Below are 215938 nucleotides of genomic sequence, written 5' to 3'. Positions count from 1 at the left end.
TTCCTTCCATTCCAATGAAAGGATCGCACCATCAAACCGTGGGATCAAACACCTAAACACGGCCGATGAGGAGCGAAAATAGCTGATCGAGGTTATGCTGGGCATCCTGCACGATTGGGTTGTTCGCATTGCCCGGCAGCGCAAGCGGCTTGCTCATGATGTCGTGCAAGCTCTTGGTTTCCGCGTCGGTGAGGAGGTTGCGCTTTCGCAGAATGATAGCGAGGCTCAAAATCCCGTTGAACGCCGCGATATCGAGGGCTTGTTGCGCCTCCAGCATCTGCTGCGCCGTCAGATCATGCTCCCCGTCATTCATGCATGCATCCCTACCGGCGTCACTTGGTCGCAAACTGTCCAGCCTCAGCGCCATACTCACGCTTGGCGTGCGCACGAGCGGCCATTGCGCTCTTGAATGTCTCCGGCTGTAATCGCGCGGTCATGATGGGGTAGTTTTGAGAGTTGTAGCGCGTGTCGCGGATCGTGATCCGGAACTGGCCTTCCGCATCCTTGGCGATCAGGAACGGAGCGACGGGAAATCTGGACATAACGACCTTTCAGGATCGAGCTACGGTCGGTGCGAGCACCAACGGCCAAACGGCTCATGCAATACGGGAGCCTGATAGCTAACTGGGCAAATGGCGGACGCCGTGGCGTCCGCCATCCAACCTTAGGCGCCCTGCAGGTTTACGGCGGACGTCTTGCCGCGACGGTCGGTTTCCAGCTCATAAGACACACGCTGGTCCTTGTTGAGCGTAGACATGCCGGCGCGCTCGACGGCCGAAATGTGGACGAAGGCGTCGTCGCTGCCATCTTCCGGCGCAATGAAGCCATAGCCCTTATCGTTGTTGAAGAATTTTACGGTTCCGGTGATCATGAGCATATCCTTGTCCCATGTGACGGGCACACGCCAACAGCGGCGCATCCCGGCGTCTTGAAGCTAGAAAGGGACAAAGGGAGGAGCCGGAGCGGCCCATTATCCGTCGCACGCGACGTTCAGCAATCTCCATATAGCGGTCCTGGCTCGAAAAGCCACCTCTGGGCTGAAAGTAACTTGGCGACCACGCAAGCCGAGCAACGAAATGCCCGCTTTCCTCTCGCGAACGAGATGGCGTAGCGTCAAACGAAAGAGCGCGCTCGTCGCGTGCAAAGGGAGACCGTAGTGAACGCAGACCATGCCGAAAGTTCGACGCCAAACCGCCGCATCGCCCTGTTGATCGATGCCGACAACGTTTCGCATGGCAAGATCGCGGCGATGCTCGCCGAGCTGTCCAAATATGGCGTTGCGAACATCCGCCGTGCCTATGGCGACTGGGCGAGCTCAGGGTTGAAGGGGTGGACCTCCCGGCTTCACGAGCACGCCATTCGTCCAATCCAGCAGTTCAGCTACTCGAAGGGTAAGAACGCCACGGACATGGCGCTGGTGATCGACGCGATGGAACTGCTTTACACGCAAAAGCCCGATGCCTTTTGCATCGCGTCCAGCGACGCCGATTTTACCCCTCTGGTGATGCAGCTCCGAGCGAACGGCCACGATGTCTACGGCTTCGGTGAGCGCAAGACGCCCGATCCCTTCGTCAACGCCTGCACTACCTTCCTCTACCTGGATAGTTTGGGCGAAGAGGGGAGCACGGCGGCGAAGCCCAAGGCAAAGGCGGCCATGGACGCCCCGCCGCGCGCGGCTGCATCTAGATCATCGTCGAAAGCCGGGGCAACTTCTGAGGGCAAGGCCGCAAAGCCGCCACTCAGCCAAGATGCCAAACTCGTCGCGGTTCTTCGGGGCGCGGTCGAGGCGACTGCGGGCGACGACGGCTGGGCACCCCTGGATGCCGCCGGCAGCGCGGCGAGGCGGCAGGCGCCGATCGATCCCCGGAACTATGGAGCACGGAACTTCCCAAGGCTCTTCGAAGCGGTCGGCCTGTTCGAAATCGTGAAGGCGGAAGAGACGGGCCAAAGCTATGTGTCCGACAAACGCAACAGAGAACGTACGCCAAAGCCGCGATTCTAATGGCGAAACGCAGGCCGCGAGCTCCACGGCGCTCAAGGCGGCGATCGACAGCTTCACGACCAGCGCCTTGTAGATCGCCTCACGCGTCAGCCCGGTTTCCTTTGCGATGCCGGCGACGCCCCGCGCGCGGACATTGTCGTTCGGGGTGGCCGGATCGGGCAGCCTGTTGCCGGCCAGGCCGCACGTTCCGCATTGGGTTTACATGCGCGCTGTGAGGATGCTTATTCGGCCTGCTGGTGTTGAAGCGTTTGTCAGGGGTCGTCCGGATGCATTTTGTCCAGTTGCTGCGATCGCTCGACGAACTGCTTTACGAGGTGATGAGCTGGGCTCTCTTCTTTCCCATCACGCTGTGGCGAACGATTTTCCGGCCGATCACGACGATGAAATACGCCATGGACCAGCTGTCGCTTCGGGAGGATGCGCGATACCGCTCGACGGTCAGCCCTCCCGTGATGCTGATCCTTTCGGTATTGCTGGGGCAGACGATCGAGCTGGCGGTTCACGGCACGAATCCGATTGTCGCGAGCCATCATGGCTTTGCGGCGATGATCAACGACAACACCACCCTGCTTCTGCTTCGCATAACCCTGTTCGGTATCTTCCCGCTGGTGCTCGCGACCCGCTACGTCCGCCGAAGTGAGTTCAATCTCGATCGCGACACGTTGAAAGCGCCATTTTATGCGCAATGCTTTGCCATGGCGCCCGTGGCTCTCGCCTTCATCTTCGGCACCTCGCTGGTCATGCAGCCCGCTATGTCGGAGAAGATCGGGGGCGCGCTCTGCTTCTCCTTCGCCATCACCTTCTTTTTCGTTGTCCAGGTTCGCTGGTTCCGCCAGCAGCTGGACCAGTCGATCGCGCGCGCCGTGCTGGATGTTGGCCTCGGGCTGATCGAGGGCATCGTCATCTTCGTCGCTCTTGCGATCATTGTTGCCAGCTGAGTTTGCTGCCGGATGAAAGCTGCGGCGGCGGTGCGGATGCGCCACTGATGAACTGCCCGCAGCATGTCGCCTCCGATCGGCCAAATTCTTCTAACATTCCATTTAGATCAAGCGATTGCACAGACGGGGAGATTGACCCGGCGCCGTTGGGGTAAGGGGAAAATTAACATTGCGGGCCTTGCGGCCGGTGATAGCGTTGCCGCGCAACAGGAGGAATCGAACATGCGCCACGCCCTCGTCCCCGCCGCTTTGGCCGCGGCCTTTGCCGGCACCGCAGCCATCGCCCAGAGCGCCGCCGATGTAGAAGATCTTGTCGGTGCCCGCGCCTCCGGCGGTGAGACCCAGCTTCTTTCGCGGGGCTATGAATCGCGCCAATCCAGGGTCGTGCGCGATCAGCGCTTCACCTTCTGGTGGAACCAGCGCACGGGGCGTTGCATCTCCGTGTCGACTGTCGAAGGGCGCTACGCCGCGATCAACGGCGTTCCGGCCGGTAATTGCTCGGACGGGTCGCGCGACGACGAATGGGGCGATCACGCGGCATCGCCGCCGCCCTCTGACGTTCGCGATCCGCAATCGCTGGTCCTTGTCTGCTACGGCGCGGGAAACCGCCCGACGGTAACCACGCAGCCCACTTACACGTGGAACCACTCCAGCCATAAATGGCAATGGGGCAACCAGGTGGCGAGCGGCACGGAGGGCTTCAACAGCGACGTCCAGATTGAGCTCTATGGCGATCAGGGCCGGATCCATCTGGGGCCAAAGCTTGTGCCGCCGATCCACTCGGGCGGCGATCATGGCTGGTGGGATCTCGAGAACCTGGTCGTCGGCCGCGATCAGATTACCGCCAGCTATCGTCTCAACGGAATGAACAAGCCAAGGCTGACCATCGATCGCCGATCGGGCCTCATAACCGTAAAGGGCATGACGGACTTCTCCGGGCGCTGCGACATCGGGAATTGGGGCGGCGGCCAGCGGCGCTTTTAGGCAAGGCCGGGGCGGTTGGCAGTCTGCCGCCCCGCCACCGCACTATTGGGGCCAAAACCCGCCGCCCGGCCCGCACAGCGTGGCGATCCGGGCGGCGATGTCCTGCCAGAACTGCAGGCCTCCATCATTGCCGCCGGAGCGCATCGCCTGGAATCGTCGCTCTATGAATGCGCTGACGTCCGCACCGTGGATCTCGATAAGATCGCGCGCGAACGCCCAGCGTTGCTGGTCGGATCGCATTGTCGGGCAGTGGGTTCAGGCGTCTCCGGCCGTGCGCTTGCGTGTCGCCCGGGTCGCGGTTGCGGCCTTGGCGGGCGGCTTCTTCGCGGGTGCTTTCTCGCCGGGCTTGCGACCCAATCCGCTGCGCAGCGCCAGGCTGCGCCGCGCTTCCGAATAGGTCTCTGCAACCATCGGGTAATCGGGTTTCAGATTATAGCGCTCGCGATACTGGTCAGGCGTCAGTCCGTTGACGGCCAGGTGGCGACGCAGCATCCGGTAAGGCTTGCCATCGATCATCGAGATGATGTGATTTTTGGAGCCGAGCGATTTGCGCACGCTCACCGCAGGAACATATTCCGGCTCCGCCTCGGCTGGGGCGGCGGGCGGCGGCGTGGTCGCGCTCACCAGTTCCGCCACCGCGCTGTGCATGGATTTCAGGAAATCTGGCACATCCTCTGCGGATGCGCGTGTGTTGGGATTGGAAAGCCAGGCCATGGTCAGATCGCCCGCCAACTCCACCGCATTGAAGCGGTTCGTCTCCGGCGTGCCCTGATTCTCGACTTCGTACATATTTCCTCCCCACTGGAAATTGTTTCGGTAGAGGTTCTATCCAAAATGGAGGAAATTTCCAGATGGTGGATTGGTCTTGGCTCACATTGATTTTCCGTGTCGGATCGAAGCCGATGCGATGATATCGTACTGATTTATTTATGATTATCGGCCGCTAAACGGTCCCCGAAAAATCGCCGTTGATGACGGTTATGCAAAAATGATCGTTCCTGATCGGAAGAAGAAGCGTCCCGATTCCAAGCTGCGCTCTTGTCGAAGCTGGTGTAACATGTGTCATCGCCGTCATTTCGCCGCGAGCACGACGGTGCCAGAGAGTCTTCATGCTCCCGCTTGCTGCGAGGACTCGAAATGACAGCGAAATTTCAGACCGGCCGATATCTTGAGATGGAAGCCGATGCCAGGGCAGCTGCCGCGAAAAGCACCAATCAGGTGGAAAAGGCAAAGCAGCTCTTCCTGGCCGATCATTATGCCGAACGCGCCCGTGTGGCGGGCCTGATACCAAGCGATACCTGAGTTTCGATCGCAGAGGCCCAAAGGGCGCGATCGAAGGCGCGATATGGCCCGCCTCACGCGGTTTAGCCCAATACACTGTTGCTGGCGGGCCGAAGGGCAGGCGCCCTGTCAGGTGCCGGATGCGTGTGCCGCCGCCGGCATGCGCATGGCGGATAGCTTCCAGCCCAGTCCGTCGCGCTTGAAAATCAGCCGTCCGGCGTCGTCATTGGGCGCGTGAACGTCGAAGCTGTTGAATGATGATCGCGTCACTTTCAGATCTGGCCGCGCGCCATCAATGGCTGTGATGCCCTGCCTCGCTACGAGCAACTTGTTCGCCACGAATACCGCCCGCAACCCACGTGGTGTCACGATGTCGTCCACCATGCCGTCGAGCATCTTGCTCGCGATCGCGCTGTCCGGGGAAGCGGAACCGCCCGCCTTCGCCGTTATCGGTTCAGATGCCAGTTTTCCTCTGATCTGCGCCCTCATGTCGGCGCGCAGTGCGGGGAAATCCACATAGCTTGCAAGCTTGTCCGCATCGTCCGCCTCGGCAGCAGAGCGCATCTGGTTGAGCGTGTAATATGGTGAATAGAAATTCCAGCCGGCGACCATCGTCAACAGCGCGGCTGCGCCAACTATGGCCTGGTTTTTCATGGTCTCCCTTTTGCTCGCCGGGTGCGGAGTGTTCCGCCGCGGACCGCAAGCCAATCGCCGTCAGCGCCGCTCGCCGTTCAAGGCGAACGACTATCCCGCTCGGGCCGATAGCACGACGCGCGCCTACGCGCCACGCCGGGGCTCATATGCGAAGCCGCAATTGAGGGAGCACCGCTCATAACCCGGCTCTGGTTCATCGTCGCGCACCAGATCGGCCCAGATTCCGTCGAAAAGAAAACATCGCGGGCATTTATCGCCCTTTAGCTTGGCGGAGCGCGCGCGCGACAATGCCTGGATCGCCGGAACGTCGCTGCTCTCGATCGCCGTGATCTCCGCTCTCAACGCCCGCAATTTTTCCGCGCGGCGCACTTGGGATTGTTCAAGGGCGTTGATTGTCTCCGCCTGGAATTTTTCCAGATCTTCACTGCTTATCATCGTGTGCCCGCTATATCTCGTCGTCCCATCCTTTCGGATGTTCGGGCCTTCTTATGCAGCGATTGAAAGCTTCACGCCAAGTGCCTTGATCACGGCCAGCAGCGTCGTCAGCGTCGGGTTGCCCTTGTCGCCGAGTGCCTTGTAGATCGCCTCGCGCGTCAGCCCGGTTTCCTTTGCGATGCCGGCGATGATGGGGTGGATGCCCTATCGAAAAGGCAGGGAACAGGAAGTGGAAGCTGACCGTAAAGGCGAACTGTGCCCGGGCGAGAATGATGGCGTCCATGGATCCCGGTTCAGCTGGTGAGTTCGGACCAGCTCTTGAATAGCATGTAGATGGCGACAATGAGCACGAAGACCGCGAACAGGCTGTTCAATCGGCCTTTTTCGGTAGCCATCGCTTGTGATGCGCGCGTTCCGATGACGCTTCCGACGATGCCGCCCGCGATGAACACGCCGGCGAGGCCCCACAGGACATAGCCCGACACGGCGTAGTTGAGCGCGGTGGTGAGGCCGAAGGCGGAGACCGCCACCAACGAGGTGCCGACCGCGCGCAGGATCGGCATATGGGTGGAAGCGATCAGGCCCGGGACGATGAGGAAACCTCCTCCAATCCCGAAAAAGCCGGAAAAGGCGCCGGTGCCGAGACCATAGCCGACGACCTTGCTCGCATTCTCCCGGTTGCATTGCGCGCCTTCGACTCCCTGATCACCGCGCCCACGGAACATCAGGAAAGCCACCACGACCATCAGGATCGCGAAAAGGAACAGTAGCTTGTGCCCGTCTATGCTCTTGCCGAGCGTCGATCCGCCGAGCGCGCCGACCACGCCGGCCGCCGCATAGATGCCCCCGCACCGCCAGTTCACCGTCCGGGCATGGGCATGGTTCCAGAGGCCGGCGAGCGCATTGGCCGCGACCGCCAGCGCGCTGGTGCCGATGGCCTCATGCGGATTGCGGATCCCCACGAGATAGAGCAGCAACGGCACGGCGAGGATCGATCCGCCGCCACCGACAAGCCCGAGCACGAATCCGACGAGCGCGCCGGAGAGACCGCCGAGGGCATATTGCATCGGCTCCAGCATGGCTCAGTACGCCCTCTCGATCGCGTGCGGCGCGACCATCCATTCGCGCCCCTTGAGCATGCCATGCCAGTAGACCGGCGGCAGGATCGTATCCTTCAGTAGCCATGACAGGCGGGACGGGCGCGTCCCGTCGATCAGCCAGCTGGGGAAGCTTGGAAGCAGTTTACCGCCATAGCCGAACTCCGCGAGGACGATCTTGCCTGCCTCTACTGTCAGCGGACAGGAGCCATAGCCATCATAGTCGGCGACCGGCTGCTTGCCTTCCAGCGCCGCAAGGACGTTGACAGCCACAACCGGCGCCTGCTTGCGCGCGGCGGCCGCGGTCTTGGCGTTGGAGGCGGAACAGGCGTCGCCGAGCGCGAAGACGTTGGGATAGCGCACATGCTGCAGCGTCGCCTCGTCAACCTCGATGAAGCCGGACGCGGCCGCGAGCGGACTCGACCGGACAAAATCCGGCGCAACCTGAGGCGGTACGACATGGATCATGTCGAAGCGTTCATCGACACGCCGCGTGCCATCGCCATCCTTGCGCTCGAAGGTGGCGACCTTGGCTGCTCCATCCATGGCAACCAGCGTCGACTCAAAATTCAGGTGCGCGCCATAACGCTCGACATATTCCATGAGCGCAGGGACATAGGCTGCGACGCCGAACAGCACCTTACCGGCCGTGTGGAACTGCACGTCGATATCCTTCAGGGCACCGGCCTTTTCCCAGCGATGACAGGAGAGATACATGGCCTTTTGCGGCGCACCGGCACATTTGATCGGCATAGCAGGCTGGGTGAACAGTGCCCGCCCACCCTTGAATTCCTTGACAAGCCGGTTGGTGTAGGGCGCGAGATCGTAGCCGTAATTGGAGGTGACGCCGTTCTTCCCGATCGTTTCGGCCAGACCTGGTATGGCATTCCAGTCGAGCGTGATGCCGGGACAGGCGACCAGGACCCGATAGCCGAGGTCGCGACCGTCACAGAGGATCACCTTGTTCTCGTCGGGGGCGAAGCCGGAGGCGGCGGTGCGGATCCAGGTGACCTCCTTGGGCATGACCCGCGCTTCGGCGCGACGCGTGAATTCCTTGTCGAACACCCCCGCGCCGACCATCGTCCAGCCCGGCTGATAGTAATGCACCTCTGACGGCTCGATGACGGCGATATCGAGTTTGGGATTGCGCTTCAGGAGGCTGGATGCCGTTGCAATTCCGGCAGCACCGCCACCGACGATCACGACATCATGAAGGCGAGGACGGGAAGCCGAACGGGCTTGAAATCCTGCAAGCTGGTAGAGCTTCGTCGATCGAGCACCGGAGCGACAGAAAGCCAGGATCGGCTTGGGAAGGACCGCAATCGCCTCCGCCATAGCATCGACATTGGCGTCGGTAATCGCGCCTGAAACCGCAGGTACATGAGCGAAGCACAGGCCCGCTCGCTCCGCCGCCTCGCGTATCTGATCAGCTGTGGTCTGCCCCTCCTCTTCACCATCGAGCCGGTTGCAGATGATCGCTTTAAACCCCTTGGCCGCAATCGCGGGAACATCGGTGACCTCAATCTGCGGCGATACAGCAAAGTCAGCGTTCAGCGGCTTGTTGTCCATGATTGCTCCTCCACCCGCTGCCGCGCGGGGCTGCTATCTCATTGTGCGGTGATGCGGTGGATGGTCATGCCGGCCAGCATGGCGACCACGAATATCCCGGCCTCGAACGGGGCGATCAGCAAGTCAGCCAGCGCCGGTCCGGGGCACAGGCCCCCAATGCCCCAGCCGATGCCGAACAGCGCTGCGCCCGCAAGCAGCTTCCCGTCGATCAGGCGGGTGCCGGGCAGGTCAAAGGCGTTGCACGCGATGGGCCTCGTCATGCGTTGCTGGATTAGCCAGGCTATCGCCATCGGAGCCATCGCTCCCGCCATCACAAAAGCGAGTGTAGGGTCCCATGCCCCGAAGAGGTCAAGAAAGGCGCGCACCCGTGCAGGGTCGGCCATGCCTGAAACGGCAAGTCCTGCGCCGAACAGCAGGCCGGACGCGAGCGCGAGCGCAACCGGCCTCATAGCCAGCCTCCCAAGCGCATCACACCAACCGTCGCAAAGCCGCTGGCCATGAAAGTGAAGGTTGCAACCATCGACCGCAGCGAAAGCCGCGAAAGGCCACATACCCCGTGGCCGCTGGTGCAACCCGACCCGAGCCGGGTGCCCAGGCCGACAAGCAACCCCGCCCCGATGAGTTGCGGGATACCCGTGCCGAAACGGGTTTCAATGCCACCATAAACCAGTGTCACCAGCATCGAGCCCAGTGGCAGCCCCACCACGAAGGCGATGGCAAGAGCGCGTGGCGCGCCCGCGTCGGCGATGGTCGTGGCGCGGGCCAGCATGCCGCTGACCCCTGCGATCCGGCCAAGGCCCAGCAACATGATTGCGGCGGCAAGGCCGATCATCAGGCCTCCCAGAAATCCAGCAACGGGCATTGCATCGGGAAAGCCGGGCAGCGTCATACCGCGTTGACCGGGATCTTGAGGTAGGTGATGCCGTTGTCTTCAGGTGACGGCAGGTGCCCGGCGCGCATATTGACCTGGACCGAGGGCAGGATCAGGCGCGGCATTGCGAGCGTCTTGTCGCGGGCCTCGCGCATCGCGACGAATTCGTCTTCGCTCACCCCGTCACGGATATGGACGTTGGACTTGCGCTCCGCCTCGACCGTGGTTTCCCACACATAGTGGGTGCGACCTTCAGGGAGATAATCGTGGCACATGAACAGCCGGGTTTCCAGCGGCAACGATAGGAGCCGCATGGCGGACTGATAAAGAGTGCGAGCATCGCCGCCGGGAAAATCGGCGCGGGCCGTGCCATAATCCGGCATGAACATGGTATCGCCGACAAAGACGGCGTCGCCGATCACATAGGCAATGCAGGCCGGCGTGTGCCCCGGCACATGAAGCACGGTGACGTCGAGATTGCCGATGCGGAAGTGATCGCCATCCTTCCACAGATGGTCGAAATCGGAGCCGTCACGCTCGAATTCCACGCCGGCATTGAACAGCTTGCCAAAGGTCTCCTGCACGGTGACGATATGCTCGCCGATGGCAATCTTCCCGCCCAGCTTCTGCTGCAGATAGGGCGCGGCCGACAAGTGATCGGCATGGGCATGGGTCTCCAGATGCCAGTCGACCGAAAGTCCCTTTTTCCCGACATAATCGAGAACTGCGTCTGCTGCGGAGAAGGACGTGCGACCTGAAGCCGGATCATAGTTCAGCACGCTGTCGATGATCGCGCCACGTCGGCTCTCGGGATCGTGAACGACGTAGGTCACCGTGAAGGTCGGTTCGTCGAAAAACGCCTTGATCTGCGGGGTGCCGACCTGAGTGGCCGAGATTTGCGACGATGCGGCTTGGAGGGCGGAGTCGGTCACGGAAAACCTCATAAACTCACATTTACATATATCGTGTAATCGAATAATCTTGTTGCGTCAAGCGAAGAGAGAGTCGAAGGAAGCGCGATGGAAACCAATCAAAGGATCGAGTGCCGGTCGCCGCGTATCGGAGAGCCCGCGCCGGATTTCCGCGCGCGCTCGACAACCGGCGAAATCCAGCTCTCCAAGCTGCGAGGGCGATGGGTGATCTTCTTCTCACATCCCGCGGATTTCACGCCTGTCTGCAGCACGGAATTTGCCGAACTTGCCCGGCGCCAGTCGGAGTTCGACGTGCTTGAAACCTCGCTGCTGGGGCTGTCGGTCGACAGCCTTTACTCGCACATGGCGTGGGTCAGAGCGATCCGCGAGACGTTGGGAGCCGATGTCCGGTTTCCCATCATAGAAGATCCAAGCATGGCGATCGGGCGTGCCTATGGCATGATCGATGAGCAATCGGCCGACAGCATGGCGATGCGCTCGACATTCTTCATCGACCCCGAAGGCGTCATCAGAGCGATCACTTGCTACCCCCACAATGTGGGGCGTTCGATTGACGAGATGCTGCGGTTGCTCAAAGCATTGAAAGCAGTGGACGGAGCCGACACCCTGGCGCCGGAAGGGTGGCGAGACGGACAGCCGCTCCTCTGTATGCCCTCCGACGTCCCTGGAGATCGTCAGGACTGGTTTTGCCGTTTTGTGGACGCGCCATGAAAGCGGCATTTTATGAAGACCGCGACACTGCGATCGTCGCTGCTGAAAAGCTGAAGGTCTTTGCGCAACCGCAGCGCCTTATGATTCTGTCGTGCCTGTTGCGCGGGGAACGTAACGTCTCGGAAATCGGCGAAGCGACCGGCATCGCGCAACCGGCGCTTAGCCAGCAACTGGGCGAGTTGCGCCGCGCCAACCTCGTTCAAACGCGCAAGGAGGCAAAATTGGTCTGGTACGCACTGGCTGACGAAGATGTCGCCCTTTGTGTCCAAGCAATGGAATCGATTGTCGGAGGCTTGGGCAAAATTGAAGACGTTCGTGGAGCTGCGAAGCCAACACGTGGCCAGCCGTTGTCGCGAGGTATCGCTGGTTTCGCTCAAATTATCGATTGAGATTTTCTATCGATAGCTTTCGTGCTTCTAACTCTGCCAAATTTGTCCGTCGTCAGCATCAATGGCCAAGATTTGAGGTTGTGATTTAAGTAGGGATTGGGCTTTGCCGTAGTGGTGCCTACACTGGCTTTAGTCCGGCTAATTGAAGCTGGCGGAGGGAGAAATCCTGACAGAAGCGTGAAGCATCCGCCATCAGCGCCAAGTTTGTCGGCCCACTCGATGAGCGGGCCGACATTCGGACCTGCTCCTAACCCTTGATCTCGATCTTTCGCGACTCGGGAGGCGCCTTTTCGTCCTTGCCGATCCTGATCGTCAGAACGCCGTGCTTGACCCTTGCGTCGATCGTCTCGGCATCGGCATCCACTGGAAGCGTGAACTGGCGCGTAAAGCTTCCGTAACGCCGCTCAGTCATCAGGCAGTCGCCGTCCTTGTGTTCGGAGGTTTCGCCTTTTTCGCCGGCGATGGTCAGGACGCCATCGGCAAGTTCCACGGTGATGTCCTTGTCGGTCAGGCCCGGAATTTCGGCCGTTAATTGATAGTCCTTGCCGCGGTCCACCAGTTCCATTGCCGGGGCCGGCCCTGCCGCCCGGGACGCGAAGTTGAAGATGCTGCGTCCCGGCTGGCCGAAATCGTCGAACAGTCGATCGATTTCGCCGCGCAGCCAGTTCAGCGGTGCAGGAACGACCGGCGAAACAGAGCCGCGAGGTGTCTTTGTCAACTCATTCATCGTGCATCTCCTTGTCGTGCGGTGACGCAAGCGCTCAGGCAAAGAGGCCCGGCTCGCCCTCCATTTCAAAGGGCTCCGGAACCTCGAGCTGGTCGTGCCCCTCATGGTGCGGCGGTTCGGCCGGCATGGTCCAGGCAGCACGTAGCCAGGAATCCCAGCAGCGCGCCGTGATCATGAATGGAAGCGTATATGCGGCTGCAAATCCGCTCCATTGATCTGTGTGCTGCGAAGCCGTCCCGGATCGCGTGCCGGCCATCATTGCCTCCTGTATCGCGTCGAGCACAGATTAGGATGGGCGGCACGCCGGCCGGTATTGGTGAATCTGCGTAAGGGTGGAGCGCTATCGGCTCAGGGAATGAGCACCGCCGCGCCGGCAATCCGGCCATTGCGCAGCGCCTCCAGCGCGTCATTCGCGCGAGCGAGTGGAAAGCGCGACACATGTGTCCGCACCGGAATCTGCGGAGCGATCGCCAGGAAGTCGCGACCATCTTCTCGGGTCAGGTTGGCGACCGACATGATCGAGCGCTCCTCCCACAGATCCGCATAGGCAAAGCTCGGTATGTCGCTCATGTGGATGCCGGCGCATACGACGCGGCCGCCCTTCCTGGTCGCCTTGAGCGCGGTCGGGACGAGCGCGCCGACCGCGGCGAAGATGATTGCCGCATCAAGCGGCTCGGGTGGGATTTCATCCGACCCGCCGGCCCATTTGCAACCGAGCGCGCGTGCAAAGTCCTGGCCCTCGCGATCGCCGGGGCGGGTGAATGCAAGGACTGACCGGCCCTGCCAGCGTGCAACCTGCGCGATGATATGGGCTGCAGCCCCGAAGCCGTAGAGTCCGATGACCTTGGCTTCGCCGGCGAGCCGCAGCGAGCGATATCCGATCAGTCCGGCACACAGCAGGGGAGCAGCCTCCGCATCGTCATAGCCGGGTGGCACGGGAAGGCAGAAACGGGCGTCGGCGACAGTGTGTGTCGCATATCCGCCATCGCGATCGGCGCCGGTATACTGAGGAGCGTCGCACAGATTCTCCCGGCCCATGCGGCAATATGGGCATTTTCCGCAACTCTGTCCAAGCCATGCAACGCCCACCCGATCGCCGATTGCGAACCCCCTCGCATCGGGGCCCATGGCCAGGACGCGGCCGACAATCTCGTGACCGGGAACGATCGGGTAACGGGCGGGGATTTCACCGTCGACGATGTGAAGGTCGGTTCGGCACACGCCGCACGCTGCCACCTCGATGAGCAGTTCATGGCCGATCGGCTCGGGGACCACCGTATGACGCTCATGAAGCCGCTGCCCCGCCGCGTCGATAACCATGGCTGTCATCTCGACCATCGCGGAGCCTTCCGGGTTCGGTCAATCGTGGCGCCGGCGGCCGATTGCGGTTGCCGGTACGGGGATCAGCGGCCGGCCCGGCTCGCAACGGTAGCGGGGCCTTGGGGCGGAATGGAGATCAGATGCTGCTCATGGTCCTCGCAGGTGACTCGCCATTGCGCGGCGCCGCCTTCGGAGGGGAGCGCCTCGGCAGCGATCACGTCCTGGCAGTTGAGACCTGCGTCGCGGATCGCGCGAAAGAAGACGCCGTCGCGCTGCCCCTGGGGAAGGGCCGCCACCGTCGCCGCCTGGTTGCTCTGTTCCTGTGCCGCACCATCCTGTTGTTTTGCTGCATCGCGAGGCTCGCAGGCCGCAAGACCGAGCAGGGCGATAATCCAAATCCAGCGCGCAGACATGTTTCTTCCTTTCGCAATGCTGATGAGCGTCTGCAGGATAAGGGTCTTCGAAAACGATCTCTGTCCGTAAATCCCCCAATAGGCCCGTCCCTCGACCAGCGCGATTTTTGTCGTCGCCATGATTCGGTGGAGATGGGCAATGAAAGCATTGGTTTATCGGGGTCCCGGCAGGAAAAGCCTGGAAGAGCACGCGATGCCGGTGATCGCGGAGCCCGGAGATGCGATCGTCAGGATCACGCACACCACCATATGTGGAACGGACCTGCATATCTTGAAGGGCGATGTGCCGACATGCCAGCCAGGCCGGGTGCTCGGCCATGAAGGGGTCGGTATCGTCGAGCAAGTCGGAAGCGGGGTCGTGGCTTTCTCACCCGGCGATCATGTCCTGATTTCCTGTATCACGGCGTGCGGACGCTGTGGTTATTGTCGTCGCGGCATGTATTCGCATTGCGAGACGGGAGGCTGGATCCTGGGCAACGCGATCGATGGCACACAGGCCGAGTTCGTGCGCATCCCTCATGCCGATACCAGCCTGTATCGCGTGCCTCATGGCGTTGCGGAGGAGGCACTGGTCATGCTCAGCGATATCCTGCCGACCGGCTTCGAATGCGGTGTGCTGAACGGTAAGGTGGCGCCGGGCGGCAGCGTCGTCATCGTCGGTGCGGGCCCCATCGGGCTGGCTGCGCTCTTGACGGCGCAATTCTACTCGCCCGCCAGGATCATCCTGATCGATCGCGACCGGCACCGCCTTGACGTCGCGCGCCGTTTTGGTGCGACCCATGCCATCGACGGCGCGGTGGCCGACCTGGTCGCACAGGTGCAATCGCTGACCGAAGGCAAAGGCGCCGATACCGTCATCGAGGCGGTCGGTATCCCGGCGACGTTCGAACTCTGCCAGGAACTGGTGGCTCCAGGCGGCGTCATCGCCAATATCGGCGTCCACGGCGCCAAGGCGGATCTGCACCTCGAACGACTATGGTCGCACAACATCACGATAACCACCCGGCTCGTCGATACGGCGACGACGCCGATGCTGCTCAAGACCGTCCAATCGGGCGCACTGGCCCCGGACCGGCTCATCACGCATCGCTTTCGGCTCGCCGAGATCGACAAGGCTTACGACACCTTCGGCAACGCAGCCAATACCTGCGCACTGAAGGTGCTGATCACCCCATGACCAAGCGCATGGAAGAACTGGCGAGCGAGATCGTCCGGCTTCAGGGCGAACTCGATCGCGAAATCGAACGTCGGCGCAAGGTGCTGGGCTGGAAGCTCAGGGATCGGCTCGTCCAGTTCGAGCATGGCATCGTCGCCGAGCATCGCAAATTGCGGAAGGGCGTTGCCGGATTTCTCGCAAGGTCGTCGCTCGGCGTGATCCTGACCGCGCCGGTCATTTACTCGATGGTCATCCCGCTCATCCTGCTCGATCTCTGGGCCAGTCTCTATCAGGCGATCTGCTTCCGCGCCTATCATATCCCGCGCGTCCGTCGCCGGGACTATATCGCCTTCGATCGCGGAAACCTCGCCTATCTCAATTGGATCGAGGCGTTCAATTGCCTTTATTGTGGCTACGGAAACGGCGTCGCCGCCTATGTGCGGGAGATAGCGAGCCGCACCGAACAATATTGGTGCCCGATCAAGCACGCCGTACGCATCAGCAGCCCCCATGACCGCTATCTGGGTTTTCTGGAGTTCGGGGATGCGGAAGGATATCGCAATCGCCTCGAACAGTTTCGTGGAGCGTTGCGCGCACCGCCGGCCGAGCCGGCCGCGGCCCCTGGGAACATTGCGTAGCGACGCGTGGTGGAAAATCCACCAGGCGCGACCGGCGATCATCCGGAGATGAAGAATGGGTCTCGCTGTGAAACGCGTGGCACTCGTAACGGGCGGCACGACCGGCATCGGTGCGGCTGTCTGCGAAGCGCTGGCGGCGCTCGGCTACACGGTCGGGGCCAATTATTGTGGGAACACGGCACGCGCCACCGGCTTCACGGAACGGACAGGGATAAGAAGCTGGTGTTGGTCGGTTGCGGATCATGATGCCTGCCTCACCGGCGTGGCCGAAGTGGAAGCGGCGCTCGGACCCATCGACATCCTTATCAATAACGCCGGCATCACGCGCGATGCGAGTCTGGCGAAACTGTCGATCGAGAACTGGCACGAGGTGATCGAGACCAATCTCACGGGCTGCTTCAACATGAGTCAGACCGTTTTCGCCGCGATGCGCGCGCGTGGATGGGGACGGATCATCAGCATCTCGTCCGTCAACGGCGAGGCGGGCCAATATGGCCAGACCAATTATGCGGCATCCAAGGCCGGAATTCTCGGTTTTACGCGTTCGCTTGCACTTGAGGGTGCGCGCGCCGGCGTCACCGTGAATGCAATCGCACCGGGATATACCGACACCGCAATGGTGCGCGCCGTACCTGCTGAAATCCTGGCCTCCATCGTTTCGCGCATACCGGTCGGACGGCTTGCCAGCCCGGGCGAAATTGCGCGTTGCGCCGTGTTTCTCGCCGCGGAGGAAGCGGGCTTCATCACCGGCGCGACGCTCGATGTGAATGGCGGCCAATACATGGCGTGAACGAACCCCTACGGGACTCTGCGAATAGGGGGACCCGGCATTTCGTTCCAGAACGGGCTCGACCACTCGAAGGGAGGGCCGAATGCAACAGCTCCTGGAAAACTTTCCCACGAACCCGCTGGCCAGTCCGCCGGGCCGCGAGATGATCCACGATCTCAGAAATCTTTTCGGGATCGTGGCGTCCGCCGAACGCCTGCTCGAGCGCGATCCGAACCGTAGCCAGCGCCAGGCGCTTCTTGGCGCGATCGAGGGCGCGGCGATACGGGGCGGACGACTGACCACCGAACTGTTGGCGCGCCGACTGGATTGCCGGGCCGACCGCACGACCGACATCGGACGGCGGCTCTCGGACCTCGTACCGATGCTGATCGCGCTGGCGGGCTCCCGGATCGAATGCGATCTGGAAATCGCGCATCCCAGCGCACTTGTCCGGATCGACGGGGACGCCTTCGATTCGACGATCCTGGAATTGATCGCGAATGCGGTGGCTGCGCATGCTTGCCAGATCCGCCTGCGCAGCCACAAGGCTGGTTCGCGGATCTGGATCATGGTCTGTGACGATGGCGATGGAATGGGATCGGCGGCGCTGTCTCGCGCGCGCGCCGGGGTGGACCAAGGCCTTGCCCGCGGAGCCGGTCTTTCCAGGGTGCATCGCTTCGCACGTGCCGTGCACGGCCAATTGCGCATCAGGAGCCGCCCGGCTGGCGGAACTGCCATCGCGCTCATCGTGCCGACGCTTCTTTCCGTGGCGGTCGGCGAACGCCCTGCCGCTTCCGTCAGTGACTTTCTCAAGCCCAAGGAGACGATCGATGAAAACCGACAGCCGATTGCAGCATGACGTGATGGCCGAACTTGAATGGGAGCCGAGCGTCGATCACGCGGATATCGGGGTCGCGGTAAACGATGGCGTCGTGACGCTTTCCGGGTATGTGAAGAGCTATGCGCAGAAGGTGGCGGCCGAAAAGGCGGTGCGCCGCGTCGGCGGGGTCAAGGCCATCGCCGAGGAGATCAAGGTCCGCTTCGCATCCGATCCGAAGACCGCCGATCATGAGATCGCCAAACGTATCGTCGACATGTTCGCCTGGAGCGTCTCGGTTCCCGACGACAAGATCAAGGTCAAGGTCGAACGTGGCTGGGTAACGCTGACCGGCACCGTCGACTGGCACTATCAGGGCGACGAGGCGAAGAAGGTGGCTGGCCGGATCAGCGGTGTCACCGGCGTGAGCAATCTCATCGAGATCAGAACGATGCCGGTGGCGTTCGATATCAAGGCCCGGATCATGGAGGCCTTCAAGCGCCAGGCGAACCTCGATTCCGCCAACGTCACGGTCGTCACGGAAGGCGGCACCGTTCGTCTTGGTGGCAAGGTCAGGGCGTGGAACGAACGTGGCATCGCCGAGCGCGCCGCCTGGGCGGCACCGGGCGTCAATCGGGTCGAAGACAATATCATCGTCGGCTACTGACCTGCGATGGCGCATTGACGGCCGCTCGGGCACGGGTGGCCGTCCTTTTATCCGTATCATCCCGCATATCGGGCAGGCGGCGTCTCCCATAGCGTCAATGGCAATCGATGGAGGTGGCCATGAAGAACATACTTCTGCTTGTTCATGATGATGAAGGCCAGGAAGCCCGGCTGCAGGCCGCGCTTGATCTTACCCGTGCGCTCGATGGTCATCTCAGTTGCATCGATGTGGCGCTTTTTCCTGCGATTGTAGGCGATTATACGGTGGGCGCCGCCGAGGCGATGCTGATGGCCGATGAGCGCGAGCGCGAGAGCCGGAACAGGACGGTTCTCGAGAGCCGCCTGGCCAATGAGGACGTGGCCTGGGACTGGACCGATGTCATCGGCAATATGGTCGAATCCGTATGTGAGGCAGCGACGCTGGCCGATATCATTGTCCTCAACCGGAAGCTGGACCAGTTCCCATATCCCGACATGCGGGACGCGGCGAGCCGCATCCTGACCCATGCCCGGACGCCTGTGCTGGCAGTTCCCGACAGTCTCAAGCGGCTGGAACTGGATCGCGTTCTGATCGCCTGGGACGGCCAGGCATCGATCGCGGCCACGATGCGCGCCTGTGTTCCCCTCCTGCAGCGTGCGCAAGCCGTGGAAATCCTGCTTGTCCGGGATGGCGCGGAAAGAGTCGAGCCGGCCGAGGCCGCCAAATATCTCTCACGCCACGGCATCCACGCCACGGTACGGGTGATCGAGGACGGGCTTGCCAAGGCGGACCAGCATATCGCGGCGGCCGCTGATGCCTTTCGTGCCGACTACATCCTGATGGGTGCCTATAGCCATGGTCGGCTCATGGAAGCCTTTGGCGGTGTCACCAAGCGGATGCTGAGCAATGCGAAGCTGCCCCTGGTGCTTGGACACTAGGGCGACTTCAAGGCAGGTCGATCTACTTGCCGGCCGGGAGCGCAGGCCGGCGAAGCTGGATCATGACGAAACAAGGGGTTGGAGCAGTCGATCTGGTGCGGCCGGATCGATTGCTCTCGCGCATCATGGGTAAATCGGCCTTCTCCCAGGCGGCCCGTAGTTCAGAATTGGTCTCGTGGCCTGCCCCTGCGTTCGCCCGGTCATTTCAGATCGGCAGGCAACCGACGCATCGGGACATCCAGGCGTCCATATCAATCGTGATCCGGGACTTTCCGCCGTCTTCGGCTTCGCCGGATGTGGGAGCCGCCTGGGCGGCGGGTGATCGCAACATGCCTGATCTCCCCCGATGGGACAGCGCTCCGAAGTACCGCCGGACGGCGTTCGTCAGTTCGCGACGCGTTCACGCTCGGGAATTGCGACCCGCTTCAGCCCCTCGGCAGCCGCCAGGTAGATGATCACCAGGACGGCGATCGTCGCCATGACAGCCAGGCTCGGGGCCGCGAAGTCCATCACACCGGCAAACGGAAGAAATGGAAGGGCCAGCGCCACGACAAGGCAAGCAAGCGCGGTGCCGGTCAGAATCAGGGGAGGCCTATCCTTCCAGAAGCGGGCGGCGGTCCTGATCACGAATACGACGAGAATCTGCGTCGCCATGGATTCGACGAACCATGCAGCGCGGAAGGTCGCTATGTCGACATGGAAGATTTCGAGCAGCGCCGCCATTGTCGCAATGTCGAAGATCGAGGACAGCGGACCCATGATGAAGGTGAAGCGAACCAGGCCCGCCATATCCCATCCTCGCGGGCGAGCGACATCGCTCGCATCCGCGCGATCGAAGGGAATGCCGATCTGCGAGAGATCGTAGAGCATGTTGTTGAGAAGGATCTGCACGGCGGTGAGCGGGAGGAATGGAAGGACGATCGAGGCCAGCGCCATCGTCAGCATGTTTCCGAAATTGGAACTGGTCCCCATCCGGATATATTTCATGATGTTGGCGTAGGTCCGCCGGCCTTCACGAACGCCGTCCGCCAGGACGTTGAGATCGGAATCGAGCAGGATCATGTCGGCCGCTTCGCGCGCGACATCGGTTGCGCCATCCACCGAGAGCCCGACATCGGCCGCGCGTATCGCCGGCGCGTCGTTGATGCCGTCCCCCATGAAGCCGACGGTATGCCCTCTCGATTGCAGTGCGCGGACGATCCTGAGCTTCTGATCCGGCGTAACGCGCGCGAAGAGGTCGACGGTATCCACCCGTGCGGCGAGTGCGCTATCGTCAAGCCCGTCCATGTCCGCGCCCACCAATATACCGCCGACCGGGAGATTGAGCGCGGCCACGAGATGCTGGACCACGACGGTCGCGTCGCCGGATATGACCTTGATGCGGACGCCCGCTGCGGCGAGCCGCGCAACCGCGCTGGTCGCGCTTTCCTTGGGCGGATCGATAAAGACGCACAGCCCCGCGAAGATAAGGCCGGCATCGTCGTCGGTATCGATATGTTCGCGACCTTGCGCGGGTTTCCATGCGATTCCGAGCATGCGCAACCCGTTTTCCGCATGACGATCATGAAGCGCGCGGATTGTGGCGCGCTGGCCATCGTCAAGAGGTGAAAGCTTTCCGGTCCCGTCTTCCACCTGGTTACACAAGGAGAGGATTGTCTCGGGCGCGCCCTTCACGATTTCGATGCGGTCGCCGTCCTTTTCCGCGAGGACGGAAACACGTCTTCGCTCGAAGTCGAACGGACGTTCGTCGAGCTTGGTCCATCCTTCGACGGGATGTCCGGCGAGATGGGCGAGAAGTGCGTCATCGAGCGGGCTCTTGAGACCTGTTTCGAACGCGGCGTTGATTGCTGCCAGCTCGGCGACACGGTCGCTGTCCGTGCCATCCAGGCCTGGATGCGCGACCATCGCGATTCTGGATTGCGTCAGGGTGCCCGTCTTGTCGGTGCACAGGATATCCATCTGGCCCAGGTCGTGGATCCCCGACAATCGCTTCACGATCACCTTTGCAGCCGCCATGCGCTGCGCGCCCCGCGCGAGCGCGACGGTCATCACCATGGGCAGAAGTTCGGGAGCCAGACCAACGGCGAGCGCCATTGCGAACAGAAAAGATTCCAGTGGTGGTCGGCCCAGCATCATATGGGCGAGGAGAACGAAGAGCACCAGGAAGATCGTCAGGCGGACGATGACCATGCCGAGCCGATGGATCCCGCGTTCGAACGCGGTGGGCGGCTGGTCCTGCGCAAGCGACTCGGCGATCTGCCCAAATTGGGTTTTGCCGCCGGTTGCGACCACCAGCATCGTCGCTGAGCCGCTGATCATGGAGCTGCCATGGAGCAGCACGTTGCGTGCATCGATCATGGTCGGACCCGGTTCGAACTCGGCGCGTTTCGAAACCGGATAGGGCTCGCCCGTCAGCGCGGCCTGATTGACCTGGACCGCGTTGGCATCGAGGATCACGCCGTCGGCCGGAACGAGGTCGCCCGCCACCAGCGACACGACGTCGCCCGGCACGAGGGCGTCGACCGGTACCTCGCATGGCGCGTCGTCGCGAAGCACCCGGGCGTTCAGCGCGATCGATCGCCGCAGCGCTTCGGCTGTCGCTTCCGCGCGTCTTTCCTGCACGATATCCAATGTCGTCGAAAGCAGGATGACCGAGACGATGATGATGAAGCTGGCCGCATCCCCGGTCGCGCCTGCTATGGTTGATGCGACAAGCAGTATCGCGACAAGCGGATTGGAAAGCCGGTGCGCGAGATCGGGCAGGAGGCGATGACGTCTTGCCCTGGCGAGCCCGTTCGAGCCGAAGATTTCAAGCCGGCGGGCAGCTTCCGCGCTGGAGAGGCCCAGAAGGCTGGTATCGAGGTTCTTGACGGTGTCGGAGACCGGACGACGCCAGAAGTCGTTTGCGGCGAGGGTCACCGACGGTGTCCCGTGAAGCGCAGCAGCGACAGGAAGAGATTGAGGAAGTCCAGGTAAAGCGTCAAAGCGCCCAGACTCGCGGCACCTTGGGGGTTCCGATATCGTACTTCTTCGTACAGGCTCTTGAGGCGCTGCGTATCGTAAGCCACGAGTGCGGCGAACAGCAGGACCCCGACCAGCGCAAGTGCCAGATCGACGCTGGCTGATCCCAGGAGGAGATTGACGCACAACGCGACGGTGAACCCGACAAGCGCGATCGTGAGGAAATTGCCCATGCCGGACAGGTCTCGCCGCGACAGTCCGGCCAGGATCGCCAATGCGACAAAGGCGGATGCCGCTGCGGAAAAAGCCGCGATCAGACCATCTCGAGCGAGTCCGATGAAGATTGTGCCCAGGGAGAGGCCGACAAGCGACGCGTAGACGATCAGAGTGGCGCGTGCCGCCACGCCGGAAAACCGGTCTGTACGCGCGCCAAGCACAAGTACGAGCAGGAGCGGCGCAAGCAGGACGATCCAACCCGCGACGGTGAGACCGTCAGGCCCTGTCAGGATGCGCTGAAGAGCGGGCTCGTTCATCACCGTGAATGCGGCGGCGCCTGACAGCGCGACGCTCATGCCCATCTGCAGGAACACCGAGGTCATGAACGCGGTGCGTGACATGCATCGCGCTTCGTGAGCAGCGGATGAAAGCGAATCCCAGTCCTTGAGGTGCATGGCGCATGCTCCTTGATCGACAATCACCCGACAGGTGCCGTCGTCACGCGGCCGACCGAATCCGTTAAGCTACGTACCTCTCCCAAGTTCGCCGGGTGCCGGGACCGCCTAATCCGCCGCAAGGAAGGAGACTATGCATGCCGGAAGGAGCGGGCGCCCGCCTGGAAAGCGAGGATCCGCTGGCGCGGACCTCGGCGACGATCGACCGGACCGCCGGTGCGGTGCTGGCACTGATGACCGGAGGAGTGTCACCGGCCTCCATTGCCGCCGCATTTGGCGACTGGCTGGGCAATCTCGCCAGCTCACCGGGGACGCTGATCGATCTGGGCACGGATGCGATAGGCAAGGGCACGCTTTTCGGGGACTATGTGCGCAGCAGCATCGTCGGGCAGTCAAACGTCCCGCCCTGTATCCTGCCTGCCCCGCAGGATCGGCGTTTCGCAGCCGACGACTGGCGGGAAATGCCGTTCAACCTCCTGCAGCAGGCTTTCCTTCTGGCCGAGAACTGGTGGGATCAGGCCTGTCGGTCCGTGGGCGGGACCACCCGGCGCCACGAGGATGTCGTGCGCTTCGTCGTGCGGCAGATGCTGGACATGGTTGCGCCCTCCAACTTCGTCGCGACCAACCCGGTCGTGCAGCGGCATATCGCCGAAACCGGCGGCACCTGCCTTCTCGATGGCTGGACGAACCTGTTGGACGATCAGAGGCGCTGGGCAGGGCGCGAGCCACCCAAGGGGGCCGATGCCTTCCGTCCGGGCGTCGACGTCGCGGTGACGCCTGGCGACGTCGTTTTTCGCAACCATCTCATCGAACTCATTCGCTACCGGCCCGTGACTGAAAAGGTCCGCCCGGAACCCGTGCTCATCGTGCCGGCGTGGATCATGAAATATTATATTCTCGATCTCAGCCCGCAAAACTCGCTTGTCCGATGGCTGGTGGCGCAAGGCTTCACCGTCTTCATGATCAGCTGGCGCAATCCCGATGCGAAGGATCGGGATATCGGCTTTGATGACTATCGGCGCCTGGGTGCCATGGCGGCATTGGATGCGATTTCGCGGCTGACCGGTACCCGGACAATCCATGCCGCAGGCTATTGCCTGGGCGGCACGCTCCTCGCCATCACCGCGGCGACGATGGCCCGCGACGGCGACGATCGGCTCGCCAGCATGACCCTGTTTGCGGCGCAGACCGAATTCAGCGAGCCGGGCGAGCTTGGCCTCTTCATCGATGCGTCGCAGATTCATGTCCTCGAAAATCTGATGTGGGCCCAGGGCTATCTCGACAGTCGGCAGATGGGCGGCGCATTCCAGATGCTGCGGTCCCACGATCTTGTCTGGTCCCGGATGGTTCACGACTATCTCATGGGCGAGGTCCGGCCGCTTACCGACATGATGGCCTGGAATGCCGATGGCACGCGTCTGCCGCAGGCCATGCACAGTCAATATCTGCGCGAACTCTTCCTGGAGGATGCCTTGGCCGAGGGGCGGTTCCGCGTCGATGGCCGGACCATTTCGCTCGGGGACATAGATTGCCCGGTTTTCACGGTCGCAACCGAATGGGACCATGTCGCGCCATGGCGCTCGGTCTTCAAGATCCACCTGCTGACCGATACGGATATCACGTTCGTGCTCGCGAGCGGTGGGCACAATGCAGGCATCGTCGCGGCGCCCGGGGACGAAGAGCGGCATTTCAGGATCATGACGCACGCGGCGGCAAGCGAGCATGTCGACGCCGATGATTGGATAGGAAAGGCCGAGCTTCGCCGTGGAAGCTGGTGGTCGGCATGGGGTGATTGGCTTGCCAGCCGATCCGGTACCCCGGTCGCCTGCCGCCCGATGGATGAGGGCGGCAAGAACGTATCTTCGCTCGATCCCGCACCTGGCCGATATGTCTTCAGGCGGTGAATCCGTTTCCGGGGGTGGCCGCTGGCGCAGCTGGTTCTTCGGGCTTGTCGCAGTCGCTGCTCTGGCGGGCGCGGTCGCCCACTGGGGAGACATCGAGGCATTCGCGCAGCTTGTCCGGCGGGCGGAGCCGGCTTGGCTCGGCCTTGCCATCGCGTTTCAGTGCGGCACCTATGCGAGCCTTGCGATGGGCTGGCGGCAGATCCTGCGCCGCGCAGGCACACCGCGATCCATATTGCGTCTGATGCGGATCGCGGTCACGAAACTCTTCGCCGATCAGGCGCTGCCGAGCGCCGGCATGGGCGGAAATGTCCTCCTGATCGATCAACTGCGCGCAATCGGTATCGCCCGTGGAACCGCCGCCGCAACGCTACTCATTTCGATGATCGGCTTTTATGCGGCCTATGCGTTCTTCGCGATCACGATGCTCATACTGCTCTGGCTGCACAATCACGCGACACCGCTCATGGCCGGGCTCGTCACGCTTTTCCTGACTGTCGCACTCGCCATCCCCGCCCTGGCGCTATGGCTGCACAACCGGGGCAGCGAGCCGCTGCCACCTCGGATCGAGAGAATCCGCTTCGTGCGTTCGCTGCTGGAGACCGTCGCACAGGCGCCCGCCGAATTGTTGCGCGATCATGCGCTGATTGTACGGGTGACGCTGTGCAACGCACTTATCTTCCTGGCGGATGCCGGCACCCTCTTCGCATGTCTGCGCGCCCTGGGGACGGAGCCTTCGTTCGCGACGTGCTTCATCGCGCTGATCATGGCATCGATTGTCGCGACCCTGGGGCCGTTTCCTCTTGGCCTGGGCAGCTTCGAGGCCACATCGACGGCCACGCTCAAATTGCTGGGGCTTCCCTTTGAGGCGGCCTTTGCCGGCACCATGCTCTTGCGCCTGGTGACGCTCTGGGTGCCGCTCCTGCCCGGCATGGTGATGATGCGCGGCACGATCGGGCATCACGCCGCCAGGCCGACGGCGCCCTAGGCGCGCCCGACGCGTCCGCCCCTTCGGGAAACTACGGACTGCGCTCAGCTGTGAAGGCGATATCAAGGCGAAATCACAATGGAGGTGCCAGACGATGGCGGGACATGCCGGGGAGCCTACAATCACATTTCATGGCGCCGCCGGTACCGTGACCGGCTCCTGCATGGAGTTGAGCGTGAACGGCCACAGCATCCTGGTCGACTGCGGCATGTTCCAGGGCTCCCGAAGCCTGGAGGCGCTCAATCGGGAAGACTTTGTCTTCGACACCGGGCGGATAGAGGCGGTGGTCTTGACCCATGCGCATATCGATCATTGCGGGTTGCTCCCGAAGCTCGCCGCCAATGGCTATGACCGCGCAATCTGGTGCACCCAGGCGACGGCCGACCTGCTCGAATATATGCTTTCCGATGCCGGACGGATCCAGGAAAGCGAGGCGTCCCGCCGCAATTCTCGCCGTGATCGTGCAGGAGAGACCGAGTTCGTGCCGCTTTACACGGAGCGGGACGCGCTTCGCGCCTGGGGGCTCGCCCGCCCCGTCGCACTTGGAGAATGGTTTGAGCCCGCCCCTGGATTCCAGGCGCGGCTCTGGAATGCGGGGCATATTCTCGGGGCGGCGTCGGTCGAGATTCGGGCAGGGGACGCCCATCTGCTTTTTTCGGGCGATATCGGCCCGAGCAACAAGGCTTTCGAACCCGATCCTGCCGGGCCGTCCGGTCTCGACCATGTGGTTTGCGAATCCACCTACGGCAATCGCGCCCGGGCCCGGCAGACGATCGAACAGCGCAGGGCATCGCTCGAGAAGGAGGTGAAATCCGCATTGTCCAAAGGTGGAAACCTGATCATCCCGGTCTTCGCGCTCGAGCGCACGCAGGAATTGCTTCTGGATCTCGCGACACTTGCCGATGCGGGCCGCATTCCCAACGTGCCGATCTTCGTGGATTCACCGCTCGCCGGTCGCGCCACCCGGGTGTTCGAGGCGCATGCGGCTGAGATCGAGGATGTCGGTGACGGGCAGATATTCCGGCATCCAGCGATCCGCTACGTCGCGGATACGAGCGAGTCGATCCGCCTCAACCAGATCTCGGGCGCCATCATCCTGGCAGCCTCCGGAATGTGCGAAGCCGGCCGTATCCGGCATCATCTGAAGCACAATCTCCACCGGCGCGAGTCCACCGTCCTCTTCGTCGGTTTCCAGGCGAAGGGCAGTCTGGGGCGTGTCATTCTCGATGGTGCAAAGCGGGTCCGCATCTCAGGCGACGATGTGAATGTGCGGGCGTGCATTCGTCGTATCGACAGCTACTCGGCGCATGCCGATCGCGATGAGCTTCATGATTGGATCAAGGCCCGCCGGCCGATCGTCGGCAGTCTCTTTCTGAGCCATGGAGAGATCGACGCGACACGCGGGCTGCGCGATCTGGCACAGGCCGATGACCCGGCCGCGAATATCCTGCTTCCGCAGATCGGTGAGAAATACGCGCTTCCCGCAGGCCAGCCCGCTCGCCGCCTCGACACCGCCAGGCCAGGGCTGGAACAGATCACGGGCGAGGATTGGCAGAACGATTATGCCAGGTTCATCACGAACCTGAAGCACGATCTGACGCAGATAGAAAACGAACGCGCGCGCCGCGAAGCACTTAGAAACATGCGGGCGGTTCTCGACGGTTACCGCGCCTTCCAGCGCGACCGGAAGCGACGGCGTGCGGCCGGCAGCGCCGCGGTCAAGACGCATTAGATTGCGCGAACAAGCTGGCGCCGGGGTCCCTTAAAAACGATGCGGTACCTCAAGAGGATATTCGGCTTTCTGCCATCGCATTGGGCGAGCCGCCGGCGAAAATGCGACGGAGCCGTGATTCTCCCGGATCAGTCGAGCAGGCGCGCGTGACGGAGTGCTGACGCGATCAGCGCGGCAAGCTGGACGCGCGCTGTCGGGCCCTCGACACTGTCGGTGCTCGAAATCCGCGTGATTCCCTGCCTTGCGAGGCGCGCAAGATCCTCCGGCGAGGCCAGGCAATGCGTAACCAGCGCTTCGACGCGGGTGGCGCCGGCGGAAATAAGTTGGCCGGCCGCTGCCATCATGGTCGCGCCGCTGGCGATCACGTCGTCGACCAATATGATCGCGCGCCCTCGCACGCTGTCCAGACCGTCGATGTCGAGCTGCACATCCCTGTCGCCCAGTCGTTTCTTGGAAGCCGTGAGCGGTGCGAGGCCGAGCGGCTGGGCGACGCGCATCATCCACTGGTTCGCCTCGCCATCGGGGGCCATGATCAGCGGCCGCTTTCCGATATCGACAAGCCCGGCGAGCAATGGCGCAGCCGAAAGCGTGATGGTGACGATATCCGGCATGACCTCGGCGAGTTTCGCGATGCGATGGAGATGCGGATCGACCGTCACCACCGCGTCGAAATGCGCGGCCAGCAGCTTGCAGATGACGCGCTGGCTTACCGCTTCACCTGCTTTGAAAGCCTTGTCCTGGCGCATATAGGCCAGATAGGGTGCAACCAGTATGACACGGAGCGCGCCGCTGTCCCGTGCAGCCGATGCCGCCAGGATCAATTCGATCAGCTTTGCGTCCGGCTCATTGAGCGAGCGGTAGAAGATCGTCGTCTCCGCGCATTGCGGAACGCGGACGAGACTTTCCTGGTCGGGAAAGCGATGGATGTCGACACGCCCGAACGGAGCCGAGAGCATCGAAGCCAGCCGAAGCGCGGCGCCGCCGCCATCCGCAAAGCCCAGGACGATCGCCTTCATCGGGAGAACCTGTAGCCCGCATCTTCGAGCGCGAGCTCGCGTGCAAAGTCCAGCCCGGTCTGGGACTGGGCGTAGATCCTGTAGAGCGGTTCTCCTTTTCGAACACCGGCGTCCAGCTTGCGCAGCAGGTCGATGCCTGCGCCCTTGTCCATCGGAGCGCCGGCCAGGCGTGCGATGCGTGCGATCCGATGGCAATCGATCGCGGCGACACGACCGGTCTCGGACGCACAGATCTCACAGCAATGCCGCCCAAGCTCGAAACGTGCGGTCTGTGCCCCTTGTGCCTGAATGAGGCGCTCCATCGCTTCAAGGGCGGCACCGGATGCGAGCAATTCGGCGGCTCGCGCATATCCTCGTCCGCCTTTCAATGCCGGATCGAAGTTGAGGACATGACCCGCCAGCAACAGTGCGCGTTCGCGCAGATCCGCGGGGGCATCCTCGTCGTTTCGAAGCACTGCCATGACGTCTCGTGCCTCGAGAACCGGCCCGATCCCGTTGCCCACGGGCTGCGAGCCATCGGTGAAGACAATGTCGGTGACGATGCCGAGCTTGTCCGCGACATGCTCGAAGAGTTTGCGCAGCCGGATGGCCTCGCTCTGCGTGCGCACCTTGGCGCTCGGACCGACCGGAATGTCGAGGACGAGATGAGTCGATCCGGCTGCCAGCTTCTTCGAGAGGATCGAGGCCACCATCTGTTCGAAGGTGTCGATCCGCAATGGCCGCTCGACCGAGATCAGAATGTCGTCGGCCGGCGAGAGGTTCACCTTGCCACCCCAGGCCAGCACTGCCTTGTGGCTGGAAACGATCGCGCGCAATGCCGTTTCGCCCAGCTCGACATTCGCCAGGACCTCCATCGTGTCGGCTGTACCGGATGGAGATGTGATGGCGCGCGACGACGTCTTCGGCATGATCAGGCCGTGCGCCGCTGCGATCGGCACGATGATCATCGAGGTTCGGTTGCCCGGAATGCCTCCGATGCAATGCTTGTCGACGATGAGAGGCGCGTTCCACTTCAGCCTGTCGCCGACCGACGCCATGGCACGAGTCATCGCCAGTGTTTCCGCCGTGCTCATGAAGTTCGCGCATGCGACAAGATAGGCGCCGATCTCCATCGGCGAATAATGATGCGCGGCGATATCCCGAATGATGGCTTCGATCTCGATATCCGCCAGTGTGTCCCCGTCGATCTTTCGGCGGACGAACTCGAGGCTTGCCGGCGGCTTTGCCTGTTCGATCGTGACGGCGGTACCGGCAGCGAGGCCGAGCCGGCGAAAGGCCTGGCTACCGAGGCCGATCTCACCGGGCTTGAGCAGCACCCCCTCGTCGACCAGCGCCAGCGAGGCCAGGATTTCGCTGCCGTTGCCGGCTATGCGGATCTTGCGCAGGGCCTGGAATTGTGCGGGAGAATAGCCGCTCTCATTCCTGGGCAGGAACGCAGTATTCTCTGGATAGGTGTCGATGCCGACCGGCTTGATGCTCAGCATTTTGTCATGATCATCCACCGGCAGCGCCGAGATCATGAGCTTCCTGAAGCCAGCAATTGCGGGACTCCGCGTCGGTTTCGACATTTCCGATCAGCATGCGGTCGGTCGGACGGATACCGACGAACCGCAGGATGTTGCGTTCGAGACTGCGAACGCTGTGCGCCCCGTAATAGGCGCGATAGAAGAGCGCCGGCATGCCCATCGTCACCGCCACACAGGCGGTTCGCCCCTTCAGTTTTTTCCTGGGAAACCTGCCTTGAGCCGGATCGAAGGCAAAACCGGGCCGCATCACCTGCTCGAAAAATGCCTTGAGCATGGCCGGCATGTCGCCGAGCCAGAGTGGGTAGACGATGAAGAGGTGGTCGGCCCAGCTGATCGTTTCCTGTGCGTGCGCGATCGCGGGGGGAGGTGGTTCCTCATCCCAGCTTCGGCGATCGCGCAGGATCGGGAAATCCAGTTCCGCGACCGTGATCGTCCGCAATTGATGTCCCGCCGAGATCGCGCCGTCGGCGTAGCTTCTGGCAAGCGCATGGACGAAGCGGCCTGGATCCGGGTCGGGATGACCGTCGATGACCGCCAGCCGGCACGGCGGAATGATCATGAGCCGATCCTTTCCGGTTTGAACGAGCGTCTCACGATCCGGATTGTCGGATCGGCCGGATCCGATTCGATGCTGAAACCCATCTCGCGCTCCATGCGGAGCGCGGCGTCGTGATCCGCGCTTTCAATGGCTTCGACCGTCTCGATCCGTTCGCTCTTCGCGTAGCGCAGAACATATTCGAGAAGAGTCCAGCTGAGGCCCTTGCGCTTCATGTCGGACCTCGTCGCGAGAGCAATCTCGGCATGCGTGCGATCGGGATCGGTGGCGAGCATCGCAGTCGCCAGGATCTCGCGACGCGTTTCGTCGAATGCCAGGAAGCTTATGGTCCGGCGGTAGTCGACATGCGTCATTCTCGACAGGACGTCATGTCCGACATGACTGACGCCGGACAGGAAACGGAAGCGGAGATCTTCGCGGGATACGCGCTCGAAGAAGGCGGCCAGCAACGGCTCGTCGTCCGCCCGCACCGGGCGGACGAAGAAGTTGAACTCGCTCTGCGTCACGAGCTCCGACGCCCATTCCATCGGAGCCGGCCGAATGACCAGGCGCGATCGCGGCAATGGTTCGGTGCTGATCCGGACACGCGCATCGAGCGCGATGACACCATCGGCATCGGCCAGGAGTGGATTGATGTCCAGTTCCAGAATCTCGGGAAGATCGATGGTCATGGCGGACAATGCGTCCAGCACGCTGGCGATCGCGTCGATATCGGCGGACGGAATGTTGCGATAGCCCTTGAGCAGCCTGGCGATACGGGTGCCGCCGATCAGCGTCAGAGACCCCTCATGGTCGAGCGGGGGCAAGGCGATGGCCTTGTCGTCCATCACCTCGACCGCCGTTCCGCCGGCTCCGGCAAGCAACAGCGGCCCGAAGGTCGGGTCGCTGGCGATACCGACGATGATTTCGCGAGCCTGTGGCCTGTCGATCACTTCCTCGACGAGATAGCCCTGTATCCTGGCCTCCGGATGCTCGCTGCGGATGCGGCTCTCCATGGCGCAGGCGGCCGCCGCCACCGCCTTGCGATCGTGAAGATCGAGCGCCACGCCGCCGACATCGGATTTATGGTTGATGTCGGGGGAGACGATCTTCACCGCGAATGGCGCTTTCAGCCAGACGCTCGCTTCATCGACCGTTTCGACCGAGGCCGAAAATCTGGAAGGCACGACCGGCACATCATAGGCGCGAAGCAAGTCAAGCGCTTCCATCGGCGAGAGGAGCGGTCGTTTCTCCGCGCGGGCATTGTCGATGATCCTGCGCGCGGCGGCCTTGTCATGGCGGTGCTCGCGAATGTCGGCGGGCGCATCGGTGAGCATCTGTCGGGCATGCCGGCTGGCAAGGAGATAGCCCAGTCCCCGGACGGCGTCGTCGGGTGTGGTATAGACCGGAATGGAGATCTTCGACATGTCCGCGCGGACGGCGGCTGCGTTCGCATCGCCGAGCCAGCAGGCGATGATCGGCTTGTCGATATGCGCTGCGCGTGCCTTGGCGATCTCGTCGCCGATCGCCGAAGCGATGTCCACGGCTTCGTTGCGCCCCGTCGGACAGTTCATGACGAGAAGTGCGTCGACACCCGGATCGCGGAGCATCGCTGCGACCGCGGCGCGATACCGATCGGGACCCGCATCGCCGATCACGTCCACAGGATTGGCACGCGACCAGGTGGGTGGCAACACGGCGTCGAGGCGTGCGATCGTTGCCGGGCCCAGCGATGCCAATATTGCCTCGCTTGTCGACAGGGCATCGACGGCCAGGATTCCGGCGCCACCGCCATTGGTGACGATTCCGAGCCGATTGCCGCGCGGTTCCCGAACCGTGCAAAGGATCTGGGCTGCGTCGAAAAGCTCCGTCAGCGTATCGACCAGCACGATCCCCGCCCGCTCGAAAGCAGCCTGATAGACGTCGTAGCTGCCGGCAAGTGCGCCTGTGTGCGAAAGCGTCGCCTGCGCCGCCGCGGCGCTCTTGCCGGCCTTGATCGCGATGACCGGTTTCGTGCGTGCGGCCGCGCTTGCAGCCGACATGAATTTGGCAGGGTTGGTGACACCCTCGATATAGAGCAGGATCGCCTTGGTCGCCGGATCGGTCGCATAGAGGTCGATAAGATCGCCAAGATCGACGTCCGCCATGTCGCCAGCCGACGCAATCGCCGAAAAGCCTATTCCGCGCGCATAAGCCCAGTCGAGCACCGCCGTCACGAGCGCGCCGCTTTGCGAGATGAGGGCGAGGTTGCCGGGAAGCGCAGGCGTGCGCGCGAACGTGGCGTCGAGATGGGCATGCGGTGCGATGATGCCAAGGCAATTCGGGCCTACGATGCGAAGCATATGGCGTTTCGCTGCATCGAGCATGGCCTGTTCAAGCCCGCTCGACTTGCCGATACCCGCGGACAGGACAACGGCGCACCGTGTGCCCAGATCACCCAGTTCGGCGATGATGCCCGGCACCGCATCGGCCGGGGTCACGATCACAGCGAGCGAGGGCGCCTGTGGCAGGTCTCCGATCGAGGCCGACCAACGGACTCCGGCGCGCTCGACCCGATGCGGGTTCACGGCGTGGATCTGTCCTTCAAAGGCATTGCCGAGCAGGTTGTCGAGCAAGATCCTGCCGAGGCTGTGCGGACGATCAGATCCACCGATTACGGCAATGCTCTCCGCATGGAGAAGGGGCGAAAGATTGCGAATGGACATGGGAGCCTCGCATTTGGCCGGTTTGGCATTCGTGCTTCGCCCCGAGAATGCGAAATTCCGGGATGTCCAAGCCATCCGTAGATTCCCGAATGCGGGGGAAAAGCGCATCCCGCAGGCGGCTTTGCCGCGGCGTCGCGGGCATCTCTGTTTGTCATGGGATCAATACGTAACGACCTGCCCGAGCCGGTTTGTCATCGATGCGGCGAAGAGGAGGCTGCGGTGTGAACGGCAATGCAGGGCAAGTCACGGCGTCCAGGCGACGTGTGTTTCTAGTCGAGGATGACCCGGGCGTGCGACGTTCCCTGCAGTTGTTGTTGCAGGGGCGGGGGTTCGACGTCTCCGCTTATCCGGCACCGGACTCGATATTGCTCGACGACACCCTCGATCAGGCTGCCTGCCTGGTTGCGGACTATCGTCTCGATGCATCCGACGGAATCATGCTTCTGCGGTCACTTCGCGCGAGGGGATGGCGCGGGCCGGCCATTCTTGTGACAGGCTACGCCACCCCCGAGCTCCGAAGGGCGGCTGAGGAAGCTGGCTTTGGCGCGTTCCTGGAAAAACCCATTCGTGAAAATGCCTTGATCAACACCATTCGTGCGCTGATGGGCATGCACACGGGGATTCGCCCGTGATGGGCATGAGACGTCGGTCGGGCGGGCGCGGTGCCGATGGATCGCTCCTGGATCGCCTGTCGCAACGCGAGCGCGAGATCCTTGACGGCATTTCCCGCGGCTTGACGAACAAAGCCATCGGCCTTGAACTCGGAATCAGTCATCGGACCGTCGAGATCTATCGATCGCGCGCAATCCGCAAACTTGCCCCGACCTTCCCAAAAGATGCTCATTGACTATCCGGTCGCAAGGCCGGTTCGGAACGCGGATCCCGGGATTTCGCATGGCGTGCCTGAAGCATGCGCCGTAGGGAAGTCTGTGATCAGGATACCGCGTCGACGAGCGTCCGAAGCTTGTGCAGCAAGGGGCGCTGGCTTGGCAGGATGGCCGCGTCCGCCTCTTCCAGGGTCATCCAGCGCGCAGCGTCGATTTCAGGGAAAGATTGCCTCCGCCCACTGCCCCGCGGCCATTCCATTTCGAACATGTTGCTCTGCAGGTCGGCCGGATTCAACGCCTGGTTGAGCGCAAAGGCATGCACGATCTTGCCGCCGGACTGGCGGATCTCGCCCAGGGACAGGAAGGATCCGGCGAGTTCGGCGCCGAGCTCCTCCTGCGCTTCCCGGCGCGCTGCATCCTCGATATCCTCCCCGGGTTCGATCAGGCCTTTGGGAATCTGCCAGGCGCCGGTGTCGCGCTTGCTCCAGAGCGGACCTCCGGGATGAACGAGGAGCACCTGAAGCTCGCGATTCCGGGCCCAGCGATACAGTAGAACACCGGCGCTTCTGTGGACCATTCCGCACTCCTGAAGCGATGTATCGAGCCTCGCACGGCGATCCTCCATCTGCAAGTCGGTGTCCCGATCCGGATATTGCGGCGATCTGCGGAAGCGTCCGTACAAACCCGGATAGGCCCGGCTGCCGGATTGAGCGAAATCGGGGACCATGAAGCAGTTCGTCCTTGCGCTCCTTGCCGGGCTCCTGATCGGTTCTGCCGAGCCTCCGCAGTGGAGCAACGCGCAGGTCGGGCAACTCCTCGCCTGGCTAAGGACTTCGCCCAGCGATGGCCTGGCGACGCGCGCGGCCGATATCGCCGATATTGAACGATCGAGGAGTTCCGGCGATCCGGCTGAACTGGATATGCTGGCAACGCGGGCTGCCGAGGGGCTTCTGCTCGACCATATTGGCGGCTGTTGCAATGAGGCGCTACGATCGAACTGGCATATCGAGAACGGCTTTGCGCGGGCCGAGATACCGGCCGCCCTGGCCGCAGCCTTGCGCGCCGACAGGCTCGATTCCCTGTTCGAAAAAATCCGTCCCTCGCATCCATTCTATGCCGCCCTGCGCGCCGCCCTTGCGCAGGAGCAGGATGCACAGCGGCGTGCCATACTCGCCGCAAACCTGGACAGATGGCGCTGGATGCCGAGAAATCTCGGGCCGCGCTACCTGCTGGTGAATGCCGCAGCGTTCGAAGCGACGCTGTGGGAAGAGGGACAGATGCTCGGGCGATGGGAGATCGTGGTGGGAAAGGCGAGGTCTCCGACGCCGGTATTCTCGGCAACCGTCACGGGTGTCATCATCAATCCCTGGTGGGATATTCCGCCATCAATCGCTGGAGAGGGCATTGCCGCCCTCGTCGCCCGCAATCCGGCCGAGGCCGCCCGCCGGGGTTATGTGCGCGAGGCGGGGCGTTACCGGCAGCGCCCCGGTCCGGCGAACGCCCTGGGAAGAATGAAGCTCGTCATGCCAAACGGCTACAACGTCTATCTTCACGACAGCCCCGCCCAGGCGCTGTTCCGGGAAGAGGTCCGCACGTTCAGCCATGGCTGCGTGCGCGTCGGCGACGCGATCGGGCTCGCATCCGCTTTGCTTGGTCCGCCCTGGCGGCGCGAAAGGCTGGACGATCTGGTCTCCGGCGAGGCAACCCGGACGATCGCATTGCCACGGGCGATCCCCGTCTACGTCGCCTATTTTACCGCCGAGCCCGATGAAACGGTAGGGATTCGGTATTTTCCGGATGTCTATCGGAGAGACAAGGGCGCCAACGCGCCGGCACCCGACGGCCGGTGCACGCGGTAGATGCGAACATCGGTATGATCGAAAGGACTCGAGCATGACAGACAAAGTTCGGCATGTCGCCATTCTTGCCCATCCGGATCCCGGAAGCTTCAATGCGGCGATCGCGCGGACCTATATCGAGACGGTGCAGGCTTGCGGCCAGGCGGTGGTCCTGCGCGATCTCTATGGCCTGGGCTTCGATCCGGTGCTGAAGAATTGCGAGCGGCCCGACCGTCGCGATTTCTCGGTATCGGCGGATGTGCGCGAGGAGCTGGCGATAATCGATGGTGCCGACATGTACACGGTCATTCATCCGATCTGGTTCGCAATGCCGCCTGCCATGTTGGTAGGCTATGTCGATCGGGTTCTCGGTTCGGGGGTTACCGCCGCGCAGGTACAGGCGGGCGAGGCACAGGGCGTCCTGCGGGCGAAGCACCTCCTCGTCGTCACGACGTCGGGCGCGTCGCAGGAATGGCTGGGAGACCAAGGCCAGATGGAGGCGCTCAAGACGGTGATGACACGCTACCTCTTCAAGGCGTTCGGCGCGCAACGCGCCGATTATCTTCATTTTGGCGGCGTCGTGGACGGATATCCGCGCGACCAGGCCGATCTTTGTCTGCGCGATGTCGCGGATCGTACCCGAAGGCTATGCCGCTTGCTTGCCGAGGAGCGAGGCGGTTGACGGACCACGCTCGCGCCGCAGAAGCGCCAGGCGGCGCGGCTCCATTTGGCCGCATCTTCGTTCTTGGCAAGGGGCCGTGTTATCGCGCGGTAACCCGAACATGGGAACGCTGAAGTCATGCAGGATGCTCAGATCGTGATCTGCCCGCACTGCGCGACGGCCAATCGGGTGCCGGATGCGCGGATCCGGGAGCAGCCGCAATGCGGCAAATGCGGCGAAGCGCTGTTTCTCGGCAAGCCGACCGCGCTCGATGCCAGCGGGTTCGATCGTCTCATGCGTATCGGCACCTTGCCCGTGCTTGTCGACTTCTGGGCGAGTTGGTGCGGGCCGTGCAGGACGATGGCGCCGCATTTCGAGACAGCAGCCGCCCGGCTTGAGCCGATGGTCCGGTTGGCCAAGGTCGACACCGAGGCCGAGCAGGCATTGGCAGGGCGACATCGTGTCCAATCCATTCCGACACTGATCCTTTTCGAAAAGGGGCGGGAATTGGCCCGACGGTCGGGCGTCATGGACAGTTCCGGCCTGGTCCGATGGGTGCAGGATCTGTTGGCACGGCGCTGACGATTAGCCCGCGCTTGTACTGCGATCACGCGACGACGCCACTGCGTACGACGCTTTCGCCACCTTGGTATCTCTACTTAGCGTGCCCGGCCCGGATATGTGCGACGCGAAAACTTCGCCGGCGAGAACGCCGGATGAAGGAGGTCGAAGATGGATGACGCCATGCGAGAGAAAATCCTGGGGCTGCTGGACGAGCACCGGATCATGACGATTGCGACGCTGCGTCCCGATGGTTGGCCGCAAGCAACGACGGTCGGATATGTGAACGACGGGATGAAACTCTATTTCCTTTGCGGACTCGAGAGTCAAAAGGCTGCCAATATCGCGCTCGACGATCGCGTGTCCCTCACCATCGATCATGATACATCGGACTTGGCCGGGATCACGGGACTGTCGATGGGCGCGCGGGCCAAAGCCGTGACTGACCGAGACAAGGCATCACGGATCCTGCAGATGCTCCCGGCGAAATACCCGGAACAAACCAGTCTGCCGGTCGCGATGCCGCAAGCTGGGGATGTCTCTATCTTCGAAATCGTGCCGGTTGTGATCTCTGTGCTCGACTATGCGAAAGGCTTCGGACACACCGATCTCGTCACCTGCTGAGCGCGCATGCGTCGAGCGGGAGCGTTTCGATCCGATCGCCGTTCAGGCACTCGATCTTGAGCGCGAGCGCGACCGCCGATGCCGGCAAGGTTCAAAGCCCGAAGGGGTAGAGTTCCGGCGCGCCGCGTGGATGCTCGGGACCGAGCGGTGAAACGGGCGTGGTTTCCTCGAACCATATGAGGGCGTCGAACTGTTCCGCGAGCACTGCCTGGAAATAATGGCTGAGGAGTTCGGTCTCGGGCCGATAGACAACACCGATCGCGCGTTCGAGGAGCGGTTCGCGCAGCAGTGGCACAAGTGAGCGACGATCGGTGGAGCGCCATTCGACCAGCGAGCGGGCGATCCCCGCTCTGCGGAAGGCGTGCTCCCAGCTGTCCGATCGTGCGGGACGGATGGTCTTGATCTCCATGTCGCCGTCCCAGGCGCTTGCCGCCGCGACGCGCCCGCGGTCGGTTCCGAATCCGATCAGCACCGCTTCGTCGCCATATGCCATGCGGCATAGTTCGCCGACGTTGAACTCTCCCCGCCATCCCATTGCCGTGGCGGCGGCATTGCCGATGTGCGAATTATGAGCCCAGACGACCGCCCTGGCGCTCTCTCCCCGGTGCGCAAGCAATGTCTGGAGCGTTTCGAACATGTGGCGATCGCGCAGATTCCAGCTTGCTGCCGAGCCCTCGTAGATGGCTCGGTAATAATGCTCGGCAGTGCGCACGATGCGCGCATTTTGCGCTGCGTCGAACCACGATTCGCCATCTTCTCGAATATAGACCAGGCGCTTGAGCAGCAGCTCACGGAGCTGCGCCACGACCGCCGGCTCGCATCCATGATGCGAGCCGTGAAGGACTGCTCGTCCATATTGCGCCGGATCGTCTTGCCAAGGCAGGAGGCACCCATAGCGATGCCTCGCGCGCGCCGCAGCGTCAGGATCGATCTGGTCCAGATAGGTGAGCACGGCATGGATCGACTCGTTCAAACTGTAGACGTCGAGGCCATGGAAGGAGGCGCGCTCGGCCGGGGGCAGTCTGGCATTGTGGCCATGCAACCAGTCGATGAATTCGAGAACTTCGATGTTTCGCCACATCCAGGTCGGAAATCGGGCGAACGCATTGCCGCGACGTGGACGTGGTGCATTGTGGCGGACATAGTCGTCGATCCGGGCTGCATCGGGCCAATCCGCTTCCACAGCGACGATGGTGAAGCCGTGACGCTCGATCAGCCGGCGCGTGATCGCCGCCCTGGCCCTGTAGAATTCGGAGGTGCCATGCGTCGCTTCGCCGAGCAGGACGACCCGAGCGTCGGCGAAACGATCGAACATCGCGCCAAATGTCTCGAAATCGGCGGGGGGCGGCAAAAGTTCGGCAGCCGCCCGCAGCGCTTCAGTCACCGTCTTGGAGGCCTCATGATTCCGCGATTGCACATCGCTCATCGCACCGATCCTCTCTCATTCCTGCCAGGGAGATGGTATTGCATTTCCGGGCCGCGCTTCGCCGTGGTCGCGCAAGGGACAAAAAACCTGGTCGCTCATCGCAAGTCCCTGATATGCTCGGCCAGCGCTTGGGGAGCGAGCGACGTCAGGTCCTTGACGATTTCATGGACCAGAGGATGCGGTCGGCGGCGCATGACATGCTTGCGGAGCACGCCCATGACCCGTGGTGGCGCAATCAGGATCAATGCCGGCGCGTCCGCGGCGGCGGTGATCGCGTCTTCGAGAGCCGCTTCACAAAAGGCGTCGCCGCGACGACGATGGGTATCGGTGCTTTCATAGGCACTGCGTTCGCGACCGATGGCCTGAAAGGCACGTCCGGGCTGAGTCTCGCTGAGAATGTGCGTGCGCGGATTGAACAGCCGGCGTTCATCGATGGTGTCGAGATCGATCGCGCATTCACGCCCGCGATTTCGCAACAGGCGCGTGTGCCCGCCATCAATGGCGAGAATATAAGCTCCATGAGGCACGAGCATATCACCTGACCCCTTGTCTGCTTCAGGATGGTTGCAATCCTGGACAGGCCGTGGGGATCTTCCAATTCGGGAAAACCCTGAGATGCGGTGTCTGGCCGTCGGGAGGGTGAGCTGGTGAGGCGGATGGCTGGTAACGACTGCGCTCCCTTGCGGGGCGGCAATCGCGATACTCGAACTGTAAGGTGAAGGCTTCGGAATATTACGAATGTTCGATCTGCAAGGCGTCTGCTCTGCTTTGCGGCGCTGTTCATGAGTCCTGCAGGGAGGCCGGGCAATGGCAATCTCAAATGCAGAAATCGCGCAGCTGCTCGACCAGACGGGAGAATTGCTCGAGATTCGAGGCGAGAATCCGTTTCGCGTACGTGGGTATCGCCGCGCGGCGCGGGCAATCCGTGAACAAGCGAGAGATGTTTCTGACATGGTCGCGTCCGGCAATGAACCCTTTGTCCTCCAGGGTATCGGCAAGGATCTCACAGGTAAGATCGAAGAAATCGCGTCGACCGGGCGTTTCTCCCTGCTCGAGGAACTCAAGCGCGACTTGCCTGGCGACCTCGCCGATATCGCTTTGCTGCCAGGCATAGGAACCAAGCGGCTGAAGCTGCTGCAGGAGCGGTTTGACGTGCGTTCGCTCGAAGACTTGCGCGCATGCGTCGAGGCCGGTCGACTGCGCGAGATCAAGGGATTCGGCGGTCATTTCGAGGCGAAGCTTTGCGCCGCGCTCGAAAAACAGGCCATGTCCCGAAAGCTGCGCCGCGCCGGCGTCGAAAGGCGAGGGTACCGCTCGACCGAGCAGCGGTGAAGGCCGATACGGGCACCGATGTCTGCCCGATGCGACGCACAAATCTGCGGCTCGGTGCGGGCGACTGCGGCATGGGATCGCGGGCTGGAACATCCTTATATGGAACGGCCAATGGTCTGCCGTTTCCGATCGCTCATATCGACAGTTGCGCCATTTACCGAGGAGGGGTGCAGGCCGGCGCTCTCAGTAGTCTTACCAAGTGCGCGGGATGTCGGGAACGTCGATCCTCCTGCTCGCCGGCCTGTCGGCAGGTCGGGTGGAGGTGAACGATGACGGCGGCAACAGCCCAACAGCGACCGGTCCTGATTCATCCTGAAGGTTTGAAGGGCTTCCTGGGTGTGCCGCCGGCTCCGCTTGGCGTCGTGATCTTCGCGCACGGCAGCGGCAGCGGCCGGTTGAGCCCCCGCAATCAATATGTCGCCTCCGGTCTTCGCGATGCGGGTCTCGCCACGCTGCTCGTCGATCTGCTGACCCCCTTTGAAGAAGGGGACCGCGCAACTGTCTTCGATATCGATCTGCTCGCGGAAAGATTGCTGCGCGCCACCGACTGGCTCGGGACACACAGCGAGCTTGCCGATTTGCCGATCGGATATTTCGGCGCGAGCACCGGCGGAGGAGCGGCTTTGCGTGCGGCGGCTGACCAACCGGCCAGAATTGCCGCAATCGTGTCACGCGGAGGGCGACCGGATCTTGCGGGGGCAGCCGCGCTTGCACGTGTTCGCGCGCCGACCCAGCTCATCGTCGGAAGCCTCGACACGCTGGTGATGCGGCTCAATCGCGCGGCGATGGATCACATGCGCTGTGTCCACGAGATGATCGTCGTGCGTGGTGCGGGGCACCTGTTCGAGGAAGCTGGCGCGCTCGATGCGGTGATCGTTCATGCCCGTCACTGGTTTCAAAGGCATCTGGGAGATGGAGGGTCTGATGTTGGATGAACCGATCTTCAGAAATCGCGCGGAGGCTGGCCGTCGGCTCGGTGCCGTGCTCGCCCGCTTCAAGAGCGAGAGGCCGTTGATCCTGGCATTGCCGCGTGGCGGCGTGCCCGTCGGATATGAGGTCGCACGCGCGCTCCACGCCGAACTCGATGTGCTCGTCGTTCGCAAGCTCGGCGCTCCGGGCCATGAGGAGTTCGGGATAGGGGCGGTGGTCGATGGGCCCGAACCGCAGATCATCCTGAATGATGAAGCGGTGCGGATAATCGCTCCAGGCTCCGATTATGTGCGTGCAGAAGCGGCTCGACAGATCGCCGAGATCGAGCGTCGGCGACACGCCTATCTCGGGGATCGGGCACCGACGCCGGTAAACGGCAGGACGGTCATAGTGGTCGATGATGGAATCGCGACGGGAGGGACGATCAGGGCGGCATTGCTGAGCGTCCGCCGGAATGACCCGGGCCGCCTGGTTCTCGCGGTACCGGTCGCATCCGCCGAGAGTCTTGTCGTTCTTCGTCGCGAATGCGACGAGGTTGTATGTCTGGCGACGCCCACGCCATTTCATGCCGTCGGCGCGCATTACGCCGACTTCACCCAGACCAGCGATACGGAAGTGGTTGCGCTTCTGTCGCTTGCGCGGCAGTCCGCAGGCGCTCCCGCCCAGGCGAGATGGCCGTGACCGGGCGGCATGTCGATGAACGGGTGTCGCGCGAAGCCGGTCCGGTCGCGATCATGGTGATGGCGCTGTGGCTTGCCGCTTTCCTTGCCGGCGTGGCGATCATCCTCGCCCGAGACTTCTGGGTGTTCGTTATCGCGCTTCTTCAACCCTGACCGGATCGGTTCGAGTTGCGGGTCATGTGCCGGCCGGCTGGCCGGCCGGCCGATCGCTCGTGTCGAGCTTAGTAAGCTGCCGGGTTGCCTCCGTGAGCAGTGTTTCGATCGTCGAGCGCCTTTCCGGATCTGTCTCAACCGCCAGGAGCTCACGAAAATGAGCGACATTCCGGGTCAGGATGAAGCGATCCATCGTAACGACTCATCTGGATTGAAAGCGGCAGGTTAGGCCGCGCGAAGGCCGGGTCGCTCGGGGAAATCCCGTAGTGCGGCGACAGGTCCGGAACCCGCACGTTCCGAGCCTCCGGGAATCTACCGATATGACAGGGTCGATGTGCGATCTAGTTCGTCGTCTGGCGGCGCGGCTTCACGGTTTCGGTCAGGAGTCGGCACTTCGCCTCGCGCTCGCCAGACTGTTGAGGGGAGTGCCGGGCTTGGACAGGATCTTCACGCGGATCGCAGGACGCGTCGCCGGCCTCGCTGGCCAGCCCTTGGCCTTTATCGCAGCCATAAGCTTGGTTTTCGGCTGGATACTGACCGGACCGATCTTTCAATATTCGGATAGCTGGCAGCTCGTGGTGAACACCGCGACGACCATCATCACCTTCCTGATGGTGTTCCTGATCCAGAATTCGCAAAATCGTGACGCCGCGGCGATGCAGGCCAAGCTCGATGAGATCATCCGGGCCATGACCGACGCGCGCAATGAATTTGTCGGTATCGAGCATCGTACCGACCAGGAGATCGAGCGGATCCGCGCCGAACTCGAGCAGGAATGCGATGATGCGTCCGTTCAGGCAGGCGCGGCGGCGAGCGTGACGCGGCTGAGCCGAAGATATTGATGTCCCGCTGCGTGATGTGCCGCCTGTCCGGCACGGCCTGCCACCCGGGACGCGGCGTCTAAGGGAATCTCCTAGATGCGCCAAGTCCCGTTCGTCGCCCTTATGCGGGCAAAGGAGACGATCCGATGATCAAGGATATCCTGGCCGTCATCGAGGCGCCCGTCGAGGGTGAGCCGATCGTGAGGGCGGCTGTCGCGCTGGCGGAGTCATGGCGCGCGCATCTTGAGATCGCGGTGCTGACCCCGGGACCGGTGGCAATGCCCGCACTGGCGCCGTTCGGTGCGCTCTATCTTCCAGAACCCGCGCTTGAGCAGAATTCGCGCCTGAATGTCGAGGCGGTGAAGATGTTCACGACCCAAGCCGCCTGCCCGGTTTCCGTGTTCGGCCTTCATGACGACGTCGCCTGGCTTGCCGGCGATGTTCGGCGCAGCCGCCAACTGGCCGATCTCATCATGGTCGGGCCAGCTTCGACCTGGACGCTGGCTTGGCTGCGCCGACGGGTCCTGGAAACGATGATCCTTTCCGCCGGTACCCCGATCCTCATCCTTCCGCCCGAAAGCCGGCTCACGCGGATTAGGCGCGCCGTCATCGGTTGGAAGGCGGGTGCGGAGGTAAATCGGGCCGTGCATGACCTTGTCGGCATGATCGAGCCGGGCGCACGCGTGGATATCGTGACGGTCTGCCAGGACGCCGCCGGGGATGAGCGTGCACTGGCCGAAGTGAAGCGGCATTTGATGCGGCACGGCCTGATGGTGGACATCAACCGGGTCACCGGTTCGGCATTGCGCGATTCAGAGGCGCTGCAGGACTATGCGCTTCAGGTCGGGGCAGATCTTCTGGCTGTCGGGGGCTTCGCGCATTCGCGGGTACGCGAGGTCGTGCTTGGCGGTGTCACGCGCGATCTCGTCGACGATGCGCGAATTCCCGTTCTGCTGTCGCACTGAAAGGAACCATCGATGACCTGGCACATGATCCGCCTGGATCTGGCTCGCACCAAGTCGGAGCCTTCGGGCTCGCACGCGCGATGCTATCTCCTTCGCCTGCCGCTCGACGAGAACGGCTTCGTCGATCCACTCGCATTGCGCGCCGAGCCGGCGCGCGCGACGGTGTTGCGCTCATTGCCTGACGAACCCGACCGTGCCGGCCATGTCGGTCATCGGGACGATCAATGGATCTTCACTTATGAGCCGGGCGAGGATGAGGATGAAGCGGTCTTCCACCTTGAGACCCACCGGCTTCAGCCTGGCGATTATCTGACGGTCAGCACATCGGATGGTGAGCCGCTTTGCTTCGAGGTCGCGTCCTGCGAGACCGACGCATCTGTCGTTTCGTGAAGGCGGCCGCTTGCGATCTTTGATGCTTGGAGGCTTCTGCGCAGAAAAGTCGAGGGACAATAGCGGATGATCCAGGCAATCCGATCCATAGTCTGATTCGAAGTCACATTCCGGTGGGATCGCGAAGATTGTCCAGCCTGACTGGAGCCGGAACCCGTTCAACGAGACGTTCGACCTCCGCGCGTCGCGCAAGAGCCGTGCCCCGAGCCGTGAGCGCAGCTGCCCCTGCCGCAACGCCGAAGCGCACGGCCTCGACAAGCGTGTCTCCGCGGGACAGCTTGAGCGTCACGCCCGCCAGCATCGAATCCCCTGCGCCGACGGTGCTGCGAATCTCTACGCTGGGCGTTTCGAAGCGATATGCGGACTTGGAGGTGACGAGCAGCGCGCCGTTTCCGCCGAGAGAAACAAGTACGGAGCGTGCGAAGCCGCGCGACTGCAATGTTCTCGCGGCATCGATTTGCGCGACCTCGTCAGGCAGGCTGCGTCCGACCGCTGCTTCCAGTTCCTTTAGGCTGGGTTTGATCAGATACGCATCGAGCACATCGCACTTGGAGAATGCGGCTCCCGAACTGTCGAGGATCAGTGCGATCCCGCAGGCACGACACAGCCTGCCAAGCAGCGCGTAGAAATGGTCCGGTACCCCGGGAGGGAGGCTGCCGCTCGTCACGAGCCAACGCGGCCGCGGGGTGATGTCGGCAACGCGGTTGAGGCAGGCGACATAGTCGTTTTCGGTGAGCGTTGGACCAGGCAGGACGAAGCGGTATTGGCGGCCGGTGCTCGTTTCATCGACAGTGAAGCTCTCGCGCGTGGTGCCCGTGATCATGATCCGGCTGATGGAAACTTCTGCGTCCCCAAGCAATTGGACCAGTCGCTCCCCGACCGTCCCGCCCGCTGGAAAAACGGCGGTCGCCGATCCCCCCAGGGTGTGGATCGCACGGGCGACGTTGATGCCGCCGCCGCCGGGATCCAGGATAGGCGTGCCGCAACGAAGCTTGTGGCCAGAAACGAGTTCAGGCGTCTCCGTCGTGATGTCCAGCGCCGGATTCATGGTGAGCGTTGCAATGGGCATCCTAATGTTTCCGCTTTCTCGCCTGCTCGGCTTTCGCGACATGCTCGAGCGTTCCAGCGAAGCTGTCCGGGTTCAGGGAGATTGAATCGATCTCCTGCTGCACGAGGAAGCGGGCGAACGCGGGATCGTTGCTCGGCGCCTCGCCGCAAATGCCGATTTGGATGCCCGCGGCGTGGGCGCGCCGGATCACGTCGGCAATCATGGTCGTGACGGCTGCATCATTCTCGTCGAACAGGGAGGCAAGCTGCGCGGAATCCCGATCGACACCGAGCAGGAGCTGTGTGAGGTCGTTCGATCCGATCGAAAAACCGTCGAACAGCGTCGCGAATTCTTCGGCACGGATGATGTTCGATGGAATTTCGCACATCATGTAGAGTTGCAGCCCGGCATCGCCGCGCACCAGCCCGTTCAGGGCAAGCTCGGCGATCACGCGCCGTGCTTCGTCGGGCGTTCGGCAGAATGGGACCATGACGATGACGTTATCGAGCCCGATCGTCTCTCGCGCGCGCTTGATTGCCCGACATTCGAGCGCGAAACCGTCCTTGTAGCGCGCGTCATAATAGCGTGAGGCGCCACGGAAACCGAGCATCGGATTTTCTTCGTGAGGTTCGAAATCCGCGCCGCCGATCAGCGCTGCATATTCGTTGGTCTTGAAATCGCTCAGCCGCACGATCGCAGGATGCGGGTAAAAGGTCGCCGCGATGCGTGCGATGCCAAGTGAAAGCATGTCGACGAAATAGTCGGCGGGATTGGCATAAGGCTGTGTCAGCCGCGCGATCCGATCGCGTTCGCGCGGATCGTTCACAAGCTCGGGGTGGGCCAGCGCCATCGGATGTATCCTGATCAGGCTGCCGATGATGAATTCCATGCGTGCGAGTCCCACGCCCTTGGCCGGCAATCGCCACCATGCAAAGGCGCTGTCGGGTTCCGCGAGATTGACCATCATTTTTGTGCGCGCTGGCGGCAGGGCATCGAGCGCGATCTCGTCGCAATGATGGGCGAGCCGCCCCTCGAAGACACGCCCCTGCTCGCCTTGCGAGCAATCGAGCGTCACCCACATTCCATTGACGAGCCGCCGCGTTCCGTCGCCCGTCCCGACTATGGCCGGCACCCCGAGCTCGCGGCTGACGATCGCGGCATGACTTGTCGAACCGCCATGGTCGGTCACGATGCCTGCCGCGCGTCGCATCAGGGGAACCCAGTCCGGATCGGTGCGCTCGGTGACCAGGATTGCGCCGTCGGGGAAGATCGCGACATCGCCCGCGTCCCTCACCAGCCGCACGGGACCCGCGGCTATGGATTGCCCGACCGATGCGCCTGTCACGAGAACGGAGCCTGCGCTGTCCAGCCGCCAGCGCTTGAGGGTATCGGCCGGGGATCGCGCATGGACCGTCTCGGGTCGCGCCTGAACAAGAAAAACTTCGCCGGTTTCGCCATCCTTGGCCCACTCCATGTCCATTGGGCGCCCATAATGTTCCTCGACACACAGCGCCCATCGGGCAAGCTGGAGGACTTCAGGGTCGCTGAGCACGAGAGCGCTGCGCTCCGCCCCGGACGTCCTGGTGCTTCGGGTTCCGCCAGGAAGCCGGTAAAGCATCTTGCTGGCCTTTCGGCCGCATCTGCGCTCGATGATCGGGCTGATGCCGGGCCTGTCCAACAGCGGTTTGAATACCCGATACAGGTCGGGATCAACGCTTCCCTTGACCACCGCTTCGCCCAGTCCCCAGCTCGCGCTGATCGTCACCACATTGGGAAAACCGGTATCAGGATCGAGTGTGAACATGACGCCGGCGGCGCCCAGATCGGAACGGACCATTCGTTGCACGCCGATCGAAAGTGCGACGGCTCCGTGGTCGAAGCCCTTGGCCTCGCGATAAGCGATCGCGCGGTCCGTGAACAAGGATGCGTAGCAGGCGCGGCATGCATCCAGAAGCGCCTCCTCGCCCCGAATGTTGAGGAAGCTTTCCTGTTGTCCGGCGAAGCTCGCATCAGGCAGGTCTTCAGCCGTGGCGCTCGAGCGGACCGCTACGGCCGCCTTATTGCCTCCGCCCGTGCGTCCGAGCGCCCGATATGCCTGTCGGATCGCCGAGATCACCGGAGGCGGAAGCGGGGCGGAGCCGATCGCCCTGCGAATGGCCGCACCGGTTTCGCCCAGCGTCAAGTCTCCGGCGCGGTAGCGCATGAGCGTGGCTTTCAGTGTCTCATCAAGCCGGCCTTGCCCGATCAGCAGGCGATATGCCTCGGCGGTGACTGCAAAGCCATCGGGCACGCGCACGCCCCGGGATGCGAGATGCCGGATCATTTCGCCGAGAGAGGCATTCTTGCCGCCCACATCGGCCAGGTCGCCGATGCCGATCTGTTTCAAATCGAGCACCAGTGGCCGCGAGACGGCCTCTGCGGGGCTTTGCGGACCTGCTCGGTCGGCGGGCATGTTTCGGGTCATCCGGTCAGCATGACGGAGCTCACCAGCAAAGCGATACGGGATTGTCCCAATCCCGGCTGTTCGAGCCTTCGAATAAATCGGTCCGACGGCGCATAGGTATGTTCCCCAAGCGCGACGTCGCATGCGGGTTTCTAGACTTGAAATCGGCCAGTGCGGTCGAGGCGCCGAGAGATAGGGAAGGCCGATATGTACCGAAGCATTCTTGTCCCGGTCGATCTCAATGAAGCATCTTCCTGGGCGAAGGCGATTCCCGCCGCGGTTTCGCTGTGCCAGTGCTTCAAGGCTTCGCTTACGCTCTGTACGGTTGTTCCAGATGGACGGCTGATGCTTGATGCACAATGGTCGCCGATTGGGTTCGACGAACTGCTGGAAAAGGTTCGCGCGCGTCTCAACAGCCTTGGCGATACCATCCAGGGTGCCGGCCCGATCAGACGGCACGTCGAAACCGGCTCGATCTATGCGGGAATCCTCGACATCGCCTCACGCATCGGCGCGGACCTGATCGTGCTCGCGGCACACCGGCCGGCAATGAAGGATTATCTCCTGGGAACCAACGCCGCGCGTGTCGTCCGCCATGCGCGCTGTTCGGTCCTTGTCGTGCGCGACTGAGGCGCCGGATGACGGATGCGGCGAATTTCCAGCCCCGGGGATTGACCGAGGCGGATGCGCGGGCGCGGCTTGAACACGATGGCCCGAACGAACTCACCGCGGTGCGCAAGCGATCCCTGGCGATCGTGGTCCTTGATGTGCTGCGTGAGCCAATGCTGCTCATGCTGCTGGCGGGGGGCTCGGTCTATCTGTTGCTGGGTGACGTCCACGAAGCTGTCATGCTGATCGTGTTCGCCGCTTTCTCGGTATTCGTCACCATCATCCAGGAGGCGAGGAGCGAACGCGCGCTTGCCGCCTTGCGAAGCATCGCCAGTCCGCGGGCGCTCGTCATTCGTGAAGGTCGACGCCGCAGCGTCGCCGCCCGCGAGATCGTCCGTGGGGATCTGGTGGTGCTTGCCGAGGGCGACAGGGTTGCCGCAGACGGCTGGGTCATCGAGAATGACGGGCTGTTGCTCGAGGAATCCTTGCTGACCGGCGAGTCTGTGCCGGTCGGAAAAAAGCAGATCGCGGATCATCAAGGCAACGGAATTCCAAGGCCGGGCGGCGAGGAGATCCCCTATGTCTTCGCCGGAACGCTTGTCGTGGGTGGAGGTGGCCTCACCCGTGTCGCGGCGACGGGCGCACTCAGCGAGATGGGCCGTATCGGCGGATCGCTCGCGCTTCTCGAAACGGGGGCGCCGAGACTGTATCGCGAGACCCGCCGCCTGGTGCTGTTGTTCGCGCTGGGTGCCGGGGTGGCGATCGTTGCAGCGGTGTTGCTCTACGGTTTGATGCGCGGTTCGTGGCTCGAGGCGGCACTGGCCGGGATCGCGCTTGGTATGTCGCTGCTTCCCGAAGAATTTCCCGTTGTCCTGGCGATCTTCCTTGCGATGGGGGCGCTGCGGATGTCGCGGGTCCACGTGCTCCTGAGGCGGGCGGCCGCAATCGAGACGCTGGGCGCGGCCACCGTGCTGTGCACGGACAAGACGGGCACTCTCACTGAAAACCGGATGCAGGTTGCGGAGCTGCGATTGCCGGATGGCAGTCGCTGTTCGCCGTTCGAGCAGGGGATTCTGCCGCCCGACTTTCGGCGACTGACGGAATTGGGGGTTCTGGCAAGCGCGGTCGACCCGTTCGATCCGATGGAAATCGCCTTTCACGATCTCGCGAGCGAGCAGAATGGTGACGGGCCGACGCCTGTGCAGGCCGACGCCCACAATCTGAAGCGTCATTATCCTCTCGAGCCATCGCTGCTTGCGGTTTCGCGCGCCTGGGCGCTTGGCGAGGAAGCCGACGATCATGTCATCGCATCCAAAGGCGCGCCCGAAGCCATTGCCGAACTGTGCGGACTGGACGAAGCGGCGCGCACTCAACTTCGGCCGCTGATCGATGCCATGGCCGGCAAGGGGCTGCGCGTGCTGGGGGTCGCCGAAGCACGCTGGCAAGGATCCGATCTTCCCAGCACCCATCGTGCCTTCGCATTCGAGTTCCTTGGACTGGTGGGCCTGCGCGACCCGCTGCGCAGTTCGGTTCCGGCCGCCGTTCGCGATTGCCGGAACGCGGGCATCCGCGTTGTCATGATTACCGGCGATTATCCTGAAACGGCGCGCGCAATCGCCCAGGCCGCGGGCATCGATGCGCATGATGTGATGACGGGCCAGATGCTCGACGGGATGGATGACGCCGAACTCGAACTGCGCGCGCGCGAGATCGGCGTGTTTGCGCGCATCCTTCCCGAGCAGAAGCTCCGGATCGTCGAGGCCTTGAAGCGCGGGGGCGAGATTGTCGGGATGACCGGTGATGGCGTGAACGATGCACCGTCGCTCAAGGCGGCCGACATCGGAATCGCAATGGGCAAACGAGGCAGCGAGGTCGCGCGCGAGGCGGCGGCGATCGTCCTGCTCGATGATGATTTCGGTTCGATTGCTGCCGGAGTGAGAATGGGGCGCCGCATCTACGACAATCTCGAAAAGGCGATGGGCTTCATTGTCGCCGTACACATCCCGATCGCAGGAATGGCGCTGATCTCGCTCGTTTTTGGACTGCCTATCCTGCTTGGGCCCGTTCACATAGCGCTTCTGGAAATGATCATCGATCCGGTTTGCTCGATCGCGTTCGAGGCGGAAACCGAAGAACCGGATATCATGCGACGGCCGCCGCGCAGCACTCGGGAATCGCTGCTTTCACTGCAGCTCATAGGCCGTTCGATCCTTCAGGGCGGTATGGCGCTCATTGCGGTGAGCGTCGTACTGTTCATGTTGGTATCGTCCAGCGTCGAACCGGCCGAGCTCCGCAGCACGGTTTTCATCGCTCTGGTCGTGGCGGTTATCGCATTGGTGCTCGCCAATCGCAGTTTCTCGGCCTCGCTTTCGGGCGCCTTGGCAAGACCAAATCCGGCCCTTGCGGCGGTGATGCTGCTGGTTCTGCTCTTGCTGGGACTTGCCGAGACCGTCCCCATGGTGGGCCGGATGCTCGGCTTTGCCGCTATTACGCTCCCTCAGGCCATGATCGCCCTGGGCACAGGAGTCGTCGTCCTGATCCTGCTCGAGGGGAGCAAGCATTTTCTGACCGATCGGCCGATATCGCGTTCGCTCGAACCAGGAGTGCCTTCCCCCTCGTGATCGCAGCCAGGGTGGCGAGGGGAGCAAGGATTTCCCGTGATCGGACGCGCCCGCCACGATGCGCCGGCGTTCCGACGGCATGCGTGAAATCACGAATTCAGATCGGCCGGCCGAACAGCGAAATTGTGTCGGCGATGCACGCCCTCGAGCGGCGGCACGCGACCTCTCAAGGAGATGACCAATGACCACGAAAGTTGCCGAAGCGATGCATGGCGGGGTCGAGTGGATTTCGCCCGATACCTGCATCCCCGAAATAGCGAGGATCATGAGGGACAAGGATATTGGTGCCATCCCGGTTGGCCAGAACGACAGGCTCGTAGGAATGGTCACCGATCGTGACGTCGCGGTGCGTGGCCTGACCAGCGATGGCGATACGGCGTTGCTGACGGCCGCCGATGTCATGACCAAGCCGATCGCCTATTGCATGGCGGAACAGTCCATTGAGGATGCGGTACGCCTCATGGAAGCGCTCAAGATCCGGCGCTTGCCCGTTGTCGACAGGGAAAAACGGATGGTCGGCATGCTCTCGATCGGCGACGTCTGCCATTGTGGCCAGCCCGACCTCGCTGTCGAGGTCATGAGCGCCGTCAGCAGTCATCATAGCTGACCACGACCTGCCGCGCTTTGGGAAACGTCCACCATCTCTATGCGGCCCCTGCCATACCGCGAGTCACTTTATCGGGAGTGCGATCGGGTTCCCCGAACGACGGTGGAAGATCCCTCTGCATCCGCGGATTGCCGGTTCACACGGCCGTTCTCGGCCATCGGCTCGCGAGCACCCCTACGTGTGATTGCGAATAAAATGCCGGCTCGCTGTTGCTCAGAATGGCGTTGCGGGCGGCATCCCCCACTCAAAGGAGAATCCCCATGAAGAAGACCGACAGCCAGTTGCAGCATGACGTGATGGCCGAACTCGAATGGGAACCGAGCGTTGACCATGCCGATATCGGGGTCGCGGTGCATGACGGCATCGTGACACTTTCCGGTTATGTGAAGACCTTTCCGGAAAAAAGTGCGGCCGAAAAGGCGGCGCGCCGTGTCGCCGGCGTCAAGGCGCTCGCCGAGGAGATCAAGGTCCGCTTCGCATCCGATCCGAAGACCGCCGATCATGAGATCGCCAAACGTATCGTCGACATGTTCGCCTGGAGCGTCTCGATTCCCGACGCGAAGATCCAGGTCAAGGTCGAGCATGGCTGGGTGACGCTGAGCGGCGCCGTCGACTGGAAATACCAGAGCGAGGAAGCCAGGCGAATCGCCGGTCGCGTCCACGGTGTCATCGGCGTGAACAACGTCATCGAGGTCAAGCAGCTGCCAATCGCATCCGACATCAAGGATCGCATCATGGCTGCATTCAAGCGCCAGGCCGATCTCGACGCCGCGAGCGTCAGCGTTTCGACGGATGGCGCTACGGTCAGATTGACCGGCAAGGTCAAGGCCTGGACGGAGCGCGGCATCGCCGAGCGCGCCGCCTGGTCGGCGCCCGGCGTCAGGAAGGTCGAAGACGATATCGTCGTCACCTACTGATTTCCATCATCGCAAGTGGCATGACGGCTGCGCGGACATTCCGCGTGGCCGTATGCTGTGTCTGTTCCGCACGAGTTCAAGGCTTTGCGTGCCCGGCCGATTAGTGGAATCCACAATCCCGCGACACCCTATGGTGCGGTAACCAATCCATTCTGCCGCTGCCTCGATCAGGAGTCGTGCCATGGTGGTGAATCCAGGATCCGTCATTCTGCGCCGGCGCTGTGCGCAAGCACCCGCCCTCAACATGTCGCGGGATACTGCGCTGCAGCCGATCAGGCACATTGCGCTGCTCGGAAATTTCCTGCCGCGCCTATGCGGGATCGCCACCTTCACCACCCATGTCCATGACGCATTGACCACACGGTGGCCAGGGCTGCGGGCCGACGTCTACGCGATGGTGGATCCCGGACGGCATTACGATTTTCCGCCGGCGGTTGCTGCCGTCATCGATCAGGAGAATGCGCGGAGCTATCGGGGCGCAGCGGAGCGGATCAACGAGAGCGGCGCCGAACTACTGTGGATTCAGCATGAATTCGGTATCTTCGGCGGCTCTGCCGGAGATTTGCTGCTCGGCCTTTTGTCGAGGGTGTCCATTCCCGTCGCGCTCACTCTCCACACGGTCCTGGAATGCCCCGACCGCGATCAGCGAAGGGTTCTGGAACAACTCGCCTCCACTGTTGCGACGATCATCGTAATGGCGGAGAAAGCCCGACGGATATTGATCGAGACCTATGCAATCTCCCCGGCCAAGATCGCCGTCATCGAACATGGCGTCCCTGATCGTGGATATGTCGCGCCTGCAGCTGCGCGACATTGTTTCGGCTATGAGGACCATAAGACGATCATGACCTTTGGCCTGCTATCGCCGGACAAGGGGATCGAGACGATGATCCGGGCCATGCCGGCAATTCTCCACCGTTGCCCCGGCACGCTCTACAGGATTGTCGGCGCCACGCATCCGCATCTCGTCGCACACGAAGGCGAGCGTCATCGTGACATGCTCAAGGCACTGGCGGACGAGCTGGGCGTCGCTCACGCGCTGCACTGGGAAGAACGTTTCCTTTGCGAGGATGCGCTTCTCGACAGGCTTGCGACAGCCGACATCTACGTGACGCCCTATCGCAATCCCCGGCAAATCACCTCGGGCACCTTGTCCTATGCTTTTGGCGTGGGCAAACCGATCGTCTCCACACCCTATATTCATGCGACGGAATTGCTGGCGGACAATCGCGGGCGGCTGGTAGGGTTTGACGACGACCGAGCGATGGCCGATGCGATAAGTTCCCTGCTTATCGACGATGCGGCCCGATGTGACATGGCGGCAGATGCGTATCGCCGGGGCCGCGCCTTCACCTGGGGGCGGATGGTGGACCGCGCAATGGGGGCGTTTGTCGATCGTTCGCGAGCGCCCGCTATCCGGCCTGTCTCGAGCATTTCCGCGGCAACATCGCGAGCGCCGCTCTCCGCATTGGCCTGAGCGGGTGGACGCCGGAGATGCTCTCACCTTACGCCCCGTTGGCCGGGTGCTTCGGCCACAACCCAAGCGGGTCGTTCTGCGCCCTTTTGTTCCGGCAGAGAATGGCGATGGCTCAATCGGTGCAGCCGGATCGCGTGTGGCGCGGATCGCCGCGCGGGTGCTGGGGCTTTCGCCGGACGCGCTCATGGATGAACTCACACGCGTCCTCGCCGACTTGAAAGGGCGTCATGATGATCCGGTGCATGTCCTGAGGCGACGATATTACGATATGGTCGAACCCCTGGTGCGCGGGCAAGCGATCGGTGAGGAGCAGGCCCTTCTGGCGGGCGCATATCTGACCGAGGAATATTCGTTTGAGGCTGCCGCACTCTTTAACCCAAGCCTTGTGGTCCACCCCGATCAGCAGGGGGTGGCCAAAGGTGCCGTCCGGCTCGTCATTTCCTTGCGCGCAATCGGTGAGGGACATGTTTCATCGATCAGCTTCAGGACCGCGATCTTTGACGGTGCGGGGGAATTGACGGTTGAAGAACCGGTCGCTCCGGCATTTTCGCCAGCGATCGAGGCTATACCCGGCGGTGCACCCGACGATCCCGGGGTGCGGCTGCGCTACAGCGGGCACGACAATCTGTCGCAGATCGTGATTTTCCCGGTCACCTACAGGCAGCGCCACGGCATCGAGGATCTGCGACTGGTGCGCTTCGTCGATGACGACGGTCTGGTCAGCTATTTCGGAACCTACACCGCGTTCAGCGGCGAAGCGATCCGTTCGGAGCTGCTGCGCACGACTGACTTTTCGAGCTTCGAACTGAGCGCGTTTCGCGGCCGCTTCAGTGATGCCAAGGGCATGGCGATGTTTCCGCGTCGTATCGACGGCCGCTACGCGATGCTCGGCCGCCAGGATCATGAGAATATATGGCTGCTTCGTTCGAACGATCCATATGGCTGGGACGAAGGTGAGGTGCTTGTATCACCGCGCTTTCCTTGGGAGTTCGTTCAGCTCGGCAATGGTGGTTCGCCGATCGAGATCGAGGAAGGGTGGCTTGTCCTCACCCATGGCGTTGGGCCGATTCGCAGCTATTGCCTGGGCGCCTGCCTGCTCGACAAGGCGGACCCTCGCAAGCTGATCGCGCGTTCGACGGTTCCCATCGTTCGTCCGGGGCCGGATACGCGTGACGGCTATGTACCCAATGTCGCCTATAGCTGCGGTGCGCTCGCGATCGGCCGGACACTGCTCCTGCCCTACGGCGTGGCAGACACATTCACGACTTTTGTGACGATCGATCTTGATATGCTGGTGGCGCAGATGCGGTAGCAGCCGCTGTCAGTTCCTTTGGGCATCCTCGAGAGCGGCCTGCGCCGCTGCGGCATGCCGTCGCTGCCCGATCGCGGCACAGCTGCTGCGCGCCGTTTCAATCGTCCGCCCCAGGATTTCACGGACATATTTCTCGCGAGTCCCTTCAACGACGGCGTCGAAATGCACGTGCTCGGCAGAGCAGAATCCGAACAGTTCGGCGATATAGTTGTCAAAGGCGCGCCGAAGCGACCCCCATTGGCCCCGTTCGTTGAGCCAGGGCAGCGTCGTCGCCGAGGTCGAGAATGTCAGCAGATGCTTGTCACGGCAGCTCAGGGCCATGCTGCCGGCCTTGATTCTCGTGGGATCGAAGCCTGCGCCCAGCACGCGCTCGATATAGCCCTTGATGATCGCAGGCGGCGTGCCGATCCAGATCGGATAAACCAGTACCAGCGCATCGCATGCGCGAAGCCGATCGATTTCATCCGAGATGTCCTTGGTCGTCGAGGGACTGCGCAACAGAGGATCGAAACCGATCGCGTACAGGTCGCGGATATCCGCCTCGTGCCGGCATTCTTCCACGCTGCGCCGATAGGTCTGGGCAACCTGATGATTAAGGCTATCGCCGCGAGGATGGCCAAGGACGATGAGATGCCGTGGGGGAGAGGCAGATGCCATCACCTTCGCCTCAATGCGCCAGCAACACCGGAATCGGTGCTTCGCGCAGCATCCTGCGGGTGACGCCGCCCAGCATCGCCTCGACCATCCGGCTGTGACCAAAGCCGCCCATAACCAGATAAGCGGTTTTGACGTCGCGGATCTGGGCAAGAATCTCGCTGCTCGCCCTGTCGCGCGCGGTGCGGCGGCAAATGGTTGGCTTGATATCGTGCCGTGAGAGATATTCGGCAGCTTCGAACGCCGGAATCTTGATCGAGCCGTCATCTACCTCAAGCAGCGTGACCCTTTCCGCCCGAGCGAGAAGGGGGACTGCTGCCCGAAGAGCGGCCTCCGCCGCCCTCGATCCGTCCCATGCGATCAATGCGTGGCCGAACGCGTCGAAGCGACGGATGTCTTCAGGGACAGCAAGCACCGGCTTGCCCGACGTCACGATGGTCTCGCTCGCAGCTCCCAACATGTCGGGATATTCGACGCTGTCCAGCTGCCGATTGACGACGATGATATCTGCCAGGGTCGCCGCATGTCGAATCGCCAGCCTCAGATCGTCCGTGACGTCAAGCCAGTCATAGGGCATGCCCTCAACGGCGAGCCGGCCTTCCATCCGCGCCCGGTTCGCGCGTTCGACGGATTCCTCATCGGCCATCAGCAATGCCGCGCCACCGAACAAGGCATAGTCATCAGCCATTGTCGGCAGGATCGAGACGTCGAGACAGGTGAGATGACCATCGAGCGCCCGGACGAGATCGAGGGCGCATTGGAAACGCGCCTCCTGGCCGGCGTCGTCGTGCATCAGGACCAGCACATTCTTCATCGAGAGTCTCCATCTGCCTGGTGACTCAATGCTATCGACGCCGCCGCTCGCGCTGAATTGGGTTATGTACGTACCGTTGCCCTTAACCTCGAGGGCGCGATCCCAGCGCGAATCGAAGCGTCCTGGCGCACCAAGCGCCCAGACCTGAGCGATCAACCGATGGTGCTGGAACGGTTTTTCGAGCACTGTCGGAAAACCTGTGTCAAGCGTTCAACGCAGAAGATCGCAATCGCCTTTCAGCAATGTCGATTTCGGTGGGATTCTAAGATCAAACGAATCGGGCGTGCAAATTATCGTCGTGGCTCAATCGTAGGATCATGCTGATATATTATGTCCACGTGCCTCTTTGACCTGCGCTTGAAGCATCGGCAAATCCAAGGCGGTCGACCCATATTTGGGCGACGGCGGCCCTGAAAGGGGAGGAAGCGGTTGCCGCGGATGGCAGGCTGAAAGTGAAATCCCAGCGAGCGCTAAGATAAAAAATTCGATTCTCATCAGTCTTCTCCCGAAATCTTGTAGTCCTGTTGGTGAAGCGCGGAATCACCATTGCTCGAAAGCTGGTCGCGCACATCTGGGAGAAGTATCCCAGTTCTGACGAGATTTAGAATTAGGAATTCTACGCACCCGAGTGATCCGTGCAGGGTGCAGTCTGCGGGGCGAAGATGTACGAAACCGATTGCGTTGCACCCGCAGGAAGTCGGCTCAGGTCGGGAAGTCGAAAAATAGCTTCACGTAGGTTGTCGGACGTGACTCAAGCTATCCACGGTGCCGGCTGGCGGTGGTGGCGATATCAACCAATGGACCAGGAATGGGCAGGCATGGATTTGCGGTTGTTGCGTAAACCGCGCTGTCTAAGTTCTGAATTTCAGAGAGGGCCGGCAGCCATTCGTTTCTCTGATCTCAATATGGCATCATCCCAAGTGTATCTTCTGCCTGGATCGCTGCGATCAACCGATGGTGCGGGATCGGTTTTTCGAGCACCGTCAGAAAACCCACGTCACGAGCCCTGGCGACGAGATCGGAAGACGTAGAGCCGGTTATCAGCACCGCACGTCCCGACCAGCCTTGCCGCTTGAGCGCGCGAAGCAGAGTGATGCCATCGGAATCGGGAAGCCGATCATCGATGATGAGCACGTCGGCCTGGGAGGTGGCCTTGTCGTCTAGCACATTTGCGGCGGCGGGGAATGCGCGCACGTCGAAACCTTGCGCGAATAATCGCAGCTGGAGCGCGCGCCGAAGCGCGGCGTCGTCCTCTACAAGAACCAGTTTGGGCCGAGAGTTCGACCGGGACGGTTTGGCTGACAAGCGCCGGGATCCTTACATTTCTCATCCCGTGATTGCGCTCGATCGGCCGCCCAGTCGCTACGTATTGCTACGAGGATTTGCTCTTCCCGAGTCCCGCGGCAAACGCGATCCTCAGCGCTTCGGGAAAGCTTACGACACCGAGCTTGGTCATCATGTTGGCGCGATGCACCTCGACCGTACGTGCCGATATGCCGAGATCATAGGCGATCGTCTTGTTCGGATAGCCCTGGGCCAGACCGTCGAGCACCTCGCGTTCGCGAGCAGAGAGCGCCGAGATCCTGATTTGAGCGTCCTGCTCCGACGTCGCGACCTGATCTGATCGGTCGAGCCTTGCGAAAGCATTGTCGATAGCCTGCAGGAGCGTTGCCTTGTCCGATGGTTTTTCGAGGAACTCGACCGCACCGTCCTTCATGGCCTGAACCGCCGCGGCGATATCGCCATGACCGGTCAGCATGACCACCGGCAGGGTCACGCCCATTGCATTCAGCTCTCGCTGTACTTCGAGCCCGTCCATCTCGGGCATGCGAATATCGAGGAGGATGCAACCGGGTTCGGCATGACGCACTTCCTTCAGAAAGGCGGCGCCCGAGACGTGCTGCTTCACCTCGAAGCCTGAAGTCTTCAGTACGAAGCTTACCGACCGGCGTATCGCCGGATCATCGTCAACCAGATGTACCAGTCTCTTTTCCATCGCCTGCCTCGACTTCCCCATTCATCAGCGTGAAGTGAAAAACGGTGCCGCCGCCCTGACGCGGCTCGGCCCAGATGCGTCCGCCATGCGCCTCGACGATCGTCCTGCAGATCGAGAGGCCGAGACCCATGCCGTGATCCTTTGTCGTGGTGAAGGCCTCGAACAGCCGCGGCATCATCTCGGACGGAATGCCCGGGCCAGTGTCCGCAACGGATATGTGGACCAGTCCGCCGGGCGCATGCTCGGTTCGGATCGTAAGGTCGCACACGGCACATCCCGCAAGCGCCTCGACCGCGTTGCGCAACAGATTGACCAGCACCTGCTGGATCTGGATCCTGTCGACCAAGACATGCTTGACGCTTGGTTCAAGCTCGAAAAACGTGCGGATTCCGCGCTCGCGAGCGCCGATTAGAGCAAGACGGCTTGCCTCGTCGATCATGTGGTGAAGGTCCTCGACGCGCTTTTCGACTTCGCCGCGCGCGACGAACTCCCGCAATCGACGGACGATGTTGCCAGCGCGGAGCGCTTCCTGCGCTGCTTCATCGAGGGCCTCGTGCAGGGTCTCGCGGGTGTCGCCGTCAGGCTCGGCGAGCAGGTCGCGCGCGCCTTCCATGAAATATGTAATCGCGGCGAGCGGCTGGTTGAGTTCGTGTGCGAGTGTCGATGCCATCGTTCCCATGGCGCTGAGGCGCGAGACATGGACGAGCTCGGATTGCAATTCCTTCAAGCGCAGTTCCGAACGCTGCTGCTCGGTCAGATCGCGAATGAAGCCGGTGAAAATGCGATGATCCTCGCTGGCCGCCTCGCCGACCGCGAGTTCCATCGGGAAAATGGTGCCATCCCGGCGCTGGCCGGAGACGATACGGCCAATGCCGATGATACGCCGTTCCCCCGTTTCGATATAGCGGCCAAGATAATCGTCATGACGGTCCCGATCGGGCGACGGCATGAGCATTGCGACATTCTTTCCGACCACTTCGGATTCGCTCCAGCCGAACAGGCGTTCGGCTGCACTGCTGAACGACAGGATCGTCGCCTGATCGTCGATCACGATCATCGCATCCGGCACGGTCGCGAGGATCGAGCGCAAGTGAAGCTCGCGCCGTGCCAATGCGGACTCCGAGGCTTTGCGCGCGGTGATGTCGTACAAAGTCTGTCCGAAGGCGCGCAAAGCGCCAGCTTCGTCGCGCAGAGCCACAAGGGTCGCGTCAGCATAGAATTCCGAAGCGTCGCGGCGCGCGCGCCAGCCCTCTTCGCGCAGGCGCCCCTGCGTCCGTGCCCGGTCCAGATCGATCTCTGGCGCATGGGCCTGTCGTTGATCGGCCGGATACAGCAATTCGAAATGCGCGCCCAGGACATCGGCCGGATCCCAGCCGGTCAGCATGCTGGCGCCACGGTTCCAGGACTTGATCCGACCATCGGTGTCAATGAGAAACGATGCGCGGTCATCGACGCTATCGATGAACAGCGCAAATTCTTCTGGATCGGGCTGAGTTCGGTCGATCATGGCCTCACATTCGCGGCAATCGGGTTAGATTCCATCCGGAGCAATGCGCAGGATTACGAAGCGGCCTCCAGTTCCTTTTGCCGCCCTGGCACATCGAGACGGTACGCTGACCTGTGGTGCATCGACGCTGTTCTCCGGCGGCTGACCCAAGATGGATCAAGCAGGCCATTTGCCGGCTGTTCGGTTCTTGCCGCGATTGTATCGCAGGACGTGGCGCCCGTCACGCTTTCAAAGCTGCTCAGAATGAACGGGAACATCATTTCCGGATCCCGGACTGGGAGGAACGCCTCAAACGCCTGGAGATCCGGTGGTTGAGCGGGATTGGAGAGATGGTATTTCCGTTCGCCGCTGGAGCGATACTCAGCAACCAACCAGGTGTCCTCACCGGGCATATGCTGCGCTCCTATGCTGCCGATGCGTTGCGGCGCGCCCCTCACAAAAGCTGTCTCTCCACAAATCACGCAATCTCGGCCTTGAGAATCCCAAAAATCACAAATCTGCCAAAGTAATGCCAGCTTCCTGCGGCTAAGGTGTCTTCGAGAAGAAAGCATATGAATAAATGTCTGAACATGTTTGGGTAGCGCGGGCTTAGTGATCGTCTTGAGATTGATCTTCGTTTTTTGCGTTATGCGACAGGGCCATCCGACTGTGCAACAGTGTATGATGCTATCCATAAATAGAAGTGTCTGCCATTATAAAAGGGTATAAGTAGAGGTGGCGTAACCTGGCTCTTCAAACAGACAAAATAGCCCGACGCTGTGAGCTTCTGAAGATCATGATGGAAAATTATTCTTCGAGGTATTTATGAGGTATCGAGCGGTGCTGGCACGTTATCATGTATTTCATTTGAATTGGTTGTAACAATTTTGTGGTTCCAGCCCCTGTCCACCATCCCCGATCGAGGCATTCGCAAATGTCTCAGCGGGTGAGGCTCTCCGGCGAGACTCGTTTCGACCGGTCAGGTCGATCTCGTCCGATATCGCCGCTTTCACCATATTTCGCACCGGAGCCATCGCGCTCCTCGCGGCTATGCGCGATCGGACCCCATTTCGCCGCTGCGCTTCGATCTCTATTTCGAAATCGAATATCATTCGCTAGGACTCCTATGTCCTAGGCATTCGGGCGCGCAGAACTGTGCGTACCGAAGAGATGATTGGTGATGCAGTGGAAGTTTCTGATTCGAATTTCGATCCCGCGATCCCGATGGCGCTAGGCGATCGCAAGCGCATTCTCGTCATTGGCGGCGGCATTGCCGGCATCTCGCTCGCCTATGAGCTTGCCTGTTCGCATCGGGTCACCATCGTCGAGGCGGAAGCGGTGCTGGGCTATCACGCCACCGGGCGATCCGCCGCCATGTATGTGGCCAATTACGGCAATGCCGCGATCCGCGCGCTCACCCGCGGGAGCCGGGGCTTTCTGCGCACGCCGCCTACCGGCTTCTCCGAGATCCCGATCCTGCGCCCGCGCGAAACGCTCTATATCGCGAACGAGGCGCAGGCGGATGCGCTCGCATGCGAAGAATATGCGGCGCTCGATCTCCTCTCCGTCGAACAGGTGCGGGCGCGGGTTCCGATGCTTCGCCCGTCTGCGGTGGTTGCCGGCCGGCTCGACCGGGACAGCGCGGAGATCGAGGTCGATCTTTTGCATCAATGCTATGCGCGCGCCGCACGGGCGCGCGGCGCTGTCCTGTCGCTCGGTGCGCGCGTCGAGGCGGCGACGTGGGCGGGGTCGTTCTGGTCGGTGCAAACCTCGGCGGGCACTGTGGAGGCGGATATCGTCGTCAACGCGGCGGGTGCATGGGCCGACCGGATCGCCCGCCTGTTCGGCGCCGCACCGGCTGGACTGGTCCCGATGCGGCGGACCGCCGTGCTGATCGACCCGCCCGCCGGGCTCGACCTCGATACGCTGCCGATGGTGATGACGGCCGAGGAGGATCTGTATTTCAAGCCCGATGCCGGACTGCTCATGGTGTCGCCTGCCGACGAAACCCCGGTCGAACCCTGCGACGCCCAGGCGGAGGAATGGGACGTCGCCGTCGCGATCGATCGCCTGCAACATCATTGCGAGATCGATGTGCGTCATGTCCGGCATCGCTGGGCCGGGCTGCGCACCTTCGCGCCCGATCGCTCGCCGGTTGTTGGCCATGACGATGCCTTGCCCGGGTTCTTCTGGTTCGCCGGCCAGGGTGGCTATGGCATCCAGATCGCGCCGGCGCTGGCCAGGCTGGGTACTATTCTGCTCGATGACAGGGCCGGCAACGTCGATGCCGATCATGCGCTTTCGCTGATCGCCGATTTCTCGCCACGGCGATCCTCCGATCGAAGAGGCTGATTCAGAACAATAAATCCTGATCCCTCGGGCGCCGCCACTCGACTGCGATTATGCGTTATCGATAAAATATGCGATAACGAAAAAAATAATTCGCATAGTGAATTCTCGCTGCTATCAGGATGACGACGGGAATCGGGGCTGCCGGCCTGTCGTCCACAGTCCAGAAAAAGGGGGGAAGTCATGGGATCGATCACCGGGTTCGCGGCGCATTGCCGGGCAACGACGTCATTGTGCGCGACGGGCGCGATCATTCTCGCCGCATTCGCCATGCCAGCCGCCGCGCAGGATGCACCGGCGCCGCAGGATCAGGTGGCCGTTCCCGAAGACGATGCGCAGGCGCCGGAGATCACGGTCACTGGATCTCGCATCGAACGCAGCGGTTTCGTCGCGCCCACGCCGACATCGGTGGTCACCGCCGAGGAACTCGGCATGGCCGGCGTCGCGACAATCGGCGATATCGCGCTGAAGCTTCCGCAATTCCGCTCGGGGCGCAGCTCCTACGCCACGCATACGGGCGGCAATGTCGGCGGCAATTATTTCAACCTGCGCGGCCTTAGCGGTTATCCGGGGCCGAGCCGGACTCTCACCCTGGTCGACGGTCGTCGACCGACGCCGACCGGGAACGACGAATCCTTCGACGTGAACGTGATTCCATCGGGCATCATCGACCGGGTGGAGATCGTCACGGGCGGCGCCTCCGCCGCTTATGGTTCGGACGCTGTCGCCGGCGTCGTCAACATCCTGCTGCGCAAGGATCTTGAGGGAATCGAGGGTTCGCTCCAGGGCGGGCAGACCTTCCGCTACGCCGACGCGCGTGAGATCAAGGGCACGCTCAGCTACGGCACGCGCTTCGCCGACGATCGCGGGCATCTGATGCTGTCGGGCGAATATTACGACAATAGCGGCATCGGACGGGTCAGCTCACGCAAATGGGCGAAGCCCAATTGGGGGTTGATCGCCAATCCGGCCTATGTGCCGGGCAACGGCCAGCCCGCCGTGCTGTTGGGGAGCGATGCGCGCATGGCCAACGCCACCTATGGCGGCCTGATCGTCAACGGCGCGCTGAAGGGGACGCAATTCCTGCCCGGCGGCATTCCTGCGGCGTTTAATCCCGGCATCGCCAGCGTGGGCGCCGCGGGCACCTTCGGCGGCGATGGCCCGAATGTCGGCGCGACGCTGAAGCTGCTGGTGCCGACCGAGCGGATCACGCTGTTCGGACGCGCATCCTATGACCTGAGCGATGATGTCACCGCCTGGGTCGAAGGCGGCTATGCCCGGCTCTATGGCGACGATCGCGCGACGATCCCGTCGTTCAATTTCGGCAATATCATCATCCAGCGCGACAACGCCTATCTGCCCGAATCGCTGCGCAACGCGATGGCCGTCGCGGGCCAGACCAGTTTCGCGATGAGCCGGCTGAATTCCGATTTCGGTTTCTACGGAAACAGCGCGCTTTCAAGGCATCGTCAGGCTTCGGCGGGCCTTGCCGGCAAGTTCGGCGACGGCTGGAAATGGGATGTCAGCGCCAGCTATGGCAAATATGATCAGCGCCAGAATTATGTGAACGACACGATTACCCGCAATCTGGCGCTTGCGACCGACGCGGTGCTCGATCCGGCAAGCGGTCGCATCGTGTGCCGCTCCACGCTCACCGCCCCCGGCAATGGCTGCGTGCCGATCAACCTGTTCGGCTCGGGATCGCCCTCGCAACAGGCGATCGACTACGTTACCGACGATTTCACGCATCGCCAGCGCGTACGCCAGACCAGCATCGCCGCCAGCATCCAGGGCGAACCCTTCTCGCTCTGGGCGGGCCCCGTCTCGATCGCGGTCGGCGGCGAATATCGTGACGAGACCGTCTCGCTCACCGTGGCGCCGCTCACGGCGGCTTTCGGCCATGGCATCTTCAATGGTCCGTCCGCCGGGCCGGGCACGATCAAGGTCAAGGAGGCGTTCGCCGAAACCGTCGTGCCGTTGCTGCGCGACGTACCCTTCTTCAAGCGCCTGGACCTCAACGGCGCGATCCGCGTGACCGACTATAACACGACGGGCACCGTCGCCACCTGGAAGGTGGGGATAACCAACGAGATTACCAGCGATCTCCGTCTGCGCGCGACGCTCTCGCGCGATATCCGCGCGCCCAATTTCAGCGAACTCGCCGCGACCGGCGCCGCCAGCTATTTCCCCGTCATCGATCTGAACGGCGAAGCGGTGACCGTCGCCGTGCCGACCAATCCCAATCCGCTGCTGAAACCCGAAATCGCCAGGACGCTGACCGTTGGCCTGGGTTACCAGCCGTCATGGGCGGGCGATCTGCGCATCTCGGTCGATTATTACGACATCAAGATCGACGGCGCCATCACCACGCTGACGGCGCAGCAGATCATCAACGGTTGCCGCGGTGGCCAGGCGGATCTCTGCTCGCGTCTTGTTCGCGACGGTGCCGGCAAGCTGACCCAGGTGATCAACGGCCGTTTCAACGCGCAGACGCTGAAGACCAACGGCATCGACATCGAGCTCTATTATTCGCTGCCGCTCGAACGGATCAGCGCGGACATGGGCGGGAAACTCTCCTTCCGTGGCAGCGCCAGCTATACCGACAGCTATGAATCGCGGCTGATGGGCCAGGTCATCCAGTCGGCCGGCGTCATCTTTCCGCACTGGAACGCGACGGGCGCCGTCACTTATTCAAATGCCGGCTGGGATCTCCAGCTTTCGGGCCAATATGTCGGCAGCGTCCAGTATAACGGCACGCCGGGCAGCAGCCAGCCGATCGGCCTGGGCATCGACAAGTTCCCGGACCGTTTCTATCTCGACGCCTCGTTCCAGCATCAGCTCGTCAAGCGCGACGGGCTGAACATCCAGATCTTCGGCAATATCGAAAATCTGCTCGACAAGGCGCCGCCGATCATCCCCAGCTTTGTCGGCCCGGTCAGCCCGATCGTGTCGAACTATACGCTGTACGATCCGATCGGCCGTCGTTTCACGCTGGGCGTACGCTTCAAGCTGTGAGCCGGCGATTCCGCCGCGGGCCGCGCTAATCGGAAAGATACCGCGCGGTCGCGGCGGAAACGGCGCCGTCGAAGATCGCGTTCGCCAGTGCCGGAGACCCGCTGAGCGCACGCAGTTCCAGGCTGATCGCGCCGTGCATCGCCGCCCACAGCACGCGCGTCGCCAAGTCGGTCTGTTGATCGTCGAGCCGGTCGTTGCTGTCGCGGATCGCCTGGCGCAGCGCGGCGAAGGTGCGCCAGGCGCGGCGGCGCGCGTCTTCCGAGGGCGTGAAGCCCGCCACCGCATCGCCGAACATCACCGCATAGCGGTCGGGATGCGCCAGCGCGAAGCGGCGATAGGCATCCGCCATCGCCGTGACGCGCTCGCGCGGGGTCAGCGTATCGACGCCGCCGTCCAGCATGGCTTCCAGGCCGGCGAACGCGTCGAGATACACCGCCTCCAGCAATCCGTCCTTGCCGCCGAAAAGCGTGTAGATCAGCTTGGCCGAGGCATTCACCCGCTCGCCCACGCGTCGCACGGTCAACCCGGAAAGACCGTCCTCGTTCAGGATCGCGCGCGCCGCGTCGATCAGCGCCCGGCGTGTCGCCGCGCGCACCTGCTCGCGCGCCTGTCTCGCATCATAGTGGGCCATTGCGGTCATTCTGGAATCATGGCAACGATGATGCAAGTGGAAACAATGTTTCCAGATTTGGGAGGATGGACATGACGGAACACGCGATGGGCACGGTGCTGGATGGGCTGGCGGATCGGCTTTCGGTGCCCGTGATCGCGGCGCCGCTTTTCATAATCTCCAATCCCGATCTGGTGATCGCCCAGTGCAAGGCGGGGATCGTCGGTTCCTTCCCGGCGCTCAACGCCCGGCCGGTCGCGTTGCTCGACGAATGGCTACACCGCATCACCGAGGAGCTTGCCGCCTGGGATCGCGACAATCCCGATCGCCCGTCGGCTCCCTTCGCGGTCAACCAGATCGTCCATCGTTCGAATGACCGGCTGGAGCAGGATGTCGAATTGTGCGTGAAGCATCGGGTGCCGTTGATCATCACCTCGCTCGGCGCGCGCGAGGACATCAATGCCGCGATCCACGGCTATGGTGGTGCCGTGATGCACGACATCATCAACCAGCCTTTCGCACGCAAGGCGATCGAGAAGGGGGCAGATGGGCTGATCGCGGTGGCGACGGGCGCGGGTGGCCATGCCGGCGTGCAATCGCCCTTCGCGCTGGTGCAGGAAATCCGCCGATGGTTCGACGGGCCGGTCGCGCTGTCGGGTGCGATCGCGACGGGCGGTGCTGTGCTCGCCGCGCGCGCGATGGGCGCGGACTTCGGCTATGTCGGGTCGGCCTTCATCGCGACGCGAGAGGCCAATGCGTCCGAAGCCTATAAGCAGGCGGTGGTCGATGGCATGGCGGCGGACATCGTCTATTCGAACCTCTTCACCGGCGTGCACGGCAACTATCTCCGCCCGTCCATCGTCGCGGCCGGGCTCGACCCGGACAATCTGCCCGAATCCGATCCCAGCCGGATGGATTTCGGCTCGGGCGGCGGCAGCGATAAAAAGGCCTGGCGCGACATCTGGGGGTGTGGCCAGGGCATCGGCGCGATTGATTCGGTGCCGGGGACGGGCGAACTCGTCGCGCGGCTGGCTGCGGAATATGGCGCGGCGCTGGGCAGGCTGAGCCGCGCCGCCTGAGCCAGTTTAGTCGGAGCGGGGGCGATCCCTGGTGGCGCTCTCCGCGCGCCGCATCGATCGCCATGCCCAGAGCATGACGCCGCCGATGCCGAGAACGGCCATGCCATATGCGGCGATGATGAAGGGCCAGTGGTTCATTCCGTCGCCATCCGCCTGAGCCGCGCCTCGGTCTGGATGCGCGCCAGATCGGCGCGCATCAACATCAGCACGATCGCGCCGAAGAGCAGCACGAAGCCAAGGGTGGTCAATCCCAGAGGCCACAGCATCGAACTGTCGATGCTCGACCCCTTCAGCGTGATGCTCGGCCCCTGGTGGAGCGAGTTCCACCAGACCACGGACCGGTTGATGATGGGGATGTTGATCACGCCGATCAGGCCGAAGATCGCGGCGCTCTTGCCCACCTGTCCGCGATCCATCGTCGCGTTGGCCAGCGCGATATAGCCGAAATAGAGGAACAGCAGCACGAGCATCGAGGTCATCCGCCCGTCCCATTGCCAATAGGTTCCCCAGGTCGGCCGCCCCCAGACCGATCCGGCCCCCAGGCAGATCGCGGTGAACAGCGCGCCGGGCACCGCGATCGCGCGCGCGGCAAGCCCAGCGAGCGGATGCCGCCAGACGAGCTGCGCGAGGCAGGCGATCGCCAGCGCGCTCCAGCTGCCCATGCCCAGCCAGGCGGCGGGCACATGGACATAGAGGATGCGGACGCTGTCTCCCTGCAGATAGTCCTTCGGCGTATAGAAGAGCCCTGCCGTCATGCCGGCGATGGAGAGGATCAGCCCGCTCCAGACCAGCCAGGGCGTGAGCGGCCTGGCGATCGACAGGAAGCGGCGCGGATTGGCGTAACCATGCATCAGTCTGATCGCCTCCCCCCGAAACCCCGCAAACCTCTGGCGCGGGAAGGCCCGACTGGCAAGGCCAGAGTCGAGATGGCTCGCCTTCAACTTTCCAGCAGACGTTCCAGCGCCTCGCGATAGACGCTTGCATCCACGCGCGTGGCGTCGCTGAGCGCTTCGAGCGTCAGGCCGTTGCCGATCGCGAAGAACAATGTCGCCGCGCGCTCCAGCCGCGCTTCGTCCGCCTGGCCATGGTCGACGATCGGGCGCAGCAGGGCGATCACTTCCTGCCGCAGCCGCCCGCGCACCGCCGCCAGCGCCGCCGCCGTCGCGGGCCGGCGTGATGCATGGAGCGCGAATTCGGCGAAGGCGGCGGACCATGCCGCATCCTCGATCGCGCTTTTCGCCAGGAACGCCGCCATGCGATCGAGCGTGCGGGCTTCGTCCGCGTCTCCGCCCCCTTCTCCGTCGTCCGCCGCCCCGCGATAGCGCGCGATGGTGTGGCCGACATGCGTTTCCAGCACCGCCAGGAACAGTTCGTCCTTGCCCGCGAAGTTCGAATAGACCGCGCCCTTCGTCAGCTTCGCGGCGCGGGCGATATCCTCCAGCGACGCGGCCTGGAATCCACGGGCGCGGAACAGCGCCTCCGCCGCGTCCAGAACCGCTTCCCTCACCTGCTTTCGCGGTGTCCTCAATCCTGCCTCCCAATTTCGATACCGACGGTATTGACTCTGCGTATCCCGCGCGACCATAGAGGGGAAGAGGAGAGGTCGCCCATGAAAATCGCGACGATCAGCCAGGCGCGCCGCCTGGAAATGAGCCCAGCCGAAGCCCGGCTGCGGGAGGATCTGGCCGCCGCCTATCGGCTGGTCGCGCTTCAGGGGTGGGACGATCTTCTGTTCACCCATCTTTCGGTGCGCATCCCCGGGCCGGATCACCATTTCCTGCTCAATCCTTTCGGGCTGATGTTCGAAGAGGTGACGGCGTCGTCGCTGGTCAAGGTCGACCTCGACGGCAATGTGATCGAGCCTGCGGAGGCCCGGATCAACCCGGCGGGCTTCACCATCCATTCGGCGGTGCACGCCGCGCGTGCCGACGCGCAATGTGTGATGCATCTCCACACCGTCGCGGGCGTCGGCGTGTCGTGCCAGGAACAGGGGCTGCTGCCCATGCACCAGGAAGCGATGCTGCTTCAGGCGCAGCTCGCCTATCATGACTATGAAGGGATCGCGTTCGATCATGACGAGCGCCCCCGCCTCGTCGCCGATCTGGGCGACGCCCTCTACATGATCCTGCGCAACCACGGCACCTTGGTGGTTGGCCGTTCCGTCGCGGAGGCTTTTGCCCGCATGTACCATCTCGAACGCGCCTGCCAGATGCAGGTGGCGGCGACGGCGGGCGGTGCGGCGCTCCGCTGGCCGGGCGAGAATGTGCAGGCGGTGACGCGGCGGCAGGGCGCCGATCAGCACCAATGGGTGGCGGACGATTATATCTGGCCCGCCTTGCTGCGCCGGCTCGATCGGCTGGGATCCGATTTCAGGAATTGAGAACCGCATCGCCGGCACGGCTGGCATGGAGAGGATGATGGCGACTTCCGCGCGAACCACGCATTTCGAGCCCCGCCTGCCGGCGGACGTGACCTGCTGGCCCTATGACGAACATGGCCTGCCGCTGATGGTGGAGCCCGCCTCCGCCGCGCTGCGGAGCGATCCGCGCGCGGTGCAGGCCTGGTATGCGGAGCATCGCGCGGCGATCGAGATGCTGGCGAACGAGCATGGCTGCGTGATGCTGCGCGGCTTCGCCATTCCCACCACCGCCGATTTCAACGCGCTCGTCGCCGATTACCAGACCGATCCGCACGGCTATGCCGGCGGGCTCACTCCGCGCAAGAACATCTCGGGCAAGGTGTTCGAGGCGTCGCGCGTGCCCGCCGACCAGAAGATCATCCTGCATCAGGAAATGGGCTATCTGCCGGCCTATCCGCGCATGGTTGCCTTTTACTGCCTGGTTCCCCCGGAAACGCGCGGCGCCACGACATTGGGCGACATGCGCCGCTTCCAGGCTGCGATCCCCGACGCGCTGACGGCCTCGGTGCGGGAACGTGGCGTGCTCTATCGCCGCAATTATCGCGCGCCTGGCCCGGTGGAGGATCCGCTGGTCGCGCTCTTCCGCCGTGAATGGACGGATGTGCTCCAGGTCGAGACGCGCGAGCAGGCGGAGGAGGCGTGCCGCCAGGTCGGCTGCGACGCGGTGTGGGAAGATGACGGTTCGCTCTCGATGCATTACCGTTCCAGCGGCTTCGTCGCGCATCCGACCACCGGAGAGGAAACCTGGTTCGCCCAGGTCCATGGCATGCATTTCAACCGCGCTCGGCTGGAGGCGAATTACGATCGTCTCGCCGCCGTCTTCCGCAGCGGCCGCCCGCGCCCGATCGAGATCCTTTATGGTGATGGCGGCGATATTCCCGACGCGCTGGTTGAACCGCTCTATGCCATTCTCGACGATCTGGCGGTCAACATCCCCTATCAGAGCGGCGATTTCATGCTGGTCGACAATATCTATTGCGCGCATGGGCGCGAGCCGTTCACCGGCCATCGCGACGTGCAAGTGGCTTTGGTGTTCTGAGGTGAAGCGACCCTAGCGAACGCCGCGCGCGAGTTCGGCCGCCTTTGCTTCCCAGTCGCCGAAGCCCCAGGCCAGCGGATCCTCGGCCGAGACGATCTGGTCGTCCGACCAGCTATCGGTGATGGTCACGATCTCGGGCGCGATGGCTTCGCGCTCGATCGCCGAATGGAACGCCTTCACCCTGGGACGGGAGGCGCGCTTGCCATTGTCGAGCACCATCGCCAGCCGGTTCGAGCGCAGCCGCACCAGCATGCCGGTGGGGAAGACGGAAATGCTCTGCATGAAGGCGAACAGCAGGTCCGGATCGAAATGGCCCTGCCAGCGCGCCATGTTGGCGATGGCCTCTGCCGGGGCCCATGCCTGCTTATAGGCGCGGTTGGAGGTGAGCGCGTCATAGACGTCGCAGATCGCGCCCATCCGCGCGGCCAGGCTGATTGCCTCGCCGGCCATGCCATAGGGATATCCGCTGCCGTCGATCTTCTCGTGATGATGGCGGCAGACGTCCAGCGCCTCTTCCGGCACGCCTTCGCCTTCGCGCAACAGCGCATATCCGCGCGCCGGGTGGTCGCGCACGATCGCGAACTCGTCGTCGCTCAGCGATCCGGGCTTGTTGATGATGGCTTCGGGGATCGCGACCTTGCCGATATCGTGCAGGAGCCCTGCGAAACCGAGCTGCTGGACGGTGGCTTCGTCCAGCCGCAGATGCCGCGCCAGATTCACCATCAGCGCGCAGACCGCCACCGAATGGAGATAGGTGTATTCGTCCTTCGACTTGAGCCGCGTGACCCCGATCAGCGCCTGGGAGTTGCGCCAGATCGAAGCCGAGATGTCGTTGACGATCGAGCGGACGTCGGTGGTCCGCACCGCCCTGCCCAGCCGGGCTTCGTCATAGACATATTTCATGACCTGCTTGGACCGCTTCATGACGCGCGTCGCGCGGTCCGCCTCCTCGGCATAGGAGCATTGCCGTAGCTCATCCATCCAGCCGGGTGTTTCGGGCTCCGCCTGTCGCCCGGGCCGGGCGGCCGGCGCGCGCGGGGATGATGGCGAGACATCGGGGGGCGGTTCAGGCTCCGGCCCGGCCCCTTTCGCGACATCGATGATCACGGCATCGACACTGGCGCCGCGGACGCGATCCAGCTCCGCGGCGTCGGTCAGCAGGAAGCGTGTCCGCCAGAATGGATGGCGGAACCAGGATCCTTCGAAACCCTGGATGTACATGCCCAGGCGAACCTGATCGGGCCTGACTTTCCGCAGCATTGCGATCTCCCCATGGATCGCCGGTACGCCGCGACTGTTTAAGGATTCTTCACCATGAAATACGGTATTATATCGAAGGATAGGGTGCCGCCGCTGAATCCTATTTTCGCGCGCCCGCGATATAGCGATCCACCTGCTCCTCCAGCACGTCCAGCGGCAGCGAGCCCTGGCTCAGCACCGCTTCGTGGAAGTCGCGGATGTCGAAGCGCGGCCCCAGCGCTTTTTCGGCGCGGGCGCGCAGTTCGGCGATCTTGAGCTGGCCGACCATGTAGCTGGTCGCCTGGCCCGGCCAGTTGAAATAGCGATCGACCTCGCGCGCGATATCGGTGTCCGAAATCGAGCTGTTGGATTTGAAATAGGCGATCGACTGTTCGCGCGTCCAGCGCTTGGAATGGATGCCGGTATCCAGCACCAGCCGGATCGCCCGCCACACCTGGAGCGACAACATGCCCAGCCGCGAATAGGGATCCTTATAGGCGCCCATCTCGCCCGCCAGCCGCTCCGTGTACAGGCCCCAGCCCTCGGCATAGGCGCCATAGCCGCCGAACTTGCGGAATTTGGGGATACCGGCCAGTTCCTGTTGTCTGGCGATCTGGAAATGATGGCCCGGCGCGCCTTCATGCACCGCGATCCCGGTCACCTGCACCTTTTGCGTCTGGTTCATGTCGACCAGGTTCACATAATAGATGCCGGGCCGCGTGCCGTCCGCAGAAGGCGCGTTGTAGAAGGCGGTGGGGGCTGTGCCCTCGCGCCATTTCTCCACCGCCCGCACTTCCAGCGCGGCCTTGGGCAAGGTGCGGAAATAGCGTGGCGCCGCAGCCATCATCGCCGCGATCACCGCGCGCGCGTCGCCCAGATAGGTTTCACGGCCGGCTTCGGTGTTGGGATATTTGAACTGGGGATCGGTCCGGATGTGATCGAAGAACTGTTCCAGCGTGCCCTGGAATCCGGCTTCCCGCTTGATCGCTTCCATTTCCTGCCGGATCGCGGCGACCTGCTTCAGGCCAAGTTGATGGATCTGGTCGGCGGTCAGCGCAGTGGTGGTGGAGGCTTTCAGCCGGTCCGCATAATAGGCGTCGCCATTGGGCAGGCTCCACGCGCCGAAATTGCCCTTGGACTTGGGTTCGATCTCGTCGATCGCTGCGATCAGCAGGCGATAGCCGTCGCGGAACGGGCCAGTCAGCGCGTCGCGCGCGTCGTTCAGCAGCGTTTCCTTGGCGGCGGCCGGTGCGTTCAGCGCTGCCACCTTCTTGCTGAAATCCGCCATCAGCGTCGAATCCGCCCCGCCGTCGAAGGGGGCACCGGTGATCACCTTCAGCGCGTCGGCGCGCGCCGGCGCGTAATTGACCTTGTTGGGCACGATGCCCGCCGCTGCCTGTTCGCGCATCAGCGCGGCGGTTTCGCGCATCACGCGTTCCGTGTCGCGCAAGCGGGCGACATAGGCCTGGGCGTCGGCGACGCTGTCGATCTTGTGGTTGTTGATCAGCAGCACCGGGATATCGCCCGCCGGGCTGCCATTGGTGGACACGGGAAAGGCCAGCTTGCGGAACTGGAAGGCTTCGCGGCCGCGCTTCACCTCATATTCGAACAGGCGATAGCTGACGCGCGCGCTGTCTCCCAACTGGTCGGGCCGGAACCGGGCTTGCATGTCCTTCAACTGTTTTTCGGCAAGCTCGCGTGCGCGCACCGCTGCGGCATCGGTATAATCGTCCAGCCGGTCATAGCCGGTCTTGAACCCCAGCCGGGTCTGGCTTTCGGGGCTCAATCGCATCTGATCGTCGAACGCCTGATCGAGGAACTGCAGCAGCGCCTGGTCCTGCGCGCCGGCCCGCGTGGCCGGCGTGGAGGCTGCCGGGGTGGGCGCGGGGGCGCCGGCCTGGATCAGCGGGGCAAGCGGCAGCAACAGCAACGCGAGGGCTTTACGCATGGGACTCTCCTAATCGATGGCGCGTGTGTTGCCGCGCCGTCGCGTCCCGCGCAATCACCTGTCGACATAATTCAGGTCAGTGGCGAAGATCCCGGCGCTGATCATGCTCCTGGTCCGCCACAATTGCGCTGCAATCCCGCTTGAACCTGCGCCACCGGAATGGGGAGGGGATGATCGACATGCTGTGCGCGGAAATGGCTTCGTCGCTGGTCAGATTGCTGCCGTTCGAAGACGTGCATGTGGAACCGTTGCGTGCTGCATGCGCGGAGGATCCGGATATTTGGGAAATCTATCCCATCTGCATGTTCGGTGAGCATTTTGATCCGTCGTTGCGTTTCATCCGCGCGCGTGCCAACTGGACGATGTTCGCGGTCTTCCACGCTGATGAACTCGTCGGCATGACAAGCTTTCTCGGCCTTGCGGAGGCGGGGCATATCGAGATCGGCGCGACCTACATTGCTCCAAGGATTCGTGGCGGTCCCTTCAACGCGGAGATGAAGCGATTGATGATCGACCGCGCTTTCGCCGAAGGTTTTGGCGCGATCCAGTTTCGCATAGATACACGCAATGGCCGGTCGATCAGGGCCGTCGAAAAGCTTGGCGCGAGGAAGGTGGGGATTGTCGAGTCCGACATGCGGACATGGACGGGCTTTGTGCGCGATACTGCGATCTATCGCCTGGCGCGGAACGATTGGAACCGGTACTGATGGAGCTGGCAGCTACGTCGTTTATGATGCCGCGTGCTGGTCCCTAATACAGAGCCAGCTTCGATCCTTCGCCCAACTGCCCCAAGATGATCTTGCGCGCGCCTTGCATATGGTAGCGCCACAACGTCTCGGCAGCCGGCCCGTCCCTGCTTTCGATCAGGTCGGCCAGGCGCTGGTGGTTGAGCAGGGTTTCGCGGTTGAGCTGCGCCTGATCGGGCCGCGCACTCGCGATGAACTGGTTGAGGTGCTTCAGATAGAGTTCGTCGAGCATGCCGGCGACCAGGATCAGCACCGAATTGCCGCTGCGCCCGATCATCAGCCGGTGGAATTCGGCGGCGGCGGCGGCGAAGGCGCGGACATCGTCGAGTGCCGCGCGTTCCAGCTCGATATGTTCGCGGATCGCCACCAGGTCGTCTTCGGTCCGGATCTGGGCGAGTTGGTGGATCAGCGGCGGTTCGATGATCACGCGCGCATCGAACATGTCCTTCAGCGTCGCGCCGCGGATCTGCAGCAGCAGCCCCATCGAATGCGCCGCGGTGTCCTCGCGCGGCAGGCGGATGCGCGCGCCGCCATGCGCGCCGCGCCGCACCTCGATCAGCCCTTCATTCTCCAGGATGCGCAGCGCCTCGCGCAACGATGCGCGCGACACGCCGAACTCGACGATCAGGTCGGCCTCCGGCGGCAGCGCGTCGCCTTCCATCAATTCGCCCATCGCGATCCGCTGGCGCAGCGATGCGGCGATCAGTTCGGCGGCCTTGGGCACCCGCACGGCGCGCGACGCCTGGGATGGTGGAATGCGGGTCAGGATCTGTGCTCCCTGTTCGAACGGAGAAATCGAAACGCGCCCCGCTGCGCTGCCGGATGAGACGGGAGAGGCGGTGCCATCATAGCGTATCTCCCGCGCGCGCCAAGCCGACCAGTCCGCGCCGGCACCACAGCGCCAGCGCGGTGGCGATCGGGCCGGTCAGCAGCGCGATCGCGACATAGCCGGGCTTCAGTTCGCCATCGGCCGCCCCGATCCATTCGCCGGCCAGCGGCACCAATGTCGGGCCGATGCCCAGCGCGATCAGCCCGGTCAGCAACAGGCAGAGCGCCATCAGCTCGCCGCGCATCGACGAGGGTGCGAAGGCCTGGATGGCGACCATCAGCAGCACGCCCGTGCCCATCAGCATGAACATCGCCGCGCCATAGAGGATCTGGAACGCCGGCGCGCCGGGCGCGAAGGCGCAGGCCGCGATCAGCGCCGCGCCGGCGCCCACGCCGATCGCGAGCGTCAGCGGCAGCGCGTCGGCCCGCCCGGCGCGCGCCCAGCGTTCGGCGAAGATCGGCCACAGCATCATGCCGCCCACGCCACAGACCATGGTGATCAGCCCGACTCGCACGCCCGCCGCGCCGATCGTCCAGCCATAATCGCGCACCAGCAATGTCGGCGCCCATGTGCCGGCGCCATGCACCATGGTCTGGCCGATCGATCCGGCGAAGAACAGGATGATCAGCGGCCGCCACATCGGCGCGGTCCAGGCCAGCGCGCGCGACGGCGGCGCTTCGGGCGCGACCGCCGGCCGGGCAGGTTCACGCACGGTGACCAGGAACAACAGTCCCAGCGCGACGGCGGGCAGCGAGACCAGGATGAAGGTGAATTGCCACGGCTTCATCGCACCGATCAGCGGCACCGTCACCGCGTCGACCTGGCCGATCGCGCCCACCATCAGCCCGCCCAATATATAGCCGCCCGTCGCGCCCAGCGCGCCCAGCGACATATAGAGTGATGTCGCGGCGCCGCGCCGTGACGGCGGAAACAGGTCTCCGATCATCGAGATCGCGCTGGGGCTGAGCGCCGCTTCGCCCACCGCCACGCCGATGCGCAGCAGGCACAGCATCCAGAACGAGGTCGCGAAGCCCGATGCGAAGGTGCATGCAGCCCAGATGGCGGTGCTGGCCAGGATCAGGCGGTGGCGGTTGATGCGATCCGCCATGCGCCCGATCGGCAGCCCGACCAGCGCATAGAAAAGCGCGAAGGTGAAGCCGATCAACAGGCTGATCTGCGTGTCGCTGATCGCGAATTCGGCGCGCAGCGGCTGGATCAGCAGCGCCAGGATCACGCGATCGACGAAGGCGACGATGTAGAGCATGCCCAGCAGCAGCACGGCGTACCAGGCGCCCGCCATGCTCCGTTGCGATCCGCTCTTCATCCATTTCCCTCCCCGCCGTTTCAGCTTCGGCGATTAATAGTGTAATATTTAAACCGAAGGCTGCAAGCGATACCTTCATCGCCCGCCAGCCTGCATGACGGGCAGGTTCCGCACCGCGAAAATTTCGCGTGACAGCATCATCGCTTTCCATATAGTGTAATAAATAGACCATAAGAAAGGAGAGCCGATCCGATGCGCGCAGTGCCGACGCCCGATCAGGAAATGCTGCGCGAGACCATGGCCCGCTTCGCCGCGACCCTGGCGGTCAACAGCCCCGCCGACCTGGCGAAGATCGATCGGGACGCGGCGTGGCGCGATCTTGCCGGGCTCGGCGTGCTGGGCATGCGCGCCCGCGAGGACGGCGCTCCGGCCGCATCCGCTTATGAAGTGACGCTGGCGATCGAGCCGCTCGCCGGCGCGCTCGCGCCGCTGCCGCTCACCGGTGCGTTGCTTGCTCATGAATTGCTGGCGCTTGCCGGGGGAGATGTGGCGCTGCTCGCCGATCTCGCGGAGGGGCGTCGCCGTATCGGCCTGTTGCTCGCGCCCGATCTTGCCGGCTTGGCCGATGCCGATGCGCCGGACGGTGCGGTGGTATTCGACGGCGAAGGGGCCGATATAGTGCTCGCGCTCGCCCGGGGAAATGGTGGAGCGCGGCCCGTGATCCTTGCCGTCGAGGGGGCGGCGGCGATGGAGGGGGCGGATCTCACGCGGCCGCTGGCCGCATGGCGGGCGGGCGGGCACGCCGAGCCTGTCGGTGCGCCGCTTGCCGCCGATGCGTTCGCGCGCTGGACCGCCTTCGCCGTCGCCCTTGCCTGTGCCGATCTGGTCGGCGTGTTGCGCGACGGGCTAACCCATGCGGTCGACTATGCGAAGACGCGCATCCAGTATGATGTGCCGATCGGATCTTTCCAGGCGGTCCAGCATATGTGCGCGGACATGCTGGTCCGCATCGAGGGGGCGGCGAGCGTGACGCGCTATGCCGCCTGGGCGGTCGATGCCCTGCCCGCGGCGGATGCGCTGGCGGCCGCGCATGTCGCCAAATCCTGGTGCGCGCCGGCGGGCGAGGCGGCCGGCGAGATGCTGATGCAGGTCTATGGCGGGATCGGCCAGACCTGGGAGCATGTCGCGCATCTGCGCGCGCGCCGCGTCATGCTCGATCGCCTGCTGTTCGGTGACGAGGCGCATCACCTGCACGCCATCGCCGACAATCGCGACGCCGCCCGGAAGGCCGCCTGACATGGATTATCTCGAAAATGCCGAGGAAGCCGCCTTCCGCATGGAGGTGCGCGCCTGGCTCGCCGAAAACGCGCCGAAGGACTGGCGTGCGCGCTATCCGACCGAGGACGATCTGGCGCGGCTCCATCGCGAATGGCAGCGCACGCTTTACGATGGCGGCTATGTCGGGCTGTCCTGGCCCGTCGATTATGGCGGGCGCGGGCTCAGCGCCACCTATGAGGCGATCCTGAACGACGAGCTGGGCAAGGCCGACACGCCGCGCATCTCGTTCCATAATTATCTCGGCCGCGCGATCTTCACCTATGGCACGGAGGAGCAGAAGCAGCGCTTCCTGCCGCCGATGCTGCGGGGAGAGATCCAGTGGTGCCAGGGCTTCAGTGAACCCGGCGCGGGATCGGACCTGGCGTCGCTGCGCACCTCCGCCGTGCTCGACGGCGATCATTATGTCGTCAACGGGCAGAAGATGTGGACCTCTGGCGCGCAGCATGCCGACTGGTGCATCCTGCTGGTGCGCACCGATCGCGACGCGCCCAAGCACAAGGGCATCACCTGCCTGCTCGCGCCGGTGAACCAGCCGGGCATCACCGTGCGGCCCATCCATATCTCCGACGGTTCGCCCGAGACCTGCGAGATGTTCTTCGACGATGTCCGCGTGCCCGTCACCCAGCGCATCGGCGATCCCGGCGCGGGCTGGCGGATCGCGATGACCGTGCTGGCGTTCGAGCGCGGCCCCGCCGATGTCGGCCTGATCGCGACCTTCCAGACCGCGCTCGCCAAGCTGGAGGCCTATGCCGAGGAACGCGGAATCGATCGCGATCCGCAGATACGCCAGGCGATCGCGCGCACCTATGTGATCGGCGAAGTGCTGCGGCTGAACGTCGTCGAGCAGCTTTCGCTGCGCAATGCCGGCCGCCCGCCCGGCCCCGACGGATCGGTCGCGCGGCTGTTGCTCACCCAGGCCGAGCAGGCGCTGCGCAGCCTGGAATTCCGCCTGCGCGCCGCAGACGCGGTCACCGGCCGCGCGCCCGACGTGCTCGCCAATTATCTGCGCTCGCGCACGATCAGCATCTTCGGCGGCACGTCGGAGATCCAGAAGAATATCCTCGCCGGCCAGGTCCTGGGGCTGCCGCGATGATCGGGGGAGGAATCCGATGAACTTCGACTGGTCGGCGGAGGACGCCGCCTTCCGCGCCGAACTCAAGGGCTTTCTCGATGCCGAGCTGCCTGAGGATTTCGACGCATTCACGCTCGATCCGCACGATCAGAAGGCCTTTTCCAAGGCGTTCGGCGCGAGGCTGGCGGACAAGGGCTGGCTCGTCCCGGCCTGGCCGCGCGCCTATGGCGGGCTCGATCAGTCGCCATGGCAGCAACTGATCCTCAGCGAGGAGATGGTTGCCCATGGCGAACCGCGCACCGCCCAATATATGTGCGTCAACTGGGTGGGGCCGGCGCTGATCCTGGCGGGCAGCGACGAGCAGAAGGCCTATCATCTCGATCGCATCCGGCGCGGAGACGTCACCTGGTGCCAGGGCTTTTCGGAGCCCGATGCCGGATCGGATCTCGCCTCGCTGCGCACGCGCGCGGTGCGCGACGGCGACGATTATGTGATCAATGGCGAGAAGATCTGGACCTCCTATGCCGATGTGGCGGATTTCTGCTTCCTGCTGGCGCGCACCGACAGCGATGCGCCACGCCATCAGGGCATCTCGATCTTCCTCGTCCCCACCGACGCGCCGGGACTGACGATCACCGAAATCCCGTCGATCTTTTCCGAGGGCGCGTTCAACCAGTGCGTGTTCGAGGATGTCCGCGTGCCGGCAAGCTGGCGGCTGGGGCCGGAAAACGCCGGCTGGCCGATCATCCGCCAATTGCTGGTCAACGAACGCATCGGCGTCGCGCGCTTCCGTCGCGCCGGCCAGACGCTCGAGCGGCTGGCGCGCATGGCCGTGGAACAGGACCTGATCGACGATCCGCTGGTGATTGACGCGCTGGCGAAGGCGCAGGCCGCCTGCGACGCCGCGCGCGTGCTGATCTACCGTGTCGTCGACGAAAAGGCGAAAGGCAGCGCGCCCGATCTCAACGCCTATGTCTATCGCGTCGCCACCACCCGCGCCGAGCGCGCCGTCTACGACGCGTGCATGGCGGTGGAGGGGGCGGGCGGACTGATCAAGGGCAGCTTCGGCGCGATCCAGTTCGGCCACGCGCTCGCCACCGGCATCGCCACCGGCACCACCGAAATGCAGCTCAACCTGATCGCCCGCGACGTCGTGGGCACGGCGAGGAACTGACGATGGACCTTGCGTTCGACGATACCCAGGCAGCGATCAAGGATTCATGCGCGCGCCTGTTCGCGCGACATGCCGGGCCAGCGCGCGCACGCGATCTGCGCCGTGACAATGGCTGCGACCGCGCGCTGCTCCGGGCGCTGGAAGAGGATGGCTTCGCCGATCTGTTCGGCGCGGAAGGGGCGGGGCCGCTCACCGCCGCGCTGGTCGTCGAATGGGCGGGGGAGGCCGCGGCGCTCGCGCCTGTCGGCAACCGCCTGCTCGTCGCGCCGGCATTGCTCGCGGAAGCGCCGCCGACCCTGATCGCCGTCGCCGATGCCGATCGGCTCGATGCCGTGCGTTTCGCCGCCGATGCCGATCTGCTGATCGTGATCGATGGGGACGAGGCGCAGGTGGCGGCGCGCGGCGACTTCGCGGCGGTGCCCGTCAAATCCAAGTTCGGCTATCCCTTCGCACAGGTTTCGGACTTACGCGGCACGCCGCTCGCGCCCGGATCCGGCGCGGTGGCGCGGCGCTGGCGTCAGGTCGCGATCGCGGCGGAGATCGCGGGCACGACTCGCGCCGCGCTCGATCTCACCACGCGTTACCTGCGTGAGCGCATCCAGTTCGGAAAGGCGATCGCGACCTTCCAGGCCGTCCAGCATCGTATCGCCGAACTCCATGTCTCGGTCGATTCGGCCGAATGGGCTGTGCGGGAGGCTGCGTGGCACCATGCCCGCGCCGATCTCGCCGCCGCCGCTGCGCTCACCGCGTGCGAGGCCGCGCAGCGCGCGTTCCAGGAGACCCATCAGCTCACCGGGGCGATGGGCTTCACCATCGAATATGATCTGCACCTGTGGACCATGCGGTTGCAGGCGCTGCGCCACGAGGGCGGCGGGCCGCGCGCCCATGCCCGCGATCTCGTGCGCGCCCGCTGGAAGGAGAATGGCTGAGATGGCCGCCTATTCGGATTTCACCACCGTCACTGCGCGCCGCGACGGCCATGTGCTGATCGTCTCGTTCAACCGGCCGGAGCGCCGCAACGCGATCAACGCCGCGCTCCACCATGACCTGGAAGCGATCCTCGCGCTCGCCTCGGCCGATCGAGAGGTTCGCGCGATCGTGCTGCGTGGCGAGGGCAAGGCGTTCTGCGCCGGCGGCGACGTGACGACCATGGAGGACAAGGGCGAACAAAGCCCCGCGCATATGGTGCTCTCCACGCTCGATACCGTGAAGATGCTGGAGATGATCCTGTCGGTGCCGCAGCCCATCATTTGCGCGGTGCAGGGTTTCGCCATGGGGCTGGGCGCCTCGATCGCGCTGCTGTGCGACGTGCTGGTGATGGCGGAGGACGCGGCGATCGCGGACACGCACGTCAATATCGGCCTGGTCGCGGGCGATGGCGGCGCGGTGTTGTGGCCGCTCGCCGGATCGCTGGGGGCCGCGCGCTGGTATCTGATGACCGGCGAACGCGTCAGCGGAACAGAGGCGGTGCGGCTGGGCCTGGCGCTCAAGGCGGTGCCCGCCGATGATCTCGACCAGACCGCGCTGGCGATGGCGCAGCGCCTTGCCGGCATCGCGCCGCTGGCGGTGCAGGGGACCAAGGCGACGCTCAACCGCATCGTCCGCGATCGCATCGCGCTGACGCTCGATAGCGGCCTGTTGCTCGAAGGCGCGACCTTCGTCAGCGAGGATCATCGCGAGGCGGCCTCCGCCTTCCTCGAGAAGCGCCAGCCCATGTTCAGGGGGCGCTGAGCGATGGCTGACGGACGCCCGCTCTTCACATCTTCGCTCGATCGTTTGCTCAGCCCGCGATCGATCGCGATCGTCGGCGCATCGAACCGGATGCCCGGCATCGGCGGCTTCGTGACCGCCAACGTCATCCGCGCCTTTGGCGGCGCGATCTATCCCGTCAATCCGCGCGAGGATGAAGTGCAGGGCCTGCCGGCCTTCGCCACTGTCGAGGATCTGCCCGACGGTGTCGATCTGGCGATGGTTGTGGTGCCCGCGATCGCCGTGCCGTCGGTGGTGGAGGCGCTGGCGCGGCGCGGGGTCGGTGGCGTCGTCGTCATCACCTCGGGTTTCGCCGAAGTGGGGGGGCAGGGCGTCGCACTCCAGGCGCAACTCGCCGAGATCGCGGCGCGCACGGGGGTGCGCGTCGCCGGGCCGAACTGCATCGGTTTCATGAACCTGGCCGAAGGCGCAATGGCCAATTTCGTGCTCGATCCGACCGACGAGATTCCGGCGGGCGGACCGGTCGCCCTGGTGTCGCAGAGCGGCGGTTTCGGTGGCTACATGGTCCGCAAGGCGCTCACCGCCGGGCTCGGCGTCGGCTGGTTCGTCAGCACCGGCAACGAAGTCGACGTCAATATCGCGGGCGTGCTGCGCCATCTGGTCGAGCGCGACGAGGTGAAGGTGTTGCTCGCCTTCAGCGAGACGCTGCGCGATCCGGAGGTCTTTATCGAGACCGCGCGGCGCGCGTCCCAACTCGACAAGCCGATGGTGGTGCTGAAGGCCGGCCGCTCGCAGGCCGCCGCCCGCGCGGCGCAGGCGCATACCGGATCGCTGGTCGGCTCGGCCGAGGCGTTCGACGCGGTCTGCCGCCAGCATGGCGTCTTCTCGGCGGGGTCGCTCGAGGAAATGCTCGATCTCGGCCTGATCTTCCAGGGCGGCCGGCGCGCGCGGGGCCGCCGTGTCGGCATCATCACCGGATCGGGCGGGGCGGGCGTGATGCTCACCGATGCCTGTGTGCTCGAGGGGCTTTCGGTGCCCGAACTGCCCGCCGGCGATCAGGACACCCTGCTTGCGCTGATGCCGCAGCCCTTCATGGGATCGGTGGTCAATCCGGTCGACGTCACCGCGCAGGCGCTCGCCGCGCCCGGCGCGCTCGAAGGCGTGCTGACGGGTGTGCCCGCCAGCGATGCGGTCGACATGGTTTCGCCGGTGATCATCGGCAATCCCACGCATCCGGACATGTATATCCGCGCGCATCGCTCGACCGACAAGCCGATCGCCTTTGTCTCGACCTTGCTGCCGACCAGTCTGCTCGATGCCGGAGTGCCCGCCTATACCGATCCGCGCCGCGCCGCGCGGGCGCTGGCGGCCAATGCCGAATTCTCGCTGCGCAGCCGGCGGCCGCCCGCCACGGCGCGTGCGCCCGATCCTGCACGGATCGCCGCGGCGCGCGCCATATTGGCCGGGTCCGAACCCGGCACCGCGCTGATCGAGGCGGATTCCAAGCGGTTGCTCGCGCTCTACGGCGCACCGGTCACCGAGGAGGCGCTCTGCGCCAGCGCTGACGAGGCGGTCGCCGCCGCCACGCGGATCGGCGGCCCCGTCGCGCTCAAGATCATGTCGGTCGATCTGCCGCACAAGTCCGATGTCGGCGGTGTCCGGCTGGGGCTGGCGGGCGACGAAGCGGTGCGCGCCGGCCATGCCGCCATGCTGGGCGATGTCGCGCGCAACGCGCCCGACGCGCGGATCGCGGGCGTGCTCGTCCAGCAAATGGTGCCCGCCCGGCTTGAAATCCTGTGTGGCATGACGCGCGATCCGCTGTTCGGACCGATCGTCGCGATCGGGCTGGGCGGCGTGCTGGTGGAGATCATCGGTGAGGCGGCCCTGCTGCGCGCGCCCTTCGATCGCGAAGACTTGCTCGACGCATTGGGCCGGATGCTCGGTGGACGGTTGCTCGGCGGCGGTCGTGGGCTCGACGCGGCGGAGGCTGATGCGGTTGCGCGGTTGGCGGTGGCGCTGGGCGACGCGGCGCTCGAACTGCCCGAGATCGCGGAGATCGACGTCAATCCCGTCCGCGTCGCGAATGGCGCCGCGCTGGCCGCCGACGCGCTGGTCGTGCTTGCATGAGGGTGCATCGCATCGCCGTGGTCGCGGGCGACGGCATCGGCCGGGAGGTGATGCCCGAGGGGCTGCGCGCGCTGGAAGCGGCCGGACGCCGTTTCGGTTTCGAGATCGCGGCGACCGGGTTCGACTGGTCTTGCGAGACCTATGCTGCGACCGGACGGATGATGCCGGAGGATGGCCTGGAACAGCTACGGCCTCATGACGCCATATTGCTCGGTGCGGTCGGGTTCCCGGGCGTTCCTGATCATATCTCGCTCTGGGGGCTGTTGCTGCCGATCCGCCGCGCCTTCGATCAATATGTCAATCTGCGGCCGGTGCGGCTGCTCACCGGCGTCAATTCGCCGCTGCGCGACGTCGCTCCCGGCGACATCGACATGTGGATCGTCCGCGAGAACAGCGAGGGCGAATATTCGCAGGTCGGCGGCCGGATGTTCGAAGGCACGCCCGACGAGGTGGTGACCCAGGTCGCCACCTTCACCCGGCGCGGCACCGATCGCATCATCACCTATGCCTTCGATCTGGCGCGGCGGCTGGGGCGCGGACGGGTGAGTTCGGCGACCAAGTCGAACGGGTTGTGGCATTCGATGCCTTTCTGGGATGCACGTTTCGCCGAGATCGCGGCGCGCTATCCGGAGATCGAGAGCGATCAGCACCATATCGACATCATGGCCGCGCGCATGGTGATGCAGCCGCGCCGTTTCGACGTGATCGTCGCGAGCAACCTGTTCGGCGATATCCTCTCCGATCTCGGCCCCGGCGTCACCGGCACGATCGCGCTGGCGCCATCGGCCAATATCAATCCCGAGCGCGCGCATCCATCGATGTTCGAGCCTGTCCACGGTTCCGCGCCCGATATCGCCGGGCGCAATATCGCCAATCCGGTCGGCCAGATCTGGTCGGCGGCGATGATGCTCGATCACCTTGGCGAGGGCGTGGCGGCACAGGCGATGCGCGACGCGATCGAGAGCGTGCTCGCCGATCCCGCCGAACCGCGCACGCCCGATCTGGGCGGCCGCGCGATGACGCAGGATCTCGGCCGCGCGATCGCCGACAGGATTTGAGAAGGGGAGTGGGATGATGAGCGGCAAGGCCGATTTCCTGGGTTTTCCGGCGGGCGCGACGGCGATCGTCACGGGCGCCGCGAGCGGCATCGGCCGTGCGACCGCGATCGGGCTGCTCGGGCAGGGCGTTCGCGTCATCGGGCTCGACATCAACGAAGCGGGGCTCGCCGCGCTCGACCTGGGTGACGCCTTTGCCGGCCGCGTGCTCGACAGCGGAGACCGCGCGGCGGTGGAAGCGATGCTGCCCGCGCTTCACGCCGAGTTCGGCCCGATCGCTTTCCTCGTCAACAATGCCGGGCCGCCAAGCTCGATGCCGCTTTCGATCGAGGACGGGCTGGCGAAGACGGCGGGCAGCGTCCAGATGATGACGAGCACCTGGCTCACCCTTGGCCCGCCGGAGGGCGCGTCCGTCGTCAATATCGCCTCGGTCGCGGGCACCTTGTCCGGTGGTCCGCCGCCCGCGATGCTGGCCGGGCGCGGCGATGTCGACGCCAATTCGGGCTGGTATGGCGCGGGCAAGGCGGCGATCGGCGGGTTGACGCGCTTCCAGGCGGTGATCGGGCGTGGCCGTTATCGGTCCAACGCGGTCGCGCCCGGCGTGGTGGCGACGCCGCGCATGGGCGATCTCACCGCCGGCGCCTATGGCCAGATGCTCGTCGAGCGCTCGCCGCTCGGTCGGCTGGCGGAGGCGGAGGATGTTGCCAACGCCATCATATTCCTGCTCAGCCCCGCCGCATCATACATCAACGGCGTCACGCTGCTCGTCGAGGGCGGCGGGACGCTGGTGTTCTGACGGAGGGCGGCATGAAGGCGGTGGTTCGGCGCGGTTCGCGCCTGGTGAGCGAGGAGATCCCGGCGCCGCGTCCCGGCCCCGGCCAGGTGCTGCTGCGCACGCTGGCCTGCGGCGTCTGCGGATCGGACCTGCATGCCTTTTCGCACGGCCGGGAACTGGCCGAGCTGGGCAGGCGCGTCGGCGCGAAGAATATCCTCGATCCCGATCGCGATCTCATCTTTGGGCACGAGATTTGCGGCGTCGTCGCCGAATATGGCCCGGGCACCGAAGCGGTGTTGCCCATCGGCACGCGCGTCGTCGCCTTTCCGCGCGCGAGCGGGCCCAACGGGCTGGAAACCGTCGGTCTCTCGCATCGCTTTCCCGGCGGCTATGCCGAGCAGGTCTGCGTCGATGCGACCATGCTGGTGGCCGTGCCGGACGGGCTGAGCGATGCCGAGGCCGCGATGACCGAACCCTTCGCGGTCGGCGCGCACGCGGTCGCCAAGGCCGGGCTCGGGCGCGATGGCGTGGCGCTCGTCATCGGTTGCGGTCCGGTCGGCCTCGCGGTGATCGCCGCGCTCGCGGCCGAGGAAGTCGGCACGATCGTCGCATCCGATTTCTCGCCCGCGCGCCGCGAGATGGCGATCGCGATGGGCGCGCATCGCGCGATCGATCCCGGCACCGAATCGCCTTTCGCGCAATGGCCGGCGCCGGGCGTGCCGCCGCGCGACGCGGTGATCTTCGAATGCGTCGGCGTGCCCGGCATGATCCAGCAGGCGATCGCGGGCGCCAGCGCGGGCGCGCAGATCATGGTGGTCGGCGTCTGCCTGACCGACGATGTGATCCTGCCCTATCAGGCGCTCACCAAGGAGCTGCGCATCGGCTTCAGCGCCGCTTATACGATGGAGGAGTTCCGCGAGACGCTGGCGCGCATCGCCGACGGCCGGATCGATCTGAGCCGTGTCGTCACCAATGTGATCGGCCGCTCGCAGGCGGAGGCAACCTTCGCCGAACTCTCCGGCCGCGATCACCGCCAGGTGAAGGTGGTGATCGCGCCGTGGCGCGAATGAGCCTGGCCGATCCCGTCGAGCGTGCCCGACTGGCGCTGCGAAGACCCGCCTTGCTGCGCGAGGCGGCGTTCGTGGGCGGTGAATGGGTGGGGGGCGATGCCGGGATCGCGGTCATCAATCCCGCGACGGGCCGCACGCTCGGCCATGTCCCCGATCTTGGGCGTGGCGGCGCGGAGGCGGCGATCGCCGCTGCCGCTGCGGCGCAGCCGGCATGGGCCGCACGCCCGGCGCGCGAGCGCGGCTTGCTGCTTCGCCGTTGGGCCGAACTCATCCTCGACAATCGCGATGATCTCGCCCGGCTGATGACGGCCGAGCAGGGCAAGCCGCTTGCCGAGGCGACGGGTGAGGTCGCTTATGCCGCCGCCTTTGTCGAGTGGTTCGCCGAGGAGGGCCGGCGCACCTATGGCGACGTCATCCCCGGTCATCTCGCCAATGCGCGCATCCGCGTCGAGAAACGCCCGGTCGGCGTGGTCGCGGCGATCACGCCCTGGAATTTTCCGGCGGCGATGGTGACGCGCAAGGCCGCGCCCGCGCTCGCGGCGGGTTGCGCCGTCGTCCTCAAGCCATCCGAACTGACGCCCTTCTCCGCGTTGGCGCTGGCGGCGCTGGCGGAAGAAGCGGGGTTGCCTACAGGCCTGCTCAATATCGTCACCGGCGCGCCCGCGCCGATCGGTGATGCGATGGTGGAGGATCCGCGCGTCGCCAAGTTCAGCTTCACCGGATCGACGGCGGTCGGGCGGATGCTCGGCGGCCGGGCGATGGGCAATGTGAAGCGCGTCTCGCTCGAACTCGGCGGTAATGCGCCCTTTCTGGTCTTCGACGATGCCGATCTCGACATCGCGGTCGAAGGCGCAATGCTCTCCAAGTTCCGCAATGCCGGCCAGACCTGCGTCTGCGCCAACCGTTTCTTGGTGCAGGCGGGAATCCATGACGCCTTTGCCGCGCGTCTGGCCGATCGCGCCGACGCGCTCGGTTGCGGCGACGGACTGGCGGGCACGCCCGAGCAGGGGCCGCTGATCGATGCGCGGGCGGTGGCGAAGGCGATGGCGCATGTGTGCGACGCGCTCGACGGCGGCGGACGGCTGTTGGCCGGGGGCGCCATCGTCGACGACATCTTCGTCCGCCCGACGGTGATCACCGGCGTGTCGCCCGATGCGCTGCTGTGCCGGGAGGAGACGTTCGGGCCGGTCGCCGGCATCGTCCGCTTCGAAAGCGAGGCCGAAGCCGTCGCGCTCGCCAATGCGGGATCGGCCGGGCTCGCCGCCTATCTGTTCACGCGCGATGCCGATCGCGCGATCCGTGTGCCGGAGGCGCTGCGCTACGGCATGGTCGGCATCAACACCGGGCTGATCTCAAGCGAGGTGGCGCCCTTTGGCGGATGCCGTCAATCGGGCATCGGCCGCGAGGGGTCGCGTTATGGAATCGCCGAATTCCTTGAGTTGCAGACCATCGTCCAGGCTGTCGGCAACGCTTGACTCATGGGGCGATCTTTATATAGTGTAATATTAATAATTATAGGCATCGATGTCGACGGCGCGAGCACGCACGCGGCAGATGGAGGAGGGGATTGGGATGAAGAAGAGCTTTGCGTTCACCTGCGCGGCCTGCGCCCTTGTGGCGGCCATGCCGGTTCATGCGCAGCAACCGGCGAACGGCGCCGCCGAACAGGCGGGCGAAGACAGCGCATCGCCCTATGACATCGTCGTCACCGCGCAACGCCGCGCCGAGAATGTGCAGGACGTGCCCATCTCGATCGTCGCACTGTCGGGCGAGAAGCTCGATGCGGCCGGCATCACCGATTTCAGCCGGCTGACCACGCAGGTTCCGGGCATGATTGCCGATTCCAACAGCGATCCCAAGGGCGCACGCCTCGGCCTGCGCGGCGTGACCAGTTCGCAGGAAGACGGCAAGCAATCCTCGGTCGGCGTGTTCGTCGACGGCATCTTCATGTCGCGCGTCGGCATGGCCTTCGCCGAATTCCAGGATATTGAGCGGGTGGAGGTGCTGCGCGGTCCGCAGGGCACGCTGTTCGGCATGAACACCGCGGCCGGCCTCGTCCATATCGTGACCGCCCGCCCCAACTTCAACGAGACCACGGGCTTTGTCGAAGGCGTGGTGGGCAACAAGGGGCGCTGGGACATTCGCGGCCTGATCACCGGCCCGATCTCCGAGAACTGGGCCTATAGCCTGTCGGGTTTCACCACCCATCGCAACGGGCTGGTCTATAACGATACGCTCGATCGCAAGGTGAACGACCGCGATCGTTCGGGCGTGCGCGCGAAGCTCGCCTATGAGGGCGAAAACCTCGATTTCCTGCTGATCGCCGATTACCAGAACGAGGAGTCCAACTGCTGCACCAGCGTGCCCTGGCGGATGAAGCCGGGCGCCAGCCTGCTTGGCATCCCGGCGGCGCCGCTGCTGCCGGCGGGCTATCCGTACAGCCGCATCTCCGTCTCGCCCTTCGTGCCCTACACCAAGTCGGAGACCGGCGGCATCACCGCCGAGCTGAACTGGAATTTGAGCGATGCGCTGACGCTCACGTCGCTCACCGGCTGGCGCGACTGGAATCTCGATACGCGGCTGGATCCGGGCGCGCTGCCGATTCCGCTCGTCGAGACCGTCGGCAGCCAGCGGCATCGGCAGTTCAGCCAGGAAATCCGCCTGACGTCGGACGGTGGCGGTCCGCTCAAATGGGTGGCCGGCCTGTTCTTCTTCGACCGTACGACCCGGTCGATCAGCGAGCTCCACTACAAGGTCGCGAGCCTCTATCCGGCGGGCGCGAGCGGCATCACCAACACGCGCTTCCGGATCCGCGACACGAGCTATGCCGGCTTCGGCCAGGTGACCTATGACATCACCGACAAGTTCACCCTCGCGATCGGCGGACGCTATTCATTCGAGGATCAGAAGGCCACGCAGGTCCAGGTCGCGCAGAATTATGTCGACCCGGCCTATAATCGCGCGGCTGACCGCACCGACGGCCAATTCACCTTCACCGGCAATGCCAGCTATCATTTCACGCCGGATGTGATGGCGTATGCGACGATCGCGCGCGGCTTCAAGCCGGGCGGTTTCGATCTGGGCCGGCCGGCCAGCTACACGGCGTTCGAGTTCGAGGCGGAGACCAATCTCAATACCGAGGTCGGCCTGCGCACCCAGTTGCTCGACAAGAAGCTGACCTTCAACCTGACCGCGTTCAGCACGACCTACAAGAACTTCCAGACGCTGGCGTTCGACGGGCTGCGCTTCCTCTCGCTCAACGCGCCCGAATTCGTGACGCGCGGCGTGGAGCTGGAGCTCAACGCCTTTCCGGCGCGCGGATTGGCGTGGACCAATCAGATCAGCTATGTCGATGCGCACTACACCGATTTCGTCGCGGGCGCCTGCCCGCAGGGTGTCGCGGGATCGTGCGACCTGACCGGCCGTCGCCTGCACCAGGCACCGCGCCTGACGCTCAGCAGCTCGCTCAACTATGAAAGCAATATCGGCCAGAGCGACTGGAAGGGCTTCGGTTATCTCGGCTATTCCTATCGCAGCGGCACATATTCCAACCAGGCGCTCGATCCGTATCTGTACCAGAAGGGTTACGGGCTGGTCGATCTGCGCCTGGGCGTCGAGGCTCCGGGGCAGATCCGCGTCGAAGCCTGGGTGAACAACCTGTTCGACAAGGATTATATGAGCTTCGGATTCAATTCGCCGCTGCTTTCCGGCGGTTATGGCGGCTTTGTCGGCGACGAGCGCATGTACGGGCTCAGATTGCGCAAATCCTTCTGACGAAGAGGTGGAGAGCGGGATGAAAAGGATGTTCGCGCGGATCGCCTGCGGCCTCGCCACGATCACCCTGCCGCTCTCCGCATGCCCACCGGCCGCCGCGCAGGTCGGCAAGGCGCCGGCGAGGGTCTTTTCGGCCGAGGCGCTGGCGAAGCTCGATGCGGCGATGGACGGTTTCGTCGATCGCGGCGAACTGGCGGGGATCGCGACCTTGCTGATCCATGATGATCGCGAAGTCGCCTTCCACGCGCATGGCCAGCGCAATGCCGCGACCGGCGCGCCGCTGACCCGCGACACGATCTTCCGCATCTATTCGATGACCAAGCCGATCACGGCGGTCGCGCTGATGATCCTGTACCAACAGGGGAAATGGACGCTCGATGATCCGATCACGCGCTTCCTTCCCGAAATGGCCGATCTCAAGGTGGTGACGGGCGAAACGGCGGACGGCAAGCCGATCCTGGCCGATGCGGCGCGGCCGCCGACGATGCGCGAGCTGATGAGCCACAGCGGCGGCTTCGCCTATGGCATGATGGACGGGCGGCTGGCGAGCACGCTGTTCCGCCAGCGCAACGTGGCGGCGGCGCCGAGCGCGAAGGCGATGGTCGATATGGTCGCTGGGCTGCCGCTGCTGTCGCAACCGGGCACCGAATGGGCCTATTCGATCTCTTCCGACCTGCAGGGCGTGATCGTCGAGCGTATTTCGGGCCAGAGCCTGGGTGCGTTCATGCGGAAACATATCTTCGGCCCGCTGGGCATGCGCGACACGGGTTTCACGGTACCTTCCGAGAATCTGGCGCGGCTGGTCGATCTTTACGCCACCGATCCGGCGAGCGGAAAGCCGGTGCCGGTGATCGCGACGCCCGCCGCCGTCGCGACCGGCCTGGTGCGCGACTATGCCGATCCGCCCAAGGTGGAATCGGGCGGCGGCGGACTGGTCTCGACGATCGACGATTATGCGCGGTTCGCGCGCATGCTCGCGCGTGGCGGCGAACTGGATGGCCATCGTATCCTGAAGCCTGAAACCGTCAGGCTGATGGGAACGAACCAGATCCCCGCCATCGCCTTCGGCAAGCCCAATGCCAACAGAATCGCGTTCGGCCCCGCGCTCGGCTACGGCCTGGGCGTCATGGTCGTCACCGATCCCCAGGCGGCGGGCCTGCCCGACGGCAAGGGGACGATGAGCTGGGACGGCGCCGCCAGCACATGGTTCTGGATCGATCCGGCCAACGACATCGTCTTTGTCGGCATGGTCCAGCGCATGGGCGGCCCGGTGCGCCTCCAGCTCGAGGCGCAGTCGCGTGCCCTGGTCTACGAGGCCTTGCGCAGATAATCAGGTCGCGCTGCTTGCCATGTCGAGCGCGACGTCGACGATCATGTCCTCCTGACCGCCGACCATGCGGCGGCGGCCGAGTTCGACCAGGATCGCGCGGGTATCGACGCCATGATCCTGCGAGGCCTTCTCGGCGTGGCGCAGGAAGCTGGAATAGACCCCGGCATAGCCCAGGCTCAGCGTCTCGCGATCGACGCGGACCGGGCGGTCCTGCAACGGACGCACCAGATCCTCGGCGGCATCCATCAGCTTGAACAGGTCGCAGCCATGCTGCCAGCCCTTGCGATCGGCGGCGGCGATGAACACTTCGAGCGGCGCATTGCCCGCGCCCGCGCCCATGCCCGCCAGGCTGGCGTCGACGCGGATCGCGCCGGCCTGCACCGCGACCATCGAATTGGCGACGCCGAGCGACAGATTGTGGTGCGCATGCACGCCGCGCTCGGTCTCGGGCTTGAGCACGCGGTCATAGGCTTCCAGCCGTGCGCGATAGCCGTCCATGTCGAGCGCGCCGCCGCTGTCGGTCACATAGACGCAAGTCGCGCCATAGCTTTCCATCAGCTTGGCTTGCCCCGCGAGCGCCTCCGGTTCGATCATATGGCTCATCATCAGGAAGCCGATCGTGTCCATGCCCAGGTCGCGCGCCGCCGCGATATGCTGTTTCGCGACATCGGCCTCGGTGCAGTGCGTCGCGATGCGGACCGAACGCACGCCCAGGTCATAGGCCTGTTTCAGGTCGTGGACGGTGCCGATGCCGGGCAGCAGCAAGGTGGTGACGACGCTCTTCTCGACCGCGTCGGCAACCGCCTCGATCCATTCCCAGTCGGTGTGCGCACCGAAACCGTAATTGAAGCTGGAGCCGTTGATGCCATCGCCATGCGCGATCTCGATCGCATCGACGCCCGCCTCGTCGAGGGCGCGCGCGATGGCGCGGACATGGTCGAGCCCGTAGCGATGCCGGATCGCGTGCATGCCGTCGCGCAGCGTCACGTCCTGGATATAGAGCTTGGTCTGGGTGGGATCGAACGCCATCATGCGGCCTCCTTCATCATGCGGCGGCGGGCGATCTTCTCCGCGGTCGCCAGCCCGGCGGAGGTCATGATGTCGAGATTGCCGGCATAGGCGGGCAGGTAATGCGCGGCCCCTTCGACTTCGAGGAACACGCTGGTCTTGATGCCTTCAAAGCTGCCGAGCCCCGGAATGGCGACGGGATTGTTCGATCCGAAACGTTCGAACTGGACCTTCTGCTTCAGCCGATAGCCGGGCACATAGGCGTTGACCCGGGCGACCATCGCCTCGACCGCGGCTGCGATCTCGGCTTCATCCGCGCCGGATGACAAGGTGAAGACGGTATCGCGCATGATCATCGGCGGTTCGGCCGGATTGAGCACGATGATCGCCTTGCCGCGCGTGGCGCCGCCCACCTGCTCGATCCCGCGCGAGGTGGTTTCGGTGAACTCGTCGATATTGGCGCGTGTGCCGGGGCCGGCGCTTTTCGACGAGATCGAGGCGACGATCTCCGCATAATGCACCGTCGCCACCGACGAGACGGCCGCGACGATCGGGATGGTCGCCTGGCCGCCGCAGGTCACCATGTTGACGTTCTCGGCGTCGAGATGATCGTCGCCATTGACGACGGGGATCACATAGGGGCCGATCGCGGCCGGGGTCAGATCCACCATCACCTTGCCCGCGCCGGTCACGATATCGCTATGATGTCTGTGCGCGCCGGCGGAAGTCGCGTCGAACACCACGCCGATCTCCGGCCAGACGGGCAGGCGCTGTAGCCCTTCGATGCCCTCCGCCGTGGTCGCGACGCCCATGCGTTCGGCGCGTGCAAGCCCGTCCGATGCGGGATCGATGCCGACCATCGCGCCAACCTCCAGCACGTCGGACGTGCGCATGATCTTGATCATCAGGTCGGTGCCGATATTGCCCGATCCGATGATCGCGGCCTTCATCTTCGTCATCGTCATGCTCCTTCGAATGTGAAGCCGGCCGCGCCCAGGCCGCCGATCTTCGCCACGACATGGTCGCCGCGATTGAGTGTCACCATCGGGCCAAGCGCGCCGGTCAGCAGGATGTCGCCGGCCTTCAGTCCCTCGCCCATCGTGGCCAGCGTCCGCGCCAGCCAGGCGGCGGCATTGAGCGGATGGCCGAGGCATGCGGCGCCCGCGCCGAGCGAGGCGACCGCGCCGTTGACTTCCAGCGCCATGCCGCAGGTGTAGAGATCGAGCCCGTCGAGCGGGCGGCGATCGTCGCCCAGCACGAAGAAGGCGGAGGATCCGTTGTCCGAAACCGTGTCGGCAAAGCTGATCTTCCAGTCGGCGATCCGGCTGTCGACGATCTCGATCGCGGCGACCGCGTGATCGGTGGCGGCGGCGATGTCGTCCACCGTCGTGTTCGGATCGTTCAGGTCGCGTGCCAGGATGAGCGCGATTTCCGCCTCGGCCTTGGGCTGGATGACGGCGGCGGCGGGCAGCGTTCCGCCATTGGCAATCTGCATGTCATCGAACAACACGCCATAATCGGGCTGATCGACGCCGAGCTGTGCCTGCACCGCCTTCGCGGTCAGGCCGATCTTGCGGCCGACGATGCGGCGGCCCTGATCCTGCCAGAAGCGCGTGTTGATCGTCTGGACCGCATAGGCGCCGGCGCCGTCGGTCGGCTCCAGCCCGTCGCGCAGCGGCGCGACAACGCCCGAGCGATAGGCATCGCGAAGCCGGGCGGCGAGCTGCGCGTGCGTGGCGATGCTGGTTTGCTGATCCATGATCGAGGCCTTTTGCTGTGTGCCGTCCTCGTATCGCGCGGGGACCGAGGTGAGCAATTTACGGAAGCGATTTTTGCTCATAATGTGAGCGGATGATGGGTGGTGCTCAATCTCCCGCCGGTACCGGCGCGCTCGACAAGGGCATGGAGCTGCTCGCCCGGGTGATCCGCGACGATGGCCATACGCCGGCGGCGGTGCTGGCGGCCGAGCTGGGATTGCCGGGCTCGACGGCGCGACGCGTGCTTGCCGCGCTCGCGCGGCAAGGGTTGATCGCGCGCGTCGAAAAGGGGCGCTACGCGGCGGGTGGGCAATTCGCCGATCTGGCGCGGACGATCGATCCCGATGCGATGCTGGCCCGTGTCGCCCGGCCGCCGCTGCGCAAGCTGGCCGCCGCCAATGGCGCGACCGCGCATCTCGGCATCTTCGACGATTTCATGGTCACCTATCTGGTCAAGGAGAGCCCGAAGAGCGCGCGGCTCTTCACGCGCGAACACGGCCAGCTCGAAGCCTATTGCACGGGTGTGGGCAAGATTCTGCTCGCGCATCTGCCGGCCGACGAACTGTCGGGATTCCTGGAGGGGAGTTTCGTGCGGCTGACGCCGCGCACCATCACCGATCCCGACGCGCTGCGCGCCGAGATCGAGCGCAGCGCCGCGCGGGGCTATGCCGTGGATGACGGCGAGATGGCGGACGAGATTTTCTGCGTCGCCGTGCCGATCCTCGATCGGCGGTCGCGCGCGGTCGCGGCGATCTCGCTGTCCTCCACGCCCGATCGGATCGGCTGGGCACGTGTCGAGGCCGTCGCCCGGGACCTGACCGCCTGCGCCGGCGAGATCGCGGCGCGCGCCGGCCTCGTGTGACCGGGGAAGTTATCGGGCAGCCGCGAACGCGCGTGCGAAGCTGCCCGGTGCGCAGCCGATCCGGCGGCGGAACGCCGTGCTGAAGGCGCTGCCGGATTCATAGCCGATCTGCTCCGCCAGCCGATCGAGCGTCGTCCCGCCCCGGCAGAGCGCATCCTTCGCGATCGCCATGCGCCAGCGCATCAGATATTCGATCGGCGCGCATCCGACCGCCTCCGCAAAGCGCGCGGCGAAGGCGGATCGAGACATGCCCGCGATCCCGGCCAGGTCGGCCACCGTCCATCGGCCACGGACATCGGCATGGATCGCGCGCATCGCCCGGGCCATGGCGGGATCGCGCATGCCCGCCAGCAATCCGGCCTGATGGCTTTCGCGGCCGATCCGTTCGTGGCGCAATGTCTCGACCAGCATCACCTCGATCAGCCGCGCCAGGATCATGTCGCCGCCCGGCCGGTCCTCTGCGCATTCCTCGGCGATCAGATCGGCGATCCGCGCGATCCGCGCCGCGTCCGCCCGCTCGGCGCGGACATGGATGATGTCGGGCAGCAGCGCCGCCAGCATCGGCGCATTGGCGCGCTCGACCTGGAAACTGCCGCCGCGCATCCGGAAATCGGGCGGGCCATCCGGATCGCCGTGGTGCACCGCGATCGCCGTCGGCTCGACAGATTTGGCGACCATGCCCGGCCGGCTCGCCAGTTCGAACGAAGGGGTGGCCGGCAGCAATATGAAATCGCCGCGATCGAGCCGGACGGGCGACTGCCCGTCGAGTGTGAGCCAGCAGCCGCCCTCAAGCACCAGCGCGAAGCCGGGCGCGTCATAAGCGCGATAGCGAACCGCCCACTCGCCCCGGCCGGTGATCGGCTTGGACAGGGCGGTATGCGGCCGGAGCAGCGCGATGATGTCGCTGAGCGGATCCATATGGACGATCCGTAATGAATTGACGATGATCCATTATAGATCGTCTGAATGCCTTGTCTATGTTCGGCCTCACACAAAGGAGATCGACATGAACAGGACAATTCTCATCACCGGCACGTCGTCGGGCTATGGCAAGGCGGTCGCGGCGCTTTTCCTCGATCGCGGCTGGAACGTGATCGCGACGATGCGTCGCCCCGACGCGGGTGTTTTCGAAATACGCAGCGACCGGCTCGCGCTCCTGCCGCTCGACGTCACCGATCCGGAGGGCATCGATGCGGCGATCGCCGGGGGCATCGCCCGGTTCGGCGCGATCGACGTGCTGGTGAACAATGCCGGGATCGGGCTGGCGTCGGCGGTCGAGGCGACGCCGGACGCCGTCATCCGCGAGATCTTCGAAACCAACAGCTTCGGCGTCTTCGCCACCTGCCGCGCGATCATCCCGCAGATGCGCCGGCAAGGCCATGGCACGATCGTCAACGTCACGTCGAGCGCCGCGATCGGCCCGATGCCGCTGGTTGCGGTCTATGCCGGCAGCAAGTGCGCGGTCGAGGGTTATACCGAGGCGCTGGCCTATGAACTGCGGCCCTTCGGCATCGATGCGCGCCTTGTCGAACCCGGCTATGCGCCGACGACGAATTTCACCGCCAATGGCGGCGCGCGCATGGCTGGGCTGATCCCGGCGGACTATGGCGATTTCGCTCAGGCCTGTTTCGCGCGGATGGCGGAGTATCCGACGCCCTATTGCACCGAGGCCGAAGTGGCGGAAGCGGTGTTCGTCGCCGCGACCGACAAGGGCGATGCGATCCGTTTTCCGGCGGGAGCGGACAGCAACATGCTGGCCGAGCTGCGCTGGTCGACGTCGGAGGATCGTTACCGGCGCCGGATGCGCGAGATGTTCGATCCCACTTTTGCTGCTGAGGCGGCGGCGTAAGACCGATACCTGATTCACACCGTCATGCCAGCGCAGGCTGGCATCTGCCGACCAGATCGCGCCTTGTTCTGTGGAAGATGCCAGCCTGCGCTGGCATGACGGTGTGGGGCCTAGTTGGTCCTGCCGCCATCGTCCGACCCGGTCTCGACGCCCTACGCGAACTCCTCCATGCATTCCTCCAGATTGAGGAAGCGTGCGGCGTTCGTACCCAACAGCTTGGCGCGCAGGCTGGCGTCGAGCCCCTGGTCCTCGCGGATCATCTGGCCGACCACCTGTTCGCCGAGCGGGAAGGGATAGTCGGATCCCAGCACCACCCGGTCCTCGCCCATCACCTTGATCAGCATGGCGAGCGCATCCTCGTTGAACACCGCGGAATCGACATAGAAGCGATCGGTGTAGGAGGATGGCAACTCGGGGCAATCGACGCGGACGATGTCGCGGTTGCGCCAGGCATTGTCGACGCGACCGAGCAGGAAGGCGAAGCTGCCGCCGCCATGCGCGAAGCACAGCCGCAACGAACGCGGCAGCTTCTCGAACGCGCCCGACAGGATCAGCGAGAGGATCGAGAGCTGGGTTTCGGCGGGCATGCCGACCAGCCACGACATCATATATTTGGGCATGCGCTGCTGTGCCATCATGTCCCAGGGATGGATCAGCACCGCCGCGCCGACATCGGCGCAGTGATGGAGGAAGGTGATGATACCGGCATCGTCGAGATTGCGGTCGCCGACATGGTTGCCGATCTGCACGCCGATATGCCCTTCGGCCATCGCGATATCGAGTTCGGCGCAGGCGGCATCGGTATCCTGCAAGGGAACCTGGCAGAGCGACTTGAGCCGTCGGGGGTCATGCGCGCAGATCTCGCGCGCGGCGCTGTTGAACAGCCGGGCGACCTCGCGGGCCTGATCGGCCGGGCGGCCATAGGCGAAGAGCAGCGGCGTCGCGGACATCACCTGCACGTCGATGCCATGCTCGTCCATCGCCTCGATCCGGCGCTCGCCGTTCCAGCAATCGTCGAGCACTGGCCGAAATTCCTTCTGGCCGAGCATCAGCATCGCCTTGCCCTGGCCGAGCTGCTTCATCCACGGCCAGTCGGGCGTGCCGAAGCGCGCCTCCAGATCGGGCCAGTGTTCGGGCAGGAAGTGACTATGGATATCGACCGAGAACGACATGATCTGAGCTACGCCTTGCCGGGGTGGAGGGTGCCGCAGTTGCGGCAGGTTCTGAGGTCTTCGCTGTCGTAGAATTGCGCGAAGAGCGGGGGCAGGTCGGCGACGATGCTCTTGAGCTGCACCTCGACGCGGTGGACGATCTCGCCGCAATCACCGCAATACCATTGGAAGGCGTCGAGCATGCCGGCGGGGCGCTGGCGTTCGATCACCAGCCCGATGCTGCCCGCGACCGGGCGCTGCGGCGAATGCGGCACGCCCGGCGGCAGCAGGAAGATATCGCCCTCGCGGATCGGCAGATCCTGGGGCTTGCCATCCTTCCACAGGCGCAGATTCATGTCGCCTTCGATCTGGTAGAAAAACTCCTCGCAGGGATCGACATGATAATCGGTGCGCGCATTGGGGCCGCCGACGATCGTCACGATCAGGTCGCTGTCCTGCCAGATCTGCGCATTGCCGACGGGCGGCTTGAGCAGGTCGCGATGCTCCTCGATCCATTTATGGAAATTGAAGGGGAGGCCATATGTCAGCATCTCAGTCCGCCTCGCTGCCGTCTTGCCCGCGCGCCCGGGGCGCATGGGCGGTTGCCTTGATCTCGATGAGCAGATGGGGGTGGGGAAGCTGGTGCACCGCCACCGTGGTGCGGGTGGGCCCGTCGGTGCCGAAATAGTCGGCATAGACGGCGTTGAACCCGCGAAAATCGTTCATGTTGACGAGGAAGACGCCGAGATCGACCACGTCGCCGAGCCCGGCACCCGCGTCTGCCAATATATCGGCGATATTCTCGATCACCGCGCGCGTCTGGGCGGCGATGTCGAGCGTGGTCGCACCGAATCCATCGGCCTCCGCACCCGCGATGCTGTTGTCTGCGCGGCGCGCGCTGGTGCCGGAAACGAAGATGAAGTCGCCCGCGCGGCGATAATGCGGAAAGGCGCCGCGCGGGACGGCCTTGCCGGGGATGACCCGACCCGCTTTCACGGCATCTTCACTCATGCCGCCGCTCCCGCGACGCTGAAATCAACCTGGCCCAGCGCGCCGGCATCGAGCGTGACGCGAATGCCCGGCTTGAGCGCTTCCGCCGAAGTGGCGGCGCCGCACAGGATGATCCAGCCCGCCTCCAGCGTCACGCCCGATGCTGCGGTCAGGCGCGCGGCTTCGACCAGCGACTGGACGGGATCACCCAGGATCGCGGCGGTTGAGCCCGACTGGACCGGCTGTCCGTCGAAGCGCATCGTCATGGCGATATCGGAAAGATCGTCGAACGGCGCCTGCCAGTCGCCGATCACGAATGCGGAGGACGAGGAATTGTCGGCGACGACATCGGTCAGCGCGAACCGGAAGTCGGTATAGCGGCTGTCGATGATCTCGATCGCGGGGGCGATCTCGCCGATCGCGGTGCGCGCTTCGGCCAGCGTGACCGTGCCGGACAGCGGCGCCTTCAGCCGGAACGCGATTTCGGGCTCGGCGCGGGGGTGGACGAAGCGCGTCATGTCGAGCGTGCCGTGGTTCGCGATCTCCATCGCGTCAGTCAGCCGACCCCAGATCAGGTCGGATACGCCCATCTGCGCCATCTTCGCGCGGCTGGTGAAGCCCATCTTCATGCCGACCGGCTTCTCGCCGCGCGCGATGCGGCGATCGATCAGCCGCCGTTGCACCGCATAGGCGTCGTCGAGCGCGAAGCCGGGATGATCGGCGGTGATCTGCCCCGTCGAGCGCGCGGTGCGCGCGGCGGTGTCGAGCCGTTCGGCGATGAGATCCAGGTCGGGCATGATCGCGCTCACAATTTGATGCAGATGTTCATGGGTTCGGAATAGAAGGCCAGCGAATGTTCGCCGCCCTCGCGGCCGATGCCCGACAGCTTGACCCCGCCGAACGGCGTGCGCAGGTCGCGCAGGAACCAGTCATTGACCCAGACCACGCCCGTTTCCATGCGCGCGGCGACGCGGTGGGCGCGGCCGACGTCGCGCGTCCAGATCGCGGCGGCGAGGCCGTAGCGCGAGTCATTGGCCATCTCGACCACCGTATCCTCATCGTCGAAAGGCGCGATGTGGCAGATCGGCCCGAATATCTCCTCGCGCACGCAACGCGCAGTTTCGGGCAGGCCGGTCAGGATCGTCGGTTCGACGAAGAAGCCGTTGGCGATATCCCCGTCGAGCGCGGGCACGCCGCCGCCCGCGACCACTGTCGCGCCCTCTTCCACCGCGAGCCGGTAATAACCGAGCACCTTGTCGCGGTGCTGGGCGGAGATCAGCGGCCCCATGTCGGCGCCGTCGAACGGATCGCCGACCTTCAGCGCCTTCGCTCGCGCCGCGAGCTCGGCGACGAAGCGGTCATAGATCGGCCGTTCGACATAGACGCGTTCGGAGCACAGGCAGACCTGCCCGCAATTGGAGAAGACCGATCGCATCGTGCCCGCGACCGCCGCGTCGAAATCGGTGTCGGCGAAGACGATCGCGGCGTTCTTGCCGCCCAGTTCGAACGATAGCGGCTTCACCCCGTCGGCCGCGCCGCGCATGATCGTGGAGCCGGTCGCGGACTCGCCGGTGAAGGTGATCGCGTCGATATCGGGATGGCCGACCAGCCATTCGCCGGTCGATCCGCCGCCAAAGCCGTGGACAAGGTTGAACACGCCGGGGGGCACGCCGACCTGATCCATCACCTCCGCCAGCAATGTCGCGGTCGACGGCGTTTCCTCCGACGGCTTGGCGACGATGGTGTTGCCGCACGCCAGCGCGGGCGCGACTTTCCAGGTCAGCAGCAGCAAAGGCAGGTTCCAGGGGGAGACCACCGCGACCACGCCCAGCGGACGGGCGATGCTGTAGTTGATCGCGCCGCGCCCGTCGGGCGTGTCGCTCTGGAAGCTCGTCATCGCGCGAGCCTGGGCGAGCGCCGCGAAGCTGCGGAAATTGGCGGCGCCGCGCGGAATGTCGATCGTCGTCGCCTGGAGCAGCGACTTGCCGGTGTCGGCGATCTCGGCGGCGACGAAATCGTCGAACCGCGCCTCAATCGCGTCGGCGATGGCGACGAGCATCGCGGTGCGCGCGGCCAGCGTCATCCGCGCCCATGGCCCCTTCAGTGCGCGCTTCGCGGCGGCCACCGCCGCGTCGACCGCCGCCTTGTCGGCCAGCGCGACATTTCCGATCGCCTGCCCCGTCACCGGATCGACCACCGGAAAGCTGGCTTCCGATCCGAGGAATGCGCCGTCGATATAGTTGGGAAGCGTGCGGCTGGCGAAGGGATAGGGGGTTTTCGGCATTCGGATTCCAACGCTCAGGCTTCGTGAATGCGCCAAAACTATGGATTGTTTTTATAATGCGAAAATAATATTTTGAGGGCGTTGTATAACTTTACTGTGATAGGACGGCGATGGCTGGAGAGGCGACACCGCAGGTCGTGGAGAACCGGCTGCTCGCGCGGCTGAAGCTGCGCCAGCTCAAATTGCTGATCACCGTGGGCGAGCAGCGCAACATCCTGCGCGCCGCCACCTTGCTCAACGTCGCCCAGCCCGCCGCGACCAAGATGATCCGCGATCTGGAGGCCACGCTCGGCATGCAATTGTTCGAGCGCTCGTCGCGCGGGGTGACGCCGACGCTCTATGGCGATGTCATCATCCGCCACGCCAAGCTGATCCTGGCGCAGGTGCGCCATGCCAGCGAGGAATTGCTGTCGCTGCGCGAAGGCACGACGGGCAAGATCGCGGTCGGCACCTTGCTGGCCGCGGCGCCCAGCCTGTTGCCGCGCAGCATCGTCGCGCTGAAGCGCGAGCGGCCGGGGATCACGGTATCGGTGGTGGAGGGCACCAATGACAAGCTGATGCCGATGCTGCGCGTCGGCGATCTCGATCTCGTCGTCGGCCGCCTGCCCGAATATCGCGAGCGTGAGGGACTGGTGCAGGAGATGCTGTACGACGAGCCGGTCTCGATCGTCGTGCGCAGGGATCATCCGCTGACCAGGCTGCCGGTCGTCAAGCTTGCCGATCTCCAGGCGCAGGACTGGATCATGCCGCCGCCCGAAACCTCGCTGCGCCGGCAGCTTGAGGAATGTTTCCGCAAGGCCAAGCTCGAATTGCCCGTGCGCGCGGTGGAATCGGTCTCGATCCTCGCCAATTACGCGATCCTGCGCGAGACCGACATGGTCGCGGCGGTGCCGTATCAGGTCGCCGATTCCCAGCATGATCTGGTGCGGCTGCCGGTCGATCTGGAGATCGGCTACGGCGCTGTGGGGGTGACGCTGCGCGAGGGCGTCGATCGCTCGCCCGCGACCAATTATTTCGTCGCCGTGCTCAAGCGCGTCGCCGCCGAATCCGCCGCCGGTCATTCCGGCGACGGATAAGCTGAAATCAGGTCACGGCCTCGACGGCGGCGAAGGCGGGATCGCGCCAGGCGCCACTCGTCATGATGTCGTGGAGGATCTCCACGGCATCCCAGATATCGACATAGCGCAGATAGAGCGGCGAGAAGCCGAACCGGATCGACGACGGCGCCCGGAAGTCGCCGATCACGCCGCGGCTGATCAGCGCCTTCATGATTGGATAGCCCTGGGGATGCTCATAGGCGATATGGCCGCCGCGCGCCTCGGGATCGGCGGGGCTGCCGAGTTCGAAGCCGGCATCGCCCAGCCGCGCCGCGACCAGATCCTGGAACAGGGCGCCCAGCGCGCGCGATTTGGCGCGGGCGCGTTCCAGCCCGGCGCGTTCGGCGATGTCGATCCCGGCTTCGGCGGCGACCATGCTCAGGATCGGCTGGGTGCCGGTGAGTGTCCGGCCGATGCCGTTGGCCGGGGCATAATCGCGATCGAAGGCGAAGGGGGCGCCATGGCCCCACCAGCCGGTGAGCGGCTGGACGAGATCGGCCTGATGGCGTTTCGCGGCGAACTGGAAGCCGGGGCTGCCGGGGCCGCCGTTCAGATATTTATAGGTGCAGCCGACCGCGAGATCGGCATCGCAGCCATTGAGGTCGACGGGAATTGCGCCCGCGCTGTGGCACAGGTCCCAGAGCGCCAGCGCGCCCGCTTCGTGCGCCCGCGCGGTGATCGCGGCCATGTCGAGGATATGGCCGGTCTTGTAGTGGGTCTGGGTCAGCACCACCACCGCGACATCGCTGTCGATGGCGGCCGCGATCGCGTCATGTTCGGCGAAACGGATGACATGGCCCTGGCCGAGCGTGGCGATCAGCCCCTGGACGACGTAATTGTCGGTCGGGAAATTGCTGCCCTCCATCACGATCACGCGGCGATCGGGGCGCAAGGCGAGCGCGGCCGCGACCATGCGGAACAGGTTGATGCTGGTGCCGTCGGTCATCACGACTTCGCCCGCATCGGCGCCGATCAGCCGCGCGATCCGGTCGCCCAGCCGATAGGGGAGCTGGAACCAGCCAGACCGGTTCCAGCTCGTGATCAGCCGCCGGCTCCATTCCTCGGTCGCGGCCTCGTTGACGCGCGCCAGCGCCGCGCTCGGGCTCGGCCCCAGCGAATTGCCGTTCAGATAGATGGTGGCTTCGGGGAGCGTGAACTCGTCGATGAAGCCGGCCAGCGGATCGGCCGCGTCGCGGGCGAGCGCGGCTTCGCGGGAAAGGTCGGCCGGAAGGCGCGGGGCGGTCGCCATGCCGGTCAGGCCGGCCTGGGCTTGAAGGTGGCGGTGCCCACCCAGCCGCGTTCGGAAACGTCCATCATCACCCCCTCGGGACCGGTCATCTTGTATTCGGCATTGTCCTTGGCGGGGTTCATGCCGAGCCCCTGCGCTATATTGACGTCGTGGCGCGGGGCAAAGCCGGAGTTCTCGAACCGGTCGACGATCTCCTCGATATCCTCGCACTGGAAGCCGAGATGATGGAGGCCGGTATAGCCCTCCTCGAACTCCATGCCGGCGGCGGGGCGGTTCTTGAAGTTGAGCAATGCGATGTTGATCGTGCCGTCGGTGACGTAATAGCCGCGCGCGTTGCGGCTATCGATGCGGCCGGCGATCGTCCAGCCGAGCACGTCGACGAAGAATTTGGAGGCGTTGTCGGGATCGGCCGATGCGATCGCGACATGCTTGAGATGAACGGTCATTGGGGTTCCTTTCTTAACTGCCCACGCGCAGCGGGGCGCTCAGGCCACGCAGCGCCGCGATCATGCTGAGCGCGGTGATCCGGCCGGTGCCGGGATTTTCGTCGGTCGGGATATTCTCGATCTCCAGGCCCAGCCGGGCGCTGTCCGATTCCACGTCGATGCGATGACAGTTGCGGACCTTGCCCGGATCGGCCCAGATTTCGAGTTCGGTGCGATCGGGGCCGATGCCCGCCAGCCCGAGCGCCGCCGCGACATTGACGTTGGAGGGAAAGGCGAGCGCGCCTTCGCGTGCGCTGCCGCGAAACAGCCGCAGTGGCTCGGTCAGCGCGTCGAGGTCGATCCGGTTCTCGACCACATATTTGGCGGTGCGCAGCGATCGCGGCGGCTTGCGCGTGACCATGCGTACCGAATGGATGGTGCCCTCCGCCGCCGCGCGCACCGCGTCGAAGCCGAGCAGCGCGCCGGTCGCCAGGATGATCTGGCCACCGCCCCGGCGGGCATGATCGACGATGTCGGGATGCTGGAGGATCGCGGCGCCGCTGACCGTGACGAGCGTGCGGCCCGCCGCCAGCGCCGGTTCCGCGATCGACGCGAAGGCGGCGGTCGGCGCGCATTCCACGACGATGTCGCAGCGTTCGGCGAGTTCGGATGGCTCGACCAGCGGGATGGCGATGCCCAGCGCCGCCATCCTGGCCTCGGCCGTTTCGCGCCGTCCCGAGCTGATCACCGCGAGCGTGAGGCCGGGCAGGTCGTTGATGAGGCGCGCGGCGACGACCGCGCCGATGGTGCCGAAGCCGGCGATGCCGACGCTGTGAGTCATGATTGGTCTTCCGCTGATCAGGCGGGCAGCATAGGGGATCGATCTATCACTGAAATATAGAAATAGAGCGGCGCATTATATGATGCAGGAATAATGAGGGGGCGGCCATCATTATTCCGAAAGCGAATATGGGCGGGTGGTTTTTATAGGTTTATCGTCGATCAAAGCGCGCTAGCGCCATGATGATGGGCGGTCATGGCCGACGGCCCGCACGGATCGGGGAAAGATCGATGGATATATCGCAGGCTTTGGTGCTGGCCGCCGCGATGCTGGCGACGGGGCTCGCAGGCGGGGTGATCGCGGGCATGCTCGGCGTGGGCGGGGGGATCGTCGTGGTGCCGATCCTCGATCTGGCATTGGGTTTTCTCGGCGTCGATCCGGCGATCCGCATGCAGGTCGCGGTCGCGACCTCGCTGGCGACGATCATCCCGACCTCGATCTCCTCGTCGCGCGCGCATCGCGCGAAGGGCGCGGTCGATGGCGACCTGGTCCGCCGCTGGGGCGTCGCGGTTTTCCTGGGTGCGATCGCGGGCACGCTGATCGCCTCGCACGTGCACAGCATCGTGCTGTCCGGGGTGTTCGCGGTGGTCGCCTTCATCGTCGCCGCCAAGATGCTGCTGCCGCTCGATCATGTCACCCTGGCCGATGGTGTGCCGCATGGGCTGGCGGCGCAGCCGCTGCCCTTCGCGGTCGGCACGACCTCGTCGATGATGGGGATCGGCGGCGGCACCCTGAGCGTACCGATCCTGACCCTGATGAACTATCCGATCCACCGCGCCGTCGGCACCGCCGCACTGTTCGGGCTGCTGATCAGCATTCCCGGCACGATCGGCTATATATGGGGCGGCTGGGGCGATCCGCGCCTGCCGATGGCGAGCCTGGGCTATGTCAATGTGATCGGTTTCCTGCTGATCGCGCCGATGACCTGGATCTCGGCGCCCTGGGGCGCGGCGCTCGCGCATCGCCTGTCGAAGCGGCAACTGGGCGTCGCCTTCGGAATTTTCCTGCTGATCGTCGCGATACGCATGGCGTGGCGCGTGATCACGAGCTGATGGAGTTTTCATGATTGTCGAACCGCAAGTGCCGCCGACGCTGCCGATCGTCGGCGGCGGCCGTTTTCCCGTCGGCCGTATCTTCTGCGTCGGCCGCAACTATGCCGAACATGCGAAGGAAATGGGCGACGCGGTTCCCGAACCGCCCTTCTTCTTCATCAAGCCGGCAAGCTGCCTGCCCGCCACGCCCGGGCGGCTGCCCTATCCGCCGCTGACCGAGGATCTCCATCACGAGGTGGAACTGGTCGTCGCGCTCGGACTGGGCGGTGCGGATATCGCGGCGGACGACGCGGCCCGGCACATTTTCGGTTACGCCGTCGGGCTCGACATGACGCGCCGCGACCTGCAGGGCATCGCCAAGGACAAGCGCCGCCCCTGGGATATGGGCAAGAGCTTCGATGGCGCGGCGCCGGTCGGGCCGATCCTGCCCGCCGCCGACGCGCAAGGGCTCGACCATGCCGCGATCGCGCTGACCGTCGACGGTGCGATGCGTCAGGAAGGGCGGTTGTCCGACATGATCTGGCCGGTGGCGGAGATCGTCGCCGCGCTGTCGCGCTATCTTCGCCTGATGCCGGGCGACCTGATCTTCACCGGCACGCCCGCCGGCGTCGGGCCGGTCGTGCGCGGCGAGCGGCTGGAAGCGCGGATCGATGGGTTGCCACCCTTGGATGTCGAGATCGCCTGAGAAAGCGTTCTTGAGCGCTTTCTCAAACAGTCTCAAACGCAGCCCGCCTATAGGAAAATAGGAAAGAGATATTCCAAAGTGATATTATGAATGTCATCCGTTATGCCTTTTATTGATCCAGAGACGATGGTCCGCCGAAGCGATCCCCGAACGGGCGCCGGCGCAGTTTTTGGAGATGGCTATGACGGCACCCTGGTTCGGGCTTGCGCGCTATGCGGCGCAGGGTGGGGCGGCGCGATCCGCGCTCGTGCTCGACGCGGCGCTCTATGATCTTGGTGAGATCGCGGGCCGGATCGCGGTCAGCGACGGATTGGCGGCGCGGATCGGTTCGGTCGATGCGCTGATCCGCGACTGGGAAATGGTCGGCGCCGAACTCGCTGCCCTGGCGGATCGGGCGCGGGGCCTGGACCTCGCCCCGGTCGCCGCCGCACCGCTGGCGCCCTTCACGCCGCATCGCGTGTTCGGCGCGGCCTCCAATTATATCGAGCATGCCGACGAGATGGCGACCAAGCTCGCCGCCAAGTCGGACAGCCAGCCTTATATCTTCCTCAAGACCGCCGACAGCGTCATCGGCCCCGGCGAGACGGTATTGCTGCCGCCCGAAAGCGCGCGGGTCGACTGGGAGGTCGAGCTGGGCGTCGTCATCGGTCGCGGCGGGCGACGCATCCCGGCCGAGCGCGCGCACGAGCACATCGCCGGCTATGTGATCGTCAACGACGTGTCGGCGCGTGACCTGACGCGACGCAGCGACTTTCCGTTCTCGCACGACTGGTTCCGGGGCAAGAGCTTCGACAGTTTCACGCCGATGGGCCCCTGGTTCGTGCCGCGCGACTGCCTGGGCGATCCCCACGACCTGCGCCTCACGCTCAGCGTCAATGGCGAGATGATGCAGGACGGCAATTCTGGCGAGATGATCTTCAACGCCTATGAACAGATCGCCTATCTCTCGACCTTGCTCGCGTTGAAACCCGGCGACGTGATCGCGACGGGCACGCCCGCCGGCGTCGGCATGGGGCGCGGCATCTTCCTGAAGCATGGCGACGAGATGGTGGCGGGGATCGACGGCATCGGCACGCTCGCCAACCCGGTGCGCGCGGAGGTGGTGCAATGATCGGCAAAAGGATGATCGGCGCGGCCGCTGCGGCGCTCGCGCTTGCTTTGACCGGATGCGGCGATGGCGGCGGCACGGGCAAGGAGAAGGTGACCTTCAACATGTCGTGGCTGCCCCAGGGCAGCATGAGCGGCGTGATCGCGGCGATCGACAAGGGCTATTATGCGGAGGCCGGTCTCGACGTGAACGTCGTGCGCGGCTTCGGCGGCATCCGCACCGCGAACGAGCTCGACCAGGGCATGTTCGAATTCGGCTATGGCGATCCGATCTCCGTGGTGCTCAACCGCAACAATGGCGGCAGGACCAAGATGGTCGGCACGATCAATACGCGCTGGCCCGCCGGGCTCTGTTACATCAAGGAACGCCACGCCATCGCCAGGCCCGCCGATCTGGCCGGACTGACCGTGGGCGGCGGCCAGAGTTCGCCGATGCAGGCGCTCGTGCCGGCCTGGCTGGAACGCAACGGCGTCGACAAGGCGAAGGTGAAGCTGCTCCAGCTCGATCCGGCGCTGGTCGTCACCTCGCTGGTCGAGGGCAAGATCGACGCGGGAGAATGCTGGGAAGGCAACAGCCTGCCGCTGTTCCGCAAGCGCGCGAAGGAAGCCGGGGTGACGCTCGGCTGGCTGCCCTATTCGTCCTTCGGGCTCGACATCTATGGCAGCGGCATCCTTTCGACCGAAAAGATGCTGGCCGAACGCCCGGCGACGGTGAAGTCATTCCTCGACGCCACCTATCGCGGCTATGCCTATTCCGCCGCCAATCCCGACGAGGTCGTCGGCATGATGGTGAAGCGCTTCCCGATGCTGGAGCCGGAGATCACCCGCCAGCAGATGCTGGAGACGACCGCACTGATGAAGGACGGCGCCGGCCGCCTCGATCCCGCACGCGTCGCGAGCACGCTCGATTTCCTGAAACAGGCCTATCCGTTGAAGGCTGATCTCGCGCCCGGCGACGTCTTCGCCGGTGCGAAATAGGGTGCTCGCCGATGTATCGCCCCAAGCCCAACAAGCTCGGTCATCTCGTGCTCAAGGTGCGCGATATCCAGGCGTCGCTCGCATTCTACCAGGATGTCGTCGGCCTCGACGTGTCCGACTGGATCGACGATCGCATGGTCTTCCTGCGCAGCGGCCAGGATCATCACAATCTCGCGCTGCTCCAGATGACGCCTGAGGAAATCGCGCGGCACGAGCCCGGCCGCTCACCGGTCGAGCACTTCTCCTACCATGTCGAAAACATCGCCGAGATCGAGGCGATCGCCGCGATGCTCGTCGAACGCGGCGTGCCGATCGATCGCGGCATCGGCAAGCACGGCCCGGGCGGCAACAGCTTCCTCGTCTTCCGTGATCCCGACGGCAACAATGTCGAATTTTATTCGGACATGATCCAGGTCGGCCCGGATTTTCCTCCGCATGATCCGCAGGTCTGGAGCGGTGCGGAAATGGCGACCTTCGATCGCTGGGCGCTCGAACATTTCCTGGTGCCGCCGCCCGCACGGATCGCGAAGATCCTCGACAAGCCGAAGGGCGACTGATCGTGGCCGTACAGGGGGAGAAGCGGTCCAATCCGTTGATTGCCGGCGCCTTCTTCGTCGCGCTGGCGCTGGTGTGGGAATTCAGCGTCCGCTGGTTCGGGATCAAGGCCTATCTGCTGCCCTCGCTCAGCGATATCGGCGTGGCGTTCTGGGATGCGCGCGGCCTGTTGCTCGAACATGGGCTGGTGACCTTGGGCGAGGTGCTCAGCGGCTTCGTCGCGGCGGCGGTGCTCGGTGTGGCGCTGGCCGCGCTGATCCATGTCGTGCCGATCGCGCGATCGACGCTCTATCCGATGGTGATCGCGCTGCAGAGCATCCCCAAGATCGGCCTCGCGCCGCTGATGGTGGTGTGGCTGGGCTATGGCTTCGGATCGAAGCTGGTGATGGCGTTCCTCTTCGCCTTCTTCCCGATCGTGATCGCGACGCTCGGTGGGCTGGCGGGTGTGCCCGCCAATCTGGAGGAACATTTCCGCGCATTGGGCGCCGGCCGCTGGACGATGTTCCGCCGCCTGCAGGTGCCCGCCGCGATGCCCAACTTCATGGATGGCTGCAAGGTGGCGATGCCGCTCGCGGTGATCGGCGCGATCGTCGGCGAGTTCGTCGGATCGAACAATGGCCTGGGCAATGTCATCCTGCTCGCGACCGGATCGTCGCAGACCGCGCTCACCTTTGCCGCGCTGCTCGCGGTGACCCTGCTTTCGCTCGCGTTGTTCTACGTCGTCGAGCTGGTGTCCCAATTCATCTGGTGGCGGGCGATATGAGCGAGACGGCGATCCGGGTCGACGGACTGACCAAATATTATGGCGGCACCGCCGGCACCAAGGCGCTTGAACATGTCGATCTCGGCATCAGCGATTGCGAGTTCGTCTCGATCATCGGGCCATCGGGCTGCGGCAAGAGCACGTTGCTGCGCATCCTGGCGGGCCTTCACGGCTATGACGACGGCATGGCGACCATGTTCGGCGAGGCGGTGAACGCGCCGCGCGACGATGTCGGTGTCGTCTTCCAGACCTCCAACCTGCTGCCCTGGCTGACGGTCGCTCGCAACCTGACGCTCGCGCTCGAGATCCGGCACGGCAAGGCGGCCGCCGCGGCAGCCGATGTCGCGGCGATGATCGAACTGCTCAATCTGAAAGGCTTCGAGGACAAGTTCCCGCACGAACTGTCGGGCGGCATGAAGCATCGCGTCGCGATCGGCCAGGCGCTGATGCAGAATCCGCGTGTGCTGCTGATGGACGAGCCGTTCGGCGCGCTCGACGCATTGACCCGCGACCGGCTCAACATCGAACTGCTGCGGCTGTGGCAGCGCGATCGCAAGACCGTGGTGCTGATCACCCACAGCATTTCGGAAGCGGTGCTGCTGTCCGATCGCGTGCTCGTCCTTTCCGAACGTCCCGGCCGGCTGATCGCCGATATCCGCATCGATCTGCCGCGCCCGCGCGACCCATCCATCACCCGCGACCTTCCGGCGTTCGGCGATCATGTCGTCGAACTCAGCCGGATCATGGGCGTCGTCTAATTCCGGGAAACTGCCATGCCTCTTCTGCCGATCGGCCAGAGCGAACTTTATTATGAAGACCAGGGCGAAGGGCCGGCGATCGTGCTTGCGCACGGCATCGGCGGCAATCATGCGAGCTGGTTCCAGCAGGTGCCGGTCTTCGCGCAATCCTATCGCGTGGTGACATTCGATCATCGCGGTTTTGGCCGTTCGAGCGATGTCGAAGGCGCGGGGCGGAGCGCGTTCGTCCCCGATCTGCTCGCCTTGCTCGACCGGCTCGGTATCGAGCAGGCGGTGCTGGTCGGTCAGTCGATGGGCGGGGGCACCTGCATCGGTTTCGCGGATGCGCATCCCGAACGCGTGCGGGCGCTGGTGCTTGCGGCGTCGCTCCATGCGATCGAGGAAGACGGCGAAGTCGCCGCGCTTATGGAGGCCGCGCGCACGGCTACCGACGATCTCGACCAGCTCGATCGCGTGCTCGATCCCGCATTTCGCGAGGATAATCCGGTCCAGGCTTCGCTCTATTCGGCGATCGCCAGTTTCAATCGCGCCGATCGCCATAGCCTGGCCGGCGCGTGGCCGGTGCGGCTCGCGCCTGAAGCGGTGGGTGGCGGCAAGCCCGTGCTGTTCCTGGCGGGAACGCGCGATCCGCTTTTCCCGATCGAGGCGATCCGCCAGGTGCAGGCGCGCGTGCCGGGATCGTTCCTGGTCGAGGTCGATGCCGGCCATTCGGTGTTCTTCGAGCACGCGACCGAATTCAACGACAGCGTGCTGAGCTTCCTTGCCGCGTGCGGCATTCGCGGCCGTCGGCGCAGTGCGCACAGCAACGCGGCGGGCTATGTCACCCCGGCCGTCCAGAATTGAAGACCTGCATTGAAGGATAGATCATGACCGGTACCACCGTAGCCCAGGCCCTGGTGACGTCACTCAGGGATATGGGCGTGCGCCACGTCTTCGGCGTGCCCAGCGGCGGCTGGGTCGATTATATGGAAGCGCTGCGCACGACCGACGGCATCGATTTCGTGCTGACCAGCCATGAGGGTGGGGCCAGCTTCATGGCCGATATCTGCGGACGGCTGACCGGCGTTCCCGGTGTGTGCTTCGGCACCTTCGGGCCGGGTGCGACCAATCTTTCAACGGGCGTTGGCGGTGCGCTGCTCGATCGTTCGCCCGTGATCGCGCTGACCGACGAGATGCCGGAGGCGTTGCGCAGCCGCACGGTGCAAATGGGTATCGATCATCAGGCGCTGTTCCGGCCGATCACCAAATGGACGACCCGGCTGGACGCGGACTCGGTCGGCGAGACGCTGGCCGAAGCCGCCGCTATCGCGGTCTCGGGGCGGCCGGGATCGGTCCATATCGGCCTGCCGGTCGGCCTCAGCGCCGCGCCTGCCGCGAACGGAACGGCCGGGCCGGTCGCCGCCGCCGCGCCCATGCCGGCCGATCCTTCGGCGATCGCCGCGCTGACCGCCGCCTTCGCCGCCGCGCGCAAGCCCATCCTCGCCGTCGGGCTGGGCGCCGCCCATGCGCGCGTCGGCGACAAGGTGGTCGCGCTTGCGGAGCGTTTCGGGTTGCCGGTGGTGCTGACGCCGATGGCGAAGGGCCTGATCGCCGAGGATCATCCGAGCTATGCCGGCGTGCTCTTCCATGCCCTGAGCGATCTTGTCGGCCGTACCCATGCCGAGGCCGATCTGGTGATCGCGGTCGGCTACGATCCGGTCGAGTTCAATTTCGAAGGCTGGATGCGGGATGGGCTGGCGGTTGCCAGCATCGATGTCGAGCCCGTCGATATCGACACGGCCAAGCATCCCGTCGCCGCCGATGTCGTCGGCGATATCGGCGCCACCCTCGATGCGCTGCTCGCGCTGGATGCGGCGGCGAAGGACTGGGACATGGCGGCGGTCGCCGCCCGCACGGCGGAGCTGTTCGCGCGGCTGGCGCCCGACAGCAACCGCTTCGGCCCCTGCGCCGCGCTCGACGTGTTGCGCGACGTGCTGCCGGCGGACGGCATCATGACCTGCGATGTCGGCGCGCATACCCATCTGATCGGACAGAAATGGCCGACGCCGGCGACAGGCACGCAGATCATGTCCAATGGCTGGTCGTCGATGGGCTTCGGCCTGCCCGCGGCGATCGCCGCCAAATTGTGCCGGCCGGACACGCCGGTCTGCACGGTCGTCGGCGATGGCGGCTTCCTGATGACCGTCGGCGAACTGGCGACGGCGGTGCGGGAGAAGCTGCCCATCGTCATCCTCGTCTTCACCGACAATGATCTGGCGCTGATCCGCATCAAGCAGGAGAAGAAGGACAATCCGATCTATGGCACGCCGGTGCGCGCCGAGGGCACGATCGGTGGTCCGTCGCTGTTCGGCGTGCCCGTCGTCACCGTCGCCGATCCCGACGCCTTGCGCGCGGCGCTGGTCGATGCCTTCGCCGCCGACGGCCCGGTGATCGTCGAGGCGTTGCTGGACAGCCGCGAATATGACGGTCTTGTCCTCCACAAGGACAAGCCGTGATGCTCATGCCGGTCGCGGTGAAACGCTCGCTGCTGATCGGTGGCGTCTGGCGGGGCGCCGCGACCGGCATGGTGATCGAGAATCCGTTCAGCGGCGAGGCCATCGATCGTGTCGCCTGCGCCACGCCGGCCGACGTCGCCGATGCGATCGCGAGCGCGGTCCGCGGTCAACGGGCACTGGCGGCGCTCAGCGTCGCGGCGCGTGCCGCGATCCTGCACCGCGCGGCCGACGCGCTGGCAGCGCAGGCGGCGCGCTTCGCCGCGACGATCACGGTGGAAACGGGCAAGACCATCACCGCCTCCACCAAGGAAGCGGCACGCGCGGTCAATACGCTGCGCCTGTCGGCGGAGGAGGCGGCGCGCCTGACCGGCGAAACCATCGCGTTCGACAGCTTCGCGGGCGGCGAGGCGCGCAGCGGCTATTATGTGCATGAACCCGTGGGCGTGATCGCGGCGATCACCCCGTTCAACGATCCGCTCAACCTTGCCTGCCACAAGCTGGGGCCGGCGATCGCGGCGGGCAATGCCGTGGTGCTCAAGCCCGCCGACCAGGCGCCTCTCACCGCGATCATGCTGGCGGAACTGCTGCTGGATGCGGGCCTGCCCGCCGAAGCGCTGAACCTGCTCACCGGTTACGGCCGTGATTTCGGAGACGCGCTGGTGGCCGCCGATCAGGTCGCGATGGTTTCGTTCACCGGTGGAGAGCGGGTGGGCGCGCGGATCGCGCGCGTAGCGGGGATCAAGCGCATCGGCATGGAGCTGGGCGCGAATTCGCCCGTCATCGTCACGGCCAGCGCGGATCTGGCCCGTGCCGCCGACGCCTGCGTGTCGGGGGCCTTCTGGGCGGCGGGGCAGAATTGCATCGGCGTGCAGCGGATCTTTATCGAACGTGGCGTCTATGCCGCGTTCCGTGATCTCTTCGTCGCCCGCACCGCGAAGCTTGTCATCGGGGATCCGATGGCGCCTGAAACCGACATCGGGCCGATGATCTCGGAAGCGGAAGCGCAAAGGCTGCTCGACTGGACGGCCGAGGCTGTGGCGGGCGGTGCCCGGCTGCTCGCCGGCGGCCGGCGCGACGGCACGCTGCTTCACCCGACCGTGCTGGAAGCCGTGCCCGCCGATGCGCGGCTCGTCTGCCAGGAGGCGTTCGGCCCCGTCGTCAGCCTGTTTCCCTATGACGATCTCGATGCGGCGATCGCGGCGGCGAACGCGGGCGATTACGCGATCCACGCGGCGATCTTCACCGAAAGCGTCCGCGAGGCGCATCACGCCGCGCGCGCGCTGGAGGCGGCGGGCGTGATGATCAACGATTCCACTGATTACCGGCTGGATGCGATGCCGTTCGGCGGCGCCAAGCGCGGCAATATGGGGCGTGAAGGTGTCCGCTTCGCGATCCGTGAAATGTCCCAGACCAAGGTGGTCTGCTTCAATCACGGCTGAGCTGTTTCGCGCGCCGGCCCTGTCCTCCGTCATGGCGGGGGGATGACATCGACTCTTTCGAACAATTATAGGGCGCGATGCCGGCCAGCCATCGCGCCCTGTGTGTTAAGGCTGTCGATTAGATCAGCAAAAGCAAAGGCTTATCTTTGGTCTGACGATCCTTTCGTGCGCTGTCCTGTTATCAAGGAATCCTATATCGAGGCATTACAATATTATTATTCACATATGGCCTTAGACCATAGGTTCCCACTTGATCGAAACTGCTGCCGGATCGAGGACACGATAAGCGCTCACACGAATGGCGCGGATCCGCTGGCGGTGATTAAAGGGGAAAGGGGCAACGCCGGTGCGCGACTATTCACATGCAAAGAAGATTGGGCTGCTGATCGGAGCGGCGACCATGATCGCCATGCCGGCGTCCGGCTGGGCGCAGGACAATGCGCCGCAGGCGGCGGCCGAAAGCGGCGGCCTTGAAGAAATCGTGGTGACCGCGCGCAAGCGCGAGGAATCGTTGCAGTCCGCGCCGCTTTCGGTGTCGGCGTTCAGCGGCGACATGCTGGACAAGGCGGGCATCGACGATTTCTCCGAAATCGCCGCGCGCGTGCCGGGCTTCACGCTCAATCCCGACAACATCTCGGAGCCCAATATCTTCCTGCGCGGCATTGGCACCGATATCGAAAGCGCGGCGTCGAGCGCCGCGATCGGTTTCTTCCTCAATGACGTCTATCTGCCGCGTGCCCAGGGCACCGCGATCGAGCTGTTCGATCTGGAGCGCGTCGAGATCGTGCGCGGGCCGCAGGGCACGCTCTACGGCAAGAATGTCGTCGGTGGCGCGATCAACTTCATCACGCGCAAGCCCACCGAGAGCTTCCGCGCGGGCATGGAAGCGGGCATCGGCAATTACGGTGCGATCGAGGTGAAGGGCCATGTCGGCGGCGGCATCGGCGAGGGGCTTTCGGGCAGCATCGCCGCAACCTCGCGCATGCGCGACGGTTTCGCCTTCAACACCTTCACCGGCAACGACATGGAGGATCTGTCGGTCTTCGGCGTGCTCGGCCAGCTTCGCTACCAGCCCAGCGACGATCTCGACATCCTGTTGACCGGCGATCTCACGCGCCGCCGCTCGACCGGCAAATGGGTCGATATCCAGATCCCGTCGGATCACAATATCCCCTTCGTCAATCCCGATCGCCGGCGCGGGCCGAACAATATCGACGGCCGCCAGGACGCGGATCTCGGCGGTATCCACCTGACCGCGAACTGGAACAGCGGGGCGGGCACGCTGACCTCGATCACCGCCTATCGCGAAGGGACCTTCGCGGCGAAGGGCAATGACGGCGGCAGCTTCATCGATTTTACCCGGCTGGTCTATGACGCTGGCGGGCGGATCAACTTCTTCGCGATCGATCGCGACGCCTTCAACGACGATTATTATGTCAACATCAAGGACGAGAAGGTGAAGAGCTTCTCGCAGGAGCTTCGCTTCCGTTCCGATTTCGAAGGGCCGTTCAATTTCCTCGCCGGCATCTTCTACCAGCATGAGGATGTCGATCGTGTCGAGGATGCCGACTATATCTTCGTCGACTATTTCGCGCAGGGACGCGAGATCGCGGAAACCCGGCTGAAATCGGACACCTATGCGGCGTTCGTCGAGGGTACCTTCGACATCACCGATACGCTGGGGGTGACGGCGGGCATCCGCTATACAAAGGATCGCAAGCGCTTCTCGGTCTATCGTGAGACGATCGGCGATTTCCTGGGCGCCGAATTCGAGGACGAGGCGAGCAATTTCACCCGCGCCTTCACGGCCTCCACCAAGCAGAGCTGGGATGCCTGGACACCCAGCGTCAATCTGCACTGGAAGCCCGCCAAGGATGTCTATCTCTATGCGCTGGTCTCGAAAGGCTACAAGTCGGGCGGCTGGAACGGCGAGAACGCGACCAGCCCGGGCGAGGCGCGCGCATCCTATAATCCCGAATATGCGCTCAACTACGAAGTCGGCGCGAAGACGACCTGGCTCGATGGCCGTCTGCGTTTCAACCTCACCGGCTTCTGGACCGAGTATAAGGATCTCCAGACCCAGCAGTTCGTGATCTTCGATCCCAATCTGCCCGCCGACAACGTCATCTCCAACGCGGGCAAGGCGCGGGTGCGCGGCATCGAGCTCGAAACCGCCGTCGTGCCGGTCAAGGGCGTGACGCTGTTCGCCAACTACACCTATATGAAGGCGAAGATCACCGGTGACCTGATCAGCACCGAGCTGCAATATGATCCGAGCTGCTTCTGCTCGGTGCCGGTGGCGAGCAACCTGAAAGGCAATGTGCTGCGGCGCTCGCCCGAGAATTCCTTCACGGTGGGCGGCGACGCGACGGTGCCGCTGTCCGATCGTTTCGACGCCTTCCTGCGCGCGGACTATAGCTGGACCGGGGCTTTCTTCTTCGACAACGAGAACAGCCTGCGCACGCGCCAGTCCTCGGTCGGCCTGCTCAACGGATCGTTGGGCATCGCGACCGACGACGGCAAGTGGCAGCTCTCGATCTGGGGCAAGAACCTGACCAACAAGCTCTATGAATCAGGCAAGTCGGACGTGATCGGATCGGTCCTCGTCTCCTATGCGCCGCCGCGCACCTATGGCGCGACGCTGACCTGGAAATACTGACCGACGTCATTGTGGGGATGGGCAATGCGCATCGGATTGATCGGGTTCGGGTTCATCGGCTCGGAAATACATCGTCGCATTGCCCGGGACGGCGGTCCGCTCGAACTGGCCTTTGTCCACAGCCGCAGCCGGGCGCGGCTGGCGGGCGTCGATTCCGCGCTGATCCTCGACGATCTTGCCGACGCGCATCGGTTCGCGCCGGACCTGATCGTCGAGATCGCCGGGCCGCGGGTCACTGTGGATCATGGCGAGGCGTTGCTCGCCATCGCCGATTACATGCCGCTTTCACTGACCGCGCTCGCCGATGATGACCTGCGGGCAAGGCTGATCGATCGCGCCGGTGCTTCCGGGCATTCGCTGTTCGTCGCGCATGGCGCGCTGGTGGGGGCGGATAGCCTGCTCGAATGGCGGACGATGTGGGATCATGTGTCGATCTGCTTTCGCAAGCCACCGCGCAGCCTGGGGTCGGCAGCGGAGGGTGTCGACCGCGAGACGGTGATCTTCGATGGCAGCGTGCGCCGGATCGCGCGGCAATTCCCGCACAATGTCAACGCCATGGTCGCCTGCGCCCTCGCCACGACCGGGCTGGACGCGTGCCATGCCCGGCTGGTCGCCGATCCGGCGCTCGATCGTCTGGAGCTGCTGATCGACGCGACCGGCAAGGACGGATCGCAGCTCAGGATCGAGCGCAGCCAGCCGGCGATCGGGGTTTCGGGAAGCGAGATGGCGGAAGCGGTCCATCGGTCGATCCTGCGCGCCGCCGGTTTCGCCGGAGCCATCGAATTCGTCTGAGGAGCCGAGTGTGGCCGAGATCTTTCCGTTCCTGTCGCAGACCGTCTTTCCCATCATCATCTTCGTGATCATGTTCGGCATGGGCCTGGCGCTGGGGCTTTCCGATTTCCGCGCGATCCTGTCGTCGCCACGCGCCGTGCTTGTCGGCCTCTCCGCGCAGATGCTGCTGCTGCCGCTGATCGCGATCATCCTCGCATTTGTCCTGCCGGTGGGGCCGGAGGTCGCGGTCGGCCTCATCATCCTCGCAGCCAGCCCCGGCGGGGTGACATCGAACGCGATCACGCTCGCGGTGCGCGCCGATGTCGCGCTCGCGGTCAGCCTCACCGCGCTGTCGACCCTCCTCGTCGCCGTCACCCTGCCGCTCTGGACCAGTTTCGCGCTGCACCAGTTCATGGGGGACATGCGCGCCGTCGCGATGCCGGTGGGCCAGACCGCGATGACGCTGGGGCTGCTCACGTTGCTGCCCGTCATGCTCGGCATGGCCGTACGCGGTCTCGCACCGGCACTGGCGGCGCGGGGCGTCGAGATCGGCCGGCGGCTGTCGGTGTTGCTGATCCTGTTCATGTGCCTCACCACCACCGGCTTCAACTGGCATCATCTCGCCGGCTGGCGCGTCTTGGTCGAAAGCTTCGGCGTCTGCCTGGCGCTGATGTTGCTGGCGATGATCGCGAGTTCCATGCTGGCGCGGGCGGTGCGGCTCGCGCCGCTTCAGCGATTGACGATCGTGATCGAGGTGGGCGTGCACAATCTGGCGATCGCGCTGCTCGCGTCGGTGACGCTGATCGACATGCCGGCGATCGCGCGGCTGCCGCTCGCCTATGGCCTGCTGATGATCAGCATACCCTGGCTGTTCGTCCGCTGGGAGCGTCGGCGCGGCGCGCGCGACCGGATCGAAACGGCCCGCGCCGATGCGCCCGCGACTATATGATATGAGAATAGAAAAAGCTCAAAAGAGTATTTTGTGAATATAACGCGCAGTTCTAGCTTCTCAGAAGAGCAGACGAACCAGGGAGTGTTTCGTTGACCCCGACCATCGACAAATCCGCCTCGCCCCGCATCCGGGCGGTCATTCTGGCATGTTGCGCGGGCGCCGCGCTGATGCTTGGCACCGCGGCGCGATCGTCCGACGCGAAGGAGGGGGAGCCGAAGATCGACATCCGCGATCCGGTGGTCAAGCAATGGCACGATCTGACCTATGACCAGAAGCCGCCGGCGCCCAAGCCGGGCGTGGACTATGGCATCGATCCGAAGACCGGAGTCTTCGTCCACCCCAAGGCAACCCCGCTGCACGAGGACAGCGCGCCTTTCCCGGGGCAACTCACCTATTGGGACCAGAAATCCTACGCGAAGAACATGGAGGTGGTCGCCTTCTATCCGCAGGTCGCCTCACCCTTCCACACCTGGCAGAACATCGCGGACTTCAACGGCAAGCGCTATCTCTACGTCTATGACCGCCACAATCTGAAGATATTCGACATCACCGATCCGGCCAAGGCCAGGCTGCTGCTGACCAAGGGGCAGACCTGGACGGGCAAGGGCGGCGGCGAGGCGGTCAATCCCTTTCCCGAAGGCGAGATGATCGGCGCGGCTTCGATCCAGTGGGACAAGAGCCGCGGCAAATACATCATGGTCCAGTCCAACGAGGTGCAGCGCTTCGGCATCTTCGAGGAAAAGATGACCGAGCCCGACGGCGTCCAGAAGATCCGCGACTGGCCCTATCACAAGGGATTCAACGTCTATGTGATGAACGGCCCGCTGCCCGACCAGTGGGAGAAGATCGCGACGCGGACGACCGACTACAAGCATCCCGACGCCAAGCCCGGCCATCAGCAGGGCTCGGGCTCGCTCGACGTGCCTGCCTGGTTCGGCGGCAAATACATGTTCCTGTCGACCGCGCCCGACGACAGTTTCGGCCTCACCGAATATCCCAATTATCTCTATTCGCCGGGATATCAGTCTTGGGACATGTCGGATCCGGCGAACCCGAAATTCCTCCAGCAATTCTCGGTACCCGGCCAGATCGTCGGCGATCCGGCGGAGGCCGACGCCTATCTGAAGAATCCGCGCGCCGGCAATCGCACGTCATGGATGGGATCGCGCATGCCGATCTTCATTCCCAAGCCCGTCGAAAAGGGCGGCACCGTCGGCTTCGCGGCGATGGGTGGGCTCGGCTTCTACGTGCTCGACATCTCCGATCCCGCGCAGATGAAGGTGATCAGCCATATCGACATGGTGCCCAAATTCGCGGGCACCGAAGCCGACAATATCGATGTCAGCCAATATGAGCGCACCGGCTACATCTTCATGAACGGCTATCCGATGAACGATGACTGCTACGAGCCCTACAAGGACATTTTCGTCATCGATGTCCGCGACCTGAAGAATCCGAAGATCGTCAACACCTTCCCCCGCCCGACGCCGCCCAAGGACGCCGCGTTCAAGGATTTCTGCGAACGGCGTGGCAGCTTCGGCCCCAAGCGGCCGGGCTATTTCACCCAGCCGGGCCGATCGCGCGAGGGGCTGGTGCCCTATGCCTTCTACAATGCCGGGGTGCAGTTGTTCGACGTGCGCGATCCGACCAAGCCGGAGATCGCGGCCTATTATGTGCCCCGTTTCCCGACCGACGCGGAGACGCCGGACTATGTGAAGGGCAATCTCGGTTTCGGCATCTATGTCGAATATGACCGCAACATCATCTGGCTGTTCACCAATCACGGCTTCTACGCGCTGAAGAGCCCGCTGCTCGGCGAACCCAAAAAGGGTGTTCCGGCCAAGCCCTGGCCACCGCGCGACTGACCGGCCGGCCGTGGCGACGCCCGTCGACCGTTCGGTGGTGAGCGGAGCGGTGGAGGATGCGCCGGTCGCGGCCTTCCATATCCGGCTGCTCGCGCTGGTGGGGGCGATCATCCTGCTCGACGGTTTCGACGTGCAGGTCGCCGCCTTTGCGGCGCCTGCCATCCTTGCCGAATGGCGGGTTACCCCCGCGATGCTCGCCCCGGCGATGGCTGCCGCGCTGATTGGCATGGCGATCGGCACCGGCCTGGGCGGCAAGGCCGGCGACCGGTTCGGCCGCCGGCCCGCGCTGATCGGCAGCGTGATCGTCTTCGGCGTGCTGTCGATGCTGTCCGCGTTCGCGCCCGGTATCGCCGAACTGGCGATCCTGCGCTTCCTCACCGGCATCGGGCTCGGCGCCGCCGTGCCCAATGCGACCGCACTGGTCGCCGAATGGATGCCAGCCAGGATCCGCACCTATGCGGTGACCGCGATCATCGTGGCGGTGCCGTGCGGCGGCATGGTCGGCGCGGGCATCGCGTCGTGGCTGATTCCGGTCTATGGCTGGCGGCCTTGCATGGCGCTCGGCGGATTGCTGCCGTTGTTGCTCGCGCTCCTCATGTGGCGAAGCCTGCCCGAATCCCCGGCGATCCTGGCCCGCCGGCGGGCGGGTGGCACGGCGCGTCCTGGCGCCGCCGATCGGTTCGCGGACGACGCGCCGATCGTCGCGGGTGAGCACGCGGACGAGCACAGGGTCTATGGCGATGCGCTGCGCCGCTCGGCGATCGGTCTCGCCATCGCGTTTTTCGCGAGCATGCTCGCGCTCTATGCCTATCTGAGCTGGATCCCGGTACTGCTCGCCGGGGCAGGTTTCCCGATGGATCGAGCGATTCAGGGTTCGCTGGTCTTCAACCTGTGCGGTGTGCTCGCATCTTTCGCGGCGGCCTGGGCGACGCCACGTTTCGGATCACGCACGACACTGATCGTCGCCTGCGTCGCGGCACTGCTCGCGACCGGGATCTGCGCCGCGATGATGGCCGGTGGCGGGGCACCGCCCGCCGCGATCCTTGCCGCGCTCGGCGCGGCGGGGGCGGGCGCCTTCGCGGTGCAGGTGACGCTCTACAGCCTGGCGGTGCATGTGTTCCCCGTATCCTGTCGCGCGGCTGGGATCGGCTATTCGGCCAGTATCGGTCGGGTGGGCGCGATCGCCAGCGCCTTCGGGGCCGGGCTGCTGCTCGCCATGCCTGCCGGCCGCCCGGCCTATTTCGCGCTGATCGCGCTGGCCTGCCTCGTCTCGGCGCTGGGCGTCACGATCGTCGATCGTCATTCGCATCGCAGGGGTACGTGATGAGATATTCCAGATCGCGATAACGAAGTGCCAACAATGATGATTGTTGAATAGCGAACCGGCATTAGGGTCGGGCGTCTGTTCGATCATTGGAGGGGGACCGGCGGACATGGCCGCATCGAAATTCCAGCGCTATCTTCTGCCCGGGCTCGCCTTCAAGGCGGTCGTCATCGGCGGCGGCTATGCGACGGGCCGGGAGATCGTGGAGTTCTTCCTGCCGAGCGGGCCGCAGGGCGGGCTGCTCGCCATGATCGTCGCGATGGGCATATGGAGCGGCATCTGCGCGCTCACCTTCCTGTTCGCCGTCCAGATCGGCGCCTATGATTATCGCACCTTCTTCCGCAACCTGCTGGGCAGGGCCTGGCCGGTCTTCGAGATCGCCAATTTCCTGTCCACGATCGTGATGCTGTCGGTCTATGGCGCCGCCGCCGGCGCGATCGCGGCGAGCTTCGGCCTGCCTGCGCTCTCGGGCACATTGGCGTTCGTGTCGCTGCTCGTGCTGTTCGCGACCTTCGGCAATGACTCGGTGGAGGCGCTGTTCAAATATGTCTCGCTGCTGCTCTACGCCACCTATGCGATCTTCATGCTACTGGCCTTTCCGATCTTCGGCAGCCGGATCGCCGATGCCTTCGCGAAGCCCGTGCCGATGGACGGCTGGCTCGCCGGCGGCCTCACCTATAGCGGTTATAATCTGATCGGCGCGGTGCTGATCCTGCCGATGCTGCGGCACATCGCCACCCGCCGGGAAGCAGTGGTCGCGGGCCTGCTCTCGGGGCCGCTCGCGATGGTGCCGGCGATCCTGTTCTTCCTCTGCATGGCGGCCTTCTACCCGGCCATTCTCGATGAGACGCTGCCTTCGGACTATCTGCTCGGCCAGCTCGGCATCCCGCTTTTCCGCACCGCGTTCCAGCTCATGATCTTCTCGGCACTCGTCGAAAGCGGCACCGGCGCGCTTCACGCGATCAACGAGCGGATCGCGCATAGCGGGCGTGGCGGCGATCTGTCGCTGGCTGCGCGCTTCACCTCGTCGACGCTGGTCGCGATCGTCGCGGTCTTCCTGGCGGCGCAGTTCGGCCTCGTCGCGCTGATCGCCAATGGCTACCGGATCATCGCCTATGTCTTCATGGGCATCTATCTGGCGCCGCTGCTCACCTATGGCGCGCTGCGCGTCTGGCAGGCGCGCAACGATCGCCTGACGGCTGCGGCCGTCGCATCCTGATCAGCGCGTGACGCGGCGGGCGTCGACCGGCCAGCTTTCCCACTGGCCGTCCTCTTCGGCGACGATCAGCGCGTCGTACAGGTTGATCGTCGGATCGCAATGGCCGGGCTGCAGCCAGACCAGATCGCCGGTCTGTGGCGCGTCGACAGGCCATTCGACGGTGTCGTCATTGTCGATCACCTCGATCGCCGCGCATTGCTCCATGCGGTCGGGAATCGCGAAGACGGGCTTGTGCGCCGGATGCTGGATCGATCCATGCTCGTCGCCGAACGCGCGCCATTCGCTGCCCGGCGCGGCGCCGGCCAGGACGCGCGGACGCGGGCCATCGACGGCGACCGCCTTCAGCCCGGCATCGATTGTCGCATGCGTCTTGTGTCGCGTCGAAACGGCGGTGGCGGCGATGAACAGTGCCGGCTCGAACGGCCATTCGCCGCCGCCATCGGGCGCGTCGCAATCGCCATATTCGATGTCCATCACCGTATAGGAACCGGCCTGGAGTTCGTTGAACACGCCGTTCGCCAGATCCTGTGCATAGGTGCCGGTGCCCCCGCCGGTGACGAAGCGGGGATGGAGTCCCGCCGCGTCAAGCGTCTCGACGAGCGCGCGGAGCCGGGCCGTGGCGATGTCGTTGGCGGCGCGGCGCCGATCGAGATCGGTCACATGCTGGAGATGGCCGAGATAGGCCTGGACGCCTTCGAAGCGCAGATTGCCGGCATCGGTGATGCGCTGCGCCAGCGCCGGCGCGGCTTCTGGCGCACAACCGGCGCGGTGCGTGCCGAGATCGAGATCGACCAATACCGAAAGCGTGACGTCGGCGGCGCGGGCGGCTTCGTCCAGCCGGTCGATCTGGCTCGCATCATCGGCGACCACGGCGACGCCGATCTCGCGCGCGGCGAGCGCCGCCAGCCGGGGCGCCGCCCAGGGCGCGATCGGCGAGGTGACAAGCAGGTCGGCGATGCCCGCCGCCGCATAAGCTTCGGCCTCGCCGATGGTCTGGCAGCACAGGCCGACGCCGCCGAGTTCGATCTGCAAGCGGCCGAGCGTCGAGCATTTGTGCATCTTGCCGTGGGGGCGCAGCCGGACGCCGGCTGCGTCGCAATAGCCCTGCATCGTCTTCAGGTTGCGCAGCAGCGCCTCGCGCCGGACCACCAGCGCCGGCGTCATCGGCGGCCGCACGCGCGACAGGAATTCGGGCAGGCTGGTCATTCTGGGTCTCCGGGCCGAGTCTCGCCGTCCATGTCCGCCCGGTGCGCCGGTTCCAAGCGCAAATCGGGCTGCTCCCCATAGCCATAGGCTATGATGTCGTCGCCTGCGTTATGCGCGTGGAGGCATGGCCATAAGCTATGGGATGGCAAAAGCTCCGAAACAGCGTGTCCGTTGACCGCCGTCCCTCGCGCTTTACTCTCGCCGCCATGGAAACATGGGTCGGGGGCAACGGCGGATGCGGACGGGCTGGCGGTTTGGATGTGCGGTTGTCGCCGTATCGATGGTGCTGGCGGGCGGGCCTGTAAACGCCGCGCCTGTCGACACTGACGCGCTCCAGCGGATATTGGGCGATCCTTCGGACACGGGCGCGCCGGGCTGCGTCGCCGGCGTCTTCCGCGACGGCAAGACCATTTATGTCGGTGCATCGGGCAGCGCCGATATCGCGACCGGCCGCAAGCTGGACGGCGAGACTTTGCTCTACGCCGCATCGGTCGCCAAGCAATTCACCGCGCTGGCGGCGGCGAAGCTGATCGAGGGCGGCAAGCTCGGCCTGTATGACGAGGTCCATAAATGGATCCCCGAGCTGCCGCGCTACCGGGCGCCGATCACCGTCCAGATGCTGATGAACCATTCGTCGGGCATCCGCGATTCGCTGGAACTGCTCAATCTGGCGGGGGTCGAGGATGCCAGCCAAAGCAATATGCAGGCGGCGCTCGAACTGCTCATGGCCCAGAAGGACACGAATTTCGTGCCCGGCACCGCCTATTCCTACACCAATGGCGGGTATCTGCTGCTCGCCGAGGTGATCCGCCGCGCCTCTGGCCGGCCCTTTCATCAATATGCGAATGAAGCGGTGCTGAAGCCCCTGGGCATGACGCGCAGTTTCTTCGTCTCGGGCAAGCCGCCGCCTGGCCTGATCGCCAACGGCTATGTGCCGACCGATCGCGGCTGGCGCCCGAGCAACCAATATCCCGCCTTCAGCGGATCGGGCGGGCTGATGCTGACGATCGCGGACATGGCGCGCTACGATCACGACATCCAGGTCGGCCACAAGGTGTGGACGGACAAGGTGGCCGCGATCATGCTGACCGCTGGCACCTTCAGCGACGGGCGTACGGTGACCGCGCCGGGCTTCGACGACATGCCCTATGCAGGCGGCGTCGTGGCGGGCCAGCGCCGGGGCCGGAACACCATCTATCATCTGGGCAGCTTCGAATCCTTCCGCACCGGCTATATGCGGCTGCCCGATCGCGCGCTGGGCGTCGCGGTGCTGTGCAACCGCTCCGATGGCGGCTCGCTCAAGCGGATCGACCGGATCATCGACGCGGTCGAGCCCGGCTATCTGACGCCTTATGATCAATATCGGCCGGCGGCGACCGCGCCCTATGTCGTGCCGCCGAGCCGCGTCATGCCGCAGCCCGGCACCTATGTGTCCGATGACCTCAAGGCCGAATACCGGATCGCGGTGCAGGGCGACACGGTGACCGCCACCATCGCATCGGCCTGGCCGGGCCATGCGGAGCCCAAGCGCATGTTCGCCTTTTTCCGCGACGCGGCGGGCGTTTTGAAGGCCGACACCACCGGCATGGTCGTCGACGATGACGGGCGCGGCTTCACGATCCAGACGCCGCGCGTGACCGGCATTCGCTTCCGCCCGGTCGCGCCGCGATGAGCGGGCCGGGGATGGAGGAACCCGAAACGCGGCTCAGCCGCTCGCTCCAGCCCCGCCATGTCGCGATGATCGCCATCGGCGGCATCATCGGCGCCGGCCTCTTCGTTGGCAGCAGCACCTCGATCGCCACGGTCGGCCCGGCGGTGGTGCTCAGCTATGCGCTGGCGGGCGGGCTGATCCTGCTCGTCATGCGGATGCTGAGCGAGATGGCGACCGCCTTTCCCGGCGCGGGCGCGTTCACCGAATTCATCCGCATCGGGCTCGGCCGCACGGCGGGTTTCGTCAGCGGCTGGCTCTACTGGTATTTCTGGGTCGTCGTGGTCGCGATCGAGGCGATCGCGGGCGCGATCATCCTCCAGGCCTGGCTGCCGTTCGAGGCATGGCAGGTCGGTGTCGTGCTGCTCGCGCTGATGACCGCGATCAACCTGATGTCGACGCGATCCTATGGCGAATTCGAATTCTGGTTCTCATCGCTGAAGGTGGGCGCGATCATCGTCTTCATCGCGATCGCGGGCGCCTATGCCTTCGGCCTGACCTCACCCGCGCCGACCTTCGCCAACCTGACCGCCCATGGCGGCTTCGCGCCGATGGGGGGAATGGCGGTCCTGTCGGGCGTCACCAGCGTCATCTTCGCGCTGTGCGGCGCGGAGATCGCGACGATCGCGGCGGCGGAATCGGAAGATCCGGCGCGCACCGTGGCGCGGCTGACGGGATCGGTCGCGCTGCGCATCCTGCTCTTCTACGTCGTGTCGATCGCGCTGATCGTCTCGATCGTGCCATGGACGCAGATCGCGCCGGGCGTTTCGCCCTTCGCGACCGCGCTCGACCATATGAACGTGCCCGGCGCCGCGACGATCATGAGTATCGTCGTGCTGATCGCGGTGCTGTCCTGCCTCAATTCGGGGCTCTACGTCACCTCGCGCGTGTTGTTCACGCTGGCCGCAAAGGGGGATGCGCCGCAATGGCTGGTGGCGGTCAACCGCCGCCAGGTGCCCGCGCGCGCGATCCTGATCGGCAGCCTGTTCGGCTATGTCGCGCTTGCCGCTTCCGCATTGTCGCCGCAGATCGTGTTCAGCTTCCTCGTCAACGCCTCCGGCGCGACGATGCTGTTCATCTATCTGCTGGTCTGCGTCGCGCAAATCCGGTTGCGTACGCAGCTTGAACGCGAAGCGCCGGATCGGCTGGGCGTGCGCATGTGGCTGTTCCCCTGGGCCAGCCATGCCGCGATCGCGGGTATCGTCGCGGTCTTGATCGCGATGGCGCTGACCCCCGCGCTCGCCAGCCAGTTCCATTCGAGTGCGGCGGTCGCGGCAGTCGTCGCGTTTCTCGCCTGGCTTACCGGGCGCGGGCGATCTGTGGATAACCTGAAGCTATAGCCCAACGCGCAATTGCGTCTTGCGCGCATCGGCCTGCGGCGTTCCTTTGCACGCACACAAGATGCGCGTCCCTATCCGCGCCGGGGTTCTCGGGAGAAATCGACATGAAGCTGACCGCCATTCTCCTCGCATCCGCGCTGCTGTCCGCGCCCGTCGCGGTCGCCGCGGCGCCACCGCCGGTCGATCTCGACGCCGTGCGGCGGATCGTGTCCGATCCCAAGGGTCCGGCCGCGCCGGGCTGCGTGGTCGGCGCTTTCAAGGCGGGCAAGACGCTGTTTGTCACCGCGGCGGGCCTGGCGGATATCGAAAAGGGCACGCCGCTCGACGGCGACACGCTGATCTATGCCGCCTCGGTCTCCAAGCAGTTCACGTCGCTGGCGGCGGCGACGCTGGCGACGCAGGGCAAGATCGATCTCGACGCCGATATCCGCACCTATCTGCCCGAACTGCCGCAATATGAGCTGCCCGTCACCGCGCGGATGCTGATGCATCACACTGCCGGCATCCGCGATTCGCTCACCTTGCTGCGCCTCACCGGACTGGCCGGTTCCAATGAATCGAACAAGGCGCAGGCACTCGACATCCTGTTCCGGCAAAAGGGAACGAACTTCACCCCCGGCACCGACTGGACCTATTCCAACGGCGGCTATCTGCTGCTCGCGGAGATTGTCGAGCGCGTGTCCGGCAAGCCCTTCGCCGACTATGTCAATGCCGCGATCCTCAAGCCGCTGGGCATGAAGAGCAGCTTCTTCATGAACGACGCGGAGCCGGTGGGGAAGATCGCGCATGGCTATAACCCCAAGGACGGCGGCTTTGTGATCCGCGACACCTATCCCCGGTTCAGCGGATCGGGCGGGCTGATGGTGTCGATCAACGATCTGGCGAAGTTCGACCAGGATATCGAGGTTGGCCACAAGGTCTGGACCCCGGCGGTGAAGGCGATCATGCTCAAGCCCGGCACCTTCACCAATGGCCAGCCCGCCGGCCGCAAGATGGGTGGCCAGGCCTATGCCGGCGGCCTGATGGTCGGCCAGCGCCGTGGCCAGAATTTCGTCGAGCATGGCGGTGGCGCCGAGGCGTTCCGCAACCAGTATGAACGGCTGCCCGAACGCCGCCTGGGCGTCGCGGTCTTCTGCAATCGCGGCGACTGGAATCCGGTGGCGAAGGCCGATGAGGTGATCGCGCTGCTCGAAGGCAATATCCTGACCGCCGAAGCCAGGCCCAGCCTTGCCGGTCGCTATGCCTCCCCCGAACTTCAGGCCACCTACGACCTCACGGTCGAAGGTACGAAGCTGACCGCCGCCGTTTCGTCGCCCTATACCAAGTCCGGCGAACCCCTGGTTTTCCAGCGTGGGGCCGATGGCGTGTTCCGCAGCGACGAAGGCAGCCTGACATTCGACGACGATGGCAAGGGTTTCACGCTTTCCACCGGACGGGTGACCGCGATCCATTTCGACCGGGGCAATTGAACCACCCCGTCTTCCGCTATCATATGGCCCAGCGCCAAGGAGTTCGATCCATGCCAGTCATTTCCAAACCTGCAGGTTCCGGCCGCCGCCTCGTCCTGTGCGCGCTCGCCCTTTCGATCGCGCCGGCCATGGCGCATGCGAAGGATGCCGATCTCGTCATCCGTGGCGGCTCAATCTACGACGGCACCGCCTCGAAGCCGGTGATCGGCGATGTCGCGGTGTCCGGCGATCGCATCGTCTATGTCGGGCCGAGCGCGAAGAACCCGTTCAAGGCGAAGCGGGTGATCGATGCCAAGGGGATGGTCGTCGCCCCCGGCTTCATTGATCCGCACACCCATGCCGATACCTTCCTGACCGCGAGCGATCCGACGCTGCGGCTCAACCTGCCCTGGATGATGCAGGGCGTGACGACGATCTTCACCGGCGTGGACGGTCATGGCCAGCCCGGCGGCGTTTCCGATGTCGCGGGGCTGTTCAGCGGCATCGAACAGCGCAAGTTCGGCATCAACGCCGCCGCCTATGTCAGCTTCGGCGCGGTGCGCCGCGCGGTGATCGGCCAGGACGACCGCGCCCCGACCCCGGCCGAACTCGATACGATGAAGGGCATGGTGGCGAAGGGCATGTGCGAAGGCGCGCTCGGTTTCTCGACCGGCCTGTTCTACGCGCCGCAGAGCTTCGCGAAGACCGACGAGGTGATCGCGCTGGCCAGGGAAGCCGCGAAGCGCGGCGGCGTCTACGACACGCACCAGCGCGATGAATCCTCGTACACGATCGGCGTGGTCAATTCGACCAAGGAAGCCATCGAGATCGGCCGCGCGGCGGGCATGCCCGTCCATTTCGCGCACTTCAAGGCGCTGGGCGTCGACGTGCACGGCCAGGCGCCGGCGCTGATCGCGACGGTGGAGGCGGCGCGCGCGCAGGGCATCGACGTCACCGCCGATCAATATCCCTGGGAAGCCTCGGGCTCGGGGCTGGAAGCGTCGCTGCTGCCGCGCTGGGCGGTCGATGGCGGGCGTGAAGCGATGCTCAAGCGCTTCGCCGATCCCGCGCAGCTCGCGAAGATCAAGACCGAGATGCGCGAGAATCTGCGCCGTCGCGGCGGGCCGAATTCGCTGTTGCTGAGCGCGCATGGCTTCCCATGGACGGCCAAGCGCCTCGACGAGATCGCCAAGCAATGGAATGTCGATCCGATCGACGCGGCGCTGCGCATCATGACTGAGAGCGACCGGGGTAGCGCGGTGGTCTCGTTCAACATGGCTGAAAGCGACATCAAGGCGCTGATGAAGCAGCCCTGGGTGGTCACCAGTTCGGACGGTTCGCACGGCCACCCGCGCATGTACGCTACCTATCCGCAGAAATACGCCAAATATGTGCTGAAGGAAAAGGCGATCTCGCTCGCCGATTTCATCAATAGCAGCACCGGCCGCACCGCCGACATGTTCAAGCTCGACCATCGCGGCCATCTGCGCTCGGGCTATTATGCCGATGTCGTCGTCTTCGATCCCGCCGGCTATCGGCCCAAGGCGGACTACATCAATCCGGAGGTGCTGACGGAGGGCGTGCGGACCTTGCTCGTCAACGGCGCGGTCGCGATCGATGGTGGCAAGGCGACGGGCACGGCGGCGGGCCGGCCGATCCGGCACGTGCCGACGGCGGGAAGCTGCGCGGGCTGATGTGGCTCGCCCGCCCGGCATGGTCAAAGTGACGGTGGGCAAAACGAAGACTCGATGGCGGCGCGGCGCGTGGTGATAGGATGCGGTCACGGCATTTCGTCGTGACCGTCATCGGAGAGCCGCGTGCAGCCTGTCGAGATCATGATCCCCGCCGGCGCGATCCGGGGCGCGGCCGATGGCGGCGTCCGGCGTTTCCTGGGCATTCCCTACGCCGCCCCGCCCGTCGGCGCCTTGCGCTTCGCGGCGCCGGTACCGCCCGAACCCTGGAGCGGCGTGCGCGATGCGACCGTGCCGGGGCCTTGCACGCCGCATCGGGTGAAGGAATTTCCAGGGCTCGACGTCGCGCCCTTGATCGGCCGGGGATGGCAGGGTGGTGACGACTATCTGACGCTCAACATCTGGCGGCCTGACAACGACCGGACGGATCTGCCGGTGATGATCTTCATCCATGGCGGCGGCTTCGTCGTCGGCAGCAAGGACGCTGCGGTGCATGACGGCAGCGGTTTCGCGCGAAGCGGCGTCATCTGCGTCGCGATCAATTATCGTCTGGGGATCGAGGGCTTCCTGCCGATCCCGGGCGTGCCGACCAATCTGGGATTGCGCGACCAGATCGCCGCGCTGACATGGGTGCGCGATTCCATCGCAGCCTTCGGCGGCGATCCGGCCAATGTCACCGTCTTCGGCGAATCCGCTGGCGCGATGTCGATCGCCGACCTGATGGCCTCGCCATTGGCGAAGGGCCTGTTCCGCCGCGCGATCATCCAGAGCGGTCATGGCGGAATGACGCGCGAGATCGGCGTCATGCAGCGCCTGGTCCGCAAACTGGCGAAGCTGCTCAAAGTCTCTCCCGATGCCGAGGGTTTCAAGCGCGTCGCTCCGGAAGCCTGTTTCGATGCACTTGAGAAGGTCTCCCTGCCGACCACGCGGATCGACTTGCGCGATGCCGAGGGGCGCGAGCCCGTGTTCGGGATCAGCCGCTTCACCCCCGTCCATGGCGACGATGTGCTGCCGCGGCGCCCGCTCGATGCGCTGGCGGCGGGGGCGGGGGCCGAGGTCGACCTGCTGATCGGTACCAATGCCGGGGAGATGAACCTCTATCTGGTGCCGACCGGCGTGCGCGACCGGATCGGGCGGCTGCTCGCAACCTATGTGGTCCATCGTTCGCAACCCCATGCACGCAAGTTGCTCAAGGCCTATGGCATGGGGCGGAAGGGCGTGAAGCCCGGCCAGGCATTGACCGATGCGCTGACCGATCTCGTCTTCCGCTGGCCGGCGCGGCGCTTCGCCGAGGCGCATCGCGGGCGCACGCATATGTACGAGTTCGACTGGCGATCGCCGGGTTTTGGCGGCGCGCTCGGCGCGGCGCATGGCATGGAGATGCCATTCGTGTTCGACACGCTGTCGACGGTGACCGGCCCGCAGGGACTGGCGGGTGAGGCGCCGCCGCAGGATCTCGCCGCGCGCATCCATGCTTTATGGGTCGGCTTCGCCACCGATGGCCATCTGGCCTGGCCCGAATTCGATGCCGAAACGCGGCAGGTCTGTTCGCTGTCCACGGGTGAGTCGGGATTCGAACCCGCCATGCCGGCTGCGCCCTTCCTTCCCTGAGCGGTGTGCCGTTCGGTCAAGCCATTCGGCCGAACGGCATATCATGGCCGGCGTCCGGACCTTTCATATAGGTAAGCTATCAGATAGGTATTGCGCATCGGAAAAGCCCCGACATCGGATCGGCGCTTTCGCAGGGATGAGGATCGATGCGCTTCACGACTTTGCTTGCCACCGGCTGCGCCGCCGCCGCCTTCATGTCCGTTCCGGCCGCCGCGCAGGACGCGCCTGCTGCCGAAGCGGCCGAGCAGGACATCATCGTCACTGCCCGTCAGCGCGAGGAATCGCTGAAGGACGTGCCGATCGCGGTGACCGCGCTCAGCGGCGACATGCTGAAGCAGCAGCAGGTCAACACGGTGAAGGACATCGCCGCGCTCGCGCCAGGCCTCAACATCAATTCGGATTCGGTCGGCCGCGCCTTCGTCTCGATGCGCGGCATCGGCACCACGCTGATCGATACGGTGCAGCCCGGCGTCGGCATCTTCATCGACGGCATCTACCAGCCCAACACATCCTATCTGAACAGCCCGATCGTGGACGTCGCGCGGATCGAGGTGCTGCGCGGGCCGCAAGGCACCCTGTTCGGCAACAACACGCTGGGCGGCGCGATCAACGTCATCACGCGCCAGCCGGGTAACCGGTGGGAAGGGCGGATGGACGGCGCGCTCGCCGGATCGGACGATTATCGCTCGGTCTCCGCGAGCATCAGCGGCCCGATCGTCGAGGACGTGCTCCAGGTCCGCATCGGCGGCGCCTATCACCACCAGGACGGTTTCCAGGACAATATCCTGGCCGGCGGCAAGCAGAACCCGCTGACACAAAAGACGGTGAACGGCACCGTCCGGCTGAAGCCGGCCCAATGGGCGCAGTTCACGCTCAACGCCGGCTACGATCGCGTCAGCGGCGGCAACACCCCGTATCTGAACGTCGGCGGGCCGACCGACTATACGCTCGACGGATCGACCAACCAGCTCAACCGCGCGACGATCACGTACAAGGGCGTCAATCTGAAGGGCGAGTTCGACGCGGACGCGATCAACACCAGGATCACGGTGGTCGGCGCCTATAACCGCCGCGACGTTGTGTCCGCCGGCGATGGTGACCACAGCCCCATCGACTTCCTGCGCACAGCGGGGCGTTCGAAGCTGATCACCAAGACCGGCGAATTGCGCTTCGACACGCAATGGAGCGATTCGATCTCGACGCTGATCGGCGTGTTCGCCAGCAAGTCGACCACCGACGCCTCGGCGGTGAACACCATCGTGCCGCTCGGCATCTCCGCCCCCAGCGCGGCGTTCAGCGAGAACAAGTCGCAGGCGGTGTTCGGCACGATCTTCGCGAAGCTGACCGATACGCTCGATCTCGCGGTCGGCGGCCGTTACGACCACCAGACGCTCGACGTCAGCACCGCGACGACCGCGCCGACCTATCGCGCCAACGAATTCCAGCCGCGCGTGACGCTTTCCAATCGCTGGTCGCCCGATTTCATGACCTATGCCTCGGTCTCACGCGGCGTGCGCGGCGGCGGGCAGAACGGGCCGGGCGCGCCCAACCTCATCTACCGCGGCGACGATGTCTGGACCTATGAGCTGGGCACGAAACTGAGCAGCGCCGATCGCCGCTTCTCGCTCGACGCCGCGATCTTCTACAACGACTACAAGAACTTCATCGGGCAGAATTCGCTCGCGCCCAACACCAGCGGCGTCGGCTTCGTCGCGATCAACCTCAATACCGGCACCGTTGAAAGCTATGGCGTCGAGGCGGAAGCGAGCTATCGCGTGACCGACAATTGGCGGCTGAGCGCGAGCGCGACCCTGCTCCACGCCCGGATCACCGACGACAGCCAGTATTTCGCGACGACGGGCTTCCATGTGTCGAGTGACCGGATCATCTTCACACCCGACTGGAACTTCAATATCGGCACGAACTACACCGTGCCGCTGGGGAACAACGCATTGATCTTCGACGCCAACATTGTCGCCAAGGGCAGCCGGATGGGATCCTCGCTCGATCCCAATGTCGCGCCGCGCCTGTCCTCCTACCGGCTGGTCAACGGTTCGGTGACCTTCCGGCTGGGCGACCATTTCGACATCGCCGGCTTCGCGACCAATCTGTTCAACGCGAAATATATCGAGAGCTATATCGACAGGTCCGTGCTGCTGCGCGCCGGCCTGCCCGCGCCGATCGCCCGCAATCTGGCGATCCAGGGCAATCGCCGCCGCATCGGCGTGCGCGCCACGGCGCGGTTCTGATCATGACCGCGCCGTTCGCCGTCGATCATCGCAAGCCGTTGCCGGACGGCTTCCTTGCCCAGGTGCAGGCACTGGTGGGGGACCGCCTGCACCTGGGCGAGTCGATCCGCCTGCAGCATGGCAGCAGCGAGACCCATTTCGATCCGGTGCTGCCCGATGCGGTGGTGTTCGCGCGTTCGACCGATGAGGTGGCCGAACTCGTCAAATTGTGCGTCGCGGCCGAAGTGCCGATCGTGGCGTTCGGCGCCGGCACCTCGCTCGAAGGCAATGTCACGCCGGTGCGCGGCGGCATCAGCCTGGACCTGAGCGAGATGAACGCCATCCTGGAGGTCAACGCCGAGGATTTCGACTGCACCGTCCAGGCGGGCGTCCGGCGCGAACAGCTTAACGAACATCTGCGCGATCAGGGGCTGTTCTTCCCCATCGATCCCGGCGCCAATGCGACGATCGGCGGCATGGCCTCGACGCGCGCATCGGGAACCAACGCGGTGCGTTACGGCACGATGCGCGAAGCGGTGCTGTCGCTGCGCGTGGTGATGCCCGACGGCCGCATCGTCCGCACCGCGCGCCGCGCACGCAAGTCGGCGGCGGGCTATGATCTCACCCGGCTGATCATCGGCGCCGAGGGCACGCTGGGCATCGTCACCGAGATCAGCTTGCGCCTGCACGGCATACCGGAGGCGATCTCGGCCGCGGTCTGCCCGTTCGACACGTTGAAGGGGGCGGTCGACACGGTGGTCCAGGCGATCCAGCTCGGCGTGCCGATCGCACGGATCGAGATCCTCGACGATATGCAGATGAAGGCGTGCAACGCCTATTCGAAGCTCGATTATGCCGAACAGACCACCTTGCTGTTCGAGTTCCACGGATCGGAGCGCTCGGTGGCGGAACAGGTGGAGACGGTGAGCGCGCTTTCGTCGGCCAATGGCGGCGGCGAGTTCCGCTGGTCGAACTTGCCGGAGGAACGCTCCAAGCTGTGGAAGGCGCGGCACATGGCGTATTATGCCGCGCTCGGGCTGCGGCCGGGCTCGATCGGCTGGACCACCGATGTCTGCGTGCCGATCAGCCGGCTCGCCGAGTGCATCGGCGAAACCAAGGCGGACCTGGAAGGCGCATCGATGCCGGCCACGATCGTCGGTCATGTCGGCGACGGCAATTTCCATGTCGTCTTCGCGATCGATCCCACCGCGCCGCACGAGATGGCGGAAGTGGAGGCGATCAATCATCGGCTGATCTCCCGCGCGCTGGCGATGGACGGCACCTGCACCGGCGAGCACGGCATCGGCCTGGGCAAGCGCGATGCGCTCGTCGACGAACTGGGCGATGCGGTCGATCTGATGCGGACGATCAAGCGCGCGCTCGACCCGAAGAATCTGTTCAATCCTGACAAGATCTTTGTCCTGGAGTGATTTCGGGGCAGGTGGAACACCTGCCGCCTCGGAACCGCAGGTCAGCGAAGCTAAATCACGGCTCTGGAGGGATAGGGTCTGACGGATGTGTCTTGATCGGCTATCGGATCATCGGACATGATCCGGTCCGATTGGAGCATCCGATGAACAGCCAGCATCTCGTCGATCCCGCGCTCAAGCCGCTGCTCGACGTGTTTCCAATGGTCATGCTGAGCGCCGAGACGCTGCCGGCGATGCGCACGCGCAAATTGCCGATGCAGCAGATCGATGAGAGCGCGACGACGCTGGAGCGGATTCCCGTGCCCGGTCCCACCGGCGCGCCGGATGTGATGCTGCATATCTATCGGCCCATCGATGCGGCGGCGGCGTTGCCGTGCATCTACCATATCCATGGCGGCGGTTATGTCGCGGGTGCGGCGAAGCAGATCGAATATGTCCATCGGCCGCTCGCCGCCGCGCTCGGCTGCGCGATCGTCTCGGTTGATTACCGGCTGGCGCCCGAGACCGTGTTTCCGGGCGCGATCGAGGATTGCTATGCCGGGCTGGGCTGGACGATCGCGCATGCGGGCGATCTCGGCATCGATCCCGCGCGGCTGGGGGTGATGGGCGAGAGCGCTGGCGGCGGCCTGGCCGCCGCGCTGGCGCTGCTGGCGCGCGACCGGGGCGAACACCGCCTGTCGTTCCAGCATCTCATCTATCCGATGCTCGACGATCGCACCTGCGTGCATGCCGATCCGCATCCCTATGCCGGCGAATTCATCTGGCCCCCGCACAACAACCGCTTCGGCTGGTCCGCGCTGCTCGGCCATGATCCGGGGGCGGACGGGGCTTCGCCCTATGCGGCGCCGGCCCGCGCGACCGATCTTTCCGGTCTGCCGCCGACCTTCATCAGCACGGGCGCGCTCGACCTCTTCGTCGAGGAGGATATCGATTATGCCCGCCGGCTGATGCGCGTGGGCGTGCCGACCGAACTGCACGTCTATCCGGGCGCTTTTCACGGCTTCGATCTGATGCCCGGCGCGGAGGTGGCGGAAACCGCGCGGCGGGACAGTCGCGCCGCGCTCGCGCGCTTCCTTGCATCGGGGACGTGAGGCAACCTATCTGATAGCTCTTGCAAGACCTGTCTGATAGGTTTAAACGGTAATCATGTGCCACGACGTTGAGGGTAAGTGGACGGCATGATGGAGCGGGTCGAGGTTTCGCACGAGATGATCGCGCTGGTCGGGGCCGGCGGTATCGGTGATCATGACTGGCCGACCGGCGCGGTCGCGATCGACTTCGCGTTCGGCGGCGCCGGTACCGCGCCCACCTTTCGTTATCATGCCCGGCCCGACCGGGTGACGCTCGACGCGGACGATGCCGCGCGGCTGATCCTGATCGTCTGTCCGGCCGCCTGCCGCCGTGTCTTCGGCCGCCTGCCCGCTTGCGACGGCGGTGCCTATCATATGCCGGCCGCGATCCGCGCGATCGCCTTGGCGCTGCGCGATTGCACGCTGCCGATCGCCGCGCGCGACACCTATCGCCTGGCCAAGAGCATCGAATTGCTGTGCGAGACCTTCGGCCTGCTCGTCGACCGGCCCGGAGAACTGGTGCCGATGATCGGAGAAGGGCAGCTTTCCCAGGCGGACAGCCAGCGCATCATGGCGGCGCGGCGTCTGATCGACGAGCGCTGGTCCGAAAAGCTGACGCTCGACGGTATCGCGCGCGCCTGCGGTCTCAACCGCACCAAGCTGACGCGGGGCTTTCGCGAGATGTTCGACAGCACCGTCGCCGACGCGCTGGCCGAACAGCGGCTGGGAGAGGCGCGGCGGATGCTGAGAGCGACCGATCTGCCGGTTTCCTCGATCGGCTATCGCTGCGGCTATCTGAATAATGCCAGCTTCACCCGCGCCTTCGCGCGGCGCTTCGGCGTGGCGCCCACCCAATATCGCGCCTGCAAGGTGGCGGCATGAGCGGTGCGGCCGCGCGCGCGGCGGACGGCGGGTCGCTTGTGCACCAGGCGGTGCAGGCGGTGCGCGACCATATCAAGGACAATGACCTGAAGGTGGGCGACACGCTGCCGGGCGAAGGCTATTTCGCCGAGGCGATGGGCGTGAGCCGCGCGGTGATGCGCGAAGCGTTCGGCGCGCTCGCCGCGCTCAAGCTGATCGACGTCGCCAATGGCCGGCGCGCGCGCGTCGGCGCGCTCGACGGATCGGTGATGGCCGCCTCGCTCGATCATGGCGTCGCGACCTCGCAGATCTCGATCACCGATATCTGGGATGTGCGCCGGACGCTCGAACTCCGGATCGCGGTGCTCGCCGCGACCGAACGCACCGACGAGGAAGCCGCGCGGATCGTCGCGCTGGCCGATGCGATGGTGGCGGCGGGCGACGATTCCGAACAGGTCACGCGCCACGACATCGCGCTGCACGAGGCGATTGCCGGCGCCAGCCACAATGCCCTGTTCCTCCAGATCGTCCGGTCCTTCGGGCCGATGATGACGATGGCGGTGCCTGCCGCGTGGCGGACGCGCGACACGCCCGAACTGCGCCGGAAGATGCTCGTTCACCATCGCATCATCGCGCAGGCGATCGCCGATCGCGATCCCGCCGCCGCGCGTGCCGCGATGGACACGCATTTCGACGCATCGATCGACGACCTGCTGGAGAGTATCGATCAGTCCGCGGTGTAGACGGTCTTGATGCTCGTATAGAATTCGACCGCGGCGAAGCCCTGTTCGCGCGGGCCGTAGCTCGACTTGCGCGTGCCGCCGAAGGGCAGGTGATAATCGACCCCCGCCGTCGGCAGGTTGACCATCACCATGCCCGCGCGGACATGGCGGCGGAAATGCCGTGCATGTTTGAGCGAGGTGGTGACGATGCCCGAGGACAGGCCGAAACTGCCGCGATTGGCGAGCGCCAGCGCATCCTCGTAATCCTTCGCGCGCACGGTCGAGACGACGGGGCCGAACACTTCCTCATTGTTGATCCGCATGTCCGGATCGGTGTCCGCGATCAAGGTCGGCGCCATGTAATAGCCCGGCCGTTCCAGCGTCAGCTTTTCTCCGCCGGTGACGAGCCTGCCGCCTTCGCCCGTGGCGATGGCGACATAGCGCAGATTCTGCTCGAACTGGCTTTCGCTTGCCGCCGGGCCGACCTGCGTTTCGGGATCGAGCGCCGCGCCGACCTTGAGCGCGGCCGCGCGCTCGGCGAGCGCCGCGACGAAACGGTCATGGATCGCATCCTCGACGATGACGCGCGACGATGCGGTGCAGCGCTGCCCGGTCTGGAAGAAGCCGCCGTCGAGCGCGACCGCGACCGCGCGCTCGAGATCGGCGTCGGCCAGCACCACCAGCGGGTTCTTGCCGCCCATTTCGAGCTGGACGCGCGCCTGGCGCGCCACGGCGCCCGCCGCGACCTTCGCGCCGACGCCCTGCGATCCGGTGAAGGAGATCAGGTCGACATCCTCATGGTCGACGATCGCCTGGCCCACCTCGCCGCGACCGAGCACCAGGTTGAACACGCCCGGCGGCGCGCCGCATTCCTGGATGATCGTGGCCAGCGCGTGCGCGGTGGCCGGTGTGACGTTGGCGGGCTTGAGCACGACCGTATTGCCGAATGCGAGCGCAGGCGCGGCCTTCCAGGCGGGGATCGCGATCGGGAAGTTCCACGGGGTGATCAGTCCGCACACGCCCACCGCCTCGCGATAGGTCGCGGCATCGACGCCGGGTCGCGTCGATTCCAGCGTATGGCCGTGGCGGCGCAGTGCCTCGCCCGCGAAATATTTGAAGATGCGCGCGGCGCGCAGCACTTCCCCCAGTCCCTCGGCGCGGGTCTTGCCTTCCTCGCGCGACAGCAATTCGCCCAGCTCGGCCGCGCGCGCCATGATCGTGCTGCCGACCCGGTCGAGCAGGTCGGAGCGAACTTCGGGCGAGGCATGCGCCCAACCGGGCTGCGCCGCCCGCGCCGCTGCCACCGCCGCATCGACGTCCGCCGCGTTGCCGGCAGGAAAGCGGGCGACGATATCGTCGGTGTCCGACGGATTGATGCTGGTGAGCGGTGCGTCGGCGGAAACCGCCTGTCCGCCGATGATATGGGGAAGCGTTTCGGTCATCCGCATTGATTATCGGGTGATGATATTCGGGTCCATCGCCGATCACCACGCAAGGCGGTTGCAAAGCGAGGGGCGCGGGTCCAAGAAAAGCCATGCTTTCTCAACGGACCCGGTACACAATCCGCGCGCTTCAGCACCTTGCGGACCATTATGGCGAAGGTCCGATCCAGTTGACCGAGATCGCGACCGCGCAGAACATCCCCGCCAAGTTCCTCACCGTCATCCTGTCGGAGATGAGTCGCGCCGGTCTGGTCGCTACCCAGCGCGGCAAGGATGGCGGCTATTGGCTGGCGCTCTCGCCCCTCGATGTCAGCTATGGCGATATCGTACGCCTGACGCGCGGATCGCTGGCGCTGGTGCCGTGTGCCAGCCGTTACGCGCACGAGAAATGCAAGAATTGCCTGGAAGAAAGCGTGTGCCGGCTGCGCCAGTTGATGTTGCGCGTGCGGGACGAAACGGCGCATGTGCTCGACGGCATCACCCTGGCGGACCCGGTGCCGATCGTCTGATCCGCCTGCCGCGATTGGACAACGACTGGGCGAAAGGCGTCTTGTCAACTTTATTGGTTGAATTAAGTCTCTCGCATGGGACGGTGCCTCATGCCGTCCGATTCGGGTGGAGACGCAGATGGTCGACCATGACTTCGCCGGCCGGGGCAGCACGCCCCTGGTCCTGACCGTACCGGGCCTCAACGGTTCGGAAGCCGCGCATTGGCAGAGCATCTGGGAAGCGACGCGTGGCGATTGCGATCGTGTCGATCTCGGCATGTGGTCGGCGCCGCGCCGCAATCCCTGGGTCACGAAGCTCGATCATTCGATCAAGGCGGCGCCGGCGCCGATCGTGCTCGTCGCGCACAGCCTGGGTTGCCTGGCGGTGGCCTGGTGGGCCGCGCTGGAAGGGCAGCCCTATGGCTGGCCGGTCGCCGGTGCGCTGCTTGTCGCCCCGCCCGATTGCGATCACGACGGGCTGAACCGGCCGATCGGCGGCTTCGGGCCGGCGCCCAAGGTGAGCCTGCCATTCCCCTCGATCGTCGTCGCCAGCCGCAACGACGACTATTGCTCGATCGATCGCGCGCACAATATGGCGAAATTCTGGGGCAGCCATTTCGTGGATGTCGGCGAACTTGGCCATATCAATGCCGATTCCGGCCTCGGCGCATGGCTGTTCGGCCAGCGCCTGCTCGATCGGCTGATCGCCGCCGCCAACGAGCGCGGCCGGCTCGCGCCGGAGGATCGTTCGGCGGCCGGCCCCTGGTCGCTCTATCCACCGGTCGATGCGCCGTTCGGCGGCGCGGGCGATCCCCGCCGCTGAACTGTATCGACGGACGGTTGGGCGGTTGACTGTCCGCGCATGGAATGGCAGTGCGCCATCCTCGGAGTGCGGGTATAGCTCAATGGTAGAGCACTAGCCTTCCAAGCTTGTGATGCGGGTTCGATCCCCGCTACCCGCTCCAGCCTTTCCGGAATTTCGTTCATGACGCCGGCGCTCGATGATGGGCGTATCGCAGATTGGCTCAGGCGCCTCGCGCTATGGCGACGGGCCTGACCGCGCCGGTCAAATGTTCGAGAAACGCGCCGGGCGCCGTCATGAACGCGAAGTGCCCGGCGTCCGGGATCAGGATCAGTTTCTTGAGGGGGGCGGTGACGCGATCGAAATAATCGATGGCGTCCCGTGTCGGCGTGATCAGGTCGTCTCGTCCCTGAATCAGGAAGACCGCAGTATCGAGCATGGCGGCCGTGGCGGGCAGGTCCACCTTGATCTGGTCACGGACAACCTGTTGGGCGCTGAACCGGAAACCATCCTCGAAATCCTTGTAGTTTCGTGGATCGGCGGATCGCGCCGTTGCGGCATTGGCGCGAAGCGATTTGACCCATTCGATGTCGGACGGCGCCCAATATCGGTGGATGCGATCGTTGAGCGCGAAGACGGCGGTGGCATCGTTCGGATCAGGTGGTCCGCTCGCTTCCAGCGCCGCGACCTCGGCCTTGTCGCCATCGGCTCGCGCTTTCGAGAGCAGCAGATCGAACTTGATCCTGATCGCGCCTTTCCAACTGCCGACCTGGCCGGTGCCGACATAGGCGGCGATCCGATCGGCGCGTCGTTGCACGATATTGACGCCGACGGTGGATCCCCATGAGTGACCGAGCAGGATGATCCGCCTGCGTCGGAGCGTACGGCAAAGATGGTCGACAAGTTCGGCACCGTCGCCGCTGATCCGCTCCAGCGTCATGTCCGGCGTCGCGGTGCCGTGGCGGCCGAAGCTGTGGCCGGCGCCGCGTTGATCCCATTGCACGACGGTGAAATGTCTTTCCCAGGTGCGGTAATGCGCCGCCATCGGCCATTGCGCTTCGCCGGGCCCGCCATGCACGACCAGCAGGACGGGATTGCGCACGTCATCGCCCCGGATGCTGATCCATTGATCGAGGCCGCCGATCGGCACGAAGCCGGACCTGTCGATGGGCGCCGGTTGCGTCGAGCCTGTCGCACGCGCGGGATGGGCGCGACTGCCGCTCCAGAAGAATCCGCCGGCCAGCGCGCCCAGTGCCGAGCGGCGCGTCAATCGGTCATATCCGCTGTTCGCCATGCCCTGTTTCACCAGTACCCGCCGCGATCGCCATACTATCGATTACAACTGTAGTCGTAAAGTGGAGAGCGAACGGCTTGCCGGCCATTGCAATCGGGAATTCCCGGCCGCTAAACCTGCCAGACTGTTTCATGGCCCGTGCCATCGAACATCCCGTCTGCTTCCAGATCCAAGCCGTCCCTTGAAAGGATAATCCATGCGCCTGCTGATCCCGACCATTGCCGCCGCCTTCGCCGTCGCATCCCCGGCCTGGGCGCAGAACATTCCCGAAGCGAAGCCGGTCGCCGCGAGCGCGTCGACGCAAAAGGGGTTCGACGTGGCGGTGGCGGATTATGCCAAGGCGCTTGGTGGCGGGAAGATCGGTTTCGCCGCGCGCCATCTGGAGAGCGGTCAGCAGGTTTCGGTCAACGGGGCGGAGATGTTCCCGATGGCGAGCACCTTCAAGGTGGCGGTCGCGGTCAAGGTGTTGAGCCGGGTCGACAAGGGTGAGATCACGCTCGAACAGCTCGTGCCCGTGGCCGATGCCAACATCAACGAATCCGGCCCCGTCGCCCCGGGCATCTTCCATCCCGGCATTCAATTGTCGGTCGCTAATCTGATGGAGGTGATGATCATCCAGTCGAACAACACGGCGACCGACATCATGACCGCGCTGGCCGGCGGCCCCGAAGCGGTGACAGCGAATCTGCGCGCGCTTGGCATCAAGGACCAGAACGTCAATGCGGACACCAAGACGCTGCTGAAGAAATTCTACAAGCTGCCGGCCGACGTGCCGCTGCGCGAGGGTCTGCGCGCGGCGCGCGCATCCGGCGCGGCGATTCCGGCGGGCAACCTGCCGCGCGCCGATTTCGATGCGGATCCCAATGACAGCAGCACGCCGCTGGCGATGACCGACCTGCTCGCCAAGATCTGGTCGGGCAAGATCCTGAGCGCGAAAAGCACTGAATTCCTGCTTGGCGTGATGAGCCGGACGACGACGGGCGACAAAAGGCTGAAGGGCCTGCTGCCGGCGGATACGCCTGTGGCGCACAAGACGGGCACGCTGGGCGGCACGATCAACGATGTCGGCGTGATCACGCTGCCGGGCGGGCGCGGGCATGTCGCGATCTCGGTCTACACGAAGGGTAGCACCACCTCGAACGAAGCCCGTGAAAAGGCGGTCGCGGAGGTCGCGCGTTCGGCCTACGACTATTTCATGTTTCGTTAGGGTGGCCTGTGGTTCGATGAAGGCATCGAACGGCTGAAATCACGATGGAATAAATCCCTGGGGCGCGCGATCCGCATGCGATGGATCCCATGCCCTGGGAACGGTTGAATCAGGCTGATTTCAGCACAATGCGCGGCTTCGGAAGCGGCCCTTCTCTCCCGCGGCGTGGAACATTGTCGTTGGCGTCAACCAGTGCTCGCGGCTGTCCCGGTCTCGACGGGCTTCTCCTCGACCTTCAGGTCCGGCGTGTCCGGGCTCAGCGCGGCCGGCAAGGGTTCGCCGAAGATATAGTGGCCGAACCAGGCCTCGTTCTCCTCCATCACCGCGCGGGCCTGGCGCGGCTTGTTGATGCTGTGGCCAAAGCCTTCATAGACGACCATCTTCACCGGCACTTTCCTGTCCTCCAGCGCCTGGCGCAGTTCATAGGCGTTGGCGATGGGTACGCGGCGGTCATTCGAACCGTGCTGGATCAGCGTCGGCGTCCTGGCCTTGGCGACATAGCTGATCGGGGAGGTTTTGGCGTAGATCGCGGGGTCGTCCCACGGTGTGCCCTTCAGATATTGCCGGGTGAATGGCGTGATGTCGGTATTGGCGTAGTAGGTCATCCAGTCGGAGATCCCGGCGCCCATCGAGACCGCCTTGAACCGATCCGACGAGGTGGTGATGAAGGCCGAGATATAGCCGCCCTGGCTCCAGCCCATGGAGGCCACCCGGTTCCTGTCGACAAAGCCCCGGGCGATCAGCGCATCGACGCCGCTGATCACATCGGCATAGTCGCCGACGCCAAGGTTGCGCACGTTCAGCGCGCGGAACTTGCCGCCATAGCCCGCCGATCCGCGATAATTGGGCCGCAGCACCAGCGCCCCCTTGGCGAGAAACCGTTCGAGCGGATAGACGCGGTCCGCCGCGACCACGGGCGTATCGATGCCCGTGGGGCCGCCATGGATCACCACCATCAACGGATATTTCTTCGCGGGGTCGAAATCCCTGGGCGTGTAGAGCACGCCCTCGATCGGCGTGCCGTCCTTCGATGTCCATCGGACCAGCTCGCGTTTCGCGGTGTCGAACGCGCCCGGCTGGTCGCCGGCGCGGGTCAGGCGCCTGGTCTGGCCGGTGCCAAGGTCTGCCGAATGGATCTCGGCATAGATGTTGGGCGCCGATCCCGCATATGCGGCATGTCGGAAATCGCCGGAGAAGCTGAAGCGACCGGCCATCGGCGTTTCGGCCAGCGCAACGCGGGTCGATGCGCCGCTGGCGGGATCGAGGCGCCACAGGCCGGACTCGGTCTTTTGCCGGGCGCCGAACCAGATGCCATCGGCGTTCCATCCGAGCAGGTCCGCATCCTCGTCGAACGCGGCGTTGACCACCCTTGGTGCGCCGCCGGTCGCGGGGATGACGGAGATCTTGCGGTTGGCATAGTAGAAATAGGGCTCGCCGCCCGCGCTGGTGAAGGCGATCCGGGTGCCGTCGGGCGACCAGGTCGGGCTGCCATAGGGGCCGGCCTCGCCGATCAGAGGCTTCGCCGCCGCATCGGCCACGCTGACGACATGGATCAGGCCGGTATGGCTGGAGATCAGATCCGGATCGCGCTGCGCGGCGAAGGCGATGCGGGCCCCGTCCGGAGACCAGGCGAAATCGCCCACGCTATAGGCGTCGCCATTGGTGATCGCCCTGGGTTCCGACGGCGCCGGGGTGCGGCCGGCCTCGTCCGCCTGTGGCAGGTCCAGCGTCCAGAGCTGCACCATGCCGTAATCGGCCTGGATCACCCGATAGTCGCCGAAAGTCTCCTTGCGGTCCTTCAGCGCCTTGGGCTCGGGGCGCTCGGCGGTGAAGGCGAGCCGGCGGGAATCCGGCGCCCACTTGAAGGCGTTCACGCCCTTTTCGGTGCGGGTCAGTTGTTGCGCCTCGCCGCCATTGGCGGGCATCACCCAGATCTGGCGCAGATTGGCGGGAGACTTGGGCAGCACACCGGGGCGATCCGAGGCGAAGGCGATCCAGCGACCGTCCGGCGACCACGCCGCATCGGTGCTGGACTTGGCGGCCATGGTCAGCCGGTGCCGCGCGCCGGTCGCGACATCGGCGATCCACAGGTCGGTCTCGAAGGCATTGGCCTCCCAATTGGTGCGGCTCTGTTCATAGACCACGCGTCGGCCGTCGGGTGACATTTTGGGGGCGTTGACGCTGTGCATGTCCAGCGACTGCCGGATCGTCGGCGCGCGCATCGGCGACGCCGTTTCCGCCAATACGGTGGTGGGCAAGGCGAACAAGAAGAGCGGGCAGGCGATAAGGCGCATGAGGCGATTCGAACGAATAGGCATGACGACCTTCCGTATGGATGTTGATGCTGCCGCGACGCCCTGGGACCGCGTCGGATCGCGACGCTGGATATGCTTCCCGGATCCTGCTGAATGCTCCCCTTTGCCCACGGCATGCGGCCGAAGCTGATCTAGCTGTCCCCATGTTCGTTTGTAAACTGAATGGCCCATGCCGCGGCTTCACATCCGCTTGGGCTTTGGCGGCTGGTGGCCGGCATAGCCGGTGAAGGTCTGGTGCAGGCGGGTGAGCTTTTCCAGCCGCTGCTCGACGCGCGGCCCGATCAGCTTGATCACGCCATTGACCATCAGGTTCACCGCGCAGACCAGGGCGACCGGCGAACTCCAGAACATGCCGGTCTGTGTCGGCACCGCCACGACATGCGGGGTGAAGCGCGGTGCCCAGTCGCAATACATGTCGGTCAACACGATCAGGGGAATGCCGTGCTGGCTCGCCTGTTCGGCGACCAGATAGGATTGGCGCGAATAGCGGCGGATATCCATGACCACCAGGCAGGTATCGGTTTCCTCGAAGGCGAAGACATCGGCATAGTTGCCCGCGCTCAGATCGACGAGCCGCACCCCGTCGCGCATGAACTGGAGGTGATGGGCGAGCAGCATGGCGATGCCGCGTTCGGTCTGGAAACCCGCGATATGGACGGTGCGTGATCGGGCGAGCAATTCCACCAGCGCCGCCCATTCCGGCGTCTTCGCCAGGCGATAGACCGCCATCAAAGCATTCATCTCGCGCTGATGGCTGCTTTCAAGGTCGCTCGGCTGCTCGGGCGCATCGACGAACTCCGCCAGGTCCGGGCCGATCAGCCAGGGAAAGGCATCGGCGGTGCTGTCCTTGAGTTCGCTCTTGAGCGCCTTGAAATTGCGATAGCCGAGCTGGCGGGCAAACCGGCCCACGGTGATCGCGCTGACCCCCACCTGATCGGCAAGCGACTCGGCCGTTTCGAAGGCGAGCGTCGTATAATTGGCGAGGATGTGCCGGGCCACCGCGCGTTCGGCCGACGTATAGCTCTCCAGATCGGCCTGAAGCCGGCGCAACAGAGGTACGTTGGGAATCGCCGGAGACGCGGCGGGCGCATCGCCTGCCGGTGCCGAAACCGCGTTTTCCCGGGCTTCCTCGTCTTCCATCGCATCCCTCCCTGCTGCCGGCGACCTTCTATCGCGGAGCATGTTAGTTTTCCAATGAAACTATCAATTGACAGAAAGGTATCACAGTCGTTTTCTTGCCACGTCCGGCGGGAAACCGGGCGGGGGAGAAGTCGACACCTCCTCCACATCTCAGACCAATAATCAGGGAGGGGCGCGATGAAGACGCTCTGGCAAGGCAATGACGCGTGCGCGGGACCTGGGCGTTCCGCACGTTGGGCACGAATGCTAACGGCGAGTGCGCTCGCCATTTCGCTTGGGCTGCTCGCAAATCCTGCATCCGCGCAGGATGGCGGGGCGCAGGCCGATGAGCCCCAAACGACGGAGACCGGCGCCGACATCGTCGTCACTGGCGCCTATCGTTACCTGACCGAGGATACGAGCGGCACCACCGGCCTGCCGCTGCCGATCGAGGAAGTGCCGCAGGCGATCAGCCTGGTGAGCAAGGATTTCCTGAAGGCCGCCGACCTCAAGACCTTGGGCGAGATGGCGCAATATGCGCCGGGCGCGCTGTTCGCGGGCAATCAGGAAGGGTTCGGCACGATCGTCAAGCTGCGCGGCTTCGCCGGCGGCGCGGCGTTCGACGGGCTGACCATCGGCTCACTCTCCTATGAGCCCGATTATGCGACGATCGAACGGATGGAAATCGTCAAGGGGCCGGCGTCGGTGGTCTATGGCGCGGCCAGCCCCGGCGGCCTGATCAATCTCGTGTCGAAGAGTGCGCGCGCCGATACGCCCAATTATCTCGAACTGCTCGGCGGATCGTGGGGGCGCTGGCGGCTGGAAGGGCAGATCGCCGGCGCGCTCAATGCCTCCGGTTCGATCCGCGCGATCGGCATCGCCGCGCACGAACAGGCCGGCAGCTTCATGCGGCATGTCGATTCCCGCAAGACCGTGCTTTACGGCGGCATCGATGCCGATATCGCCGATGGCCTCACCGGCTATGTGCATGGCGGCTACGAACATTATCGGCGCACCGGTTTCGACGGCATCCCGACATTGGCGGATGGATCGCCGGCGCCGGTCGGACGCTCCTTCTTCATCGGGTCGAAGGATTTCGACCTCGTCACCGCGGTGAAGCGCATCAATGCCGGACTCGACTGGGAAGTTTCCCCAGTCTGGTCGGTCAGCCTGAAGGCCAATTATCTCAAGACCCGTACGCGCGGCCCCGCCGCCTATGCCTATGGGCTGGAGGAGAATGGCGACTTCTCGTTCCAGATCCAGAATTTCCTGAAGTTCCCGGTCGAGGATTTCAGCATCGGCGCTTCGACCATCTACAAGCTCGACGAACTTGGCATGTCGGAGAGCTTCATCTCCGCCTCGGTCATCTATCAGAGCACCAGCTCGTTCGTGCGGCAGAGCCTGCCCGAGATTGACGGCGACGGGACGGGCCATGCGAACATCTTCGACGGTGTCGACGCGATCGACGCCATCATCGGTTCGGCGACCTTTCCGGGCCAGATCTTCGAGGACAAGCGGCGGCGCAAATTCCTGACGCTTTCGAGCCAGGCGGTGCTGAAGGTGGCGGAGCCGCTGACGCTGCTGGCCGGCCTGTCCTATTCCAAGCCCGATATCACGACGCAGACCGATGGCGGGCCATGGCGCGATTTTAGCGGCGGCGGCCAGCTAAGCTATCGCGCCGCGGTGACGGTGGAGCCGATCAAGGGGCTCAACATCTACGCCTCGTACAGCGAGTCCTTCCAGCCACAGCTCAACATCGACATCAACGACAATGTGCTGCCGCCGCTCACCGGCAAGCAATATGAGCTGGGCGTGAAATATGTCTCGCCGGACCGGCGCATCCTGCTCACCGGCGCCGTCTTCGATCTCAGGCAGGCGAACCAGGGCACCTACGACCAGCAGGGGCCGGACGGTTTCGATCGGTATCGCGCGCTCGGCGAAGTGCGCCATCGCGGGGTGGAGTTGGAGGCGATCGGCCGCATCACCAAGGCGTGGCAGGTCAATGCCGGCCTGACCGTTCTCGATCCGACGATCAGCAAGGACGCCGATACGACGGTCATCGGCAAGACGATCACCTTCCTGCCTAGGACCACGGCCAGCCTGTACACCAGCTATGATTTCGACGGCGGCCTGTTCGTCGGCGGCGGCATACGCTTCGTCGACTCGGTGAAGACCAATTATGACGGCTCGACGCGCGATCTGCCGAGCTACACCCTGGTCGATGCGTCGATGGGCTATAATTTCGATCGCTGGCGGTTGCAGCTCAACGTCAAGAACATCTTCGACAAACTCTATTACATCAACAATTATCAGACGCTGTTCTATGGCAATGTCGTGGGTGAACCGCGTAGCGTCACCCTATCTTTGAGGGCGGGGTTCTGATGGTTCGTCGAACATCTCCGGCGGTTCTGGCCGCCGTCTCGATCGTTGCGTTCATCGGGGCACCGGGGGCGGCGCAATCGCCATCAGCCGGTGGCGTGCACGATATCGTCTATCTCGGCGCGCGGACGATAGATCCGGAAACCGGGCTCGACGGCGTCCGCAACATCGCGGTCGATGGCGACAGGATCGTCGCCGTCACCGAAGCGCCGCTCAAGGGGCGGCGAACCATCGACGCCCGCGGGTTGATGGCGGCGCCGGGCTTCATCGATCTGCATTCGCACGCCACCAACGACGAAACCGCCGCCTATGAGGCGAAGGACGGCGTCACCACCCGGCTGGAGCTGGAGATCGGCACCTATCCGGTCGCGAAATGGTATGATGCGAAGCAGGGGCGCGAACGCATCAATTACGGCACCAGCGTCGGCCACACCGCGATCCGCTATTTCCTGCAGAAGGGCGGCGGCGCGGCGGGGCTCGCGGCGCTCGACGACGGGATGGCCGCCTTTACCGCGGCCGAGATCAACCAGCCTATTCCCGACGCCCAATATGCGCGCCTGGCGCCGTTGCTGGAGGAAGGGCTGCGCGACGGCGCGATCGGCGTCGGCAGCGGCACGCAATATGCGCCGGGCATCACCCACAAGGAGATGCTCGACGTCACCCGCGTCGCGGGCAAGACCAAGAGCTGCGTCTTCACCCATGTCCGCTACGGCAGCCTGGTCGAGCCGGACAGCACGCTGGAATCAGTGCAGGAAAGCATCGCCAACGCGGCGATCACCAATGCCTGCGTCCATGTCGTCCATATCAACTCCATGGCGATGTCCGATGCGCCGCTGATGGCGCAATTGATGCGCGCGGCGCGCGAACGCGGCATCGACGTCTCGACCGAAACCTATCCCTGGGACGGTTCGGTCGATGCGATCCGCAGCGTGATCTTCGAACCCGGCTGGGAAAAGCGCTGGGGCGTCACAGTCGGCGATCTCCAGTCGCGCGTCACCGGCAAGCGGCTGACCCAGGCCGAGTTCGACGCGTTGCGCTCGGGCACCGGCGACGACGGCGTCATCATGCACATGAACACGGAGGCGACGATCTCCGCGCTGCTGCGCGATCCGCTCGTGCTGGTGGCGAGCGATGCCGGCAATGTCGAGGGCCCCAACAGCCACCCGCGTTCGGCGGGCACCTTCGCGCGCGTCCTCGGCCATTATGTGCGCGACACCCAGGTGCTGGGCTGGAGCGAGGCGATCCGCAAGATGGCGCTGATGCCCGCGCAGCGGCTGGAAAGCTTCGTGCCCGCGATGCGGCGCAAGGGGCGGCTCCAGGCCGGCGCCGATGCCGATATCGTGCTGTTCGATCCCAAGACCGTGGGCACGAAGGCAACCTATGGCGACGCCGCGCGCTATTCGGACGGGTTTCGCTATGTGATGGTGAACGGCGTGCTTGTCGTCGATCAGGGCAAGCTAGTGCAAGATGCGCGGCCTGGCCGACCCGTTCGATCGGAGATCCGCCCATGAGCGGCGTGCCGATCGATCTGCCGCGCCCCTATCTGCTGTTCCTGGGCGATGCCGACGACACGACCTTCCTGAAGACCGGCCTGGGTTTGCGGGACTGGGCGCCGTCGCTGTGCGTCGCCGAATATACATGCGATGGTGCCCGCGCCTCATTGGGCTTGCCCGTCATGCGCCCCAGCGAAGCCCATGCCGCCGGCGCGCGCGCGCTGGTGCTCGCCATGGCCTCGATCGGCGGGGGTATCCGCGAGGCGTGGATTCCCTGTTTGCTCGAAGCGCTGGAAGCCGGGCTGGACATCGTCAGCGGCGCGCATGACCGGCTGTCCGCCGATCCGCGCCTCGAAGCGGCCGCCGCGCGGTTCGGCCGGCGCCTGATCGATATTCGCACGCCGCCGGCCGACCTGCCGATCGGCACGGGACGCCCCCGATCGGGCAAGCGCCTGCTGACCGTCGGCACCGATTGCGCGCTGGGCAAGAAATACACCGCCCTGTCGCTCGCCGCCGCATTCCGCGCACGCGGGCTCGACGCCGATTTTCGCGCGACCGGCCAGACCGGGATCATGATCGCGGGATCGGGCATCCCGATCGACGCGGTGGTCAGCGATTTCGTTGCCGGGGCGGCGGAACTGCTCAGCCCCGAAGCCGAGCCCGATCATTGGGACGTGGTCGAGGGCCAGGGGTCGATCTTCCACCCCTCCTATGCCGGGGTGTCACTGGGGCTGCTCCATGGGTCGCAGCCCGATGTCCTGGTGCTTTGTCATGCCCATGGGCGTGATCGCGTGGTCGGCCTTCCCGATTACGCCCTGCCTTCGATCGAAGAGGCCGTCGCGCTTTCGGTGCGATTGGCGCGGCGCACCAATCCGGCGGCGCGCTGTGCCGGCGTGTCGCTCAACACGGCGGGGCTCTCGGTCGAGGCCGCAAACGAGGTGATCGCGCGCAGCCGCGATCTTTGGGGATTGCCCGTCGCCGATCCGATGCGGCCGGGCGAAGCATTCGAGGAGCTCGTGAACGCATGTCTGTCATGAAATCCCTGCTGGCCACGCTCTCGCTGGCGCTGGGCCTTGTACTCGCCGCACCTGCCGCCGCGCAGACCGAAACGCCGGCGATGCGCGCCGCGCTCGCCGATATCCGCGCCATGGTGGAAGCGGCCCCTGGCGATACCGGCCTTGCGGTCGCTGTCACCAGTCGCGAACGGCTGCTGATGGTGGCGACGCATGGCTATGCCGATATCGCGCGCCGCCAGCCGGTGACGGCGGAAACGCGCTTCGCGATCGGATCGATCTCCAAATCGTTCAACGCGATCGTGATGATGCAGCTCGCCGACGAGGGGCGTTTTGATCCGGACGCGCCGATCGCCCGCTATCTTCCCGATTTTCATCCGCGCTCGCGTTTCCCGGCGATCACCGGCCATGCGCTGCTGACGCATACGGCGGGTCTGCCCAATTATCTGACGCACGTCGCGTCGATGCGCTTCCTGATCGCGGCGCTCGACGATTTCGAGCCGCGCTACGCCCCGGGCGCGCATTTCTGGTACTCCAATTCGGGTTACCAGTTGCTCGGCTATGCGGCGGAGAAGATCGACCGGCGGCCCTTCCCGCTGATCCTGCAGCAGCGCGTGTTCGATCGGCTGGGCATGACCGCGAGCGCACCGCAGATCGACAATCGGCTGCGCGGCCATATCGCGACCAGCTATGATCGCACGCCCGATGGCGGGTTCGTCGAGGCGCCCTGGTTCGACTATCTGGCGTCGGACGGCGCGATCGTCTCGAACGCGGCGGATATGAGCGCCTATGCGCGGATGCTGCTCGCGCGCGGCGATACACCGTCGGGCCGGCTGATCTCGGCGCGTGCATTCGAGCGGTTCGTGACGCCCGTGCGCGACAATTACGGCTATGGCGTCGATGTGCAGGATGGCGGTCGCGTTATCGCGCATGGCGGTGCGATCGCGGGGTTCCGCGCCTATCTGTCGGCGCATCTGGCCGATGGTTTCGCGGTGGTCCTGCTTGCCAACGGTCCGCTCGACGGCGCGTTGCGCGATCGCGTCATCGCTCGCCTGATCCGGGCGAACGGCGGTACACCCAAGCCTGCCGGCGACGCACCCAAGGCGCGCGTCGAAGCCGCCGGTTTCGTCGGCCGGTTCGTCGGGCCGAAGGGAGAGGCGCTGAGCTTCGCACCCGATGCCAAGGGCGGGCTGACGGTGAGCGAGGGTGGCGCCGCGATGCCGCTCGCGCGCCTGGGCGGGCAGAGCTGGGGGCTGCATGTCACGTCGAAGGGGCCACGCGCCTTCACTTTCTTCCGCGACGACAAAGGCGCCGTGACCGATGTGGTGGAAGGCGCGACCGCCTATGTCCGGGAAGGCGCGAAGGCCCTTGCCGAAGCGCCCGCCGCCTATGGTCCGCTCGTCGGCCATTATCGCATGCATGGCGAGGAAGGGCCGGACGTGCGGATTCTCGTCCGCAACGGCCGGTTGATAATGGCCTATGCCGATGGCGACGCCATGCCGCTCGATCCCGAAGGCGAGCGTTTCCGGATGGCGAGCCCCGCGCACGCGCCCGAATGGCTGGCCTTCGACACGATGATCGACGGACAGGCGCAGCGGCTGCTGCTGACCGGCGTGCCGGCCTATCGGATCGACCTGCCGTGACATGCCGCGCCATGCTGTCGCGGCGCTTCCGGCCATGGCCGCTCCTTGCGCTGGCCATGGCCGTGTCGCCCGCCACGGCGCGGCAGCCGGAAAAGGGACGCGACGCCTTCATCGCATGGGCACGGGATCGTGCCGTTCCGCTGCCCGATTGTTCGTCGCCGTCATATCAGGCGGCGATGACGCGGATCGTGTCGATGATCGGCACCGCCCGCGTGGTGGCGCTTGGCGAGCCGGGTCATGGTACCCATGAACCGCTCGCCTTTCGCAACTGCCTGTTCCGCGCGCTTGTCGAGCAAGGCGGCTTCACCGCGATCGCGATCGAATCCGGGCTTAATGAATCGCGCCGCCTGCACGATTATGCGGCGGGCGGATCGGGCGATATCCGCCGGCTCATGCCCGGCGGCCTCACCTGGGGGTTTGGGCGCTATCCCGAGAATCTCGAGCTGATCGAATGGATGCGCCGCCACAACGCCGATCGCGGCGGTGGCCGCAAGATCGGCTTTTACGGCTTCGACATGAGCGGCGGCGAGGCGAGCGGCCTGTGGCGCAATGCGGGCGCCACCCTGCGTGACGGGCTCGTCTATCTCGAGCGCACCGCGCCGGCCCGGTCGCAAGCGGCGCGGCAGGCGGTCGCGCCTTTTGTCGATCGCTTCAGCCATGACGGCCATGCCGCGCTGTCGCCGCGCGATCGTGCCCGTCTTCGCGCGGCGATCGGCGGGCTGATCGGCTTTTTCGACCGCCATCGCGGAGCGCTGATCGCGGCCTCGACGCGCGCCGATTATGAATGGGCGCGCCAAAACCTGATCGCCGCGCGTCAGCTCGATACCCTGTTCGGCGCCGTGCCGCCCGATGCGCCGGGCGCGGCGCTTTCGCCCGGCCTCTACAGGGCCGATGCGGTGCGCGACGCCGCGATGGCGGAGAATGTCCGCTGGGTGCTCGACCGCGAGGGACCGGCGGGCCGCGTGCTGGTGTTCGCGCATAATGGCCATGTCGTGAACGCACCGCTGCGCGGCGGCATCTGGAGCGTCTATGCGCAGGCGCCAAAGGCGATGGGCCAGCATCTGCGCGCCGCCCTGGGCAAGGATCTGCTGATCGTCGCGGCAAGCTCCGCCGCGCCGCCGACGACCGGCATGCCCGACGCGCAGCCTCCCGGCAGCCTGGATGCCGCGCTCGCCGCAGTGGGGCGAGGTGATTTCATGCTCGACATCCGCGCCGGGCGCACGGCGCCAAGCGTTTCGTCATGGCTGGCGCGCGACCGGACGATCCGCGCCAATTTCACGACCGAGATGATGTTGCCGCCCGCGAGCGCCTTTGATGCCGTCGTCGTTTTCGATCGTCTCTCTCCAGCTACGCGGATCGCGGCGGCCCCCTGAATGCAAATATGGATAATCTTGTCCTGTTCAGGCCATTCTTTGCCTTGACGAGATAGGGGTTTTGACCGGACATGTTCGGCGAAACGCGGCGGTGGAAAACCGGATGGGGAGAAGAATGATGGGCGTGAACAGGCGTCACCTGCTCGGCATGGCGGCGGCCGGAACCGTCGCGGCGAGCCTGCCCGCGATGGCGAGCGCGGCGAAGCCGCCGGCGACGCTGTCGATCCGCAACAAGTCCGGCCGCGATTATGGCGACGCGCTGGAACGGCTGCGCGATTACGCCGCCGCCGAGCTTGACGCGGTCGGCCTGCCCGGCATGACGATCAGCCTTGTCGATGCGCAGGGCTTCGCGGCATCGCTCTGCATCGGCTGGTCGGATGTCGACAAGCGTGTGGCGGTCGATGCCGACCAGCTTTTCCAGATCGGATCGATCAGCAAGTCGATCACGGGGCTGTGGCTCCATGCCGCGCAGGACAAGGGGCTGATCGATCTGAACGCGCCGGTTTCCCGCTATCTGACCGGCGTGCCGCTGCCCGCCCAGCCGATGACGGTGCTGCAATTGCTCAACCATGCCGGCGGTCTGGCGCATGACGCGCCGGTGTTTCCGCGCACGCCCGACGGCAAGCTGTGGACCGGCTTCAAGCCGGGCGCGCGCATGTCGTACAGCAATATCGGCTATGCCATGCTCGGGCTGATCATCGGCGAGGTCTCCGGCAAATCGCATGTGCAGGCGCTGGGGGAGGATGTGCTGCGGCCGCTGGGCATGACGGGCGCGACCGCGCATATCCGCACCGCCGATCGCGGCCGCTATGCCACGGGCTATGTGCCCTTCCGCGAGGATGGCGCGGCGATGAGCCGCGCCGCGCTGATCGTGGGCCCGTGGACCGAGTCGGACAACGCCGCCGGCGCTGTTGCCGCGTCGGCGGACGGCATGGCAGGTTATCTGCGCTATGTGCTGGCGCTGGGCGCCGGCAAGGGCGGGCCGCTGATGTCCGACGCGGCGGCGCGCAAGCTGCTCGCCGCCGATATCGCCTCCTCCGAATTCGGGCCGGGTGCGCGCTATGCCAGCGGCTTCGGCACGGTGCAGATCGACGGCAAGCCGGCATTGCATCATACCGGCGGCATGACGCTGTTCTCCTCGGCCTTCCATGCCGATCCCGCGGCCGGCGTCGCCTGTTTCGCCAGCGTCAACGGGCGGCTGGTGTCCTATCGTCCCCGACAGACTTCCATCTATGCCGTCCAGCTCATGCGCGCGGTGGCGGCGGGAGCGGCATTGCCGCCGCCGCCCGATCCCCTCGCCTTTCGCCGCGTGCCGAAACCGGAACGCTATGCCGGCACTTTCGTCGGGCCGAATGGCCGTTCGGTCACGCTGCGCGCCACCGATACGGGTCTCGTGCTCGCGGATGGACGCGGAGAGGGCAGGGTCGAGCTGGCCGGTCAGGCCTCTCTGGCGACGGACCATCCGGCCTATGCCGCGCACCAGATCGATTTCGAGGGGGAGGCGGCGGACCGTTTCTGGTGGGGCGGCACGCTGTTCGGTCGCGGCGCGGCGCCCCGGCAACCCGTCGCGGCGGCGGCGCTCAAGCCGCTGGCCGGTGAATATGGCGGGACTGAGGGGACGTTCGCCGTGCTGGTGCGCGGCAATACGCTCGTTGCGGAGGGCATGGGCGAATTCGTCCGCCGGCCGGCCGGTTTCTGGTCGCCGAAGGAGGATGTCGGCGGCGTGACGCGGGTCTGGTTCGATGGAGCGGTGAACGGCGTTCCGTCGCGGCTGATCTTCTGCGGGATGGATTTCACCCGGATCGTCTGAGAGTCTGTTTGGGAAATGCGACACAGGCGCATTTCCCAAATGTGCTCTGAAGCCACGTGCATCGAGGTCATGTTTGGCGGACCGGCCGGCAGAAGGGCACGAGCACCAGCGCGGCGAGGAACAGCAGCGCCATGATCCGGAACACGTCGTTGAACGCCAGCGTCAGCGCTTCGCGCTGGACGATACGGCCGGCGAGCGCCTGAGCGATCGCCAGCGCGCGCGCCGGATCGGGCGTGACCGTGCTCGCATGGCGGGCCAGCGCCTCGATGAGTTCGCCGCCATTGCGGCCTGCATTGCCCAAAGCCTCGCCCAGCCGTAGCATGTGAAGACGGGCATTGTCCTGCAGCCAGGTGTTGACCAGCGCGATCCCGATCGCGCCGCCCAGGTTGCGCATCAGGTTGAACAGCCCGGATGCATAGCGCAGTTCCGGTCCTTCGAAGCCGGCGAGCGCCATCGTCACGCTCGGAACGATGCACAGCATGATCGCGAAGCTGCGCACCGCCTGTGGCCAGAGCAGTGCGTGGAATCCCCATTCGGGCGTCATGAAGCTGAACATCCACAGGCCGGCGGCGAAAAGGCCCAGGCCGCAGGTGATCATGATCCGCGGATCGATCCGCTGCGATAGCGTGGCGGCGACGGGCACGCCGAGCATCTGGATCAGCCCGGCGACGAACACCGTGGTGCCGATCTCGGACGCATTATAGCCGCGCACCGTACCCAGGAAGACCGGCACCAGATAGGTCGCCGAATAGATGCCGAAGCCGATCACCAGATTGAACACGCAGGCGAAGACGAAGGTCGGCCGGCGAAAGGGCGTCAGGCTGACGATCGGCCGGCTCGACCGGAACGAGCGTTCGAGGAAGAGCAGCAGCGCGACGAATGACAGCCAGCCGCCGATCGCGATCGCCTTGTCCTCGAACCAGTCGTTCCGGGGCCCTTCCTCCAGGACATATTCGAGGCCGCCGAGGAACACCGCCATTGCCGCCAGATGCATCCAGTCGATCCGCCTGAGCATCGACGGATCGGCGCTGTCGACACGAATCAGCAGGAAGGCCAGCACCGCGACGAGAGTGCCCGGCACGATGTTGACGTAGAAGATCCAGCGCCAGCCGAACGCGTCGGTGATCCAGCCACCCAGGGTCGGCCCCATCGTGGGCGCGAGCACCGAGACCATGCCGAGGATCGCGGGGATCATCGCGCGTTGCTTGCCGGTGAACAGCACGAAACCGGTCGCGAACACCGTCGGCACCATCGCGCCGCCGACAAAGCCCTGCAGCGCGCGAAAGGCGATCATCGATTCGATGCTCCAGGCCAGGCCGCACAGCGCGCTCGCCAGCGTGAAGAGCCCGGCGGAGAGCGCGAACAGCCAGCGCGTCGACATCGCCTGCGCCAGGAACGCGGCGAAGGGGATCATCACCAGTTCCGCCATCAGATAGGCGGTCTGCACCCAACTGATCTCGTCGGCGCTCGCCGACAGCCCCGCACGGACTTCGTTGAGCGAGGATGCGACGATCTGGATATCGATCAGCGCCAGGAACTGGCCGAACGCCATCACCCCGAAGATCAGATATTTGCGCGCGTCCGGCAGCGCTTCGGGGGCGATCGTCGTGTTCGCCGTCATATCTTCACCCCTTGCGCTTGCGGGACGGCGATAATATGATCATCATCATATAAAGCAAGAGGCGGCCATGCGCTACGATGCCGAACACCGGGGAAAGACCCGCGAGAAGATCCTGAGAGAGGCGGCCTCGGCGATCCGCGCCAAGGGGCCGGACGGCGTGGGCGTCGCCGCGCTGATGAAGCAGGCCGGGCTCACCCATGGCGGATTCTATGCGCATTTCACGTCGAAGGACGATCTGGTCGCGCAGGCGATCGGCGTGATGTTCGACGATGTGCGCGGGCGTTTCGATCATGAGACGGCGGAGCGCGACCCGGCGACGGCGCTCGATGCCTATGTCGGTTTCTATCTGTCGCGGCGCCATCGCGACTCGCGCGAACGCGGCTGCCCGATCGCCGCGCTCTCGACCGACATGGCGCGGCTGGAGCCGGTTTCGCGCGAGCGTTTCGGCCGGGGCATAGCGACGCTCACCGGCTGGCTGGCGGGTGTGCTGGTCCGTCTCGGCGTGGCCGATGCGGATGCCGCGGCGAGTGCGATGCTTTCCGAAATGGTCGGCGCGTTGTCGCTGTCGCGCGCCGTCGCGGACCCGGCCCAGTCCGACGCGATCCTGGCGCATGCCGCCGCCGCGATCCGGAACCGGTTCGGGCTGGGAGGCGGGGCATGAGCGACGGCGCCGACCTTTCCGGCCTCGATCAGATCCGCGCGATGCTCGCGTATGGCAACCAGCCGCCGATCGGCCGCACGCTCGATTTCGCGCTGGTCGAGGTGACGGAGGGGCGTGCGGTGTTCGAAGGGGAGCCCGACGGACGGACCTATAATCCGCTCGGCACCGTCCATGGCGGCTATGCCGCGACCTTGCTCGATTCCGCCTGCGGCATCGCCACCCATTCGCGGCTCGCGCCCGGTCAGAGCTATACGACGCTCGAACTCAAGGTGGGCTATCATCGCGCGATGACTGCCGCGACCGGCCGGGTGCGCGCTGAAGGGACGGTCATATCGATCGGGCGGCGCGTCGCCTTTGCGGAGGCCAGGCTGACCGACGCGAACGGGCGTCTGCTCGCCTCCGCCACATCGACCTTGCTGGTGATCACCCCATGAACGCGCTGACCGCCGAGCCGATCGTCGCCGCGCCGGGCACGGAGGCGTCACCGCGCCGCGTGCCGCGTCCACTTGTCGTGGGCGGTGCCGCCCTGTTGCTGGCGGCGGCGGGCGTCGCCTGGATCCTCTCGCCGGCGTCGCGCGAGTCGACCGACAATGCCTATCTCCGCGCGGACAGCACGATGGTCTCGTCGCGGATCGGCGGGCAGATCGCCACGGTGCTGGTGCGCGACAACCAGCGAGTTCGCGCGGGCGATCCGCTGGTGCGGATCGACGACCGCGAATTCGCCGCGCGGTACGCCGCGGCCGAGGCCGCCGTCCATGATGCCGATGCCGGCGTGGCGGCGGCGCGCGCCGCGCTTGCATCGCATGTCGCCGAGAACCGGCTGGCCGATGCCGATATCGCCGTCGCGCGCACGGCGATCGCCTCGTCGGACGCGGAGCGCCGCCGCGCGGAAGCGGACGATGACCGTTTCGCCGCTTTGATGCAGCGCGGTTTCGCCACCCGCCGCGATGCCGAGCGGGTGAGCGCCGCCGCAGCCGATGCGCGTGCCAGGGCGCGGCACGATCTCGCCAGTCTCGCGGCGACACGCGACCGCGCGACGGTTACGGCGACGCGCCGTGCGGGGCTTCAGGCCGATCTGGAGCGCGCGCTGGCGGGGGCCGAACGCGCCCGCGCCGCGCGCAGCCTGGCCGAGCAGGATCGTGGCTATACGCTGGTGCGTGCGCCGGTGTCCGGCATCGTCGGCAATCGTCAGGCGCAGCCGGGCGATTTCGTCCAGCCGGGCACGCGGTTGCTGACCCTCGTTCCGGATCAGGGCCTTTATGTGGTCGCCAATTTCAAGGAGACGCAGACACGGCGCATGCTGGTGGGCCAGAAGGCGCGGATAAAGGTCGATGCGCTGGGCGGCGATGCGTTGACCGGACGTGTCGAGAGCTTCGCGCCGGCCTCCGGATCGGAATTCTCGCTGCTGCCCTTCGAGCCCGGCAGCGGCAATTTCACCAAGATCGTGCAGCGCGTGCCGGTGCGGATCGTACTTGATGCCGGGCAGCGCGATCTGGCACGGCTGCGTCCGGGCCTTTCGACCACCGTCGAGGTCGCGCTCGCTGAATGATGGCCGCAAGCGTGCGCCAGTTCAGGATTGATTGATCCTATATGGAAAAATTCTCGAACATATTGACAAATCATTTCCATTCGTCTCGTCTCGCCGGAAAAATGGGAGGCGTTGCATGAATGGATTCAGGGTTCGTCGCGGGCATCTGGCCCGGTTGTTGGCGGTGGCGGCGCTGTGCGGCCTGTCCGCGCCGATCGTGTCGACGCCCGCCGCCTTCGCGCAGGCCCAGCCGGCACCGGCGGAAGCCCCGGTTTCCGGCTATGTCAGCGAAGACGTGATGATCCCGATGCGTGACGGCGTGAAGCTGCACGCGCAGGTCTGGCGTCCCAAGGGCGTGACCGAGAAGTTGCCGATCATGATGACGCGCTCGCCCTATGGATTCACCAGCGCGCGGATCGATCGCGGCCTGGCCAAGGGCGGCGGCTATGCCGAACTCGCTGCCGACAAATATATCTTCGTCTTCCAGGACATCCGCGGGCGGTTCGCGTCGGAGGGCGAGTTCGTGAACCTGCGGCCGACCAAGACGACGCCTGATGGTATCGACGAGGCGACCGACACCTATGATTCGATCGACTGGCTGGTGAAGACCCTGCCCGACAATAACGGCAAGGTCGGCGTGTTCGGCGTCTCCTATGGCGGCTGGACCTCGGCCATCGCGACGATCGATCCGCATCCCGCGCTCAAGGCGGTCTCGTCCCAGGCCTCGCCCGAGGACATGTTCATCGGCGACGACTTTCTGCACAATGGTGCGTTCCGCCTCGACTATGCCTGGTCGTGGGTATCGGCGCTCGAGACCGATGGCCGGTCGATGAAACCCTTCGATTTCGGCACCGACGATGCCTATGACTGGTATCTGAAACAGAGTGACCTCGCGACGCTCGATCAGCAGAAGCTCGGCCGCACCATGCCGAGCTGGCAGAATTTCGTCGACCATCCCAATTACGACGCGTTCTGGAAGACGGGCCGCACCTCGCACATGATGCCCGCCAAGGTGGCGACGCCCAATCTGATCGTCGCCGGCTGGTGGGATCAGGAGGATTTCTATGGGCCGATGGAAATCTATGCGAACCAGGAGAAGGGTGACGACAAGGGGCTCAACTATCTGGTCGTCGGCCCCTGGAACCATGGCGGCTGGCGCGGGGAGGGCAGCAGCTACGGCCCCTATCAGCTCGGTTCGCCGACCGGCACCGAGTTCCGCACCAATGTCGAGCTGCCCTGGTTCCGCTATTGGCTGAAGGGGATCGGCACGCTCGACCAGCCCGAGGCGATGGTGTTCCAGTCGGGCAGCAATCAGTGGCAGAAGCTGAAACAATGGCCGCCCGCCGACGGGGCGGAGCGCAAGCTGTATCTGCGCAGCGGCGGCAGGCTGTCGTTCGAGGCGCCCGGCGCGGGGGAGAAGGCGGACAGCTTCGTCTCCGATCCCGCCAATCCGGTGCCCTATCGCGACCGGGCGAACCTGAAGCCCTTCATGCGCCCCGGCTCCACCTGGTCGAGCTGGATCGCCGACGATCAGGCGCCCTTCGCCAAGCGCAAGGATGTGCTGTTCTGGCAGACCGAGCCGCTGACCGAGGATCTGACGATCTCTGGCGATATCGCGGCGCAGCTTTTCGCGAGCACCACGGGCAGCGACGCCGATTGGGTGGTCAAGCTGATCGACGTCTCGCCGTCCGACGAGGCGACGCCGGTCGAGCTGCGCGGCCGCCAGCGCATGGTCGCGAACGACGTGTTCCGTGGCCGTTTCCGCACCAGTTACGAAAAGCCCGAGCCGATCGCGCCGGGCAAGGTGCTGCGCTACGATATCGACCTGCATTCGGCATCGCATGTCTTCAAGAAGGGGCACCGCATCGCCGTGCAGGTGCAGAGTAGCTGGTTCCCGCTGATCGATCGCAATCCGCAGACCTTCGTGCCCAATATCCTCAAGGCCAGGCCCGGCGCCTTCAAGGCGCAGACCCATTCGATCGTCCATACGGCCAGCCAGCCGTCGGCGATCTCGGTCCGCGTGGCCGGCGCGCGCTGAACCCGGTGCCGCCGTGCGCCGCGTCTGACCCGATCGGGATACAACCAGTCCCGATACGGAAAGCGCGCGCGCGGCGGAACGGGCATGATCGCGCGATTCGCGTGCGCTTCCTGAAAACGCTCGGGCCAGCGGCTTCTGGAGGCGCAGGATACATGGCGGGAGGAATGATGTGCGTGGTTTGACTCGCTATGTGGTGCCCGGCCTCGTCATCCAGGCGGTGCTTGTCGGGGGCGGCTATGCCACCGGGCGCGAGCTCGTTGAGTTCTTCCTGTCGGTCAATCCGGCATCCGGGCTGATCGGCATGGCGCTCACCGCCTTGCTGTTCAGCGTCGGCGCGATGATCGCCTTCGAACTCGCGCGCAGCGCCGGGGCCTTCGACTATAACAGCCTGATGGGTCTGCTGCTCGGCCGCTTCCGCTGGCTGTTCGAGATCGGCTATATCGCGGCCCTCATCCTGTCGCTCGCGGTGGTCTCGGCGGCGGCGAGCGAGTTGCTCGCCGAACTGGCGGGCATGCCGCACTGGCTGAGCGCCAGCCTGTTCATGGCGATGGTGGCGGGACTCGTCTTCTTCGGCAACACCTTGATCGAGCGCGTCATCTCCGCATGGTCGATCATCTTCTACATCGCCTATGGCACGATGTTCGTTCTCGTCGTCGCGCAATTCGGCCCGGACATGGCGCACGCACTCGGCGCCGAATCCGTCGATGCCGGCCCCGCGCTGTGGAACGGCGTCAGCTATACCGCATACAACATCACCATCCTGCCGGTGCTGATCTTCGTCGCACGCGATTTCGCCAGCCGGCGCGAGGCGCTATGGGCCGGCGCGATCGCCGGGCCGCTGATCCTGTTTCCGGGTTTCGCCTTCCTGCTCACGCTCAGCGCCTTTTATCCGGAGGTGAAGGCGTCGGCATTGCCCGTCAGCTATGTGCTCGATCGCGTCGACAGCCCGGCGCTGTCGCTCGTGATCCGTCTCGTCATCTTCGGCGCCCTCCTGAAGACGGGGGTGGGGCTGCTTCACGGCTTCAACGAGCGGCTGGCGCGCACCGGGCTCGATCGCGGCCGGCCGTTGCCCAAGGCCGCCCGTCCGGCGATCGCGATCGCGTTGATCATCCTCGCGGGCTATGCCGCCACCGCGATCGGCCTGATCGAATTGATCGGCACGGGCTATCGCTACAGCGCCGCCTATTTCCTGGTCGTGCTGGTGCTGCCGCTGTTGACCGTCGGCCTGTATCGCCTGTTCCGGGGCGGGCCGGAATTGCGGCCGGCGGAATAGGCTGCCCCATGGCGGAGCGCCTGGCGGCTTCCTATTTCCATGGGAAGCCGCAGGAGCCGCGCCATGACCGACAAGCCCATCCTGATCCCCGGGCCGGATCATCTCATCATGATAGAGGCCCATTCCGGGCGCGTGATCGTCACCGTCGCGGGGCGTATCGTCGCGGATACGCGGCGCGCGCTGACGCTGCGTGAAGCCAGCTATCCGCCCGTCCGCTACATTCCCCGCGCCGATGTCGACATGGCTCTGCTCGAACGGACCGCGCATGCGACCTATTGCCCGTACAAGGGCGAGGCATCCTATTTCAGCATCCCGATCGGCGGCGATCGTTCGCGGAACGCGGTGTGGAGCTATGAGCATCCGCACGCCGCCGTCGCCGAGATCCGAGACCGCCTGGCCTTCTATCCCGATCGGGTGGACGCGATCGAATAGCGCTCATCCGGATCCGTAATGGTGCCTGCAGGGCAACGACACGGCGAGCTTGGCAACTTGCCCTACCTCCCTCTTGGCGCGACATTTCGCGCCAGCCAGCAAGCTGGAAACACAGGAGGATGCGAGCCCCATGAATCCCGAACAGGCCGGTGGCGATCTGTCCGCCTTCTGGATGCCCTTCACCGACAATCGCGGGTTCAAGGCGCGGCCACGCATGTTCGCGTCGGCGGAAGGCATGTATTACTGCACGCCGGAGGGGCGGGCCGTGCTCGACTCGACCGCCGGCCTATGGTGCGTCAATGCCGGCCATGGCCGCCGCGCGATCGTCGATGCGATCCGCGAACAGGCCGCCGAACTCGATTTCGCGCCGACCTTCCAGCTCGGCCATCCCAAGGCCTTCGCGCTGGCAAGCGCGCTGGCCGACATGATGCCGGCCGGGCTCGATCGTATCTTCTTCACCAATTCGGGGTCGGAAGCGGCGGATACGGCGCTCAAGATGGCGCTCGCCTATCACCGCGCCAATGGCGAAGGGGCACGGACGCGCCTGATCGGGCGCGAGCGCGGCTATCACGGCACCAACATGGGCGGCACCTCGGTCGGCGGGATCGGCGGCAATCGGCGCAGCTTCGGCGCGCAGATCTGGGGTGTCGATCACCTTTCGGCGACGTACCGCGCGGACGCGGCATTCACGCGCGGGCAGCCCGACACCAACGAGGATATGGCCGGCGAACTCGAACGGCTGGTCGCGTTGCACGGGCCGGAGACGATCGCGGCGGTGATCGTCGAACCCGTCGCCTGTTCCACCGGCGTGCTGGTTCCCCCGCGCGGCTATCTCGAACGCCTGCGCGAGATCACGGCGCGCCACGGCATATTGCTGATCTTCGACGAGGTGATCACGGCCTTTGGCCGGCTGGGCGCGCCCACGGCGGCGCATTATTTCGGGATCACCCCCGATATCATCACGATGGCCAAGGGGCTGACCAACGCGGCGGTGCCGATGGGTGCGGTCGCTGCCAGCCGCGCGGTGCATGATCGCATCGTCGAAGGCGCGCCGCGCGGCATCGAATTCTTCCACGGCTATACCTATTCGGGTCATCCGCTCGCCGCCGCCGCCGGCCTCGCCACACTCGGGGTCTATGCAGAGGACGGGCTGTTCGCGCGCGCCGCCGATCTCAACGCTTATTGGGAGGCGGCGGTGCACGGGCTGAAGGGCGAGCGCCATGTCGTCGATGTCCGCAATCTCGGCCTGATCGCGGGCATCGAACTGACGCCCAGGCCGGACGCGGCGGGGCGGCGGGCATTCGATGTCTTCCAGCGCTGCTTCGATGACGGCCTGCTGATCCGCGTGACCGGCGACATCATCGCCCTATCGCCGCCCCTGATCATCAGCGAAGCGCAGATCGACGAGATCGTCGATCGGATCGGCACCACGCTGCGCGTCACGGACTGATCAGGCGGCCGCGCGCGCGAGCAGGAAGCGGCGGAGCGCGACGATTGCGGGCGAGGACCAGCGGTCCTCGCGGGTGACGAAGGCATAGGTGCCCAGTTCCACCTGGCGCGTGCCGGGAACGCGCACTTTCACCAGCGCCCCCTGTTTCAGATCGCGCGCGACCAGATAATCGCTTGCCAGCGCCACGCCGCGCCCGCGTCGCGCGGCGGCGATGGCGAGATGCGCGTGCCAGAGCAGCGGGCCGGCGATCCTGCCGCTCACCGCGACGCCGTTCAGCCGCAGCCAGGCGCGCCATTGCTCGTCATGTTCCTCATGCAGCAAGGGCGCGTCGAGCAGGTCGGCGGGCGAGGCCTCCGCCAGCCGCGCCGCCATCTCCGGATTGGCGACCGCCATGATCGAGGGACGCGCCAGCGCCACGAAGCGCAGCCCCTTGCCGCCGGGGCTGGGCGGCCAGTCGTCGCCATAGAAGCGGATATCGACATCGGCCTCGCGCGCGAGCAGGTCGGCTGCGGCGTCGGTCGGGCGCAATTCGACGCGGTGATCGGGGTGCAGCGCCTCGAAATCGGCGATCTGATCGGTCAGCCATTGCGCGGCGAAGCCCGGCACGCACCACAGTTTCAGGCTGCGCCCGCGATGGCCGTCATTGTCCATCGCATCGGTTGTCGCGTGCGCGATCTCGGCGATCGCGCCCGAGATCCTCGCATGGAAACGCCCGCCCGCTTCGGTCAGCCGCAGCCGGCCGCCGTCGCGGTGGAACAGGCCGATGCCCAGCCATTCCTCGAGCAGCCGGATATGGCGGCTGACCACGGCATGGTCGAGATTGAGCGCCGCCGCCGCCTTGCGGATGCCGCCTTCGCGGCCGACCGCCTCGAACGCGCGCAGCGCCGCGAACGGGGGAATCGCCGCCGCGCCGCGCGTGTCGCTGTCGTCGGGCGGTGATAGGGCGGCGTCGATCGGGTTCGGCATGGCGCGATTATGTTGAGCATGGCCGTAAACACAAGCGATCTTGGTGCGCTGCGGGCAACGCCGGTCCGCGCTTCGCACCTTGCGATTTGCGCTGTCGCCGCGACAATCGCCAGCTATTTCATTCGCCGGGGGACATATGACCAATCGAACATTCGGAGCGGCGCTTGCCATGCTCGCCCTGGCGGGCGGTTTCGCGGGCGCGGTCCAGGCCCAGCCCCGGCCGGCGCCCGCGCCCGAGCGCGCGCGGGACCTCGGCGTCCCCTTCCATGGCGAGCCGGGGCCCCTGAATGCGATCACGGATGTCGCCGGCGTCGAAGTCGGCCATACGACGCTGATTTCGGGCGAAGGCGCTCGCAAAGTCGGCGAAGGCCCGATCCGCACCGGCGTGACGGCGGTGATCCCGCGCGGGCGCCAGTCGACGATGCCTGTCTTCGCCGGCTGGTCGACGCTCAACGGCGCCGGCGAGATGACCGGGACGGTCTGGCTGGAGGAGCGGGGCCTGCTCGACGGGCCGATCCTGATCACCAACACCCACAGCGTCGGCATCGCGCGCGACACCGCCGTGGGCTGGATGGTCGACAAGGGCTGGACGGCGCGCTGGTTCGTGCCGCTGGTCGCGGAAACCTATGACGGTGTGCTCAACGACATCAACGGCTTCCATGTGAAGCCCGAACATGTCCGCCAGGCGCTCGAGTCCGCGCGCGGCGGCCCGGTGACGGAAGGGGCGGTCGGCGGCGGCACCGGCATGATCTGCAACATGTTCAAGGGCGGCATCGGCACCGCGTCGCGCATCGTGAAGCAGGGTGGGAAAAGCTATACGGTCGGCGTGCTCGTCCAGTGCAATTACGGCGATCGCGCGAGCCTGCGGATCGGCGGGGCGCCAGTGGGCAAGGAACTGGCGGACAGCTATCTGCCCTGCAAGGAGGGTGGCGACGGCAAGGGCGTTCGCGCCTGCGCGCCGGCGGCTGCGCCGGTCGGGCGCGCGCGCGACGGTTCGATCATCATCGTGGTGGCGACGGATGCACCGCTGTTGCCGCATCAGCTCAAGCGTATCTCGAAGCGCGCTGGACTTGGGCTCGGCCGGCTGGGTTCGGTCGCCAGCGCGGGGTCGGGCGATATCTTCGTCGCCTTTTCGACCGCCAATCCCGACGTGCCGGCGGTGCAGGCCGGCCCCACCCAGGTCGCCATGTATTCGAACGAGGAACTGACGCCGCTGTTCGAGGCGACGGTGGACGCGACCGAGGAAGCGGTGGTCAACGCGATGGTCGCGGCCCGCGACATGACGGGGGCGGATGGATTCAAGGTCTTCGGCCTGCCGCACGACGTGCTGAAGCGGTCGATGAAGCGTTGGAACGCGGCCGCGGGGGGCACACCCTAGAGTCAATTTCGACAAGTCGTGACGAAAGGCGCATCCGGCCCTTGCCGGAACGGTGGCATCTCGGCCAAACGGCGGCGATGACGATTCAAGTCGATATAGGCACGGACAATACGGGCAAGGGCGCTTCGATCGACCTCGAAGAGCTGTTGGCGACGCGGTTGCTCGTCCAGGGCAATTCCGGCTCGGGCAAGTCGCACCTGCTGCGCCGCCTGCTCGAACGCAGCGCCGAGCATGTCCAGCAGGTCATCATCGATCCCGAGGGCGATTTCGTGACGCTGTCCGGCCCCTATGGCCATGTCGTCGTCGAGGGCGCGGATTATTCGATCAACGAAGTGGTCAAGTTCGCCGCGCGCTGCCGCGAGCATCGCGCCTCGGTCGTGCTCAGCCTGGAAGGGCTGGACGCCGAAGGGCAGATGCGCTGCGCCGCCGCCTTCCTTTCGGGCATGTTCGATGCGCCGCGCGAACACTGGTATCCCGCGCTGGTGGTGGTGGACGAGGCGCAGGTGTTCGCGCCCTCCGGCGCCGTCGAGGTGACGGAGGAGGTGCGGCGCGCGTCGCTGTCGGCGATGACCAACCTGATGTGCCGCGGGCGCAAGCGCGGCCTTGCCGGGATCATCGCGACGCAGCGCCTGGCCAAGCTCGCCAAGAACGTCGCGGCGGAGGCGTCCAACTTCCTGATGGGGCGTACCTTCCTCGACATCGACATGGCGCGCGCCGCCGATCTGCTTGGCATGGAACGGCGCCAGGCCGACGCGATCCGCGATCTTCAGCGCGGCAATTTCCTGGCGCTTGGCCCCGCCATTTCGCGCCGGCCGGTGTCGATCCGCATCGGGCCCGTCGAAACCGCCGCGCGCGGCACCGGCCCGTTGCTGACGCCGCTGCCGCAGGTTTCGGCCGAGGATATGCGCCAGACCCTGCTCGACGGACTGGACGAGCCCGGCCCCGCGCCGGTCACTTATGTGCCGCCCAAGCCTCCGCCGGTCGAGGACGTGCTGCATACCATCGAAGTCAGCACCGCGCCTCCGCCCGAGCGCCCGTCGGCGCCCGCGATCGACCCCGGCCCGGTGGTGGCGGAGGCGTTGCGCGCGCTTGTCGAGGATCCGGATTCGGCCTCGCGATCGGCCGCTCTGTTGTTCCAGGATTTCCAGGTGCGTTGCCGGATGATGGGCGTGCACCGGCCGCCGCTCGACGCATCGGCCTTCGCCCGGCGCCTGGGCGCCGCGCGCGCCGGCGTGTTCGAGGACATGGACGAGGAATGGGCGCCCGCGATCGCCGTGGCGCATGGGCTGCCCGACGACATGCTCGGCGCCTATCTGCGCATCGCCCGCGCCGCGCGCGATGGCGAACCGTGCCCGAGCGACGAGGAACTCGCGCGCGTCTACGGCACCACCTCGCTGCGCCGCGCCCAGCGCGTGATCAATTACATCGAGGAGCGCCAGATCCTCGTCACGCGCGTCGACATGTCGGGCAAGCGTTCGATCACCATCCCCGCGCTCGGCTGGACGACGATGCCCGCCGCCGCCTGAGCGGGGCGCGATGGCCCGTTATGCGGCGCGGCCCAGCGGTTTTCGCAGATCAGCCCGGTCCGCGCCGATCTGATGCGCCGGAAAGTCGCGCAGGATGCCGCCCACCAGTTCGGCATCCTCGATGCTGTTCCACACATGGAAGGATGCGCGAACCACGTCTCCGCGCCGGTCGAAGCGGCATCCGGCATCGCCGAGCGCCGTGGCCAGGCCCTCGATATCCTCGGCGGCCAGGCACAATGTGCCGCCCTGGTTGGCCATGTCGAAACGACGATCGGCCGCGACCTCGAGATGGGCGATGAGTGTGCGGTTCCATTCGAGCGCGGTGTCGACACCGATCGCGGCGATCGTCTCGATGCCCGTGGTCGCCAGCGAGAATGGGGCGATCGTGGGCGTGCCGCCCCAGAAACGCCGCGCATCGCCGGCATAGCGAAAGTCGCGGACGTCGAACGCGAACGGGTTCTCATGTGAGAACCAGCCCACGTCGATCGGTTCTATCTCCGCCACCAGTTCGCGCCGGACCCACAGGAAGGGCGCGCCGGGGCCGCCGCACAGCCATTTCACCGAGGTGCCGAGCACGGCATCGACGCCCCAGGCGCGCGGCGTGACCGGCAGGATGCCGACCGACTGCGCGGCATCGACGATCGAGAACACGCCGTGCCGCCGCGCCGCCGTCGCGATCTCGACGATCGGCGAAACCACGCCGCTGTTCGAATGGACATGCATTGGAACCACCGCCGCCACGCGCTCGTCAATCGCGTCGATCCAGCTCTGCGGATCGCCCGGATCGACATCCTCGGGCAGCAGCTCGAGGCGATAGCCCAGCCGCTGGAGCCGCTCCATGGCGAACACCAGCGAGGAGAAGGCGTGCGCCGACGCGAGCAGGATGTCGCGGCCGGGTTCGCGCTTGAGGCCGGAGAGCAGGTTGAATAGCGCGGAGGATACGGTGGGTTGCGGGCAAATCTCCTCGGGTTCGGCGCCGATCAGCCCGGCGGCGGCGCCCCGGAAGCGATCGATCACCCCCAGCCAGTTGCCCCAGCCGTCCGACCCAAGCTCGGCCCAGGGCGTCAGCATGTCGTCGTCGAGCCGCGCGCGCGCGGCGCGCGGCAGGCAGCCGACCGAATGGCTGAGCAGATAGGGGCCTTCGCCCGGGACCAGGAACAGCGCGCGATGCGCGCTCATGCCGCTTCCCCGGCCGCCGAGATGCTGTCGCGCACCCGGCCATATTGCCCGCCCCAGGCGTCGGTCATGGCGACGCGCACGTCCCAGAGCTGCGGGAAGAAGCGGTGGCGCGCGCCGGCCTGGAGCAGATCGACCGAGCGGCCCTTGAGCGAGGCCGATCCCATGCCGATCGAGCGGTGGATAAGGAAGATGTGGCTGGAGCGGAACTTGCCGAACTGTTCGTCGAGCTCGATCAGCGCTTCCGCGACGATATACGCGTCGTCATGCGCATATTCCTCGTCATAGATCGAGCGGACGGTGCGGCCGGCGTCGATCAGATAGCGCTTCTCGAAGCTGCGCCAAAGTTCCGGGATCATCTGGAGAAGCACGCGGAAACCCGGCGATTCCTGGCCGCTGCCATTGCCGAGCTGCAGGCGGATCTCCTGATATTCCTTGGGCGACATGGTTTCGAGCAGGTCGAGCTGGGAAATCATCAACCGCATGATGCGGTGGCAGCGGCCGAGCAGGCTGGCGACGCGATGCGCGTTGCCGGCGACCATATAGTCGTCCACTTCCAGCAGCGTGTGCGCCATCAGCTTCATCCAAAGTTCCTCGACCTGATGGACGATCTGGAACTGGAGCTCGTCATGATTGATGAGCTGGTCGAAGGGTTTCTGGCAGGACAGCAGCGAGTGGGTCGAGATATAGATTTCGTAGTCGAGCTTCTCGGTTGCTCCCAGCAGCGCGTGATAATGAGCGCGGTCCATCGCCTGTCTCTCCTTGCAGGGCCGTATTGATGCATCGAGCCTAACATTTCGGGCGTGGCACATTGTGCCCAATATGCGGGGTTCGCATCACCGGATTTCGACAATCGTTTCTCAGATATGTATAAATAGAGAACGATCATACGGATCTTGCTCGGGTTGCCAGTCGATACGGACTTGGATATCCATTCCCGGCAGCACTCGAATGAGGACGCCTTCCGATGTCAGCCGAACCCGCTGTCCCGCCGCTCGACCGGATCGACCGGGAGATTGTGAGCGCGCTCGAGGGCGACGCGCGATTGTCCTTCGCGGCGCTGGCCGACGCGGTCGGCATATCGAAATCGCCATGCTGGAAACGGGTGCAGGCGCTGGAGGAGGCTAAGGTAATCCGGGGCTATCACGCCGCGGTCGATCCCGCGGCCGTGGGGCTGCGCACCACCGCGTTCGTGCGCGTCATGGTGCGCTTCGATCTCCATCTCGCCTTCGAGGATGCCGTGCGCGCGCACCCGATGGTCATGGCGTGCCATGCCACGGTTGGAGACGCGGATTATCAGCTACAGGTGCTGGCGCGCGACATGGGCGATCTGGACGAGCTGCTGCGCACCGAATTATGGCGCCTGCCCGGCGTGGAACGCTTCGTGACGACGATCGCCATGCGTGAGATCAAGGGCGGCGGCGCGATCGCCGCCAATGCCTGGCGCAAACGGGACCGGTGAGGGGCGGGCCGGCGCTCAGGCCGGCACATTCTCCAGCTCGGCGTCCTCGCCATGCAGGTTGAGCAGCGAGTCCATCAGGCCGTCCTCGGCGCTTGAACAGACGCCCAGAACGATCGCCTCTTCGCAACCCTCGGCGGTGACATAGGCATGGCCCATGTTGGAATCGAGATAGATCGACGCGCCTTCGCCCAGCGTTACCGGATCGTAGAATTCGGTGTGGACGACGATGCGGCCCTTCACGACATACACGAATTCCTCGCCGGGATGGCGCACGGGCTCGCCGAATTCCTCGGCCGATTTGGCGCGGATGCGCGTGATCAGCGGGATCATGCGCTTGCGGCGCAGTTCGGTGCAGAGATAGTGATAGTCGTAGTTCGGCGTGGTGACGCGGATCGCGCTTTCCATCTCGCCGATGCTGCGTCGCGCGGTCACCTGCGTCTCGGTTGCGGGATCGGTTTCCGCGAACAGTTCGGACATCCGGATGTTGAGCCGCTGGCTGAGCTGGAGAAGCTTGTCATAGGTGAGCGTCAGCCGGTCGTGCTCGACCTTGGACAGCGTCGAGATCGGGATGCCGCTGTGATCGCTCATCTCCTTGAGCGTCCAGCTGTTGCGCGTGCGAAGGCCGCGCAACAGCGTGCCGAGCGTGGGTTGATCGGTCTTCATGCGCGAACCGCCTTGTTGATGTGAGCGCTTCCCGCATTGGCGGCCGCCGGCATTTTCATGGAATGAATCATTGTCTCTCGATCAGAACCCGTCGCTTCAAACGGTTCATTACATATGATCTGGATATGGCTTGCGCAATCGGACGGGCCGTAAATCCTGCGATCGGGCAACAGGTGTGATCCCGGCGCATCGATCAGGTCGTGATCGCGGGTGGGGAGACCTGTCCGCGCCGCAGCCAGAACCAGATCGCGAAGCCGATCAGCACGGCCGGTACGACGATGCCGAATTCATCGATCGCGTAAGCAGTGGCGGTGCCGCGCTCGCCGGTCAGCGGCGTGAAGACGCCCTGGATGAACAGGTTGTGGCTGGCATGCAGGATCGCGCAGGGCCACAGGCTGCCGGAACGCAGGCGGAGCCAGGCCATGATCATGCTCACGCTGAAGACGAGCACCATGAAGCAGGGCGCCGAGACCCACCATTCGGTGCCCTGGTTGTAATCGCCGAACAGCAGCAGCGGCATGTGCCAGGCGCCCCAGATCAGTCCGACGATGAACACGCTGGGCGTGAAACCCGTCAATGCCGCCATGCGCGGCGCCAGGAATCCGCGCCAGCCGATCTCTTCGCCCAGCCCGGTCGCGAGCGACGTGACGAAGCCTGCGGTGGCCGCGAGCAGGACATAGCCGATGACGACGATCGCCGGTTCCGCATTCTTCCAGCCGAGCATCTCGGCGAACTGCGCGACATTCTTCGCGTCGGCGAAGCCGCCAAGGCCGGTCAGCCAGATGATGAGATAGGCGATCCCGGCATAGCCGAGCGGAATGAGGTAGCCGGCCAGGTTCCACCGGTTTTCGCCCCAGCCCCAGCCGAGCGATGCCAGGTCGAGCTTGCGGATATGGACGGTGAGCAATGCGCCGACCGCGGGCGCCCACATCAGTCCTGTGATATACAGGCGCAATCCCTGCACCGGCCCGGCGCTCAGGATCAGCGCGTAGAAGATGCAACTGATCGCCAAGGTCAGCACCAAGAAAAGCGATACGTCGCCCGTCAGTTTGCCCCTGTCCATCCCATGTCCCCCGTCCATCGCGATTGGATCATATTTCACGAAGCGTAGGACGGCCGGGTGCTTTCTCCAAATGGAAAATATCTGGTTCGATCAGGATTGATTTATCATGGACATGCGTTGGCGAGTTGGGCGGCGTGTGGTTTGCGGCGCAGGGCGATGACGAGCGCGAGCCCGGCACCCGCCATCGCCGCACCGGCGAGCGACACCGCCGGATAGCCGAGCCCGGCACCGATCACCCCGCCGCCCAGCGCGGCGCCGATCGCATTGCCGAGATTGAAGGCGCCGATATTCATGGCGGAAGCCAGATTGGGCGCGCTTGCCGCCTCCGTCATCACGCGCATCTGAAGTGGTGGAACCAGCGCGAAGCTTGCGACGCCCCACAGGAAGATCAGCACCGCCGCCGGGACCGGCCAATGCATCGCGCCCGCGAACAGGATCAGCAGCAGCACCAGCGCGCCGAGCGCCGCGATCAGCGTGCCGTCGACCGAGCGATCGGCATAGCGGCCGCCCAGCCAGTTGCCGACGGTCAGGCCCAGGCCATAGAGCACGAGCATCGCGGTAACGAACGCCGTCGAGGCATGCGCCTCTACCTGCAGGATCGGCGCGATATAGGTGAAGACGGTGAACATCGCGCTCGATCCGATGACGGTGAGCGCCAGCGCCGCGAGCACGGGGCCGCGCGTGAGTTCGCGCAGTTCGGCGCGCATGTCGGTGCCCTGATCGGCGGCAAGATCGGGCAGCGCGAAGCGCAGCGCCGCCATCGTCGCCAGGCCGAGCAGCGTGATCCCCCAGAAGGCGGCGCGCCAGCCCATCAACTCTCCCGCCCAGGTGGCGAGCGGCACGCCCGCGATATTGGCGATCGTCAGGCCCATGAACATCGCCGCGACCGCGCCGGCGCGCTTGTCGGCGGGCACCACGCTGGCCGCGACCAGTGATCCCACGCCGAAAAATGCGCCATGATTGAACGAGGTGACGACGCGCGAGACCAGCAGCATCGCATAGCCGTCGGACAGCGCCGACAACAGGTTGCCGACCGTGAAGATCCCCATCAGGAAAATCAGCAATGTGCGGCGCGGCACGCGCCCGGTGGTCAGCGTCATCAACGGCGCGCCGATCAGCACGCCCAGCGCATAGGCGCTGACCAGCAGGCCGGCGGCCGGGATCGAGACGCCCAGATCGGTGGCGATCACGGGCAGCAGCCCCATCGGCGCGAACTCGGTCACGCCGATGCCGAATGCACCAATGGCCAGCGCCAGCAGCGGCGGGTTGAACTTCATGGGTCGCACCTTTCATTTTTGATTCCCGCCAAATGGCGCTTTGCCGCAAGGTCCGGTAGACGGGGCGCAGGCGAAGCATCTGTGCGTGGGAATCAACAATGACGCGCGAAATGATCGATCGTTCGGGCGAGATGGAGGCCTTTGTCGCGGTGATCCGCGAAGGCAGTTTCTCGTCGGCGGGGCGGGTGCTGGGTCTGACTCCCTCGGCGGTGAGCCGCATCGTCGCGCGGATCGAGGCGCGGCTCGGTGTCCGGCTGATCGTGCGCACCACGCGCAGCATGATCCTGACCCCGGAAGGGGAGGCCTATCATCTGGCGGCGCAGCGGATCCTGGCGGACATGGCCGAAACCGAGGAGGCGATCGCCGAACAGGCGGCGCCGCGCGGCCGGTTGCGGGTGAGCGCGGCGCTCGCGCATGGGCGGCTGTCGATCGTGCCGCTGCTGGAGGAATTCGTTCAGCTCTATCCGCACATATTGGTCGATATCAGCCTGGGCGACACGCTGGTCGACATCGCCGGCGGCCGCGCCGACATCGCCATCCGCTTCGGTCCGTTGCCCGACAGCCTGTTGACCGCGCGGAAGCTGGGGGAGAACGGGCGCACCATCGTCGCCTCGCCCGATTATCTGGCGCGGATGGGCACTCCGGACGTCCCGGAGGATCTGCTCGATCACAATTGCCTGAACTTCAATTTCCGCCGGGCGGAACCGGTCTGGCCCTTCCGTCGCGACGGCCGCGATTATGCGCTGGGCGTCAAGGGCAATATCGAGGCGAACAACGGCGAAACCCTGGTCCAGCTCTCGCGCCAGGGCGTCGGCATCGCGCGCGTCGGCAGTTTCCATGTCGTCGACGATATCGCGGCGGGGCGGCTGGTGGCGCTGCTCGAGCCCTATAATCCCGGCGACCGCGAGGATATCCATGCGGTCTTTGTCGGCGGCGCGAATACGCCGGCGCGTGTGCGCGTCTTCGTCGATTTCCTGGCCGAGCGGCTGGCCGCCAGCAGGGCGTGGCGGGCGAACTGAACCGAAACCACTTGCGCCGCCGCCGCGATGCGCGATCCTCGCGCGCGAGAGGAGGGGCGCATGGCCGATCACGGCTTCAGGGCGAGATTGATGCAGTATCTGCGCGCGCGGACGCGTGCCGGCGACGATGCGGAGGATATCGTGCAGGAAGCCTATACGCGGCTCTCCGCGCAGCCGCCCGAGCGGCCGATCGTCGATCGCGAGCGTTTCCTGTGGCGGACCGCGCTCAATCTTTCGGCCTCGCTCGGCCGCCACCAGCGCGTGCGCACGACCGCGCATGCCGACCGCGCGGTGCTCGACCTGCTCCATCCTGCTTCGCCGCCGCAGGACGAGGTGCTGGCGATGCGCGAGCGGCTGCGCCTGGTGGAGGCCGCGATCGCGGACCTGCCCGAACGCACGCGCGAGATCTTCATCGCGGTGCGCGTCGACGGGCTGACCTATAGCCAGGCGGCGGCGGCGTTCGGCATCTCGTCGAGCGCGGTGGAAAAAGCGATGGCGCGCGCCGTGGCGAAGCTGACGATGAAAGTGAACCGCATTGACCGCGAGGCCTGAACCGGTGGACGAGGAGAAGATCGTCGAGGCCTCGGTCTGGGTCGCGCGCCTTCAGTCCGATATGCGCGGGCCGGAGGTGGAGCGCGATTTTCGCGCCTGGCTCGATGCCAGCGCGGCCAATCGCGCGGCGTTCGAAATGACGAGCGAGACCTGGGATCTGGCGGGCGGCGCCAGGGCGGTGAGCGAGCCGCCCGCGCGTGGATCAAGGCGGCCGCTGCTGCTCGCGCTTGCCGCCAGTCTGGCGGTCGCGATCGGTATCGGCGGCTGGTATGCGCAGCGTCCGGCGCCGATCACGACCGCGGTGGGGGAACAGCGATCGCTGCGCCTGGCCGACGGGTCGGTGGTGACGCTCAACACCGCGACGGCGCTGACCACCGCGTTCGACGCGGATCGCCGCCTCGTCCGGCTCGATCGCGGCGAGGCGTCGTTCGAGGTCGCGAAGGATTCGCTGAGGCCCTTCATCGTCGAGGCCGGCGGCACCCGCGTCGTGGCGGTGGGCACCGTTTTCGACGTCCGCTTCGTCGATGGCGGCCTGTCGGTGACTTTGGCCGAAGGCAAGGTTCGCGTGGTCGAGCCGTCCAGGGCCGGCATCGCGCCCGCCGAGATCGAGATGACTCCGGGCCAGCGGCTGCGGCTGGCGACGCCCGGTGCGCGGCCGATGCTTCAGGCCGTCAATCTCCAGACCGCGCGCGCCTGGCGAGCGGGGCAAGTGGTGTTCGGTGATACACCGCTGGGCGATGCGGTGGCGGAAATGAACCGCTATGCCGATCATCCGATCGCGATCGACGATCCCGCCGTGGCGCAATTGCGGATCAGCGGCGCGTTCCGCGCTACCGACAGCGCGCAGTTCGCCCGTGCGGTTTCGGACATTTACGGACTGGCGCTGACCGCCTCTCCCCAGGGGCCGCGTCTCGGCAAGCCACGCTGAAAAAAAGCAGGTGGGGTGTTCCAGGGGGACGCGCGTCTATGGCGTGCTGGCGAACGGCCGGCGTCATGAAGACGGGGGATGGAATGGGGCACCGGGGTTTGCGCGATACGATGATGGCGGCGGCGGCGATCGCGGCATTGGCGCCCGTGACGGTCCATGCCCAGGCGATCGATTTCGATCTGCCCGCGCAATCGCTCGAAGCATCGTTGAAGGCGGTTTCGCGCCGGTCCGGCGCCAACATCATCTTCGCGCCGGCGACGGTGGCGGGGCAGACGGCGGCACGGCTGAAGGGCAGCTTCACCGCGCGCGATGCGGTCAGCCGGCTGATCGCGCGATCGGGCCTGGCCGTCAGCGTCAACGCCGACGGCACGATCCTGATCCGCGCGACGTCGGCCACCCGCATCTCGGAGGAAACCGGCGTCGATGCCGAAGCGGAAAGCGATGCCGAGATCGTCGTGACCGCGCAGAAGCGCAGCGAGAAGCAGCGCACCGTGCCGATCTCGATCAGCGTCGTCGGCGGGCGGCAGATGGAACAGTTCGGCGCGGGACAGTTGACCGATGTCGGGCCCTATATTCCCGGCCTCCAGATCGACAGCACGGGCACGCCGGGCCAGGCGACGGTGTCGCTGCGCGGTATCGCGCCGATCGGGGAAAGCACGACGGTCGGCACCTATCTCGACGATGCGCCCGTCGGCGCCAGCTCGATCTATGCGCGCAGTGCCGGCTTCACGCTCGACCTGCTGCCCTATGATATCGAGCGGATCGAGGTGCTGCGCGGGCCGCAGGGGACGCTTTACGGCGCCAGCTCGATCGGCGGGCTGCTCAAATATGTCACGGTCTCGCCACGGCTCGACGATGTTTCGGGCAAGGCCGGCGGGGAAGTGTTCGGCATCCGGGGCGCGGGCCATGCCGGCTATGCGGGGCAGGCGATGGTCAATCTGCCGATCGTCCAGGATCGGCTGGGCCTGACCGCGAGCTACGCCTATCGCAAGGCGCCGGGCTATGTCGACAGCCTCACCACCGGCAAGCGCGATGAAAATAGCTATGAACAGCGCGGTGGACGCGTCAGCCTGTTGTGGAAACCGACCGACGCTCTCTCGGTGAAGCTGTCTGGGCTGTGGCAGACGATCGACGCCGACGGAAATGCGAATGTCGTCGAGGATCTGGTGACCGGGGAGCGCATCGGTAACGGGCTGTCGAACAACAATTATCTGCCCGAGAGCTTCCGCAAGACGCTGAACTATTACGCAGCGACGATCGATTACGATCTCGGTTTCGCCGCGCTGACCGCCGCCAGTTCGTACAACCGCACGCGCACCCGCCATGTCCGCGATACCAGCCGCGCCTATGGCGTGCTGTTTCCGCTGTTCGGCGCGCCGGTCGGTCTCGCGCCGTTCACGCTCGACCTCGACATGAAGAAATTCACGCAGGAAGTGCGGCTGACCTCACCCACCAACGACCGTTTCGAATGGCTGATCGGGGGTTTCTTCACCCATGAGAAGACGGGGCAGGCGCAGCGGCTGGGGGCGTTCGACATGAGCGGCAATCCGCTTCCCGGCCTCAATCCGCTCGCGATCGCCAGCCTGCCCGCCAGATATCGCGAATATGCGGTCTTCGGCAACGCCACCTACAAGCTCAGCGACCGGTTCGATGTGACCGGCGGGCTGCGCTGGGCGCGCAACGAGCAAAGCTTTCGCCAGATCAGCAGCGGCGCCATCGTGCCGACCGCGAACACGCCCGGAACGTCGGCGGAAAACGTCGTCACCTACAGTGTCAGCCCGCGTTTCCATTTGAACCGCGACACGATGCTCTATGCGCGTGTCGCCAGCGGCTACCGGCCCGGCGGCCCCAATGTCGTCCTGCCCGGCGTGCCGTCGACGGTGGATTCGGATTCGCTGGTCAATTACGAGATCGGCCTGAAATCCTTGCTGTTCGACCGCAGCGTGACGCTCGACATCGCCGCCTTCTACATGGACTGGAAGGATATCCAGCTTCTCGTCAATTTCGCGGGCGGCACCAGCGGTTTCGCCAATGCCGGCTCCGCGCGCAGCCAGGGCTTCGAGGCGACGATCGCCTGGCGGCCGATCGACGGGCTGACCCTGGGCGCCAACGGCGCCTATACCGATGCGCAATTGACGGCCGACGCGCCGCCAAGCCTGGGCGGGAGAGACGGCGACCGGTTGCCGCGGATCCCGAAGTTCAGCGGCGCGCTCACCGCCGATTATCGGTTTAGCGCGGCTGATAACGCGGAGATGCAGATCGGTGCCGGCCTGCGCCATACCGGGCGGCGCCTGTCCGACGTGACGAGCGCCAATCCGCTGCTCTATCCGGTCGTCGCGGACGCCTATAGCGCGCTCGACCTCAACGCGGCGCTCACCATCGACGAACGCTGGACGCTGCGCGTCTATGCCCGGAACCTCCTGGACAGCGATGGCGCGATCACGCGTTCGCTGTCGCGCGATGCGCTCAGCCGGCCGAACTATATCCTGGTCACGCCGGTCCAGCCGCGCACCGTCGGCCTCGCGGTCGAGACGCGTTTCTGATGACGGCACGCGTTTGGCTGAAGCGCATCGGGCTTGGCGGTCTGGGGCTGGCGGCGGCGATCGTTGTCGCCGCCAGCGGCTATGAGGCCTTCGAACGGCGGCAGGCGGCATTCGCCTATCCGCCGACCGGCCGGCTGGTCGATATCGGCGGACGGCGCATGCATATCGATTGCCGGGGCAGCGGATCGCCCACCGTGATCTTCGAAGCGGGGCTGACGCTGTCGGGGTCGCTGTCGTGGAGCAAGGCGTTCGATCCGATCGCGTCGTTCACGCGCGCCTGCGTCTATGATCGCGCCGGCATATTGTGGAGCGATCCCAAGCCGGGGCCGCAGGATGCCGCCGCGATCTCGCGTGATCTTCAGGCGACGCTGAATGCCGCAGGCGTCACCGGCCCGCTGGTGCTGGTCGCGCATTCGATCGGCGGGCCGTATGCGATGGCGTTCACGCACGATCACGGCGACCGCGTCGCCGGGCTGGTCTTCGTCGATACCTCCCATCCCGATCAGATCGCGCGTTTCCGCCGCGTCACCGGCGCGGACACGCATCCGCGCACGATGGTGCCGACGATGAGGACAATCGCGGCCTTGTCGTGGATAGGCGCGGTGCGGCTGGCGGTGGGCGGCAAGGAACCGCCCAAGGGGCCACCGGCGATCGTCGCGGAGACCACCGCATTGTCGCATCGCTCGGTCGTCGGCGCGATCGCCGAACTCGAAGGGTTCGACCGGACGATGGCGCGCGCCGGCGCTGTGCGGAATCTGGGCAGCCGGCCGCTGTTCGTGCTGACCGGCATTGCGCCCTATTCGCCGGAGATCCTGAAGGAAATGAAGCTGAACCCGCAACAGGGCGTGCGTTTCCAGGCGGAACTCAAGGCATTGCACGACGATCAGGCATCCTGGTCGACGCGAAGCTGGCACCGGGTGCTGACCGACGCCAACCACTATGTCCAGATCGACCGGCCCGACGCCGTGATCGATGCGACGCGTCAGGTGGTCGATACCGTCCGCCAGGACATGGCGGCACGGCGGGCGGGCAAGGGCGGCGATTGACACCGCCCGCTTCAAAGCGGCTGAAATCGTCGCGGGGCGATCTGAAACTTTGCATCTTGGACCGTTCGGGAATAGGGCCGCGCGGGAAGGAGCCATGATGCGTATTGCGATTGGACTGGCCATCGCCATCGGCGTGGCGGCATGCTCGGACGGATCGGGCAAGGGGCATGATCGGCGGCCGCTGGTGCCGCTCGCGTCCAGCGTGGACGTAAACCTGCCGGTCGCGGCGAAGGTGCGCCCGACGCACGCCGCTTAGTCGCGGGATTTTCAGCGCACGGGTATCGAGGCTGCGATCTTTCCGGCATATTCGTGGTCATGCGCGCCTTGCTTCTCACCCGATATGGCGGACCGGACGCGATGGAATCGCGGGAGGTGCCGTGTCCGGACGCGGGGCCGGGCGAACTGCTGGTGCGGGTCTGCGCCGCCGGCCTCAACCCCGTCGATTTCAAGACGCGACAGGGCGTGCTCAAACCCGTCCAGCGCTATCGCCTGCCTGCGGTGATGGGCAATGAGCTGGCCGGCATCGTCGAGGCGTGCGGCGCGGGCGTCACCGGTTTCGCGGTGGGGGATCGCGTCTTCGCGCGCATGCCGAAAGGGGCCATGGGCGCGCTCGCCGAATATGCGGTCGTGCCGCAGGACGTGCTCGCCATCATGCCCGCCACGCTCGATTTCGAGGCGGCGGCGGGCATCCCGCTCGCCGGCCTCACCGCGCTTCAGGCGCTGCGCGACGAATTGAGGCTGGCGCCGGGCAGCCGGGTGTTCATTCCGGGAGGGGCCGGCGGCGTCGGCACCTTCGCCATCCAGATCGCGAAATGGCTGGGCGCGGAGGTGACGACCACCGCTTCGCCGCGCGGCCGGGCGCTGGTCGAACGGCTCGGCGCCGATGTGGTGATCGACTATACGGCGCAGCGCTTCGAGGATCATGTCCGCGACATGGACGGCGCATTCGATCTGCTTGGTGGCGAAACGTTGGAGAAATGCTTCGGCGTGGTGAAGCGCGGCGGCACGGTGGTGTCGGTGGCGGGCATGCCGGAACCGCTGACGGCGCGGAGGGATCTGGGCCGAGGTCCGGCGCTTGCCGCCTTGTTCTGGATCGTCAGCTACCGGCTGCGCGCGCAGGCCGCCCGGAACGGCGTCACCTATCGGTATCTGTTCATGCACCCGAGCGGAGACGAACTCGCCGAACTCGCGCGGCTGGTGGATGCCGGTCGGCTGGAACCGGTGATCGACCGCGTCTTTCCGTTCGCGCAGGTCGATCAGGCCTTCGCCCATCTCGAATCCGGCCACGCCAAGGGCAAGGTGATCGTCCGCATCCGCGACTGATCGCGCCGGGAAGTGTCCGTTGCGACGCCCATTCATCCTGGATAGGCATGCAGCCATGCGCCGGCTTGTTCTCCCCCTTCTGTTGCTGGCATCCTGTTCGGAAGAGCCCTCGGCTCCGCATCGCCCGGACCTGACAAGCGGCGCCGAAGATCTCGACCTGGTCAGGGCGGCAGTGACCGTATCCAAACGGTGTGCGCCGCCTGTCTGCGACGATTCCGGGGCCTGCATGTTCTTCGAGCCAACGGATATCGTCGAACTGAACTGCCATGTTCAGGTCGGCGGGGCCTCGGCGCGATGTTCATTCGCGGCTTTTCCGTTCGGAAGGGGCGTCACCGGCGCCAACCGGGAAAAAATGGCCGTCACGCTGCAAAAGCGGGGGGCCGGAGACTGGTGCGTGTCCGAATGGCGCTGACGATGCTGGCTTGCCATCGCGCGACGCGGCCAATATGAAGCATATATGATTCGTATATCATTCGTATAGACGCCGCATATGGGCATCGTGAATATCGACGACGAGCTGCACGAACAGCTCCGCCGCGCCAGCAAGGTTTCGTGCCGCTCGATCAACGCCCAGGCGGCGTTCTGGATCAGGGTAGGCATGCTGTGCGAGCTCAATCCCGACAGCACGTTTCCGGAGATCGTCGCGCGCGCGCTCCGTCAGGCGGGCGTCGACGCCGAACGGCCTGAGCCCGCCGAGACATGACCAAGTCGCCAGGGGAGATCGCGCTGCTCGCCGAATCCGGCCGGCTGCTCGCCTCGGTCTTCACGCATCTCGACGGTATCGTGCTCGCGGGCATGTCGACGATGGCGGTGAACGATCTGGTCGAGGATTTCATCGTCCGCCGGCTCCAGGCGCGCCCCGCCAGCAAGGGCCAATATGGCTATGCCTATGTGCTCAACTGCTCGCGCAACGCGGTGGTCTGCCACGGGGTGCCGTCCGAGGATGAACGGCTGCACGAAGGCGATATCGTCAATCTGGACATCACGCTCGAAAAGAACGGCTATATTGCCGATTCCAGCAAGACCTACATGATCGGCGATGTCGCCCCCGCCGCCCGGCGGCTGGTGCGCGTCACCTATGAGGCGATGTGGAAGGGCATCGGCGCGGTCCGCCCCGGCGCCACGCTCGGCGATATCGGCCATGCCATCGAACGTCATGCCAAGCGCCACGGCTATTCGGTGGTGCGCGACTATTGCGGCCACGGCATCGGCCGCGAAATGCACGAGGAACCGCAGATCCTCCATTTCGGCCGCCCGGGTACGGGCATGCGCATCCGCGAGGGCATGGTCTTCACGATCGAGCCGATGCTCAACCAGGGGCGCCGCACCGTCCGCACCGGGGATGACGGCTGGACGGTGACGACGGTGGACGGCAAGCTTTCGGCGCAGTTCGAACATAGCGTGGCCGTGACGCGCGACGGCGTGCGCGTGCTGACGCTGCGGCCGGACGAGGTGCCGCCGCGGCTGCACTGAGGCTGGCGGTCCGCCAGGCGGTTGCGCGCGGCCTCGCCGTCGGTGGTGCCGACACCTGCCCGCGCAACCTCGCCTCGGCCTCAGAACCGGAACGACACTATCGCCCGCACGCCATGGTCGCTCGCGGCCGAGCCGATCGCGCCGGCATAGCCGATGCCGGCCGTCGCGCCCTTGCCCAGCGTAAAGCGGGCGCCTGCGGTGATCAGCGCCGCATCCTTGTCGAGCGGGGTGCCGAGCACGGTGAACGCCGCGCCGCCGGCGAAGGACAGGTCGGCGGCGGGCAGACGCCCGCTCAGCGCATGGCGCCAGCCGACCGAACCGTAGAGCGCCGCGCCGTCGCCCAGCGGTGCGTCGCCACGCACGCCCAAGGTCGACCAGCTCGCGCTTTCGGTCTGGCGACCGGCGCTTAATGCCGCCGCGCCGCCCACCTCGGTGAAGGCGGATGTGCGCAGCCGGGCATAGGCCAGGCCGGCAAAGGGTTCGATTCCGGCATCACCCAACGCGATACGGTGTCCGGCCTCGGCGAAGAGCTGTAGCCCGCGCGCGTCATAATCGGCGCCTGCCGTCTCGGTGAAGCCGGTGAAGCCGATGCCGCGCCGTGTCGAGACGTTGTGCCAGGCAAGCGCCGCGCCCGCCTGGACGCTGGTTCCGCCCCAGCGCCCGCCGATATAAGCGCCGGCATGAACGCTGTCCGCCTCGGCATGCGAAGCGCGGGCCGTCGCATCGGCTTTCGACCGGCTGTATCCGCCTGTCACGCCGCCGCGCCAGCCACCGCCCAGATCGGTATCGACGCCCAGCAGCAGCCCCATGATCGAGCGGTCGAGCCTGGCGGCATTGCCGTCGCTGTCCCAATCGCCCCAGGATCCCACCGCCTGCGCCCACAGCCCCGCACCGTCCTCGCCCGCCGTCTGGGCGAGCCGGCCCTGAATGGCGTCGCGGACATGGCGGCCATCGTCAAGCAGCATGCCCTTCAATGAAGCATGGATCTCGCCGGATGCGGCGTCGAAGCCGGTCCGCGCGGTCGCAAGGTCGGCGACATTGGCCATGGCGGTGTAGAGCGGGCTCGCGGCGGTCAGCCCGTCGATCCCGCGCGCCGCCGCGCGCTGGTTGAAGGTCAGCCCCGTGCTTTCGAAGCTGACGCCGTTGCGGATCGCTTGCAGATAGACGCTGTTGGCGTCGTAGGTGAGGCCGAGCGTGAGGAAGGGCTGGCCGAGCGGGGACGCCAGATCGACACCGGCATAACCGGCGCCGCTGCGCCCGCCCTGAGCGGTCAGGATCGTGCTGCGATCACCCAGCCGATAAGTGGCGCCCGTCACATTGGCGGCCTGGACGCGGCCGCCCTGGATGACGGCGGCGCCGGTCACGCGGATCAGGTCGCCGGGTTCATAGGCATAGGTCGATCCGGCAAGCTGGGTATAATTGCCGGCGATGGTCAGCGTGCCCGCGCTGTTGCCCGGCGCGATCGTGCCCGCGACGGTCGTTGTGCCGACCGTGCCGCTGCCCGCCAGGGTTGCGCCGCTCGCCAGCGTCACCGCCGAAGCCGCGATCGATCCGTTGACGTTCAGCGTGCCCGCATTGACCTGGGTCGCGCCGGTGTATGTGCTCGCGCCGGTCAGCCGCAGCGTGCCCGCGCCCGTCTTCACCAGATTTCCGCCGCCGGAGATCGCGCCGCCGAAATCGATGGTGTCGGAACGATTGAAGACCAGCGTGCCGTCATTGGCGATATTGCCCGTCACGCCACCCGTGGTGCCGCCATCGCCGATCTGGAGCGTGCCCGCCGCGATGTGCGTGCCGCCGGCATAGTCGTTGGCGCCGGTCAGGATCAGCGTTCCGAGATCCTGTTTCTCCAGTCCGCTCGTGCCCGTCAGCGCGGCGGAGACGGTCGCGCGCCAGGCTGCGCCGCCCAAGCTGCCGTCGCCCACACGCACCACAGTCATGCCCGATGCCGCCAAGGTCACCGGCGCGCCGGCCAGGCGATAGCCGTCCACCGCGAACTGCATGCCTTGCGACGAAACGCCGGCTTCCGCGGTGACCACGCCCGCCGCGCCCTGGAACACCGCGAAGCCGCCGTTCCAGCCATAGCTGGCGCTGCCATTGGGATTGGTCCAGTTGGTGAGCGGCCCCGCCGTCCAGATGCCGCTGCCGCCGACGACGCTGCCCGTCGGGCTGGTCGTGGTGCCGTTCCAGAACTGCACGAAATCAGGACCGGTCTTCACCTCGACCACCAGATTGACCTGACCCGCCTGGCCGGTCTGCACCGTGCTGACGGTGCTGTCGGCCAAAGGACGCTGGCCGATCGCGAGGCCATTGTCGGTGAGCGCGCCGCCATAATCGAACAGGCGATAGACGCCCAGGCCATAGCCACCGGCGTCCGAGACGTTGAGCGTACCGTCGAGCACCAGATTGCCCGCCACCGCGAACAGCTCGTTGCCGCCCGGCGCACCGAGCGTGGCGTTGATGATCGCGCCGTCCGCCAGGGAGAGCGACCCCATCGAAAGCGTCGTGCCGCTGTGGCCCGAAAGCGTGGCACCCGAAGCGATCGAGACCGCGCCGGAGGCAGTGCCCGTGCCGGTCAGCGTCGCGCCGGAGGAGACCGAGAGGCCGCCGCCAAGCGTGCCCGTCAGGTCGAGTGTACCGGCCTGCACCGCCGTGCTGCCCGTGAAGCTGCCCGAATTGCCGCTGAGCACCAGCGTGCCGGTGCCGGCCTTCACCAGATTGCCCGCGCCGCCGATCGTGCCACCATGCCCGACTGCGTCGTTACGGTCGAAGGCGAGCGTCGCCCCCGCCGAAACCGTCGTCGCGCCGCCCAGGCTGCCGCCCGCACCGATCCGCAGCGCACCTGCCGAGACGGTGGTGCCGCCGCCATGCGTCGCCGCGCCGGTCAGCGTCATCGTGCCCGCACCTGCCTTCGCCAGGCTGCCCGTGCCGCTGATCGCGCCGCCAAAGCCGAAGGCGTCGCTGCGATCGAAGATGAGCACGCCCTGGTTGACGATATCGCCCGTCACGCTGCCGCCTGTACCGCCGCCGCCGATCCGCAGGGTGCCCGCATTGATCGTGGTGCCGCCTGAATAGTCGTTCGTCCCGCTCAGGATCAGCGTGCCCGCGCCGCTCTTCACCAGCCCGCCGCTGCCGGTGATCGGTGCGGCGATCCGCGCGATCGTGCTGTCCGTGCCCTGCTGATCGAGCGCGACCTGCGCGGCGCCCGAAAGCGTCAGTCCGCCACCGGTGCCCGCCACCAGGCTGTAGTCCGCGCCACTCAAGAAGCGCAGGCCGGTCACCATCTGGTTCCCCTGGATCGTCACCGTCGACGCGCCGGCCGCGGCGAACACCGCCTTTTGTCCGGCCCAGGGCGCATTGATCGTGTTTGCCTGATTGGTCCAGTTGGTGTTGGCCGCGTTCCAGACGCCAGATCCGCCGCGACCGTTCGCCACGCCGCCCGGCGCCATGTTCGCGCCATCCCAATATTGCTCGCCCGCCGCCTGCGCGACGATCAGGTCGATCTGCCCGGCATTGGCGGTGTAGATGCCCCAGTCGCCGGGGTTATAGCCCATCGGCACATTGGCGATCACCAGGCCGTTGTCGGTGAGTGCGCCGCCATAATCGAACAGGCGATAGCTGCCGAGGCCAAAGCCCGTACCCGCCGTCACGTTGAGCGCACCGTCGAGCGTCAGGTTGCCGCTCACCTCGAACAGCGTGGTGCTGCCCGGAGTGCCGAGCGTGACATCGACGATGCTGGCGGCTCCAAGCGTGAGTGATGCGCCGAAATCGAGTTGCGCGCCGCTGCGGCCGAGCAGGGTCGCGCCATTGCCGATCGTGGCATTGCCGCCGATCGACCCGCTGCCGCCGACGCGGCCGGCGTTCGCGATCAGCGCGCCGGCGATCGATCCGTCGATCAGCAGCGTGCCGGCCTGCACCATCGTGGTTCCGCCATGGGTGCTGGCGCCCGACAGGATCAGCGTGCCAGCGCCGCTTTTGGTCAACCCGCCGCTTCCCGCGACCGGCGCGGCGATGCGAACGGTCGTGACGTCGGCGCCCTGCTGGTCGAGCATCACCTGCGTCGCGCCGCCGATCGTCAATCCGCCGGACGCGCCCGCGACCAGGCTGTAATTGCCGCCACTCAGGAAGCGCATGCCGGTGACGGCCTGCGCACCCTCGATCGTGACAGTCGATGCGCCCGCCGCCGCGAACACCGCATTCTGCCCGGCCCAGGGCGCGTTGATCGTGTTCGCCTGATTGGTCCAGTTGGTGTTGGCGGCGTTCCAGATGCCCGATCCGCCGTGACCATTCGCCACGCCGCCCGGCGCCATGTTGGCGCCGTCCCAATATTGATCGCCCCCGGCCTGAATCACGTTCAGCGTCACCTGCCCGGCGGTCGCGGTATCGATCGTCCAGTCGCCGGGATTGAAGCCGGTCGGCAGTGTCTGGATGGTGAGGCCGTTATTGGTGAGCGCGCCGCCATGGTCGAACAGGCGATAGGCGCCATAGGTGAAGCCGCCGCCATCGGTGACGTTGAGCAGACCGTCCAGCGTCAGTGCGCCGGTCACGTTGAACAAGGCGCTGGTGCTCGGTGCGCCCAGCGTCACGTTGATCGCTGTACCGCTGCCAAGCGTGAGCGATCCCATGTTGAGCACTTGCCCGGCGCTGCCTTGCAGGATGGTGTTGGCCGCGGCGAAGCTCACCCCCCCGGTGATGGTGCCCGCGCCGCCCAGCGTGCCGCGCTGCACGGTGACGGTGCTGTTGGTCAGGCTCGCGCCGTCGAGGAACAGCTTGCCGCCATTGACCAAAGTCGCGCCGCTATAGTCGTTGATGCCATGCAATGTGGTCACGCCGCTCAGGAACGCCGTGGAAAGATTGCCCGTCATCAGCGGCGCAAATGCAAGGTTGGTGGTGTTGCGATTGTCGAACTCGACGCTGCCGCCGCCCACGCCGCCGCGCACCGTTGCCGCCGTCACGATGCCGCTGCCGGCATCGCCCCAGATCTGGAGCTTGCCGTTGCCCCCGGCGTTGCGGCCGAGCACGATCTCGCTCGCCTTGATCTCCGATATCGCGGTGATCAGGCTGCTGTAGACGCGCAGCACGCCGACGCCCGATGCGCCGACGTCGATCGTATTGGCGCCGGCATCCCAACTGCCGCCACGCTGGATGAAGATGCTGCCCGCCGTGTTGGCCGCGCCACCCACCGATCCGCCCGCGCTCGTCATCTTCGCGCCGCCGCTCGCCAGCAGCCGCGTCGGGAAGGCATCGGTACCCGTGCCGCCCACCGTGATCGCGCCCGCGACGTTCAGCGCCGTCGTCGCGTCGGTCGCCATCATCACGCCCTGCTCGACGATCAGTCCGCCATCCACCTGCGTCTGGCCGGTGAAGAAGAAGGAGCCGAGGCCGCCCTTGATCAGATCGCCCGTCGCGTGGATGGCGCCGTTGGCATTGAGTGTCGCCGTTCCGCTGGAGGTCGGTTGATTGACGTCGATCCGCGCATCGTCGGCCAGGGTGATCGTTCCGCCCGCCAGGGTCACCGGTACGTTCAGGGTTCGCAGCCCATTGGCGGAAACACCCGCCGCATCGACGGTAACGGTATAGGATGGGCTGGTGCCCGATCCAAAAGCACAGGCGTTGTTGGGGCAGGGCCCGAACACGGCGATGCCGCTGGCCCAGGGCGCGTTGATGCTGCCGGCCTGGTTGGTCCAGTTGGTGCTGCTCGCATTCCAGGTCGCGGTGCCGCCCCGGCCGTTGGCGACATTGCCGGGGCTCAGATTGGTGCCATCCCAATATTGCTCGCCCGGCCCCGCCGCGACGATCAGGTTCACCTGGCCGGTGGTGCCGGTGCCGATCGCCCAGTCGCCGGGATTGAAGCCCTGGGGCAGCGTCTGAATGGTGAGGCCGTTGTTGGTGAGCGCGCCACCATAGTCGAACAGCCGATAGGTGCCGAGCGCGAAGCCGCCGCCATTGGTGACGTTGAGCAGGCCGTCGAGCGTCAGCGCGCCCGTCACGTTGAACAATGCGCTGGTGCTCGGCGCGCCCAGCGTCACGTTGATCGCGGTGCCGCTGCCCAGCGCCAGTGATCCCATGTTGAGCAATTGCCCGGCGCTGCCCTGCAATATGCCATTGGTGGCGGCGAAGCCGACCGCGCCGCCGAAGGTTCCGTTGCCGCCCAGCGTGCCGCGCTGCACGGTCACGGCGGTGTTCGCCAGCGTTGCCCCGTCCAGGAACAGCTTGCCGCCATTGACCAAAGTCGCGCCGCTATAGTCGTTGATGCCCCTGAGCGTGGTCACGCCGCTCAGGAAGCTGGTGGAGAGATTGCCGCCAAGCAGAGGGGAAAAGACATAGGCGGAGGTGCTGCTCTGATTGTCGAACTCGACGCTGCCGCCGCCCACGCCGCCGCGGATCGACGCCATGGTCAGGATGGCGTTGCTGTCGTCGCCCCATATCTGCAGCAGGCCGTTACCGCCGGCATTGCGGCCGAGCACGATCTCGCTCGCCTTGATCTCCGATACCTCGTTGATGAAATTGCTGTAGACGCGCAGCACGCCCTTGCCCGACGCGCCGACGTCGATCGCATTGTCGCCCGCGTCCCAGGTGCCGCCGAACTGGATGAAGATGCTGCTCGCCGAATTCGCCGCACCGGCGACGGAGCCGCCCGCGCTGGTCAGCTTCGCGCCCGCTGTCGCGACCAGCCGCGTCGGGAAGGTGTCGGTTCCCGTGCCGCCGACGGTGACCGCGCCGCCGACAGTGATCGCGCCCGATGCGCCGGATGCCGACATCACGCCCTGTTCGACGGTCAGCCCGCCATCGATCCGCGTCTGCCCGGTCGACAGGAAGGATCCGGCGCCCGCCTTGGTCAGATCGCCCGTCGCATGGATGAAACTGGCGGTGCTGATCGATCCCGATCCGCTCTGCGATTGGATCACATCGATCCGCGCATCGTTCGCCAGCGTGACCGGCCCGCCCGCCAGCGTCATCGGCAGGCCCAGTACGCGCAGCCCCCTCGCCAGAACGCCGGCCGCATCGACGGTGACGGTATAGGCGCCATTGCCTGCGCCGCAGTCATTGTTCTGACATGGCCCGAATACCGCGATGCCCCGCGCCCATGGCGCGTTGATGCTGCCGGCCTGGTTGGTCCAGTTGGTGCTGGACGCGTTCCAGATGCCGCTGCCGCCCTGGCCGTTGGCGATATTGCCGGGGGTCGTGTTCGGCCCGTCCCAATATTGCTCGCCGGGTCCGCCGGCGACGATCAGGTTCACCTGGCCCGCGGTGCCGGTGCCGATCGCCCAGTCGCCGGGATTGAAGCCCTGCGGCAGGGTCTGGATGGTCAGGCCGTTGTTGGTCAGTGCGCCGCCATGGTCGAACAGGCGATAGGTGCCGAACGCGAAGCCGCCGCCATTGGTGACGTTGAGCTGCCCGTCGAGCGTCAGCGCGCCGTCCACCTTGAACAGCGCGGTCTTGCTCGGCGCGCCCAGCGTTACATTGATCTGCGATGTCGGGTTCAGGATGAGCGATCCGAAGCCCAGATCGCTGCCCGCGCTGCCCAGCAAGATGCCGCCATTGGCGATATTGCCCGCGCCGCTCAGCGCGCCGCCGCCAGCCAGTGTCGCGCCGCTCGCGACGTCGACGCCGGTGCCGGTCATCACGCCGTTCACGGTCAGCCGGCCCTGCTTCACCGCGAAGATGCCATTCAGGCCGCTGCTGTCGCCGCTGAGCGTCCAGGTGCCGGCACCCAGTTTCTCGCCCGCCTCGAAATTGCGGATCTGCGTGGCTGCGAAATCGAAGGTGGCGGTGGTGCCCTGGCCGCCGTCCAGCGCGAAGGTGTCGATCTCGACCGCCGATGCCGGATCGGTGCCGCCATCGACATCGCCGATCAGCGTGTAAGTCGGCAGGAAAGTGACGCGGTCGGCACCGTCGTTCAGATGGATGGCGACGCCGACGCCCCCGCGCGAGACCGTGCCAGCCACCACCAGGTTGTCGATCACCTCGGGAAAGGTGCCGGCGCCGTCGTCCTGCGCATAGGCGACATTGGCGGCGGCATGCAGCCGGCCGCCCTCGCGGATCGTGACATTGGCGGTGACCGGCGTCTCCACCGTCTCGCCCTGTGCGCGGCTGGCGGAGATGAAGAGCGCGTTCGCGGTGCCGAGCTGCTCGACATTGCCGCCGATATCGATCGTCAGCGAACCGTTCCCCACCGATGTCTGGGTGTTGTAGAACAGCGCGCGGGCGGTGCCGCGCGTCGTGATCCGGCCGGTCGCGCCCACCGTCAGCGTATCGCCGATGCCACCGAAAATGCCTTGCCCGCGCTGCGTGTCGATCAGGCCGTCAACGATCACCTCGCTGTTGGATGGTGCGCCGGAAACGAAGGTGATGATGCCGGTGCCGCCCGCGCCGCCATTGCCGGTGCCGCCGCTATTGCCGGTGACGATCTGGGCGCCGCCCAACAGCCGCACCGTCGAGTTCGCGCCCACGCCGATCCCGCCGCCGCCCGACGAATTGCTGGTCGCGGCATCGCCATAGGACCGGATCGTACCCGCGACGGTCACATCGGCGTTGCCGCCAAGCTCGATGCCCTTGCCGATGCCGTGCAGTTCGATGAGCGACCCGACGCCGGTGAGGACGGTGACGCCGGCCTTGCCGAAGCCATCGATCGGGTTGGACGTGTCGCCCGACAGGGTGGTGATCGAGCCCGTGGTGTCGATCGTGATGATGTCGCCATTGCCCGGGCGGATGCCCTGGCCGCTCGTGCCCGTCGCGCGGATCACGCCGTTGACCAGATAGGTGTTGCCGCCCGCGCGCCCGTCGATCGCGGCATTGAGCGCCGATCCGTTGGTGATGATCTGGCTGCCGGCATTGAGGGTGATGTAGGCGCCGGAAAGCCCGGTGGAGCCCGAGGCCTGGGTGGGGCCGGTGATGCCGCCGCGCCCCCGGATCGTCCCGTCCAGCGTCACCGTCGCGCCATTGCCGAGCAGCACGGCATAGCTGTCGATACCTTCGTTGCCGGTGATGCTGCGCACGCCCAGGTTGAGCTCCGCTCCGCCGCCCAGCCAGATCGCCGGGCCGCTGGGCGGGATGATCGTCGCGTCGGGCAGCACGTTGACGGTCACGCCCGTGCTCGTCTCCGCGATCACGCCGGTGGTGACGGCGCCGGTGCAGGTGACGGTCTGGCCGTTGACGGGCGTGTTGGTGGGCGTGCATCCGTCCGCTGGCGAGGCGGCGAGGGCGGGGCCGGCGACCGTAAGTGAAGCCAGGGTGAGCGCGGTGCCGAGGCAGAGCCGGCTGCGATGGCGCCGGAGGCTGGCCCGCAAGACCTTCGCGTTCGAGATGCTGTCCGCCACGTCACTCTCCCCATGCTGCGAGCAGGGGAATCCCCCTGCTCCCTCATGAAGGCGCAAACGGTGGGGAAAGGGGGACAGGGCCGGTGAGAAATTTCTTCAGATCGTCGGGCAATATCTTGTGCGGGCCTCGCGCAACAGGCGTTCGGAATAGTCGCGGTCGATATCGATGAACTTGCCGTCGCGCTTCAACCGGCCGAACATGAGGTCAGCCTGGTCATAGGTTTGGCAGGCTTCGGCGGCGTGGCCATGTTCAGCTTGGAGATCGCCGAGCGCGGCGATGGCGATGGCATAGTCGCGCAGCCGCATCGCCTCTCCGGGTTGGGCGAGCCAGTATTTGCGGCGCGTTTCGACATTCCCCTTCAGCAGCGTGATCGCATCGTCCGCGCGGCCGGTTCGTCCCAATGCCTGGGTATAGGCGATTTCCTGGATCCGCAGCATGCGCCGCGCATCGGCATTGTCGCGATCCTGTGCGATCAGGGCCCGGATTTCGGCCAGCCCCTGTTCGAGCATCGGCAGCGCTTCGGCGGCGCGGTCGATATCGATCAGCGTGGTGCCGAGCGCCCAGGTGGCGCGCGCGAAATTGCGGCGGATCTTGGCGTCGTCGGGCCAGCGCGCGCGTGCGTCGGTCAGGATCGCGAGCTGCTGGCGATAGGGGGCGACCGCGCCGGGATGGTCACCGCGATAGAAGATGCTCTCGCCAAGAATGTCCGCCATGCGCGACGAGAGCAGCGCCGCCTCGCGCGGATCGGCGGGCAGGGGCTGCCGCATCGCCACGCGTGCGGCGGCGATCGCCTCGTCATAGCGATTCTGCCAGGCGCGCAGGGTGGCGAGTTCGGTCTGGTATATGGCGCGCAGTCCCGCCCCCACGGCTCCGGACGCGTCGATATCCCGGCTGGCGGCGGTCATTAGCGCGTCGGCGCGGACGAGCGCATGGTCGTAGATTGTGATCTGCCTGGCCAATGCGATCGCGATCCGCGCGCGGACCAGCGCCGCGTCGGCTCCCGGCAGGCCCTGGGCAAGGTTCGCCGCGCGCTCCAGATTGCGGCGGGCATGGGCCGGCTGGCCGAGATTGGCCTGGCCCGGATCGCCCTGCTGATCGGCCAGCCGGATCAGTCCCTCGGCGGCTTCGATGCGGGTGGCTGGCGTGGCGCGCGGATCGGCGGCCATGCGATCGAGATAGACCTGGAGCCGTTCTGCGATCCGCGTCCGCAGCCGCAGCGAATTGGGCTGGCGCGCCATCTCGGCCTGCAGGTCGAACAGCAGATAATGCGATACGGAGCGCAGATCCGCTATGCGCTGCGCCTCGGCCGTGCGTGCACGCTCGGCACGGACATGGCCGATCACGCCGAATGCCGTGCCGCCAAGAATGGCGAGCAGCGCGATGGCGCTCGCCGCGACGCCGAAGCGATGGCGGCGCGTGAAACGGTTCAGCCGATAGCGGAACGAACGGGGATGCGCGCGCACCGGCAGATCGGCGAGCCAGCGATCGAGGTCGGCGCCCATCGCCTCCATGGTGCGATAACGATCCGCCGCAGCCTGTTCGGTGGCGCGGGCGACGATCGCCGTCGCACCCGGATCCTGCGGGCGATCCGCGACAAGATCGCGCAGCACCAGCCCCAGCGCATAGATGTCGTCGGCGACATCGGGCAGCGCGCCGGCCGCGCGCTCGGGGCTGGCATAGGCCCGTGTCATCGGTTGGAGGGCGGGGCCGGCGTCACCCGCCTCGCCGATCAGTCGCGCGATGCCGAAATCGAGCAGCTTCACCATGTTCCGGTGGGTGACGAGCAGGTTGCCCGGCTTGATGTCGGCATGGACGATCAACTGGCCGTGCGCGGCCTCGATCGCGCGCGCGGCGTCGCGCACCAGCGTGATCCGCGTGCGCAGATCGCAATCATGCGCCGCGCAATGCCGGTCGATCGCGTCGCCTTCGACGAGTTCGGTGATCAGATAGGGCCAGCCGCCCTCGCTGACGCCGCCGTCGATAATGCGCGCGACCCCGGGATGGTCGAGCCGCGCGAGCAGCCGGCGCTCGTCGGCGAAGCGGGCCTCGGCGGCGGCGGAGACGATGCCGGGGCGGATCAGCTTGATCGCGACGCGATGCTCGAACAGCCCGTCGTCGCGGATGCCGCGCCACACCTCGCCCATGCCGCCTTCGCCGATCAGCGCGTCCAGGCGATAGGCGCCGACACGTTCGGGCCGCTCTCCGGGAAAGACCGGCGCATCGGCATCGAAGGCGGTGGCGAAGCTTTCGGCGCCGCGCGCGTCGGCGGCTTCGAGCGCCGCGACCTCGGCCAGGATCTCCGGCGAGGCGCCGGCGAACAATGTCGCGCGTTGCGGCGCACCGGGGGGAAGGTCGAGCAACTGCTCGAACAGGAGCAGCGCCCGGCGTCTGGCTTCAAGCGTGGGCAACGGCCCCGTCCGTTTCCAGATAGCGTTGCAGCCAGGCACGCGCGGCCTGCCAGCGCCGCTTCACCGTGCGGGTGGTGATGCCCGTGGCGGCGGCGGCCTCCTCGACGGTCAGGCCCAGCGAAAAGCGCAACTCGACGATCTCGGCATGTTCGGTGGAAACTTCGGCGAGCGCGCGCAGCGCATCGTCGAGGATATCGAGCTCAATCTGCTTGCGGCCGCCGCCGGGCCATTCGGTGAGCGAGTTCGGCGCCTGCCGCTTCGCCGCCTTGGCGCGGCGGATCTCGTCGATCAGCGTCTGGCGCATCACCCGCGCGGACAGCGCCAGCATATGGCCATGGCCGTTCACATCGATGCGATCGAGCCCCATCAGCCTGATCGCAGCCTCGTGCGCGAGATCGGTGGGCTGGAACGACAGATCGCCTTCGCCCCGGATCATCGCCCGGGCGGTGCGGCGCATCTCCGCGTAGCAATCGATCAGCAACAGGCGCGGCAGGCCGGCGGAATCCGGCCCTGCATCCTGTGCGGGCGCGACATGCATGCGTTCGAGTCCCCGGCGATTGACCCCAGGGTATAAGATGCCGCCAGCCCGGACCCGTCAAGCCCGATAGGTTTCGTGCACGCATTTGCGCTAAGCTCGTCCGATGTTGAGACGATTCGTACCGCTGGCGCTGCTGTGCCTCGCCGCTTCACCCGTGCTGGCGCAACCGCCCGCGACCCAGGCTTCACCAGCCCCAACGGCGCAGCCGGCGCCCGCCGCCACGCCGAAGCCTGCCACTGTCCGCGTCACGCTCCAGACCAGCGAAGGCCCTATCGTGCTTGAACTGGAGAAGGAAAGGGCGCCGGTCACCACCGCCAATTTCCTGAAATATGTCGATCTGAAGCGTTATGACGGCATCGGCTTCTACCGCTCGATGAAGATCGACGGTGGCTATGGGCTGATCCAGGCCGGCATCCGCAACGATATCAAGAAATGGTTGCCGCCGATCAAGCATGAGTCGACCACCCAGACCGGCCTGTCCCACCTCGACGGCACGATCTCGATGGCGCGCGAAGCGCCGGGCACGGCGGTGTCGGATTTCTTCATCGTGCTCGGGGATCTGGTGACGCTCGATGCCAATCCATCCGCGCCCGGTGACAATCAGGGCTTTGCCGCGTTCGGCCGCGTGGTGGAGGGCATGGACATCGTCCGCCGCATCGCCAATGCGCCGATTTCCCCCACACTCGGCCAGGGCGTGATGAAGGGGCAGATGATCGCGGCGCCCATCAAGATCATCAGCGCGCGCCGCCAGCCCTGACGCGAGCGGAGGGGGAAGGGGTGCCTCGACACAGGATCGAAACATTGCCGGCGTCGCGCGGTGTCGCGGGATCGGGCGACTTGCTCGCCCGCGCGTCGATGCTCGCCGGGGTCGGCGCCTGGGAATGCGAGCTTGCGACTGAAGCGCTCACCTGGACGGAAGGCGTGTTCGATCTGTTCGGCGTTCCCAGGGGCGTGCAGGTCATGCGGCCAGACGCCGTGGCGATGTATTGCGATGAATCGCGCGATGCGATGGAACGGCTGCGCGCCGAGGCGATCGCGCGCCGCCGGGGCTTCAGTCTCGATGCCCGGATCCGCCGCACCGATGGCGCCTATCGCTGGATGCGGCTGAGCGCCGACGTCGTCTGCCGTGACGGTCGCCCCACGCATCTCTACGGGCTGAAGCGCGACATCACCGAGGAACGCGTGCGATGGGAAGCGCTGCGCCGGCTGGCCGAACATGACGCGCTGACCGGGCTGGTCAACCGCGCGGTCTTCCAGGCGCGATTCCTGGATGGTCCGCTCGCGGACGCGGGCATGTCGCCATTGGGTGCGCTGGTGCTGTTCGATATCGACGGCTTCAAGCAGATCAACGATGCCGGTGGCCATGCGGCCGGCGATGTCTGCCTGGAGGCGGTGGCGGAGCGGCTTTCGGAAGGCTTCCCCGACGCGCTGATGGTCGCGCGCATCGGCGGTGACGAGTTCGCGGTGCTTTGCCGGGCGCACCGTTCCCCGCGCGCGATCGACGCGCAGGTGGCAGTCGCGCTCGATCGTCTCGCCATGCCCATCGTCCGGCACGGCGAACTGCTTCGATTGAGCGCCTCGGCGGGCATCGCGCACGCCGCCGATCCATTCGCCTATGACGCGGAAGCGTTGTTCGTCGCGGCGGATACCGCGCTCTATGCCGCGAAACGGGCGGGGCGGAACAGGCTGCGCCGCGCCGACATACCGTGTTAACCATGCCCTAATCGGTATCCGCTAGGCTTGAGCCATGCGGATCAGCACGATCACCAATTGGGCCTATGGCTTGACCATCGTGATGACGCTCGTTTCGAGCGTCTCCTTCCTGCTTTCCGCCAAGGCGGCGAACGACGAGCGGGCGACGATCGAGCACAGGCTGGCGCTGGAGGAGTTCGGCGACGCGCTGGCGCTTGAATCCGAGGTTCGGTCGGACGAGGCCCGGCTTTACGTGATGCGTGGAGGCGCTGAGCGCCATCTCGCCGCCTTCCGACAGGAAGAGAACGAAATCACCGCGCGGGAACGCGCGATCGACGGCCTTCGGCGGCTGGGGCTCACGCCGGCCGAGGGCGCGGCACTGCATCAGGCCGAACGCAATCTCGATGAGCTCGACACGCTGGAACGCACCGCGCTTGCCAAGATGCGCGCCGGCGACCGCGAAGGCGCACAGACCCTGCTGTTCGGCCCGGATCACGAACGCGCACAGGCAGCCGTTCTCGATCCGATCGCGCGCTTCCGCGAACTGGTATCCACGCGATCGGACATGATGGTGCGGCAGGCGCAGAAGACGGCGGACGCGCTCAGCTTGGTCGCGAAGACGATGCTGGGGCTGACGGCGCTGCTGTTCCTGGCCGTGCTTTACTTCGTCCTGCGCCGCCGCGTCGTGCTGCCGCTCGCGCGGATGGCGGGCATCGTCAACCGGCTGGCCAATCAGGATTATGAGGTCGATGTGCCGGCCGACCGCCGCCGAGACGAGATCGGCGACATGAACAAGGCGATCCAGGTGTTCCGCAACAACGGGCTGGAACGCGACCGGCTCGATGCCGCGCAGCGCGCGGATCGCGAGACCAAGGATCTGATCCTCCAGATGATGCACCGGCTGCAGGCTTGCGAATCCCAGGACGAACTGGCCGAGGTGGTCACCTGTTTCGCGCCGCAGATCTTTCCGGATATGCCCGGCCATCTCTATGTGCTCAATGACAGCCGCACCGGCCTGTCGCGCGTGGGCACCTGGCTTGATCCGATCCAGCCGACCACGGGCTTTCCCTCCAGCGCGTGTTGGGGGCTCCGCCGCGGCCGCCCCCATGTCAGCAATCCGGCGCGCAACGATGTGCCCTGTCCGCATGTCGGCGAGACCGGGGTGACGAGCCTGTGCGTGCCGTTGACCGCGCAGGGCGATACCGTCGGCCTGCTTTATTTCGAGGAAAGCGAGGGCGCCGAGGGGACGGCGGCGACGGGACTGTACTTGGAACTGATGGCGGAGAATATCGGGCTGGCGCTCGCCAATCTTCGCTTGCGCGAACGCCTGACCAACCTCGCGATCAAGGATGCGCTGACGGGCCTGTTCAACCGCCGGTGCCTGGACGAGACGCTTAACCGCCGGGCACGCGACCGCAAGGGAGACCCGCTTGCCTGCCTGATGATCGACATCGATCATTTCAAGCGCTTCAACGACGAATTCGGCCATGATGCCGGCGATGCGGTGATGCAGCATGTCGCGCAGGTGATGCTCGAAGTGGTCGGCACGCATGGCAGCGTCTACCGTTTCGGCGGCGAGGAGTTCTCGGTGCTGCTGCCCGACGCGGCGGCGCCCGCCGCGCTCGACACCGCCGAACGGCTGCGCGACGCGGTGGCGGCGGCGCCGCTCGCCTATCGCGGGCGGATCCTGGGCGCGGTGACCGTATCCGTCGGCGTCGCGGCGTCGCCGGAGGACAGCCCGACCAACAATCTGATCAACCGCGCCGATGCGGCGCTGCTTGAAGCCAAGCGGCGCGGCCGCAACCGGTCGGTCCGCGCATCGGGCACGTCCGAACAGGAGGACAGCGCCGCCGCGTGACGGATTGCCGAAACGCAGGTAAAGATAAGAATGTCTCGCAATAGCATTGACAGTGAGAACGACTCTCAATAGCACGCCCCCAGACAACAAACGGGGGTTTCATCGTGTCCAGGAAAACATCGGCGGCAGCGCCAGCCTTTCTCGCCCTGTCGTGCGTGGGATTGCTGTCTTCGCCGGCCTACGCGGCGGATGACGCGGTTCCGGCGGACGAACAGCGTGCCGGCGATGCCGAGGCGAAGCCGATCATCGTCACCGCGACCAACCCCCATTCCGAGCTCGAATCGCCCAAGCAGGTGCGTCCGCTGCTCGATACGCCGCAGACCATCACGGTCGTCAGCAGCCAGACCATCCGCAAGCAGAACCTGCTGACCCTGCGCGATGTGCTCGCCACGGTTCCCGGCATCACCTTCGGCGCGGGCGAAGGCGGCGGCGGTTATGGCGACAGCATCAATCTGCGTGGCCAGAGCGCCAACACCGACATCACGATCGATGGCGTGCGCGACAGCGCACAGTACAGCCGTACCGATCCCTTCAACCTCGAGCAGATCGAAGTCGTGAACGGCGCCAACTCGGTCTATGGCGGATCGGGCTCGATCGGCGGCACCGTCAATCTCGTCACCAAGCGCCCCGGCGCCGACGACCTGACGATCCTGCAGGCGGGCATCGGCACGGACGATTATTACCGTGCGACGGTGGACAGCAATGTCCGCGTGTCCGAACTGGCGGCGGTGCGCGTCAACGCGATGTTCCACCGCAACGACGTGCCGGGCCGCGATTTCGACAAGTACAAGCGCTGGGGCATCGCCCCGTCGGTCAAGCTCGGCATCGACGGGCCGACCTCGCTGACCTTCCTCTACGTCCATCAGGAGGACGAGAACACGCCGCAATATGGCGTGCCCTATTACAAGAACGCGCTGTATGATGGTCCGCTGCCCGGCGTTCCCGACTCCGGATATTACGGCTACAGGAATCTCGACACGCAGGACCAGACGGTCGATCAGGCGACGATCATCTTCGATCACGCCTTCAGCGACAAGGTGTCGATCCGCAACCTCTCTCGCTGGCAGCGCATCGAGCAGAATCTGGTCGTCGATCCGCCGCAGGGTACCTATTGCCTCGCCAACGGCACGCTGCCTACGGGCGCGGCCTGCGGCGCCGGCCAGTTGCCGGGCATCTATTATCCCAGCGGCCCGCGCGGCGGCTATCGCAACTCGGTCAACCAGACGCTCTACAACCAGGTCGACCTGCGCCTGAACTTCAGCACCGGCGGGTTTGAGCACACGATGGTGATCGGCGGCTCGATCCTGGTCGAGGATTACACGCTCGATAACGGCAATGTGCAGCGCAATCCCGGCGGCGCGACGCCCAATCCCACGCTCGATCCGATCAACATCGCCAACCCCAACGGCATCTATACCGGCCCGGTCAACGCGATCCGCACGGGCCATCAGGATGGCGAGACCAACAACAAGGCGATCTACGTCTTCGACGCGATCAAGATCACCGATCAGCTCGAACTCAACGCCGGCCTTCGCTACGAGAAGAACAAGGGCGATTTTCGTTCGGACACGATCACGGCCGATGCGCTGCCGATCCCGGCGGGCCAGACCAGCCGTTACCTGACCGGTGTCACCCAGAGCTCGAACGACAATCTCTTCTCGTATCGCGTCGGCCTCGTCTTCAAGCCGACGCCCGCGTCCAGCCTGTACATCGCCTATGGCAATTCGAAGAATCCGACCTCGACCAGCGTGCGTTCGGGCTGCGGCCTGGCGGCGGCGACCAACCTGAACGTCGATCCGTGCAGCCTGGCGCCCGAACAGGCGGTCAATTACGAGATCGGCGGCAAGATCGACCTGTTCGGCCGCAAGCTGCAACTCACCGCCGCCCTGTTCCGCAACGAACGCACGAATTACCGCGTCACCGCCAACGATCCGTTCGTCGGCAGCCTGCCGGTCAATGACGGCCGCAACCGCGTCGACGGCATCTCGCTGGGCGCGACCGGCAACATCACGCGCGAATGGTCGATCTTCGCCAACTACACCTATCTCGACAGTGTCGTGAAGCAGAGCATCACCGACGAATGCCTCGCCAATCCCGGCGCGACCAAGGTGATCGGCGGCACCACCTATACCTGCCCGGCCTTCGATCCGCAGGCGGGCAACCCGCTGACCAACACGCCCAAGCACTCGGGCAGCCTGTTCACCACCTATACCTTCCCGTTCGGGCTGCAGGTGGGATACGGCCTGACCTATCAGGGCAGCTTCTACCTCAACAACGCCCGCACGACGCCGACGACGGTGCTGTACAAGGCGGACAGCTATCTGACGCATCGCGCCTTCATCTCCTATCCGATCACGGAAGGGCTGACCGCGCAGCTCAACGTCCAGAACTTCACCAACGAGAAATATTACACCAGCATCCGCAACAATGGCTGGGCGACCCCCGGTGAGGACCGTTCGGCGGTGCTGAGCCTGTATTACAGCTTCTGACCGATAAGGGGGTGGCCGGCGACTTCTGTCCCTCTGTCGCCGGCCATTACCCCTTTGAGAGGGCAGCAATGCCCGAAGCTCCCCCGGCAGGCGGTCCCTCCCTGCCGGGGGTTCGCTTTTTCGCGGGGAGCGACGGTTCCCTTCTCGTCATGGCGCCCGGAGGCGGTGCTCAGGCTGGATCGCACCAGGTCGGGTTCATCTCGCTGCCATCACCAGATCCGTTCGGGCTGAGCCTGTCGAAGCCCTGCTCTTCCTTGGGCTCGAAGTAGAAAGGCAGGGCTTCGACAGGCTTAGCCCGAACGGTTGGGCGCCCGCGTTATCCGGAAGCCGGGCGTGCAAGGCCTCTGTGCTTCGCTCTCGCCACATTCAGTCCAGCATCTCCCGCATTGCCGGGGACATCGCCTCTCCGGCGTCGCTCAGGATCAGCGCGGGCAGGTCCTGCGCCTCGGCCATGGCCAGGCCGGCATCGGGGCCGGCGATGGTGAGGGCCGTCGCCCAGGCATCGGCATGCATGCAGCTCGGGTGAAGCACCGTCACCGACCGCACGCCGTTGGTGGAGGGGCGGCCGGTCGCCGGATCGATGCTGTGCGCGTAACGGCGGCCGGCATGTTCGTGCCAGCGGCGATAATCGCCCGAAGTCGCGATCGCCAGCTCATGCAGCGCGACGCGGACGGGCGGGAAGCTGGTGCCCGGCGGCGCTTCCAGGTCGATCCACCAGGGCTGGCCGTCGGGCTTCAGCCCCGCGCCGAGCAGTTCGCCGCCGACCTCGACGAGGAAATGGCGCACGCCGCGCGAGCGCAGCAGGTCTGCGACGCGATCGACGCCATAGCCCTTGGCGATGCCTGAAAAATCGAGCGCGGCCCGGCGGGTGCGGCGTGCGCGCAGGCCGAGCATGTCGAGCTCGATCCATTGATGGCCGGACTGGCCGAGCGCTTCCGCCACCGCCGCATCGTGGGGCGGCCGGGGAACCGGGCCGGCCGGTCCGAAGCCCCAGAGGTCGACCAGCGTTCCGATCGCCGGGTCGAACGCGCCATCGCTGGCGCGCGCGACGGCCAGCGCGGCATGGAGCACGGTCGCGAATTCGGGCGGAAGCATCCGCCAGTCACCCGGCGCCGCGCGGTTGAAGCGGCTGATGTCCGAACGCGCTTCCCAGTTGCTCATCTGCGCGACCACCTGATCGAGCACCGTCTGGATATCGCGCGCCATGCCGACGGGCGGGGCGACCGCGCGCACCGACCAACTCGTGCCCATGGTGCGGCCGCTCAGCGCAACAACGGTTCCGGCCGCGTCGCGCGTGGCGAACGCGGCCGGAGAAAGCGCGCGGGGTATCAGGATCCGCGGCTGGACGGTCAGGGCGCGAGCACTTCCAGCGTCGTCACATAGCCGGCGCGGCGCTGCGGCGGGCCGGCGGGTGCGGCCGGGGGCGCCGACGGCTGGCCGCCTTCACCCGCGCCCGGACCGCCGGGGCCACCCGGCCCTCCCGGGCCTTCGCCCCGGCCGCCGCCGGTGCTGACGTTGAGCCAGTACATGCCGGGTTCGGGCCAGGTGATCGTCACCTTGCCGTCCGCGCCGGTCTTCAGGTCGATCTGGTTGAGCTTGTCGCGATAGCGGATGCCGCCGGGAATGATGGTGACGGGCAGGCTCGCGGCCGGCTTGCCATCGAGCAGGAACTGGAAGGTCGCCGCCTCGCCCGCGATCAGATCGTTGGGATGGGTGACGGGCACCAGCTCGATGCCCTTGCCCGTCGGCTTGAGCGCGGTGTCGCTCGGCGCGCCGACGGTCACGAAGATCTCGTTGCGGTTGCTGCTTTCCGCCGTCTGGACATTGGTCGCGCCCGCCGGGATCGCCTGTGCGAGATTTTCGGTGGTCGTGCCGCGCGGCAGCCGTTCGGTCTTGCCGTTGAGCGTATAGCTGCCCATCACGGAATCGCTGACCGAGGCGATCTTGTACGTGCCCTTCTGAAGCAGATGCACGTCGAAGGTGCTGCGATAGCGCGCGGTGGACGCGTTCTCGATCTTCACCTCGCTGCCGTCGGGCGCCCAGGCCTTCACGTTGTTGGTGCGCATCGGCTGATGCTCGAAATAGAACAGGTCGTTGGAGACGGCGGCGTCGACCGTCACCCAGACATCATCGCCCGAAAGGACGGTGGCCGAGGGCATCATCCACTGGCGATGCGCGGCGGCAGGAGAGACGAGCGCGGCGGCGAGCGCCGCGCCGGCGAGAATGCGTGCGATACGGGTTTTCATGGTCATTCTCCCAGATCGATGATGGTGGCTTAACGACGAAAGGCGACGGTGACGGCGCCGAGCTCGGTGGTTCCGGCGGCGCGGGCGGTCTGGCCGGGCTTGGGTGGCCAGGCGAAGGGCAGGCGGAGCAGTTCGCGGCCGCCCACTTCGCGCGCGGCCTCCACCACCAGCGTGTACTGGCCCGGCGCCAGCGTGCCGAGCGGTCCGCGACCGGCGGTGAAGCTGATCTTCTGCGCGCCCGGCGCGCGCGTCGCGCCGGTGATGCCGTCGGCGGGCAACTGCATGGTCCGTCCCGAGGCGCGCCACCATTGGCGCACGTCGCGCAGCCATTTGGTGCCCTCGTTGTTCTTCATGTCGAAATCGTACCAGACCGCGATGGTGCGCGCTGCGCCGGCCGCGGGCTCGATCCACATCGCCACATAGGGGCGGTGATATTCCGCCACGGTCAGGCGCGGAATGGTGACGGTGACGTCCATGGTCTGCGCGGCGGCGGGGGCTGCGAACGCCCCGACTACGCCCACGCCCAGCGTGGCGCCGGTCAGCACGATGCGGTGGGAAAGCTGCATGTTCGTGGCTCCTAGTGGATGAAGACGACCGCGATGGCGGCCGGGATGGCGAGGCCCAGGCCGACGAGCGGCCAGGTGCTCCGGCGCTTGGCGGCGTGGAGCTGAAGCAGGAACAGGCCGGTCAGCGCGAAGACGAGACAGGCGAAGGCGAAAATGTCGATGAACCATTTCCACGCGGTGCCCGAATTGCGGCCCTTGTGGAGATCGTTGAGGTACGAGATCCAGCCCCGGTCGGTCTTCTCGCTGGTCGCGGCGCCGGTCGCGCGGTCGATCGCGACCCAGCCGTCGCCGCCGGGTCGGGGAAGCGCCAGATAGATTTCGTCGGCGGACCATTCGGCGACGCCGCCCGGTTTGACCGAGAAGGTCTGCCCCACCCATTTGGCGACCGCCGGCGGCAGCGGTTTCTTTGCATCGGGCTTGTCGTCGGGCGCGATCTGCGGGAGCAGCGGGGCGGGGAGCTGGCCGCTGCCTTCGCTCACCACGGGCGTGCCCTCGATCTCTGCGGCGTGATTGAGCGTGAAGCCGGTGATCGTGAACAGCAACAGGCCGATCAGGCTGATCGCCGAACTCATCCAGTGCCAGGTGTGAAGCTGCTTCAGCCAGAATGCCTTGCGGCTGCGCTTTGGCGGCGTTCGTGTCGGCGTCGGTTCGGGCATCGGCGCCGCGTCGTTCCTGCAATGAATGATGCGAGTCGCATATCGAGAACGATTCGCATTTACAATATCGAAAAGTGTCGCAAGATTGGGGCCACCATGCCATGGCCGGCATCATGCTGACGCCTGTCCTGTTCCTGCCGGGGCTGTTGTGCGACGCCACATTGTGGCGGGCGCAGATCGACGATCTCGCGGATGTCGCGGCGCCGATGGTCGCCGATCTCACGCTGGACGACAGTGTAGCGGCGATGGCGGCGCGGACGCTGGCGGCGGCGCCCCCGCGCTTCTCGCTCGTGGCGCTCTCCATGGGCGGCTATGTCGCGTTCGAGATCATGCGTCAGGCGCCGGAGCGGGTGACCCGGCTCGCGCTGCTCGCGACGAGCGCCGCGCCCGACGATGCGGCGCGCGCGGCCGAACGGCGCGGCGCGATGGAATCGCTCAGGATCGGCAAGTTCATGGGCGTCACCGCACGGTTGCTGCCGCAGCTTGTCCACCCCGGGCATGTCGAGGGGCCGGTGGGCGAAGCGGTGACCGCGATGGCGCAGCGGGTCGGTCGTGACGCCTTTCTCCGCCAGCAACAGGCGATCCTGACCCGGCCGGACAGCCGGCCGACGCTCGCCGCCATCGCGGTGCCGACGATCGTGGGGGTGGGCGATGGCGACCGGCTGACCCCGCCCGCCGCGTCACGCGAAATCCATGCGGGCATCGCCGGCGCCAGGCTGCACCTGTTCGAAGGCTGCGGCCATCTGCCGGCGATGGAAGCGCCCGCCGAAACCAGCACGCTGCTGCGGGGCTGGCTTCAGGCTTAGGCGCGAGGTGCCTGATCCGCAGGCGCCAAAACGCCCTTCCTTGTCATTCCCGCGAACGCGGGAATGACAAAGGGGGAAGCGGAGTTACCGTGCGAGCAGGATCCGTGCCTGGTTCGCGATCTGCGCCAGCATCGCCGTGGTCGGCGCCGGGGCTGTGCGGGCGCGGTCGATCAGCGCGCGAAACTGCGCGATGCGCGCGGTCTGTGCCTCCAGCCATGCCTCGGTCGCGGCCTGCGGATCATTGCCCTCGGTGCGCGTCAGGAAATCCATGCGCAACTGCTCGAAATCGCGGGCCAGGCCGGCGGCGAGCAGCTTCTCCCAGGGATCGGCGGTCGCGCAGCGCAGCGCGGCGGCCTTCGCCCAGTCGAGCCCCAGCGCTTCGCCCAGCCGCACATAGGCCTTGGTCGCGTCGATCTCGTCGAAGCCGCGCGCGCGGCTGAAATCGGCGATGCCGACCGCGCCGTCGAGTTCGTCGAGCCGGACGATGCGATCGACGATCGCCGCCGGCGCGTCGAGCGTTTCGAGCCGGGCCCGCAAGGCGCTGGCCTGGCTCTTCGCCTCCGCGCGCAGCAGCTTGTCGGTCTGGCGATCGAGCCGGGCGACGCCGGGGCCCAGGCGCTCGGCGGTCTCGCCGACCAGCGAATCCTGCCGCGTCGCGCGCAACAGGTCGCTGACATGGAGGCGGGCCGCCGCCGCCGCCGCGACGAGCAGTTCGAGCCGGGCGACTTCGTTCACCGGCGCGGCCTCGATCGCGTCCCAGAGCGATTGCAGGCCGAACATCGCGTCCGCCGCGAAATAGGCCATCGCCACCTGCGAGAGCGGCGCGCCTTCCTCCTCGGCGAGTTCGAACGGTGCGACCAGTCCCATGCGATTGACGAAACGGTTCGCCATCTCCGTCGCGATGATTTCCGAACGCAGCCGGTGCGCGTCGATCGCCTTGGCGAAACGCTTCCGCATCGCTTTGGGGAAGGACTGGTGGAGCAGCGGCGTCAATGCCGGATCCTGCGGCACCGCACTCTTCTCGATCGCGTGCTGCAGCGCCAGCTTGCCGTGGCTCAAGAGGATGGCGAGTTCCGGCCGGGTGAGGCCGCGATCGTCCTGCGCGCGGCGCAGCAGATCGTCCGAGCTTTCCAGCCCTTCGACTTCGCGATCGATCCGGCCCGAGCTTTCGAGGATCTCGAGCACGCGCACCTGCTGCGGCAGCACGGCGGCGCCGCCGCGCTCGGCGATCGAGAGCGCCAGCGTCTGGAAACGATTGTCCTCCAGCACCAGGCCCGCCACCTCGTCGGTCATGCTGGCGAGGAAGGCGTTGCGATCCTCGAATGACAGCCGCCCTTCGCGCATCTCGCGGTTGAGCGGGATCTTGATGTTCACCTCGTTATCCGAGCAATCGACGCCCGCCGAATTGTCGATGAAGTCGGTGTTGATGCGGCCGCCGCGTTCGGAGAATTCGATGCGGCCCGCCTGGGTGACGCCCAGGTTTGCGCCTTCGCCGACGACGCGGCAGCGCATGTCGCCGCCATTGACGCGGTGCGCGTCGTTCGCCGGATCGCCGACCTCGGCATTACTCTCGTCGCGCGACTTCACATAGGTGCCGATGCCGCCGAACCAGAACAGGTCGATCGGCGCGGTCAGGATCGCGGAGATCAGTGACGATGGATCGATCTTCTTGGCGCTGATGCCCAGCACCGCCTGGATCTCCTTGCTGAGCGGAATCTCCTTCTGTGTGCGGGGGAAGACGCCGCCGCCCTTCGAGATCAGCTTGGCGTCATAATCCGCCCAGGACGAGCGCGGCAGCTTGAACATGCGGTCGCGCTCCGCCCAGCTTGCCGCCGGATCGGGATTGGGATCGAGGAAGATGTGGCGATGGTCGAACGCCGCCACGATCTTCAGCGACTTCGACAGCAGCATGCCATTGCCGAACACGTCGCCCGACATGTCGCCACAGCCGGCCACCGTCACCGGATCGCTCTGCACGTCGATGCCCATTTCGGCGAAATGCCGCTGGACCGAGACCCAGGCGCCCTTGGCGGTGATGCCCATCGCCTTATGGTCGTACCCCTGGCTGCCGCCCGATGCGAAGGCGTCGCCCAGCCAGAAATTGCGATCAAGCGCGATGGCGTTGGCGACGTCGGAGAATGTCGCGGTGCCCTTGTCGGCGGCGACGACGAAATAGGGATCCTCGCCGTCGCGCACGACCACGCTCTGCGGATGGACCACCTTGTCCTCGACGATATTGTCGGTGACCGACAACAGCGATCGGATGAAGATCCGATAGCTTTCGGTGCCCTCGGCAAGCCAGGCGTCGCGATCCACGGCGGGGCTGGGAAGCTGCTTGGGATAGAAGCCGCCCTTGGCGCCCGTCGGCACGATCACCGCGTTCTTGACGAGCTGCGCCTTCATCAGGCCCAGGATCTCGGTGCGGAAATCGTCGCGCCGGTCGGACCAGCGCAGGCCGCCGCGCGCGATCGGCCCGCCGCGCAGATGGATGCCCTCCACGCGCGGCGAATAGACCCAGATCTCGCGCCAGGGGCGCGGCGCCGGCAGGCCGGGGATCGCGGCGCTGTCCAGCTTGAACGCCAGCGCCTCGGCGGCGGCGGGCGAAAAGGCGTTGGTGCGCAGCGTCGCCGCCACCAGCGCGCGGATACGGCGAAGGATGCGGTCGTCGTCGATCGCCGTCACCTTGGCGAGCGCGCTGTCGATCGCGGCTTCGGCGGCGTCGGCGTCACCCTTGTTCGCCGGATCGTGCAGCGCATGGAACAGCTCGATGATCCGGCGCCCCACCGTCGGCGCGCGGCGGATCGCTGCGGTGAAGGTGTCGAGGCCATAGGCGAAGCCGGTCTGGCGCAGATAGCGGAACCAGGCGCGGAACAGCACGACCGATTTCGGATCGAGCGCCACCGTCGTGATGAGCTGGTTGAACGAGTCATTTTCCGCGCGCCCCTCGAGCACCGCGGAGATCGTGGTTTCGATCACGTCGGCGCGCGCGAGCAGGTCATCGGGATCGGCGGTCGTTTCCAGCAGGAAGTCGTGGATATAGCCGAGCTTGCCGCCGTCGAGCGCGGTCGGGATCTCCTCCAGCACGCGGAAGCCGAAATGTTCGAGCGCGGGCACCGCGTCGGACAGCGGGATCAGCCCGCCGGCGTGATAGATCTTCAGGCGAAGCTGGTTGGGCGTATCGCCTTCGCGGCGGAACAGCCGCGCGCCGCGATCGCCCTGATCGGTCAATGTCCCCAGCCGTGCGATATCGCGGGCGCCTTCTTCCGGGCCATAGGCGTTGCGATAGCCGTTGGGGAAGGCATTGGCGTAGCGCAGCGCCAGGCGGGCAGCGCCGCGCTGCCCCTCGCCGAGCTCGCCCAGCGCCGCCTCGACGCCAGGCAGCCAGCCGCGCACCATCTGCACCAGCCGCCGGTCTAGCGCGGCGCTGTCGGGCATGGCGCCGCCGTCGCGCAGGTCGAGCGCATAGCGGATGAGCGCGACATTGGCGTCGTCCAGCTCCATCGCCCAGCTCAGCACCGTGGCGTTGGCCGCTTCCTCCAGCATGGTGCCGATGGCGACGCGGCGCGCGGTCGACACATCGTCGCGCGGCAGCCAGACCAGCGCGAACAGGTGACGACCGAGCGGGCTTTTCTGCAGCATCAGCGCCGGACGCGGGCGATCCTCCAGCGACATCGCGGTGAGCGCGGTTTCCTCAAGCTGTTCCAGCGTGAAGCTGATCAGCAGGTCGTGCGGCAATTCGGACAGCGCATGCGCCAGCGCCTTGCCGGCATGGCCAGTCGCGCTGAACCCGTATTTGTCCTGGATATGCGCCAGGCCCTCGCGCAGCACCGGCACCTTGCCGGGGGCCGCCGCGAGCGCGGCGCTGGTCCACAGGCCGCTATGAATGGAGAGGCCCACGGTCTTGCGGTCGCGCACGACGGGCGCGATCAGCACGTCGAGCGGCGCGCGGCGATGGACCGACGAAATCCGGTTCGACTTGACGATGAGCGGCGCCTTGTTGCCCTTCGTCGCCAGCCATTTGCGCGCGAGGTCGAGCGAGGCGTCGGCCAGGATCGGCGCGCCGTCGGTGCACGCGATGCCGAGCGACGATTCGATCGTGCCGTCGTTCAGGCGGATCTGGTGGCCGAGCTGGGTGAAATTGCCGTCGAGGAACCAGCGCAGCAGCGCGGCGCCCTCGGTATCGCCCAGCGCCTCCGCATCATTGCGCAGCGCCACCTGCATCCTGGGCCAATCGCGCACGGCGGCGCGCACATCGCCCAGCGTTTCGCGAATCGCGGCGACCAGCGCGCGGCGATCCTTGGCGTCGGCGCGCTCGATCTCGACATAGACGAGCGATTCGAGCGCGGCATCCTTGCCCGCCTTCTTGCCGACGGCGACCAGCTTGCCATCCTTGTCGCGCGCGACGGGCACGACGGGGTGGAGCAGCCGTTCGATGGCGAGGCCGAACGATGCGATCGCGCCGGCGATCGAATCGACCAGGAACGGCTTGTCGCGATTGATCACCGCCAGCCGCATCCGGCGCAGCCCGCCTTCTTCCTCAGCACCGATCGACTCGAGCGCGATCGCCGGAGTCTCGGGGCGGCGCTGCCATGCGGTTTCCGCGACGAACGCGGCGGCCGCCGCCCGCGCCGATTTTCCGAAGTTCTGGATTTCCCCAGGCAATGCGCCGTCGACAAGTGCCGCCGCGATGGGCGCGTGAAAGGGTTTCGCGAGCGCGCTGGGTCGCACTTCGATCGAGTCCGTCATGTTACTCCGCCTGCAAGTAGCGCGGTGGTTCCGCGCAATATTATTACGCGTCTATGCGCCTAAGCGGCGGCGATCTCAACCCATAACGGGCACTCAAAACGGACTAAAACCGGCTTGACTCGCCGGGTTTCGACAAAAGGAGCGGGCGATCGGACGAACGTGATCTCAAGCCCGTGGAGGCGCTTTGCGTCCGTTTGGGATTGTGTGGCAACGCGCCATCGGCGCATTTTCCGAACAGGCTCTTACAGATCGGTTTTGGCCGCCTTGCGGATCGCGCGGTCCAGCATGTCGCCATCCTCGACGGCGCCGAGCACGCCGACGGTGCCGTCGGCGACGCGGCGGCCGATCAGCAGCACGAACTCCGCATCGCCCGTATCGATGGTGACGATGCCCTTGGGCGCGACGTCGCGCAGCCGGACGCGGCTGGCCTCGGCGCGGTCCGTCCTGGGCCTGGCCGGGGTGCGCAATGCGCGCTCGGCCTTGACGATCGCCTTCAGCCCGCCCTTGGCGCCTTCCAGGAAGGCGCGGAGCTCGCCGACGCCCAGGTCGAGCCGGCGGCCATGGCTGAGCGCCGCGGCGAATTCGGTCAGGCGACCCTTGTCGTAATTGACGCCGAAGACGAGCTTGACGATCGGCGTCATCGGCGCGCGCGCCTGCGCGCTCACGCCCGCGTCCTCGAGCAGTTCGGCATATTCCTCGGCGCGTCGCTCGGCGACGAGCGCGAAATCATAGCAGAGGCTGAGCGCGCGATAGAGTGCGGCGCGGCTGCGCGCATCGGCGCCGCGAAAGGCGACGGCGCCTTCGCGTGCCGCGTCCAGCCAGTCGGCCAGCCCGTCATCCTCGGACAGCGCGATCGTGCCTTCGTCCGCCGCGTCCTCATCCTCGTCGATCGTCTCGCCGCTGGGGCCATCGGCCCAGACGGGGACGGGCGCGGTCGCGGTGCGCGGGGTGGTGCGGATCGCCTGATCCATCTCCAGGACCAGCTCGTCCTCCAGATCGGTGCGCGCGACTTCCTTCCAGTTGATCACGCCATAGATGAAGTCGATCGCCTCGCCGCTGGACGAATAGGGCATCAGGATGCCGCGATAGAGCGTGTTCGATCCGCGCACATTGACGAACTCGGCCTCGAAGCCGATCGGCGCGCGGTTGGCGATGATCTCCAGATAATGATCGGTCAGCCGCGACAGCAGCGAACGACTCGGAATGTCGGCCACGTTGATCGTCTGATCGAATCCGCATTCGTCCTGCAGCTTGCGGCCGAGATAGGCGATCGACGGGTTCTCGGGATCGGCGGTGAAATCCAGCAGCACGCTGTGCGGGCCGAAATCCTCGAGATCGGCGGGCTGGAGATCGGAAATCAGCGGAAAGGGGCGGCCATCGAGCAGCGACGCCCAGTGATTATAGGCGCGCACATGCATGCGCCGCTCGTCGGTTCCGATCGCGACGGACATGTCGGCGGATCCTTCGTCCGCACGATCGCGGTCGAACACATCCTGCTCGTCGATTGCCCGCATGCTATCCATTCCGCGCTCCGGGGCATGTCGCCCATCAGCCATCAGTGCACCCATATGGTTGAGGAATGGTAAAGTCCGCCACCGCGAAATCTCGCGCAAGGGCGGCATTCGATGCTTGTGCAACACCCGAAGCGCTGCTAAGCGCCACCCCGCCCACGCACCGGCGCGGGCATTTGCAGTGGGCCGCTTTAGCTCAGCCGGTAGAGCATCGCATTCGTAATGCGAGGGTCAGGTGTTCGAGTCACCTAAGCGGCACCACCTGTTTTAAGCCTTCTAAGCTGGTAGAATCAGGCCGACCTGCGGAAAACCCATTCCGCTGGGTGGGGGCGTGGGACCCACGTGGGTCGCCTTTGGGTGGGAAAAGCGATTCGGTCCTGTGAGTCCGCCTTCCGCTGGACCACGGGACGAGCAGCACGGTTATGGCCTTTGCTGCGTATGGTTGGGTTCGCCCCATCTGCAGAAGCTGCGCGGACCGACTTAAGGCGGCGGACTCGCAATGATACGACGGGATTCTGTTATGGCTGGCAATGAAGATTTGACGCCTACGCGCGCAGAATTGGCGCTATATGACGATATTTCTAGGCTCGCGGAGACGCTTTGGTCTAAATCTGTCGGTAGGGAAGGTCTAAATACCGATCCTGAGATGTTCTGCTGTGCGCTGTTTAAGCGCCTGTGGAGCAACAATCAAGGCTTCACACTGTTATGGAAAAATGACTTTCGAGTGGAGTCAGATATTTTGCTTCGTTCAGGTATCGAGACGGCAATTTGCATATCGGCTTTGTATGAGATGAGGGACGAATTCGTACTTCTGATGAAGCAGGATGCTGCGGCCACGCTCCAGAGTCAGATTAAAATGTACCGTGCCGATGGTGTTGAAAATATGGTTCGCAGTACAGAAGAGGTTCTTCGGAGGTTGCAAAATGGGCTGCCAGAAGGTTGCAAGGCGACACGTCTCGATTGGAAAGTACTAGCTGATATAGGACGTATACCACAGTTGTATTTTCAGCACCGCCACCTATCCGGTGTTTCTTCTCATGTGACCGGATTATCGATCATGGACGGGATGGGAGGTGATGGACTTGATCAGAAGCGGGAAAAATTGCGGAAACACACCCGCAAAATGCATTTGATGTCGATGGCTGGTGCAACGCTGCAAGGCTCGTTGAAGCATGCGGGCATGATAGGCGAACGGGATGAAGTCGCATTAGCTTTGGTGCTAACCGAGCGTATGAACGCGCTTTCGTGGGATTGGCCCGGTGTGACGCGGCCAGATGGTATGTCAGACCGGGAAGGCCGCATCAGCGAGGCTGCAGTGGATTCGTAATCCACATAGTTTTTTGCTGTTAGGGTCAGGACTCGTTGATCACAGCCAGAAGATAACGGTGGCAGCGAGGGCGAC

191 protein-coding genes and 2 tRNA genes are annotated in these 215938 nt (G+C 65.3%); 118 read left to right on the top strand and 75 right to left on the bottom strand.

Features of this window, described 5'->3' with window-relative positions; genetic code table 11:
* Positions 1-52: 52 nt before the first annotated feature.
* The 3 genes from ACODTA_RS18690 to ACODTA_RS18680 all read right to left on the bottom strand — a co-directional run bounded on the left by ACODTA_RS18690 (position 53) and on the right by ACODTA_RS18680 (position 871).
* Positions 53-313 (bottom strand): hypothetical protein, encoded by a 261-nt coding sequence (locus tag ACODTA_RS18690; protein ID WP_489067487.1) that lies wholly within the window; start codon positions 311-313, stop codon positions 53-55.
* Between the two features lie 19 nt (positions 314-332).
* Complete coding sequence (locus ACODTA_RS18685; RefSeq protein WP_489067486.1) at positions 333-542, bottom strand: hypothetical protein; 210 nt, start codon at positions 540-542, stop codon at positions 333-335.
* Positions 543-664: 122 nt separating this feature from the next.
* On the bottom strand, positions 665-871 hold the full coding sequence (locus ACODTA_RS18680) for a cold-shock protein (protein WP_489067485.1): 207 nt from the start codon (positions 869-871) through the stop codon (positions 665-667).
* Between the two features lie 285 nt (positions 872-1156).
* Here ACODTA_RS18680 and ACODTA_RS18675 point away from each other — a divergent pair, with 285 nt between their 5' ends.
* The 3 genes from ACODTA_RS18675 to ACODTA_RS18665 all read left to right on the top strand — a co-directional run bounded on the left by ACODTA_RS18675 (position 1157) and on the right by ACODTA_RS18665 (position 3924).
* A complete protein-coding gene (locus tag ACODTA_RS18675) occupies positions 1157-2002 on the top strand; it encodes an NYN domain-containing protein (RefSeq protein ID WP_489067484.1) in 846 nt (281 codons plus the stop codon).
* Positions 2003-2454: 452 nt separating this feature from the next.
* Positions 2455-2940 (top strand): hypothetical protein, encoded by a 486-nt coding sequence (locus ACODTA_RS18670; RefSeq protein ID WP_489067483.1) that lies wholly within the window; start codon positions 2455-2457, stop codon positions 2938-2940.
* A gap of 63 nt (positions 2941-3003) precedes the next feature.
* A complete protein-coding gene (locus ACODTA_RS18665; RefSeq protein WP_489067482.1) occupies positions 3004-3924 on the top strand; it encodes a hypothetical protein in 921 nt (306 codons plus the stop codon).
* Positions 3925-3966: 42 nt separating this feature from the next.
* Here the strand turns inward: ACODTA_RS18665 and ACODTA_RS18660 are convergent, their stop codons facing one another.
* Both ACODTA_RS18660 and ACODTA_RS18655 read right to left on the bottom strand, forming a co-directional pair.
* Positions 3967-4164: a DUF6961 family protein gene (locus ACODTA_RS18660; protein ID WP_489067481.1), complete on the bottom strand. Its 198-nt coding sequence runs from the start codon at positions 4162-4164 to the stop codon at positions 3967-3969.
* A 15-nt stretch (positions 4165-4179) separates the two neighbouring features.
* The gene (locus ACODTA_RS18655) at positions 4180-4713 is read right to left on the bottom strand and encodes a Ros/MucR family transcriptional regulator (protein ID WP_489067480.1); all 534 of its coding nucleotides are present in this window, start codon (positions 4711-4713) and stop codon (positions 4180-4182) included.
* A 348-nt stretch (positions 4714-5061) separates the two neighbouring features.
* Between ACODTA_RS18655 and ACODTA_RS18650 the strand changes: the two genes are divergently transcribed.
* On the top strand, positions 5062-5226 hold the full coding sequence (locus tag ACODTA_RS18650) for a hypothetical protein (protein WP_489067479.1): 165 nt from the start codon (positions 5062-5064) through the stop codon (positions 5224-5226).
* Between the two features lie 108 nt (positions 5227-5334).
* On the opposite strand, the gene ACODTA_RS18645 is transcribed toward ACODTA_RS18650, so the two are convergent.
* From ACODTA_RS18645 to ACODTA_RS18615, 7 genes are all read right to left on the bottom strand, one after another.
* Positions 5335-5859 carry a DUF2939 domain-containing protein gene (locus tag ACODTA_RS18645; RefSeq protein WP_489067478.1) on the bottom strand — a complete coding sequence of 175 codons (525 nt, stop codon included), beginning with the start codon at positions 5857-5859 and terminating at the stop codon, positions 5335-5337.
* Positions 5860-6345: 486 nt separating this feature from the next.
* Entirely contained in the window at positions 6346-6441 is a 96-nt protein-coding gene (locus ACODTA_RS18640; RefSeq protein WP_489067495.1) for a hypothetical protein, read from the bottom strand.
* Between the two features lie 146 nt (positions 6442-6587).
* The gene (locus ACODTA_RS18635; RefSeq protein ID WP_489067477.1) at positions 6588-7373 is read right to left on the bottom strand and encodes a sulfite exporter TauE/SafE family protein; all 786 of its coding nucleotides are present in this window, start codon (positions 7371-7373) and stop codon (positions 6588-6590) included.
* Between the two features lie 3 nt (positions 7374-7376).
* Entirely contained in the window at positions 7377-8960 is a 1584-nt protein-coding gene (locus ACODTA_RS18630; RefSeq protein ID WP_489067476.1) for a bifunctional protein tyrosine phosphatase family protein/NAD(P)/FAD-dependent oxidoreductase, read from the bottom strand.
* Between the two features lie 38 nt (positions 8961-8998).
* Complete coding sequence (locus ACODTA_RS18625; RefSeq protein ID WP_489067475.1) at positions 8999-9409, bottom strand: DUF6691 family protein; 411 nt, start codon at positions 9407-9409, stop codon at positions 8999-9001.
* Positions 9406-9849, bottom strand: coding sequence for a YeeE/YedE family protein (locus tag ACODTA_RS18620; protein ID WP_489067474.1), 444 nt, complete (start codon positions 9847-9849; stop codon positions 9406-9408). Before ACODTA_RS18620 ends, ACODTA_RS18625 begins: the two co-directional genes overlap by 4 nt.
* Positions 9846-10763: an MBL fold metallo-hydrolase gene (locus ACODTA_RS18615; protein WP_489067473.1), complete on the bottom strand. Its 918-nt coding sequence runs from the start codon at positions 10761-10763 to the stop codon at positions 9846-9848. Before ACODTA_RS18615 ends, ACODTA_RS18620 begins: the two co-directional genes overlap by 4 nt.
* 87 nt (positions 10764-10850) lie before the next feature.
* On the opposite strand from ACODTA_RS18615, the gene ACODTA_RS18610 reads away from it, so the two are divergent.
* Both ACODTA_RS18610 and ACODTA_RS18605 read left to right on the top strand, forming a co-directional pair.
* A complete protein-coding gene (locus tag ACODTA_RS18610) occupies positions 10851-11474 on the top strand; it encodes a peroxiredoxin (protein ID WP_489067472.1) in 624 nt (207 codons plus the stop codon).
* Positions 11471-11863: an ArsR/SmtB family transcription factor gene (locus tag ACODTA_RS18605; protein WP_489067471.1), complete on the top strand. Its 393-nt coding sequence runs from the start codon at positions 11471-11473 to the stop codon at positions 11861-11863. Before ACODTA_RS18610 ends, ACODTA_RS18605 begins: the two co-directional genes overlap by 4 nt.
* A 247-nt stretch (positions 11864-12110) precedes the next feature.
* Here ACODTA_RS18605 and ACODTA_RS18600 read toward each other — a convergent pair whose 3' ends face one another.
* The 4 genes from ACODTA_RS18600 to ACODTA_RS18585 form a co-directional block, all read right to left on the bottom strand.
* Positions 12111-12590 (bottom strand): Hsp20/alpha crystallin family protein, encoded by a 480-nt coding sequence (locus ACODTA_RS18600; protein ID WP_489067470.1) that lies wholly within the window; start codon positions 12588-12590, stop codon positions 12111-12113.
* 34 nt (positions 12591-12624) lie between these two features.
* Positions 12625-12846 (bottom strand): hypothetical protein, encoded by a 222-nt coding sequence (locus ACODTA_RS18595; protein ID WP_489067469.1) that lies wholly within the window; start codon positions 12844-12846, stop codon positions 12625-12627.
* Positions 12847-12938: 92 nt separating this feature from the next.
* Positions 12939-13919 (bottom strand): zinc-dependent alcohol dehydrogenase family protein, encoded by a 981-nt coding sequence (locus tag ACODTA_RS18590; protein WP_489067468.1) that lies wholly within the window; start codon positions 13917-13919, stop codon positions 12939-12941.
* Positions 13920-13993: 74 nt separating this feature from the next.
* Positions 13994-14443 (bottom strand): hypothetical protein, encoded by a 450-nt coding sequence (locus ACODTA_RS18585; RefSeq protein ID WP_489067467.1) that lies wholly within the window; start codon positions 14441-14443, stop codon positions 13994-13996.
* A 19-nt stretch (positions 14444-14462) separates the two neighbouring features.
* On the opposite strand from ACODTA_RS18585, the gene ACODTA_RS18580 reads away from it, so the two are divergent.
* From ACODTA_RS18580 to ACODTA_RS18555, 6 genes are all read left to right on the top strand, one after another.
* Positions 14463-15500: a zinc-dependent alcohol dehydrogenase family protein gene (locus ACODTA_RS18580; RefSeq protein ID WP_489067466.1), complete on the top strand. Its 1038-nt coding sequence runs from the start codon at positions 14463-14465 to the stop codon at positions 15498-15500.
* Positions 15497-16117, top strand: coding sequence for a hypothetical protein (locus tag ACODTA_RS18575; protein ID WP_489067465.1), 621 nt, complete (start codon positions 15497-15499; stop codon positions 16115-16117). The genes ACODTA_RS18580 and ACODTA_RS18575 overlap by 4 nt, the downstream gene beginning before the upstream one ends.
* Before the next feature lie 67 nt (positions 16118-16184).
* On the top strand, positions 16185-16907 hold the full coding sequence (gene phbB / locus ACODTA_RS18570; protein ID WP_489067494.1) for an acetoacetyl-CoA reductase: 723 nt from the start codon (positions 16185-16187) through the stop codon (positions 16905-16907).
* 82 nt (positions 16908-16989) lie between these two features.
* A complete protein-coding gene (locus tag ACODTA_RS18565) occupies positions 16990-17745 on the top strand; it encodes a sensor histidine kinase (RefSeq protein ID WP_489067464.1) in 756 nt (251 codons plus the stop codon).
* Complete coding sequence (locus tag ACODTA_RS18560) at positions 17717-18370, top strand: BON domain-containing protein (protein ID WP_489067463.1); 654 nt, start codon at positions 17717-17719, stop codon at positions 18368-18370. The genes ACODTA_RS18565 and ACODTA_RS18560 overlap by 29 nt, the downstream gene beginning before the upstream one ends.
* 107 nt (positions 18371-18477) lie before the next feature.
* Entirely contained in the window at positions 18478-19287 is an 810-nt protein-coding gene (locus tag ACODTA_RS18555) for a universal stress protein (protein WP_489067462.1), read from the top strand.
* A 384-nt stretch (positions 19288-19671) separates the two neighbouring features.
* Here the strand turns inward: ACODTA_RS18555 and mgtA are convergent, their stop codons facing one another.
* A complete protein-coding gene (gene mgtA, locus ACODTA_RS18550; RefSeq protein WP_489067493.1) occupies positions 19672-22206 on the bottom strand; it encodes a magnesium-translocating P-type ATPase in 2535 nt (844 codons plus the stop codon).
* Positions 22203-22865 carry a Bax inhibitor-1/YccA family protein gene (locus ACODTA_RS18545; RefSeq protein WP_489067461.1) on the bottom strand — a complete coding sequence of 221 codons (663 nt, stop codon included), beginning with the start codon at positions 22863-22865 and terminating at the stop codon, positions 22203-22205. The genes mgtA and ACODTA_RS18545 overlap by 4 nt, the downstream gene beginning before the upstream one ends.
* 191 nt (positions 22866-23056) lie before the next feature.
* Here ACODTA_RS18545 and ACODTA_RS18540 point away from each other — a divergent pair, with 191 nt between their 5' ends.
* From ACODTA_RS18540 to ACODTA_RS18530, 3 genes are all read left to right on the top strand, one after another.
* Positions 23057-24823 (top strand): PHA/PHB synthase family protein, encoded by a 1767-nt coding sequence (locus ACODTA_RS18540; RefSeq protein WP_489067460.1) that lies wholly within the window; start codon positions 23057-23059, stop codon positions 24821-24823.
* A complete protein-coding gene (locus ACODTA_RS18535) occupies positions 24807-25808 on the top strand; it encodes a lysylphosphatidylglycerol synthase transmembrane domain-containing protein (protein ID WP_489067459.1) in 1002 nt (333 codons plus the stop codon). Before ACODTA_RS18540 ends, ACODTA_RS18535 begins: the two co-directional genes overlap by 17 nt.
* Before the next feature lie 163 nt (positions 25809-25971).
* Complete coding sequence (locus ACODTA_RS18530; protein WP_489067492.1) at positions 25972-27540, top strand: MBL fold metallo-hydrolase; 1569 nt, start codon at positions 25972-25974, stop codon at positions 27538-27540.
* A gap of 128 nt (positions 27541-27668) precedes the next feature.
* Here ACODTA_RS18530 and prs read toward each other — a convergent pair whose 3' ends face one another.
* From prs to ACODTA_RS18510, 4 genes are read right to left on the bottom strand one after another with little or no spacing between them, the layout of a single operon-like run.
* The gene (gene prs, locus ACODTA_RS18525) at positions 27669-28556 is read right to left on the bottom strand and encodes a ribose-phosphate diphosphokinase (protein ID WP_489067458.1); all 888 of its coding nucleotides are present in this window, start codon (positions 28554-28556) and stop codon (positions 27669-27671) included.
* Entirely contained in the window at positions 28553-30040 is a 1488-nt protein-coding gene (locus ACODTA_RS18520) for a thymidine phosphorylase family protein (protein WP_489067457.1), read from the bottom strand. Before ACODTA_RS18520 ends, prs begins: the two co-directional genes overlap by 4 nt.
* Positions 30041-30050: 10 nt before the next feature.
* On the bottom strand, positions 30051-30641 hold the full coding sequence (locus ACODTA_RS18515) for an NAD(P)H-dependent oxidoreductase (protein ID WP_489067456.1): 591 nt from the start codon (positions 30639-30641) through the stop codon (positions 30051-30053).
* Positions 30638-33322 (bottom strand): bifunctional acetate--CoA ligase family protein/GNAT family N-acetyltransferase, encoded by a 2685-nt coding sequence (locus ACODTA_RS18510; protein ID WP_489067455.1) that lies wholly within the window; start codon positions 33320-33322, stop codon positions 30638-30640. The genes ACODTA_RS18515 and ACODTA_RS18510 overlap by 4 nt, the downstream gene beginning before the upstream one ends.
* Before the next feature lie 221 nt (positions 33323-33543).
* Here ACODTA_RS18510 and ACODTA_RS18505 point away from each other — a divergent pair, with 221 nt between their 5' ends.
* Complete coding sequence (locus ACODTA_RS18505; protein ID WP_489067454.1) at positions 33544-33954, top strand: response regulator; 411 nt, start codon at positions 33544-33546, stop codon at positions 33952-33954.
* 5 nt (positions 33955-33959) lie between these two features.
* Positions 33960-34169, top strand: a complete 210-nt coding sequence (locus ACODTA_RS18500) for a LuxR C-terminal-related transcriptional regulator (RefSeq protein WP_489067453.1) — start codon at positions 33960-33962, stop codon at positions 34167-34169.
* A gap of 86 nt (positions 34170-34255) precedes the next feature.
* Here ACODTA_RS18500 and ACODTA_RS18495 read toward each other — a convergent pair whose 3' ends face one another.
* Entirely contained in the window at positions 34256-34876 is a 621-nt protein-coding gene (locus ACODTA_RS18495; RefSeq protein WP_489067452.1) for an NUDIX hydrolase, read from the bottom strand.
* Between ACODTA_RS18495 and ACODTA_RS18490 the strand changes: the two genes are divergently transcribed.
* From ACODTA_RS18490 to ACODTA_RS18475, 4 genes are all read left to right on the top strand, one after another.
* The gene (locus tag ACODTA_RS18490; RefSeq protein ID WP_489067451.1) at positions 34875-36008 is read left to right on the top strand and encodes a L,D-transpeptidase family protein; all 1134 of its coding nucleotides are present in this window, start codon (positions 34875-34877) and stop codon (positions 36006-36008) included. The genes ACODTA_RS18495 and ACODTA_RS18490 overlap by 2 nt on opposite strands.
* 34 nt (positions 36009-36042) lie before the next feature.
* Positions 36043-36669, top strand: coding sequence for an NAD(P)H-dependent oxidoreductase (locus ACODTA_RS18485; protein WP_489067450.1), 627 nt, complete (start codon positions 36043-36045; stop codon positions 36667-36669).
* Between the two features lie 117 nt (positions 36670-36786).
* Positions 36787-37230: a thioredoxin TrxC gene (gene trxC, locus ACODTA_RS18480; RefSeq protein WP_489067449.1), complete on the top strand. Its 444-nt coding sequence runs from the start codon at positions 36787-36789 to the stop codon at positions 37228-37230.
* A gap of 150 nt (positions 37231-37380) precedes the next feature.
* On the top strand, positions 37381-37833 hold the full coding sequence (locus tag ACODTA_RS18475) for a pyridoxamine 5'-phosphate oxidase family protein (RefSeq protein WP_489067448.1): 453 nt from the start codon (positions 37381-37383) through the stop codon (positions 37831-37833).
* Positions 37834-37924: 91 nt separating this feature from the next.
* Here ACODTA_RS18475 and ACODTA_RS18470 read toward each other — a convergent pair whose 3' ends face one another.
* Positions 37925-39259: an erythromycin esterase family protein gene (locus tag ACODTA_RS18470; RefSeq protein ID WP_489067447.1), complete on the bottom strand. Its 1335-nt coding sequence runs from the start codon at positions 39257-39259 to the stop codon at positions 37925-37927.
* A 95-nt stretch (positions 39260-39354) separates the two neighbouring features.
* Positions 39355-39792 (bottom strand): baeRF12 domain-containing protein, encoded by a 438-nt coding sequence (locus tag ACODTA_RS18465; RefSeq protein ID WP_489067446.1) that lies wholly within the window; start codon positions 39790-39792, stop codon positions 39355-39357.
* Between the two features lie 274 nt (positions 39793-40066).
* On the opposite strand from ACODTA_RS18465, the gene ACODTA_RS18460 reads away from it, so the two are divergent.
* The 4 genes from ACODTA_RS18460 to ACODTA_RS18445 all read left to right on the top strand — a co-directional run bounded on the left by ACODTA_RS18460 (position 40067) and on the right by ACODTA_RS18445 (position 42354).
* Complete coding sequence (locus ACODTA_RS18460) at positions 40067-40591, top strand: hypothetical protein (RefSeq protein WP_489067445.1); 525 nt, start codon at positions 40067-40069, stop codon at positions 40589-40591.
* Between the two features lie 269 nt (positions 40592-40860).
* Positions 40861-41526 carry a dienelactone hydrolase family protein gene (locus tag ACODTA_RS18455; RefSeq protein WP_489067444.1) on the top strand — a complete coding sequence of 222 codons (666 nt, stop codon included), beginning with the start codon at positions 40861-40863 and terminating at the stop codon, positions 41524-41526.
* A complete protein-coding gene (locus tag ACODTA_RS18450) occupies positions 41516-42202 on the top strand; it encodes a phosphoribosyltransferase (protein WP_489067443.1) in 687 nt (228 codons plus the stop codon). The genes ACODTA_RS18455 and ACODTA_RS18450 overlap by 11 nt, the downstream gene beginning before the upstream one ends.
* The gene (locus tag ACODTA_RS18445) at positions 42193-42354 is read left to right on the top strand and encodes a hypothetical protein (protein WP_489067442.1); all 162 of its coding nucleotides are present in this window, start codon (positions 42193-42195) and stop codon (positions 42352-42354) included. Before ACODTA_RS18450 ends, ACODTA_RS18445 begins: the two co-directional genes overlap by 10 nt.
* Before the next feature lie 22 nt (positions 42355-42376).
* Here the strand turns inward: ACODTA_RS18445 and ACODTA_RS18440 are convergent, their stop codons facing one another.
* Positions 42377-42547 carry a hypothetical protein gene (locus tag ACODTA_RS18440; protein ID WP_489067441.1) on the bottom strand — a complete coding sequence of 57 codons (171 nt, stop codon included), beginning with the start codon at positions 42545-42547 and terminating at the stop codon, positions 42377-42379.
* Between the two features lie 241 nt (positions 42548-42788).
* On the opposite strand from ACODTA_RS18440, the gene ACODTA_RS18435 reads away from it, so the two are divergent.
* From ACODTA_RS18435 to ACODTA_RS18425, 3 genes are all read left to right on the top strand, one after another.
* On the top strand, positions 42789-43196 hold the full coding sequence (locus ACODTA_RS18435; protein WP_489067491.1) for a low affinity iron permease family protein: 408 nt from the start codon (positions 42789-42791) through the stop codon (positions 43194-43196).
* 125 nt (positions 43197-43321) lie between these two features.
* Positions 43322-44140, top strand: a complete 819-nt coding sequence (locus ACODTA_RS18430; RefSeq protein WP_489067440.1) for a universal stress protein — start codon at positions 43322-43324, stop codon at positions 44138-44140.
* A 12-nt stretch (positions 44141-44152) separates the two neighbouring features.
* Entirely contained in the window at positions 44153-44530 is a 378-nt protein-coding gene (locus tag ACODTA_RS18425) for a sortase family protein (protein WP_489067439.1), read from the top strand.
* 103 nt (positions 44531-44633) lie between these two features.
* Here the strand turns inward: ACODTA_RS18425 and ACODTA_RS18420 are convergent, their stop codons facing one another.
* Together ACODTA_RS18420 and ppsA are read right to left on the bottom strand one after the other, a co-directional pair.
* Positions 44634-45599, bottom strand: coding sequence for a 1-phosphofructokinase family hexose kinase (locus ACODTA_RS18420; protein WP_489067438.1), 966 nt, complete (start codon positions 45597-45599; stop codon positions 44634-44636).
* Position 45600: 1 nt separating this feature from the next.
* Positions 45601-48030: a phosphoenolpyruvate synthase gene (gene ppsA / locus ACODTA_RS18415; protein WP_489067490.1), complete on the bottom strand. Its 2430-nt coding sequence runs from the start codon at positions 48028-48030 to the stop codon at positions 45601-45603.
* A gap of 198 nt (positions 48031-48228) precedes the next feature.
* Here ppsA and ACODTA_RS18410 point away from each other — a divergent pair, with 198 nt between their 5' ends.
* The 6 genes from ACODTA_RS18410 to ACODTA_RS18385 all read left to right on the top strand — a co-directional run bounded on the left by ACODTA_RS18410 (position 48229) and on the right by ACODTA_RS18385 (position 55564).
* Positions 48229-48651 (top strand): universal stress protein, encoded by a 423-nt coding sequence (locus ACODTA_RS18410; RefSeq protein ID WP_489067437.1) that lies wholly within the window; start codon positions 48229-48231, stop codon positions 48649-48651.
* An 8-nt stretch (positions 48652-48659) separates the two neighbouring features.
* On the top strand, positions 48660-51251 hold the full coding sequence (locus ACODTA_RS18405; protein WP_489067436.1) for a cation-translocating P-type ATPase: 2592 nt from the start codon (positions 48660-48662) through the stop codon (positions 51249-51251).
* A 181-nt stretch (positions 51252-51432) separates the two neighbouring features.
* Complete coding sequence (locus ACODTA_RS18400; protein WP_489067435.1) at positions 51433-51858, top strand: CBS domain-containing protein; 426 nt, start codon at positions 51433-51435, stop codon at positions 51856-51858.
* A gap of 260 nt (positions 51859-52118) precedes the next feature.
* Complete coding sequence (locus ACODTA_RS18395; RefSeq protein ID WP_489067434.1) at positions 52119-52775, top strand: BON domain-containing protein; 657 nt, start codon at positions 52119-52121, stop codon at positions 52773-52775.
* Positions 52776-52956: 181 nt separating this feature from the next.
* Entirely contained in the window at positions 52957-54252 is a 1296-nt protein-coding gene (locus tag ACODTA_RS18390; protein ID WP_489067433.1) for a glycosyltransferase, read from the top strand.
* 136 nt (positions 54253-54388) lie between these two features.
* Complete coding sequence (locus ACODTA_RS18385; RefSeq protein WP_489067432.1) at positions 54389-55564, top strand: glycoside hydrolase family 130 protein; 1176 nt, start codon at positions 54389-54391, stop codon at positions 55562-55564.
* Positions 55565-55573: 9 nt separating this feature from the next.
* Here ACODTA_RS18385 and ACODTA_RS18380 read toward each other — a convergent pair whose 3' ends face one another.
* The 6 genes from ACODTA_RS18380 to ACODTA_RS18355 all read right to left on the bottom strand — a co-directional run bounded on the left by ACODTA_RS18380 (position 55574) and on the right by ACODTA_RS18355 (position 60927).
* Complete coding sequence (locus ACODTA_RS18380) at positions 55574-56221, bottom strand: NAD(P)H-dependent oxidoreductase (RefSeq protein WP_489067431.1); 648 nt, start codon at positions 56219-56221, stop codon at positions 55574-55576.
* Between the two features lie 10 nt (positions 56222-56231).
* Entirely contained in the window at positions 56232-57218 is a 987-nt protein-coding gene (locus ACODTA_RS18375; protein ID WP_489067430.1) for a universal stress protein, read from the bottom strand.
* Between the two features lie 714 nt (positions 57219-57932).
* Entirely contained in the window at positions 57933-58337 is a 405-nt protein-coding gene (locus tag ACODTA_RS18370) for a response regulator (protein WP_489067429.1), read from the bottom strand.
* A 67-nt stretch (positions 58338-58404) separates the two neighbouring features.
* Positions 58405-59028 (bottom strand): response regulator transcription factor, encoded by a 624-nt coding sequence (locus tag ACODTA_RS18365; RefSeq protein WP_489067428.1) that lies wholly within the window; start codon positions 59026-59028, stop codon positions 58405-58407.
* Positions 59000-60535 (bottom strand): PAS domain-containing sensor histidine kinase, encoded by a 1536-nt coding sequence (locus tag ACODTA_RS18360; RefSeq protein ID WP_489067427.1) that lies wholly within the window; start codon positions 60533-60535, stop codon positions 59000-59002. Before ACODTA_RS18360 ends, ACODTA_RS18365 begins: the two co-directional genes overlap by 29 nt.
* A gap of 53 nt (positions 60536-60588) precedes the next feature.
* The gene (locus ACODTA_RS18355; RefSeq protein ID WP_489067426.1) at positions 60589-60927 is read right to left on the bottom strand and encodes a hypothetical protein; all 339 of its coding nucleotides are present in this window, start codon (positions 60925-60927) and stop codon (positions 60589-60591) included.
* 772 nt (positions 60928-61699) lie between these two features.
* Here ACODTA_RS18355 and ACODTA_RS18350 point away from each other — a divergent pair.
* Together ACODTA_RS18350 and ACODTA_RS18345 are read left to right on the top strand one after the other, a co-directional pair.
* Positions 61700-62866: an NAD(P)/FAD-dependent oxidoreductase gene (locus ACODTA_RS18350; RefSeq protein WP_489067425.1), complete on the top strand. Its 1167-nt coding sequence runs from the start codon at positions 61700-61702 to the stop codon at positions 62864-62866.
* A gap of 180 nt (positions 62867-63046) precedes the next feature.
* Complete coding sequence (locus tag ACODTA_RS18345) at positions 63047-65878, top strand: TonB-dependent receptor plug domain-containing protein (protein ID WP_489067424.1); 2832 nt, start codon at positions 63047-63049, stop codon at positions 65876-65878.
* 25 nt (positions 65879-65903) lie between these two features.
* Here the strand turns inward: ACODTA_RS18345 and ACODTA_RS18340 are convergent, their stop codons facing one another.
* Positions 65904-66518 (bottom strand): TetR/AcrR family transcriptional regulator, encoded by a 615-nt coding sequence (locus ACODTA_RS18340; protein WP_489067423.1) that lies wholly within the window; start codon positions 66516-66518, stop codon positions 65904-65906.
* Between the two features lie 62 nt (positions 66519-66580).
* Here ACODTA_RS18340 and ACODTA_RS18335 point away from each other — a divergent pair, with 62 nt between their 5' ends.
* Positions 66581-67567, top strand: a complete 987-nt coding sequence (locus ACODTA_RS18335) for an NAD(P)H-dependent flavin oxidoreductase (protein ID WP_489067422.1) — start codon at positions 66581-66583, stop codon at positions 67565-67567.
* 6 nt (positions 67568-67573) lie between these two features.
* Here the strand turns inward: ACODTA_RS18335 and ACODTA_RS18330 are convergent, their stop codons facing one another.
* The 3 genes from ACODTA_RS18330 to ACODTA_RS18320 all read right to left on the bottom strand — a co-directional run bounded on the left by ACODTA_RS18330 (position 67574) and on the right by ACODTA_RS18320 (position 69074).
* On the bottom strand, positions 67574-67705 hold the full coding sequence (locus ACODTA_RS18330) for a heme exporter protein CcmD (RefSeq protein ID WP_489067421.1): 132 nt from the start codon (positions 67703-67705) through the stop codon (positions 67574-67576).
* Positions 67702-68418 (bottom strand): heme ABC transporter permease CcmC, encoded by a 717-nt coding sequence (gene ccmC / locus ACODTA_RS18325; RefSeq protein ID WP_489067420.1) that lies wholly within the window; start codon positions 68416-68418, stop codon positions 67702-67704. Before ccmC ends, ACODTA_RS18330 begins: the two co-directional genes overlap by 4 nt.
* 86 nt (positions 68419-68504) lie before the next feature.
* The gene (locus ACODTA_RS18320; RefSeq protein ID WP_489067419.1) at positions 68505-69074 is read right to left on the bottom strand and encodes a TetR family transcriptional regulator; all 570 of its coding nucleotides are present in this window, start codon (positions 69072-69074) and stop codon (positions 68505-68507) included.
* 102 nt (positions 69075-69176) lie between these two features.
* On the opposite strand from ACODTA_RS18320, the gene ACODTA_RS18315 reads away from it, so the two are divergent.
* Together ACODTA_RS18315 and ACODTA_RS18310 are read left to right on the top strand one after the other, a co-directional pair.
* The gene (locus ACODTA_RS18315; RefSeq protein ID WP_489067418.1) at positions 69177-69947 is read left to right on the top strand and encodes a class II aldolase/adducin family protein; all 771 of its coding nucleotides are present in this window, start codon (positions 69177-69179) and stop codon (positions 69945-69947) included.
* Positions 69948-69984: 37 nt separating this feature from the next.
* Positions 69985-71025 (top strand): TauD/TfdA family dioxygenase, encoded by a 1041-nt coding sequence (locus ACODTA_RS18310; RefSeq protein ID WP_489067417.1) that lies wholly within the window; start codon positions 69985-69987, stop codon positions 71023-71025.
* A gap of 12 nt (positions 71026-71037) precedes the next feature.
* Here ACODTA_RS18310 and ACODTA_RS18305 read toward each other — a convergent pair whose 3' ends face one another.
* Complete coding sequence (locus ACODTA_RS18305; RefSeq protein ID WP_489067416.1) at positions 71038-72285, bottom strand: HD-GYP domain-containing protein; 1248 nt, start codon at positions 72283-72285, stop codon at positions 71038-71040.
* 100 nt (positions 72286-72385) lie between these two features.
* Positions 72386-74212: a DUF885 domain-containing protein gene (locus ACODTA_RS18300; RefSeq protein WP_489067415.1), complete on the bottom strand. Its 1827-nt coding sequence runs from the start codon at positions 74210-74212 to the stop codon at positions 72386-72388.
* 170 nt (positions 74213-74382) lie between these two features.
* Between ACODTA_RS18300 and ACODTA_RS18295 the strand changes: the two genes are divergently transcribed.
* Positions 74383-74919, top strand: coding sequence for a GNAT family N-acetyltransferase (locus ACODTA_RS18295; protein WP_489067414.1), 537 nt, complete (start codon positions 74383-74385; stop codon positions 74917-74919).
* 43 nt (positions 74920-74962) lie between these two features.
* On the opposite strand, the gene ACODTA_RS18290 is transcribed toward ACODTA_RS18295, so the two are convergent.
* The gene (locus ACODTA_RS18290) at positions 74963-75688 is read right to left on the bottom strand and encodes a FadR/GntR family transcriptional regulator (RefSeq protein WP_489067413.1); all 726 of its coding nucleotides are present in this window, start codon (positions 75686-75688) and stop codon (positions 74963-74965) included.
* Between the two features lie 115 nt (positions 75689-75803).
* Positions 75804-77111 carry an MFS transporter gene (locus ACODTA_RS18285; RefSeq protein ID WP_489067412.1) on the bottom strand — a complete coding sequence of 436 codons (1308 nt, stop codon included), beginning with the start codon at positions 77109-77111 and terminating at the stop codon, positions 75804-75806.
* A 192-nt stretch (positions 77112-77303) separates the two neighbouring features.
* Here ACODTA_RS18285 and ACODTA_RS18280 point away from each other — a divergent pair, with 192 nt between their 5' ends.
* The 12 genes from ACODTA_RS18280 to ACODTA_RS18225 all read left to right on the top strand — a co-directional run bounded on the left by ACODTA_RS18280 (position 77304) and on the right by ACODTA_RS18225 (position 92476).
* Entirely contained in the window at positions 77304-78347 is a 1044-nt protein-coding gene (locus ACODTA_RS18280; RefSeq protein ID WP_489067411.1) for an acyl-CoA dehydrogenase family protein, read from the top strand.
* 1 nt (position 78348) lies between these two features.
* Positions 78349-79482, top strand: a complete 1134-nt coding sequence (locus tag ACODTA_RS18275; protein WP_489067410.1) for an acyl-CoA dehydrogenase family protein — start codon at positions 78349-78351, stop codon at positions 79480-79482.
* Positions 79483-79498: 16 nt separating this feature from the next.
* Positions 79499-80635: an acyl-CoA dehydrogenase family protein gene (locus tag ACODTA_RS18270; RefSeq protein ID WP_489067409.1), complete on the top strand. Its 1137-nt coding sequence runs from the start codon at positions 79499-79501 to the stop codon at positions 80633-80635.
* A gap of 2 nt (positions 80636-80637) precedes the next feature.
* The gene (locus ACODTA_RS18265; protein WP_489067408.1) at positions 80638-81564 is read left to right on the top strand and encodes an acyl-CoA dehydrogenase family protein; all 927 of its coding nucleotides are present in this window, start codon (positions 80638-80640) and stop codon (positions 81562-81564) included.
* On the top strand, positions 81557-82366 hold the full coding sequence (locus tag ACODTA_RS18260) for an enoyl-CoA hydratase/isomerase family protein (RefSeq protein ID WP_489067407.1): 810 nt from the start codon (positions 81557-81559) through the stop codon (positions 82364-82366). Before ACODTA_RS18265 ends, ACODTA_RS18260 begins: the two co-directional genes overlap by 8 nt.
* Before the next feature lie 3 nt (positions 82367-82369).
* On the top strand, positions 82370-84472 hold the full coding sequence (locus ACODTA_RS18255) for an acetate--CoA ligase family protein (RefSeq protein ID WP_489067406.1): 2103 nt from the start codon (positions 82370-82372) through the stop codon (positions 84470-84472).
* On the top strand, positions 84469-85530 hold the full coding sequence (locus ACODTA_RS18250; protein ID WP_489067405.1) for a tartrate dehydrogenase: 1062 nt from the start codon (positions 84469-84471) through the stop codon (positions 85528-85530). Before ACODTA_RS18255 ends, ACODTA_RS18250 begins: the two co-directional genes overlap by 4 nt.
* 16 nt (positions 85531-85546) lie before the next feature.
* Positions 85547-86323, top strand: coding sequence for an SDR family NAD(P)-dependent oxidoreductase (locus ACODTA_RS18245; RefSeq protein WP_489067404.1), 777 nt, complete (start codon positions 85547-85549; stop codon positions 86321-86323).
* Between the two features lie 11 nt (positions 86324-86334).
* Complete coding sequence (locus ACODTA_RS18240; protein WP_489067403.1) at positions 86335-87372, top strand: alcohol dehydrogenase catalytic domain-containing protein; 1038 nt, start codon at positions 86335-86337, stop codon at positions 87370-87372.
* Entirely contained in the window at positions 87369-88847 is a 1479-nt protein-coding gene (locus ACODTA_RS18235) for an NAD-dependent succinate-semialdehyde dehydrogenase (RefSeq protein WP_489067402.1), read from the top strand. Before ACODTA_RS18240 ends, ACODTA_RS18235 begins: the two co-directional genes overlap by 4 nt.
* Positions 88848-88944: 97 nt before the next feature.
* Positions 88945-91146 (top strand): TonB-dependent receptor, encoded by a 2202-nt coding sequence (locus tag ACODTA_RS18230; protein ID WP_489067401.1) that lies wholly within the window; start codon positions 88945-88947, stop codon positions 91144-91146.
* A 19-nt stretch (positions 91147-91165) separates the two neighbouring features.
* A complete protein-coding gene (locus tag ACODTA_RS18225) occupies positions 91166-92476 on the top strand; it encodes a serine hydrolase domain-containing protein (RefSeq protein ID WP_489067400.1) in 1311 nt (436 codons plus the stop codon).
* On the opposite strand, the gene dmpG is transcribed toward ACODTA_RS18225, so the two are convergent.
* Genes dmpG through ACODTA_RS18210 form a run of 3 tightly spaced genes read right to left on the bottom strand, consistent with a single transcriptional unit; the run spans position 92477 to position 95243 of the window.
* Positions 92477-93505: a 4-hydroxy-2-oxovalerate aldolase gene (gene dmpG / locus ACODTA_RS18220; RefSeq protein ID WP_489067399.1), complete on the bottom strand. Its 1029-nt coding sequence runs from the start codon at positions 93503-93505 to the stop codon at positions 92477-92479.
* A complete protein-coding gene (locus ACODTA_RS18215) occupies positions 93505-94443 on the bottom strand; it encodes an acetaldehyde dehydrogenase (acetylating) (protein WP_489067398.1) in 939 nt (312 codons plus the stop codon). The genes dmpG and ACODTA_RS18215 overlap by 1 nt, the downstream gene beginning before the upstream one ends.
* Positions 94444-94445: 2 nt before the next feature.
* Positions 94446-95243: a 2-keto-4-pentenoate hydratase gene (locus ACODTA_RS18210; RefSeq protein WP_489067489.1), complete on the bottom strand. Its 798-nt coding sequence runs from the start codon at positions 95241-95243 to the stop codon at positions 94446-94448.
* 95 nt (positions 95244-95338) lie between these two features.
* Here ACODTA_RS18210 and ACODTA_RS18205 point away from each other — a divergent pair, with 95 nt between their 5' ends.
* Positions 95339-96103, top strand: coding sequence for an IclR family transcriptional regulator (locus tag ACODTA_RS18205; protein ID WP_489067397.1), 765 nt, complete (start codon positions 95339-95341; stop codon positions 96101-96103).
* 9 nt (positions 96104-96112) lie between these two features.
* Here the strand turns inward: ACODTA_RS18205 and ACODTA_RS18200 are convergent, their stop codons facing one another.
* Positions 96113-97021 carry an AraC family transcriptional regulator gene (locus ACODTA_RS18200; RefSeq protein WP_489067396.1) on the bottom strand — a complete coding sequence of 303 codons (909 nt, stop codon included), beginning with the start codon at positions 97019-97021 and terminating at the stop codon, positions 96113-96115.
* Positions 97022-97109: 88 nt separating this feature from the next.
* On the opposite strand from ACODTA_RS18200, the gene ACODTA_RS18195 reads away from it, so the two are divergent.
* Positions 97110-97952, top strand: coding sequence for an SDR family oxidoreductase (locus ACODTA_RS18195; RefSeq protein WP_489067395.1), 843 nt, complete (start codon positions 97110-97112; stop codon positions 97950-97952).
* Between the two features lie 152 nt (positions 97953-98104).
* Here the strand turns inward: ACODTA_RS18195 and ACODTA_RS18190 are convergent, their stop codons facing one another.
* Genes ACODTA_RS18190 through ACODTA_RS18170 form a run of 5 tightly spaced genes read right to left on the bottom strand, consistent with a single transcriptional unit; the run spans position 98105 to position 102377 of the window.
* Positions 98105-99124, bottom strand: coding sequence for an amidohydrolase family protein (locus tag ACODTA_RS18190; protein WP_489067394.1), 1020 nt, complete (start codon positions 99122-99124; stop codon positions 98105-98107).
* An 8-nt stretch (positions 99125-99132) separates the two neighbouring features.
* Positions 99133-99654, bottom strand: a complete 522-nt coding sequence (locus tag ACODTA_RS18185) for a 3-hydroxyanthranilate 3,4-dioxygenase (RefSeq protein WP_489067393.1) — start codon at positions 99652-99654, stop codon at positions 99133-99135.
* A 1-nt stretch (position 99655) separates the two neighbouring features.
* Positions 99656-100114, bottom strand: a complete 459-nt coding sequence (locus tag ACODTA_RS18180; protein WP_489067392.1) for a RidA family protein — start codon at positions 100112-100114, stop codon at positions 99656-99658.
* Positions 100111-100890, bottom strand: a complete 780-nt coding sequence (locus ACODTA_RS18175; RefSeq protein WP_489067391.1) for a 2-keto-4-pentenoate hydratase — start codon at positions 100888-100890, stop codon at positions 100111-100113. Before ACODTA_RS18175 ends, ACODTA_RS18180 begins: the two co-directional genes overlap by 4 nt.
* Before the next feature lie 8 nt (positions 100891-100898).
* Entirely contained in the window at positions 100899-102377 is a 1479-nt protein-coding gene (locus ACODTA_RS18170) for a 2-hydroxymuconic semialdehyde dehydrogenase (RefSeq protein WP_489067390.1), read from the bottom strand.
* 110 nt (positions 102378-102487) lie between these two features.
* On the opposite strand from ACODTA_RS18170, the gene ACODTA_RS18165 reads away from it, so the two are divergent.
* On the top strand, positions 102488-103453 hold the full coding sequence (locus ACODTA_RS18165; RefSeq protein ID WP_489067389.1) for a LysR substrate-binding domain-containing protein: 966 nt from the start codon (positions 102488-102490) through the stop codon (positions 103451-103453).
* A gap of 7 nt (positions 103454-103460) precedes the next feature.
* On the opposite strand, the gene kynU is transcribed toward ACODTA_RS18165, so the two are convergent.
* The 3 genes from kynU to ACODTA_RS18150 are packed head-to-tail and all read right to left on the bottom strand — an operon-like array spanning position 103461 to position 105989.
* The gene (gene kynU / locus ACODTA_RS18160) at positions 103461-104723 is read right to left on the bottom strand and encodes a kynureninase (protein WP_489067388.1); all 1263 of its coding nucleotides are present in this window, start codon (positions 104721-104723) and stop codon (positions 103461-103463) included.
* 5 nt (positions 104724-104728) lie between these two features.
* A complete protein-coding gene (locus ACODTA_RS18155) occupies positions 104729-105169 on the bottom strand; it encodes a VOC family protein (RefSeq protein WP_489067387.1) in 441 nt (146 codons plus the stop codon).
* A 13-nt stretch (positions 105170-105182) separates the two neighbouring features.
* Positions 105183-105989 carry an aspartate dehydrogenase gene (locus ACODTA_RS18150; RefSeq protein WP_489067386.1) on the bottom strand — a complete coding sequence of 269 codons (807 nt, stop codon included), beginning with the start codon at positions 105987-105989 and terminating at the stop codon, positions 105183-105185.
* 230 nt (positions 105990-106219) lie between these two features.
* On the opposite strand from ACODTA_RS18150, the gene ACODTA_RS18145 reads away from it, so the two are divergent.
* From ACODTA_RS18145 to ACODTA_RS18070, 16 genes are all read left to right on the top strand, one after another.
* On the top strand, positions 106220-107041 hold the full coding sequence (locus tag ACODTA_RS18145) for a sulfite exporter TauE/SafE family protein (RefSeq protein ID WP_489067385.1): 822 nt from the start codon (positions 106220-106222) through the stop codon (positions 107039-107041).
* 10 nt (positions 107042-107051) lie between these two features.
* Complete coding sequence (locus ACODTA_RS18140; protein ID WP_489067384.1) at positions 107052-107726, top strand: fumarylacetoacetate hydrolase family protein; 675 nt, start codon at positions 107052-107054, stop codon at positions 107724-107726.
* Between the two features lie 181 nt (positions 107727-107907).
* Complete coding sequence (locus ACODTA_RS18135) at positions 107908-108837, top strand: fumarylacetoacetate hydrolase family protein (protein ID WP_489067383.1); 930 nt, start codon at positions 107908-107910, stop codon at positions 108835-108837.
* Complete coding sequence (locus ACODTA_RS18130) at positions 108834-109811, top strand: ABC transporter substrate-binding protein (protein ID WP_489067382.1); 978 nt, start codon at positions 108834-108836, stop codon at positions 109809-109811. The genes ACODTA_RS18135 and ACODTA_RS18130 overlap by 4 nt, the downstream gene beginning before the upstream one ends.
* An 11-nt stretch (positions 109812-109822) precedes the next feature.
* Positions 109823-110368 carry a VOC family protein gene (locus tag ACODTA_RS18125; protein ID WP_489067381.1) on the top strand — a complete coding sequence of 182 codons (546 nt, stop codon included), beginning with the start codon at positions 109823-109825 and terminating at the stop codon, positions 110366-110368.
* A 2-nt stretch (positions 110369-110370) separates the two neighbouring features.
* A complete protein-coding gene (locus tag ACODTA_RS18120) occupies positions 110371-111129 on the top strand; it encodes an ABC transporter permease (RefSeq protein WP_489067380.1) in 759 nt (252 codons plus the stop codon).
* Positions 111126-111887 carry an ABC transporter ATP-binding protein gene (locus ACODTA_RS18115; RefSeq protein WP_489067379.1) on the top strand — a complete coding sequence of 254 codons (762 nt, stop codon included), beginning with the start codon at positions 111126-111128 and terminating at the stop codon, positions 111885-111887. Before ACODTA_RS18120 ends, ACODTA_RS18115 begins: the two co-directional genes overlap by 4 nt.
* 15 nt (positions 111888-111902) lie before the next feature.
* Complete coding sequence (locus ACODTA_RS18110) at positions 111903-112730, top strand: alpha/beta fold hydrolase (protein WP_489067378.1); 828 nt, start codon at positions 111903-111905, stop codon at positions 112728-112730.
* Between the two features lie 23 nt (positions 112731-112753).
* Positions 112754-114382, top strand: a complete 1629-nt coding sequence (locus ACODTA_RS18105; RefSeq protein WP_489067377.1) for a thiamine pyrophosphate-binding protein — start codon at positions 112754-112756, stop codon at positions 114380-114382.
* Positions 114382-115821, top strand: coding sequence for an aldehyde dehydrogenase family protein (locus ACODTA_RS18100; RefSeq protein ID WP_489067488.1), 1440 nt, complete (start codon positions 114382-114384; stop codon positions 115819-115821). Before ACODTA_RS18105 ends, ACODTA_RS18100 begins: the two co-directional genes overlap by 1 nt.
* A gap of 346 nt (positions 115822-116167) precedes the next feature.
* On the top strand, positions 116168-118480 hold the full coding sequence (locus ACODTA_RS18095) for a TonB-dependent receptor (RefSeq protein WP_489067376.1): 2313 nt from the start codon (positions 116168-116170) through the stop codon (positions 118478-118480).
* 24 nt (positions 118481-118504) lie between these two features.
* Positions 118505-119272: an aspartate dehydrogenase domain-containing protein gene (locus ACODTA_RS18090; protein WP_489067375.1), complete on the top strand. Its 768-nt coding sequence runs from the start codon at positions 118505-118507 to the stop codon at positions 119270-119272.
* 10 nt (positions 119273-119282) lie between these two features.
* Complete coding sequence (locus ACODTA_RS18085; RefSeq protein ID WP_489067374.1) at positions 119283-120200, top strand: bile acid:sodium symporter family protein; 918 nt, start codon at positions 119283-119285, stop codon at positions 120198-120200.
* 92 nt (positions 120201-120292) lie between these two features.
* Complete coding sequence (locus ACODTA_RS18080) at positions 120293-122068, top strand: LVIVD repeat-containing protein (RefSeq protein WP_489067373.1); 1776 nt, start codon at positions 120293-120295, stop codon at positions 122066-122068.
* Between the two features lie 10 nt (positions 122069-122078).
* Complete coding sequence (locus ACODTA_RS18075) at positions 122079-123392, top strand: MFS transporter (protein ID WP_489067372.1); 1314 nt, start codon at positions 122079-122081, stop codon at positions 123390-123392.
* A 109-nt stretch (positions 123393-123501) separates the two neighbouring features.
* On the top strand, positions 123502-124611 hold the full coding sequence (locus ACODTA_RS18070) for a YkvI family membrane protein (RefSeq protein WP_489067371.1): 1110 nt from the start codon (positions 123502-123504) through the stop codon (positions 124609-124611).
* Here ACODTA_RS18070 and ACODTA_RS18065 read toward each other — a convergent pair whose 3' ends face one another.
* On the bottom strand, positions 124612-125817 hold the full coding sequence (locus ACODTA_RS18065; RefSeq protein WP_489067370.1) for an alanine racemase: 1206 nt from the start codon (positions 125815-125817) through the stop codon (positions 124612-124614).
* Positions 125818-126097: 280 nt separating this feature from the next.
* On the opposite strand from ACODTA_RS18065, the gene ACODTA_RS18060 reads away from it, so the two are divergent.
* From ACODTA_RS18060 to ACODTA_RS18015, 10 genes are all read left to right on the top strand, one after another.
* Entirely contained in the window at positions 126098-127489 is a 1392-nt protein-coding gene (locus tag ACODTA_RS18060) for a serine hydrolase domain-containing protein (protein ID WP_489067369.1), read from the top strand.
* An 11-nt stretch (positions 127490-127500) separates the two neighbouring features.
* A complete protein-coding gene (locus ACODTA_RS18055; protein ID WP_489067368.1) occupies positions 127501-128865 on the top strand; it encodes an amino acid permease in 1365 nt (454 codons plus the stop codon).
* Positions 128866-128969: 104 nt separating this feature from the next.
* Positions 128970-130334: a serine hydrolase domain-containing protein gene (locus ACODTA_RS18050; RefSeq protein WP_489067367.1), complete on the top strand. Its 1365-nt coding sequence runs from the start codon at positions 128970-128972 to the stop codon at positions 130332-130334.
* A gap of 50 nt (positions 130335-130384) precedes the next feature.
* On the top strand, positions 130385-132007 hold the full coding sequence (locus tag ACODTA_RS18045; RefSeq protein ID WP_489067366.1) for an N-acyl-D-amino-acid deacylase family protein: 1623 nt from the start codon (positions 130385-130387) through the stop codon (positions 132005-132007).
* Between the two features lie 123 nt (positions 132008-132130).
* Entirely contained in the window at positions 132131-133615 is a 1485-nt protein-coding gene (locus ACODTA_RS18040) for a carboxylesterase/lipase family protein (RefSeq protein ID WP_489067365.1), read from the top strand.
* A gap of 146 nt (positions 133616-133761) precedes the next feature.
* Positions 133762-135864 (top strand): TonB-dependent receptor, encoded by a 2103-nt coding sequence (locus ACODTA_RS18035; protein ID WP_489067364.1) that lies wholly within the window; start codon positions 133762-133764, stop codon positions 135862-135864.
* Between the two features lie 2 nt (positions 135865-135866).
* Positions 135867-137273 carry an FAD-binding oxidoreductase gene (locus ACODTA_RS18030; RefSeq protein WP_489067363.1) on the top strand — a complete coding sequence of 469 codons (1407 nt, stop codon included), beginning with the start codon at positions 135867-135869 and terminating at the stop codon, positions 137271-137273.
* Between the two features lie 143 nt (positions 137274-137416).
* On the top strand, positions 137417-138364 hold the full coding sequence (locus tag ACODTA_RS18025) for an alpha/beta hydrolase (RefSeq protein ID WP_489067362.1): 948 nt from the start codon (positions 137417-137419) through the stop codon (positions 138362-138364).
* A gap of 87 nt (positions 138365-138451) precedes the next feature.
* Positions 138452-139225 (top strand): AraC family transcriptional regulator, encoded by a 774-nt coding sequence (locus tag ACODTA_RS18020; protein WP_489067361.1) that lies wholly within the window; start codon positions 138452-138454, stop codon positions 139223-139225.
* The gene (locus ACODTA_RS18015; RefSeq protein WP_489067360.1) at positions 139222-139947 is read left to right on the top strand and encodes a FadR/GntR family transcriptional regulator; all 726 of its coding nucleotides are present in this window, start codon (positions 139222-139224) and stop codon (positions 139945-139947) included. The genes ACODTA_RS18020 and ACODTA_RS18015 overlap by 4 nt, the downstream gene beginning before the upstream one ends.
* On the opposite strand, the gene ACODTA_RS18010 is transcribed toward ACODTA_RS18015, so the two are convergent.
* Entirely contained in the window at positions 139932-141368 is a 1437-nt protein-coding gene (locus ACODTA_RS18010; RefSeq protein ID WP_489067359.1) for an aldehyde dehydrogenase family protein, read from the bottom strand. The genes ACODTA_RS18015 and ACODTA_RS18010 overlap by 16 nt on opposite strands.
* Before the next feature lie 92 nt (positions 141369-141460).
* Between ACODTA_RS18010 and ACODTA_RS18005 the strand changes: the two genes are divergently transcribed.
* The 3 genes from ACODTA_RS18005 to ACODTA_RS17995 all read left to right on the top strand — a co-directional run bounded on the left by ACODTA_RS18005 (position 141461) and on the right by ACODTA_RS17995 (position 142821).
* The gene (locus ACODTA_RS18005; protein WP_489067358.1) at positions 141461-141877 is read left to right on the top strand and encodes an RrF2 family transcriptional regulator; all 417 of its coding nucleotides are present in this window, start codon (positions 141461-141463) and stop codon (positions 141875-141877) included.
* 118 nt (positions 141878-141995) lie between these two features.
* A complete protein-coding gene (locus ACODTA_RS18000; protein WP_489067357.1) occupies positions 141996-142679 on the top strand; it encodes an RBBP9/YdeN family alpha/beta hydrolase in 684 nt (227 codons plus the stop codon).
* 68 nt (positions 142680-142747) lie between these two features.
* Positions 142748-142821, top strand: a tRNA-Gly gene (locus tag ACODTA_RS17995).
* 60 nt (positions 142822-142881) lie between these two features.
* Here ACODTA_RS17995 and ACODTA_RS17990 read toward each other — a convergent pair.
* The gene (locus tag ACODTA_RS17990) at positions 142882-143964 is read right to left on the bottom strand and encodes an alpha/beta fold hydrolase (RefSeq protein WP_489067356.1); all 1083 of its coding nucleotides are present in this window, start codon (positions 143962-143964) and stop codon (positions 142882-142884) included.
* 184 nt (positions 143965-144148) lie between these two features.
* Between ACODTA_RS17990 and bla the strand changes: the two genes are divergently transcribed.
* Positions 144149-145159: a class A beta-lactamase gene (gene bla / locus ACODTA_RS17985; RefSeq protein WP_489067355.1), complete on the top strand. Its 1011-nt coding sequence runs from the start codon at positions 144149-144151 to the stop codon at positions 145157-145159.
* A 185-nt stretch (positions 145160-145344) separates the two neighbouring features.
* Here the strand turns inward: bla and ACODTA_RS17980 are convergent, their stop codons facing one another.
* Together ACODTA_RS17980 and ACODTA_RS17975 are read right to left on the bottom strand one after the other, a co-directional pair.
* Positions 145345-147477: a S9 family peptidase gene (locus tag ACODTA_RS17980; protein ID WP_489067354.1), complete on the bottom strand. Its 2133-nt coding sequence runs from the start codon at positions 147475-147477 to the stop codon at positions 145345-145347.
* A gap of 177 nt (positions 147478-147654) precedes the next feature.
* Entirely contained in the window at positions 147655-148614 is a 960-nt protein-coding gene (locus ACODTA_RS17975) for a MurR/RpiR family transcriptional regulator (protein ID WP_489067353.1), read from the bottom strand.
* 177 nt (positions 148615-148791) lie between these two features.
* Between ACODTA_RS17975 and ACODTA_RS17970 the strand changes: the two genes are divergently transcribed.
* The 6 genes from ACODTA_RS17970 (at position 148792) to ACODTA_RS17945 (ending at position 158304) form a co-directional block, all read left to right on the top strand.
* Positions 148792-150975, top strand: coding sequence for a TonB-dependent siderophore receptor (locus ACODTA_RS17970; RefSeq protein WP_489067352.1), 2184 nt, complete (start codon positions 148792-148794; stop codon positions 150973-150975).
* Positions 150975-152483, top strand: a complete 1509-nt coding sequence (locus tag ACODTA_RS17965; protein ID WP_489067351.1) for an amidohydrolase family protein — start codon at positions 150975-150977, stop codon at positions 152481-152483. Before ACODTA_RS17970 ends, ACODTA_RS17965 begins: the two co-directional genes overlap by 1 nt.
* Complete coding sequence (locus tag ACODTA_RS17960; protein ID WP_489067350.1) at positions 152480-153502, top strand: N-acetyltransferase DgcN family protein; 1023 nt, start codon at positions 152480-152482, stop codon at positions 153500-153502. The genes ACODTA_RS17965 and ACODTA_RS17960 overlap by 4 nt, the downstream gene beginning before the upstream one ends.
* Complete coding sequence (locus tag ACODTA_RS17955; protein WP_489067349.1) at positions 153499-155121, top strand: serine hydrolase domain-containing protein; 1623 nt, start codon at positions 153499-153501, stop codon at positions 155119-155121. The genes ACODTA_RS17960 and ACODTA_RS17955 overlap by 4 nt, the downstream gene beginning before the upstream one ends.
* A gap of 56 nt (positions 155122-155177) precedes the next feature.
* The gene (locus tag ACODTA_RS17950) at positions 155178-156494 is read left to right on the top strand and encodes an erythromycin esterase family protein (protein WP_489067348.1); all 1317 of its coding nucleotides are present in this window, start codon (positions 155178-155180) and stop codon (positions 156492-156494) included.
* Positions 156495-156612: 118 nt separating this feature from the next.
* Positions 156613-158304, top strand: coding sequence for a serine hydrolase domain-containing protein (locus ACODTA_RS17945; protein ID WP_489067347.1), 1692 nt, complete (start codon positions 156613-156615; stop codon positions 158302-158304).
* A gap of 67 nt (positions 158305-158371) precedes the next feature.
* Here the strand turns inward: ACODTA_RS17945 and ACODTA_RS17940 are convergent, their stop codons facing one another.
* Entirely contained in the window at positions 158372-159925 is a 1554-nt protein-coding gene (locus ACODTA_RS17940; RefSeq protein ID WP_489067346.1) for a DHA2 family efflux MFS transporter permease subunit, read from the bottom strand.
* A 67-nt stretch (positions 159926-159992) separates the two neighbouring features.
* On the opposite strand from ACODTA_RS17940, the gene ACODTA_RS17935 reads away from it, so the two are divergent.
* The 7 genes from ACODTA_RS17935 to aptA all read left to right on the top strand — a co-directional run bounded on the left by ACODTA_RS17935 (position 159993) and on the right by aptA (position 167307).
* Positions 159993-160586: a TetR/AcrR family transcriptional regulator gene (locus ACODTA_RS17935; RefSeq protein ID WP_489067345.1), complete on the top strand. Its 594-nt coding sequence runs from the start codon at positions 159993-159995 to the stop codon at positions 160584-160586.
* On the top strand, positions 160583-161020 hold the full coding sequence (locus ACODTA_RS17930) for a PaaI family thioesterase (RefSeq protein ID WP_489067344.1): 438 nt from the start codon (positions 160583-160585) through the stop codon (positions 161018-161020). Before ACODTA_RS17935 ends, ACODTA_RS17930 begins: the two co-directional genes overlap by 4 nt.
* Positions 161017-162135 (top strand): HlyD family secretion protein, encoded by a 1119-nt coding sequence (locus tag ACODTA_RS17925; RefSeq protein ID WP_489067343.1) that lies wholly within the window; start codon positions 161017-161019, stop codon positions 162133-162135. The genes ACODTA_RS17930 and ACODTA_RS17925 overlap by 4 nt, the downstream gene beginning before the upstream one ends.
* Before the next feature lie 115 nt (positions 162136-162250).
* Positions 162251-164152, top strand: a complete 1902-nt coding sequence (locus ACODTA_RS17920; RefSeq protein ID WP_489067342.1) for a CocE/NonD family hydrolase — start codon at positions 162251-162253, stop codon at positions 164150-164152.
* 169 nt (positions 164153-164321) lie between these two features.
* Positions 164322-165425 (top strand): YkvI family membrane protein, encoded by a 1104-nt coding sequence (locus ACODTA_RS17915; protein WP_489067341.1) that lies wholly within the window; start codon positions 164322-164324, stop codon positions 165423-165425.
* A 63-nt stretch (positions 165426-165488) separates the two neighbouring features.
* Positions 165489-165857, top strand: coding sequence for a DUF427 domain-containing protein (locus ACODTA_RS17910; RefSeq protein ID WP_489067340.1), 369 nt, complete (start codon positions 165489-165491; stop codon positions 165855-165857).
* A 130-nt stretch (positions 165858-165987) separates the two neighbouring features.
* Positions 165988-167307 (top strand): omega-aminotransferase AptA, encoded by a 1320-nt coding sequence (gene aptA, locus ACODTA_RS17905; protein ID WP_489067339.1) that lies wholly within the window; start codon positions 165988-165990, stop codon positions 167305-167307.
* On the opposite strand, the gene ACODTA_RS17900 is transcribed toward aptA, so the two are convergent.
* Positions 167308-168273, bottom strand: a complete 966-nt coding sequence (locus ACODTA_RS17900; protein WP_489067338.1) for a LysR substrate-binding domain-containing protein — start codon at positions 168271-168273, stop codon at positions 167308-167310.
* 136 nt (positions 168274-168409) lie between these two features.
* Here ACODTA_RS17900 and ACODTA_RS17895 point away from each other — a divergent pair, with 136 nt between their 5' ends.
* Positions 168410-169651: a DmpA family aminopeptidase gene (locus ACODTA_RS17895; protein WP_489067337.1), complete on the top strand. Its 1242-nt coding sequence runs from the start codon at positions 168410-168412 to the stop codon at positions 169649-169651.
* Positions 169652-169728: 77 nt separating this feature from the next.
* Complete coding sequence (locus ACODTA_RS17890) at positions 169729-171177, top strand: helicase HerA domain-containing protein (RefSeq protein WP_489067336.1); 1449 nt, start codon at positions 169729-169731, stop codon at positions 171175-171177.
* 18 nt (positions 171178-171195) lie between these two features.
* Here the strand turns inward: ACODTA_RS17890 and ACODTA_RS17885 are convergent, their stop codons facing one another.
* Entirely contained in the window at positions 171196-172356 is a 1161-nt protein-coding gene (locus tag ACODTA_RS17885; RefSeq protein ID WP_489067335.1) for an aminotransferase class V-fold PLP-dependent enzyme, read from the bottom strand.
* Entirely contained in the window at positions 172353-173102 is a 750-nt protein-coding gene (locus tag ACODTA_RS17880) for a tryptophan 2,3-dioxygenase family protein (RefSeq protein ID WP_489067334.1), read from the bottom strand. Before ACODTA_RS17880 ends, ACODTA_RS17885 begins: the two co-directional genes overlap by 4 nt.
* Before the next feature lie 218 nt (positions 173103-173320).
* On the opposite strand from ACODTA_RS17880, the gene ACODTA_RS17875 reads away from it, so the two are divergent.
* On the top strand, positions 173321-173815 hold the full coding sequence (locus ACODTA_RS17875) for an Lrp/AsnC family transcriptional regulator (RefSeq protein WP_489067333.1): 495 nt from the start codon (positions 173321-173323) through the stop codon (positions 173813-173815).
* A gap of 15 nt (positions 173816-173830) precedes the next feature.
* On the opposite strand, the gene ACODTA_RS17870 is transcribed toward ACODTA_RS17875, so the two are convergent.
* The 3 genes from ACODTA_RS17870 to ACODTA_RS17860 all read right to left on the bottom strand — a co-directional run bounded on the left by ACODTA_RS17870 (position 173831) and on the right by ACODTA_RS17860 (position 176818).
* Positions 173831-174478 (bottom strand): helix-turn-helix domain-containing protein, encoded by a 648-nt coding sequence (locus ACODTA_RS17870; RefSeq protein WP_489067332.1) that lies wholly within the window; start codon positions 174476-174478, stop codon positions 173831-173833.
* Positions 174479-174671: 193 nt separating this feature from the next.
* Entirely contained in the window at positions 174672-175541 is an 870-nt protein-coding gene (locus ACODTA_RS17865) for a CPBP family intramembrane glutamic endopeptidase (protein ID WP_489067331.1), read from the bottom strand.
* Between the two features lie 104 nt (positions 175542-175645).
* A complete protein-coding gene (locus ACODTA_RS17860; RefSeq protein ID WP_489067330.1) occupies positions 175646-176818 on the bottom strand; it encodes an MFS transporter in 1173 nt (390 codons plus the stop codon).
* A 98-nt stretch (positions 176819-176916) separates the two neighbouring features.
* Between ACODTA_RS17860 and ACODTA_RS17855 the strand changes: the two genes are divergently transcribed.
* The 10 genes from ACODTA_RS17855 to map all read left to right on the top strand — a co-directional run bounded on the left by ACODTA_RS17855 (position 176917) and on the right by map (position 185702).
* A complete protein-coding gene (locus ACODTA_RS17855; RefSeq protein WP_489067329.1) occupies positions 176917-177837 on the top strand; it encodes a LysR family transcriptional regulator in 921 nt (306 codons plus the stop codon).
* A 60-nt stretch (positions 177838-177897) separates the two neighbouring features.
* Positions 177898-178389 (top strand): RNA polymerase sigma factor, encoded by a 492-nt coding sequence (locus ACODTA_RS17850; protein WP_489067328.1) that lies wholly within the window; start codon positions 177898-177900, stop codon positions 178387-178389.
* A gap of 4 nt (positions 178390-178393) precedes the next feature.
* Positions 178394-179317, top strand: coding sequence for a FecR family protein (locus tag ACODTA_RS17845; RefSeq protein WP_489067327.1), 924 nt, complete (start codon positions 178394-178396; stop codon positions 179315-179317).
* Between the two features lie 83 nt (positions 179318-179400).
* Complete coding sequence (locus tag ACODTA_RS17840; protein ID WP_489067326.1) at positions 179401-181860, top strand: TonB-dependent receptor; 2460 nt, start codon at positions 179401-179403, stop codon at positions 181858-181860.
* Positions 181860-182906: an alpha/beta hydrolase gene (locus ACODTA_RS17835; protein ID WP_489067325.1), complete on the top strand. Its 1047-nt coding sequence runs from the start codon at positions 181860-181862 to the stop codon at positions 182904-182906. Before ACODTA_RS17840 ends, ACODTA_RS17835 begins: the two co-directional genes overlap by 1 nt.
* A 97-nt stretch (positions 182907-183003) precedes the next feature.
* The gene (locus tag ACODTA_RS17830; RefSeq protein WP_489067324.1) at positions 183004-183162 is read left to right on the top strand and encodes a hypothetical protein; all 159 of its coding nucleotides are present in this window, start codon (positions 183004-183006) and stop codon (positions 183160-183162) included.
* Positions 183163-183221: 59 nt separating this feature from the next.
* The gene (locus ACODTA_RS17825; RefSeq protein ID WP_489067323.1) at positions 183222-184229 is read left to right on the top strand and encodes an NADP-dependent oxidoreductase; all 1008 of its coding nucleotides are present in this window, start codon (positions 183222-183224) and stop codon (positions 184227-184229) included.
* A 55-nt stretch (positions 184230-184284) separates the two neighbouring features.
* On the top strand, positions 184285-184641 hold the full coding sequence (locus ACODTA_RS17820; RefSeq protein WP_489067322.1) for a hypothetical protein: 357 nt from the start codon (positions 184285-184287) through the stop codon (positions 184639-184641).
* 78 nt (positions 184642-184719) lie between these two features.
* Complete coding sequence (locus tag ACODTA_RS17815; protein WP_489067321.1) at positions 184720-184932, top strand: ParD-like family protein; 213 nt, start codon at positions 184720-184722, stop codon at positions 184930-184932.
* Positions 184929-185702 carry a type I methionyl aminopeptidase gene (gene map, locus ACODTA_RS17810; RefSeq protein ID WP_489067320.1) on the top strand — a complete coding sequence of 258 codons (774 nt, stop codon included), beginning with the start codon at positions 184929-184931 and terminating at the stop codon, positions 185700-185702. The genes ACODTA_RS17815 and map overlap by 4 nt, the downstream gene beginning before the upstream one ends.
* Before the next feature lie 80 nt (positions 185703-185782).
* On the opposite strand, the gene ACODTA_RS17805 is transcribed toward map, so the two are convergent.
* The 3 genes from ACODTA_RS17805 to ACODTA_RS17795 form a co-directional block, all read right to left on the bottom strand.
* Entirely contained in the window at positions 185783-195019 is a 9237-nt protein-coding gene (locus ACODTA_RS17805; RefSeq protein ID WP_489067319.1) for an autotransporter-associated beta strand repeat-containing protein, read from the bottom strand.
* 96 nt (positions 195020-195115) lie between these two features.
* Positions 195116-197428: a protein kinase domain-containing protein gene (locus ACODTA_RS17800; RefSeq protein ID WP_489067318.1), complete on the bottom strand. Its 2313-nt coding sequence runs from the start codon at positions 197426-197428 to the stop codon at positions 195116-195118.
* Positions 197415-197966, bottom strand: a complete 552-nt coding sequence (locus ACODTA_RS17795) for an ECF-type sigma factor (protein WP_489067317.1) — start codon at positions 197964-197966, stop codon at positions 197415-197417. Before ACODTA_RS17795 ends, ACODTA_RS17800 begins: the two co-directional genes overlap by 14 nt.
* 103 nt (positions 197967-198069) lie before the next feature.
* Between ACODTA_RS17795 and ACODTA_RS17790 the strand changes: the two genes are divergently transcribed.
* The 4 genes from ACODTA_RS17790 to ACODTA_RS17775 all read left to right on the top strand — a co-directional run bounded on the left by ACODTA_RS17790 (position 198070) and on the right by ACODTA_RS17775 (position 204005).
* On the top strand, positions 198070-198723 hold the full coding sequence (locus ACODTA_RS17790; RefSeq protein WP_489067316.1) for a peptidylprolyl isomerase: 654 nt from the start codon (positions 198070-198072) through the stop codon (positions 198721-198723).
* A gap of 20 nt (positions 198724-198743) precedes the next feature.
* The gene (locus ACODTA_RS17785; protein ID WP_489067315.1) at positions 198744-199679 is read left to right on the top strand and encodes a diguanylate cyclase domain-containing protein; all 936 of its coding nucleotides are present in this window, start codon (positions 198744-198746) and stop codon (positions 199677-199679) included.
* Between the two features lie 34 nt (positions 199680-199713).
* Positions 199714-201516: a diguanylate cyclase gene (locus ACODTA_RS17780; RefSeq protein ID WP_489067314.1), complete on the top strand. Its 1803-nt coding sequence runs from the start codon at positions 199714-199716 to the stop codon at positions 201514-201516.
* A 104-nt stretch (positions 201517-201620) separates the two neighbouring features.
* Positions 201621-204005: a TonB-dependent receptor gene (locus tag ACODTA_RS17775; RefSeq protein ID WP_489067313.1), complete on the top strand. Its 2385-nt coding sequence runs from the start codon at positions 201621-201623 to the stop codon at positions 204003-204005.
* A gap of 366 nt (positions 204006-204371) precedes the next feature.
* Here the strand turns inward: ACODTA_RS17775 and ACODTA_RS17770 are convergent, their stop codons facing one another.
* The 4 genes from ACODTA_RS17770 to ACODTA_RS17755 all read right to left on the bottom strand — a co-directional run bounded on the left by ACODTA_RS17770 (position 204372) and on the right by ACODTA_RS17755 (position 207473).
* Positions 204372-205256 carry an FAD:protein FMN transferase gene (locus ACODTA_RS17770; RefSeq protein WP_489067312.1) on the bottom strand — a complete coding sequence of 295 codons (885 nt, stop codon included), beginning with the start codon at positions 205254-205256 and terminating at the stop codon, positions 204372-204374.
* Positions 205257-205354: 98 nt separating this feature from the next.
* Positions 205355-206251, bottom strand: coding sequence for a DUF4198 domain-containing protein (locus ACODTA_RS17765; protein WP_489067311.1), 897 nt, complete (start codon positions 206249-206251; stop codon positions 205355-205357).
* 29 nt (positions 206252-206280) lie between these two features.
* Positions 206281-206817 (bottom strand): DUF2271 domain-containing protein, encoded by a 537-nt coding sequence (locus ACODTA_RS17760; protein ID WP_489067310.1) that lies wholly within the window; start codon positions 206815-206817, stop codon positions 206281-206283.
* Between the two features lie 11 nt (positions 206818-206828).
* The gene (locus ACODTA_RS17755; protein WP_489067309.1) at positions 206829-207473 is read right to left on the bottom strand and encodes a PepSY-associated TM helix domain-containing protein; all 645 of its coding nucleotides are present in this window, start codon (positions 207471-207473) and stop codon (positions 206829-206831) included.
* 101 nt (positions 207474-207574) lie between these two features.
* Here ACODTA_RS17755 and ACODTA_RS17750 point away from each other — a divergent pair, with 101 nt between their 5' ends.
* Positions 207575-208279, top strand: coding sequence for an alpha/beta fold hydrolase (locus ACODTA_RS17750; RefSeq protein ID WP_489067308.1), 705 nt, complete (start codon positions 207575-207577; stop codon positions 208277-208279).
* A gap of 84 nt (positions 208280-208363) precedes the next feature.
* Here ACODTA_RS17750 and ACODTA_RS17745 read toward each other — a convergent pair whose 3' ends face one another.
* Positions 208364-213025 carry an NAD-glutamate dehydrogenase gene (locus tag ACODTA_RS17745; RefSeq protein WP_489067307.1) on the bottom strand — a complete coding sequence of 1554 codons (4662 nt, stop codon included), beginning with the start codon at positions 213023-213025 and terminating at the stop codon, positions 208364-208366.
* 242 nt (positions 213026-213267) lie between these two features.
* Positions 213268-214548, bottom strand: coding sequence for a PAS domain-containing protein (locus ACODTA_RS17740; RefSeq protein WP_489067306.1), 1281 nt, complete (start codon positions 214546-214548; stop codon positions 213268-213270).
* A 173-nt stretch (positions 214549-214721) separates the two neighbouring features.
* Between ACODTA_RS17740 and ACODTA_RS17735 the strand changes: the two genes are divergently transcribed.
* Positions 214722-214797: transfer RNA gene (locus ACODTA_RS17735), tRNA-Thr, on the top strand.
* Between the two features lie 259 nt (positions 214798-215056).
* Positions 215057-215863, top strand: coding sequence for a hypothetical protein (locus tag ACODTA_RS17730; RefSeq protein WP_489067305.1), 807 nt, complete (start codon positions 215057-215059; stop codon positions 215861-215863).
* The last annotated feature ends 75 nt before the right edge of the window (positions 215864-215938 follow it).

The sequence above is a fragment of the Sphingomonas sp. FG14 genome (assembly GCF_057809675.1).
Note: the sequence above shows the minus strand (reverse complement) of the source record. Positions and strands in the feature narration are given on the sequence as shown.

Coding starts and splice junctions, on each gene's coding strand:
- ACODTA_RS18690 (WP_489067487.1), bottom strand. CDS start 313: ATGAATGACGGGGAGCATGATCTGACGGCGCAGCAGATGCTGGAGGCG.
- ACODTA_RS18685 (WP_489067486.1), bottom strand. CDS start 542: ATGTCCAGATTTCCCGTCGCTCCGTTCCTGATCGCCAAGGATGCGGAA.
- ACODTA_RS18680 (WP_489067485.1), bottom strand. CDS start 871: ATGATCACCGGAACCGTAAAATTCTTCAACAACGATAAGGGCTATGGC.
- ACODTA_RS18670 (WP_489067483.1), top strand. CDS start 2,455: ATGCTGATCCTTTCGGTATTGCTGGGGCAGACGATCGAGCTGGCGGTT.
- ACODTA_RS18665 (WP_489067482.1), top strand. CDS start 3,004: ATGTCGCCTCCGATCGGCCAAATTCTTCTAACATTCCATTTAGATCAA.
- ACODTA_RS18660 (WP_489067481.1), bottom strand. CDS start 4,164: ATGCGATCCGACCAGCAACGCTGGGCGTTCGCGCGCGATCTTATCGAG.
- ACODTA_RS18655 (WP_489067480.1), bottom strand. CDS start 4,713: ATGTACGAAGTCGAGAATCAGGGCACGCCGGAGACGAACCGCTTCAAT.
- ACODTA_RS18650 (WP_489067479.1), top strand. CDS start 5,062: ATGACAGCGAAATTTCAGACCGGCCGATATCTTGAGATGGAAGCCGAT.
- ACODTA_RS18645 (WP_489067478.1), bottom strand. CDS start 5,859: ATGAAAAACCAGGCCATAGTTGGCGCAGCCGCGCTGTTGACGATGGTC.
- ACODTA_RS18635 (WP_489067477.1), bottom strand. CDS start 7,373: ATGCTGGAGCCGATGCAATATGCCCTCGGCGGTCTCTCCGGCGCGCTC.
- ACODTA_RS18630 (WP_489067476.1), bottom strand. CDS start 8,960: ATGGACAACAAGCCGCTGAACGCTGACTTTGCTGTATCGCCGCAGATT.
- ACODTA_RS18625 (WP_489067475.1), bottom strand. CDS start 9,409: ATGAGGCCGGTTGCGCTCGCGCTCGCGTCCGGCCTGCTGTTCGGCGCA.
- ACODTA_RS18620 (WP_489067474.1), bottom strand. CDS start 9,849: ATGACGCTGCCCGGCTTTCCCGATGCAATGCCCGTTGCTGGATTTCTG.
- ACODTA_RS18610 (WP_489067472.1), top strand. CDS start 10,851: ATGGAAACCAATCAAAGGATCGAGTGCCGGTCGCCGCGTATCGGAGAG.
- ACODTA_RS18605 (WP_489067471.1), top strand. CDS start 11,471: ATGAAAGCGGCATTTTATGAAGACCGCGACACTGCGATCGTCGCTGCT.
- ACODTA_RS18600 (WP_489067470.1), bottom strand. CDS start 12,590: ATGAATGAGTTGACAAAGACACCTCGCGGCTCTGTTTCGCCGGTCGTT.
- ACODTA_RS18595 (WP_489067469.1), bottom strand. CDS start 12,846: ATGGCCGGCACGCGATCCGGGACGGCTTCGCAGCACACAGATCAATGG.
- ACODTA_RS18590 (WP_489067468.1), bottom strand. CDS start 13,919: ATGACAGCCATGGTTATCGACGCGGCGGGGCAGCGGCTTCATGAGCGT.
- ACODTA_RS18585 (WP_489067467.1), bottom strand. CDS start 14,443: ATGGCGACGACAAAAATCGCGCTGGTCGAGGGACGGGCCTATTGGGGG.
- ACODTA_RS18580 (WP_489067466.1), top strand. CDS start 14,463: ATGAAAGCATTGGTTTATCGGGGTCCCGGCAGGAAAAGCCTGGAAGAG.
- ACODTA_RS18575 (WP_489067465.1), top strand. CDS start 15,497: ATGACCAAGCGCATGGAAGAACTGGCGAGCGAGATCGTCCGGCTTCAG.
- ACODTA_RS18565 (WP_489067464.1), top strand. CDS start 16,990: ATGCAACAGCTCCTGGAAAACTTTCCCACGAACCCGCTGGCCAGTCCG.
- ACODTA_RS18560 (WP_489067463.1), top strand. CDS start 17,717: ATGAAAACCGACAGCCGATTGCAGCATGACGTGATGGCCGAACTTGAA.
- ACODTA_RS18555 (WP_489067462.1), top strand. CDS start 18,478: ATGGAGGTGGCCATGAAGAACATACTTCTGCTTGTTCATGATGATGAA.
- ACODTA_RS18545 (WP_489067461.1), bottom strand. CDS start 22,865: ATGTCACGCACCGCGTTCATGACCTCGGTGTTCCTGCAGATGGGCATG.
- ACODTA_RS18540 (WP_489067460.1), top strand. CDS start 23,057: ATGCCGGAAGGAGCGGGCGCCCGCCTGGAAAGCGAGGATCCGCTGGCG.
- ACODTA_RS18535 (WP_489067459.1), top strand. CDS start 24,807: ATGTCTTCAGGCGGTGAATCCGTTTCCGGGGGTGGCCGCTGGCGCAGC.
- ACODTA_RS18530 (WP_489067492.1), top strand. CDS start 25,972: ATGGAGTTGAGCGTGAACGGCCACAGCATCCTGGTCGACTGCGGCATG.
- prs (WP_489067458.1), bottom strand. CDS start 28,556: ATGAAGGCGATCGTCCTGGGCTTTGCGGATGGCGGCGGCGCCGCGCTT.
- ACODTA_RS18520 (WP_489067457.1), bottom strand. CDS start 30,040: ATGCTGAGCATCAAGCCGGTCGGCATCGACACCTATCCAGAGAATACT.
- ACODTA_RS18515 (WP_489067456.1), bottom strand. CDS start 30,641: ATGATCATTCCGCCGTGCCGGCTGGCGGTCATCGACGGTCATCCCGAC.
- ACODTA_RS18510 (WP_489067455.1), bottom strand. CDS start 33,322: ATGTCCATTCGCAATCTTTCGCCCCTTCTCCATGCGGAGAGCATTGCC.
- ACODTA_RS18500 (WP_489067453.1), top strand. CDS start 33,960: ATGAGACGTCGGTCGGGCGGGCGCGGTGCCGATGGATCGCTCCTGGAT.
- ACODTA_RS18490 (WP_489067451.1), top strand. CDS start 34,875: ATGAAGCAGTTCGTCCTTGCGCTCCTTGCCGGGCTCCTGATCGGTTCT.
- ACODTA_RS18495 (WP_489067452.1), bottom strand. CDS start 34,876: ATGGTCCCCGATTTCGCTCAATCCGGCAGCCGGGCCTATCCGGGTTTG.
- ACODTA_RS18485 (WP_489067450.1), top strand. CDS start 36,043: ATGACAGACAAAGTTCGGCATGTCGCCATTCTTGCCCATCCGGATCCC.
- trxC (WP_489067449.1), top strand. CDS start 36,787: ATGCAGGATGCTCAGATCGTGATCTGCCCGCACTGCGCGACGGCCAAT.
- ACODTA_RS18475 (WP_489067448.1), top strand. CDS start 37,381: ATGGATGACGCCATGCGAGAGAAAATCCTGGGGCTGCTGGACGAGCAC.
- ACODTA_RS18470 (WP_489067447.1), bottom strand. CDS start 39,259: ATGAGCGATGTGCAATCGCGGAATCATGAGGCCTCCAAGACGGTGACT.
- ACODTA_RS18465 (WP_489067446.1), bottom strand. CDS start 39,792: ATGCTCGTGCCTCATGGAGCTTATATTCTCGCCATTGATGGCGGGCAC.
- ACODTA_RS18460 (WP_489067445.1), top strand. CDS start 40,067: ATGGCAATCTCAAATGCAGAAATCGCGCAGCTGCTCGACCAGACGGGA.
- ACODTA_RS18455 (WP_489067444.1), top strand. CDS start 40,861: ATGACGGCGGCAACAGCCCAACAGCGACCGGTCCTGATTCATCCTGAA.
- ACODTA_RS18450 (WP_489067443.1), top strand. CDS start 41,516: ATGTTGGATGAACCGATCTTCAGAAATCGCGCGGAGGCTGGCCGTCGG.
- ACODTA_RS18445 (WP_489067442.1), top strand. CDS start 42,193: ATGGCCGTGACCGGGCGGCATGTCGATGAACGGGTGTCGCGCGAAGCC.
- ACODTA_RS18440 (WP_489067441.1), bottom strand. CDS start 42,547: ATGGATCGCTTCATCCTGACCCGGAATGTCGCTCATTTTCGTGAGCTC.
- ACODTA_RS18430 (WP_489067440.1), top strand. CDS start 43,322: ATGATCAAGGATATCCTGGCCGTCATCGAGGCGCCCGTCGAGGGTGAG.
- ACODTA_RS18425 (WP_489067439.1), top strand. CDS start 44,153: ATGACCTGGCACATGATCCGCCTGGATCTGGCTCGCACCAAGTCGGAG.
- ACODTA_RS18420 (WP_489067438.1), bottom strand. CDS start 45,599: ATGCCCATTGCAACGCTCACCATGAATCCGGCGCTGGACATCACGACG.
- ppsA (WP_489067490.1), bottom strand. CDS start 48,030: ATGCCCGCCGACCGAGCAGGTCCGCAAAGCCCCGCAGAGGCCGTCTCG.
- ACODTA_RS18410 (WP_489067437.1), top strand. CDS start 48,229: ATGTACCGAAGCATTCTTGTCCCGGTCGATCTCAATGAAGCATCTTCC.
- ACODTA_RS18405 (WP_489067436.1), top strand. CDS start 48,660: ATGACGGATGCGGCGAATTTCCAGCCCCGGGGATTGACCGAGGCGGAT.
- ACODTA_RS18400 (WP_489067435.1), top strand. CDS start 51,433: ATGACCACGAAAGTTGCCGAAGCGATGCATGGCGGGGTCGAGTGGATT.
- ACODTA_RS18395 (WP_489067434.1), top strand. CDS start 52,119: ATGAAGAAGACCGACAGCCAGTTGCAGCATGACGTGATGGCCGAACTC.
- ACODTA_RS18390 (WP_489067433.1), top strand. CDS start 52,957: ATGGTGGTGAATCCAGGATCCGTCATTCTGCGCCGGCGCTGTGCGCAA.
- ACODTA_RS18380 (WP_489067431.1), bottom strand. CDS start 56,221: ATGGCATCTGCCTCTCCCCCACGGCATCTCATCGTCCTTGGCCATCCT.
- ACODTA_RS18365 (WP_489067428.1), bottom strand. CDS start 59,028: ATGGAAAAGAGACTGGTACATCTGGTTGACGATGATCCGGCGATACGC.
- ACODTA_RS18360 (WP_489067427.1), bottom strand. CDS start 60,535: ATGATCGACCGAACTCAGCCCGATCCAGAAGAATTTGCGCTGTTCATC.
- ACODTA_RS18355 (WP_489067426.1), bottom strand. CDS start 60,927: ATGCCCGGTGAGGACACCTGGTTGGTTGCTGAGTATCGCTCCAGCGGC.
- ACODTA_RS18345 (WP_489067424.1), top strand. CDS start 63,047: ATGGGATCGATCACCGGGTTCGCGGCGCATTGCCGGGCAACGACGTCA.
- ACODTA_RS18340 (WP_489067423.1), bottom strand. CDS start 66,518: ATGACCGCAATGGCCCACTATGATGCGAGACAGGCGCGCGAGCAGGTG.
- ACODTA_RS18335 (WP_489067422.1), top strand. CDS start 66,581: ATGACGGAACACGCGATGGGCACGGTGCTGGATGGGCTGGCGGATCGG.
- ACODTA_RS18330 (WP_489067421.1), bottom strand. CDS start 67,705: ATGAACCACTGGCCCTTCATCATCGCCGCATATGGCATGGCCGTTCTC.
- ccmC (WP_489067420.1), bottom strand. CDS start 68,418: ATGCATGGTTACGCCAATCCGCGCCGCTTCCTGTCGATCGCCAGGCCG.
- ACODTA_RS18315 (WP_489067418.1), top strand. CDS start 69,177: ATGAAAATCGCGACGATCAGCCAGGCGCGCCGCCTGGAAATGAGCCCA.
- ACODTA_RS18310 (WP_489067417.1), top strand. CDS start 69,985: ATGGCGACTTCCGCGCGAACCACGCATTTCGAGCCCCGCCTGCCGGCG.
- ACODTA_RS18305 (WP_489067416.1), bottom strand. CDS start 72,285: ATGCTGCGGAAAGTCAGGCCCGATCAGGTTCGCCTGGGCATGTACATC.
- ACODTA_RS18300 (WP_489067415.1), bottom strand. CDS start 74,212: ATGCGTAAAGCCCTCGCGTTGCTGTTGCTGCCGCTTGCCCCGCTGATC.
- ACODTA_RS18295 (WP_489067414.1), top strand. CDS start 74,383: ATGATCGACATGCTGTGCGCGGAAATGGCTTCGTCGCTGGTCAGATTG.
- ACODTA_RS18285 (WP_489067412.1), bottom strand. CDS start 77,111: ATGAAGAGCGGATCGCAACGGAGCATGGCGGGCGCCTGGTACGCCGTG.
- ACODTA_RS18280 (WP_489067411.1), top strand. CDS start 77,304: ATGCGCGCAGTGCCGACGCCCGATCAGGAAATGCTGCGCGAGACCATG.
- ACODTA_RS18275 (WP_489067410.1), top strand. CDS start 78,349: ATGGATTATCTCGAAAATGCCGAGGAAGCCGCCTTCCGCATGGAGGTG.
- ACODTA_RS18270 (WP_489067409.1), top strand. CDS start 79,499: ATGAACTTCGACTGGTCGGCGGAGGACGCCGCCTTCCGCGCCGAACTC.
- ACODTA_RS18265 (WP_489067408.1), top strand. CDS start 80,638: ATGGACCTTGCGTTCGACGATACCCAGGCAGCGATCAAGGATTCATGC.
- ACODTA_RS18260 (WP_489067407.1), top strand. CDS start 81,557: ATGGCTGAGATGGCCGCCTATTCGGATTTCACCACCGTCACTGCGCGC.
- ACODTA_RS18255 (WP_489067406.1), top strand. CDS start 82,370: ATGGCTGACGGACGCCCGCTCTTCACATCTTCGCTCGATCGTTTGCTC.
- ACODTA_RS18250 (WP_489067405.1), top strand. CDS start 84,469: ATGAGGGTGCATCGCATCGCCGTGGTCGCGGGCGACGGCATCGGCCGG.
- ACODTA_RS18245 (WP_489067404.1), top strand. CDS start 85,547: ATGAGCGGCAAGGCCGATTTCCTGGGTTTTCCGGCGGGCGCGACGGCG.
- ACODTA_RS18240 (WP_489067403.1), top strand. CDS start 86,335: ATGAAGGCGGTGGTTCGGCGCGGTTCGCGCCTGGTGAGCGAGGAGATC.
- ACODTA_RS18235 (WP_489067402.1), top strand. CDS start 87,369: ATGAGCCTGGCCGATCCCGTCGAGCGTGCCCGACTGGCGCTGCGAAGA.
- ACODTA_RS18230 (WP_489067401.1), top strand. CDS start 88,945: ATGAAGAAGAGCTTTGCGTTCACCTGCGCGGCCTGCGCCCTTGTGGCG.
- ACODTA_RS18225 (WP_489067400.1), top strand. CDS start 91,166: ATGAAAAGGATGTTCGCGCGGATCGCCTGCGGCCTCGCCACGATCACC.
- dmpG (WP_489067399.1), bottom strand. CDS start 93,505: ATGGCGTTCGATCCCACCCAGACCAAGCTCTATATCCAGGACGTGACG.
- ACODTA_RS18215 (WP_489067398.1), bottom strand. CDS start 94,443: ATGACGAAGATGAAGGCCGCGATCATCGGATCGGGCAATATCGGCACC.
- ACODTA_RS18210 (WP_489067489.1), bottom strand. CDS start 95,243: ATGGATCAGCAAACCAGCATCGCCACGCACGCGCAGCTCGCCGCCCGG.
- ACODTA_RS18205 (WP_489067397.1), top strand. CDS start 95,339: ATGGGTGGTGCTCAATCTCCCGCCGGTACCGGCGCGCTCGACAAGGGC.
- ACODTA_RS18200 (WP_489067396.1), bottom strand. CDS start 97,021: ATGGATCCGCTCAGCGACATCATCGCGCTGCTCCGGCCGCATACCGCC.
- ACODTA_RS18195 (WP_489067395.1), top strand. CDS start 97,110: ATGAACAGGACAATTCTCATCACCGGCACGTCGTCGGGCTATGGCAAG.
- ACODTA_RS18190 (WP_489067394.1), bottom strand. CDS start 99,124: ATGTCGTTCTCGGTCGATATCCATAGTCACTTCCTGCCCGAACACTGG.
- ACODTA_RS18185 (WP_489067393.1), bottom strand. CDS start 99,654: ATGCTGACATATGGCCTCCCCTTCAATTTCCATAAATGGATCGAGGAG.
- ACODTA_RS18180 (WP_489067392.1), bottom strand. CDS start 100,114: ATGAGTGAAGATGCCGTGAAAGCGGGTCGGGTCATCCCCGGCAAGGCC.
- ACODTA_RS18175 (WP_489067391.1), bottom strand. CDS start 100,890: ATGCCCGACCTGGATCTCATCGCCGAACGGCTCGACACCGCCGCGCGC.
- ACODTA_RS18170 (WP_489067390.1), bottom strand. CDS start 102,377: ATGCCGAAAACCCCCTATCCCTTCGCCAGCCGCACGCTTCCCAACTAT.
- ACODTA_RS18165 (WP_489067389.1), top strand. CDS start 102,488: ATGGCTGGAGAGGCGACACCGCAGGTCGTGGAGAACCGGCTGCTCGCG.
- kynU (WP_489067388.1), bottom strand. CDS start 104,723: ATGGCGACCGCCCCGCGCCTTCCGGCCGACCTTTCCCGCGAAGCCGCG.
- ACODTA_RS18155 (WP_489067387.1), bottom strand. CDS start 105,169: ATGACCGTTCATCTCAAGCATGTCGCGATCGCATCGGCCGATCCCGAC.
- ACODTA_RS18150 (WP_489067386.1), bottom strand. CDS start 105,989: ATGACTCACAGCGTCGGCATCGCCGGCTTCGGCACCATCGGCGCGGTC.
- ACODTA_RS18145 (WP_489067385.1), top strand. CDS start 106,220: ATGGATATATCGCAGGCTTTGGTGCTGGCCGCCGCGATGCTGGCGACG.
- ACODTA_RS18140 (WP_489067384.1), top strand. CDS start 107,052: ATGATTGTCGAACCGCAAGTGCCGCCGACGCTGCCGATCGTCGGCGGC.
- ACODTA_RS18135 (WP_489067383.1), top strand. CDS start 107,908: ATGACGGCACCCTGGTTCGGGCTTGCGCGCTATGCGGCGCAGGGTGGG.
- ACODTA_RS18130 (WP_489067382.1), top strand. CDS start 108,834: ATGATCGGCAAAAGGATGATCGGCGCGGCCGCTGCGGCGCTCGCGCTT.
- ACODTA_RS18125 (WP_489067381.1), top strand. CDS start 109,823: ATGTATCGCCCCAAGCCCAACAAGCTCGGTCATCTCGTGCTCAAGGTG.
- ACODTA_RS18115 (WP_489067379.1), top strand. CDS start 111,126: ATGAGCGAGACGGCGATCCGGGTCGACGGACTGACCAAATATTATGGC.
- ACODTA_RS18110 (WP_489067378.1), top strand. CDS start 111,903: ATGCCTCTTCTGCCGATCGGCCAGAGCGAACTTTATTATGAAGACCAG.
- ACODTA_RS18105 (WP_489067377.1), top strand. CDS start 112,754: ATGACCGGTACCACCGTAGCCCAGGCCCTGGTGACGTCACTCAGGGAT.
- ACODTA_RS18100 (WP_489067488.1), top strand. CDS start 114,382: ATGCTCATGCCGGTCGCGGTGAAACGCTCGCTGCTGATCGGTGGCGTC.
- ACODTA_RS18090 (WP_489067375.1), top strand. CDS start 118,505: ATGCGCATCGGATTGATCGGGTTCGGGTTCATCGGCTCGGAAATACAT.
- ACODTA_RS18070 (WP_489067371.1), top strand. CDS start 123,502: ATGGCCGCATCGAAATTCCAGCGCTATCTTCTGCCCGGGCTCGCCTTC.
- ACODTA_RS18065 (WP_489067370.1), bottom strand. CDS start 125,817: ATGACCAGCCTGCCCGAATTCCTGTCGCGCGTGCGGCCGCCGATGACG.
- ACODTA_RS18060 (WP_489067369.1), top strand. CDS start 126,098: ATGGTGCTGGCGGGCGGGCCTGTAAACGCCGCGCCTGTCGACACTGAC.
- ACODTA_RS18055 (WP_489067368.1), top strand. CDS start 127,501: ATGGAGGAACCCGAAACGCGGCTCAGCCGCTCGCTCCAGCCCCGCCAT.
- ACODTA_RS18050 (WP_489067367.1), top strand. CDS start 128,970: ATGAAGCTGACCGCCATTCTCCTCGCATCCGCGCTGCTGTCCGCGCCC.
- ACODTA_RS18045 (WP_489067366.1), top strand. CDS start 130,385: ATGCCAGTCATTTCCAAACCTGCAGGTTCCGGCCGCCGCCTCGTCCTG.
- ACODTA_RS18035 (WP_489067364.1), top strand. CDS start 133,762: ATGCGCTTCACGACTTTGCTTGCCACCGGCTGCGCCGCCGCCGCCTTC.
- ACODTA_RS18030 (WP_489067363.1), top strand. CDS start 135,867: ATGACCGCGCCGTTCGCCGTCGATCATCGCAAGCCGTTGCCGGACGGC.
- ACODTA_RS18025 (WP_489067362.1), top strand. CDS start 137,417: ATGAACAGCCAGCATCTCGTCGATCCCGCGCTCAAGCCGCTGCTCGAC.
- ACODTA_RS18020 (WP_489067361.1), top strand. CDS start 138,452: ATGATGGAGCGGGTCGAGGTTTCGCACGAGATGATCGCGCTGGTCGGG.
- ACODTA_RS18015 (WP_489067360.1), top strand. CDS start 139,222: ATGAGCGGTGCGGCCGCGCGCGCGGCGGACGGCGGGTCGCTTGTGCAC.
- ACODTA_RS18010 (WP_489067359.1), bottom strand. CDS start 141,368: ATGACCGAAACGCTTCCCCATATCATCGGCGGACAGGCGGTTTCCGCC.
- ACODTA_RS18005 (WP_489067358.1), top strand. CDS start 141,461: ATGCTTTCTCAACGGACCCGGTACACAATCCGCGCGCTTCAGCACCTT.
- ACODTA_RS18000 (WP_489067357.1), top strand. CDS start 141,996: ATGGTCGACCATGACTTCGCCGGCCGGGGCAGCACGCCCCTGGTCCTG.
- bla (WP_489067355.1), top strand. CDS start 144,149: ATGCGCCTGCTGATCCCGACCATTGCCGCCGCCTTCGCCGTCGCATCC.
- ACODTA_RS17980 (WP_489067354.1), bottom strand. CDS start 147,477: ATGCCTATTCGTTCGAATCGCCTCATGCGCCTTATCGCCTGCCCGCTC.
- ACODTA_RS17975 (WP_489067353.1), bottom strand. CDS start 148,614: ATGGAAGACGAGGAAGCCCGGGAAAACGCGGTTTCGGCACCGGCAGGC.
- ACODTA_RS17970 (WP_489067352.1), top strand. CDS start 148,792: ATGAAGACGCTCTGGCAAGGCAATGACGCGTGCGCGGGACCTGGGCGT.
- ACODTA_RS17965 (WP_489067351.1), top strand. CDS start 150,975: ATGGTTCGTCGAACATCTCCGGCGGTTCTGGCCGCCGTCTCGATCGTT.
- ACODTA_RS17960 (WP_489067350.1), top strand. CDS start 152,480: ATGAGCGGCGTGCCGATCGATCTGCCGCGCCCCTATCTGCTGTTCCTG.
- ACODTA_RS17955 (WP_489067349.1), top strand. CDS start 153,499: ATGAAATCCCTGCTGGCCACGCTCTCGCTGGCGCTGGGCCTTGTACTC.
- ACODTA_RS17950 (WP_489067348.1), top strand. CDS start 155,178: ATGGCCGTGTCGCCCGCCACGGCGCGGCAGCCGGAAAAGGGACGCGAC.
- ACODTA_RS17945 (WP_489067347.1), top strand. CDS start 156,613: ATGGGCGTGAACAGGCGTCACCTGCTCGGCATGGCGGCGGCCGGAACC.
- ACODTA_RS17940 (WP_489067346.1), bottom strand. CDS start 159,925: ATGACGGCGAACACGACGATCGCCCCCGAAGCGCTGCCGGACGCGCGC.
- ACODTA_RS17935 (WP_489067345.1), top strand. CDS start 159,993: ATGCGCTACGATGCCGAACACCGGGGAAAGACCCGCGAGAAGATCCTG.
- ACODTA_RS17930 (WP_489067344.1), top strand. CDS start 160,583: ATGAGCGACGGCGCCGACCTTTCCGGCCTCGATCAGATCCGCGCGATG.
- ACODTA_RS17925 (WP_489067343.1), top strand. CDS start 161,017: ATGAACGCGCTGACCGCCGAGCCGATCGTCGCCGCGCCGGGCACGGAG.
- ACODTA_RS17920 (WP_489067342.1), top strand. CDS start 162,251: ATGAATGGATTCAGGGTTCGTCGCGGGCATCTGGCCCGGTTGTTGGCG.
- ACODTA_RS17910 (WP_489067340.1), top strand. CDS start 165,489: ATGACCGACAAGCCCATCCTGATCCCCGGGCCGGATCATCTCATCATG.
- aptA (WP_489067339.1), top strand. CDS start 165,988: ATGAATCCCGAACAGGCCGGTGGCGATCTGTCCGCCTTCTGGATGCCC.
- ACODTA_RS17900 (WP_489067338.1), bottom strand. CDS start 168,273: ATGCCGAACCCGATCGACGCCGCCCTATCACCGCCCGACGACAGCGAC.
- ACODTA_RS17895 (WP_489067337.1), top strand. CDS start 168,410: ATGACCAATCGAACATTCGGAGCGGCGCTTGCCATGCTCGCCCTGGCG.
- ACODTA_RS17890 (WP_489067336.1), top strand. CDS start 169,729: ATGACGATTCAAGTCGATATAGGCACGGACAATACGGGCAAGGGCGCT.
- ACODTA_RS17885 (WP_489067335.1), bottom strand. CDS start 172,356: ATGAGCGCGCATCGCGCGCTGTTCCTGGTCCCGGGCGAAGGCCCCTAT.
- ACODTA_RS17880 (WP_489067334.1), bottom strand. CDS start 173,102: ATGGACCGCGCTCATTATCACGCGCTGCTGGGAGCAACCGAGAAGCTC.
- ACODTA_RS17875 (WP_489067333.1), top strand. CDS start 173,321: ATGTCAGCCGAACCCGCTGTCCCGCCGCTCGACCGGATCGACCGGGAG.
- ACODTA_RS17870 (WP_489067332.1), bottom strand. CDS start 174,478: ATGAAGACCGATCAACCCACGCTCGGCACGCTGTTGCGCGGCCTTCGC.
- ACODTA_RS17865 (WP_489067331.1), bottom strand. CDS start 175,541: ATGGACAGGGGCAAACTGACGGGCGACGTATCGCTTTTCTTGGTGCTG.
- ACODTA_RS17860 (WP_489067330.1), bottom strand. CDS start 176,818: ATGAAGTTCAACCCGCCGCTGCTGGCGCTGGCCATTGGTGCATTCGGC.
- ACODTA_RS17855 (WP_489067329.1), top strand. CDS start 176,917: ATGACGCGCGAAATGATCGATCGTTCGGGCGAGATGGAGGCCTTTGTC.
- ACODTA_RS17850 (WP_489067328.1), top strand. CDS start 177,898: ATGGCCGATCACGGCTTCAGGGCGAGATTGATGCAGTATCTGCGCGCG.
- ACODTA_RS17840 (WP_489067326.1), top strand. CDS start 179,401: ATGGGGCACCGGGGTTTGCGCGATACGATGATGGCGGCGGCGGCGATC.
- ACODTA_RS17835 (WP_489067325.1), top strand. CDS start 181,860: ATGACGGCACGCGTTTGGCTGAAGCGCATCGGGCTTGGCGGTCTGGGG.
- ACODTA_RS17830 (WP_489067324.1), top strand. CDS start 183,004: ATGCGTATTGCGATTGGACTGGCCATCGCCATCGGCGTGGCGGCATGC.
- ACODTA_RS17825 (WP_489067323.1), top strand. CDS start 183,222: ATGCGCGCCTTGCTTCTCACCCGATATGGCGGACCGGACGCGATGGAA.
- ACODTA_RS17820 (WP_489067322.1), top strand. CDS start 184,285: ATGCGCCGGCTTGTTCTCCCCCTTCTGTTGCTGGCATCCTGTTCGGAA.
- ACODTA_RS17815 (WP_489067321.1), top strand. CDS start 184,720: ATGGGCATCGTGAATATCGACGACGAGCTGCACGAACAGCTCCGCCGC.
- map (WP_489067320.1), top strand. CDS start 184,929: ATGACCAAGTCGCCAGGGGAGATCGCGCTGCTCGCCGAATCCGGCCGG.
- ACODTA_RS17795 (WP_489067317.1), bottom strand. CDS start 197,966: ATGCATGTCGCGCCCGCACAGGATGCAGGGCCGGATTCCGCCGGCCTG.
- ACODTA_RS17790 (WP_489067316.1), top strand. CDS start 198,070: ATGTTGAGACGATTCGTACCGCTGGCGCTGCTGTGCCTCGCCGCTTCA.
- ACODTA_RS17780 (WP_489067314.1), top strand. CDS start 199,714: ATGCGGATCAGCACGATCACCAATTGGGCCTATGGCTTGACCATCGTG.
- ACODTA_RS17770 (WP_489067312.1), bottom strand. CDS start 205,256: ATGGGCACGAGTTGGTCGGTGCGCGCGGTCGCCCCGCCCGTCGGCATG.
- ACODTA_RS17765 (WP_489067311.1), bottom strand. CDS start 206,251: ATGAAAACCCGTATCGCACGCATTCTCGCCGGCGCGGCGCTCGCCGCC.
- ACODTA_RS17760 (WP_489067310.1), bottom strand. CDS start 206,817: ATGCAGCTTTCCCACCGCATCGTGCTGACCGGCGCCACGCTGGGCGTG.
- ACODTA_RS17755 (WP_489067309.1), bottom strand. CDS start 207,473: ATGCCCGAACCGACGCCGACACGAACGCCGCCAAAGCGCAGCCGCAAG.
- ACODTA_RS17750 (WP_489067308.1), top strand. CDS start 207,575: ATGGCCGGCATCATGCTGACGCCTGTCCTGTTCCTGCCGGGGCTGTTG.
- ACODTA_RS17745 (WP_489067307.1), bottom strand. CDS start 213,025: ATGACGGACTCGATCGAAGTGCGACCCAGCGCGCTCGCGAAACCCTTT.
- ACODTA_RS17740 (WP_489067306.1), bottom strand. CDS start 214,548: ATGGATAGCATGCGGGCAATCGACGAGCAGGATGTGTTCGACCGCGAT.
- ACODTA_RS17730 (WP_489067305.1), top strand. CDS start 215,057: ATGGCTGGCAATGAAGATTTGACGCCTACGCGCGCAGAATTGGCGCTA.